The sequence below is a fragment of the bacterium genome (assembly GCA_021371935.1).
In the GTDB taxonomy this organism is placed as follows: Bacteria; Armatimonadota; UBA5829; order UBA5829; family UBA5829; genus UBA5829.
Genome location: JAJFVF010000022.1, coordinates 57,672 through 288,357, shown reverse-complemented (window position 1 = coordinate 288,357; position 230,686 = coordinate 57,672). Strand labels below are relative to the sequence as shown.

The following is a 230,686-nucleotide window of genomic DNA, read 5'->3' as shown; positions in this document are numbered from 1 at the left end:
TGAGCGGCGCGTTGATAAGATAAATGCACTAGACGAGTGCTAGGTACATGTAACAGGGCACAGGTAATAGGAGGCTTTCAGTGGTGGTAGCAAGTGATAAATTGATGAGTGATATCAATGCGCCGTTGAACCAGGTCGATCCTGAAGTTGCGGGGATCATCAATGATGAGATAAAGCGCCAGAACAGCAAGATTTTGCTTATCGCATCAGAGAATTATGCCAGCAAAGCGGTATTGGAGGCGCAGGGTTCGGTCCTTACCAACAAATACGCCGAGGGTTATTCCGGCAACCGCTATTACGGCGGCTGCGAGAATGTAGACCGCGTCGAGACGCTTGCCATCGAGCGTGCAAAAGAGCTGTTCGGCGCCGATCATGCCAATGTTCAGCCGCACTCTGGTTCACAGGCAAATCAGGCGGCATATTTTGCGTTCATGAAGCCGGGCGACAATTATTTGTCGATGGAACTCTCTCACGGCGGCCACCTCACGCACGGCAGTCACGTCAATTTCTCGGGTATTCTGTATAACCCATGCTATTACGGTGTCGATGCCGAGACCGAGATGCTCAACTACGATACCATCCGCAAGCTGGCCGAGGAATGCCGTCCGAAGATGATCGTGACCGGTGCAACCGTCTATCCACGGTACTGGGACTGGGTGGAGTTCAGGAAGATAGCCGACAGTGTCGGCGCAATCCTCATGGCCGACATCGCTCATATAGCAGGTCTAGTCGCGGCGGGCGAGCACCCGTCGCCTGTGCCATATTGCGACATAGTCACTTTCACCACACACAAGACCCTTCGCGGTCCGCGCGCAGGCATGATTTTGTGCAAGCAGGAGCATGCCAAGGCTGTAGACAAGGCAGTTTTTCCGGGTCTGCAGGGCGGCCCACTGGAGCATGTGATTGCCGCCAAGGCAGTGTGTTTGCATGAGGCATTGCAGCCGTCATTCAAGGATTATCAGAAGCAGATCAAACTCAATGCGGCAGTGCTTGCCAAGACTCTCGAATCTGGTGGAATGCGACTGGTGAGCGGGGGAACCGATAACCACCTCATGCTCGTAGACTTGACTGGTCTCGGCCTCACGGGCAAGGCTGCGCAGGAAGCATTGGACAAGGTCGGTATCGTGTGCAACAAGAACATGATCCCGTTCGACAAAGAGAAGCCCAGGGTCACCAGCGGTGTTCGCATCGGTACTCCATGCGTCACCACACGCGGCATGAAAGAGCCTGAGATGATAAAGATCGGCGAGATGATTGTTAAGTGTCTGAAGCACATGACCGACTCGCCTGAAGATATAGCCGTGCGTGACCGGATTGCCGCAGAGGTCAAGGCGCTCACCAGCGGCTTTCCGATATATCAGGAATAGGTGTCGGGTGCCGGGTATATTGGGAAGGGAAACCTAATTCTGGCACCTGATACCCGGCACCTGTCACCCAGAAAAGGATTTCTATGAACTCAGCTTTATTGGCTGTGCTGATAAGTTTTGTCGTGGCCTTGTTGATGACCCCGCAGGTCAGAATGCTTGCTATGCGCCTGAATGTGGTGGCTCAGCCTGGTGGCAGGCGTGTTCATTCGCGGGTGACACCGCTGATGGGCGGCATTGCAATGTATGCGGGGTTCATTATTGCGGTAATTATTGTCGTAATCCTGAGCCCGAGGCTGCGTTTCGATATGCAGACGATAGGCATCCTCGTCGGAGCCACATACGTAGCGATTATCGGTGTCATTGACGACAAATACGAGCTTCCAGGCTGGTTCCAGGCTCTGAGCATCCTCATAAGTGGCACTATTCTTGTCCTCTTCGGCGTGAAGATACAGCATGTCACCAATCCTTTCCAGGGTGGTCACCTGATGTGGCTGGGCTGGGTAGGTATTCCCCTGACACTGATCTGGGTCCTTATGGTGACCAAGGCAGTGGACTGCATGGACGGTCTCGACGGTCTTGCGGCAGGCATATCGGGCATCGCGGCTGCCACACTGATGCTTATGGCGCTGCGTTCGGGCGAGCGGTTCGAGATATCAGCAGTGATGGCTGCAGCCCTGCTTGGCGGCACAATAGGCTTTTTAAGATATAACTATCCCCCCGCAAAGATATTCATGGGCACAATAGGCGCTCAATTTTTGGGGTTTATGCTTGCCGGTATCTCTATAGCCGGTGCGTTCAAGATAGCCGCATTTGTGGCGGTGGCAGCGCCCGTGCTGGTGCTGGGCGTGCCTTTGTTCGATACCACATTTGTGGTCATACGACGAATCGCCACCGGCAAGAAGATACATGAGGCCGACACCAGCCACCTACATCACAGACTGATGAACAAAGGATTCTCGCACAGGCAGGTTGTGTGGCTCATCTATGGCCTCACAATAGTCTTCTGCGCTGCGGCGTATACGCTTTTTTTCTATGCCAGATGAGAGAAGTGGAAAGCTGAAAGTGGAAAGCCATAAACTATGTTCGGGTGCGATATCCGATCGCGCCCGAAATAGAACTCTTGCGATTTCAGATCGCAAACGCTTAAGGTGAGGCAATGAGAATTCTAGCAGTATGCGGCACAAGGCCGGACACGGTAAAGATGGCTCCGGTCGTGCTGGAGATCAAGCGGCATTTGCGCCAGGCCGAGCTTATATTGGCCGTCACAGGCCAGCACCGCGAGATGCTCGAACAGGTGCTGCATGCGTTCAATCTGACACCCGACTTCGATCTTCATATAATGACCGCACGACAAAGTCTGGCTCAGATAACCACCCGTGCTCTTGAGGGCCTGGACGATGTGATCCAAAAAGTGAAGCCCGACCTGGTGCTTGCCCAGGGTGATACCACGACCACATTCGTTGCCAGCCTGGCTGCGTTCTATAACAAAGTCCGATTTGGCCATGTCGAGGCGGGTCTTCGGACTGATAACAAATATGATCCGTTTCCCGAGGAGATAAACAGACGTCTTGCGGGTGTGATAACCGATCTGCATTTTGCTCCGACTGATGTCGCAAAGGATAATCTCCTGCGCGAGGGCGCGTGTGCCGATGATATATATGTCACCGGTAACACCGTGATAGATGCTCTGCTGGCGATAGCTTCTCAGCCGCATGAGTTCGATGATCCGGCTCTGCGTGCGGCGGCTGAATCGGGCAGGATGATATTGCTTACGGCTCACCGCCGGGAGAACTGGGGCGAGCCGATGAAGGACATCTGCGCAGCTATAAAGCAGATAATCGCTCAGAATCCCGATGTGCATGTAGTGTTTCCGGTGCATAAAAACCCGATAGTCCGCGATGTGGTTTTCCCGGAACTGGAGGGCACGGATCGCGTAATACTCATGGAGCCGCCGGACTATGTGCCGTTTGTTCATCTCATCAAGTCGGCGCATCTGGTGCTCACCGACTCCGGTGGGGTGCAGGAAGAGGCTCCATCTCTGGGTAAGCCTGTGCTGGTGCTCAGAAAGACTACCGAGCGGCCTGAAGGTGTTACGGCCGGCAGCGCGAAACTTGTCGGGACCAACACACAGGTAATTGTTAATGAGGCTGAAAACCTGCTGCATAATCAGGCGGCATATGATATGATGGCACAGGTAAAGAATCCGTATGGCGATGGATGCGCGTCGGAAAGGATTTGGGAGATAATCTGCTCCCGATACAATCTCTGATGGCAAGCGGAGTTGAAAATTCGATCAAAGTTATCTGGGGACTGCTGGTTCGGCTGGTCATCATTGTGGCCTCTGCATATGTGCTCTATCGTGTCCGAACGATACTCATATCTGTGCTGGTGGCGATCCTGCTTGCATATGCGCTTTTGCCACTTGTGGACTGGTTGTGCAGGAAGCGTGTGCTGCGGCTTCATCCAAAGACTCAGAGGCTCATAGCCACTATAGTCGTGTTCGTTGCATTTCTTGCGCTTGCCTCTGCCACGGTTGCGATTATCACCACTCCGTTTAACGATGAGCTTTCCAGGTTCACGAGCAGTTTTGGGGAGTATGCGGACCAGTTGAGTGGTTTTGCGGGCAGCTTCGAGAGATGGTATGCAAAGGCAGTTCCCTACGATTTCAAGAATCTTATCGGCAACCTGGACTATTCAGGATTCACCAAGACATTCGGTGTATATATCCAGAGGCTGCTCACTGTCACGAAGTCGTGGATCGGTCTGGCGCTTGAGCTTATACTGATCCCTGTGCTGGCGTTTTATTTCGTGCTCGATCACAGAACGCTCACCCGTGAGATGTATGGTCTGGTGCCGAGGCGCCGCCGCCGTGAGGCGATCAGGATCGGCCATGAGATCGGTATGATTTTGCAGAGTTATGTCGTTGGTCAGATAATCCTGTGTGTGATTGCCGGTGTGCTGACGGGAATCTTTCTGGGGATACTCAATGTTCCTTATGTGATAGTGCTTGCTCTTTTTGCAGCTATTACCCGTGCAATTCCGGTGATAGGCCCGGTCGTGAGCGGCATTCCTATCGTGCTGGTAGGACTTTTGAACTTCCACGGCCTCGCCGTGCCGATGTATTTGCTGATATTTGTTATAGTGATGCACTTTGCCGAGAGCAAGTTTATTATGCCCAAGTTGATCGGTGACCGTCTCAGGCTTCACCCTGCGGTGGTGATAATTGTGCTCCTGGTCGGCGCAGAGTTTTGCGGTCTGATCGGAATGTTTCTTGCTGCTCCGGTTGCGGCAATCATACGAGAGCTGATCCGGCTCTACTACATCCGTCCACATGGCAAAGTGCCCCTGTTGGATATTGAAGATGAATCCGGCGATCTCGCCGCGGTATAAATTTGGAGTGGAATATTGTTATCTGCATGGCAAGCCATTATATTGGGAGCCGTCCAAGGCCTCACTGAGTTCATCCCCGTCAGCAGTTCGGGACACCTTATAGCGATCCCATATCTGCTCCATTGGAACTACCAGGGCAAGGCATTCGACGTAGCAGCCCACCTGGGCACTCTTCTCGCTCTGGTTGTATATTACTGGCGCGACTGGATATCGATTCTTTCGAGCTTTTTCTCTCACATATTCAAGGGCAAGGTGTATGACAAGGACGATTCCGCTGGTGTAAGCGGCCGCCTGTTTGTTCCAATAATTGTGGCTTGTGTGCCTGCAGCAATAGTGGGATATTTGTGGGATGATCTGATCGAGGCCAAGCTCAGCGTGTGGTATATTGTTGCGCCTGCTATGGCCATATTCGGTCTGATAATGCTTCTGGCTGATCGTCTCGGCAAAAAGCAGCGTGATATTGCTCACATGACATATGTGGACTATATCATAATCGGCATTGCGCAGGCAATGGCGCTGCTGCCGGGCGTATCGAGGTCTGGAATCACGATCACAGCCGGGCTGTTCAGGAATCTCGACCGTTCAGCATCCGCCAGGTTCAGCTTTCTACTTTCGACCCCCATTGTCTTTGGCGCAGGCATGATGGCGCTCAAAAAAGTCTTGCACACTGGTATGCCTTCTCAAGAATGGGCAGCATTCGGCTGGGGGTTTGCAAGCGCAGCCGTTTTCGGTTATATTGCGATACATTTCCTCATCAGCTTCCTTCGCAAAAATTCTCTGACAGCATTTGTTGTCTATCGGATAGTCTTTGCCATCCTTATGGTCGCAGTATTCCTCCTGAAAGTCTAGAACCGTCGGACTCTCACACTATCACACTCTCAAACCATCAAACCCGCGTTTGACACTCTGCCTGCCTCCGTGGTACAGTTTGTTTGAAACAATATGTTGGAGGACAGTCAGTTGGCGTATAAGATCACTCTAATCCCCGGCGACGGCACCGGACCCGAGATCACTGAAGCGACTCGCAGGGTCATCGAAGCAACCGGGGTCGATATAGAATGGGATGTCAAGGATGCCGGTGTGGATGTCATGGACAAGTATGGCACACCGCTGCCGTCAGAGGTCATCGAGAGCATCAGGACAAACAAAGTCGCGCTCAAGGGACCGATTACCACTCCCATCGGCAAGGGATTTCGCAGCGTGAATGTCGCGCTGCGCAAGGAGCTAGACCTTTATGCGTGCGTCCGTCCCTGCAAGTTCTATCCCGGCATAAGGTCCAAGTATCAGGATGTCGACCTGGTTATCGTGCGTGAGAACACCGAGGATCTATATGCTGGCGTTGAGTGGGACTTGGGTTCAGATGAAGCCAACCAGGTCATAAAAATGTCCGGCGGCAAGATTCGTGAGGATTCTGCTATCTCGATCAAGCCGATATCGGTCACCGGCACACGACGGATCGTCAAGCTGGCGTTCGACTATGCCATCGCAAATGGCCGCAAAAGCGTCACGGCCGTGGCCAAGGCGAATATCATGAAGTTCACCGACGGTCTATTCTATAAGGTCGCTCGTGAGGTTGCCAAAGCATACGGCGCCAAATTTGAGTGGAGCGATCTTGAGCCTGAACAGGGTGATCCGACTCTGGCCGACTGCGCAGGCAAAGGCGCCGGGATCGTGTATAATGAGCGCCTGGTAGACAATATGTGCATGCAGCTTGTTCAGAAGCCCGAGCTTTATGATGTAATTTGCCTGCCTAACCTCTACGGCGATATTCTCTCAGACCTGTGTGCAGGTCTGGTGGGCGGGCTGGGAGTGGCTCCCGGTGCGAATATTGGTGACACGGTTGCTCTCTTTGAACCGACGCATGGCAGCGCGCCGAAGTATAAAGGTCAGAACAAGGTGAACCCGATTGCGATGATTCTTTCCGGCATGCTGATGCTGCGGCACATCGGCGAGAATGACGCAGCCGACAGGCTTGAAGCATCAGTTGCAAAGGTTGTTGCCGAAGGCAAAGACGTTACATATGACATGAAGCCTGACCGCAACGACCCAAGTGCAGTCGGCACCTCACAAGTAGCTGACGCGATCATCAGGGAACTGGCATAATCCCGCTTCCACAACTATAAAAAATCAGGCAAAACGAACTGTCTTGTGCTCAAATTTTGGGGTTCACGCTCAGTTCGTTTTGCTTTTTTTGTGTTTATATTGAAACCGGCTGCCGGCCTGAAAAATACCCTCCCATAATTATAAGGCGGCAACTCAAGCAAAATGTAGCTAACAGGCTATGATATTTCGGCTAAATATTGTTCGCATATCGTGAACACGCATTTGGCTGGAAGATGTCGTTTGCTGTGGGTTCTGTGGCTTTGGCAGTGCAAATGTGGGAAACCAATACGCAGTGTGTGATTGACTGCTGCCGAAGGGACCAAATTGCTCCCTATTTTAAGATGTGATTTCGCCAATCAGCCTCTACAGTCTCAAGTTTTTGAGCGTAGACTTGCGCGAAATGATCCTGGATTTGTGTGTCGGTATATTCTGTAAGCAAGAACAGTTGTTTCAACTTTTCCCATCCCCATCGCTCAACCAGATACTGTACCCAGGCTCCACTAGCACGGTACAATGCTACCCCTCCATGCTTCCAATAGTCGTCCGCAATCGCTATATCAGCCAACGGTGGTACTTCGGTCAGCGTTGCCATGACGGGTAATTTCAACTCGTCCGCTGCCCCTAGGTAACCCGCATACTCCGCGAGACCTTCCATGAACAACGGAGGAGCTTCGCCATATGCCTGCCCCCACAAAAGGTGGGTTAGCTCATGGCGAAAGCGCAGCATATGGAACTCCGAATGAAGAGGGGCCACTATCGGGTTCATTACGTAAAACAGCACATTCGGACTACAGATGGAGCCGAATTGCCGCGAGGCATTGATCTGAACAATAAAGCAGGTAAAGGTCGTCTTGAGGCTAATTCTTTCGTGTTTAGTGTGTGTTGATAGCGAAAGAAATGCCGTAAGCTCAACATGCATCTGTTCCAGCGCATCAATAAATGTCTGGTCAACAACTGCTTCAACCGGTAGGTCGCAATACGAATGAAGAAGAAAATGTGGAGACATACGGCTCTCCCATTGTATCGCTGCAATACACTCGTGGAGCCAATCAATCTCTCGCGGAGAGTGCGAATTCGCTCTCAAGTCATCCAAATATCGAGATGTATCCATGTCCCTGCCGCCTGCACTGTATAATCGCAATATATATTATATTGCGACTTCCGCATTTTGAAAATCGGTTTGTTGCTTCGGTAGCAGTTAATGACCGGCAAGCCTTAACTCATAACTCGCTATCGCATAACCCGAAACATGCATGCTCTACTTGACAAAATCAAAAAAAGCTGTAAATATATGCTCGTAAGGTCTATGGAGGTGTCGCAGATGGGACATATAACCTCAATGGTCTTAGACGCCGCCGAGATTTGGGCATATGAGTGCTTGCTGCCGGATGACTGGTCGGTCCTGCAGGTGGCAAGCCGCATTGCCGAGTTGGCCAAGTTACCGAGCGTGGGTTCGGACAATTATCCAATCAGCTACGGCTTAGTGCAGTTACGCGGCAGTGCAATCGACCCTCAATCAAGACTAACCGACCTCGATCTTCCAGATCACCCCGTTTTCAGGATTGTCCCGGATATCACAGCGGCACAGGAGACCATGGATTTCGCGTTTGACGAAAACAATGTTCTCGAACGTGATCCTGTGCAGCATTCCGATGTGAAAATCTTGAACCAGAGACTGATCACCGAGGATGTTCGGCTCGACCTTAAGGTGGATGTGCGTATTGACGCAGCGGTTCACAGGCAGATTGAGGATTTTGCGAGCAAGGACAGGCACACTGAGTGTGCGGGTCTGCTGCTCGGGACCGTCACCGACGAAGAACATGAACGCGCCATACACATCAAGGCGGTGCTGCCGGCTTATGATGCAAAAGGGAGCCGGACCAGCGTAAAGATTGACCTGCAAGCGTGGGATCAGATACTACTGGATCGCGATAAGTGCTATGGCGACCTGGATGTATTGGGTTGGTTCCATACACATGCAGGCTGGGGAGTGTTCATGTCCGATGCGGATGTGTTCATTCACAGGCATTTCTTCAGACACCCGAATATGGTGGCATATGTGCTCGACCCGACTATGGGCAAGGATGGTTTTTTCTATTGGCATGACGGCACAATAGGCCTTTGTCCGAACTATGGTCTGGTGGGAGCTGCCAGTGCGGTCAGGCGGCAGAGTAAGGGCAAGCGCAGGGTGGGTCACACGCTGCGCAATATCATAATCGGTATAATAATGGCGGCGGCGCTGTGTATGGCAGCCATACGTTTGCCGATATCGAACAAAATAATATCGGGTGTGAATCCGAGTCATGAAGCTTATGTCGTGCAGCAAAAGCCTCATGTCAAGCCGATGGAGATCAAGACACAGGCATATACTCTGCAAAGGGGCGATACGCTATGGAGCGTATGCAGAAAATTCTATGGTAATGCGAAGTTCGCATATTCTCTGGCGGAGTATAATAAGATTGATGAAATGAAAAGCTTGCAAGTAGGGCGAGAAATAATAATACCGCCAAAGGGAGAATTGGAAGCAAGATAGTGAGTTTGCAGCAGGAAGATTTTATGAAAGACCTCGCGCTGGGCGCGGGTGAGATTATAAGAGACAAATTTCATGCAGTCAAAAAATGGCGTACAAAAGCAGACCTTGGAGATATAGTTACTGAGGTAGATATAGCCTCTGAAAAATTCGTAATAGACCGCATCCGCGAACAATACCCCAATGACCGCATCCTATCGGAGGAGAGCGGGGTGGTCGGTGAGGGTGACAGTGGCAGGGTATGGATAATCGACCCGCTCGACGGCACTCGAAACTATATGACCGGCATTCCCTTCTTCTGTGTTTCGATTGCAGTTACTGCTGACGGCAAGCCCGAAATGGGTGTCATCTACGACCCGATTCACGATGAAATGTATTTTGCCAATCACGGCGGCGGAGCCTATTTGAATGGTGAGAGGATTCATGTATCCGCACAGGAGTCTCTGGAGGACAGTCTGGTCTCGGTGAGCTGGGTAAGGCGCAAAGTGGACCGTGAGATGTTTGTCGATTATATCGAGCAGATCAGCCGCGACACGTCCTATTTCAGGCGATTAGGTTCAGCAGCTCTGGTGCTGGCGTATATTGCTGCCGGAAGGCTTCATGCCTATATGCAGGGCGGCCTGAATCCGTGGGATGTAGCCGCGGGCATATTGATAGTCGAGGAGGCTGGGGGAGTAGTGTCGGACTTCCATGGCGACCCGCTAGACCTTTGCAACCCCGATATTGAAATTCTTACCGCCAACCCAACTCTGCACAAACTCCTGTTGGACAATGTGATTTCGAGACGCTGATTACCCAATCTTGGTGATGCTTATCACGAACACACATCTATTGGCGTCATGCACAATCGAATTGATCCCCTTTACTTCGACCGGATTTTCGAGTGCACTATTGAATTCTTAATTATCCTCTTTTTTATTACACATTTTAGCGTGCAGATGTGCATAGGTTATACACGTATACCCCACCATTATATCTATATTCATTCCATATCTTATATATATTATCGCCATTTTGCATCTACATTTGTGACTAGCCCTGTATATTTACAACATATACCGCAATATAAGTATATACAAGTCATGTATGTCTATTGCTTGACACATACGCGGAATGAGGCTATAATACTATATATGGCCTGGGCAATAGCGTAGACCACAACCTGTAGTAAGCGCACACTCAAGCGATTTGCATTTGTCTCTCGTCCGTATGGCGAACGATATTGGAATCGTCAATAGACAGAGAGTCTTGAAAGGGGGCGATTTCCCAGCATGGAAATCGGTGACACAGTTTTACATCCTAGATATGGCGTGTGTGTTATAGAGTCGATTGAGAAACGCCTGAAAGACGGCAAAGCCAGGGATTATTTTGTTATTCCCAAACCATCCATATCCTCAACAATCCTGGTGGCAGTAGAGGCGGTGGACGAAATCGGTGTTCGGCCGCTGGCCACCGCTGAAGAACTTCAGCAAGCAGTAAGTATACTTTCCGGCGAATCGGACGATACCAGCCTCTGCTCCGAAGAGCATGAAATAAGTTGGTCTGATCCCATTGATCTTGCTCGTGCTATCCGGCATGGAGTAATACAACCTAAAACACGTTACCCCAGGGTAACTCAGCAGCGTCAGCTAAAACATGCCAAAAAGTTACTTGGTGAAGAGCTGTCTGCTGTACTCGGCATGTCCGAAGAAAGTATCACTACATTGGTTGAGAAAACAACGGCTTAAGTCGCACATTCGCAGAGGAAAATGTTCACTGGACGCCTGGTGAGCATATCCTCTGCTTTTTGTCCAAAGATTAGTCCGAACTCCGCAATAACACCATCCCCACTGCCGGTTATCAGCCGATTTATGGCTTTTCAGCCTGTATCATATGCCGTCAAGTGAATTATATAATCAAACGATTGATTGACAAATTGCTGTCTGTTGGCTTATACTATACCTATGAACGACACGCATTCAAATGATAAGACTTCAATCGATACGAAAGCCAGACTCATTGACGCCGCCACGGAGTTGTTTGCCAAGCAAGGGTATGATGGCACAAGCACTCGTGAAATAGCTGCACAGGCAGACTGCAATATATCACTTATCAACCACTATTTTGGTGGTAAGCAGGGTCTCTTGCAGGCTATCGTATCAGGCTGTTTTGATGTCGAAGAGCAAGAGTTGCGCGCTCTTCTCGCATCCGGTCCAACTGCATCCGGACTGGTAGCTCGTTTCATAGATTTCTTTTTTGATTTGTTCTATCAGCACACATATGTGATGCGTATAATCCAGCGAGAGATAGCCAACATGGAAAATCCGACAGCTGATTATGCTCGAGATCGGATTAGTGCAAATCTAGAGATGATTGCTGAGTTAATACAGCGTGACCAGGGTTTACGCCCTTCCGAAGTCTCACCCCGCGCCTTGGCAAACATGATAGTCGGCATGGTCTCGTTTTGCCTTTTGGATAAGAATGAGTTGAATAGTCGTGCCTCAGTCCGGGGTGCAAAGGACTTCATTAAGTCGTGTTTTCTGATAGTGAAATAGGAGGATAAGTAGAATTGCCCATAACCGAGAACACCACAATTGACCGTAGGCCGCCAGAGGAAGAATATGTTGATTTAAACGAAGTAGTCAAGGAGCCACACATAGAACAGAAGCCGTCTGGCGGTGTAGGTACCATGTGTTTTCTCGGGCTATTGGCAGCATGCATTCCGTTATCCACGGACATGTATCTTCCAGCTTTGCCTGTAATGGCAAGAAATCTCCATGCTAGTACACAGATTATCAGTCTTACACTGACTCTGTTTTTTGCCTGCTTCAGCATTACTTCATTGCTTTGGGGTCCACTGAGCGATAAATACGGGCGCAAATCCACGCTCTACACAGGCCTATCAATATTTGCCGTGTCGACCATACTGTGTTCATTCTGCGCCAATGCGCAGCAGCTGATCATTTGCAGGGTCTTGCAGGCTGTTGGAGGTGCATCGACACCTGCAATTTCAACCGCGCTCGCCAAAGACATGTTTCACGGCAGAAAAAGAGAAAAATGCTTGGTAATAATACAATCGATGCTGCTTGTAGGCCCAATGGTGGCACCTGTATTTGGAGCGTTAATTTTGAAGTTTACTTCCTGGCGCGGCATATTCTGGGTCGTGTCTATGTTGGGCGTGGCGGCGATAGTATGGAGTTCATTTATAAGGGAGCCTGCTATTGTACGTCATAAGGGCAGCATCTTCACTACGTTTTGCCAGTTGGGTATAGTGCTGAAGAACCCCGGTTTTACTTCGCTCCTCGTGCCGTTCTCGCTTGTACTGATGCCGATGTTTGCTTACATCTCAGCATCGTCTTTTATCTACATAAAGGAGTTCAGAGTCAGTGAGTTCGGTTACAGCTACTTCTTTACTCTCAATGCAATATGCCAAGTATTGGGACCAATACTGTTTCTGCACCTGTCAAGGCACATGCACAATAAGGCGATTATCAATGTGTGCTTTGGGCTGATGACTGTAAGTGGCCTGTCAATTTGCTTACTTGGTCATCTATGTCCTTGGGCATTTCTTCTTTCTATCATACCTGCGTCCTTCGCCAGTGGCATCATACGTCCACCCAGTACGAACCTGATGCTGGAGCAGGAGCATAACGCTGTGGGTTCGGCATCATCACTGATAAACTTTGCGCTGGGTATGGCTGGTAGTATAGGTATGCTCATTGTTTCCTGTTGCCAGCGATCACTGATAATGCCTTTAGGGATTGTCCATCTCGGTGCAGGTCTGATATGTGGTGGTTGCTGGCTTTATGTATCGGATAAGCCATTTATCAGACATACACCGCATACACACAAAGCTGCCAGTGGTATCGATGAATTTGGGAATAACTAACAATCACTCAAAAGTCTTGTTAGGAATCGTGGCATGAACACTTTCGCGACTGCTCCGCGGTGTTGTTGTGTTCGCCACGAAGGGAACGAAAATGCTCCGCATTTTCGAAGGAGAATTGTGCGGTGTGGGCAGCGTCACGAATCAACTACCCCCGCATAATCTGATCTGAGATACGCGCAATCGCACTAGTTTCCTCGAAACCACGGATGACTGCCATCATTTCGATTGCACCACGGGTCGGGTATATTTATCCCGAGTTTTTCTTTAAGGGGATCTCCTTGAGCTGAATTGGCAGCAGAAGATTTCCACTCATTTGGTCTGACCAGTTTCACGTGCCAGTCCAAAAATAACACGTTCGCCCCTCCTCCGTGCCGTTTTTCTGAGTTTACGGCTTCCTGATAATCGGGTTCCCAAGAGGTAGGAGGACCGTACCAATTATGCTGCGCATTTATGGTGGCGCCTTCTTTGGAACCGATGGGGCCGTCCATCAGATAAACGGTGTTTCGCTTATATACAAGCTCGGTCTCCAGCGGCGGCGGTACAGAGGTGTTATATGACGCAAGCCCCGCCCAGTAATCGGTATATGCATTGCGCCAATAATCCGGCGCCCCGGCATCGGTGCCGTTTTTTCCACCGTCTAGCGGGCATCGTGAGACAAGTTTGGTCTTGGAATACATAAGGGCCGCAGTATACCATGCTCCTGCTTCCGAGGTTGTTCCAAGGGGGTCTGGGACTCTATACGGAGGGTATCTGTTGCCGTTATCCGACATATACATCGCGGTGGCACAGCCGACCTGCTTGAGGTTGCTTATGCATTTGGCGCCCAATGCCGCGCGTTTGGCGTTTGTGAGGACGGGTAATAGGATCGCCGCAAGTATTGCAATGATTGCGATTACCACCAGCAGTTCGATTAGGGTAAAGCCTCTACATTTTCTCATGTCGATAACTCCCACCGGCACGTAACGGTTGTGCATGTTGTTCATTGTATGCAACATTAGGCATAAGTATATGGTAGAATCGTGTGGTGTTTTGGTAGAATGGTGTTAATTTGAGATATCACTGCTGTTGTTACGCGGAACAAGCAGCCTTACAGGCAGCCCCGATGGGTTTGGGACAGCGCGGAGTATACCGGTCACTGTCACAAAGCCGGAGGGTATATACAGCAGGCCGGGAGGCATCAGCACTCCAAGCCCTGAGGATGCATTGCCCTGGGAAGTCGTGAAGCCGTCCTTGAGGTCGGAGCCGTCGTTTATCCAAAACACAGTGCCCAGAAACGTTTCGCCGGAGCCTGTAACCTCGCCCCAGGTCCTGACCAGTTTGCCTATGGAAGATGCGCCGAGTGAACTTATCGGCGCAGGCAGGGATGCATCGTCATATACACCGGGTTGATCGCCGAAACCGGAACCCCCTGATGCTTTATTGGTCATTGCCAGGGCGCCAATGGCTGTGCCGGAACATACAGACACCGCATCCGGCTCGATAACAAGCTCGGCACCGTCCAGAATGCTTGTTTTTCCGAATATATCCGCACGCTGACCTGCCGTATATGACGCGCTGCCCGGTGATAATATGCCTATGCCTGACGTGCGGTCGTCTTTTTCTACATAGAACAAGTCCAGGCTGCCGGATGGAGGTCTGAGATCGCCTGTGATCACTCCATTCGTCAGAAACACACTGCTGCCTGCGGGAAGTGACTTGACCTGCGTGACATCGACTGCATTTTCAGTCAGTGAAGACAATAGCTGTGCCCTCGCCGCACGGAATGTCGCCGGGTCGCGCGTGTAACTTGTCCAGGATGTAACCACGGAGTCGCAAATCAACTGCGCCCTGGTCGGGTTCGTCTTTTCCAGGAGCTTGAGCAATTCATAGTCCTCGATCCCATCTCTCAGCGCTTCAAGCCTAATGGAACTCATAGGGCCGTTGGTGGCCTTATAGGCTATATGAGTATCACCCGGCGGATCGAATGCGGTTGTGGTAGAGCCATAATTCATCTCAATGTTGGTGAACGGGTCACCGTGCCATGCGTTGAACCCCCAGTGCAGATAACCGGGAAGTTTGTATTTATAGTTTGCCCAGTGCAGAAGCCGGGTGTCGATCAGTGGGTAATCGACGAACCGGTTCATATACAGACCCTTGGGCGTCAGACATGTGTATATCCAAACCTCATCGCCCGCGGCTTTTCTCTGTTCATAAAAAGTCGAATTGGCGGCGTAGTCCTGGGGCTGGGGGACCCATATGTCGATTGCGCCGACAAGATCAGTGGTCTCGACCGCATCCACTATCTTGAGCTGTGGAGCATATTGGCGGACTATTGCTGCCACGTTCCTATAGCTTGCCGCGCTCTGCGAAAGCGGTTCGTCTCCCACGTGCTGGATATACATGTCGATCCAGCCCTTGTCGATAAGGTGCTGCTGGACTGCGGGCAGATATACGGAGAAAAATTGCCTGGCCTGGTCGGAAGTGGCGATTATATTGTGTGGTCTGACATTGCTGCCGCCTGTGTCGTATATGTCGGGATACCATACATAATAGTCCGTTCCCTCCCAACTCTTTCTGCCGGAGAGGTGCCCACCCTCGATAATATCGAGCGCGCCCGCATCCAGAAATGTCTGAACCCATTTGTCGAACCGCGTGAAGTCGAATGTGAGGTTGCCACCGTCGTCCTGGTGACCCACAATGAGTTTGTTTATCCGCGTAAGATGCACATTCATTCGGTGTTTTGCCATACACTGAGCATACGCCGATACAAGAGTCCAATATTTCGTGCTCCACAGAGACGTATTGTAATAATCCGCAATTGGGTCATAACTGAGCCAATTTGTGCATTTGAACGTGCGTTTGTCGGGCAGAATTGCCGAGGCTACGTTTATCATCAATGGGACGGATATCGACGTGCCGTCGCCGATGACTGTCACAGTGCCTGTATACGTTCCCGGTTTGGCGTTAAGTGGAATGCGTACAGTCAGCCAGATCGGCTGATTGTTGGGTGCTGTCACTGAGACAGAAGTCGATTCCAGCAGCGGATCGGGAAAGCTGGTCGGGGCAGTGGCGACCAGGTTTTCTGACGGCGTGTATGGCGTGCCATGCTCCACCGGCACATATCCCACGAAGTTCAACGATACCGTCGGCTTCGGGTTTGCCGGACCGGATATTGAGCTTACGCTCGCAGTGAGTGCAGTTATGTCGGATGATGGCGTAACCACGACCTGCGCGCTTTCGTATTCATTTCGCGCCGCGGTCACGTTGATCTGGGTTGGTGTGATGGACGGTTTTGCGGTGTCCTGCATAATGTTGACGAGCGGGTCGGAGACCCAGACTTGGAAATTACCGCTCGCGAAAGCAGTCTGTGTTATGACTATGGTCAATAATAATGCCAAGAATGCAACTCTACGCATCGACAATCACCCTTACATATGTATTGTTTTCGTCACACTATTACTCTTCCCTATGACTGCCTGTAATTCATTCTTTTGTAAGCTACTGTTAAATATCAGGTTGTTTCTGCTATAATCAAACAACAAGACTTCCCAGAAAGAGTATAGAATGTCCACTGCGTCTACCACGTATCGAGTCGGAACTCTGGAATATACAAAGCGTGCGCTTGTCGTGCTCTTCATATGGCTGCTGTGGGGTGACTTTTGCTTTACGTTAATGGAGACGGTCGAGCCTTCGGTATTGCCGTTTATGCTCAAGAGCCTGGGCGCTTCCAATCTGATTATCTCAACCTACATCAACACAATCGCCAATGCGTTCAATCTGACCGTGTGTCCTGTCGTTAGTTTCATGAGTGACCGATACCGCAGCAGATTCGGCAGGCGAATTCCCTATTTGATTTTCTCTACGCCTTTTGTGGGTCTGTTTCTTGTATTGACCGGTTTTTCCAGACAGATCGGCAGGTTTTTCTTTACTCACTTCTTCCACCACAGCGTTTCTTCCGAAGTTGCGCTGACTATCGGCCTGATAGCGGTTTTAGTGGCGGGCTATCAGTTTTTTAATATGATCGTCGGTTCGGTCTATTATTATTTGTTTAATGATGTGGTTCCGCAGGAGCATCTGGGCAGATTTATGGCACTCTTTAGAGCTGTGGGCACTGCTGCCGGCGCTTTTTTCAGTTTTTTCATCTTTCAGTATGCCAGGAGTCATTCCACCCAAATTTTTGTCGGGTTCGGCATTCTCTATTTTGTCGGTTTTTTGGCCATGTGTCTGAATGTCAAAGAGGGTGAGTATCCCCCTGCCCCCAAGATGGAGAAGAGCAGAAACTCCACTTTCGCGGGGATCAAAACTTTCTTTAAGGAATCTTACTGCCACAAATTCTACTGGTATTTCTATCTGTCCAACGCATTCTGGATGGCGTCACTTGCCGTAAACACCTTCGTTGTCTTCCGAAACCTGGATATAGGGCTTACCATGAAAGAGATGGGGATCATTGGTGGTGTGGCCGGTGTGGTCGCGACGCTGCTCCTCATACCCGCAGGCTATTATGTCGACAAGAAACACCCGATACGGGTCGGTATGACGGCCATGGCCTGGACATTGATATTTGTCCCGCTGAACGCAATTTTCTTTTTGCACATGCGCCATCATATGGTTTTGACATTAACCATCATAATAACTGCCATTACTCTGCCGGTAAGTGTGGTGCTGACAGCATCCGAGCTGCCTTTGTTTATGAGACTGCTGCCTCACACGAGATACGGCCAGTTTTCCAGTGCCAATGCGGTTCTTCGCTCATTTGTGATGATGATCGTGGGATTCCTATGCGGCTATTATATGGATTGGCTGAAGTTCTTCAGCGGGCATCACCTGCACCTCGGCGGCGATTATTATTACCGGTTTTTCTTTATATGGATTCTGGTGTTTGGTGGCCTTTCGTTCTTTTTCAGGGTCAAACTGTATAAGCTGTGGTTGAAGTTGGGCGGTGACGACAGTTTCCTTCCTCCCAGGTTTGAAGAGGACGAGCTGGCACTGAGGCATACGCATGCGGTCAACCAAGAGACTGATACCGCGCTGGAGTCAGAAAACGCTCAATAAAAAGCCCGGCTCTTTGAAGCCGGGCCGTTTTCATTACAAACTTCTGAGGAAGTTGGCAGCCATTGCTATGTCATCAACAGGGTTTGGTCCGGTCTCTCTTTCAATCACGAAGAACCCATCATAACCTATATCCTTCAACGCCTTAAGATAGGCAGGGAAATTGACTGCCCCCTCTCCAAGAGGAACCTCGCCGCCGTGTTTGATCCCGTCTTTGGCGTGAGTATGAACGATATAATCAGCGAGAATGCCGACTCCACCGATCTGATCGAACCCGTTCATTACAAGGTTGGCGGGATCATAGTTGACCTTAATTGAATCGTGTTTTACAGCGTGTTGCACAAGGAATGTGGCGGGCAGATTTTGCGGATCATTGTTGGCCTTAATTAGATCGTGCTTGATAGTGTCGAGGAATTTTTTCATGAGCGCCGGTTCTTCGGGACCGGTTTCGGTAGCCAGGAAGCAGCCGATCTTATCACCATATTCGCCCAAGATATCCATTGCATACTGCATCACGCGCCATTCTTTCGCATCGGGATCATTTGGAATCTCGCCGATGTGTGTCTGCACGATCTCGCAGCCCAACGCTCGCGTTATATTCATGATATGTTTCGTGCGAGCTATACGTTCGTCCACATCGCTTTCGCATGTGAACTGGTTGCCGCCGATGTCTCCACAGACCGCGCTTATCTTCAGTCCGTAGGATTCGACCAGCCTCCTGCAGTCCGCCGCGCTGCTCTCGGTAAGCTCTTCTATCGAAAGCTCACCTCTCACATCGGAAAGCTGCACTCCATCCAACCCGAGTTCTTTGCACTTTGCGAGCGAGTCCTCGACTCCCAGCGCAAACGAACTCAAAAACGCTCCTATTTTCATGTTGTCCTCTCTGTTTTCTGGTGGTGATTAGGAATTGCTATCCCTCCAGGTATCTTACCTGGAGGGATAGCTTACGCTAGGAATTCTGTCCATACACCGAGAAAATTACCTCTGCACATCTCAGTCCGTCATATGCCGTAATGGCAAGCGGATGTTTGCCGCCTATTGCGCCCAAAAAATGCTCTATTTCTTCATTGAATCCGGTTGAGGGCGATAGTTCGATAGTGGTCCATTCGCTCTCTCCTGTGGCGCGGTATTTCACGTTCGGTCCGGTATTGTAATCAAAGATCAGGTGTCCCTTGGTCCCATAAATTTCTATATTTGCTACCCAGTCACCCAGCACAAAGCCGCTCTGAATGTTTCCCATGGCGCCATTTTGTGTTGAGACGCAGATCATACCCGCATCTTCAACGTCCGTGCTCTTGAAGTGACGAGTGATTGCGCCATTCTGGCTTTTTATCTCACCGATCATGAACCTGAATAGATCGACCGAATGGCTGCTGGTGTCCAGCAGGCACCCGCCGCCCGCGATGTCCTTCTTGGTGAACCATTTACCTTCCATATTGAACATCGGTCCGCCGAACGCATTGTTAAATACGACAACATCGCCGATCTTACCTTCGGCTATCATTTCTTTGAGTTTGATGTTTGCAGGAATGAACCTGTGTCTGAATGCAGGCATGAAAAGACCCTTACTTGCGTCCGCCGCATTCTTGATTGCCTGGGCACTTTTTACGCTGTGGGCCATGGGCTTTTCACATAATACGTTTACTCCGGCTTCGAGTGCGTAAACAGCCGCCTGCTCATGAAACGCGGGTGGGGTGCATATGCTCACCACATCCGGCTTTGCCTGATCTATCAGAGCTTTGAAGTCGCGATATACTTTGGCTCCGAGTTCTGATGCCAGGGTGTTGGCCGGTTCCTCATAGACATCCGTGACTGCAATCACTTCTGCGCCAGCGGCTTTGTAGCCGGATGAATGGGACCGCGCAATATTGCCACAACCGATTATTGCTGCTTTATAAGTCATCATAATCCTCCCTTATGCAAGACTGGTTGCGACCCACTTGCCATGGTTTTTCGGGTCGCTCGCGATATCAAGAATTTCTCTGACTGCCAAAGACTCCTCGCGCGGGATTGTGGGTTTGCCTTTGGCGAAGAAGTCGAGAATATGCTTTGTCTGAGTGTCGAATATCGGTGAGTCGACATTATGGAACTTGACTTCCTTCGCATCCGTTATTACAGCCATATATGGGCATGCAATATTGACATAAACATATGCAGTGGCAGTCCGACCGCCTTTGAATTTCATATTTACCTGGCTGAACTGTTCATCTCCCCAGCGCATTACATGCGTGACATCCGCGCCCATGGTGGAGATAATACCCTCGACCGGGTGTATGCTGTATTCGCCGAACGACCTTCCACCGCCCCACATCGACATATGTTTAATACCGCTCTTGCCGATTTCCTTGACCACGGCATTGAACTCGTCCGTGAATCTGAGTGCTGAAGTGGTTATTACGGCGACATTGTGCTTGTCGGCCAATGCAAATATCTTTCGTGCAGTCGCAAGGTCCGGTGCGAAAGTTTTGTCGATAAAGGTAGTCTTGCCAAGCGGTAGGATAGTCTCGGCCATCTGAAGATGGAGTTCGGGGTCGCTCGGAGCAAGGATCATCACATAGTCGCACTTATCGGCGAACTCTTCGATAGACCCTGCATAAGGTACATTGTTCTTTTTTGCCCACTCGCGTCCATCGGCTTCGTCCAGAGCTTTGCAGACAGATATCTCGTATCCGCAGTCCGGCAACTTGTCGCGCAAGATTTCCAGATATGTGTTTGCATGCCAGTTTTCAAGTTTGTTATCGTAGAATCCTATTCTTTTTGCCATATATGACCTCCGCAGGTTATTCGACAAATTCAGTATAGCACGAGGTAAACTGTGCGCTGTGATTACCATGTCAAAATATGCTGAGCATCACAGGTTGCTAGATGCAGAATTGTGTCTTATAATGCTGATATTGCTGATTTTTTCTGGGGAGCCGGACGGCTGCAATACTATTCGGCGTGCAGGTATATGAAACAAAATCTCTATTACAATGAATGTTTGTTTGTGAGCGCGGACCGTGATATCAAACCATATCCGATATACGTGGGTGATGTGATACACAGCCCGGATAATGTTGTCAGTCTGCATACTCATGGACACTATGAGTTCAGTCTATTCCTGACTGGCGAAGTTGATGTGCTTATCGGTCAGAAAAGGTATATATTGCGCCCTGGTGATGTGCTCGTCACGAAACCAGGCGACATTCATCAGTTCAGCCCCATCAGTAAGGAGAAGGAAGGATGGCATTTTATATATTTTGGGATTGATAGGATAGAGCCGGAGGAGCTTGGTTTTGCATATATGAAAAACCGCCGCAGACAGTTTCATGACTGTTATGATCTCAAGCCGCTCCTCGCTCAGATGCTGGATGAGTTGAGGAGGTCCAACTTCGGTGTGCAGAACGTGGTCAGCAGCCTGATGACTCGAATACTATATCTCATTGCCCGCAAGATCGCGCCCAGCGCCAGAGACCGACAGGCATTTTGCGATGTGGTGGGCAGCGCCAGAGCTTATATAGACGCCAATTCACGCCACGGTCTGAGCATAAAACAGATTGCCGACGCCTGCTGCCTGAGCGAGTCACGCCTGTCTCATGTTTTCGCCGAAAAGACCGGTATGACCCTCAGCGGCTATATTAGGCATGTGTTGATGCACGCCGCAATCAGGATGCTGGAGGACACACACAACACAGTGACCGGCATCGCCGACCACTTTGGCTATCCATCGCCTCAATATTTCAGTCGTGTCTTCAAAAAGTTCTGGGGTTACAGCCCGCGCGAGTGCCGCAGCGCACTGCGCAGAATGCATGGCGACTTCCATAAACAGGTATTGGGTGCCAAATGATTAATGGTCGGGTGCGATATCCGGTCGCGCCAGAAATGGAAGCCCACAATCTCAGATAGCGACAGCCCGCCTAAAGCTTCTTTCCCGCGGACACGACATACAGCGGCTCCTGACTCTTTGTTAGCCCGAGGGTGGCTGTGGTTTTTGCTTGGTCAAGCCCGGCCATTCCCACACCGATAAGACCCAAAGCGACTTCTTCCAATAGTACATTCTGCGCAGAATGACCGATCTCAATGCATGCGAACTCTTTGGCCTTTTCCTTGCCGAATTTCTCACCGGTGACCTTGTAATCGGCGGCATATACGAACAGCACGGGAGCGCTCACCATTTGCGGCTGATTACCGATATTGATGCGCTGATCACCATCTTTGACCGGCTTGAGTTTGTGCCCGTCGGGTATATATTCATATGCTCCAGGGGTCAGGTCTTTTACATTTGCAGCCACCAGATACACAGTCAGAGGATAAGTCGCCATGGCCGAAGGCGCAGTGCGATGGCCTGTCGCCGGGTCGGTAATTCCCTGAGCAGCCCACAAAAGCTGTGAGACCTGCTGCAGGCTGACCGGCTCGGATGCGTAAGTCCGAACGGATCGCCGCTGCTTTATCGCCTGGTCCACTGTGACCGTTGTGTCAATTTGCGGCTGCGGCAGTGTGATATACACATCATCAGACTTTTTTCCGTCGGACGCAAATGCGCAGCAGCACGTTGTCAGAAGAACCAGCGCGCAGCTAAACAATAGAATTCGTTTGTTCATAATGCACCTCCATTTGGGGTCAGGATTCGGATATCCAGACTCAGAATGATATGGGTGTTAGGTAACGTATGCTGGATTTTAACGATAATCGGCTTTTTGAACTTTACACTCACTGACGTGTGATAATAGCCATTTATGCTGCTTCCTGATCCGCTCGACTGGACGAGGGTAGATCGAATGCTAGTGTAAAATGGAATGTCGAGCCCATGCCGATCTCACTGTCGAACCATATCTCTCCGCCCATAAGCCGCACAAGATCGTGTGTGATTGCCAGACCGAGTCCCAAACCGCCGTAGTCTCTGGTCAATGAACCATCGGCCTGCTCAAACGGAAGAAATATCGTCTTTTTCTTTTCGGGTGGGATGCCGATGCCTGTATCTGAAACTGAGAATAGCAAGGTCGTTTTATTATCAGCGCAGGCATTCATTTCTACGCTCAACGCAATCTCGCCATGCTCAGTGAACTTGATCGCATTTCCGATCAGGATCATGATAACCTGGCGCGTTCGCACAAGATCGCCGATCAGGCTATCCGGCACGTTTTCCCTAACATTGTATGTTAGTTCCAATCCTTTGGTGTCCGCTTTTGTCGTAAAGCAGGCAATCGTGTCCCGCAGCATATTCCTCAGGCTGAAGTCGACTGATTCCAACTCCAGCTTTTTGGCCTGCATATTTGAAAAATCGAGAACATCGTTTATCAGAGTCAGCAGCGTATCGGCTGAGGACTTTACGTATTGCAGGTAGTCTCGCTGTTCATCAGTAAGCTGGGTTTCGAGGGCTAGTTGAGTCATACCGATGATGCCGTTCATCGGCGTGCGGATCTCATGGCTCATATTTGCCAGGAATTCGCTTTTCGCTTGATTTGCAGCCTCTGCCTCTTCCTTAGCGAGCCTTAGTGCTTCTTCGACTTCCTTGTGTTTGGAGATATCTATAAAGTTTTCAAGCAGGCACTTCCTGCCGTTTAGTGTGATCGGAACCACTGTCTTCAGAATCGGAACTCGGAGCCCATCGGCTGTAAGACAGACACGTTCAGATGAGAAGTCAACAGTCTGCCCAAGGTCCGTGACGGGACACTTGCCCCTCTCTGCCGGGCAAATGTGATGATGACATTCATGCCCGATTATCTCTTCCTTTGATGATCCGATCATAGCAGCGACAGTCGGATTGACATCGAGTATCTCATGTGTCCGGGCATCAATTATAACGACTCCAATTAGAATCGAATCGATGATTGTCTTGAGGTCTGACGTCTGCTGAATGTGATCGCGTATGAGCGATGCAAACTGCCCGAACTCGCTTCTGTCACCATCGAGCACACACAGAGGCTCAGGCGACTGTTCGGTCATGGCTTTCGACAGTGCTATGAAAGGACGGCATACCCATCGGATCATTATGGCGTATAAAGCAACGGCGATAAAACATATAAAGGCACCAAACATTAATGTGGTGCGTTTACAGAGACTCTCCTCTTTATCAATTTCCGCCATCAGCGTCACATAGCCTTTTGAGGAAGCATCTCGTATTGTTTCCAGTTGTGCGGATTGATGCCAATGCCATGAGCCGATCACCAGGATGATCAGCCCAACCAGAATCAGCAGCAGAAGCAATATACGAACTCTGACCGAATACAAACGATCCCTCTGTGGTTTGGCACAACCGTCAGTTATCACAACCGGAGCACCAAGTGTTTGGTATACAAAAATTATTGGCCTGCTCAAATGCGAATTTTAGGCTAAGAACCTGCAATTACCAGAGTGCCATTATCCGGGTGCAAATATTTCTTTGCGGCGGCGTTCACCTGGTCGAGCGTCACCGATCCGTAAATCTTCGAGTAGTTCTGCAGATAGTCCATGCCAAGACCATAGAATTCAGCGTTCAGAAGCACTCGCGCGACACCTTCATTGGTCTCCAGAGCGATTGGGAAAATGCCTATGATGAAGTCTCTTGCCTGTATGAATTTGTCCTTCGAGACACCGTTCTCTTTCATCTTGTCCATCTCGGCCTTGAGCACATCTATCGCCTGATCGACATTCTTTGGATTTGTGCCGAGAGTGACATACCACGGACCTGCACCTAAAGATGCATCGAATGTCGAATAGACATTATAGACAAGCCCACGCTTTTCGCGCATAGCCGTCCCCAAAATGCTTCCGAGCGCACCGCCACCGCCGAGGACCTGGTTCATCACACGCAGCGCATAATAATCAGGGTCTGAGCGCTTAACTCCAAGTGCATAGCCATAGATCACATTCACCTCGCTCTTGTCCGCCATAGGAATCACGACCTTATCAGGTTGAGTCTGCGTCTGAATGGTAGGGACGTCGATTGTCGGGGTGGGACCGGATACGCTCCAGTCGCCGAAGTATTTTTTAACCAACTCCACGGCCTGCGAGCCGGTCACATCGCCCGCAATCGTGATGATCGTCGTGTCCGGCCTGTAATAAGCGTTATAGAAGCTCACCAGATCGCTGCGGGTGATGTTCTTCATCTCCTGCTGCGCCTGGTCGGCAGTCAACTCATGATATGGGTGGTCCGCCGGAAATACGGTGTTATAAAAAGCACGATAGGCCATGGACTCTGGTGATTCCTTGCTCTGTTCAAGTGCGGATGCTCTTTCGCTGATGGCCTTATCGAACTGGTCCTGCGGAAAATCGGCATTGCGCAGTTCATCGGATAAGATATCGAGTATCAGTGGGAAGTCTTTGGTCAGAGATTTGGCGCTAAAGCTCATATATTCTACATCAGCCGACGTATCGACATTTGCCCCGACGTATTCGACCAGCTTTGCCAGATCGAGAGCTGAGCGGGTCTTTGTTCCCCTGCCTATCATCTCGGCAACAAGCGCGGCAGTGCCCCCTTTGTCCTTGGGGTCGAAGTAACTGCCTGCCTTGATATAACCTGAGACCGCAACAGTCGGGTTGGAATGGTTTTCCTGCACGATCACGACCATACCGTTGGGCAGCACTGTCCTGTATGGCTTCGTCAAGCTTTTGCTCGATGCATTTTTTATGGGTAAAGGCTTGACCGGCGCTGTTTTTGACACTGCCGCAGAAGTATAATTACACAGATCGGGCATGCGCTTATCATAATGCACCGGACCTGTTGGCACACCGTTACTCCCGCCCTTGGAGCCGTTTGTCGGGATGAATGTGGCTTTGGTCATGTTCTCCGCCACCAGATATTTTCGAGCCACATCGCGCACTCTTTCGGAGGTCACGGCCTTTATCCGTGGAATCAGAGTCTCAAGGTAATGCCAGTTTGCGACAGTGTTATAGTAACCAAGCTGTTCGCCCTGGTCCGATACGCTGTCGTTCTGGAAGATTACATATGCTTCGAGCTGATTCTTGGCGGCCTGCATCTCTTCATCTGTCGGCAGAGTGGATTTTAGTTTTTCGATCTGGTTGATCAGTTCTTTTTCCAGCGCATCAGCGTCTATCCCCTGCCTTGCGGTGGCTCCGATAAAGAACAGACATGGGTCTTTGCGAATGCCCGCATTCGACCATGCCGAAGTCGCCAGTCCGGACTCGACCATAGATTGATACAGCCTGCTCGCCCTGCCGCCGCTGATTACCTGGTCCAAAACCATAAGCGGATACGAATCTGGATCATTGATATCAGGAATATGATATGTCAGAATGATTCGCTGTGTGCTGCCTTCCTGCCTGACGACCACGTCGCGCTCGCCCTTTTGAGGCGGCTCGGTGGTGTATACCGGCCTTGGAAGCTGCTTTTTGGGCTTGTCGCCGAAGTATTTCTTTACCAGTGCCAGAGCCTTTTGAGTATTGAAATCGCCGACCAGGACAAGTGTCGCGTTGTTTGGATGATAATAGGTATAATAATATGCGCGGAGCTGACTGACGTCTATATTTCTCACGTCCGACTCCCAACCGATCACCGGCCACTGGTACGGGTGAGCCATGAATGCAGTGGACATATTGTCGCGATAGACCAGCCAGCCGGGATTGTTCTCATCACCCTGAAGCTCTGAAAGGACGACCGTGCGCTCATTTGCGAACTCATCTTTGAGCAACAGCGCATTGCCCACACGTTCGGCGAGGGTCTTCATCGAGAATTCGAGGTTGTCGCTTGACAGCAGTTGCCAGTAATATGTGAAGTCGGTCCATGTGGCGGCGTTTTCGATGCCGCCGCGCTTGCGAATCATTGAGCTGATTTCGCCCCTTTTATAGTTCTTGCTGGAGTTGAAGAGCATGTGTTCGAGCATGTGCGAGATGCCTGTGATGCCGGTATGCTCATTGCGCGAGCCGACCTTGAACCACACCTGCGCAGTGAACACCGGTGCGGCATGCACTTCTTTGGTGAGCACCACCAGGCCGTTGTCGAGCTTTGTCTCGACCACGCCCGATGCCTGCCCCCAAGCGCACGATATCACCAGAGCCTGGAATATTATCGCAAGGACTATAAAGTGGTTGATTCTTCTCAATTGCCTGCCTCCAAAAGTCTTTCCCGACTTATACCCGGATTATGCGGGAAGCGCATAATCCGGGTCTCCGAGAGCATTATTCACGTTCTTCGTGAATAATGCGGGTATATACCCATATACGTACAGGTATCTTCACGCTCGGCTGCCATTTTCCCTTCGGCGGTGGTTTATCCATGTGGGACTTTCATTCTATATAGTTGGAGGGCGCAATGCCCTAAGTAAATCACGGTTGGTCGCTTGCATACCACTATAGTTTTTCATAACAGTAAAACTACATGCAATCGTGCAATTTACTGACCGTAAATTGCTTAGAGAAAGGAGGCACTTGATATGACGTACACATTATTACTTGCTTATGGAGCGAAGCTTCGGTAACAAAGTCCGACAATGCGCTCCGCCGAATAGCCCAGGCATTCGGAACAAAGTCAAAGGAGACGCAAACTTGAGTAAGAATGATGTTAACTGGTATGACCTGGATCCGCATATAGCTCAGTGGTATGATTTCACTCAGCGCGACATCGATGATGTCGTTCAGATTCGCCGATTGATCGGTGCACGTAAGAACATGAGGATTTTGGAGCCGTTTTGCGGCACGGGTCGAATACTGATCCCGCTTGCTCAGGACGGCCATGAGCTGGTCGGGATCGACAAATCAAAGGCTCTTATGGATCGAGCCAGGCGCAAAGCAATGGCGCTCTCTCAGGAGGTGTTGGGTAGGGTGTCGTTTATCGAGGCAGATGTCACTGAGTATGTCTGGCCGCAGGCCTTCGACCTGGTGATTTTGGGCGGCAATTGTTTTTATGAGCTTGCCACGCCGGAGGAGCAGGAGGGCTGCATAGCCTCAGCCGCTCGTGCGCTTAAGCCGGGCGGATATCTCTATTATGACAGCGACCATATGGAATGCGAACTTGCTGAGTCCTGGAGGCAGCCCGGGCGTCATTCGGGAATAATAGGCAGTTGGACCAGCGCAGACGGCATTCGGTTTGAATGGGAGAGCGAAACAATTTGGTTCGATGCTCCCAAACGGCTGTGGCGAGCAAAGCGCTGGGTTATTGTGACCAGCCCGGATGGAACCATTACAACCAAGGAGACCGTTCAACAGAAACATCCAATAAGCACATACGAAGTGCGCGAGTGGCTTGAAAAGCATGGTTTCGTAGTAGAGAAGCACTTCGGAGATAGAGATGATGCCCCGTATGAGGATTCACTGGAGCGAACCACATTTTGGGCCAGAAAGAGCTGATTATAATTGGGGCGCAACGTTGGAGTAGCGCCCCATTAATGTGACTACTCGGCAGGCTGATCCTGCATGGTTTTAGAACTGTCAGCCTGCTCAGTGTTTTCAGTTGGTTTTTTCCTTGGTCGCCTGGTGTATGTGCGCCGTTTTTTCTTAGGTGCTTCCTGGGCTGCAGCCTCTGGAGCAGGTTCAGGTGTGGCTTCGACGACCGGCTCTATTGGGCTGCTCTCGGCAGCTTCTTCCAAAGACTTTTTGGATGTAGAGCGTTTTCTTCCACCCCGATGAGTGCGTTTTCTGGCGGGTTTGGGTGCTGCTTCGACTGCTGCTTCAGTAACCAGCTCAGGCGATGCGTCTTCAACCGACAATGGAGACTCAGCGGCGGGTTCGATCTCTGTCGGCACATCAGCAGGCGTTTGTGCCTCTTGTGATGACTTGGAAGACCTTCGTCTGCCTCCGCGATGTGAACGCTTCCTGCTCGTCTTTTTCGGCTCATCTGCCGTTTCAAGCGGCTCATTGCTGATTACAGCTTCAACTTCGACTTTTTCCTCAGGCACTTGAGCGACGGCCGTCTCTTGCGGTGCAGGCTTGTTCCTGCCGCGTCCACCACGGCGGGACCGTCTCTTCTGGGGCTTTGTCTCGGCCTCGGGAGCGGTTTCAGTTGCCGATGCGGCGATTTCCGGTATCATCTCCGTCTCTTCGACCAGTGTTTCCAGTTCAGGAGTAGGGAGTATTTCGATTGGCGCCTCTTCGATTTTCGACTTGCGGGAAGTCTTCAGGCGTGACCGCCTGGAGCCGTTTCTTTCATGGCGGCTGGTTATCAATCCGAGATTTTTGCGATCTTGCACCGACAGATCATCGAGCAGTTCCACGATCGGTATCGGGACAGGTTTCGGCAGTTTGCCCAGCGGTTTTGGCTTTGGAAGCCTGGCCGATGTCACTTTTATGGTGTGATTGCCGCCGCCAATGGTAACCAGGCATGACGGATGCGCCTTGCCGTCGAGCGTTATCTTTGTGTTCATAGGGCAGGGTGGGTATATGTCAACTTTCAGACCGTCTGGAACCCGCGCTTCTATAGTGAACGACCTGGGTGTGGAACGCCATTCGATGGTCAACAGCCCGGTCCGGGTTGCAATGGACCCTTTTGCCCATTCAAGGTCGCCTTCATGCGGGGTGACAGAAAATCGATGCATGCCCAGTATGGGCTTTATCCCGACATATTCGGCGATGAGATCGCGCGCTGGACCCGATGCCCAGCCATGACACTTGCTGCCGTTATCACCGAAGAACTCAGGGAACGTTCCACCGCCTTGCTCTACGCTCCTTCCCCACTTCCGGCGCATCATATCGAGAGCCTCTTTATGGCGATCCATCGAGTATAGCACTTCGAGCAAGTGCGATGTGAAATACGGTGTCCTGGTTTCAGAGAGCATGTTGCCCTGCAGAGTGCGTATGATAGCGGCCTTGCAATAATGGTCGGGGATATCGAAGAGCGCGGCGAGTATGTTTGTCTGAGCGCTGAATTTGTCCGCCAGTTTGCCGTCTTTCAGGCAGTCCGCATACAGCCCTTTCTCGGGCGAGTAGAGATATTTGTTGATCGCAAGTCTGAGCACTCGGGCGGACTCGTTATAGTCATCCGCTTCATTGCCTTTTCCCAAAATTGATGCAAGGGCAGCCGTCACCCTCAGAGCTTGATAGTACAGGCAGTTGAGGGATGTCAGCACACCATGCCGTTCCAGATCAGCCGAGTCGATGAATATCCATCCGGGCACTTCGCCGATTAGTCCAAAATCGTTCTGATATCGATCGAACCAACTCATCAGCCTGCGCACGTTGGGATACAGATCGCGCACCAAACCCGAATCATCCGAGAATGCATAGTAATCAAGGATCGAAAAGACCCAATTAAGCGCAAAGTCCGGGACCAGTTTATCCTCCGATGCGGGATATGTGCCCATGACCGCGCCGCTGCGATCCTGAGTATCGGCAATCTGCCTGAGACCCTGAGCCAGCAGCTTGACGTCGTCGAATGCATAATATGCCGTTCGCGATTCGATTCTGGCGTCCGCCCACCACTGCGATCTGCTCTGCCATGGCGAGTCGATGAACGTGTCTTCCATGCACAGTTTTGCAGTGTATGCGCAGGTCTTCCAGATGTCGTTTAGGAGCGGGTCACTGCACTCGAAACTGCCGATAAGCTCGGTGGGGTAGGTGGTCTGGTTGACTCTGATATGTTCCAGCGCGACCGCCTTGGAGCACGCATGAAACTCGATCTGCATATACCTGAATGCGCGCGGCTCGAAGCTCTGCCAGTTAAGTTTTCCCTTTTTGAGGACCACGCGGTCGGTGTATTTCATATCGCCGCGAGTGGGTTTCACATGGCCGTCTTCGAGCAGTTCACTATAGCCGATATCCATAGTTCCGCTGCCCGAGCCGCCGATGCCTATCTCTACATTGCCGAACACTTCTCGACCGAAATCGAGTATAATCACGACTCCTCCATCGCCGCGGGGAGTCTTGACCTGGCAGCTTCCGGTCTCTGTCAGCAGTGCTTCAGCATGCTTGACGCTGCCGGCGTTGAGATCGACAAGCTCGGATGCCGCCATGATCTCAGGCACCGTCTGCGCAGCGGTCTCCTTACTGTGCTCAGGCGAGTTATATAATCCGACTATTGAAGCGGGCAGGATTTTCTCTTCATCGAGCTGTGGAATAGCGCGCTCAATGAGTTTGCCCCATGGCATTGCAGGCGCTGTGCCCACTATGCAGGCCTCTTCCCAGCCTTTTTCTTTAAACTTGATCTCATTCCAACCGTCCATACGCTCCGCGCTGTCATAGACTTCCTGGAAACCGAGGTTGTTATTGATGCGAGCGCTCTGGCCGGTCCAATCGGATGCGCGATGCACTTTCCATGCCTGATCGGTTTCTATTTCCAGCTTTTGGTCATTTAGCTCTATTTCCGCTTTACAGATCAGGCCTGGTCTGCGAAGCGCGCACATTGACGTGTTCTCACCGAAATGCATGACATGGAACGCGATGACATTTTTGCCTTTGGAAAGCACTCCTGTGATATCATACGTGTCGTAATAACTGATGCCCGCTGCGCTTCGCACGGGTCCCTTGCCGACGTATTCGCCGTTCACATAGAGCTTATAACGGCTGTCTGCAGATGTTTTGATGATTGCTCGGCTGGGCTTTGCGGGTAGGTCGAATGTTTTGCGCGCGTAGAGATAATAATTACGAGTGGTCTCGGCGCTTTGTATCCATATCCAGTTGCCCATATCTTCATGGGGTGGCCGCTGCCGGCGGGAACGCCGAGGTCTGCGGGAACTGCCGTCTGCGCCGACGACAGGGATCATTGATGAAATAATAGATTCCAGCATGCGTACATTATCGCAGAAAACGTGTCAAAATGCGAATTTACTCAAATACAAACGACCATGGCTCGCCGCCTGCGCCCACCGTGCCGCCGACATAGTCTCCATTGGCATCGAGCGCGGATACCTGTGCTTCATACATTTCGCCATGCTTCAATTTATTGGCGGGTATACGTGCTTTCGGTTCTTTTGAAGTGAATGCCAGGCTCGGCTCACTGTTTTTTCTTGCAATTGTCAGTTCGTATGATACTGCTGCTTCGCACTTGGTCCACTCCAGCAGCACATTGCCGCTTGAGTTTTTTGCCATTCCACCTGGTTTTGGGGATTTTGGCGCGAGAATACGTCCAAGTGATATGGGTTTGAGGTGAGCTTCGTCCCCTTTGTTGAGGACCGCTGCTTCTGAGACACGATTGAAATAGGTGGGGTTGTCTTTGGTATAGACGAACGCCGCGTATTCACCTGCAGGGAGGTTGTCGAACCTGTAGGTGCCGTTCGCATCGGTGACGGTGTCGCCTACGACATTAAAATCCCTATCAACTGCCCGCACTTTGATTCCCGCCGCGCCTTTGCCCGCATATATGACTCTGCCTTCCAGTGAATTAGACTCCGGCGTGGTTGCGGGGCGGGAATACGTTTTTATGGCAGCCACCGGTTTGTAGGCAATCTCACAGTCATATCCGAGCGCTTTTGCCGTAAACGAGAGTGGGACCATCAGTTTTCCGTCTCGGGTGTATGTATCGACCGGCAGCTTTACAGACAGCGAGTTGACTTTGGCCAGCCCGCCATTCTTGGTAAATGAGAGAGTGACTCCGTTACCCTTGAATATGATCTCGCCGGACTTGTCTGAATATGCTTTGCCCCAGCCGAGGTTTTCCAGATCGCGCAGCCAGATCATCACCTGCTGGCCGCGCATAAATTGGAGCGATTCCACTTCCACCAGCTTGCCGTCTATAATCAAAACGACCGGCGAGTAGCTATCCTCGGTCACGGCGCTCACCGTAACTGATGCGCGTGTCTGCGCGAATGCACCTGATATTGTTACTGCTGAAATAAAGACGACTATAGCGATAAAGAATACTCTTATGTAAATGTGATTATTCATTGGCTGTCTGCGCATCATTAAGACCTGTGGGTTTTGGCAGTTTTGTCGTGTCTTTATTGTCCTGTTCTCCCTTTATGTCCGATTGTCCTGCCACACTCAGCGGCTCCTCATGTATTACGTGCCTGCGCTTATCTTGATTGCTGTTTCTGTCTGTCGGGCCGGTGACTGCGGGTATTGCCATCCTTCGAGCATAATCGGCCATATTTTCTATCTTTTTCGAGCGTGAGTTGCTTTGGTGCGTATCGGTGCTGGCTTCTGTTGCATTATCAGATGAGTTGTCTGGGGCTGCCTCGGTGATTGTTACCCTTGCTTTGCTGATGTCGGTTGACTGCCTGGAGCCTGCAGAAAGCCCACCGCCGATGTGCCTGCCTATTGCAAAACCTGCCAGCAGAAAACCTGCTATAGCGACAGCCGATGCCGGTCGCAGCCACCATAGGCCTGTGTCCGGCTCATTCGTGCGGTTCAGTCTGATATCTTCGTGATCCAACCCGGTTATTGCTTCTTTCACATTCCGAGCGATCCGCTGCTTGTCGTGATCTTGCAGAACCGGCGCTTGAGCGCTCAGCGATGAGATGACCTGCCCGCGGCTTTCCAGGTCGGCACGGCATTTATCACATACCTGCGCATGCAGCCTGATATCGCGCATATCTTCCGGTTCCAGGTCTCCATACAGATATGCTCCCATAAGTTTACGGACCTGTCTGCAATTCATTTTATTTCACCTCCCCGGCTTCAAAGACAATTGTCCCTGCAAGCCGGTCGCGCAAACGAGCGGTTGCGCGCGAAAGATGCGCCTTGACCGCGCCGGTGGTGCATCCTAGTGCCTGCGCGATCTCATTTATAGAAAGAAGTCTGTAGTGCCTGAGAATGAATACCATTCTCTGGCGCTCGGGCAGCTTGTCCACCGCGGCGCGTATTACCCGCCCCACTTCACTCTGATACATACGATATTCAGGCTCATCGGCCAAGTTGCCTTGCAGATGCTCCCAGTCATCGTCAGTAAATTCTGTCCTCGAGTTTTTAGCTCTGCGTTTGCGGTCGATGCAGTGATTAAGGCAGACCCGATAGAGCCACGCGTTCAAATTATCGGATTCGGACATCGATGGCAGTGCTTTATACAGCTTAATGAAGACCTCCTGGACCGCATCCATGGCATCATCAGCATTCATCAGGACCGACCATGCCAGCGCAAACACCTTGTCGGTGTGCGCCTCCATCAAACGGTCAAAGGCCTCGGCCTGCCCCCGTTTGAAGCTGCCTATCAACTGTCCGTCCTGTGTGGTGACGGCTTTTGCCGGTCGCATCTGTGCTGCTCTCATCCTCTGGTATATTAACGTAGAGTGACTAGAAAAAGTTTACCACTTTAGCAAGACATCTAAAATAGGTGTACAAAGGAAAACGGACCCAAACATGGGTCCGGGTCCGATCTCCTGATATATTTACTTTTTCAATCTTTAGTTTAGGCTCAATGCTTAAAACTTATGTATGAGCTATGTTCGTACTACACTAGGATTATCCCCAGTTTTTTACCAGGTGTAAATGGGACTTTGGACGTATCTTTGTGTAGTTCATTAGTATTATGGCTGCTCGGCGTCGATTTATTATAGATTTAGCCCGCATTATTCACGAGAAACATGAATAATGCTCTCGGAGACCCGGATTATGCGGAAAGCGCATAATCCGGGTTAGTTGACCGGGAACAAATTCGCCTGTAGAATGCACTCATGCAGACCTTGCGAATATTAGGAATAGACCCCGGAACAGCCACGACGGGATATGGCGTAGTGGACAAAATAGGTGTGAGTCCGAAGATGGTCGACTACGGCGCAATAGAGACCAGCCCAAAGAAATCCGCCCCCGAGCGTCTTTTGGATATCTATAACGAACTCAACAAGATCATCGACCAATATCAACCCGATGTAATCGTGATGGAGAGACTGTTTTTCGCCAAGAACCAGACTACGGCGATTGCAGTCGGCAAGGCGTGCGGTGTGATGCAGTTTGCTGCCGCCCAGCGAGGGCTGACCGTGGTTGAATATACCCCGATGGAGGTCAAGCAGGCGGTGGTCGGCTATGGCGGCGCCGAAAAGAAGCAGATTCAGTTCATGATCCAAAGAATCCTGAGTCTTCGCGAGATACCCAAGCCGGACGATGCAGCCGATGCTCTGGCTCTGGCGGTCTGCCATGCTCATTCTGAAAAGCTGCGATCGATTTAACAGCAGGATATTTGCCTTCAACCGAGAACGATTTTACATGCCTTACAAACAAACACGAGGACTTATATTATGTCTCGATATACGGCAAGGATAACAATTTTATTGGGGTTGTCTGTAGTTATAGTGTGCATAGGAATTGCTGCATATTTTACTTGGCCATTCCTTACAACAGGCAGCAGGGTTCGCAATGAAATTGCAAATATCAAAGCCTCAGGCGAGCCTGTGTGTAGAGCAGATATGGAAGTTAATCGACTGCCCGGCTGCCAAAACGCGGCTGATGTTTATATAAAAGCATTTAAGTTGATTTCACAGCACTACAAAAGTCAAGACTTTGCCACACTGCGTCAACTTATCAAGCCTATGAATGGGACACGCGACACCAGACCCTGGGCTGAGTCGAAGCCTATTGTCGATAAATATGAGGAAGTCTTTGATCTGATAAGCCAGGCAGACAAAATTGACTACTGCCGTTTTCCTCTTGGATGGAAAGAGGGCTTATTTCCCGATACATCAATGTGCCAGGGGATGCGCAATCTTGCTACTCTGACGACTGCGAGAGCGATATTGAGCGCACGAGAAGGTTCGATGGACAAAGCCGGATGCAATATAGAGTCATCTTTAAAAATGGCTGCAAGTTTTTCAAACGAGCCGGCTTTAATCCCATTCCTGGCCAGAATTGCCCTCATCAAAATGGGGACAGGGGCTATTTATTCAGCTCTTGATTATGGCAGTTTTTCCGAGGCACAGACACAGCGCTTAATGAAACTGCTTTCAAGCAACGATTTGAATACCGGATACACTCATGCTCTAATAACCGAAAGAGCTGTTGGAATCAATAAGTTTTATGATCTAAGTAGGTTGAGTGTGGGTGCAGATCACAACACGGATATCAAGTCAAAAAAGCCCAGTCAAGTCATGCGTATCATTTTTAGTCTGGATGAGAAGTGTTACCTTGACTTGATGAATAAGGAGATAAAAAACGCAGGGTTATCTTACAGGCAAGCGAAGCAAAAAGGATTGCTTACGCAGCATTTGCCCAGATACGCAATAACTACTTCCATTATGATACCACTATATGTGCGCATCCGAATTGTCAGGGACACTGGTATAGTTTCTATAGATGGGGCAAAGATTATTTTGATGCTGGAGTCATTCAGGCGTAAATACGGCAGGTACCCGCTTTCACTGAATGAATTGCGCCAAAAGCTAAGGGTTGTGTTACCAAAAGATATTTTTAGTGGAAATGACTTCGTCTATAGGCCGAATGGCAGTGGGTTCTTGCTCTACAGCATTGGAGAGGACCTGAAAGATGATGGTGGAAAACCTGTCGGCAGCAATAAAAAGTCACCTAAACTCGGCGATTACTCATGGGAGCTACGTCGTTGAATATTGCCTCCGAACAATACGCTCGGAGGCAATATAAGCAGGCTATTTCTTATCTTCTTTCGGTTTCGGCGGATCGACAATTCGCACGGTTTTCATCACATCCCCGATCTGTATCTTTTTCACAACATCCAGTCCCTCTACCACTCGGCCAAAGACCGCGTAGTTCATATCCAGATAAGGGACTGCGGCAAGTGTGATATAGAACTGGCAGCTGGCGGAGTTCGGGTCGGATGCGCGCGCCATAGCCACCACACCGGCTGCATCGTGCTTGAGTTTGGGTGAGACTTCAAGTTTGATCTTGTTTGGTGAACCGCCGGTGCCGTCACCATTCGGATCGCCGCCCTGTATCACAAACCCCGGGACGACGCGATGAAACGTCAGCCCGTCATAAAACTTTGAGTTTGCCAGCTCGATAAAGTTTTTCGTGGTGATTGGCGCATCTTTCTCATAAAGCGCAAACTTGATCGTGCCCTTGTTCGTCTCGATGACTGCCCAGCGCCCGGTTTCTGGTTTTTCATCTTTTACGGCTTCGGCAGCAAATGTGGCGTTAGCTGAAATAAGAGCCGCCAGAGCGATTGCTGATATTGTGTAGAATTGCATATTTAGCACCTCTGGAAATGGTTTGTCCTGCAGGAAAATATCTCACAGCGCGGCATTATTGTCAAGAAAAAAAGAGGGGGCACTCATAGCCCCCAAGTTTAAAGGAGATAGAAAGGAGAGGGGATATTCTTTCCCCAACCTGGTAATTATACCAGGTTTTTATATTGCGAACAAGCTCGATTTTGATTTTGATATACGCAGAAAATTGGAACTAAAACTCGATGAAGAGCGTCTAGAATACTAAGCATATACATGTCTATAATTTGGACGCCGAATTTCGCAATCGTGCGAAAACGGGGGAACCGATTTACGGGGCTAATCTTCGTTATGGAGAGGGGTCATGCTTCCGACCCCAGCCCGACAGCTAACCTCGCAGGCGCGGCAGGAAGATAAGCAGAGAGCATTCCTGTTTCGCTGCCGTTGGGTGTCTTGTACATAAATGGAGGACATATAATGGAAAACAGGAGTGCGCCCAGTTTCGCAGTCCTCGGAGCAGGCCATGGTGGAACAGCCGTGGCAGGGCAGCTTTCTCTGATGGGCTTTGATGTCTCACTATATAACCGCAGTCCGGAAAGGCTCCGTTCGATCCAGTCTGCAGGTGGGATAGAGATCATATCCGGCTGCCAGGACACAATTCCTCACGGCTTCGCTGCTCTCAAAATTGTTACCTCCATCCCATCCGAGGCCATCGCCGGACGCGATATTCTAATGGTCGTGGTCCCTGCAACCGCGCACAGGCCAATTGCCGAACAGATCGCTCCTCACCTTGTCGACGGCCAGATGATAGTGCTCAATCCCGGCAGGACGGGCGGTGCATTGGAGGTGTCCAAAGTCATACGTGACTGTGGGTGCTGCGCTGATGTGGTCGTAGCCGAGGCGCAGACATTCATATACGCCAGCCGGTCGATGAATCCGGCGCAGACCAAGATATTCCGCGTCAAGAACAGCATCCCCGTAGCAGCTCTGCCTGCACATAGCACACCCGAGGTGGTAGGCAAGCTTAGGACCGCGTTTCCTCAGTTTGTGCCCGGCGATAATGTGATGAAGACCAGCCTCGACAATATCGGCGCGATATTCCACCCGGCGGTCACTGTCCTCAACGCCGCTCGCATCGAAAGCACAAACGGCGATTTCGATTATTATACGGAAGGCATCACTCCCGCTGTATCTCAGATTCTCGAAAAGATGGATAAGGAGCGTGTTGCCGTAGCCGAGGCTCTCGGTTTCAGGGCAATGTCCGCGCGCGAGTGGCTCTATATTGCCTATGACGCCGCAGGGCGCACTTTGCATGAGGCGATGCGGGCCAACAGAGGTTATGATGGCATCAAGGCTCCCAAGAGTGTATATCATCGTTATATAAGCGAGGATATCCCGATGAGCCTTGTGCCTATAGCGTCTCTGGGAGAGATGGTAGGCGTGCCGACACCGGTTATAGACTCGATCATCCTGCTCGGCTCGATTTTGCATGAGACGGACTACAGGGCAAAAGGCAGGAACGCCGAGAGCCTCGGTCTGGCGGGAAAAAGCCTGAAAGACATACGCCGGTTTATTCTGGAGGGCGAGCCTGAAGAAAAGGAGACGAAACAATGCGCGGAACTATAGTTGCCGGAGCACTGGGAAACTGCGTGCATGTGGCGGGTGTGGCCGGGCTATTGGGCATCGCACAGCAGCTTGGTTACAAGACAGTATTCTTGGGCGCGGCAGTTAGCGTAGATGATTTTGTCGAAGCAGTCCGCGAGCATGATCCCGATATAGTCGGTGTCAGCTATCGATTGACCCCTGAAGTCGGTAAGCGCCTGGTCAGTGATCTCAAGTCGGCTCTGGAGCGCTCGGAACTGCTTGACAGGCGGTTTGTCTTCGGTGGAACGCCTCCCGTGTGCGAAGCGGTCAAGGAACTGGATTGGTTCGAGTATTATTTCACCGGGCTTGAGAACACTGATGCCGTGTGGACATATCTGAAAGGCGAGGAAGCGGGTAAATCCTGCACTGAATGCACCGGCACGCTGCTCGAGCGGCTCGAACACAAGCACCCATACCCGCTGCTTAGGCATCATTTCGGTCTGCCCGACCTTGACGCGACTATAAACGGTGTTCGCAAAATCGCCGAGTCCGGTGTGCTCGATATAATTTCGATTGCACCGGACCAGAACGCGCAGGAGTCATTCTTCCGCCCGGAGGAGATGGACCCGACTATGGACGGCGCAGGCGGCGTTCCAGTTCGCAGACGCGAAGATCTGACCGCGATGTATAGCGCTGCGCAGTGTGGAAACTATCCCCTGCTGCGTGTATACAGCGGCACTCGCGACCTTATATCCTGGGCAAAAATGTCGGCGGAGACTATATCAAATGCCTGGGCGGCGATACCATTGTGCTGGTACAGCGTCTTGGACGGACGCTCGAATCGCACGCCGGAGGGGGCAATCCGTGAGAACCAGGAGTGTATGCGCTGGCATGCCGAGCGTGGAATTCCAGTGGAGGTCAATGAGCCCCACCATTGGGGCTTGCGCGATGCCCACGATGTCATATCGGTTGTTATGGCCTATCTGGCGGCATACAATGCGAAGCAGATGGGCGTGTCGCATTACATTGCTCAGTATATGTTCAATACCCCTCCTGGTCTTTCGCCTGTGATGGACCTGGCAAAGGTTCAGGCCCAGATAGAAATGGTGGAGAGTCTGCACGGGCCTGAGTTCTATTCTTTCAGACAGGTCAGAGCCGGGCTGCTGCACCTGTCACCTCAGATGAACAAGGCAAAGGGGCAGCTTGCGGCATCGACTATGCTTTCTCTGGCGGTTGCGCCGCATATCATTCATGTGGTTGGTTACTGCGAGGGCGACCATGCGGCCTCGGCTGACGATGTGATAGAAAGCTGCGAGATAGTCCATGGCGTGCTCAAGAATTGCCAGACCGGTATGCAGGCTTTGATAGGCAGTGAAGAGGTCGGCAGGCGCAGGAAATACCTTATGGATGAAGCTGAAGTCCTGCTGGGCGCAATCCGTGACTTCGGTAGAGATGAGGAGGATGCTTTCTCAGATCCGGCTGTAATCACCGGAGCTATCAAACAGGGTCTTTTGGATGCGCCTCATCTCAAAGGCAATCCGTATGCTAGCGGCACGCTCGAAACGCGAGTAATTGGTGGAGCGCTTGAAGCTGTGGATCACGACACAAAGGAGCCAATTTGTGAGAGCGAGAGACTGCAGTCTCTGCTTTCCTGCATTGTCGGATGATGCCTGACGCATCCAGCCAAATATAAAATACAAAATGTAAAATACTAATTCTTAAAGAGCCCTGGTTGTTCCACCTTCGCGATGCTGCCATCCGGCATGATATGCTTCACATCTATCCCCCAGCTTCGCAGAATTTGTGCCAGAATTCTCTCGCGGTGGCATGTCATCGGGTCTGCCTCACTGCACATTATAACCACTCGCTTGGTCTTTGCGATTTCTACGATTGCTTTAAGCTCATTTTGAAAAGATTCGGTCTTTGCGAGTTTGTCATAATCGGGAGCGCCGGATGGGGTGTAGAGCGACATATCTTTGGGTTTGCCGCCTATTGAGTTGCCTGAGTATCGATATGTAATCCCAGCCGTCTCGACATGCCTTTGGAATTCGGTTTTGTTGAACTGTGAGGCATAGCGGCTGTAGGGTTCGCTGCGGACATCGACGAGGACCTGGGTCCTGCTGCGCTTCAATATATTCAAGAAATCGAGCAGGTCATGATTGCTGTGGCCTATCGTGAAAATTTCGGTCAATTTAACCTCCGCCGGGCTTATCGTTTTCCTCCCATAGCGCGGAGGGAAATCTATTTGACAATCGGCAGAATGCGTTTGAACTCAGGAATTGATGCATCGCGCGTAAGCTCGAAAATCGCCATCTCAGTCGATGAGATCACACATCCCGAACTGCGCATCTTCTCGACGGCGCACTCCCAGTCATCACGTCTCCTGGATGATACTGCATCCTCAATAACATGAACCGAATAGTTGCGTTCCAGGAGATCGTGAGCCGTCTGATTGACGCATACATGTGCCTCTATTCCACACAGAATCACTTGATTACGTCCGGTCGCCTGCAGCGCATCGAGAAAATCGAGCGAACCGACGCAGCTGAAAGTCATTTTGTCGAAACGCTTGTCCGTCGGCAGAGCGTTCGCAATAGGCTCATGTACATCACCCAGCCGCGCGGCATATTGAAGCGGCACGAGTATTGGCAGATCGAATACTTTTGCGGCTTCAATGAGCTTGATGACATTGGCGACCATCCGCTCGCTTTCATGGATCACTTTGAGGAGCGGGTCCTGGATGTCTATGACAACCAGGGCGCTGTTCGATTTGTCTATTATATTCGGGTGACTCATTGCACCGATACGATCTGATAGTTAATCACTCCGCCGGGGGCGCGTACATCAACTTCGTCTCCCTGCTTGTGACCCATCAATGCGCTTCCAAGGCATGATTCCAGAGATATCTTGCCTTCAGCCGGGCTGGACTCTGTGGGTCCGACGATGGTGTATTCATCCTCGAAACCGTCAGCAAGGTCTTTAACTGTCACCTTTGAGCCTATGCCGACACAGCCGTTATTATCCATAGTCTCGACCACACTGGCGTGGCTGAGAATGGTTTTGAGTTCTTTGAGCCTTGCTTCCAGCATTGCTTGTGAATGCTTTGCATCCTGATAATCAAAATTTTCGCTCAGATCGCCCAGTTGTCTGGCTTCTCTGATTCTATCGATTATGGCGGGCCGCTTCACGGTCATGATCTCATTAAGCTCCCGCTGAATCTCGTCGTAGCCATCGCGCGTGAGCACGATCTTCTCGTCTGAAAAATCCACGCAACTATCTCCCGGCAATATATAACGGTATGCCCACCGAGTAATAGGTGGGCTTCAAGCCCATATTTTATCACAAGTGTTGAAAAAAGGGAAGCGATTTTGTGAATGATCGAGTATCTATCTTTGCCGATATTTGGTTCAGGAGGGATATTGTCTTACGATGACGAGCATGCATGGAGGGTGAAGCTCATGCCGAGCCGCACAATTACACTTCATCGCTTGACTCCGCGCTCGAAAAGTTCCACTGCTATCTCGCCGACATCTGTGAACTTGATGTCAACATCAGCGGAAAACCGAACAAGACCGGAGAGCATTCCCTGAAGTGCAAGCGATGCAGCCTGTGGGTCAATTTCGCGATACCTGCCCTGCAGCATTCCCATCCTAAGCAGACGCTCAAATACCGAGATTGTGACAGTGCGGCATCGTAACAGGACAGCCTCTCCAATATCGGGGACCGGGGCAGCATCCATAATCGGTGTTACGAAGCCGGGATTTTCCTGCAGGAACTGCATTATGATTCCCACCACAGCCTGAAGAGGGTCAGACGCATCTGAAGAAGCCGCCTCCAGTGCTGTGGATATCCGTTTTTCAAGATCGTCCAGACATGCCCCGAGCACGGACTCGACAATTTGGGTTTTTGTCTTGAAATAGAGGTAAAATGTCCCTTTGGCGATGCCTGTTGCGGCAACGATATCCTCCACGGATACAGCATTGAACCCCTTTTCTCGAAACAGCCCCGCTGCTGCTGCCACAAGATCGTCATGAAGCTGCTCTTTTCGCCTGTCTTTCCATGAAGTTGCGGATTCGTTTGCCATGCTCACTCACCTTGGGTATACTCTACATTATCACAAATTGCTCAAACAGCCAAGCTATGGAGAAAGTTCAGTTTTATGAGGGCAAATATGGCTCGGTGGGAACCTCGCCCTCCCGGAAAGCTAATTATTGGGAGGGCGAAGCTCCTGCTGAGCCAAAATCCCAGGTAACTGAACTGTATCAATCATGCCGATGAATCCAAATGACATTCTGATATCGTTTTCACTGGCGCTCTACAGCCAGTGGTTTTATCATAAGCCGACCCGGTGTCTTTTTGACGCGGGCGAGGGCGTCGCCACGACCCTGGGCACCAAGGTCTTCGGCATCCGCCATGTGTTTTTGAGTCATGGGCATGAGGACCACATCGCCGGCATATCGAACCTGGTGAATATCCGCAATCTTGCGTCCGGCGAACGTGACAAGCCGTTGATTATATATTATCCCAAGCATGACCGATGGATAAATGCGCTGCTGGAGTATATCGAGCAAAAGCAGTCGGGTCTGCTCAGATATCCGCTCTATGTCCAGCCGATGGAAGTCGGCTCGGAGGTCGAAATACCGGATACGAAGCGTCCGACGCGGGTGGTCGCCTTTGAGATGAGGCATGTGCGCGGCCAACTCTGCCTGGGCTATGAGATCCAGCAGGAACGCAAATTTCCCGACCCGGCCACCGGCGAGAATGTATGTCGTTATCATCCAGTGTTTTTATATACGGGTGACGGCTCTGAGGCGGTACACACGCCCTATGGACGTCTGGATTTGGCTGTTCACGAAGCGACTTTTCTTTCAAGCGACAGCAGCCTGGCATCGATTGAGTCCAACAGACATGCTGCTCTAGAGACGGCTGTGGAGTGGGGCGCAAGCAACGATGTAAAGTTGCTGGTTTTATGCCATATATCAGATCGGTATATAATAGATGATGTGATCAAGGCTGCAAGGCAGGCGAAGGAGAGGTCGGGTTTTCGGGGTGATCTATACATAGCCCATTGCAATGAGATAATCCCCGTCCCAAGTTCATAACACGGTTTGCGCATGATTTGACAGTGGATTCCTGTTTGTGATACACTCTTCGGGTATGAGTCGAAATGCAAAAGCTGTATGGAAGGCTTTTGCATTTCGATTTGGAGGTGCAATTAATTGGCGCTTGTTAAAGAGAAGAAAACAGAATTAATAGACGAGTACAAGCAGCACGATGGCGATACGGGTTCGCCGGAGGTTCAGATAGCACTGCTCAGCGCTCGGATCAACCAGCTCACCGAGCATCTAAAGGAGCACAAGAAAGATCACCACTCCAGAAGAGGCTTGTTGATGATGGTCGGCCAGCGCAGAAGGCTGCTGAACTATCTGAGCAACAAGGACATCACCCGGTATCGTGATGTGATTGCTCGGCTCGGCATCAGACGCTAGGAGATAAGTATATTTTCAATGACAATTAACAAAGTGGAGATCGAGCTTGGTGGCAAGACTATAGCTCTGGAGACAGGGCGCATAGCAAACCAGGCTAACGGCGCAGTATTGCTGAGCTGTGGCGAAACGGTAGTTATGGCCACGGCGACAATGAGTGCCAAACCGAGGGAAGGAATGAACTTCTTCCCTCTTATTTGCGATTATGAAGAGAGAAAATACGCCGTAGGCAAGATTCCCGGTGGTTTTGTGAAGAGGGGCGGGCGTCCCTCAGAGAAAGCTGTCCTCACCTCTCGCTTAATCGACAGGCCGATAAGGCCGCTCTTTGCCGATGGCATGCGAAACGATGTTCAGGTTATCGCGATGCCTCTTTCAATGGAGCCGGACGCTCCAGCCGATGTTCTTGCGGTAGTGGCTGCATCCGCTGCCATAGCTGTCTCAGATATACCCTGGGGCGGTCCGATCGGCTGCGTCAGAGTCTGCCGGATCGGCGGTGAGTTTGTCTTAAACCCTTCCCTGGAGCAGATCAAAGAAGCCGATATGGAGCTTGTGGTCGCCGGGATGGACGGCAAAGTTATGGAGATCGAGCTTGAAGCCAGCGAAGTTCAAGAGGACGTGTTGGCGGAGGCGCTTGACTTTGCCCATGAGGCAATAGCGAAGCTTGTTGCTTTGCAGAGCGAGTTGGTAGAAAAAGTGGGCAAGCCCAAGGCTGAAGTCCCCATCCTTACTCCTGACCCTCAGCTCTACGAAGAAATATCAGCGAAAATCGCTCCAAAGATAGCCGATTTCATCAAAGACCCGGCCAATGCGGGCAAAGAGAAGGCAATTTTTGATCTTGAGGCTCATCTCAAGGATGAACTCGCTGAAGAATATCCCGACCGTGATGCCGAGATTGGCGAGGTCGTATATAAAGTCATCAAGAAACAAGTCCGCAAGATGATCCTTGATGAGGGTGCTCGCGCCGGTGGCAGAGGGCTGGATGACATAAGGCCGCTGTTCGCAGAAGTAGGACTGCTCCCGCGTGTGCATGGTTCAGGTCTCTTCACCAGAGGTCAGACCCAGGTGCTTACCACTCTCACGCTCGGTTCGCTTGATGATGCTCAGATTATCGATAATCTCGAAGAGGACGGCGAGAAGCGCTTTATGCACTTCTACAATTTCCCTCCTTACAGTGTCGGCGAGGTCAGCCCGTTGAGGAGCGCAGGCAGGCGTGAGGTGGGTCATGGAGCGCTTGCCGAAAAGGCCTTGAGGCCTATGATCCCTGCGCAGGAAGATTTTCCATATGCGATGTTGATGACTTCGGAAGTATTGGAATCGAACGGCTCGACATCCATGGCCAGTACTTGCGGATGTACTCTAGCTCTGCTTGATGCAGGCGTCAATCTCAAGGCGCCGGTCGCCGGCATATCCATCGGTCTGATTACCGGTGAGGACAAGAGAGTATTGTTGACCGATATCCAGGGGCTTGAAGACTTCCATGGCGATATGGACTTCAAGGTAGCGGGCACACGCGATGGCATCACTGCCATCCAGGTCGACACCAAGATAGACGGTCTGGATCGCGATGTAGTTGTCGGCGCTCTGGAAAAGGCCAAGGCAGCAAGAATGAATATCCTTGATGTGATAGCTGAGGCTATTCCCGAGGCCAGGGAGACCATGAGCGAATATGCGCCGAGGGTCTTTGTCGTGGAGATTCACCCCGACAAGATAGGCGACATAATCGGTCCTGGCGGCAAGGTAATCAAGAAGATAGAAGCCGAGACCGGTGCGAAGCTCGATATCGAGCAGGACGGTCATGTCTACATAACTTCGGTCGACGCAGTCGGTGGTGAGCGGGCCAAAAAGATAGTTGAGGACATCACCAAAGAGGTCGAGGTAGGCCAGATTTATACGGGAAAAGTTACTCGCATCGAACCATTTGGCGCATTTGTGGAGTTGATTCCCGGCAAAGATGGTCTGGTTCATATATCTCAGCTTGCCAAGGAGCGCGTCGAGCGGACTGAGGATGTCTGCAAGCTAGGTGATGAACTGCTGGTCAAGGTAATAGAGATTAGTCCGGACGGCAAGATTCGTTTGACACGTCGTGGTCTGATCGAGGGTGACGAAGGCTATGTTCCACCGCCGCCCGAGTCTCGCGGTGGGCGCGGAGGCAGTAGACCGCACATTGATCGCGGTGGGTACCGCGACCGACCTCGTGAGGGCGGTGACGGTCCTGGAGCGAGGTTCCGAACCAAGAAGCAGTAAGTCAGTCAAAAGGTTATAAAGTCGAAAAGTCAAAAAGTTGGGGTGAACGTGATATATGTGCTTAGCTTTTTGACTTTCGAACTTTCAGACTTTTAGACTATGATGCCACCGGGAGTGTTACCTGCGTTGTCGAGCGTGGGGCATTCGGTGGCATTTTGGCCATATTGGCGATGAAAGGTAAATCGTGGTTAGCAAGACGATTCTCCCAAATGGAATACGGATTTTGAGCGAGCACGTGCCCTATGTCGACAGTGTGTCCGTAGGCATATGGGCGCATGCAGGTTCTCGTGATGAGATTGATTCGCGCATGGGCATCAGCCATTTCATCGAGCATATGCTATTCAAGGGGACGCACACTCGAGGCGCGAAGCAGATTGCCGATGAGATGGACAGCCTTGGCGGTCATTTGAACGCATTTACCGATAAAGAGTTCACATGCTACTATGCCAAAGTGTTGCGTGAGCATCTGTCGAAGGCAGTAGAGATCATATCGGATATGGTCCTCAATTCTGTTCTGGACCCGGCTGAGATGGATCGCGAGAAGAATGTCGTGATCGAAGAGATTGGGCGTCATCAGGATACCCCCGAAGACCATGTGCACGACCTGCTCGCGGAGGTGCTTTGGAAAGGTCATCGGCTCGGAAATTCGGTGATCGGTTCCGGTGAGGTCGTAAAGAATCTGACTCGCGATGACCTGCTTGCATATTTGGGTGAATTTTATTGCCCGGATGCGCTCGTAATATCTGCTGCAGGCAACATAGACCACCGCGAGTTTGTCGATCTGGTGGCAAAAGCATTTGGTGACCTTGCAGGCAAGAGGACTCCCAGAGTAATGCATGATGCTCGCATCAATTTGGATGTGCGTGTGATCGACAAGACGACCCAGCAGGTGCATTTTTGCCTTGGGACCCGCGGTTATGCCCAGGACAGCAGAGAAAAATACGCTCTGGCGGCTATCGATTCGGCGCTTGGTGGCGGGATGAGTTCAAGGCTCTTCCAGGAGATTCGCGAGAAGCGCGGTCTGGCGTATGCCATAGGTTCATATTCGGCGTCATATCAGGAAGCCGGTATGTTCGCTATCTATGGTGGAACCAGCATCCAGAATATTAAGTACGTGCTTGAACTGACCCAGACCGAGTGCGAGAATATCAAGAAGAGCAGCGTGACCGACGCGGAGCTTGAGCGGGCAAAAAATCAGATCCGGGGAGCATTGGTCCTCGGCCAGGAGAGCATGTCCAACAGGATGAGCAGGCTGGCCAAAAGCGAGATGTACTTCGGCAGACTGGTGCGGCTCGAAGAGATAATCGGGTCGATCATGGCAGTGACCAAAGATGATGTCGCCGCGGTCGCCTCACAGCTTTTCGAGGACTCCAAGTTTGCGATTGCCGCCATAGGACCCTTTAAGAAGCATGCCGATCTGATCGAAGGCAGTATGCTGACATCGGAGTAATAAATGTCTGACAAGATAAAAGTCGCAGTGCTTGGCGCATGCGGCAAAATGGGTCGTGAGGTTATGAGGGCAGTTGCGGGCGCGGATGATATGGAGCTCGTCGGCGGTTGTGATGTGTATTGCGCAGGCACAAACGCCTCTGAAGCAACGGGTGTGCCCGGACTGAGCTTTAACATAGAATCCGATTTCAAAAAATTACTTGCGCAGTCCAAGCCGGATGTAGTTATCTATTTCGCCAAGCCGTTCGATATGGATAATGTGAGGGCAATGCTGAATGCCGGGGTGGTTCCTATTATCGGGACAACCGGCATCAGTGCGCAGGAGCTTGACGAGATAGGCAGGCTTGCCGAAAGCACAGGTACCGGTGCGATGGTGATACCCAACTTCGCGATAGGTGCGGTGCTGATGATGAAATTTGCCGCCGAGGCTGCGAAGTATATGCCTAATGTGGAGGTAATCGAGCTTCATCATGACAAGAAGATCGATTCACCTTCCGGGACGGCCATCAAGACTGCCGAGATGATCGAAGCGTCCAGGCTTGAATCGGGGATAGAGTGGGAAAAGCCTCTTGGTTCCGATGACGACCCTGCCAGGGGCGATAAGCATAGTGATATTCAGATACACAGTGTGCGCCTGCCTGGGCTGGTAGCCCACCAGGAAGTCCTGTTTGGTGGTACAGGTCAGATCCTCACGATCAGGCATGACAGCATTGACAGAACAAGTTTTATGCCGGGCGTTCTGCTCGCGGTGCGGCGAGCGTCTACTATAAAAGCTCTGGTCTACGGACTGGACAAATTGTTGTAGGAGGAAATCTAAGGAAGTGTCAGATTACAGAGTTGCAGTCGTCGGCGCTGGTGCCGTCGGCGAAGAAATGGTCAAAGTGCTGCGTGGTCGCAGTTTCCCGATGTCGGACCTTGTTATTCTCGCCAGGTCATCACGTAAACAAATGATCGATGGTGATGAGTATCAGGTCAAGGAGACCACAGCGGATGCATTCGATGGGATCGACATAGCGTTTTTTGCCGGCACGGAAGGTGCAAAGGGCGCGAGCCAGGTCTTTGGCTGGCTGGCGGTCGAAAAGGGTGCATTCGTGGTCGATAATGGCGATGATTTCCGTATGGACCCGCGCGTACCGCTGGTGGTGCCGGAGGTCAACCCGGACGCTCTGGCGAAACATCAAGGTTTTGTCTCAAACCCGAACTGCAGCACTATTCAGATGGTTCATGCCCTTGCACCACTGCATAAGATTGCCAAGATGAAGAGGATAGTCGTCTCGACATATCAGTCCGTCTCAGGCAGTGGCAGCTCTGCAATCAAAGAGCTTGAGCAGCAGGCCAGGGATTATGCCGAAGGCAAACAGATTACTCACGATGTCTACCCGGCTCAGATATTTGCGAACCTGATCCCGCAGATCAGCACTCTTAGAGGTGAGTTCGACGGCTATTTCGGCGAAGAGATAAAGATGATAAAAGAGACCCGCAAGATTTTCGGTATAGACGAACTTGCAGTTTCCGCTACATGTGTGCGTGTGCCTGTATTTCGGGCACATTCTGAGACGATCAACGTCGAGTTCGAGAATCCTATTACGGCTGATCAGGCGCGCAAGGCTCTTGCCGATTGGCCGGGTATAGAAGTGATCGATGACCCTGCGGCAGGCCGTTTCCCTATGCCTTTGTTTGCTGAGGGCACGGACCCGACCTACGTAGGCCGCATCCGCCAGGATACTTGCAACCCGAACACTCTGGATTTGTGGGTAGTTGCCGATAACATCCGCAAGGGTGCCGCATTGAACGCTGTCCAGATTGCCGAGATGGCTATCGAGCGGGGATATGTGAAGTAGGAAGTAGGAAGTAGGAAGTAGGGAATGGGGAACAGTGACTGATAGTCGGGGGTATTCTTGCCCCCGACTCACATGCCATCGGTGAAACAGAACTATGATCAGTGAAGAGTAAATGCAATGTTTGTAATATACGGCTCATACATAAAACCGATGCAAGAAGTGGAGCGTGTTCTACCTTTGCATCTGGCATATCTGGATAAGCTCAATGACCGGGGCATTTTCATCTGTTCCGGTCCTATGAAACCGAGGACCGGCGGGGTTATACTTCTTGACCTGGATTCAAGGGATGAGGTTGATGAGATACTGCGAAATGATCCGTATTATGTCGAGCAGATTGCTCGCTATAATATAATCGAGTTTACTCCCACAAAGTCTGCTGCTGATCTCGGCAGGCTAATAAAACCACGCTAGAAAAGGATTTGAGTTAGAAATAAGTATGGATTCACAGAAGTTGCAGATAATCCCACTTGGCGGTGTCATGGAGATAGGCAAGAACATGACCGCCTATCAATATAACGACCGGATACTGATCGTAGACGCAGGTCTGATGTTCCCCGACGAGGACATGCTTGGTGTCGACATAGTAATCCCCGACACCACTTTTCTTGAGGAGAATGCTGAGAAAATCCTGGGCATTGTGCTAACGCACGGCCATGAGGATCATATCGGCGCGCTGCCGTATGTGCTGCGAAGGTTGGATGTGCCGGTCTGGGGGACTCCTCTGACGCTGGGATTTGTCATGAATAAACTCAGTGAGCATCATCTGGACGATGTCGCACAGCTCTATGAGGTCAATTCGGGTGATATCATAGAGGTGGGTGAGTTCACTGTTGAGTTCGTTCGTGTTTCCCACAGCATACCCGATGCTTCAGGACTGGTGATAAAGACGCCGGTTGGCACGATTGTCCACAGCAGTGATTTCAAATTCGATCAGACGCCGATCGACGGACATTTGGCCGATGTCAGTCGCCTGGCGAAGATCGGCGAAGATGGCGTGCTTGCGTTTTTGTGCGATTCGACCAACGTAGAAAAGCCTGGTTTCACACCGAGCGAGAGCATGGTCGGCGATACATTTGAGAAAATCTTCGCCGCTGCCAAAGGCAGGATAATTATCGCAGCCTTTGCCTCGAATATTCATCGTATTCAGCAGGTGTATAACATAGCGGCTCATCATGGCAGGCGAGTGGCTGTAGTTGGTCGAAGTATGGCTGAAAACTGCCGCATCGCCGAGGAGCTTGGCTATCTGAAAGTGCCGAAAGATACACGATTGCAGCTCAATGAGCTATATGACCTGAGCCCGAGTGAAACTGTTATTGTGACCACGGGCAGCCAGGGTGAGCCTCTCTCTGCTCTGTCTCGCATGGCCAGCGATGAGCACAAGCAGATCAAAATAGATGAAGGCGACACCGTCATCATCAGCGCCACTCCCATTCCCGGCAATGAGGACTTGATTATGCGCACGATCAACAGGCTCTTCAGGCAGGGCGCGGATGTGATATATGAGCCTTATACGCATGTGCATGTCTCCGGCCATGGCAATCAGGAAGATATTCGCCTGATGCTCAATCTTCTGAAGCCGAAGTATATCATACCCGTCCACGGTGAGCAGAGGCATTATGCCAAGTTCGTTGACCTGGCGGATGGGCTGGGATATTCGAGTGAGCGGGTGTTTCGTATGTATCCCGGTGATGTCTTTGAGACCGATGGTGAGAGCGCAGAGGTCACTGAGAAGGTAAGTGCCGGGACTGTAATGGTCGACGGCCTTGGTGTAGGGGATGTCGAGGACGTAGTCCTTCGCGACCGTAAGCATCTGTCGCAGGACGGTGTGCTGATAGCAGTAATCGGCATCGATCATGGTCGCAAGGAGATTGTCTCTGGTCCTGACATACTCTCCCGCGGGTTTGTCGGCGAGGAATTGGGCGTCGGGATCACCGAAGAGGCAAAGTCAGTACTCCTGACAACACTCCAGGACTTGATAGAGGACAATGGGCTCGAAGGCCTGGATGATGTCAAGGCGGGCTGCCGCAAGGCTCTGGCGAAGTTCATATATGAGCGGACCCATCGCAGGCCGATGATTGTGCCGGTCGTGATGGAAGTATAATGTTGTTCGCAGTAGTGTTCGGTAATCCGATTGGGTTTCGACTCAGTTGGAACTGGTCCATATCAATAACGGCATAGCGGGAGGGCGAGGCTCTCGCCGAGCCTTGCTTGCTCTCGCAACACCGAGTTGTTTTCTATTCTCCCATCACCTTGATAATCACTCTTTTTCTGCGCTGGCCGTCGAACTCGGCGTAGAATATAGTCTGCCATGGCCCCAGGTCCAACCTGCCGTCGGTTATCGGGATTATGACCTGATGGTGCATTAGCAGATTCTTGAGGTGGGCATGGCCGTTATCCTCACCCGTGCGGTGATGTCGATAATCTGGACCTTCGGGTGCGAGCCTTTCGAGCATGTCCATTGCGTCCTGCCAGATTCCGGGTTCGTTGTCATTGACCCAAACCCCGGCGGTGATATGCATGGCTGATACCAGCATCATCCCTTCTTGAATGCCGCTTTCTTCCAGAGCATTCTGACACTGATCGGTGATGTTGACCAGTTCGCGCCTTTTATCCGTATTGAACCATAGATATTTCGTGTGTGTCGTCATCATACGCTCCAAGTGTGTGATGATATCATATTACGGGCTGAGTGCTCGGTAGTCAATTGTTAAGCGATCAACTATCAGAAGTTGCACGATGATATAATCACGTCTTTTTGTTTGACAGGCCTTGCTGCTCATCATATAATCTGTATATGGCTGCGGCAGTCCATATGCCGCCCCCTGTCCCGGGGAAATAATTAACTTAGCCGCTTCGGCAAAATGGGGACAAGCCCGAAGCAAAGATGGAGGAAACCTCTAACATGGCGCAAGTCATCCTCAAGAATCTTACCAAGTCTTTCAAAGAAGTCACTGCTGTCAATGATGTGGACCTCGAAATCAAAGACAAAGAGTTTATGGTTTTCGTAGGACCTTCGGGCTGTGGCAAGACGACCTGCCTGCGAATGATCGCCGGTCTGGAAGAGATCACTTCCGGTGAAGTGGTTATCGGCGACAGGGTGGTTAATGACGTATCACCAAAAGACCGCGACATCGCAATGGTCTTTCAGAACTATGCTCTCTACCCTCACATGAGTGTCTTTGACAACATGGCATTTGGGTTGAAGCTGCGCAAGGTCCCGCGTGAACATATAAAGACCCGTGTGGCGGATGCTGCCGAGATGCTCGGGCTTACTGATCTGCTCAACAGGAAGCCGAAGCAGCTCTCGGGCGGCCAGAGACAGCGTGTCGCGCTGGGTAGAGCTATTGTCCGTGAGCCGTCCGTATTCCTTATGGACGAACCTCTTTCAAACCTGGACGCCAAACTCCGCGTTCAGACCCGTGCCGACCTTATCAAGCTCCACCGCAGTCTGGGTATCACAACAATTTACGTAACACACGACCAGGTCGAGGCCATGACAATGGGCGACAGGATTATGGTTATGTGTGGCGGGTTGGTGCAGCAGGTGGATACTCCACTCGGGCTGTATAACAAACCGGCAAACAAGTTCGTAGCGGGCTTTATCGGCACTCCGTCCATGAACTTCCTTTCGGTCAAGATCGAAGATGGCGGCGTGATCGATGGCGGCTGTTTCAAAGTCAAGCCGCCGGCGGATAAGGCCGAACTGTTGAAAGCATATGTGGGCAAGGAGGTCGATTTCGGCATCCGACCCGAGGACATTTTTGATAAAAACCTGACCAATCTCGTCCAGGCGACATCAGACAACGTTGTGAAAGCTGATGTCGAGGTGATCGAGCCGATGGGTTCTACCGTGACATTGTATCTGCAGTGTGGAACACATGCGATGCAAGCCACAATCGATGCCGAGACCAAGGCAAAAGAAGGCTCGGATATCGAACTCGTCTTCGACATGGCCAAAACGCATATGTTTGAAAAAGGGACTGAGAAGGCGATTTACTAACCCGCATTATTCACGAAAAACGTGAATAATGCTCTTGGAGACCCGGATTATTCGGGAGGCGCATAATCCAGGTTAACAGTGTGATAGTCAGATAGTATGATGGTTTGATAGACAGCCCTGGTTTTTCCGGGGCTGTTTTTTGCATAATAAATGCGAGTAATTTGCTTTTTCCTGATCATCCGGGGGACTCTTAGCCCGGGAGCACTTGTGAGGGGCATTCTTGCCCCGGCGTCTTCCGGTTAAGTCCGACGATGATGATGTGTTGGAACGGCGAGCTTCTTGCAGAAAGCCTGTTTTACAATTCATGAAGGATGTTTGTCTCTTGACAACTAAGTCATGACCGGGGGCACCCTAAAGAGGATTATCCTATAATGGTTTTGGGCAGGATGCTGAAAACCTGGGGTGCGGTACGGGGCAGAAAGACCAGGCGGTGAGATTGATGGATAGTAGACCCGTAAACCCAATCATTGCGGCCCTATATGGGGCTGTGGTTGCATTGGCTATAGGTTATGGTTTATGCTTCTTCCTGTTGAGGGCAGGTGTGGCTAATGTCACTTCTCCGGGCGATGTAATGGATTATGGCGGCCCGGCGTTTGCCCGTGCAGGGCTGAATTTGTGTGCCATCCAACATGCATCCCTTAAAGGCAGTGGCACTCTTGGTGGCGCAAAGGTTTCGGCTGATGTAGTCTTGCCGATAATCACATGGGCAATCATCCCCATTGCGGCGCTTTTTGTATCCGGTTACGCAGCAGGCAGACTGAGAGCGGGTTCGACAGGCTTTGGTGTAATTGCTCCGGCTGTGATCGGAGGCATACTATATGCGCTTGTTCTGGCTGCGCTTTCCAGTTTTTTTGCTGCGTCGATCAAGTCCGGCGCTCTGCCTTCAGCGGGCGGATATGAGTTTGACCCACCACGTTTCCCTCTACATCCGACATTCAAAAGCACATTGCTTGCTGCAGGTCTGTTCAGCGTAATCTTCACATACATCGGCAGTCATTTATCAATCCATAAAGTTGACAGAAGGCATCATGTCAGTCGTTGGTGGGTCTGCGGAAAATCCATAATACCGATCATGCTTGTCTTGCAGCTTTTAATTGCAATTGCCGCACAGGCCTGGCTTATCTCAAAGACGGGTCCCGAAAACCCTGAGGGTCCAGCAGGCAGAGCGATAGTCAAATTTCAGCCGACTGTCGCAGGCATAGCATATGGCCTTATCAATGGAGCCATGCTGCGCGCAGCAATCGTGTCTGGTGATAGGAGCCCCTTTGCAGCCGAAATTAATTTATATAAAGGCTTGCGACTGCGCACTGCAACGACAACCTCAGATGAAAACGAACTTGCTGCGAACAAGAAAGCAGAAGAAAAAGTAATACCATTCGGCAGCATAGCATATATAGGAGCCGGACTGATGGCCATAATTGGGCTTATCTCGGGTGCCTTGGCGGTGCGTTGGGGGTCACGGGATGGTTCACTGCCCACAGCTTTGCGCATTGGGATAATCCATGCCGCATATCTCGGCATCACCATGTTTGTCTGCACACTTGCCTGGCGGTCGATGGTCCGTGCAGGCAGTATAAAGGTGTCGTCGGGAGTATTTATCAAGCTCCAATATGAGCCAACCATGCTCTGGTCATTTTTTGGCGTGTTCATAACGGCGTTCATAGGCGCATATCTTACGAACAGGCTATACTCTTCAGGCCGGAGGGGTTTCCCGCCTGTATGATTATCGCTAATAACACGCACCTGCATATATCCACAGCTCTCAAGGAAGCGGTTACGGACTATCCCACAGATGGTCTGCTGGTGGAACTCAAATACTGCCCAAAAGGATCGAACCGCTATATATCCGGCACTTATTATCGAAAGACTCCGAGCCGCGAGCATGGCAGGCTGATACGTCTTAGGATCAATCGATTTAACCATTATCCTATGAAAATTCAGTTCAAGACCTCCGAGTATGTAGAGAAGACGGATAGGCTGGGCCGGACTCAGGTATATCAGAAGCTGCGTGTAGAGCAGTTTCATAATGCCGAAGACCTCACACTCGCAATTTTTCTACATGAATTCTCCCACTATCTGGATCACATCGAAGGACGCAACGGCCGTTATAAGCAGACGAAGGCAGATAAGTTTGCCGTCGAGATGCTTGAAAAGCTGGAAGTAATTTGATGTACTGCTGAGCCACTAAAAAAGCTACTGTCTGCATATAGCTGTCCCCAGGTTTTTTACTTGTATAACGATCGCTTTAGTCCGCATCATTCACGAGGAACGTGAATAATGCTCTCAAAGACCCGGATTATGTGGTATGCGCATAGTCCGGGTTAGTAGCTTGCATGGCTAAAAAAAGTGCATAATGCAGGTTTATCGGCGCTCGGAATGGGAACTCTGAGGAAATGATAGCCGCTTTGGTAGGCGGTAATAATTAAGGGTGGGGGCGTCGGTAATGGGATTATCTGCAACACGTAAGTACTTCACTTGTCTTGTTTTCATCTTCACTACAATGTTTTCCATGGCGGTTTCAAGCGTTCATGGGGCAGGTCCGACTTTGCAGCGCGCGCCATTGAATCCGGCATTTGTCGAGTATGTCGCCGGACGAATGGACAGGTTTATGTGCGTCAATGAGGAGGAAGTTCCGCGGGGCTTCGTCCCAGCGCCGGTGGATTTGTCTTACCTTAAAGGAATGAAAATATTTGGTGATCTCAAGGCTGCGCTGCCGTCATATTACGATCTGCGTGACACGGGAAAGCTTACACGAGTCGAGGATCAAGGTTCATGTGGGAGTTGTTGGACATTTTCGAGTTTGGGCTCAATGGAATCTGTGTTGATGCCCGGCGAGGAATGCGACTTCTCAGAAAACAACATGAAAAATCTTAATGGATTTGATGGTGGATGCTGTGATGGCGGCCAAGAGCTTAAGGCGATGGCTTACCTTGCGCGTTGGGATGGACCGGTGAACGAAAGTGATGATCCATATAATCCCGACAGCTGTGCATCACCTTTGGGTCTCACTGTGCGGAAGCACTTTCAGAATGGTATCATCATTCCTGATAGGACCGGTTCCCTGGACAATAATGACATCAAGCAAGCTGTTGTTACCTATGGAGCGGTTTCGACTGGGATGTATTGGGATGATGATTCATACAATGCCGCTACATATTCCTATTATTATACGGGAGGCGTAACTAATGGCAACCATAAGGTTTGTGTTGTCGGGTGGGATGACAACTACAATAAAAACAAATTTTCGCCTGCGGCGCCCGGCAATGGAGCATTTATAATAAAAAATAGTTGGGGAACCGCTTGGGGTGATGATGGTTTCTTTTACGTGTCTTACTATGACAAACTGATAGGCATATCAAACTGGGTCGGCGTCGGTACTGAGCCTACGAGCAACTATAGTGCTGTATATCAGTATGATACACTGGGTTGGTGTGGAAATTACGGCTATAACAATGAGACGGTCTGGTTTGCCAACAAGTTTACTGCAACATCCACATCATCAATTAGTGCGGTAGGATGGTATGCCGTTGTACCGGCAACGACTTATGAGATAAGGGTATATACCGATCCAACAAGCGGTCCAATATCCGGTGGCACTTTGCGGCTGACGCAGACCGGAACAGCTGCCAATCCGGGCTATGTCACCATCAAACTTAATTCGCCTGTCAGTGTGACGAATGGGCACAAATTCACTGTGTTGGTAAAAACAATAACACCGGGATGTACATATCCACTGGCTTTAGAATATCCGATAGAAAATTACAGCAGCAGGGCAACCTCAAATCCGGATGAGAGTTTTACAAGTCTGGACGGAAATAGTTGGTTTGACCTCAATTATTATGATGCCAACGCCTGTTTGAAAGCCTATACAGCTTCAGCAGCGGGAACTGTTTCCACCCCGACTTTCTTGCCGGACGGCGGAACCTATACGAATCCTCAAGCAGTTACGATATCCTGCGCGACTGCAGGAGCTGAGATTCACTATACCACAGACGGTGATGACCCTACCACCGGCGACCCTGTTATAGCATCTGGAGGATCGGTGACTGTATCTAGTTCGCTCACTCTTAAGGCAAAGGCATGGAAGAGTCGGATGAATCCCAGTGCGGTGAAGTCAGCTGTCTATACGATCAGCAGTGTTATTACGAATGACAGTCTCACTCCATCGGATGGCTATTTAAGAGGTTACTGGAAATATACGTTTGTCAGCAAGCACTCAGACACAGGGGGCGCGTCAACGATCAAGAGTGTCCGACTCCTGATAAACACGGCCAGAAATGGAACTAATGCCGTGTATTGCATCTATTATGGAGGCAGACTCTACTTGAGAGATGATACAGGCAGCATAAGTATGGGGGGGTATACTCCCGGTTCCGATGAGGTTATAGAAAACAGTCAGTGTAAGCTCTGCTGCAAATATACTACCGTATCCATGAGTGGAAACACACTCACCATCAACTGGGTAATTGAAATGAAGCCTTCGATGGCAGATAAGGTTTGTTATGGATGGCTTTATGCGGTGGACAACAGTGGAAACTCAAAAGGATGGGACGAAGCCGGTGATTATACATTCCGTCCGCTTACCGAGCCTTGGAATGTATGTCTGATTCCCGTGAGCGCCACTTTCAGTCCAGGTGCCATATATACGGTCAGCAGTGTTTATTTTGATATTGCATGCTGTTCGTCAATCAGCATGGCCGCTCTCCTAATAAACGACAGAAAATCGACGTCAAATGCGGTTTATGTTTGGTATAATGTGCAGACCGACAGGCTTTATTTGAGAGATGACACAGGTGGCAGGAACATTGGTGGTTATACGCCGGGTTCCAACTATGTTATCGAGAACAGTCAATGCAAGCTATATTGCAAGAACACAACTGTGCAAAACAATATAAACGGACTTGCGATCAATTGGAGCATTGAGCTGAAACCGTCTATGTCCGGCAAGAAATGCAAATGCTGGCTTTATGTCAAAGATGTCTATGGAGTTTACAATGGCTGGTCACAGATGGGAAGCCGCGCAGTTAGATAGTAAGGATATCCTTAAATGAAGCAGATTTATGGCCCCGGATTTCCGGGGCCGTTTTTCGCATGTGCAGGATTTCGCACCCAAAATTGGGAAGTCTATGTACATGCCCAATCTTTTACCGGAAACACCCGAAGAGTTATCCCAGCAGCCGCTTGCCGCGCGTATGCGTCCTAGGACTCTTGACGAGTTCGTCGGCCAGGAGCAGATTCTGGCTCCCGGGACTCTCCTCCGCACGTCAATTGAAAAAGATGAGCTGCCCTCCATGATTTTTTGGGGACCGGCGGGCTGCGGCAAGAGCACGCTGGCAGCAATCATCGCTCACCACAGCCGGGCACGGTTTGAAAACTTCAGCGCCGTCACTTCTGGCATTCCCGAGATGCGCAAAGTGATTGCCCGGTCAAAGGAGCAGCGCAAACTCGACGGTCGAAAGACGATTCTCTTTGTCGATGAGATTCATCGATTTAATAAAGCCCAGCAGGACGCGCTTCTGCCGCATGTTGAGGATGGCACGGTCGTCCTTATCGGCGCAACCACAGAGAACCCATATTTCGAGGTCAACACACCACTGCTCTCTCGCGCGCGGATATTCAGGTTCGAGCCTCTTTCAAATGAGAATGTGCAATTGCTTGTCGACCGTGCTTTGCATGATGCTGAGCGCGGCCTCGGCAGTGAAAATATTGTGGTGGAAGAAGACGCTTTGGCACATATTGTGGACATAGCAGATGGTGATGCCCGCAATGCCTTAAATGCTCTTGAATCGGCAGTCGCGTCAACCGATATCGATTCCAAAACAGGATTGAAGACTGTCACACTAAAAATTGCTGAAGAAGCTGTTCAAAAAAGGGTGTTGAAATACGACAGGAATGGGGATAACCACTACGATACCGTTTCGGCATATATCAAGTCCATGCGCGGTTCTGACCCCGATGCGGCGGTATACTGGCTTGCGCGAATGCTGGCAGCAGGGGAGGACCCGAAGTTTGTGGCGAGGCGGCTGGTGATAGCCGCAGCGGAGGATATAGGAAACGCTGACCCGATGGCGCTGGTTGTAGCCAATGCGGCTGCGCAGGCTGTGCAGTTCGTGGGCATGCCGGAGGCTCAGATTCCTCTGGCTCAGGCGAGTGTATATCTGGCCTGCGCACCAAAGAGCAACGCGAGCTACCTGGCGATAGATCGCGCAAACAGAGACGTAATGGAGAGAAAGGGACCCCCGGTACCGGTTCATCTGCGAGACTCGCACTATCCCGGTGCAAAGGTCCTCGGGCATGGTAAGGGATACAAATATCCGCACGATTACCCCGGCCATCACGTCGATCAAGAATATTTGCCGCCCGGCGCAAGCAGTGGGCCGTATTACGAGCCGACCGAGCACGGCCATGAGGCAAAGTTCAAGCAGCGCCTTGAAAAACTGCGAAAGACTGGTTCGGATGGGATTGGATAGTCGGATGGTTGGATCGTTCGATGGTTCGATGGTAGAGAGCAAGGCGACTCTCAAACCATCAGACTCTCAAACCATCAAACCAAAAAGGGTAGTTGTTGCCATGAGCGGAGGCATCGACAGTTCCGTTGCTGCCGCGATGCTCCTTGACAAAGGTTACGAGGTGATAGGGGTCACGATGCGGATGTGGTCGTCTGATGATGAGACCATAGAAAAAATTGCGCGTCAATCGGAGCAGGATGCGTCGCGGGTTGCGTCGAATTTGGGTATACGGCATCACGTGCTCGATGTCCGCAATGAGTTTGCCGGATGTGTGGTGAGGAATTTCGTAGACGAATACAGTCGTGGCCGGACGCCGAATCCCTGTGTGGTGTGCAATCCCAGGATCAAATTCGGCGAACTGCTCAAGTATACTCAGGACGAACTTGATGCGGAATATGTTGCGACAGGCCACTATGCTCGAATAGTATGGGACGCGTCGACGTCGAAGTGGAAGCTGCTGAAGGGTGTGGACAGGACAAAAGACCAGGCATACGTATTGTACAGGCTCAATCAAAGCCAGTTGGGTAAGATACTCATGCCCCTGGGGTATCATACTAAAAAAGAAGTGCGCGCCATGGCCGATCAGTTGAATCTGCATCTGGCGGATAGACCCGAAAGCCAGGACATATGCTTCATACCAGGCGGCGGATATCAGGATTTTCTAAGAAAGTCTGCGCCGGAGTTGATGCAGCCGGGACCTATAGTAGACACTTCAGGAAAGGTCTTGGGTGAGCATGAAGGGATAGCGTTTTACACGGTCGGCCAGCGCCGGGGTCTGCGTGTGGCGTCGGGCAGGAGATTGTATGTGATTGCGATTGACGTGCGGTCGAATACTATAGTTTTAGGCGAGCCGGGCGAGTTTGGGCAAAAGGCCGTGCTAATAAAGAATGTAAATATGATATCGGGTGAGAAACTTTCGAAATCCATTGCCGTATCAGCGAAGATAAGGTATAATGCGCAAGATTCGCCTGCGGTCCTCAGACCCTTGCCGGACGAATGCGCCGTGCTTGATTTCGAGCAGACTCAGCGCGCAGTCACACCAGGCCAGTCGGCTGTGTTTTATGATGGTGATGAGGTTCTGGGCGGCGGGATAATAGCTGACCGGGTGGAATCGGCGTTGGAAAGTGAAGTGCGCAGATGATTTGGCTTTTGGTCACGGTCACAGTTTTGCTGAGCGTGATCCTTATATTACTGGTAGTCGGACTGGCCATATATTTCAGGCGGCTTTCTCGTGCGACATACGAGCTTGAGGAGACTCTGAAGGCTTTCAGAGAAGAGATCATGCCGTTAGCCGAAGAAGCCGGGCGTGTGCTGAGGCATACAAATGATCTGGTGATCGCGACACGGATGCAGGTAGACAGGGTGGGGCGTGCTGCTCAATCCGTCGAAGACCTTGTCGAAGGCAAGACGATAGTCGGTGCTGCGGAAAAGGCAGTTTCGAGTTCGAGGGCAACCCTGCTTTCGATGGTGCAGGGGATAAAGGAAGGAATCAAGACGTTAAGAAGCGCCAAACAATCAAAGGAGGAATCCAACGATGAATGAAAATCGAGAGGAAAAAGGTGTATTCATAAATTTCCTGGCTGGGATGGGTCTTGGAGCGCTCATAGGCGCAGTAACTGCGCTGCTTGTTGCTCCAAAATCCGGCAGTGAGACGAGAGACGACATCAAGCATGCCAAGGATGATATCTGCGATAAGGCCGGCAAGATAGTTCATGACCTTTCTGAGTCCAGCGAGGAACTGGTCAAAAAGAGCAAAGAACTGCTTGAATCTACTCGCGATAAGGTCGTAAGCGCGGTTGATGCGGGCAAGCAGGCAATAAAGTCGAAGAAAGAGGAGACATCGGAAGAGTCCGAAAATCCTGAGTTCTAATCGTTACGGGATGGATGTGAATGTGTGCCACAGATGAGGACGGCAGTCAAATGAGACGCCGAATAAGATGAGGTGACACAGAGTGAACTTCAAAATAGACGTCAGGACATTGGAGAAGGAGCTTCCCTTAATCGAACTTGAAGGTGAAGTGGACGTATACACGGCGCCGCAGCTCAAGCAGCAGATCATCAACATTCTCGAAAGCGGCGCAAAAGAACTTATGGTGAATCTCACCAAGGTCGATTATCTGGACAGCACGGCTCTCGGCGTATTGATCGGAGGGTTGAAGCGGATGCGAGAGGCTGACGGCAATATGGTGCTGATCTGCCCGAGTCCTCGGATTCGTCGGGTTTTCGAGATCACCGGATTGGATAAAATTTTCGATATCTACAATTCCGAGGAAGACGCCCGTGAGGTCATGGGAAAGGAGATAGTGTAAACGTGCCAAACAACGAATGTCCTGCTTGTGTGGAGCTGAGGATACCGTGCAAGCCGGAGTATGTTGGTGTAGCAAGGCTGGCGATTCTTGGTGTGGCCAGCCGCATGAAGTTTTCTTATGATGAAGTCGAGGATGTCCGGCTGGCGGTAGGGGAAGCCTGCACAACGTCGGTCGAGTGGGCTGAGCGCAACTCGAAGACGGAATCCAGCATAATTCTGCGCAGTGAGATAGGTCCCGACAAGCTGACTGTAGACATACTAGACGAGGCCGGTCCCAGGAGTGACGGCGAGACAGCCGACAGCGCCGAACAGGAACCTGAGAATCTTGGAGCGCTGCTCATAACCTTACTTGTAGATGAGGTCAATGTGGAACCGAATGACAACGGCACGCGCGTTCGGATGGTCAAGTATGCTGGACAACGATAACCCCACGGCGAAAAAGAAGAGTTCTGTCGCTGAGTGGACCGAGGAAGAGGCCGAGAGCCTTTTTCGGGAATATGTTCGCCTCCGTGATCGAAAGACACGAGACAGACTGGTCATCATGCACCAGAACCTGGTCCGATTTCTGGCGGGCAAGTTCGCAAACAGAGGCGAGCCGCTTGAAGACCTGGTTCAGGTTGGTGTGATCGGGCTGATCAATGCTATCGACAGGTTCGACCCCGAAAGGGGGACAAAGTTTTCCACCTATGCCACTCCCACGATAGTCGGTGAGATAAGGCGTCATTTCCGTGATAAGGCGTGGAGCCTTAAGGTCCCAAGGCGGCTACAGGAGCTTAACCTAGCCGCAAACAAGGCATCTGAGGAACTCAGCCAGCGACTGGGTCATCCTCCGTCGATCCAGGAGATTGCCGTTAAGGTCGGAGCGAGCGAAGAAGAGACACTTGAAGCGATCGAACTCGGAAACGCATATGATACAGTCTCTCTTGACAGCAAGCTGCCGTATGAGGGCGAATCCGCACCGTTGACTCTTGCCGAGTTTGTGGGCGATATAGACTCTTCGCTTCAGTCCATAGAGACCTACGGCGATCTAAAGCAGGCCGTGGACTGTCTGGAGCCTCGCGAAAAGGCGATAATCTATTATCGCTTTTTCAAGGACATGTCCCAGACCGAAGTAGCCAAGAGGCTCAACATTTCTCAAATGCATGTTTCGCGCCTGCAGCAGAAGGCCTTGAAGCGCCTTAAGGAACTTCTCAGTCAATAACGACTGTTCAGTCTTAAAACACGTTTGGATCCGGGTTGCAGGTCTGCAAGAGTCGAGACGAATCTGAACCCCCACCGTATTACTTTGCTGGTGTCGGAGTTTGATTCGTCTATATCAATTTGCGCATCATCGGCAGTCAGCCACATTAGTGAAGCGTCCTTGAGTGGTGAAGTTGCTTCGACAACTACACTGACACCGTCTTCCAACACATGGTAATCGGACCATTCGACACTGCGCCTGGCTCGTTCCCAGGAGTTGATCTGTTCTGCTGTGAACCATTCCAACCCGGCCGACTTTGCATCGGCGATAACTTTCTGAAGCACGGCGGCAACGTCTTCTTTAAGGACATGTGCGGGGTGAAAAAGTGGATGGAATATGCCATGGTGCTTGAGAGCGGCTGCGATCAACGGCGCTGCAAGCTCAGCCGGAGCAGAAATTGTTAAATCCTGTGTGAGAGTCGGCAGTTCGAGCACATCCAGTGTTTTTTCTCTAAAGTCCACAGGGAAATAGACATGGCATGTGCCGAATGTAAACCCGGAATCACCGGCTTTCGATCCGCCCTTGGACTGGTCCAGCATGATATTATGGCGCTCGCACCATTCGAAGAACTCAACATCACCTTCCCAGCGCAGGAAATGGTTCTTATTCGATATCGGTTTCTTGCCGCCGAACAGCTCCAGCAGTCCCCGCCACTGTTTGTCGAACTCTTCCTCGCTCCAGTTCGTATGGCCGGACATAGCGTCAAAGTGCATCGCAAGTTCATGACCCGACTTCCTGATATCGTCGATGATATTTTCGGGATATCCGGGCATGATTATGCACCAGGTTGAATGAATATCCGCCTCATTGAGGATTTCAAGCATTCTCTGCGCATTTTCGATATTGTTATTATCAGAATCGTGCGATAGATGAGCCACGGCAGGCAGATTCCTCGGATACAGCCACAGAAGAGGGATCGTCAGACCGATATCACTTGCCAGATAGAGTATCGACCTGATAAGCAGTTCTCTAAGCTGGTCGGCCACCGGTTGAGTGAACGCACTGTAACCAGGCATTCCTACCACTTGCTCACGATCAAAAAACCAGTCCAGGACGCCGCCGTCTCCGCTTTTTAGCGCATTATCGCATATGGAAGCGGTGCCGTCTGGAGCAGAGACACCGTCACGAGTGACTCCCACGCCCTGTTGAATCCTAACGACCGACCCGGTAATGTCCGACGCGATCAAAATGCATCTGCCATCACCGTATTTGCGCTCGGTCACTCCGGCGTGTGATGTCGATCTGTGATGTGCATCGAGCACTCGTGCGATCACCTGTGCATCTTCAGCAATGACGGAGATGCCGTTGAAGAAATGGAGTGGAATGTCCAGATGCTCAATTATCTGATGCTTCTTGTCATCAGGATCGAGATAGCCCTCGCCCAACGTGCTGAATTTGACTGCCCGGCGTGAAAATGTCGGCAGTTCCGGCTGGACACCAAAGACATCCGCAAGCCCGCAGATTCCTCCTATGCTGACCAGCGCGCCGCCGTATTTTATCCAATTGCGAAGACGGTCTGCGAGTTCATCGGGCAGTGTGTATTCGCCGACAGTGAGCAGAAGCTTAATATCATCAAGAGCACCTGCAATATCGTCAACGTCTATAGAAGAGTAACAGAGTCCGGCATGCTTTAGAATTTCATGGATATAGTTGGGATAGCTGACGGTTCTCGCCGCATTTGGACCCGGTTCTGGAAAGATACACACACTGAGCGGAAAGCTTTTCTTGTTTGACATATACGATTGAATCCGATCTTTGGCAGACTACTTATGCACTAGTGCTGCCCGTGAAATACACTATATCAGACAGATCAATTATACTCTTTTGCTATATTTTCTGCTGCATCAGATGTGGGGAACATGATCAACTGCAAGTCCGTATTATGCAATACAAGCTACTATTGGTCCCAATTTACCAATGCACGAAGGAATGAGATTAGTTCAGGGATAACTCAACACTACCGGGTGTTGATCAGCTTTGCTATCAACTTAGCGCTTGCAGTGATAGAGTTGGCTGCATAATAGACGCTGTGCATTCTATGTTGTGATCTATATGGCAACTGCGATTCTTTGGAAAGGTCGCCCGCATTCTCACTGAACACCAAAATAAATTACGAACTGAGGGGCATAGATAATGAGCGATTATTTTGTACATGAGTCGGCTTATGTTGACGAAGGAGCAATAATCGGCAAAGGTACAAAGATCTGGCATTTCAGCCACATCATGTCCGGAGCCGAAATCGGCGAGGGCTGTATTTTTGGCCAAAACGTGTGTGTGTCTCCGAATGTTAAGGTGGGCAATAAATGTAAGGTGCAGAACAATGTGTCGCTCTATGAAGGTGTAATCTTGGAGGACTATGTGTTTTGCGGACCGAGTATGGTTTTTACCAACGTGATTACCCCACGCTCCGAATATCCCCGGGCTTCCAGTGAGCACTATCACAAAACACTAGTCAAGCGCGGTGCAAGCATAGGTGCCAATGCCACTATAAGGTGCGGCATCACGCTGCATGAGTGTGCTTTTGTGGCAGCCGGTGCTGTTGTCACCAAGGATGTCCCCAGCTATGCGATAGTAGCCGGAGTTCCCGCAAAGATAATCGGCTGGATGAGTGCATATGGAGACGTTATGGATTTTTCCACAAGTGACACATTCACAGACACTATCGGGCACACATACAAGAAGGTAAGCGATACTCAGGTAATCAAACAAGGCTAAAGTATTCAGACAAACTCTTGTTTTGTTTAGGGCATGCCATAGGCAGCATCTCCGGTAATGAAATCCCAATTGATAGCCGATCAATCAACAGAATTTGTGTTGCTTTTTGCTCGATAGGCTTCACCAACTGATTTTTACCAGAAATGAGTTCGGTTTTGACTGCCTATAATCAATCCACAGCCTCATTTTTATTTCAGTAGATTTGACAAGCAGTCTGTTGTTGGACTTTTGGTAATGGAAAAGCTTGTGTTAAAATAATTAGAATGTTACTGGAAAGGAACACCTCAATATGAAAGTAGCAGTAATCGGAGCGGGAGCCTGGGGTAAGAACCACGTCAAAAACTTGCATGATATGGGTTCGCTTGGCGCTATCGTTGAAACAAGCGCCGAAGCAAGAGCGGCCTTTGCGTCTGAATACCCAGGAATACCGGTGTGGGATAACATTAACCATGTGCTCGAAAGCGACATTGCTGCTGCTATTGTTGTCACACCTGCTCCCACACACTATGATATCGGAATGGAGTTGCTGCAGAACGGCAAGGATGTGTTCATCGAAAAACCGATGACTCTGCGTGCAATTCATGCCGAAGACCTCGTGGAGACGGCTGACAAGCTGGATAGAGTGTTGATGGTCGGGCATCTCTTACTGCATCAACCGGCCATACAGTGGTTGAAAGAGGCACTTGACGACGGCCTTATTGGCAAAGTGCACTCAATCCATCAGCACAGGCTGGGTCTTGGAAGAGCCAGGAGCGCTGAAAACGTTTTATGGAGCCTGGGCGTGCATGATGTCGCTGTGGTGCTTTATCTGTTGGGTAAGTCGCCTTCCAAACTTAACATCACGGGTCATAGGGTGCTTCAGACGGATGTGGAAGATGATATATATTTGCATCTAGGTTTTCCCGAGGGCATAGAGACGCATTTACATTGCTCATGGTTATGGCCTAAGAAGGACCGTGGAATGGTCATCGTCGGCACTAATGCCATGCTGGAATACAATGAAGCCGATCAGGTTGTGATGCTGCACAAAAAGACCATTGATACCAATCTCCAGAACGTGGATAATGGCAGCGAGGTCATATATCAGGGCAGTGGGCAGCCGTTAAGACTAGAATTGGAGCACTTCATTAAGTGCTGCGAGGAGCGTCTGACACCAATTTCCGATGGCAGAAATGGCCTAGAAGTCATTAGAATATTGCAAAAAACAATTGAAAGATTGCGATCATAAGAGGGATAAAGACTATGGCTAAAATACCGCTTTTGAATACACGACCGGAAATAGACTCGATTTGGGATCAGTTGGTCAATGAACTGGAAAACACTATCAAAAGTGGGCAGTTCATCATGGGGCCGAATGTAAAGGCTTTCGAGAGTGAAGTTGCCGCGTATATGGGAGCAAAGCATGCCGTCGGATGCAATTCCGGCACAGATGCGCTGGTGCTTGGTGTTCGCTCGCTTGGCCTGTGTGCCGGTGACGAAGTCATCACTACGCCATTTACGTTCTTTGCAACATCCGAGTGTATCAGTGCAGTCGGGGCGATACCGGTGTTTGTGGACATAGATCCGGCCACGTTCAACATTGACGTCAGTAAAATTGAAGAGAAGATCACCGAAAAGACGAAAGCCATTATTCCGGTCCACCTTTATGGACATGCTGTGGATATGGATCCACTGCTGAAGATCGCGCAAAAGCATGGGCTCAAGGTTCTGGAAGATGTTGCACAGGCATTCGGCAGCGAATATAAGGGTAAGAAGGTCGGCACAATCGGTAATGCCGGCGCATTCTCCTTCTTTCCGTCCAAAAATCTCGGTGCATTCGGCGATGGTGGCCTCTTCGTAACAAATGACGACGAACTGGCAGCCAAGGCTCGAATGCTTAGAGTTCATGGCGCGTCCAGGAAGTATTACAACGAGGTCATTGGCTACAATTCCAGACTTGATGAACTGCAGGCAACAATCCTGCGTGTGAAACTACCGCACATAGATGAGTGGAATGGAGGGCGGAGGCAGGCTGCTGCGCGATACAACAAAATGCTCGCCGGCCTGCCGGGTGTGATTACTCCATCTGAGGCGGATTACACCAAACATGTGTACCATCAGTATACCATCCGCATTCTCAATGGCAAGCGTGATGCCGTTCAGAAATCTCTGGCTGAGTCGGAGATCGGCAGTTTCGTGTATTATCCAGTCCCGCTGGACAGATTGCCTGTCTATTCCCAGATGGACTTTGGACCTCTGCCCAACTCGGATATGTGCTCAAACGAAGTGTTGAGCCTGCCAATATGGCCAAAAATTGATGAGCAAACGCAAGTTACAGTGGTCGATAATTTGAGAGCGGGTTTGTGCTAGGACAAAAGCCTTTGTTCCAACACATATGAATATGCTGAATATAGAGTTGCTGAGACACCCCAATAGCACATGCAACAAGATTCACAAGGCCTTATTTACTTGTTATACATACCGTAGCAATCAGTAGGAATGCAGGATCGCTAGGCATAATAGGCGCATGCAATTGTTCACGTATTTCTCCGGAACTACAGCGACCAATAAACATGCGTCTCTTTCACCATTTTCGGATCCAATGCGGACTTTACGTCCATCACTATTCCGCCGGGCTTGACAAGTTTGAGCAGATCATTTACATTGCTGCAGTATTCTTTGTGAGGAACTGCAAGAATCAATGCATCCAAATTGCCGATTTCATCAAATTTGCACAAGTCTACCCCGTATTCTTTCTTCGCATCTGCTACGGATGCCTGCGGGTCATGCACCTTTGGAAACACACCGAATTCATTGAGTTCGGTGATTATGTCCGGCACACGGCTATTGCGTAAATCAGGCACATTCTCCTTGAATGTGAGACCCAACACAGCTACTTTTGCATCTCTGACACTTGCGCCTATGTAGATCAACAGTTTTATGAGCTTTTGTGCAACATAGTTGCCCATGTTGTCGTTGATCCTGCGTCCAGCCAAGATCACTTCTGGGTGATATCCCAAAAGCTCGGCTTTCGCAGTCAGATAATACGGGTCAACACCTATGCAGTGGCCGCCAACCAATCCCGGCGCAAATTTGAGGAAGTTCCACTTCGTGCTTGCGGCTTCAATTACGTCGATAGTTCGAATTCCCATACGATCGAAAATTAAGGCCAACTCGTTCATAAACGCAATATTGATGTCCCGCTGAGAGTTTTCAATTACCTTGGCGGCTTCTGCGGTTTCAATATTGGGAGCTTTGTGAATTCCTGCGGTAACTATTCGCGAATATGCTCTTGCAACCCGAGCAAGCGACTGTTCGTCCTCTGCTGAGACTACCTTCGTAATAGTTTCCAGAGTATGCTCCTTGTCACCAGGATTTATCCGTTCGGGTGAGTATGCCACTGTGAAGTCGTCACCGGGCTTCAAACCAGATACATTAGCTAAAATTGGCCTGCAAAATTCTCTGGTGACACCCGGATACACGGTTGACTCATATACGACAATCGCGCCTTTGCCAAGCACTTTGCCGACAGTCTCTGAAGCCTTGCGAAGCGGGGTCAAATCAGGCTGTTTGCTCATATCCGTTGGAGTCGGCACCGTTATTACGAATATCGTCGATCCGTGCATGTCTTCCGGGTCAGTTGTAAATTTGATGGTTGAGGATTTCAGCTTCTCAGGCGAAACCTCCAAGGTGTGGTCCTTCCCATTTTTCAGTTCTGCAATGCGATCGATATTAATGTCGAATCCTACGGTGCCGGAATAGCTCTGCGCAAAACCAATTGCGACGGGCAATCCAACATATCCAAGTCCTATAACCGAAATTTTTTCGTTCACTTTTGCTGAACCTCTCTCGAGTTTTATTCTTGTTATGGAGGCCTCAACGCGGGTCTGTTTCAATCACAAACGATTTGCTTCACGCTTCAGTTTTTGGCAAGTGTCCGAGCTACAAATTGAAGATAACACGCAAAACAACGATGTGAACTATTGCACTCACAATCAAAATATCTTTTGCTGACGTGGGCTGGCAACTCAGTCAGTTGTTTGTTTCATATAGTGCTTAGTGCCCCAAAAACTCGGACAACCAATGCAGCCTTTGCTATTGTCATCAGTGGGTTTGCCTGTCACAAACATTTGTCGCAGAGCCTGATATTTTGCACCGTTCCAGACCGTTAATATATTATCACTAATTGCGTTTCCCATATTGAATTTATCACTGCAGCATGGACAGACCATTCCATCGCAACAAATGATAGCAGTCCTGTAGACCCAAAAACATGGTTTATGTGTCCGATCTAGATGCTCTAACTTATCGGCGCGGAATTTCAAACGATCCGGATCTCCATGGTCGAGAACAGAACTGAACCGGTCGAATCCAATTTCTTGACTGAGTTGTTTTGCATCATCGTACTGATGCTTGTTGTGCCTAAAGACAACGAACTTGCATTCCATCAGTGGTGTATGGGAACCAACCTTTTTCTTGAGTTCGATCAGCCTTCTGCTGTTATCGAGCACCCAGTTCAATTTTCCACCTCTGCGATACTTTTCGTAGACCTCCTGCGTGGTTCCGTCTACCGCCACTATAAGGTGGTCAAGTTTGCTGTCTATAATTTTCATCAGATCGCTGTCGGAAAACTTGTAAGATAGATTGGAAGGTACTTCCGATCCAATGTTGTGATCATGGCAGTATCTGATCATATCAAAGACTTCAGGATTGGTGAATGCGTCACCGCGAAGACTAAAACTGACAGAGACAGTAGTATCAACTATTGGTTCCATTATCTTTACAAAATCATTGTAAGAGAGTCTAAGGTTTTCTGGTAGGGTCGGACCATTGCCATCCTTATGCCACGAACACCCTGGGCAGTGCAGCTGGCACATTGCTGAGGCCTCGACTTTGACGGATAGGGGACGACTTTTCAAAACAGTTTTGCACGCACGCATCTCTAAGGTGTTTCGTAATATGTTTATTATTTTTTTCGGCGTCAGGTACCGTATCACCGTCCTGCAGTGCCGTTTCACATAATCAATCTGATATGACATCAGCATAGGCGATTTCATTGACGTAACTCCATTTTTATAATCTGCATCGATTGAAGTCTCCGTTGGTAAACACAATAGCCTGATGAAAGCCGATGTGGCTAAAGGCGACTATACCAACCGTTTTTGACTCTATCGTATCTATCAGCAGCATTCTTGCTGTTTACAATTTTGTTTGAACCAGCTATAGGTTTTAGCTAGCCCTTCCTCGAACCCGATTTTTACCTTGAAATCTAGTATTTCTTGTGCGCGTGATATGTCTGCGTATGAGTACATTATATCACCAGTGCGTTGCGGCTCGTGTTTAGGGATGAGCTGTTCACCATGAAGACTGCTTATAAGTGCAAGAACGTTGAGGAGCGTATTAGTTCCTCCTGCCGCAATGTTAAATATCTTTCCGGCTGCTTTTGGCTTTGTTGCAGCGAGTATGTTTGCCTCAACCACATTGTCTACATAGGTAAAATCTCTCGACTGCTCGCCTGTTCCATAGATTGTGGGCTGTGTTCCGGTATGTGCTGACATAATGAAAAGCGGAATTACAGCGGCGTACTGGGACATAGGGTTCTGCCGTGGTCCGAAGACATTAAAATACCGCAAGGCAACAGTCTCAAATCCATATGAAGCATAAAATGCCATGCAATACTGCTCTGCGGCTAGCTTTGACACTCCATAGGGCGAAAGCGGACTTAGCATCATATCTTCCCGTTTCGGCAGTGTGGGTGTGTCGCCATAAACAGACGATGACGATGCCATAACCAGCCGCTTCACACCGGCGTGCCTTGCCGCAATCAGCAGGTTCAGAGTCCCATCCACATTTACTGCATTTGAGGTAAATGGTGCTTCAATCGATCGTGGTACTGAAGGTAAAGCTCCTTGGTGAAGCACATAGTCAACTCCATGAACAGCCAATTGCAACGTTTCGGGATCGCGAAGGTCTCCATCAATGATCTCGATATTGTCTTCTACACAAGCGAGATTGCTGTGGAGTCCAGTGGAGAAATTGTCAAGCACACGCACGTTTTCGCCTTGCCTAACTAACTCTTCGGCGATGTTGCTTCCAATAAAACCAGCTCCACCGGTTATCAGATATTTGCTCATATGTGCCTCCATTAATTATGAAGCTTGCTGATGTTCAAGTTGCACAGCCATAATATTCCATATCACACGATTATTGCCATATTGGATTTGAGTAACAGCTCAGAGTATATTAGTAAGGATCAAGTCACGTTATCTTGGGCGCAGTGAGTGGTTACCGCGATAGTTGCCGCCTCAGAGCGACAGATTGCGGAAGATTATTTCTTTGACAATGAGCAATTATGGATTTACGCATTTGAGTTTTGACACTGATCTGTCTATAATACAGATATGCCCTAACTTACATTATGGGCACTGCATCAATGTATGTCAACACTTCATACAACTTAGGAAATGCATGCATGAATATTAAGGTATCTTATCACCCCGACAACTGTCTCAGACAAGGCAGAATAGGTATTGTCAAGGAGATTTTTCGAGAAGTTATAGCAAATAGGTGGCTTACCATTCAGATTCTTAAACGTGATATGTTCGCGATGTACAAGCAGTCAATCGCAGGTCTCCTTTGGCTCCTAATTAATCCCATCGCAATAGTCGCTACCTACATGATACTGAGTAAATCTCAGGTATTCAATATCGGCAAAACTGGGGCCCCTTACCCAATATATGCAATCCTTGGTATGTCCGTATGGCAATTGTTTGCGGTGGGGTTGGTTACAAGTGCGAACTCTTTGGTAAATGCAGGCTCTATGATTTCAAAGATCAACTTTTCGAAGAAATCTCTGATAATAGCTTCTGTCGGCAGTTCCATTCTTTCGTTTCTCATACAGTTTGTTTTGGCACTTGTGCTCTGCATTGTGTACAGAGTAGTGCCTAGTCCATGTATCCTATTGCTTCCGATTCTTGTTATTCCAATGATGTTATTGAGCCTTGGAGTTGGATTTATGGCAGCATTGCTTAATGCTGTAGCTCGTGATTTTGGTGCAGCTATACCTGTTTTGACAAGTTTTTTTCTCATGTTGACTCCTGTACTCTATAGCCCAAAGTCCAGTCTGATTGCGGTAATGGCACGTTACAATGTGCTCTACTATTTGACCAGTGTTCCGCGAGAGATAGCGCTAACAGGGCACACCCATCATTTGCTGGGTTATGGAATATCTGCAGTGATAAGTGCACTTGTACTGATGGTTTGTATAACAATCTTTCATTTGACCGAAAGTAGGATTGCTGAGAGGATATAGTTGATGAGTAGCGATGTTGTTGTTAGAGTCGATAATGTTTCCAAGAAATTCTGTAAATCGGTCAAAAAAAGCATGGTGTACGCTACTTTTGATATAACCAGAAATCTACTTGGCATTAGCACTCGTTCTGGTAAGCTCCGATCACACGAATTTTGGGCGGTCGATGGTGTATCGTTCGAGTTACGACAGGGTGAGAGTATAGGTCTTGTGGGGCCAAATGGCTCTGGAAAAACCACGACTTTGCAGATGATCAATGGAATATTTTGGCCTGACAAAGGTGAGATAACAGTGCAGGGCAGAATTGGAGCACTGATTGCCGTGGGAGCAGGTTTCCATCCGATGCTCAGCGGTAGAGAGAATATATATGTCAATGCTGCTATTCTCGGAATGACCAAATCGCAAGTAGACAAGCAACTCGATTCGATAATTGACTTTGCAGACATTGGTGATTTTCTTGATACTCCAGTGAAGTACTATTCGAGTGGAATGTTTGTAAGGTTGGGCTTTGCTGTTGCGGCGCACTGCAATCCTGACATTCTCCTTGTGGATGAGGTTTTGGCGGTTGGGGATGCACGTTTCCAGCGTAAATGTTTGAATCACCTCATGGAACTAAAGAAGAGCGGTACTAGTTTCATACTTGTCAGCCATAATATGCAGTCTGTTGAGGGAGTGGCAGACAAAGGCATTGCTTTCAATAAAGGGCAGGTTGTTTACGAGGGTGATGTGACCGAGGCCATTGCGAAATATGAATTGTTGATGTTGCAGGATTCGGTTTCGGATGATGTGTGGAGTGCTTCTAGTAGTGACCCCGATTCTTTGCAGCTAGTCAAAAGATATGCTGGTTATGGAACAGATGAGGTTGCTGTGGAAAGCATCAAACTCTTTGACGAAAACGGTGTTCCATGCAAACGCTTTGATTCTGACTCGCCGATGGTGCTTTCGGCCACTATAAGGTCATCAGTCAAAGATGACATGCGCTTATTGGTAAATCTCATCAATGAACGTGATATACGATGTCTTGGGCTGGCGCAGCAAGTTTCTGTGTCTGAGGGCATTCACGAGCTGAATTTCAAACTTGATCCTTTGCAAATTTCTACTGGGCGCTACAAAGTGCAGTTCGTATTGTTTGATAGCTTATATACAAACCCTTTTACTCAAGGTCATTATGGGTATTTTGACGTTGAGAAAAGGTGTCCCGTTAGAACACCTGGTGAAAATTCACCGCTGTGTTGGGTTGCACCGAAAATTAATGTAGTTGATCTTTCGTAGTGTTGTGAACAATCTTAAGAAAGTGACAGTTGATGGGCTGTGGTAGACAATCTTTCCAACCTCAGTGTTCCTCGTATCTTGTTCCTGGGGATAAATTCTTCGGGGTGGTTTTTCCAGAATTTATGGCATCTCCAGCAAAAAATTCTGAATCTAATGCCTGGCAGCATCATTTACGGTCCTGGCTTCCAATATACAAACAATTATGTACCTGAGATAATAAGCGAACGCTTTGGAGACTGTCTGCCGGATGCAGTATTTTGTTTCATTACTGAACGTCGTCTACTTGGCGAGCCTTTTGATGAAGCACACTGCCGAAGGTACGGACTTGAAGGTGATCTGACCGTATTTCCTAGAGGCTTGAAAGATACAAAGCTACCTAAGATCATGTGGATCACAGATTTCTGGAGTTGTACACGAGATGAGTGGGACCATATACTCTTGGGTAATGGTTTTGACTTTGCACTTTCGACTTGCTGTCCCCCGTTTGGTTCACGGGCTGTCTTCGACCGGTTTTTCAGCCAGCGGGTTCAGGAGGCAGTTCGCTTTGTTCCGTGGCCGCACAGCATAAGCACAGAACTGTTTAGAGACTATGGGCTGCCAAAGTTATATGATGTTACATTACTCGGACTGCTAGCAGAGAAATATTATCCACTAAGAACAGCAATGGCAAAGGCATTCGCAGATGAACGGGCTATTACGTACTTTAGTAACGCTCATCCTGGCTATGATTATATATCTTCTACTGAGGCTTTGGTTGGAGAAGCATATGCCAAGGTTCTAAACCAGTCTAGGATATTCGCTTCTTGTACTGGTATATATGGGATTGCGTTCCAGAAAATATATGAAGCGATGGCTTCTAAAGCGGTAATGCTCTGTGACAGACCCTATGGTGCGGAATATCTGGGGTTTATCGATCGCGAAAATTACCTTGTTGTGACTGAGAACAATTTTATTGAGGTGGCCAAGCATTATCTTCGTTATCCAGACGAGCTAGATCGGATATCAGCCAATGGACGCTCTTTGGTTGAGAACTGTCATAGTGTAGATGTCCGTGCGGCAGAATTTCGTGACACCATAACGTCTCTAATTTGCAGAGAAGAACCTACCGGTTGGGCGGAACTGTTTGATGATTGCCGAAGAACTGACCGGCAGTGGCTTGACGTGAGAGACGCCGTCATTGCAAAGTGGCGCATATACCGTACTGCAAAAAGGCATCAGAACGCTATAATGCTGCACTTACGCTCAACTGTTTCGCGTATATTACGTAGGTTACGCCATTTGGTTGGAATCAGCAGATCGATACTACCAATCAACCGGATATGATTTTTGTGGTTTCGCTACATGTGTTGCAATCTACCCACAACTGAATACTTACGAGGCGTGCTCAACGGCAAGAGGATTATATTCGTCCTTGAAATGTTGGAAATGGGCGGTGCTGAGCGGCAGGCGCTTATGCTTGCCAGGTATCTTAAAGAAGAGATTGGTGCCAATGTTCATGTGGTTGGGTTCAACAGTCCTGGAGCCGGGGCAAGGCTTTGCGAAGAGCTTGGGATCGAGTGGAGCATCATTCCTATATCGATTCAAACCGGCAGACGGAAACGCTATATTGCGCCGTTCGTTTTTGCCTTCAGACTGCGTAAACTAAAGCCAGATGTGTTGCTGTCATATACAGTATCACCCAATGTGTTGTGTGGGATTGCCTGGAGATGGACAGGGGCAAAGTCATGTGTCTGGAATCAGCGTGATGAAGGCACTGAGAGAGCAGACAGGATTTTAGAGTGGTGTTCAGTGCGCAATACGCCGTGTTTCATCGCCAATTCTCAGGGTGGTGCCGATTTTCTTACAAAAGTGCTTGGTGCAGAAGACCGGCGTGTATCTGTTGTTCATAATGGCATTCAATTGCCTGATCCACTGATCACCCAAACTGGTTGGCGCGAAAAGCTGGGGATTTCTCCAAGCGCTTTCACCGCGTGTATGGTTGCAAACTTTCGTTGGCCAAAAGACCATGCCACTCTGATCAGAGCATGGCGACAAGTAATTGATCATATCTCTGCCTGTGTAGATGAGTCTCCGGTGCTTCTATTCGCTGGCAGGTTTGATGGCACAGCAGAGACAGCCAAAGCATTGACCAGAGAACTTGGTTTGGATGGTGCTGTTCGCTTTCTCGGGCCTGTGGGTGATATTTCGGGATTGTTGGGTGCTGTTAATCTCGGCATTCTTTGTTCGGAATCAGAAGGCATGCCCAATAGTGTGCTTGAATCTATGTCGGTGGGACTGCCGTTTGTTGGCAGTGATGTGCAGGGGATTCGAGATGCTGTCGGGCCAGCAGGCTGTGAATATTTGGTCACTTCGCGTGATGCCGACGGACTATCAAAAATGATATGTCGCTTTATCGAGTCCCCGGAGCTATGTGCAGAGCAGGGAGAAATAAACGCAAAGCGCATTAAAGACGAATTTTTGCCCGAGCATATGTGCAATAGAGCCACACAGATCATTTCTGACTCTCTGGTCGCTGGAGGAAACAAGTGAAAGTACTTCACATAGGGTTGGATTGTACTCATGGCGGCGCTGAAAGCTTTCTTGCTACTCTTATCAGAGAGCAACGCAAGGTGGGAATAGAAGCCGATGTCTTTTTCAGAAATGACTTTGGGGCAGCCAGCCAGTTTCAAAATGTATGCAGAGTGATGTTCGTGAAACATAATCTGTTGGTCGATGTACTGCTGAAAGAGAAGTATGACATTATCCATGTGACCAGTCATGCCGCAAGCTGGGTGCGAAAACTGCTTTTCTGTTCGCTTTACCGCGGTCCTATAGTTGAGACATCTCACGCTATGGGTTCATGTGATGATTTGCTTCATGCCGATTATGTAATAGCCGTGTCTAGAGCTGTTGCGAACAGCATCGAAAATAAGTGTACGAGCAAGCTTGAAGTTATCTACAATGGGATAGACACATCAATCTTTTTTCCCCCAGCTAATAAGTCCATACAAAAGCCAATATTGGGTTGGGTCGGCAGAAGTAATGATGGAGTAAAAGATTTTGCTGGTCTTGTAGCTATTTCGCTGCATTCGTCTGCCCGGAATTTTCAAGTGATAGTTGCTGACGGTTCGCCGGCCAATCACGAATCCGGCAACTGGCTCCCCCGCAGCGCGCAGGTCAATTACCGGATGCCGTGGACAGAAATGCCAAATTTCTACAGATCGATTGCGGCATCTGGTGGATTTCTACTTTCGACCTCCCGGTTGGAGGCTTGTCCGATGAACATGATAGAGGCGCAAGCGTGTGGTTGTCCAGTAATAGCTCCGTCCGTAGGTGGAATACCTGAAATAGTGAAGCATATGCAAACAGGATTTATCTACAGTAGAGATGGAGGCGTGGAAGCGATAGCTGACGGCATTGATTGGCTTTACCAGGATTATGAAACCGTGTCAGAAAACGCGATCAATCACGTTCTAGAAAACCACACGGCGGCGGCAATGTGTAATCAATACAGTGCAATTTATGAAGATGCAATAAAGTCTCACAGAATTACCGGACTCACGAGGTTTGGACGGATGATGCTTCGTTCAGCAATGCCATGTGTAAAACATGTTTACTCAGCTATTTCCCATTAAGATTCTTGCTTTGCAGCTTCAGCTAGCGCGGGAACAGAGACTGTATCTGCACTTTGACTTTGTTTGGTGTCTTGTAGTTCTTTTGCACGAAATACCATGGCGTACATGACGAACATCAAGTAATAGAGGTAAGGCTGTGACTGCAGCTGTGTGACCGTCATAGCAATCAACACCACGGCCGAGTAGGCCAATGTAACTGACGCAAGATTGTGTCCCAATAAACCTTCGGTGGGCAGTTCATTTCTAAGTCTGGAGATGGCTACGATGAAGGCGAGTATAGCCCCGAAGTGGAAGATGAATCCAAAGACGCCATTTACAGCAAAGACGAGCAGGTAATTATTGTCGGGAAATGCCAGTTTTTTATCTTCCCCAAGTCTTGGATGTTCCCACGAACTTACGTATTTTTCCATTACGGCAGTATAGTTTTCGTTTCTGAAATCGCCAATACCCAACCAGAAGTTGTCATCAATCATATTTATCAACGTTCTTGTCATAGCAACGCGCCCATAGTAATTCTCCGGATCCGACATTCGAACATTGAATTCTGGATCGAGCATCAGTTTTGGTATTGTGAATAAAGCGATAATTGCAATTGCTGTCAGCATTATGCTATATTGGCGCCGTCTGCCTTTTGAGATCAGAAATGCAACAATCAATCCGACAGCGTATCCGCCGTATGACGTACGGGTATACGTAAAGAACACGGCTATTGATATGCAGGCGACAACTATGTAACCACATACTAAAATCCATTTCTTTTTCACAAAGCTCATTACATGGAGAAAAGCTAGTAGTCCAGCACAAAGTACGGTGCCGGGAGCGACCTGGCTGTCAGATGGGCCTACGGCGCGTCCCCGCGCGACATCTTGCCACTTCAGAAGTACTGGATTTCCAGTTATTGCACTATGCCACTGATATCCTGTATAGTGCTCATAGAATCCGGATACGGTCCATAGGAGTCCAATTACGCAAATTGCTCCAATCATCAGTTTTATCTGTTTTTCATTTTCAAGCGTCACCTTAGCTAGAAAATAGATGATGCCAGGAACAAGAATTAATTGCAAGATGGCTGCATGAGGTTTCGCTGATCCTGTACCAAGTCTGATGAGGGGCCACACATTGCACCACAAGACAGACAAAATCAACAGTATTTCAGTAATAGTCGGCCGCGCTATTTTCTGTCGATAAACTAAAAATTTTGGGATGGCGATCATAGTCAGCAATGCCATAATCAGAAGATCGAACTGCAGATAGTATTTATGCGGCTTTAGTGGAAAATACCAAGTCCATGGTACAAGCACGAGCCATGTAGCAAGCATAAAAGCCGAATTCTTTGCCGCAATAATAATGGATAAAATGGCGACTCCTGCAAGTATAATTAAGTACCAGTAACTGCTCCAATTATTAATCCCTCGTGCCAGTAATAACTGTGCTCCAACAAATAGCAACAGACCCGATATAATTATCAATGCACGCCAAAACTTGCGCCAAACCAAGGCGGCTGATCTTCTAAGGTAAGGTAAAGATTGCTTGGGCAACAGGTTAAATTTGCTTCCATTCAGCATATTTTTTACTCTGTGTGCAATGTTCATTAATAATTAGTCCTTGGAAATGACGAAAAACTTATCAGAAGCCTTTGTCGTAATTGTTCAGACATTTGATTATAGGCACAAGAGTGCTAAATATCAACACCTTCAGGACGGCTTAGGTCCGATACAACGGAAAAAGGTTGTGCAAAAGCAATTCTCTAAAAGTCATATGGCACAAATCAGGGCATAATGATGTATGATTGATTATGCGACTAAACATGCGGAGGTGCCTGTTATGATACGCCATGCCTTGGTTCCAGTGTTCCTGGTATCGTTGCTTGTGTTTTGCTGCTTTGGTTATTGTGATGGTACACGTCTAGATCTTTTGCAGGGGTGGTCAGACTTCGAGGCTGCAGATATAGTTACCAGATGGGATTCTTCGTATACCGGCACAAGTGCGTATGACTACGTAACAACTTGGCCCGGTTATAGCATTCCGACAGCCAACGATACTGTGGCTATAGGCTGGGAGCGAACTTCAAGCGAGGAAATCGATCCCATAGGCAACAAACTGACATACAAACTTGTATCATCGGGAATTAATGGGTCAAAGTGTCAGTATTTTGGGCTGAAGGGACCTGGAATCGCTGGTTGGTGTGGATTGTCTGCTGTTGCTTTTAAAGACCAACACGGAAGCTCATTTTTTCACGATGGTGACAAGGTTGTCTTCAAAATCGATCAAGTCAAGATGTCCGACTACAAATCCACCAATGCGAAATATTGGATAAGGATACGTACTGCCACTGACCAAGTGGTTAAGTATATCGATGCATCCGAAACGGCCAAGTCGGTCGAGGCATCGCTTACTGTCACCGAAGGGGAATCCAGGGTGATTGCAGAGATATTTGTTTATGCAGATCTAAGAAATTTCTCCGCACAGCCAGGAGCATATGTTGATGGAGCACATGTTTATGTAGTAAGATCGGGCAGCAGCGATTATGACATGCTTTCCATGTCTAGATATAGATCGATCAAAACAGCTGCTATGTTCTGGCACCCGTGTCGTTGGAACGAGTTCGAAGCTGTTCAGAACTATGATTACCTAATAATGGCAGATGATTCGACATTGAATTATATACAAAAGATTAGGTCTCTTAATTCTTCAACCAAGGTTTACATGTATCAAACGAGTGACGTAATAAAAACATACGGCGGCGCATATGATAGCTACTGTTGTAGTTCACCGTTGGGATATTGTTATGTTGTTAATAAGCATCCGGAGTGGTTGTATACAAATGGCATTAAGTCGAACGTTTTTGTTTGCAGCCCGGTATTTACAAATTCATTTTATGCGAAACATTATCTTGCTACTTATCAGAATCAATGGGTAAATAACCTGATGGAACGTATTGGTTCAACCAATCTTGATGGTATATATATAGACAATCTTGAGGAAGTGGCCAGAGATCCCTCGAACACAGATGTTCCCATTACCAAACCGGAGATTAAGGCTTGGGATATCCAGAGCTTTCTTCATGGTACTGTACCGCAACTGCATTCTGCAGGTCTTCAGGTAATTAAAAATGGTTGCAGGCAATTTCTTGAATCGGGTCAGGGAATTATCTATATGTACCCTTTTTGGAAACCGAACAATGCATACACCGAATCTGACGGTTATACGGCTAACAGTACTACCAATACACCTAATGCTACATTCCAAGAATGGGCTTTTTTCTCTCCTTTTACCTCGTCTGTAGCCAGAAACAATTACGACAACATTTACTGGCTGCAGTGTTTGTCGGATATGGATGCAGTAAAAAATTGGAATACAGCTACGGGAGAACAGGCATTATCAAGTGATCAGAGAAAAATGCTGTTCGTAAACGTACGCGGTGCCGATTCAACCAATGATCCTGCGTACGGTCTTGATGGGTGGCTGCACTTTGGCCTGTGCAGTTATCTGCTTGCGCAAAATGATTGGACTGTGTTTTCGTGCGGCATTGTATCTTCTGATGCAGCATACAATTACTACGCCGACATGGATTACTCAATCACCCAGAGTCTCGGTGACCCTACTGGCGCACATACTGCAAATTTGGGTGATTCCTACTGCCGATGGCGACAGTACAAGGCTAACGACAGTGGAGGAGTAGGAGGAATTGTTGTTGTCAACGCAAACACTGCTGCAGTGCGAAAATTTACGGTTGATTTTGATGCGATTGACGAGTCCGGAAATTTAGTACCGAAAGGGACCAAGATCAGCCTACAACCACATACAGGTCGGATTTTCCTGCAGCGTCAGACATTGAGTGTTACACTTTTGGTTTCAAACGAAAGTGTAACTCCCGGTCAGACGGTTAGCGTTACTGTAACGTACAAAAATACAGGCAGTGCCGCGCTCAAGAATGTTAGAGTTCAGGTTGTTGTTCCTGATCAGATGACATATGTTGCAGGAAGCGCTGAGAAGACCGGTGGGCATTACTATTCCTCTACAAACACTGTTGTCTGGACAGTGTCGTCTATCCTTGCCAATGGGAGTGGGGTTCGGACGTTTCGTGCAAAGGTAAAATGAGTCGGTACATGAGGTAAATTCGGCCTCGCAGGGAACCGTGTTTGCATATTCCTACGTATATCTAGCATTGGTAGGTTATGGGCTGCAACCTAAAGATAGCGGCGGCAACGGCGATAATTGATACTGCGGGCAGAGCAGGGAAGGGATCAATTTCCCTGTTGAAGAAGCATTAACCAATGGTATATTGATAGCTAATGCACGGAAAAAACAACTGAGCTGACACCTGGCATTATAAAGCCGAGATTTCACGCGAACTCTGGCGTTGACGAACAATAATGTCTGTCTGCACAATAGTTGTGTTGATGCATATAGACAGCACAATTACAATTTTAGCTATATTGCCGAGTTTGCCTCCTAGTTAAAGATAACCATTTAATAGCGGGAGAGCCGCGTTAGGAAATAGAGACAATGAAGCTTTGTATAATTGGCGCCGGATACGTTGGTCTGGTGACGGGCGCCGTATTTGCCGATCTTGGATACATGGTCTACTGTGCTGATACGGATAGTAACAAGATTGATATGCTAAACTCCGGTAGGATGCCGATTTATGAACCCGGACTTGAAGAGATAGTTGAACGCAACACACGCGATGGCAGACTATTCTTTTCAACGGATATTGGAGAATGCGTCAATCGTTCTGAAGTGATCTTTATCGCGGTCGGAACTCCACCCGGAGATGATGGTTATGCTGACCTTAGCGCTGTCGAGGCTGTGGCGAAGACCATTGCACAAAACATGTCGGATTACAAGGTGGTTGTCAACAAAAGCACTGTGCCGGTGGGGACAGCAGACTTGGTAAAGGAGATCATACTTGCCAACCGCACAGATGATTCAATTGAATTCGATGTCGTCTCGAATCCTGAATTTCTTCGAGAAGGCAATGCGGTAACTGATACCCTAAAGCCGGACAGAATCGTGATAGGATCTTACTCACAACGCGCTGCAATGCGGCTGGTGGAGCTTTATGCTCCGCTTGAACGACCAATGGTACTAACAGATGTGCATTCTGCTGAGGTAATCAAATACGCATCAAATGCGTTCCTTGCAACCAAGATTTCTTTTATCAATGCAATAGCTAATATATGCGAGTTGGTGGGGGCCGATGTGCACAAAGTGGCGAAGGGAATTGGCCTTGATAGCCGAATAGGGACGGCGTTTTTGAATGCCGGACTCGGATGGGGCGGGTCGTGCTTCGGAAAAGATACTGCTTGCCTTGTTGCCATAGCCGACAGGCATGGATACGATTTCGGACTGCTCAAATCGGTAATAAGCATCAACTCCGAGCAGCCGAGTCGGTTTGTCAATAGAATCAAGAATGTTTTGGGCAGCCTGGCTGGTAAGAAAATAGCCGTGCTTGGACTTGCATTTAAGCCAAACACTGATGACCTTCGAGACGGTAAGTCATTGCAAATAATGGCTGAGCTAAATGCCGAAGGTGCTCAGCTAACGGCTTATGATCCGATAGCCATGGAAAACGCCAGGCAGGCGTGTCAGGCTTATCATTACTGCAAAGATCCATATATGGCAGCGGAAGATGCCGATGCAATTGTTATTGTAACCGAATGGAATGAGTTCAAGTTCCTGGACTTCGATCGACTCAAGCACATCATGCGTGTTCCATTGATCTTCGACGGAAGAAACATGTTTGATCCTGAACGAATACGTAGTAAAGGGTTTGAATACCATTGTATTGGAAGAGCTACTATCAACCATACAGATTATTAGCATGAATTTATCCGATACCCCGAGGAAATCCGGATTGAAAGCCGGTCTTAGGAGGATTGTGTAGATGGGAAAGTCCCAAGGCGTTCAATCATCAAGTTCATCAGCAAGGATTATGGTTCGATATTGGCCATTGGTTTTGGTGGGTGGACTGTTTATAACAGTACAGTGGCCTGTACTAAAAGACTGGTGGAAAATATGGAACGCGCCATACAGTTACTTTTCCCACGGGCCGCTTGTGCCTTTTATAGCTGGTTACATGGTTTGGGCAAATCGAAAACGCTTAAGTGACACATTGGCGAAACCGTCTTGGATAGGATTTATCGTTCTTGTTGTCTCAGCCCTGCTCTTTGTTTTGGCCAGGTGGACCCTTTCTGGTTCGTTGAATGCGGTTGTCTTCATAATGATGTTATTTGCCATCATTATGTCACTTCTTGGTCCTCGCATCACAAGGCTGCTTTTTGTGCCTGTGGCATTCCTCCTAAGTATGATACCGCTGTCATCAAACCTGCTTGATGCTGCGACCACAAAACTGCAATGGCAGTCCGCTGGTCTGGCAGCTAAATTGCTTACACTTACTGGATACAATTCAACACTCTCGGGAGCAACTGTCTATTCAGACTATTTGCCTGGACCGCTTATTGTGGGTGTGCCATGCAGTGGCCTTAGAACATTGATATCATTGCTGACTTTTACGGTTTTCTTCATTTGTCTTGTAAGGGCGCAGTGGTGGAAAAAAGCAATATTACTTGCAATTTCATTTCCTTTGAGCCTTTTTATAAATGTGCTCAGAATTGCAATGATTGGATATGCTGGTATCTGGACACAGTCTTCGGATGCCATGCATAAATTCCACGACTATAGCGGCTATTTAAGCCTTATCATATGTTTCTTTCTGCTTTTTGGTTTGGCTAAGCTCATCGGCATACGGTCTTTCGGAATATCATCTGATACGAATCAGGTTCCTGCCATTCAAGATTCACATAGGGTCGTGGGAGGTGGAATCATGGGGGTTCTGGTTTGTGCTGTTTTGGCTGTTACGACCTATTGCAACATGCATACAAGCCCGATCTATCCTCAGACAAGGGGGCGACTTGCTAGAGCTGACATACCGACACAGTTTGGCAAATGGACCGGAGAAGATATGTCGATCGACAAAACTACGCGAGACTGGCTAAAGCAGGCAGATCTGTTAAGCCGCTTATATACTAACAACTCCGAATATGGAACGCAGATGCAGGTATTCATTTCTGCGTCACGAGACCCAGCAGGCTTCCATGATCCCCATATGTGCATACAGGGTGGAGGCACGCCAATCAGCGGTGACAAGATAGTAACTTTGCATTTTGATAAGCCTTTTAAAACCACAGTGAAAGCTACGCTGTTGCATACAACAAGTGATTATGGTGATGGGCTTGTAATGTATTGGTATATGTTCGATCGCGAGAACATGCCGCGTACTAGCGATGTCTGGAAGAAGAACCGAGATAACCTCTGGCATGATGCCATTCGATTGATTCTACACCCCTGGGACAAGCCGGCGATCAAAAGTGAGGTTGAGGCAAGGCAATTTAAGTGGTATAGATTTTCCACTCAGATTATTGAGGATGATGAGACCGATCTTGAGCGTCTGAAGAAATTTGCTACCGATTTTGTTGCCCACGTGAAGAATTTTGGGGAGATGAAATCGTGAAAGTGGCTATTGTTGGGCCATATCCACTGAATCCATATGTATTGCGTGGTGGAGTTGAAGCTGCGACCCATTATCTTGTTCAGGGCCTTATACAACGTGATGACGTAGATTTACGTATCTTTGCACCGACCAAATCTGTCGATAGAGACACACTGGTAAAGCACAAAAACGTTACTGTACATTATCTTGCAGAAAAAAAACGACGCTTGATGCCCAATATGATAGCGAATATCCGACGTCTGAGCAGTGCAATTGATAAGTGGCATCCTGATCTTGTTCATGCTGAGCATCCATGTGGTGCCTTGGCTGGATCCAATGCGCAATATCCCACAGTGTTCACGATACATGGGGTCATTCATCGTGAACAAAAGTATACGACGGGAAGCATTGTATTATTACTCAACCGTTCGCTTCTTAATCATCTTACAAAAAAAGCACTATTACTTTCGGATTATGTTATTCCTGTAAGTCCTTATGTTGTCAGCGAATATAAGCCACTTATACGTGGCGGGATTAGAATAATTCCCAACGCTGTAGACGATTCTTTCTTTCACATTCCTAATGCCGACGCTGGTAGTTTTTTGCTCTATGTAGGCAATATTAGCCCACTTAAGAATATAACAGGTCTGATTCACGCATTTCGTCTGATTTTGGATAGAGTTCCTGACTCGAAACTCATGATCGCAGGTATTGCCAGCAGCAGACTGTACTCAAAGGAAGTCAACGCATTGGTTTCAGACTTGAGTTTGGCAGACAATGTGCATTTCTTAGGGACTCTAGATCAGTCTGAATTGGAAAAACAATATGCTCAGAGTTCTATCGTGTGCCACTTCTCCTCACACGAAACTTTTTGCCTAGCCTTATCTCAAGGTATGGCAGCGGGAAAACCTGTTGTCAGCACGGATTCCGGTGGTCCTTCGAGTCTGATTGATGACGGGCGGACTGGATATCTCGTGCCAGTAGGCGACGAAAATGCTTTTGCGGACAGGTGCATCAAGTTATTGTCGGATACCAAACTGCGCAAAAGGATGGGCGATGAGGCTCGAAAAGAAGCTTTAGCAAGCTTCAGTAAGGAGATTATTGCCGAGAAAACAGTTGAGGTATACAGGGAGGTACTCGGCACAAATGCTTGCTATTGATCCCCTGACTGATCCTCGATGGACGGAGCTTGTAAATCGGCATCCCAATGCTTCAGTCTTTCACACACGCGGTTGGCTGGAGGCACTGCGGCGGACGTACGGGTATGAGCCAATTGTTTACACAACCACTCCACCCGGCGCTGATCTGGAGAATGGGATTCCATTTTGCGTCATCAAAAGTTGCTTAACCGGTAGAAGGATTGTGTCCCTGCCGTTCTCGGATTACTGCGAACCATTGCTTACACAAGACTCCCAACTGGTTGAAATATTGCATCAAGTCGCTCAAGACATGCAAAAACGACGGTTAAGTTATGTCGAGATCAGACCCGTCACGTTTCTGCCTAAAGAAGCTGTTGTTGATAGTGACCTGACAGTCAGTCGAAAATACTGTCTGCATAGAGTTAACTTGACTCCAAGTGAGGAAACACTGTTGGGTGGGTTTCACGAATCCTGCGTCAGAAGACGTATAAAGCGGGCTGAACGCGAGTGTCTGACCATCGAAGAAGGCCACTCCGATGATCTGCTCACCAAGTTTTATCATCTTCTTATTATGACTCGACGCAAGCACCAATTACCGCCTCAACCATTGTCATGGTTTCGCTGTTTAATAGAATGTTTGGGTAAAAATGTCACAATCCGAGTTGCTTCGAAGGATGATATTCCAGTGGCTTCAATTGTCACTCTTTTCCACCGGGAGACCTGTTACTATAAGTATGGCTGTTCAGATCCTCATTTTGCGAACTTATCCGCAACCCCGATGCTATTCTGGCGGGCCATTTTGGACGCAAAGGCCAGTGGTGCAACCGAGTTCGACTTAGGGCGAAGTGAACCAGAAAATGTTGGCTTGGTAACGTTCAAGGATCGTTGGAACTCCAAAAGAACGATGATTGAGTATTATCGCCATCCCAGCACATCGATTGATTACACAGGAGATGGTGCAATTATGCATCTTGCAAAGCGGGTGTTTTCGATTTTGCCCGATAAGCTTTTTGAACTAACCGGTAATACAATGTACAGGCACATGGGATAAATGAAAATGGTTTCATCAACAAACAAGGATCGTAAGAGAGTGGCTATGATAAGTTACTCTTTCTATTACAATGACGATCGTATTCGCCGTCATGTGTCGAATCTGGTTGAGTCGGGATATGACGTGGATATGATATCTCTTCGTTATAAAAAAGGCAACGAAAACCAGGATACTGAACATGTCAGGTTTTTCTATCCGATGGAGCGCAGCTACGGGCAATCCCAAATCAAAATGATAATGGCATACATCATTTTTTGCATGCGGTGCAGTTGGATAATGTTGCGTGCACATCTTTTTCAACACCGACTTTCGCTTGTTCACGTAAATAACATGCCAAATTTCCTGGTGTTTTCTGCGTTACCTTTGCGGTTGTTCGGAACAAGGGTTCTGTTAGATGTGCATGATGCTGTACCTGAAAATTACCAAGAGAAGTTTCATGGTCCGTTACTTAAAATACTCACACCCCTGTTATTTTGGGAAGAAAGGCTGTCGATGTGGTTTTCTGACTATGTTATATGCACTGAACATACGAAGTTTGGAAGACTACTGCAAAATGGTCTGAAAAAACGCAAAGGTGCTGTGGTAATGAACGCTGCAGATCCCGCGATGTGGGACAGAAAGACCGTAGGCATATCTCAAAAGCGGGATTCATCCTATCGGATGGTCTATCATGGCACATTGGCACGTCGCCTGGGACTGGATATCGCAATACTTGCAGTAAAGGAGCTTGTGCCTGTAATTCCTGATATAAGGTTCGACATCATTGGTGATGGCGACCAAAGAACTGAATTGATACAAATGACGGCTGATCTTGGCTTACAGGACCATGTTTTTTTTAGTGATGGATTTGTGAGTGTGACCGAACTGCCTGCACTGTTGAAAGATGCGGATGTAGCAATTGTACCTGCCAAAGACAGCATTGCGTTCAAGTATAATTTATCGTGCAAGCTCTTGGACTATGTGGTATTTGATATACCTTGTATTGCATCTGATGTCCCTACGCACACCTACTATTTCAGCAACGATCAGATGAGGTTTTTCAGTGCGGGTGATATCGAATCTCTGAAATACCACATACAATATCTCTATGAGCACCCTGAAGAACGTGTGCGGCTTGTGCAAAAGGCCAGGGAATTTCTTGAGTTACACGACTACAACTCTGAGTGCAACATATATAAGAATGTTGTTAGATGTCTAGTAGACCGGAAGTGGGACGAACTGCGCGCGATTTCCGATTCTTGTAAAATATGAATGTGGCAATGGATATGCTTAATTATATGCAGGACTATTACCTGTTACCCGATGATATTGTAAAAAACCAACATGATGTTCCATCTGAAGTCGTAGAAACCTTTTCTAAACTGGCAAACGATTTGCATTGTGATCTGCAGCAGTTAATAGATGTTCTGCTCAACGAAAAATACGTTGAAAGAGGCCACTCAGGCAAACTGAGTAAATGGACAAGATCGATTTACTATCTTCTCAGGCCATTTATGGGTGTGGGTTTTCGTCGATACCTGCAGCGGGCGGCTCTGAGAGGTTGGGATGCCATTCCATTCCCACATTGGCCCGTGGATACTACAATTGATGACCTCATGCGGCTGTTTCTTGCATCGATTATCAAGAATGATAAGACAGAGTGTATTCCATTTGTCTGGTTCTGGCCCAAGGGTTTTGATAGTTGCGTCATAATGACCCATGATGTAGAATCTCAGCATGGTCTCAGCTTTTGCGGAGAGTTGATGGATATAGATGACAGTTTTGGCATAAAGTCGTCTTTTCAATTGATACCTGAGCGGCGGTATCATATTTCAGCAAATGAGCTTGAGTTGTTCAGGGATCGAAGTTTTGAGATCAATGTACATGATCTCAACCATGACGGTCATCTTTTTGAAGATGAGGCCACTTTTCTCAGCAGAATTGAGCAAATCAATAAATACGGCAAGGACTTCGGTGCGCGAGGTTTTAGATCGGGGGTGCTTTATCGTAGACAGGAATGGTATTCATCACTTAAATTCTCTTACGATATGTCGGTACCCAATGTGGCACACCTCGATCCTCAAAAGGGTGGGTGCTGCAGCGTATTTCCTTACTATATTGATGGTGTATTGGAAATTCCACTGACCACCATTCAGGATTATTCGCTTCTGTGCGTACTGAACGATTATTCTACAAAAATATGGAATGTACAGTGCGGAATCATATCAGATCGAAACGGGCTGATGAGCTTTAACGTACATCCTGACTATATCAGAGACAAACGGGCTATGAGCGTCTATCAGGATCTGCTTGGACACATAAGAGACGAACTGATAGGTAACCGGCGCTCATGGCACACTTTGCCCGGCCGTTTGGCCGATTGGTGGAAACTCAGGCAGGGTTTTCGCCTTGAGATTGTAAACGGCAATTGGGAAGTGACCGGGCCTGGGTGCGAAAATGCAGCTGTGGGTTTCGCGACTCTTAGGGATGGAGCCTTGAGATTGTGGAGCAACAGTTGATCTGATGGAGAATCTGAAGTGAGTGAACCTTGTCAGACAGAAAATGCCGAAAGGCATTCGCTTTTTCAGGGGCTGAGGATATGCATGGTTGCGCCATATTTACCTCGACGCGGCGGAGTTACCATACAAACACATCTCATGGTAGATGGACTATTCAAGGAAGGCGCCGAAGTTGTAAAGGTCGACACCATTTTGCACAGTCTCAGCTCTAGTTATTTACTGCCGCTGCGTATGTTGCTTCAATTCATTGTCACTGCCTTACGTTTCCTAAAAGTGGCGCCGAGTTGTGATGTAGTTCACATTCAAGCCTGTTCGTGGTGGGGGTTCCTACCAGTTATAGCCTGTGCTCCGCTGAACAAGTGGTTTGTTAAAAAGCGACTGGTCATTAGTTTTCATGGAGCCAGGGGGCATATATGGATACGCAGGCTGGGGACCATTGTTATTCCGTTTTTGAAAATGGCGGATGTCCTGGTGGTTGTTTCGCCACTGTTGAAAGAAACCTTTGCCAAATACAACGTCTCCTCAGAAGTGCTTTGGAATCTGGTGAACCTGAATAGATTTCACTACCGTGAACGGACTGATGCGAAATCGGACATAGTATGGATCCGCCATTTTATCGATATGTGCGACCCGCTTACCGCACTTAAAGCCTTTGCCATTGTAAAGAAAGAGATTCCAGAAGCAACGATTACCTTTATCGGCGACGGCCAACTAAAGCCGCAGCTTGATCAGTACATAGCTGAAAACAACCTGCAAGGTGTACGATTTACTGGCAGGCTGCCAAATGAGCAAGTGCCCGCCGAATTCGACAAGGCATCTATATTTCTAAACTCGTCCAAAAGTGACGGTTTTCCCACGTGCCTGCTCGAAGCATCGGCATCGGGGCTGCCCATAATCACAACTGACCCCGGCGGCATACCAGATATGATAGAAAACGGCATCAATGGGCTTGTTGTTCCAGTTGGTGACTATGAGGCTCTTGCCGAAGAAGTGATTTCTCTAGTAAGAGATGCTGAACGTGCCCGGAGTTTGGGAAAGGCAGCCAGGAAGAACGCAGAAAAATATGATTGGCCCAGATGTGCACGTGATCTTGCAATATTATACGGTATCAAATGATTGGCACGCAATTTATGGGAACCAGAGATTTTGTTGTCAAAAAAATAGGACTGCCTGTCGCTGAGCGGATAAAAGGCTGGCCGGTGTCAAGTTATCTGAGTGAACTAAATAAATCACAATGGTGGACGCCGGCTCAGTTGACCGAATTGCAAAATGATAAACTGAGGCGGCTGGTTAAGCATGCTTATGAAACAGTGGAATTCTACAGGGAAATTTTTGACTCTGTAAGTCTGACTCCGAGTGACATAAAATGTGCACAAGATCTGCCAAAAGTGCCAATTATAAACAAGGCTCTGCTCAAGACGAACTACCCCGCAAAAACCATTTCCTCTGAATATGACGCAAATGAGCTGAATGTTATGGCCAGCAGCGGATCGACCGGCGAACCGTTTCAGTTTTTGATGTCTGACAGCGAAAAGGCATGGAAATGGGCAAGCATAGCAAGGTTTTGGGGATGGGGCGGATACGAACTGGGTGATAAATATGTCAACATTACACGAACTCCTCATCGTGCATTTAGAAATGGCTGGCTGCACCGTTTGGAGGAAGCGTTTTCAGGAATGCTGGCGATCGACTCGTTCGAACTTTTTGAGGGCAATGCAGAAAAATACGCTCGGCAAATTCTGGATTTTAAACCCAAGATGCTACGAGGTCATTGTTCAGCGCTCCACTATCTTGCTCAAGTACTTCACGACACCGAGCAAAAGCTTCAATTTCAAAGCGTGTTTACTACGGGAGAGAAACTATACGATTTCCAACGCGAGGTGATGGAATCAGTATATGGCTGCAGGGTGCACGACCACTATGGTGGAGAATCAATGGAAATTGCCTGTCAGTGCGACCATGGAAAAAGCTATCACATTAATGCAGAGAATGTGATCGTTGAGGTTGTTGATGCACAAGGCAATCCTTGTACCCCCGGAGTGAGAGGAGAACTGGTGATTACTGACCTCAACCAGTATTCAATGCCGTTCATACGCTACAACATTCAAGATGTAGGTGTCCTTTCAAGTTCGTTGTGTTCCTGTGGACGCGGTCTGCCATTGCTTGATGAGATATCCGGTAGAGTGACTGATTTTGCGGTGACTCCGTCTGGAAAGCCTGTGTTAATGTTGGTATTTACTGGAATGTTCCTGGCTATGCCTGTAGAAGTAAAGGCATTTCAGATCGTTCAAGAGAAAATTGATCTGTTCAATATAAATATTGTGCCGGGAATAGACTTTGAGTCTGTGCGGGACAAGATACTGCATCAAGCACATGACTATCTGGGAGATGATGTAACCGTCAACATTGTAATTGTGGATAAAATACCATTAACCGCAGGCGGTAAAAGACGTCTGTTTGTATCTAAATGCTCCAGCCAGCCTGAGGGAATATAACTATGCAGCGAATTTGCCTTTCGGATGATGTTGTCAATTCTTTACGTTGTCCCAAATGTCGATCAGTGCTTGTGTCTGACTTGGATTCTCTTAAGTGTGCTTCAAGCGAATGCAGTAGGGTTTACCCAGTTGTTGATGGCATACCTGTTTTGATCAATGAAGACGACAGTGTGTTTTCCATGTCGGATTTTGTAGATCACAAATCCACATTCTTTAGGAGACGTTCCAGGATAGCCGAACTAATTGAAAAGATAACTCCTACTTCGGGCAAAAACGTAAGTGCAAGCCGCAACTATGAGAGGTTTGCTCAAACCCTTGTTAAGCAGTGTTCCGCCCCAAGAGTGTTGGTGATTGGGGGAAGTATTCTGGGTGAAGGTATGGAACATCTACTGGGCTATAGGCAAATTGAATTGATTGATTCGGATATCTCGTTTGGTCCCAGAACAAAGTTGATCTGCGACGCACACGACATTCCGTTTGTCGACAATACTTTTGATGGCGTGATAGCACAGGCTGTTTTGGAACATGTTCTGGATCCATATCGCTGTGTGGAAGAAATTCATCGGGTGATGAAGTCTGACGGGTTAGTATATGCTGAGACTCCATTTATGCAACCGGTCCACGGCAGCTGCTATGATTTTACACGATTTACGTATCTTGGTCACAGAAGACTGTTTCGTGCTTTTTCTGAGATCGATAGTGGTGTGGCTTGCGGTCCTGGTGTCTCACTCGCAGGTGCTTGGAAGTATTTCCTGTGGAGCTTCAGCAGCAACAGGCTAATGCGTAAGGCTTTGCAGATAGCCGCTTCTTACACAGCGATGATATGGAAATATTTTGATCCTTACTTGATGCACAAAGACTCAGCCCTGGATGCCGCATCAGGTTTTTATTTTATGGGAAGAAAGTCACACGAAGTATTGACTGACAGAGATTTGCTCAGGCTCTATCGGGGTGGTTTCAGCCAATAGTTTTGGTGGAAATGGCAGCTATGTTCGATAACTTTAAGGAAGATATAGATCGCTACGCGTTTATGGACGGAAGATCATGGCTTTATCATCTTGTCATGGACCAGGGTCTGTGGGCGCTTGCTCAGTATCGCTACATCAGGTGGGTTGAGAATAAAGCCAGAATACCACTAATATATCAATTGCTTCGATTAGTTGGCTCTGTCTGGCATAAGGCTGTACAAGTGGCGACAGGCATCGATATTCACGAAAGCGCAAAGATTGGGAAAGGTCTGTATATCGGACATTTTTCATGTATATTCATAGCTGGTGGGGTAATAATGGGTGAATATTGCAATATTAGCCAAGGCGTTACGTTGGGTTATGCCGGCAGAGGTGACAAGCGCGGATGTCCCACAATTGGAGACAGGGTATATATTGCCGCCGGTGCCAAGTTAATCGGCAAAGCAAACATAGGTAATGATGTCGTAATAGGAGCAAATGCTGTTGTCACAAAGGATGTTCCCGATAATGGAGTTGCCGTAGGAGTGCCGGCGCGAGTCATTAGCAACAATGGATCAAAAGATTTCATTCACTTTCGGCACAGGAGTTGACTTCATCGCTAACAACTGTTAGGAATGCTCGCCCGTATTCATGATCAGGTTCCAGATAGTTGCCTTCTGCCCATTCGTTCCAAGATCGGATGAATACGAGGCGATGGTCAATCGGTCGCTCAATTACCTTGTCAATTCCATCTCTCAAGTGTTTGCGAAACGCCTCGGGAGTACACCCCCTATAAACAAGTCCACGACTGAAGCCGTGGCGTGGGGTATTGTCCCAATTGCTTAACACGGCAGGAAAACAATAATCCGGCAGAGGAGAGGGACTGAAAGCATTACTAACACATTTGGTGTAGTCGTGTATTACAGGCCTCTTGAAAAAAGAACGAATTGCGATTTTGAGCTTGTCCAGAGTAATCTCTTCGTTGTTATGCAATAATGAACTGCCGGTCGGAGACAAGCCGGTGGTTGTCAGGCAGCCATCAAATCCATAATCACCTGGCGTCCAAGAACTCATATCCCATGGGCTGCAGCAGATGCCCATAATAAAGATACCCTTAAGCCCTGACTTTTCAGCAAGACAATGCCACTGATCGGCAAATTGCCTCGGCTCCGGCAGGTGTGTGGGTCTAAACACTATGAACAGTGGCTTGCCATCCACAGTTATGTATCTGTGATCATTGAATGCAGGTAAAAGGGCATAGAAATGTGCTTCATAATCTTTTGGGCCTGGGTAGGTCTGCTCAAGGAAGACCTTGTCGGGTAAACCAACCCATGCGGCGCTCCATGAATGATTTGCCCATGCCAAGCAAAAAGGAAAGTCTGGTACACCCGATTCAAGCACCTCACTAAAAGGCGTTTCCAGTATGCGACGTCCGGCAAACCAGTAATGCCAATAGCAGAATCCTTCGATACCGTACTGACGTGCCAATTCTGCTTGAGCAATACGTGACTCCGGCAATCTCAGATCGTAATAGCCCAGATCAGCAGGAAATTTAGGTTGTTTATGTCCTCTGAAGAGCGGCTTGGCTCTGGTGACATGTGTCCATTCTGTAAACCCTTTTTCCCACCATTCGTCATTTTCGGGGATAGGGTGGTACTGCGGAAGATAGTGCGCGATTATTCGAACTTTGCGTTGCTGACTCGCCATATGATGTATACCAAATACGCCTTCACTAATAGAATCATTTCTATTATAGCATAGAGTTGTAGACTGCAAAAAACGTTTAGTTATTGCAGTGCAATCGCTCTTCTACCTCAGCATGATTGAGTGATACCAAACCGCTAAAGAGCCTTATCATACCACTGATTAAATCTATTTGTTGTTCACTTTTGCCATTCAAGGTATCTACCCTGTTGTTTGTCTACGCCTCTCCCTTATGTTTACCATTGACGCGGAAACTGCTTCAGATATAAAACAGGTTTCCTTGATTGTGCTTATTCCGCAGCAATCTCTACCTTTAGACCCAGTGCGATATTTTGCTCCGACACAGTTTTTGGTCCCTCTTCACTTGTGTAATAGTTCCAATCCAGATCGGCGGTGACAAATAGATTTAGATATTCCTTTCCGCCTTGGATTTTGTCTATTTTAGGCAGCTTCCATTCAAAGCAGTCGTCTTTGACCTTCGGATGTATTCCTGATGAATATGACTTGCCTGTGCCTGCACCATAGCGTGTGTTCCAAGTATAAGACGGCTTCCAGGTGTATTTTTCGCTTATTAGCGAGAGGTCATATTCGTAGGGCTTGTTTCTGAATGTGGATCTGTAATGAAGAGCATACGGGTCTTGCTTCAGAATCTGCACGCTGCTTCCTGTGTATTCCGACTTCTTGTCGCAACGCCATTTCTTGCCGGTATTCGCACTTACCTGCACCTTCAAAACACCATCTGCGGGCATTTTCATCACGTTACCTTGATACGGAACCAGCTTAATGCCGTTTACATAATAATCCGCCGATATCGAACCTCCCGGTGTGATGATTATCTGGCGAGTGTCTACTGGCTGTTGTCCCTTAATTAGCTCGATAAGCTTCTGATGCCGCGCGCTGGGGTTCATTGACTTTACAATGCCCCACCAATTCAAATTCTCACGTCCCCACTGCTCAGGGACCTTACCATCGTTTATTTCTATACATTCTTTGCGAAGTTCACGAAAGTCATCAGTGACAATCGGGCCGTAGTCCAGATCATAGTCTTGGAAGAGTCCCGGGCTGGATGCGAATCTCACTGTGTCCTGTATCGACTTTCCGGCCAATGCCTGCCACTGCTTTTGGAGATCGGATTTTGGCAGAGTCACTTTTTGCATAGCGGCGAGTTCTGCGATGAGTTTCATTCGCATGACCTTCACACTGGACTGCAGTTTTTGCTCAGTGACATTCGATGATTTTGACACTAGCTGATATGGTATGTCGAATGCTATCTTCCAGTCCGGCTTCTTGTATGTGTCTGCAAGATATCGGCTGAACTGAATCTCATCTGCGGTATGTACACCCTTTTTCCCGGTGTTGCAAAACTCATATGCATCCCCGCATCGTGCATTTACTTTCGGATGGATAGCGATATCTGTGGCGCAGTGGCTCAACCATCCGATGGAAAAGCAAACGCCCTTCATGGCTTCTTTAACCTTGCCCGGCTTGGACGGGTTGCCATCGGGAAGCGATTGCGCCTGTTGCAGAGCCGTCTCGGCATTATCGAGCAGTTTTGTGAATATTTTGGTGGTTCTGCCATGGTGAGCTTGATCGACAATACACGCCAAGTCCGGGGCTATTGCGCCATTACAGAAAGAGTTTCGGCAAGAGGGGTCTTTTAATGCCTCTTTGAACTGCTGCGGCAAGCTTGAAGATTGCATTATTTGCTCAACTGCGGCTCGGGCTATGTAGTAATGCCCAACTCCGCCGGCGGAGTATGCGGGTGTGGTAAATGACAATGCCGGTAAAATCAAAAAAGCAATGCCGAACATCGTCCCGACGTTATTATAGCGACACCTTGAGATACTTGTGCTGTTCATACTCTCCCACCAATCCATCTACAGCCTATAGCTTTATTATAATGCATACTCGGATTGCGTGCATGCTTTGGGTTATTTTCCGGAACTATACAACAGCTCTGCCTTAGTTTTCAAATTAGCTGGCTCTGGTAGCGTAATGACTTGCGACTATATGTTCAAAAGCCTGCATTCAGTGTTTGTTTTTGTTCCAACACTCACACGATCTGCCTATGGGCGTCAAAATGGCCTTGACAGAGCCGTCTTTGGCGGCTAACCTAAAAGTGGTCACAAAAACGAGCAGGCTTCACACATCATTAATGGAAACATAAGATAGACACGAATCTTTATGCCTGACCAATAAGTTTATATCATTGTCGCCACAGGTGTGACTCAGGGAGAGAGAACATGAGACGCATATTCGTGCCAAGTCATATGTTGGTCGCTGTTGCTTTATGCTGCTTTGCCTTGGCAATTCCGGCACATGCCAGAATTTACTATGTCGACCAAAACGCCGCAGGTGGCATACACGACGGCAATAGTTGGGTCACAGCGTATCTCGCAATAAATAATGCAATGAGCTTGGCTGCATCCGGCGATGAAATATGGGTTGCCGCAGCCGCTTATGTGGAAAGGATTACGCTCACAGACGGAGTTGCGCTATATGGAGGTTTCGTTGGGACAGAAACAACGAGGTACCAGCGCAACTGGCGTACAAATACCACAACCATTAACGGCAATCAAGAAGGGTCCGTAGTTACGGTTCCTGGTGGAGGCACTGTCGATGGGTTTACCATAACCAATGGCCGTGCCGGTGAAGGAGCGGGGATATACTGCACCGGCACAGGGGCGCCTACCATCACAAATAATATTGTTACTGCGAATATATGCACCACTTACGGTGCTGCAGTGGGAGGAATCTACTGCCTTGCCGGTTCACATGCCGTCATAATCAACAACAGGATTACGTCAAATGTTTCCTACGGCGTCGGTATGGCAGGCGGCGCTCCCGTCACGATCTCGAACAACTGGATATCAGACAATGATGGAGGTGTTCTCTGTAAATATCCCATGAACGCCTCGGCAAATGTGGTGGGCAATACCATTGTTGACAACGGCTACACCGGCATATACTGCTATCACCAGCCGTTTACTCTTGCGAACAACATTGTGGCTTATTGCACTGGTGTTGCGATCTATGTTTCGGGCAGTGGTGGAGAGCCGACCGTTCAGAATAACTGTCTGTTCGGCAACTCCACGAATTATTATGGCATATCTGCTGGTTCCGGCGACATCTATGATGATCCGGCTTTTGTTGACACATCCGGCGGTGACTATCATATTACGGGTTCTTCCTCATGTCTTAATGCCGGTATAAGTTCTGCTTCCGGTGTTGCGTCGATTGACATCGATGGACAAGTTCGCATTTACGATATCGCGATAGACATTGGTGCTGATGAGTTTTGCAGCCCATTTATATACAAGCCGCAGATAAGTCCCGGAACAGGCACTTACAACCAGACTCAGAGCGTCACTATTACCTGCGATACTGCGGGTGCGGTCATTCACTATACTACCAACGGCTCTGAACCGACTGAATCAAGCCCGACGGTGGCATCCGGTGGAACCGTATCAGTGACAACCAGCCTGACTTTGAAGGCCAAAGCGTTCAAAACAGGTTTACCTCCGAGTTCCACGACCACAGGCATCTACACGCTTGTGGCTTCAGACCCCACATTTTCACCAGACGGCTATGTGGGCACTGTCAGTCCACAGACCGTGACAGTAAGCTGTGCGTCAGTTGGCTGCACGGTCCATTACACTACGAATGGAATCGATCCGACTACCAGTGATCCGGTAATTGCATCGGGAGGGACACTTTCCATCAGTCAAAGCACTGTTTTGAAGGCAAAGGCGTTTCGGACCGGATGGACATCGAGTGGTGTCAAAACGTCAGTCTACAGGTTCGGTAACAGACAGTATGTCTGGAATGTGTCGCCCGGTTCGGCTCATGACGGTTTCTCGTGGCAAACCGCGTTCCAGAGCATAACTGCTGCGTTAAGCGGTGCGGTATCGGGTGATGAAATCTGGGTTGCGCAGGGAACTTATGTCGAGAACATAACCATGAAAGACGGTGTCTCGCTCTATGGCGGGTTCGTTGGAAACGAGACATCGCTCTCCACTCGCAACTGGAAAGCAAATGAGACCATAATTGACGGCAATCAGGCGAGCACCGTTATTCTTGTACCTGACACTGTCACGACGTCATCCAGGATCGATGGTTTCACCATCAGAAACGGCAAAACCGAGGAAACATTGTTCCAAGGCGGTGGCATTACTTGCGACGGAGGTTCGTTGGTAATCACCAACAATAAGATTACCGGCAATGTCTCGACTGGAAACGGTTGGGTGACGGGTGGGGGAATCAATTTCTGCAATTCAAATTCCATAGTGACGAACAACATCATATCCGGTAATATAGCGAACTTTGGCGGCGGTTTTTGCACAAGCAACAGCTTTCTGACAATTACCAACAATACCATTGTGGACAATACTGCAGTTTATGATGGTGGCGGCATCTACCTGGCATCTTCACCGAGCACAATGGAGAACAACATAATTGCCTTCAACTCATCCGGCATCTACCAAGGTCAAACCGCACCTCCAACGCTCGACCATAACTGCGTTTACGGCAATACTTCATATGATTATTCAGGGCTGTCCGCTTCCGCACACGACATTTCCGCCAACCCACAATTTGTGGACAGAGCGGGAGCCGACTATCATCTGTCTTCCACGTCGCCTTGTCGTGATGTCGGCCTAAATACGGCACCCGGCATACCTTCAGACGATATGGATGCGCAGTCGCGCATAGGCAACACGGCGGTAGACATTGGTGCGGACGAATATTGGCCGATGGTCGCCACGCCTACGCTTACTCCCGACAGTGGAACCTATAACAGCACGCAGAGTGTTGTGATTCACTGCGCCACTTCGATGGCGATGATGCACTATACCACCAACGGTAATATACCGACAGAATCGGATACACCCATCGCCGAGGGCGGGACGATCTCTGTGAACGGCAATGCCATACTTCGAGTGAAAGCATGGAAGTCGGGACTTCAGCCGAGCTATGTCAAGACAGGTATTTATAATCTGGCTTCCGCGACCCCTTCTTTCAATCCTGCCGGAGGCACGTTCAATACAACGAAGAACGTATTGGTTACCTGTTCCACTGCAGGTGTGACGATTCACTACACAATAAACGGGCTTGAGCCTACAGAGTCAGACCCGACCGTGGCATCCGGTTCGACTGTTGCTGTCAACCAGAGTCTGACATTGAAAGCCAAAGCGTTCAAAACAGGCTGGACACCGAGCGAGGCCAGGAGCGCGGATTTCACCCTTGTCGCGGCGATTCCAACATTCAGTCCCGACGGCGGCACCTATTCGACCGGGCAGAGTGTGACAGTCAACTGCACTTCGCCGGGAGTGACTATTCACTATACAACCAACGGAACCGATCCGACCGAGTCCGATCCAGCAGTAGCTTCCGGTGGTATCATACTGGTTCAATATACCTCGACGCTGAAGGCAAAAGCGTTCAGAACCGGTTGGACGGCGAGCGGCGTCAAAAGTGCAAGCTATACGATCACGACTGTCGCGACCCCGCAGCTGAGTCCGGACGGCGGCATATCCAACAGACAGATAGATGTCACGGTCACATGCGTCACGCCGGACGCGACGATCCATTATACGACAAATGGTGTTGATCCCACAGAATCTGATCCGATTGTGGTGTCAGGTTCGACCATTGCCGTCAATCAGAGTCTGACACTGAAAGCAAAAGCGTTCAAGAGCGGATTGACCGCGAGCGCCACAAAGAGTGCGGACTATACTATCACAAACGTGCTATACGTCGATGTCAATGCTTCAGGTCCGACATATGACGGTCTCACGTGGCAGAGTGCTTTCACAACAATAGATGATGCCATTGGAATTGCAGTCAGGGGCAATGAGATATGGGTGGCAGGCGGAGAGTATTTCCTCTATCGGTCATTGCTGCTGACAGACCAACTGTCCCTCTACGGCGGTTTTGCGGGCAATGAGACTTCACGTTCTCAGCGGGATTGGGTTGCCCATGCCTCACAGTTACGAATCAAAGTTGATGAGAGTGTTGTGGTGGTGGACAAAGGAGCGTCTTGGGACACAGTAATAAGTGGTTTTACCATAATGGACGGTAATGCAGACTTTGGAGGTGGTATCGATTGCACCGATGCTTCACCGACGATAGAAAACAATATCATCACAGGCAACACCGCGAGCACGGACGGCGGCGGTATATATGTGGGCGGTGACTCGGCTCCGAATATCTATAACAATCTGATAATTTTCAACAACAGCGTGCGCTTTGGCGGGGCAATTTGTTGTGTTGATAGCGAAGCAAAAATCATCAACAACACGATTTTGAATAATACAGCGGCCGATGGATCTGGAATTGCCTGTCTGGGCGATAGGATGTTTTCACTTGCCAACAACATCATCGCGTTCAACGATTCAGGTATATTCTGCGATGGTTGTCCGCCCGATCTTGTGTCAAACTACGTAGGGCAAAATTCGGTTTATGATTACCTTGGGCTGGACCCTGGGCCGACTGACATTATAGGCGAACATGATCCTGGCTTTGTGGATTATGACAACGGAGACTACCACCTGATGTACACATCATCGTGCGTAGATAGAGGCGATAGTTCTCTTGTGCCAACAGGGTGGGTTGATATGGACGCAAAAGAGCGAATTAGCGGATCGAGTGTAGATGTCGGAGCCTATGAGTGCGGTCTTGCTGCAACTCCTTCATTCAGCCCGGATGGGTGCACAAGCAACCGTCCGATAGATGTGGTGATCTCATGTTCGCTGTCCGGCGCAACGATTCATTATACAACAAATGGACTCGATCCCACGGAATCAGACCCGACGATTGCTTCAGGCGGCTCGATAGCGATTAGTTCGACGACCACGTTGAAGGCCAGATCATTCAAGGCTGGCTGGTCTCCCAGTGCGGTGAAAACCGCTCAGTATACGATTACCAACCTGGTGTATGTGTGGGACAGTGCTCCGGGTCCGACTCACGATGGTATGACCTGGCAGACAGCCTGCCTGTCGGTGTCGGACGGCATTCATTTTGCTGTGACGGGCAATGAGATATGGGTCGCCGCCGGTCATTATTACGATAATATCACTCTTCCGGCAGAGGTTTGCCTATACGGCGGTTTTGTGGGCAATGAAACCGCAAGGTATCAAAGAAACTGGAATGCAAATGCCACCATCCTTGACGGCGATCGAAGGTCCAGTGTGATTACTGTGGCCTCAAACGCCACTACTGCAACAGTGATCGATGGTTTTGTCATCGAAAATGGTTATGCCGAGAGGGGAGGAGGTATATGCTGCGTTGAGTGCTCTCCGACCATCACCAATAATGTCATTCGATATAATGGGTCCAATGAATGTGGGAGTGGAGTATATTGCGATAGATCAAGTGCAGCAATCAAAAACAACATATTCGATGGCAATTACGGTCCCATAGGCTCTGCGATAGCTTTAGAAGGCGAATCATTAGTTTCCATGGTCAATAACACATTCGTAAGAAACGAATCAAAAGGGGGCGGAGCTGTTTCGTCCCGTTCAAGCTCGTTGCCGGAAATGGTCAACAATATCGTGGCGTTTAATCAAAGCGGAATATATTGCGACAGTGCCTCTATAAAGCTCTACAACAATTGTATATACGGCAATGTGGAGTTCGATTACATCGGCATCGAACATGGTCGGTCTGATATCAATGATGATCCACACTTTGTTGATTTTGATGGCGGCAATCTGCACCTAAGCGAAAATTCCTGCTGTATCGACTCTGGAACTAATCGTCATACCATGGTCCTTGATCTGGATGGTGCTATTCGCCCTCAGGACGGCGACATAGACACCACTGCAGCTTGGGACATTGGTGCATACGAGTATCCTCTGAATCTCTATGGAGCCAAAAATACTTATCCAGAGGGCAGTGCAATAGCTTTTGGCGGCGCGGCTGTGACGGCACAAATGACGGGTTCGATCTATGTCGAGAGAGTCGATCGCACCGCAGGTATCCGAGTAGACACTACTGACACTTTTACAGTGGGGACGCTCGTCAACGTGTCCGGTCAGATCCTGGTGGATTCAATATCCGGTGAGTGCTATATTGCGGCATCGGCTCCTTGGCCGGAACCTATGTCCGGACAGTGTATCATACGGCCTTTTGGCTTTGTAAATAAGAGCCTGGGCGGTGGTCCTTGTGGCATTCAGGACGGAATATCGGATGGATACGGGCTCAATAATATAGGTCTGCTGGTTACTGTTTTCGGGAATGTGACTGCCGTAGACACGAGCAGTCCAAGGCGCTGGTTTATTATTGATGACGGTTCATCTGTCGGGGTGAAGGTGACGGTGCCGCTCGGTGTCACAATAAACCCGGTCTGGCAGTTCGCAACGGTTCGAGGCATCAGCTCCTGTGAGAAAGTGGGGGAGAACCTCTGCAGAGTGATTATATGTCGGGATCAGGCAGACATCTCAGCTCTGTAGTAGACTTGTCAACGTTGCTGAATACCGCCGAACCTGGATCAATAATCCTAAATATCTCGTCGGATGCACAAAAGGCAGAGCGCTGTACAACTGCTTTGCCTTTATCTTCAAATTTTCTGGCTCCCCGCTTTATCTTTCCTCGAAACTCTCTCATTCGCCTGTAGCACTCCACCAGGAATCACGATCTGTTCGTTATAGCTACTTTTTTCTCAACTTGAAGTAGCTGGTCAACAGTAATGAAGGCTATCCGCTTTACTACCGGCAGGGGCTTCTCAGATTCTGCAGGAGATCGAAAACTACCCAGCGGGAACTAGGGAGCTTCCGTCATAGCTGCGGCTAAAGGTTTCATTTCGGCTGCCGCCTCCTTGAGATCTTTCTGGTTGATGTCGACTCCGATGATCTCGAAGTTGAACTTCGACTCCTTCAGCTCCTTTTTGATGAGAGAGCAATTCACGTCCTTTGGCAGCACACCAAAGAACTTGGTCTTGGTGGGACTCACCCGCACGACCGTATCCTTCGTTCCGATCTGGATGTGCGTCAGACTTGCTTCATCTCCATATATCCGTTCGATGTCACGCCGGATTTGGCCGCCGCGCTCTGTCTGGATTATCTCACGTTCAATTTGCTCTATAGTTTGGTTGTAGGCTTTTCCTTGGAGCCTTGCAACTTCGCGGCCGTCACGCCAAACATCCTTGGCGAACGCACGTAGTTCAGCACGTTCGAGCTTGCTCAGAGAAGAGATGCTGGTTGATGCCAGACTCAACTCGCGCGCTGCGTACTTCCCGGCTTTGGCTTCGAAGATTGCCACGATCTGAAAGACACCCTTGTCGTGGTAACCGATTATTCCATCCGTTATCTGATGGCTGCTTGCGTCGCGGATCAGATGGCCTGGGATGTACTCCAGTTGCTTGCCGGGGACTGACAGGCCCAAGGCTAATGGACCGGTTCGAGTGTTAAGCCAGGGGACGACGCGGGACTCGATCAACTCCTCGAGCAACTGACCTTTCAGGTGGTCGACATTCGGCCCCTTTTCCAGGACGCGCTGCATTGCGGGACCGTCTAATTTGCGCAGGATAGGATACTTGCTCGAGAGATTCTGCCACAGGTCGATTACTGCCTGGTCGACGGTTGTTGAGACTCCGCCGCCGCTTTTGACGATGGCGGGAAGCGCTTTTGCGGCGGCGGTGGCGAGCTTCTTATCGAGCGTTTTGTGTGCGCGTACGACACTCTCTGCTTCTTGCAGTGTGCGAAGTACATTCCCATCTGCATTAGCGCGTCCGGCGGCAGCGATTGTCTGCGACCACTTCGCGGCGTCGCGGCCGTAGAGGGCAACCATTCTCGACTCGGTGTAGACTGCACGGCTTGCTTTAACGAATCGGCCTGCGATCGGAAGAACAACGCCAGTTGCAAGGATCCCGCGTTCGATGTCGGTTAGCTTGTAGCCGAGCAGGTCTTTGCCGGTATAGGCTTCATATGCTGACACGGCATTTCCGACGACTGGAATAATTGAGATTGCAAACTCTATCGCTTCTACCATAACCGGGCGCTCTATTGGGACTTCACTGATCTCTGTGTCAAGCGGGATTTGCTGGGATAGACGGAACAGGGCAATAAGATCTGGGCGCTCGCCAAGCATTTGATGGAAACCTTCGCGTGCGCTCAATGCCCAGAATTCGGAGGACTTCTGATGGCGGTTGAACCAGGCCATCAACTCGCTGGCGAGTATGGCGATGATGCGTGGTGTCTGTGGGTTCTCTTTGTACAAGTAACAGCGACCAATGAATTTATCTGTGACCGACTGGTATTCCTTGTTGATGTTTTGGAGCAGTTGCTTCCCAAAGGCATTGTACTCATCGTACTTCTTTCTGAAAATCTCAGGTTCAGTCGTCTCCGGAAACAGCTCGCGTAGAGCTAGCTGGTTGCAGAAGCGCTGCCATTCATCAACGCCAGGTGCTCTGTAAGGAGGTTTAGAGGAGAACTCCTCGAAAAGGAAGATGCTTTCCGGTGACTCTCTGAGGATAGCCTCCATGATCTCCAGGGTGCGCCGTACAAGGGCGATCTCGTCATTGCTTGTTCGGCCGGCCGCTAGGAGCTTGTTCAGGTTCTGCTGCATACGGATGACTCTGGCGCGGTAAGGAGTAAGGTTGTGTACCATAGTCAATATGCTTTCTTTGGTGATCCAGGACTCGGATGTAGATTGGTCCGAATCCTAGGTCAGAATAGGAAGGCCACTATTGCTCTATCCACTCATCGTCGGCATCCTGCGCCCAGACTGGCAGCATGTCATCAGCGCGTAGATGCACTAGGGTGGTTGGGATGCGCACCAGCCACGGGTCGCCTTGTGGATATTCATCCCCAGGTCTGTCTAGCCGCTCGGCTATCTCATCCGCGATTGGAAGATAGAGAGGATTGGATATGGTCGGAAGGGGGCCGCCATTCCAAAGTTCGCCATAGGTTATGAAATGATCGATAGCGCCTTCGAATCCTGGCCTCGCCGGCACCACTACCCTAGCGTACCCGGCTTTTAGAAACTGGTTGAAGAGCGGGTCGGTATCCTCATAGGCAATACGCGCCTCCCATTCGCTCTTGCGGCCCCAGAAGTACGGATAGGTTATCCAAGTCATGTGTTCCCATTCGAATGCCTGCTCGAAGAACCTTACGTAGGCACCTTCTGCTTCGCTCTCATGCAGGTCGATCTGCGGGAGCCCATTTGATCCCATGTCAATGGCGCCGAACATGTCGTAGTGCTGGGCTGTCATAATGCTGATGCAGTTCTTCTTCAACTCATCATTCATGAGTTCGAGGTTGAGGGCAGGGGTTTTGCCTTGGATAGTGATACCTGCCTGCATCTCGAGATTCGCAAGCTTCTCCTCGTATTCAGAGAGCCGAGCCTTGTATGCCTGGGTAAGTTTCGCATGTGTGTCAAGCTGCCAAGCTAGTACTGAACGCTGCGTGCGCTGGCACTTCACCTCGACGGCGACCCCAATATTGGCTACTTTCCAGGTGATCAAAGCGAAGGGAATGGAACCACGTTCTCCATCCAGCGTCGTGCTCCATATCCATCCTCCGTTGTTTACTAGACGATGGTCACGTGAGCCAAGTATGACATCTATGCAGTAGTCGCCTTCCCAGATGGTCTCGACCGTTCCCACGCTACCCCAGACAGCCTCATATTCATCGTCGATCGTGATCTGCCCTGAATGGTTGAAATCTGCATGCTCGTCGCTGCTGGACGCATCGTAGTTGAGACTATAGGTTTTGTATATCTCAGGTGGGGCGATCACGTCCGTTGCTCCGTATTGGTGGACCCAGTAATGGTAGTTTTCCTCGGTGATCTGATCGGCCTGCAGATCAAAAGTGACCGGCTTCTCGATCTCTATCGCATGCTTATGGGCCTTCTGAAACGCTGCGATCAAGAACGCCCCCGGCTCCGGTATTATGAAATCGTAGAGCGCACGGAGTCCGTAGTTGAACATTTGCGCATGGTATACCTTGTTCACCCATTGGTATATGCCTGATATGTTCGCGCCACCGCCGACATTGTCCAACATGTGGCTGTTTCTCTCGTTAACCTCATTTGTGACGCGGAGTGATGAGCGCTGAAGCACTCGCTCTGTGACTTTGTTGGCGCTACGCTGGGTTACGTCCTGGGCGAAGGTTGCTGCGGTCTTCGTCGCTTCCTCTTTGCTGCGCGACATGGAACCTTCGGCACTCGCCGAGAAGTCTACTGATGGTCCGTACTTGCCAGACACCGTGATTCCAGCTTTGAGGGAAGCGTCTTCCTTAATCGTCTCGCTGGTTTCTCGGCTCATCTCAAACCGGTTGGTGGACTCGAGTTCTCGCTCCTCGGAGGTGATCATTTCAGTTTCGAGGAACGTCAGCTCTTCAGTTTCTCGTCGTCTCGTGTGCTCGCGTTCTTTGCGCTCTCCTCTGAGTATGCTCTCTATATGCGCCACATCAGTTGCTTCGTATCGCATTAGTTGCTGCTTGACGACCAGGAGATCAGCTATGCCCACGGGCATAACGCTCCCATGCGTCCCTGTTACCCTGTAGTCAGTCGGGAAGACATAAGTTGCAGGCAGTTCCATGTTGCCTCCAATCACCAAATCGCTCCAGACAGACGGCATGGGCGTGGTAATCATGACCATTGTGTCACCAATACGTTTGAATGTATGCTGCATCGGTTGGCCGAGAAGTGAGTTGAGATTGCTGGTTAGAGCGGTCGCCTCCCTCTGCAGCCTATCCACGACCTGGTCGAGAGGTCGTTCGACGGTATCCAGCTTGTGTTCCTTCAGGATCTGCCGCGTGCATGTAGAAAGAGAGTCCATTGCGGATGGCTTTAGCCGGAAACCGGTCTGTCCGAGTTGGAGGGGCTTGAACTCCGGAGTTCCATTCATACACCGGATTCTCTGGGTTATCGTGCTACGAGTCACTTCCGATGCTGGGGCGTAATGGGTCGGTTGGACAAGTTCTATATGCTCACTGGCGTTCTCCCTTGCTTGGAGACCCGGGTCGGAACCAGTCAATTCCTTCTTCATCTCGTGGATAAAGAGCTGAAGGGGCCTCAACTCGGCTGGCGGTAGATATCCCGGACTCGACTTCTGTGCCGTCGTCTCAAAATGCTCGCCGCCGAGGGCTGTCAGCTCGTTAACTGCGGCCTTCAGTTGTGTGTACCGATCAAACCGATCCTGAATCTCCTTACGCTTCTTGGCTTGCGCTTCTTGCCGCTCTTTCTCCTTTTCCTTCTCACGTTGCACCGTCGACAGGCTTGATTGTAGGTCGGCCTGGTTGGGGAGCCTCAGTGAGCGGCGACGGTATCGGCGCAATGCCGCTCCGTGGCAGGGAAAGTTCTCGTCGGCAGCTACCTTCAGAACTACCTCCAGATCCCTCAATTGGTTAGTTAGATCCTCGATAGGCCGATGTTGTTCCTCAGGCAGAAGTTTTATTTCCAGGATGCTGTCCTTCAAAGAAGCTATTGGGTCTTCGAGAGTCCGCTTTTCTACCAGTTCGGATGGTTTCAAATGAAACGCTTCCTCAATCACCTGCGCTAAATCTATATTCTGAACCATTTCCTTCTGTTCCAATGCAGACAATTCCTGGGCTAACTGTCTAAGTGCCCCAGAGATTGCTAGGTCTTTCGGATCTCCGATGAACGCGGGTGTCTTGACAAACCGGCGCGCAACTGCCTGCATTCGGGCTCGAGACGCTGGAGTGTTGGCAAGTGAAGCCTGAAAAGGAGAATTCTGGGATAAAGAGATACTCGGTGCGTCTTCGCTCTGGGCAATTGCTGGTCGTTTAAGTACCAGCCGGAAAAGTGTTTCCACGGTTATCCGCTCCTCTCGTCAATCTTGCCATCAAAATAGTTAAACCGGTGCTTTGAGAAATAGTCCATTATTGTACAGATAGCGGGGAATGTTAATCTCTTTCCTGGCACCGGTTTTCAACCTCTGGTTGCTACTGCAAGTTGAAATTTCGTACCCCATATCGGGAAGCAATTAAACCATGTCATGTCCAATGCGTCGGACATACACGTAGTCATTGGCAAATGCAAGCTAGAGCAGTTCCAGAAGGCGGTTCTATGTGTTAAGCCCATACATGTAATACCTTACAGTCTGATGGGCGAGAGAATATCAACTCCCAATTTATGATACCGACTACTCGCTTGGCTGCCAAGCTCACACGCAGGAGAATGGACTAGACGTCTAGTTTGCGGCCAAACAGCTCAGATTGACGTTGCTTGCTCCGGACATCATTGAGGCGATCCTGATAATAGAAGAGCCGAATGGGTCACTAGCCACGCTGATAGATTGTCGGCCACCTGGGAAGAGCAGAGGCAATCGCTGGAGACCCGGTGATGGCAAGGGTCGCCATCAGGCATCTATCGTGGAAGCAAGGATTAGTGAGCTTTATGGTCCGGGGATTATCAAAAATTCCCATTCTAGCCTGTATACAAAACAAAAGGCACACCAGACTTTATAACGTCGAACTTGCAAAGTAGGTGAATCTATTACCACGAGTTTGCTGGCGCACCACTTTCTCTATGACATCACTTATAATAGGAAAACAACCTGGTCTGGTCAAACCAGCCCACCATACAGAAGTTCACAGGTGCCGGGTCTCCTGGATGTGGCAGGATTCCTCGGTTGTAGAGGAACCGAAGTCCCTCTGCAGCCGCACTGCCCCTTAACAAGCCGCGCCACGTGCAGAACTGCTCTTCCAGATGACCGAAGCCGAGTTCAGGAAACTTCTCATCAACAAGTCTTGTTGTCCAGTCCACTTCCTGCGCAAGCCGCTTGCAAACCTTGTCAACAATCGGCAGCATCGCCTTGTCGTCTTCGTCGGTAAACACAGGAAATGTGAGTGCCAGCCCATCCTGCTCGCGTCTAAACATCTTTATCTCAATCGCATCAGCAGCAGCTTCACGCACTTTCTCTGTATTCAATCCGGCAGCTTGAGCAATAGAATCAATATCGCTGAATCCTGACGCCAAGGCGCGGAGTATTGACATCCCGTCCCTGTCTGGATGACCTGCAGGTCTTGCGAACGGCAGGCCATGGGTCCAGAACAACCCGTGGTGAAAACTTGGGACAGGCGCATCTCTGGCTGAAGTGACAGAGAACCCGGTATCCCAAAGCACATACTCAGGAGTGACGTTTTCGCGGCCCTGTGCCCAGTAGTGCGCTCCACTTGACGGATGAACAGGTGGTCTAAGTCCGGTATCGACCGATCCATTTCGGAAAATCCCCGTATTGCATACCATTATTGCAAGCGTAGGCCATATTCCTGTATTCCAATCGAAGCCCTGCGCGAGTTTTGGAGAACTCTCCCAAGCAGCTTGCAGTTCAGGCAAAGCTCCTGTAAGCAAATCCGCAACACTCTCCGACCTTGCCCTAATCTTACGGCTGATCTCTATCCGGTCCTCCGCATCAAGCGCAACAAACACAGTTCTGTATCTGCCCCTGCCGACTTTGGCAACCAGCTCTTCAGCCTCAAGCACATCCAGCGCCTCGCGCACATAGACTTCATTGGCATCTATGCGTTTAGCTATCTGCTCAGGGGTTAGTCCGCTTTTGTTTATAGTGAGGCAAATCGACTGACGCAGAACGCTGTCCATCATTCCATCCGGCCACTGCCCATTGACAGACCATTCCATATGCCTGGGTCCCTGTTTTTTCTGTGCCATCTCACTTGCACCTCTCATCATTTCAGACGATGCCCGGAGACTATTGCGTGATTCATGAAGAATGCGCCTGACCGTGCCCGGCGGAATGCCAATGCTTTCGCCGATCTCCCGGCAGGAAAAGCCGTCCAGATAGTGCAGAACTACGATCTTTCGGTTGCGTGCGGAGAGTTCAGCCAGCATCTCTGCTATCCTGGCTTTAGCCTCCGTATCGTCCGGCTGATGGTATGGAGACGTTATCACGGCTTCATTAAGCTCGGTTGTCTCCCGAGACTGCACTGTCCGTCTGCGGAATGCGCATCTGCGAGTGATAGTCATCAGCCATGGTCGGAAGCTGGCCGGATCCTGCAACAAACGGAGGTTAATGAACGCAGCCATAAACGCCTGTTGTGCCACATCCTCCGCACCATCCGCGGTCCCCACCAGCATCCTCGCCACAGAGAGCACACGTGACCGATGCTTCCTGACAAGCTCATCGAAGGCTTCGCTCTTCCCGCCCAACGCCATATTCACAAGTATCGCATCGTCTGTAATCATTGGCTTCTAATATATAGTGCGGATGGAGGCGGTGTTTGGTTCAATGGATTTCTATAGGTTGTAAAAAAGCAGAGCATCTATTATAGAATACTCTGCTTTACATTTTGAGTCTAGCTGGGGACCCTTGCTGGACGATGTCAGACACTATAAAGGCAGGTCGAAGTAAAGACATTTGGTCCGCTTCGGCAGCGATATTCTAGCTCGCATTATTCACGAGAAACGTGAATAATGCTCTCGGAGACCCGGATTATGCGTTTTATGCATAATCCGGGCTAGTAGGCCAATATGTTCTTAATCATCCACTTTATTTTCGCTGACAACACAGTCGAAAAAAGTATCTTTCTAGTAGAAGTTGCTGTTGACAAGTGTGTAGGAGCGGCTTATAATATTAGCGACACCTAACTTTTGGCGCGTTAAGTAAATTACTTGGCATTATAAGGAGCAAAACCAATGACATCAGCAACCGCGCTCAGCGCCAGTCTTGAAGATTATCTGGAAGCAATCCTGCTCATTACGAACACCAAAGGAGCGGCTCGAAGCAAGGACATTGCAAAGCATCTTGCAGTGAAGGGTCCATCCGTGACCGGCGCATTGCGGCTGCTTGCAGAGCGCGACCTGGTGCATTATGCTCCATATGATGTTGTCACGCTTACGGCTCAGGGACGCAAAGTAGCCGAAAATGTTGTTCGCCGTCACGAAATACTCCATAGCTTTCTGTTTGAGGTGCTGCAGCTCGATGAAAAGACGGCTGAATCCACAGCCTGCCAGCTCGAGCATGCTATATCGGAGACAGTGCTTGAGCGACTGGTGCAGTTCGTGCAATTTGTAAAGGAATGCCCACGCGGTGGTTTCAACTGGATAAACGGCTATGCCCACAACTGCAATGCTGGCATCAGCAAGCAGACTTGCGAGCCGTGTATTCGCCAATGCCTAAAAAATCTTCCCGACATTCTTGGGAAAGGAGAAACAGATGATATGCACATAAAGCTCAGTGACATCAATCCCGGCGAAAAAGGCGCCATAGAAAGCATAGAGGCAGGAGGCACGATACGCCGCCGTCTTCTGGATATGGGAGCTACGCCTGGAACAGTAATCGAGGTCGAGCGAGTCGCCCCCCTTGGCGACCCTATAGACGTAAAGATCAAGGGTTATCATCTCTCGCTGCGCAAGGAAGAAGCGGCAGGGATTGTTATGAAGAGGATGTAGGAGCAAATGATGCGATTACTTGAACACACATCCGGTATGCCGCTTGTTCTGGCGAATGTGGGTGATACGGTGACGCTGGAGAGCATCCGGGCGGAGGAGAATGTAAAGTCCAAGCTTACGGCGATGGGCTTTTGCCCTGGGGTCCAGATCAGGCTTGCCGGAAGATCGCATCATGGGCCGTGTATTCTCATCGTAAAGGGTGTGCGGCTGGCGCTCGACTGGGAAACAGCATATAGAATACTCGTGAGGTAGTGCTATATTTTTTTGACAGCAAAGTTAGACATGCCTAACTTTACGTGCCATGTCTATCAATGCAGACTGGAGAAAGCATTTATGAAAACCGGTATAACCAAAACTATAACAATAGCCCTTGCAGGCAACCCAAACACCGGCAAAACGACTATTTTCAACAATCTGACCGGTGCGCGTCAGCATGTCGGCAACTATCCTGGTGTGACGGTTGAAAAGAAAGAAGGCCGTTGCAGGCATTGCGGTCATGATATCAACATAGTCGATTTGCCCGGCACATACAGCCTCTCAGCATACGCGGTGGACGAACTTGTTGCGCGCAACTATCTTGTCGATGAGCGGCCGGAGTTGGTAGTGAATATCGTGGATGCGTCCAATCTCGAACGCAACCTCTATCTGACAATGCAGATCATCGAGCTTGGCCTGCCTGTCATCATTGCGCTCAATATGACCGACACAGCCTCGAAAATGAGAGTCAAGATAGACATAAAGCGGCTTTCAGAGTTGCTCGGAGTTCCGGTTGTTCCCTGTGTGGGGATCAGGAACGAGGGCTCTGCCGAATTGTTGGATGCTATTCTGGCTGTTGTGTTGGGCAAAACGCATAGACAAGCTGCAGGCGTCTTTTATGGAGATGTAATTGAGAGACAGATCTATGAAATCTCCGAGGCTCTTGGAGTCACCGAACACATCTCCGATATCGACAGACGCTGGATGTCCATAAAGCTCCTCGAAAACGATCAGCAGGTCTTCTCGAAGATAACATCGCAAGATGCCGTTGAGCATATCGAGAAAGCATGTTCATCAGTCAATAGGCGTCTTGGTCTGTCCGCCGAAATCGCCATTGCGGACAAGAGATATTCGTATATAGCCGATATCTGCAGGCAGGCCGTGCGCAGCGCGCCGGAAGTGCGCCGCCTTTCTGATCGGATAGACTCCATCCTCACAAACAAATACCTGGGGATACCTATATTTCTGGCTGTCATGTATTTGGTCTTTCAACTTACGTTCACTCTCGGCGCGCCGCCCATGGACTGGATAGACGCCGGGTTCGGCCGGTTGGCGGACATAATCTCGGCTTTTTGGCCGAGCGGGTCTGAGAGCCTGCTCAGATCACTCTTAGTCGATGGGGTAATTTCCGGTGTAGGCAGCGTGCTTATCTTTCTGCCGAATATCATGCTTTTGTTCATTGCAATCGCAATCCTGGAAGACACCGGATATATGGCACGCACGGCGTTCATTATGGATAGATTGATGAGTCGGATCGGACTGCATGGCAAGAGTTTCATACCGTTTATCATCGGTTTCGGCTGCTCTGTGCCTGCGATCATGGCCACCAGGACTCTTGAGAACAAGCGCGACAGGCTGCTTACCATGTTGGTCGTGCCGCTCATAAGCTGTGGCGCCAGGCTGCCGATATATGCGCTGATTATCCCTGCGTTCTTCCCGCAAAGTCTCAGGACACCGATGCTCTGGCTTATCTACATCATCGGGATCGTTCTGGCGATAGGGTGTGCGAAGCTCCTGAGCATGACGCTCTTCAAAGGACAGGCAGCCCCCTTTGTTATGGAGCTTCCGCCCTATCATCTGCCGAGCGCAAAAAGTGTGTTGTTGCACATGTGGGAGCGCTCGGCGCTCTATCTTGCCAAAGCTGGAACTATCATCCTCGGTGTTTCGATTTTGCTGTGGGTTTGCACGAGTTTTCCAAAGAAGACCACGTTCGACCACGACTATGTAAAGCTCACCATTCAGGCGAAGCAGACTCTGCGCGGCGATGCCCTGAATAATCGCCTTACTCAAATCGCAGACGACCAACAAGCCGAGACCATGGCTTATTCAGTTGCAGGCCGCCTCGGCCATACCATCGAACCTGTGCTGCGTCCTCTGGGGTTCGACTGGCGCATAGGAACAGCTCTTGTCGGTGCGATAGCAGCCAAGGAAGTGTTTGTGGCGCAGCTCGGGATTGTGTTCGCGGTAGGAGAGGCTGACGAAACATCCGGGTCACTGCGCACTCAGCTCAGGAAGCACTATACGCCTCTGAACGGATTTTGCATCATGCTCTTTTGTTTGATAAGCGCACCGTGTATGGCTACCTTCGCCATCACGAAGCGCGAGAGCAATTCGTGGAAATGGGCGACATTTCAGTTTGTGGGAATGACCGCCCTCGCATATGTCATAACGCTGATCGTATATCAGGTCGGCCATATCCTGTTATAGAAATGAGGTGAGGACAATGATTGAGACTATTGCTGTGATTCTCATTGTGACAGCGGCAGGAATATTTGCCGTGCGTTCGGTCTGTCGGATAATCTCTGGCAAGGACACCGAATGCTCGTGCGGATGCGACAAGTGTGCAAACTGCATGTCCAAAAAAATTACGAAATCGTGTGCTGATACGCAGAATAACTTAGGAGGAAAGGAAGTTTAATGAAAACATTTTTTTGTCTGATCGCGATTTTGGCGGCATCAGCGCCATGTTATGCCTGCTACAGTGGGCTGACTATTATTCCGACTACCGATACAGTTGGTGCCAAGCAATACGGCATCGAGTTTCAAATGGACTGCTCGGTCCAGGAGTCGGAAACAGACACGAATATAGTCAATACGGAGTATGGCTTTACCGACCGCATCGAAGCCGGTGTTGATTTCGATATGAGTGTGGATGCCGATCCTGGTGCTCTGCTCAATGCCAAGTACGTTTTTGCAAAACGTGCGGACGAAAAACAGGCGATGGCCATCGGCACGTGCAGTGTAGCCAGTGATTTCAAGTCCAACCCATATATTGTGGGGATGAATGACTTCGGTTTTGCCAAGCTCCATGCAGGCATTATGCGGATAGAGGGCAAGAACCGCTGGTTTGCCGGAACCGATAGGGCGATAAATGACAGGTTTACCCTTATGGCGGACTACACATATGGCGATGAGAATTTCTCGTCTGTCGGGTTCAATTATCAATATACGGATGCATTTGGAATGCTTGCGGGCGCACAGTTTCCAAACGAAGGAGGTGACACGCTATTTACACTCCATCTGGTCTTTACAGGCCAATAGAGGAAATGGACTTTTGATGCGTCCACATCAAAAGCCCATCAGTCAGGTGTGGTAGACCACAACCCGCCGGTTTCAGTTTACCACAACCTGGCTGGCGATTTACAGATGATTTAGAGAGAGTTCAATTGTACGGGAATTTTCGGCTCAGTAGGAGCTTCGCTCCCAATAATGAGCCTGCCGGGAGGGCGAGGTTCCCACCGAGCCATATTTGCTTCCGCGAAACTGAACTGCTTCATGATTTATTCTGAAATCGGATGTGATTCTTTCCTCTGCCACCTCAGCGTAAGCAGTAGGAAGAGCGCCAGTATAATCAGCTTTTCATCCCATGGGATGAATGGTCCACTCATTGCAAACCCGATGGGCTTTGTCACTCCAGGCACGCCTATCTGCGCATTCCGAAGCTGGACTATGCCTTCCTTACCCCAACGGTCGGGGTCTTTCGTCACGTGAAGTGTGCCTGTAAAGACCTGAAATGGCTTCCACAGCGGAGGAACTTGACCGTTATTTGCGGGGTAGACCGCTATGGCGTTATAGATTGTAGGCGGAGTCCCCTGAGCGACGCCGTCCCACCATGTTTTCTCCAGGATGATCCTGGGCGGCTGTGATGAACTTCTGCTCACACAGTATCCAGCAGCAACAACTCTCTTTCCCGACATTGCGCAAATCTCGTCCGAAACTCCCTTAGTCTTGGTTTTGGACATAGCCATCAGAGGCGCATAATCGAAAAGCGGCAGTTTTGCCTTTTTTGCAGAACTAACAGGGTCGATATCCGGTGTATCTTCACCTACGCAGCTCAGCGCATCGCCTTCCATTCTGTAGATATAGCCGTCGTCCGGTTTTGGCTCGACGACAAACTTTCCGCTCACCATTACAGGTATGAGCCGTTGAAACTTGACCGGCTCCTTCATCTCCACCAGTATGTATTGATTGAACTGCGGGCGAGGGCCGTAGCAGCACGTCTGCGTGCTCCTCAATAGGCAGAAATCTTTGATCTTCTCGCCCGTCTGCAGTGGATACATAAACCCTACACAGTCGAATTTACGTCCGCTCAGGGCTTTGATCGATTTTGGGCAAGCTGGTCGGGAATCTATCGTGTAGTTCCACTGTCCGAGGCTGGAAAAGTGCAGGAAGTGTTCACTTGAACCCGACAGAGCCTGTTCGTCTATTCCGATTGTATTGTGGCCGGTCATGCCCGTCTCGGACCGCACGTTTATTTGTAATGCGGACTTATCGCGGTTTGCAACTCGCTGCATTATATAGCCGGACGCACAGTCGACGGCAAACACGATAAGTATGATCGGCAGGCCGTACTTAAATAGCTTCTTATATCTGATTTTGATCATTTCTTTTCTCTGATCAATCCGGGTCATATCCGTTGGGATACTCGATCTTGAGCGGCATTTTTTTGCCCCTGAATGTAATTTGGCCGTTTGCACTGAACGTCTTTAGGCCGCCAAGCCACGGTGCGTTGCCCTCAAAATATGAGCAGTCACCGATCTTCTCTCCGGCAAGATCGAGCGGTTTGGGTTTCAAAACAAGAGTCTTAGCGCCATCAGCGGTAGTCACCTGGATGGTTATCGACTTATCCGGCACGCGGACCGACTTTGTCGTGTCAGTGCCGCCCCCCACGAACCACAACTGCAGCGTATCGCCTTCCAGCTTAACCTCTGCATGACCGTTTTCGCATGCCACTATAGCGTTGAGCGAGCCGCCATGCGCCGCCGCATGTTTGTGTTGATGCTTGTATTGATGATGCCCGTGAGATGCGGTTTTATGTTCAGAGACAGTTTCTGGTTTGCCGGAGCAGCCGACAACGATTGCCATAATGGTCATTATAATAAAAGCACATATTACCTTTCTATTCATGATCGGATTCTCCTATAGATTATTTATTGGCAGAGTCGAGTCTTTCTATCTTCGCACTCTTCATGATCTGCGAATACAGCCGCTTGAATTCCTTTTCGAAAAAGTAAGATTCGCAGAACTTGATAACGTCGTCGTCACTCATAGGCTGCCATTTTATGATGTGATAACCCCAAGAGCTGTGAACCGGTTTGCTGTATTCGCCCGGTTTTAGGTGGGATATTGCATCTTGAAACTCCTCGCCATATGACGATTTATCGATAAAGCCGAGCGAACCGCCTTTGTGCTTGCTTGTCATATCTTCAGACACCGACCTGGCCACTGCGCCGAATTTATCACCGTTTTGAAGCCTCTTCCAGGCCTTTTGCGCCTTTGCGGCGGCTTTTTTGTTTACCTGGTCGGGGTTTGTATTATAGCCAGGCTGCTGGAATGTATTGAAAAATACCTGCCACACCTTTGCATAATGCCCCCGGATATACTGGCTTTGTCCGCCAATTTCTTTGAGCACTGCAGCCTTATCAGAATGTGTTTTTCTCCAGGACTTCTTTGCGTAATCCGATAGCCCGATCTGGTTCCTGATATCCGAGCGCAGATCATCCACTGTGTATCCTATTGCCGAAAGATATGCGTCCAGGCTAGGGTATGTGCAGCACGGGCAGCCCATACTGGGAGGGTTCTTCTCCAACTCCGCTATTTGCTTGTCCACAAGTTCTTCGCGGACGCGAACATGGTGTTTGGACAGGAACTGCCGTACTGCTACCTGGGTGATCAGGCGCGCGATCTTGTTGTTTTTCATATCATCCGCAGTGGAGTCAAACGAATCGCTGGAGAACCCACGATTGACTGTGGATGCATATATAGGCTCACCGTTTACCCGGACAACAACCGTGCTGGCCTCTATACGTGCATTGCGTATGTAATTGTATGCGTAATATGCTGCGCCGAGGGCGATAACAACGCATATTATGATTGTCTTCCAGGGCAATACCCTGTGCTGTGTAGTATCTTCAGTGTCCACAGTTTCACTCCATAATATTCAGATTTCGCAGAATGCTCATTCGATATGCCTGCACAGCCGGTATCAATCCCGCCACTGCACCCATAAGTGTAACACATGGCAGAACCCAGATGTCTGCGGAAGAAAGGTAGTTGGCAGAAAACTGCATGCCGGTCTCAATGGCAACATAATGACTGCCGAGCATGACCAGCAGATGTCCGAAGACGATGCCAAAGATAGTTCCGACTATGCTCAAGAAGACAGCCTCTGACATTATCAGGCCAAAGACCGTGCGCCTGTTAGCCCCGAGCATTCTCATCATTGCAAGTTCCCTGCGCTGTTCTCTAAGGGCGGTTATCAGGACGACAAAGAGGAACATGATCGCAAGCAGTGTCACGAGTGCTCCCACGATGAACATGACCTTATCCACCCAGCCAATAATATCGAGTATCCTCGGCACAACCTCACTGGGCACGACAAGCTGTCCCTCTGTGGACTGGTCTATCTCATACTTGAGGTTTTGTACACCCGGATGCATAGCGCCTCCCCGGATATGTCTGAGTTTGAGATAGGCTCCGCTGATTTCTCTCTGAGATGAGTCGGTCGCCATCGCCGCTACACTCGCGCCGTGGCCTTCGAGTGTGTAGAAAGTCTTTAGGGGAATATATATCGCCCGGTCATGCGGAGTTCCGGTAGGGGCAAGGATACCGACAAACGTGATCTTGTCATGCATATGAACCGGGTCGCCTGAGTGCACCCCGCATACCGGGTTAAACGTGTCGCCCAGGTGAAGCCCCAGCGCCTTCGCTACTGCCCAGCCTGCAACTGCCTCATGAGGAGCTTTGAACATCCGCCCTTGGCCGCCGGCATCAGGGTCGAATGAAAAACGTTTGCCGGGCCGGTATTCAAAAGATGTGAAGAAACGGTCGTCTATAGCATTGACTCTGTAGCCCGCATAAGAGTGTCCTGTTACGAATGGAATAGCATCGACCACGAGCGGGTCTTTTTTGACTTTTTCGTAATAGCTCCACTTGATCTTGCCGGGCATTTCTTCGAGGTGATACATCGCGTTCATCGCGATCTGCAGAGGTGAACCTTTAGGCCCAAGAATAGCATCGACCCCAACGCCTTCAGTAATGAAGTGATGATGGGACTGTTCCCTGAAAGAGACAACGGCTGTAAGCAGTCCTATTCCCAGGGTGATGCTTATGAGTGCCAGTATCGTCGAGAAACGGTGGCGTCGTATATTGTGCAGCAGAATATGCCAGAAGCTCATTTTGCCACCTCCGCATCGTATGCCTTGTTAATATCGGCGAACCTGACCTTTTTTTCGAACCTGTCGATCACATTCTCCTCATGGCTGACCAGAATCAGGGTGCTTCCCAGTTCGGCGCACATCGAGCGCAGTAGATCGACGACCTGCATCTTGTTCTTTGGGTCAAGTGAGCCGGTGGGCTCGTCTGCAAGCACGACCTCCGGTTTCTTTGCTAATGCTCTGGCGATCGCCACTCGCTGCTGCTCACCCAGCGACATTTCAGACGGGGTATGATTGAGACGGGAGCCTATGCCGACGTGCTCCAACAGGTCTTTTGCAACCTTGCGGTCGGCCTTTACTGAACAGAACGTCATTCCCATCAGTACGTTGTCCAGTGCAGAGTAACCCTGCAGCAGATTGAAGTTCTGAAAGACATAACCAATTCTTCTCGCGCGAAATTGATCACGCTGGGCTTCGGACATCTTCGTAACTTCTTCGCCGCATACTGTTACCTCGCCGCTGGACGGCACGAGCACTCCCGCCAGCAGGTGCAGCAGCGTAGACTTGCCCGAGCCGGACGGTCCGAATATGGCGATATGTTCGCCTTTATCCACCGACCAGTGCGGTATGTCAATTACTTTAAGAACCTCTTCCTTCGTAGAATAGTTGAGGCGCAGGTCACGCACTTCTATCATACAAATACTCCTTCAGGCACAGCTTCACCCTGCTTAGGCTGGTGTGAAGCATTACAAAACATTTGGAAAGAGTGCTATACGGGAGAAGCTCTGGAGGGAAATGAGCAGAAAAAGACAGATGCTGCGGCAGGCAAACTGTCGCAGACAAAAGTGTCTTGTATTGTGTTGCTGCATATACTGACAACAGGTGTAAACACAGCATTGCCTGTGCCCATACTCATCATCTCGCATGCAGCACAATGCGAGCTGTGAGAGACTTGATGTCCTGAAACGATTTCACAGACTGCACCTGTCGCCTGCTTTTGTGGACAAAGCTGCAGGTCGTCAGTATGAATATCGAACACGACCACAAATGCAAGCATCGCCGCAAGCAGCGTCATAGAAACCAATCTTCGATTGAGTGATTTAGATAAAGCCATAAGCTGACTATGCCATTTTATCTGACCTGACGTGTTTATGCAAAACAGGCCGGGCAGTATCTATTATTATACGCCAGCTTAGGTGTTTCGGTTCCTGCAGTAATCACTTCTCCTTACGGCGCACTTGTGGCAGATGTCGTACATTTCCAACTGATGTTCATCTATGTCATATCCGGTTTGAACGCTCAGCAGGGCACAGAGGCATCCAAATCTAAAGACTGGTAGATGGCAATTGCGAACCCGACGCTTTTCACGACGAGCAGACATTAATGCTTAACACGACTGAATGTTTAGTGGTAATAACCTGCTGCACTCACTGCGAAGTGGGTTCGCTGGTTACTTGTATAAAAAAGGTGTCTGGCAGCAATCATATATACGCCATTATTGGCGGGCTGCATTGGGCGGCTGTGCAAAAAAAAGAAATTCTTGCTGATGCAGAAAGGCTCAGGAATGTCGGTCACACTTGGGTCAATCACTGCACCGGTTCCGAGGTGCTCAAAATGCTTAGAGATGTTTTGCGTTCCAAGGTTGGAGGGCGGGAGCAGGTTTTCAAATCGAGCTTCCATCTCTGATCGACTAGCTTACTCTTCAAATTTGCTGGCTCCCCGGCGTGGACTCGAACCACGAACCCCCTGGTTAACAGCCAAGTGCTCTGCCAATTGAGCTACCGAGGAACATCGTCAACACTAAAATTATACCAAGTGACGTATTGGAGTGTCAATACTTTTTGCGTGTGTTTGGTGCCTATTGCAGAATCTTGGCATTGGAACTAAAATTATATAAGCAAGGTCATATATTTGTGGGTCGCACTGCCACTTGGCGCTGCGGCCTTGTGTTGTGCATGCACAGTGCAAAATAAATGTGAGGTCATCTACGAATGGCAGAATTATATATCGATCAGCTTTTGACTCAGATGGTTGAAAAGTCCGGCTCGGACCTGCATCTGAGATATGGTCAGCCTCCAATTATGCGAATTCATGGAAAGCTTACCCCAACCAATTTCCCAATCATCGAAAAGGTAGAAGATATAGTATTTCCGATCCTCAACGAGGAGCGCCGCAAGCGCCTTGAGGAGTTTATGGAACTTGACCTTTCCTATGAGATAGAGAACGTATCCAGATTTCGTGTAAACTGTTTTCGGCAGCGTGGTCATGTCGGAGCCGTGCTTAGAGCGATCCCAATCAAGATCAAGACGATTGACGACCTGGGTCTGCCTCAAGTGACGAAGGACATATGTCTCAGGCCGAGAGGCCTGGTATTGGTGACCGGCCCCACGGGTTCAGGTAAATCGACCAGTCTGGCAGCTATGATAAATCACATCAACGAGCGTGAGAAAGCGCATATAATTACGATTGAGGACCCGATCGAGTTTGTGCATCAGGATAAAATGTGTTCTGTCAATCAGCGCGAGTTGGAGCAGGACACTCACTCATTTGCGGAGGCCCTAAAGCATGTTTTGAGGCAGGACCCTGATGTGATTCTGGTCGGTGAGATGAGAGACCTCGAGACCATATCTCTTGCGATCACGGCAGCTGAGACCGGTCACCTTGTATTTGGGACCTTGCACACGACAGATGCTCCTCAAACAATCGACCGTGTCATCGACGTTTTTCCTCCTGAGCAGCAGTCTCAGATACGTATGCAGTTATCGGTTACCATTCAGGCCGTAATTTCTCAGCAGCTTTTACCAAGGATAGATGCCCAAGGCGGTCGAATAGCGGCATTCGAGGTGATGGTTGCGACCCCGGCTATTCGCTCACTGATACGAGAGGGCAAGACTCACCAGATATATTCGGATATTCAGGCCGGGGGTGACTTTGGAATGATCTCTCTGGATCAGTATCTTGTCGGTCTATTGAGGAGGCGCGTTGTCAACTACGACGATGCCATTTCCAAATCATCGAATCCTCGCGAACTGGAACGAATGGCCGCGAAGGCACTGCAGGGGGTGGTCAAATGAGTCGAGCGATGAACAGAGAATTTATAGACGAGATGTTGACGCTTCTGGTCGAAAGGGGTGGCTCTGACCTCCACATCAAGGCGCGCAATCATCCTTTGATGCGCATACACGGTGATCTGATACCCCAGAAACAGTATCCTGTGCTGACTCCTGATGACTCTCGCAGTCTGGCATATAGCGTAATGAACGACGTTCGGCGGGCACGTTTTGAGGAAGAGATGGAGATGGACCTTGCATATGAGATACCGAATGTCTCCAGATATCGAACGAATATTATGCAGCAGCGCGGTATGGTGAGTATGGTCCAGCGTGCGATTCCTACTAATATCATGAGTATGCAGGAACTGAACTTGCCTCCTGTCTGCCAGTATTTTGCAGAGCGTCCGAGAGGAATGGTTCTGGTAACCGGCCCGACTGGTTCCGGCAAATCCACCACTCTGGCTGCAATGATCGATTACATAAATTCAAGCAGGTCCGAGCATATAATGACTGTGGAAGACCCGGTCGAGTTTGTCCACGAGTGCAAAAAGTCGATCATCAACCAGCGCGAATTGGGCACGGACACTCTTTCATTCAACAACGCCTTGAAATATGTTCTCAGGCAGGACCCTGATGTTATCCTGGTCGGTGAGATGCGTGATCTTGAGACGATCCACCTTGCGATTACTGCTGCTGAGACCGGTCACTTGGTATTTGCGACGCTGCACACTCAGGATGCCGTTCAGACTGTAGACCGTATCATCGACGTTTTCCCAAACTATCAGCAAGCCCAGATACGAATGCAGTTGGCCAACAACTTGATAGGTGTGGTTTCCCAAACACTGCTCAAGCGGGCGGACGGCAAGGGAAGAGTTGCCGCTTTCGAGACAATGGTGAACTCGACAGCCATCCGAAACCTGATCCGGGAGGCAAAGACGTTCCAGATATCTTCCATGATACAGACCGGCGGCAGACAGGGGATGATGACGCTGGATCAATACCTCGCCGAACTGGTTAAGAGAGGAATGATCGCAAGAGAGGAAGGTTTATCACGAGCGAGCAATGTCAAAGAACTTGAGGCGATGCTGGAGGTCGGAAAATGAAGCTGAAGCAGGTAGCGGCGCAGTTATACACAATTAGAGACCACCTGAAGACGCCTGCCGATGTTGCGGCTTCGCTCAAGAAGGTAAGTGACATCGGTTATCAGGCAGTTCAGATCAGTGGAATGGGTCCCATCGACGAGTCCGAACTTGTAAAAATTCTCGACGGAGAAGGACTGGTCTGCTGTGCCACCCATGAGGATACTCAAACACTGCTCGATGATCCGAATGCAGTAATAGATCGGCTTAAAAAACTCGATTGTACATATACCGCATATCCTTATCCATCGGGTGTGGAACTGAATTCGCTTGACGATGTTAAGTCTTTTGCCGCGCGTCTTGACTCTTCAGGCAGTGTGCTGGCTGATGCCGGGATAACGCTTGCGTATCATAATCACCACATCGAGTTTCGTCGATTTGACGACGAGCTGATGTTGGATGTGATATATTCTCACACCGACAAGCGTCATCTCCAGGGCGAGATAGACACATACTGGGTTCAGTATGGCGGAGGCGACCCGGCTGCCTGGTGTCGGAAGCTGGATGGGCGTCTGCCGCTGCTTCATATGAAGGACTATGCCGTCATGCCCGATCTGACAGTTACATTTGCCGAGATAGGCAGTGGCAATTTGAACTGGCATGAGATAGTCCATACCGCGCAAGGCTCCGGCTGTCAATGGTATATCGTTGAGCAAGATGAGTGTCAGCATGATCCCTTTGAATCACTCAAAATCAGCTTTGATTACATCCGCAACAATCTTATAGAGTGAGTTTTGTGGAAGGCAACTGGGCTTTTGACATTTAAGTATGTATTATCAGTGCGAATATTGCGCATGAACAACAACAGTATGTTGATGGAAAGGAAGAACAATGAGTGGAAATGTCCGCTTGGGAATAATCGGTCTGGGGGTAATAGGCAACCATCACGCCAACTACCTGCGCGCCGGAGACGTAAAGCGCTGCGAGTTTACTGCAGTCTGTGATATCGACCCAAGCCGTATTGAGAAGTTTTCAGACCTGAAAAGGTTTACCAGCAGCGAGGAGATGATCCGTTCCGGTGAGGTCGATGCAGTTCTGATATCTACACCTCATTATTCTCATACTACCATAGGCATCGATGCTCTCGAACAGGGTCTTCATGTCCTGGTGGAAAAGCCAATTTCTGTGCATAAGGCTGATTGTGAGCGCCTGTTGGCGGCTCATAAGGACCCAAAGCAGGTCTTCGCTGTAATGTTCAACCTGCGTACCATCGGCTGGTGGAAGAAGTTAAAGTATCTTATCGACAGCGGTGAGTTGGGCGAGATTGTGCGTGTCAACTGGACTTGCACAGACTGGTTCAGGAGCGAGGCGTATTATGCCAACGGCGGTTGGCGAGGCACATGGTCCGGCGAGGGCGGCGGTGTGCTTATGAACCAGTGTCCTCACTATCTTGATCTATGGCAATATTTCTTCGGTATGCCCGAGAGCGTTCGTGCTTTCTGCAGGTTCGGCGTGCGCCATAATGTTGAGATCGAGGATGAAGTGACGGCCTATATGGAGTATGCCAACAAAGCGACTGGTGTGCTGATAACCTCCACCGGCGAGTTTCCCGGCACGAACCGTCTGGAAGTGGCGGGCGAGCAGGGCAAGGTGGTCATCGAGGGCGGCAAGTTCAGCTACACGAGAAATGAAGTTCAGACAACTCAGTTCAGCAGGACATGCCCAGCCGGTTTTGTCTTCCCGCCCATATGGAACATAGATATCCCCGTAAAGGCCGGCGGCCAGCACTCAGAGATAACGCAAAATTTTGTTGATGCAATATTGGATGGCACTCCATTGATTTCACCGGCGGAAGATGGGATCAGGTCTGTCGAGCTTGCAAATGCAATGCTCTATTCCACTCTCACCGATTCCACAGTGCGCCTGCCATTGGATAGCAAGGCGTTTGAGAAGGAACTGCAGCGTCTGATAGCCGAGTCTAAATTCGTCAAGCAGAGCACAAAAGGTGAAGTCGTAGACGCAAAAGCGTCATTCCACTAATGATCGTGAGGTGCTTGTAGGGGTGAAGCATTGGCCGAGCATTGTAGGTTGGCTTAACGCATGCTTCACCCGCTGGCCTGCATTATTTACCAGGAGTGTGAATAATGCTCTCAGAGCCTCGCATTATGCGCTTCCAACATAATCCGAGCAAGGCGTCGATGCAGGCGGATGATATGTTTCGATTGGATTTCTTGACTTTGCGCGGCAGGTTCTGTAACATTAGAATTGTAATGCATTATGATCGATCCATCCGGAGGATTATCCATACATGAGTATTTACAAACTGAGAACTGAGTTTGGCCAGCACCTCAAGTGGGTCATGCTTGGAATAGCCATTGTCTTCATAGTGGGTGCAATATTTACATTTGGTGCTATGCCCGGCGGAAAAGGCGGCAGCAGTGCTAAAGGTGGCAATGATGTAGTCGCAGTAGTCAACGGCAAAGAGATAAAGCGTGCCGATTTCGAGAATATGTGGGCAGCTACAAGCGATCAGGCAAGGAACCAGGGCATGCGTTCCGCTCTCCAGCTTGCGAATGCACGGGCAGGACTGTTTGTTCAGACGGTCCAAAGTCGTATGATACTCAGCGAAGCTGAAAAGATGGGTGTCGATATCAGTGATCGCAGGGTAAATGAGGAGATCGATGCGCAGGTTGTCAAGGCACTCAATCAGAGCCGTGAGTCCATAATGGGCAGCGAACTGACAGCCGAAGAGCGCACGCTCAATCCCAGGGAAGATTCCAAATTCAAGAAAGAACTCGCCAGTGTTGGTGGTTCCATACGCAACATTGAAGATCAGATCCGCGCAAAGATACCTGCCGATGATATTCGCGCGAAGCTGGCGTTTGAGGGCATACAGAAAAAGATTGAAAAGGGTCTCAAGCCAGTCACCGAGCAGGACATCAAAGACAGCTACAATGTCTATAAGATACGTCAAATTGCGTTTATGAAAGGTATCATGCCAGAGGACCAGTTGAAGACCCGCATCGACAAGATCATGACCGAAATTCGGGGTGGTGCGGATTTTGCAAAGATTGCAAAAGAGAATTCGCAGGGTTCCCTGATGAATAGTGATTCGGCGACCGAATACTCATTCGACACTCGCTGGTCGCTGCCCACTGAGGTAAGGGACGCTGTTGCCAAGCTGAAGCCGGGTGGTGTATCTTCGCCCATCAAGACGGACTATGGCACGTTTATCGTGAAGTTGGAGAGCATAACACCCAAGCTCCCTGCCAAGATGGACAAGAAAGCCACCAGCGACAGGCGCAAACAGATTGCTGATGACCGTAAGATGACTGGTCTGATGGCATTCCAGGCTCAGATGCAGAAGAATGAGAACGTCAAGATTAGTGATCCCGAACTGCGCGCATACTGGTTGATCGCGAAGGCGCGCACAGCGTTTACCGAGCCTGCAAAGAGTATGAAGATGACCACGGATGCCATAAGTGCGTTGAAGAAAGCGCGCACCAACAGGGTTGACAATCAGATAATCAACGCAAAACTTGCCCAGCTTCTCTATGAGAACGGCAAGACCAAGGAGGGTCTGGACATACTCTATCCGCTGGTTATGGGCGCAAATGACACGATCGACACTCCAGACCTGAGGATACTTTTGGGTGACATGCTGATGGCTCAGGCTGCAAATGAAAAACCTGAGCAGAAGGCAGCCACTACCGCCAAAGCTCTTGAGCAATATAAGACCGCGAGTGAGGTTGCGCATAACGACAGAGCTTCTCATGAGCAGTTGGTCACCAAGTTTCAGCAGCTCAAGCATCCTGAACTGGTCGCCGCCGAGCAGAAATGGTTGGCCGACTATGACCAGCGTGTCAAGGCGATGCAGGCAGAGCAGCAGAAAAATGCTCCTGAGCCGGCTAAGAAAGACTCTAAGAAATAGCAGGCAGGATAAGATAGCAATAGTGGCTGGCGGCTGTGCTGTCAGCCACTATTTTTTCCTGTTACCTATCACCAAATATGCCCGGCAAACTCTACATAGTCGCCACACCAATAGGCAATCTCGAAGATATCTCCTTCAGGGCGCTGCGCACGCTCAAAGAAGTGGATGTCATTGCTGCTGAAGACACCAGGGTCACAAAACGACTGCTGAGTCATTTTGATATCCATACCCCTCTGATCTCATATCACCAGCACAGCAAGGCCGAAAAGTCGGAGCGGATACTTGAAATGCTTCTTGGCGACAAGAATGTCGCGCTGGTCTCCGATGCAGGGACTCCAGGCATATCCGATCCCGGTCACGAGCTTATCGCGCTATGCATCGGCGAGGGTGTGAGTGTGGAATCTATTCCCGGCCCCACTGCAGTGATAACCGCGCTGGTTATATCCGGCCTGCCGACGGCCCACTTCGCGTTCGACGGCTTTCCACCTCGCAAGTCAGGCGAGCGCAAGGCGTTTTTTCAGGCACTGAAGCACGAAATGCGGACAATATGCCTCTATGAGTCACCTTTAAGGCTCATGAAGACACTTGAATCGATCCGCGATGAACTCGATGACAGGCAGGTCGTCATAGTCCGCGAGGCCACCAAGATGTTTGAAGAGACCTATCGCGGGACAGTGAGCGGGGCGATCGAGCACTTTACCGAGCATAAACCGCGCGGTGAGTTCGTGATTATACTCGGAGGAGCCCATGCTGTGGAGGCAGAGGAAGAACCACATGTCAGCATTGAGAGTCGGCTTACGCAATTGATGGAGTCAGGCGAGTCTGAGCGCGATGCCGTGCGGCGTGTGATGATCGAGTTCAAACTGCCAAAGCGCCAGGTCTATGCCGCTGCACTTCGGCTCAAAGCGAGTCGGGAGGGGCAAGCCTGACGTCGAAGATCACCGGCTGTTCTTCTGACTTTGTGGCCTTTTTAGGTTTATTTGCAATTGGTGTTGGGACCTTTACGATCCGTTCATCTGCCTGCACCACATCTGCTGCCATCTCGACTGGTGCACCGCCGCTTATCGCAGTCCCTGGGAAATAGTGAGCAAGTATTTGGGCATAAGTGTAGTTGTATGGCGCCGATGCGAGCCCTATCGTTCCCCTCTGGCACAGCCCTACGCCGTGACCGGCTCCTTTGCCGTTGATGACGACTTTTCCGCTGGCGTCGGTTTCTATGGAAAACATTGTGCTCTTGAGTCCCAGTGCTGCGCGTATCTTCCCGACTTTTACTGTTGTGCAGCCCGAAGTGCCGGTTATCTGCGCTTCCAGTGGCCTGCCGGTTGATCCTGTCTTTGAGATGGTTATGCTCTGCAGGCTATCTGCTTCTTTGACCCCTGCCGCGACGAGCTTTGCACCCAGCTCCTGGAGAGTATATGTCTGACCCCAGGTGATTCGTGGAATATCGTCCGGGTCGACAGCACCGCACAGATACGGGAAGTTTGTGTTCGGATGCGTCTCGAAGTAGTTGACGGTTGCACCGCCGCAGTCTGTCGAATACATGACCTCGGCAATCTTTCCGTTATAAGTCAGCACCATACCTTTCGTATCGATCACAGCCTGGCTGCATTTGGATTTTTCCGAACCGGCACCGTTGTATGTCTGACAGTGTGTGCTGTCGCATACATCGAAGCCTTGAGACATATGCTTGCGCTTATTGCTGAGAGCATACGTTCTTGCTGTGATTGCCTGCGTTCTCAGTGCCTCAGTGGGATTGGACTCACCTATCTCCGCCGGTATCACTCCAAGTAGATAGTTCTCCACATCAACGATATCAACAACAGTCATCTTTCCATTATTAACGTCGACTTCGATGCTGCCGCGATATTTCATCTCTTTCGATGCCGGGCTGCTGAGCACAAGCAGGCCATCCGGCCTGTCGCTTGCCAGGTTGATCGACGTTGCCGATATTACTGAGTCACTGCCATCCGGCTTTGCGCTGACAGTCGAGTCCGATATCTGTATTGTGACACTCTTTGCGGTAACAGTCTTATCCCTGCCGGTTATGATTATTGCACCGGATGATGAACTGACCGTAAGTGAAGCGCAGCTAAAAAATCGCGTCAAGCCAACCCGAAGCATATTGTCCGTCGCTCCGAATGATCTGGTTGACAAGACAATTCCGAGTGCAATAAGTGTAAAAATGAACTTCCTGTGCAAAGCTATCTCCAGTACCAATATAGTGTTGAATTATCTCAGAGGCTGCTTCATTCCTTTGTCTATTATTATGATGGGCAAGTAACTCAGAATTCTTAGTCAAATCGTTTGATTGTCTTGGCCTGCTGGGAGGGCGAGGCTCCCGCCGAGCCTTATTCTTCCATAAAACTGACCTGTTCCGGGTAGTGTATCATTTTGAAAGTAAACCTACTATTTCCTCGACTGTCCAAACATGGTCGGCTATGCCTACTGCCATTGCAGGTGTTCTCGGATATGGATTAGCCAATGACTTATGAGGACGGGCAAAGTTATAATGCATGAAATAAAGGGCTATGGCTGCTTCATGGTTCTCTATCTTCTTCGAGAATGCGTTAGTTAGGCGTGTGAACCTCCGCATAGACATCCGCATAGTAAGGTTTTGACGCTCAACATAGGAAGTTGAAATATGATCGATCTTTGGGTTTCCCTGAATGACTTTAATTTCAGTTCCGGTGCATTCCGCTGGGCTGTATCGGGCTTCGCTTTGTCGCTCATTGCCGTATAGCTTAACCAGCATAGCATAATCTACATTACCAGCAAAGGCACTCTCCACGGCGTCAAGATAGACCTTATGGCCGTCTGTGGTCAACTGTATGTGTTTTGTTGTGAGCCGTTCTGCAAGATCATTAAGGAAAGCTGAGGCGCATTCGGCGTTTCTGAGACCTACAAACCAAGCGGGAATCAATTTTGTATCAGCATCTATCGCCGTCCAAGTCCATACGTCACCATAGCCAAACTCGCCTTGATGTTCTTCTGGAACGTTCTTCTGCTTGGAATAGCAGAAAGACCATATCTCATCACACTGAATCCGTTTGCAGGGAAGTTTCCACATAGTATTGTTGTGGTATTCAGCACAGGCAGCACCCAATTCGGTTAAGAGTTTAACCACGGTATTGATCGCGCTGCCGGTCATACGCGCTGTGCTTCGGATAGAATTACCCTCGCAAAGAGCTTTTACTATCTGAGCCTGCCGTTCTGAATTCAGCTTATTCACTATGTGTCACCTCGCTTCAAACTGACTATATTATATCCTAACGCTCAAGCATTGTCAATAGGAATTTGCATTTGTTTCTTGTGGGAATGGATGCCCTCTCTCAAAAAAAACGAGAGAGGGCATTAGTGCTAGTAGCGCTTAATTCGGATTTTGAACGCTTTTAGACCATATGCACTCGCATAAAGCCGTTTACCATTACGCGTGGTAATCCAGCGCACAAAGATGTATTCTTCGGCCAATGTTATCACCTCCTCCTAAACAAGGGTTGATTTTCTGGCCGAAGTGAGGTATCATCACAGTGTGTACAGAGTGATTCACTCACTCAGCCAGAAGGCTAGGTAGTTTATACTACCTAACTTTGGTGGAGCGCAGGGGAGTCGAACCCCTCACCAGAAGGATCAAAGGCCCCAGGTGGCCCCGAGCGCGCCCCACATTCCTGTTTATGCGAAGTATAGCCGTCAGCTATACTTCGCATTTATTTTCACAGCGTCAACGGTTTACTAAATCCCATGTATCTCCACCTACTAACTTAAATTTAGTGCTTCGCTTTAACGTTCCCGATAACATTGCTTCAGGTCGCTTAGCATTTGAACGAAATCCTGTTTCTTTTAGAGCTGATAGTATTTCTCTAACATGCATAGGCCGCCCTTTTTCCTTGAGTATACGTTCGCTACCCTTGAGTGCTCCTTCTTTGTTTAATCGAATTGCTGACTGTTTTTGTGTTATTGACTTGTATTCCTGTTGGTTTACTAATGCGTACGTTCCTGGTGCAACCCGTGCAAAATTCTGATTGCGTTCTAGAATAACAGTGATAGAGCGTGTGGGAGCTTGTGATTTTAGTCGAATGCCACCGTCGTAAATCGCTGAAGCTAATTCGGCAATTTTCATCGGTCGTTTTGCTTGTAAAAGAACAGTGGTACATGCTTCAACAACTGTCAAGCCAACAAAATTGTTTTTCTCAACCGATTCGGACGGGATGAGTTGAGGTTCGATTTGTTGATTAGTTGTAGTTTTGAACTCAGACAGTAGAATATCTGCGGCCTCAATCTTCTTTTCGATTTCCGCCTGCTTATTAACAAAGTCTTGGATTTGCAACAAGATTTGGTCTCTATCATGCTGTAGAGCGGATTTATGCAGTCTTAGTTGCGCTTCGAGGGAATCGTTGCTCATATCAAAAACCTCCACGCCCATATGCTGCATGCAGTATAGCACAAGTAAACCATGCATGCAAGGTTGATCGAGAAACTTTTTTTTAAACTCGTATTAGTTGCATAGGGGAAATTTGGCGGGTGATTGTTGAAAGAGATTATGACTTACTCCAACGCGCACGCGCAGCCTTCTGCGCAATTTCTTTGCGTTGTTCTGGAGTTAGTTTTGCGGCGCGGACTTTGCCGCCTTTAAGCCCGCCTCTGTGTCCTGACGCCTTGGGATCGTCAAAGCCTTTCTTGGGTTTCGGCTCTTTTGAGGCAGGCTCAATTTCTCCGGTAGCTTCTTGCACTACCCGGAAAGCATTAACAGCGAAGTCGTGTTCTTTTTTCTTCCGCTTTTCCATACTTTGAGCTTACCACATCGCTCAAGCATCGTCAACCTTAGCGGGATTCAAAATGATACACTACCCTGTTCCGTGATTCCTTGACCTTCCGCCGGTTCGCCGGTATAATAGAAAAGTAGTTATCATATGTAAGGCCCCTGCTCGAGTGCCAGGGGCTTTGCGGCATGTACCGGGGGATAGTTGTGCGTGTATTAGTGACCGGCGCCTGCGGGATGCTGGGAAGGCTGGTGTGCGAGGGTCTCAAAAAGGAGAACCATGACATCATACCGACCGACGTCATCGATGGATGCGAGATGCTGGACATTTCGGATACAAATGCAGTGTTCGAGATAATTAACCGTGTGAAGCCCGAGATGGTGATCCACTGTGCCGCGATGACCGATGTCGATGGCTGTGAGCGCGAACCGGACAAGGCATTCAAGATCAACGCTGTGGGCACATGGAACCTGGCGTGCGCATGCGCATCGATAGGCTGCGCAATCGCGTATGTGTGCACGGACTATGTCTTTAACGGCGAGAAGGGCGAAGCCTACACCGAGTTTGACCCGGTCAATCCGATCAGCGCATATGGCGCAAGCAAACTCGGCGGCGAGATGGCAGTGCGCGAACTTTGCCCAAAGCATTATGTGGTGCGCACATCATGGGTCTTTGCGCCGCACGGCAAGAACTTCCCTCTTTCGATTTTGAATGCTGCACAGAAAAACAAGCAATTGCGGATAGTGGCCGATCAAGTCGGCTGCCCGACATATGCAAAAGACCTTGCGCAGTTCCTTATATCTTTGGTGGGTTCACCTCTATATGGAGTGTACCATTACACCAACGCGGGCAGTTGCTCGTGGTATGAGTTTGCAAAAGAGATACTAAAAAAAGCGGGTATGACTGATGTCGAGGTCATCCCAATCAAATCTGAAGACTGGCCCACGCCCACAAAGCGTCCCAAGTATTCCGTCCTGAGGCACTACAAGATGGAACTGCTGGGGCGCGACAATGCAAGGTCGTGGCAGGACGCGGTATCGGAGTTTGTACGAGAATGGAATATAGCAAAACAGTAAATCTTCCCAAAACATCATTCCCGATGAAGGCCGACCTGGCGAACAGGGAGCCTTTGATCCAGAAGTTGTGGGAGGAAAAAGATATATATAAGCAGTTGTCTGAGCGTGATGCACCCAACGGTACCTTCATACTCCACGACGGCCCGCCGTACTCCAACGGCGATATCCATATGGGTCATGCGCTCAACAGGGCTTTGAAGGACTTTATTCTCAAGTATAAAGCGCTCAAGGGTTACCGTGTTCCATTCACTCCAGGTTGGGACAACCACGGTCTGCCGATAGAGAACAAGGTCTCCGGAGAGTTTCACAAAAAGCATCTGACTCCCACGAAGCTCGAAATGCGCAAGGCATGCCGCGAGTATGCAGAAAAATGGGTCAATATACAGCGCGACCAGATCAGGCGCCTGGGATGCATCGGTGACTGGGACAATCCATATCTGACTATGAGCCGCGAGTATGAAGCGACGATCATCAAGGTTTTCGGCGAGCTGGTGGAGCAGGGCTATATATATCGCGGTCTCAAGCCGATCCACTGGTGCATACATGATGAGACCGCTCTTGCCGAGGCCGAGATAGAGTATGCCGATCATACTTCGGCGTCTATATTCGTGCGCTTCCCGTTGGTCAAAGACCCGAATGGTCTCTTTGATGGTAAGCCTGCCGCCAATTCATATACGATCATATGGACCACCACCCCATGGACGATCCCTGCGAATATGGCCGTGGCAGTGCATCCCGATTACGATTATGCTTTTGTGGATGTCGATGGCGACAGATATGTGATAGCAGCCGAACTGGTCGGCGCGACCATGCACGCCATAGGCAAAGATAATTACTGTGTCGCCAAGACAGTCAAGGGCGCCGAGCTTGAGGGCATGATCTTCAAGCATCCTATATTCGACCGTGATTCGATGCTCGTCCATGCAAGTTACGTGACCTTGGACGACGGCACGGGAGTCGTGCATACTGCTCCCGGCCATGGCCGTGAAGACTTTGAGACCGGCCAGCGCTACGGCCTGACACCTCTGAACCCGGTGGATGACCGGGGCTATTACACCAAAGAAGCTGGCGAGTTCGAGGGGCTTCATATAATCCGCGAGGGCAACAAAGCTGTTTTGGATAAGCTCACCGAGGTAGGCAATCTGCTTGCGAGCAGTGAGATAACTCACAGCTATCCGCACTGCTGGAGATGTCACAAGCCGGTAGTCTTCCGTACGACTGAGCAGTGGTTTATGGCGCTGGATCACAATGACCTGCGAGAGCGGATCCTCAAGGAGATTGAAAAGGTCAAATGCTTCCCGACTGAGGGGCGTAACAGATTTTATTCAATGATCTCGACATCTCCAGACTGGTGTCTTTCCCGCCAGAGGTCATGGGGAGTAGGCATTCCGGTAATATTCTGCAAAGCGTGCCGCGAGCCTGTCATGAGCAAGGATATGATAGACCGTGTCTATGAAGACGCTTTTGTGAACGGGTCAGATTCGTGGTTCGAAAAAGAAGCAAAAGAGTTTCTTGCAGATGGTTTTGTCTGTCCTGCGTGCGGGGGCAAGGAGTTTGTTAAGGAAACCGATGTACTGGATGTATGGTTTGATTCGGGGTCGAGCTGCAGGGCTGTCACGGAGCGTCTGTATGGCACGTATAAGGCCGACACATATCTGGAAGGCTCGGACCAGCATCGCGGCTGGTTTAATAAGTCGATAATAATAAGCACGGCGACAAGGGGTGAAGCACCTTTCAAGGATTTGGTGACTCACGGCTATATACTGGATGCCGAAGGCAAGAAGATGAGCAAATCCGGCGGCAATGCGATCTCGCCCAAGCAGGCGATCAAAAATATAGGCGCGGACGTGCTCAGGCTGTATATGTCTTCACTGAATTACTTTGAGGATGTGCGCTTCGGCCAGGAGATGTTTACCCGTGCCATAGACGCATATAGACGAATCAGGAACACATTCAGATACATGCTCGGCAACACAAGCGATTTTGATCCTGCCAAGGACAAAGTAGATTATGCGGATATGCTTGAGATAGACCGCTACATGCTGCACAGGACTGCCGAGTTGATCGCGCAGGTTTCGGACTTTTATGAGGCCAATGAGTTCCATAAGGTCTATCATGCGGTGCATAATTTCTGCGCGGTGGATTTGAGCAGCCTATATTTGGATATCCTGAAGGATAGACTATATGCCTCCGCGCAAAGCTCTCATGAGAGACGTTCGGCTCAGACGGCATTGTATGAGATTCTTTCGGCGCTCACACGTCTGCTTGCGCCGATAATCTCGCACACAGCCGAGGAGGCGTGGCAGGAGATGCCGGGAGATAAGGCGGAGTCTGTGCTGTTCTCGGAGTTTCCAAAGGCTCACCCGGAGTGGGTTGACGAAGGACTTGCCTCGCGTTGGGTGAAGATATTGGAAGTAAGGGACAAGGTGCTGCTGACGCTTGAAGAGGCTCGTCAGAGTGGTAAGATAGGCAAACCGCTTGAGTCTCGCGTAAAGCTCAACGCGCCTGATGATCTATATGCATTTCTGAGTGACTATGTCTCTGATCTGCCATCGATATTTATCGTATCGCAGGTCGATCTAGTCAAAGAGAATGGCGAGGAACTGACAGTCGAGGTGCAGCCGCCCATAGGCAAAAAGTGCGAGCGCTGCTGGCTGGTGCTAGAGTCTGTCGGCAGCCACAGCGATCATCCTGGTCTTTGTGACCGCTGCTATGAGGCGATCTCCTAACAGATCGGAGAGATGACGATGGAGCATAAACTGGACTTGCAGAAGTATAAGAAGCTCCTGCTCGATGAGCGGGAGCGAATATTGCTCGAGCACCGTGCTCTTAGCGCCAGTGCAGCCGAAGAAGGCTATGAATTGGCTGATTATGACAATCATCCTGCGGACGCCGCAAGTGACACATATGAGCGCACCAAGGACTATGCTATCGACGAGAGTTTCAAGGCAATTCTTGAAAAAATAAGCGATGCCTTGAGAAAGATAGAAGACGGGACATACGGCAAGTGCGACCGATGCGGCGGCGACATAAACCCTAACCGGCTCAGGGCGATCCCATACGCGACGCTTTGCATCGAATGTCAGGCATCACTCGAGAGAAGGTAATTTGGCCAAACGAAAGACCATAGTGTTTTATCTGACTGCGTGTGTCACTGTTGTTGTAGACCAGGTCACAAAGCTGCTTGCGCGCCATTTTCTCACATCCGACGTTGCCGTCACTATCATTCCCGGCTTAATCAATTTGGATTTAACATATAATCGCGGCGGCGCATTCGGCATACTGCCGAACTGGGCGCCGCTGTTTATCATTGCAGCTCTTGTCGCCATATATGCTATGGTACGCCTTGGCGGAAATGGGTCAGCCTCGAAGAGTCTGGTAATAGGTCTGGGGCTGCTGATGGGTGGAGCGGTCGGCAATCTGATCGACAGAATCGCTTTTGCTTCCAAGGGAGTTACCGACTTTATCAGCATATATGTCATCTTTGGAGGCCAGGCGCACGCTTGGCCGACATTCAACTTCGCCGATGTGGCAATAGTTCTGGGAGCGATTTTCCTGTTCTATCACGTATATATTGTAGAAAAGCAATCCAGCAACCCATAACCCATTATGCACTCAACACTCTTTACAATATTTGGTCTTCCCATTCGAGCCTACGGTCTGATGATGGTCGTGGGTTTCTGTGTTGGTTTGTGGCGAGCCGTGCGTGTCGCAAAGAGACGCGATATTGATGCAGACCGCGTCTATGACCTTGCTCTTGTCGTGCTCCTGAGCGGGATCATAGGTTCACGTCTGGTATATATCCTTCTGAACTCCCAGACAGAGAGCTTCAGCCGGTTTTTTGCGGTATGGGAGGGCGGCCTGAGCTTTCACGGCGGCGTAATTTTTGCACTGCTGGCGGGATATATATATACCAGGCGCACTAAACTTTCATATTTGCAGATGGCTGACCTGTTCGCACCTTCTGTAGCCATTGCTTATGCATTCACACGCGTCGGCTGCTTCCTCAATGGCTGCTGCTATGGCTGTCCGACCAGCCTGCCCTGGGGTGTGCGGTTTCTGGAAAACGGCACACTCACACCCCCGTCTCATCCCACTCAGATATATGCGACCATAGCTAACCTGATCATATTCGCGATCCTCACCCGTCTGGAAAATCTCAAGCGCGCAAATGGTTTTGTTTTTGTGAGCTACCTCGGGCTGTACGGCATTTACAGGTTCCTGGTGGAGTTTCTCAGGAATGGATATTCCGCTCAGGAATGGATATGCGGGCTCACTCAGGCTCAGTGGGTCAGTATTGTGATGATTGTCGCATCACTGGCAGTCATACTTACTGTATACCGCCGTCCATCCTCAAAGTAAAAAAACTCCAGTATTTTCCTCAATCAAGTTATCAAGCTCAGCTATTTGGGTAATACTACTTTCGTATTTGCGTTTGCAGTTGGAGGTAGTAATGGCGAAAAATCGTATAGTCGTTATAGGCGGAGTAGCCTGCGGACCCAAAGCGGCGGCACGAGCGCGCAGGCGCGATCCGCATGCAGATATCACCATAATCGAGCGTGGGGAACTGCTCTCGTACGCCGGATGCGGGCTGCCGTATTATATCGAGGGCAAGATTGAGACAGCCGACGAACTGATGAGCGCTGGCGCGGGTGTGATCCGCGATGCCGCATTTTTCAAGAACGTGAAGGCGATAGATGTGATGAACCGCACCCTTGCCGAGCGTATAGATCGAAAGAAAAAGGTGGTCGAGGTCATATCTGTTGAGACCGGCGTCAAGAGTGAGGTCGCCTACGACAAACTTGTCCTTGCGACGGGAGCGGACTCCGTAATGCCGCCGTTTGCCGGGATCGATCTAAAAGGGGTATTCAGACTCAATCATCCGACAGACGCCGAGGACATCAAGAAATGGGTCACATGTGGCTGCAATAGTGCTGTGATTATCGGCGCAGGGCTGATAGGCATGGAAGTCGCCGAGGCTCTGACCTCGAACGGCATATCGGTGACCATGATCGAGATGATGGACACGCTGGTCCCAGTGTTTCTGGACCCGGAGCTTTCCGCTCACCTCGAAAAGCATATTAAAGGCAAAGGCGTCAATGTGATGACCGGCACCAAAGTGCTCGCACTCGAAGGCGATGACACCGGCCAGGTGAGCCGTGTTATTACCGATAAGGGCGAAGTCGACACGCAGATGGTCCTTGTTGCCATAGGCGTCCGTCCCAATATAACGCTGGCAAAAGATGCCGGACTTGAGATCGGTGAGACAGGCGCGATCAAAGTTAATGAACATCTGCAGACCAATGATCCCAATATATATGCCGGCGGCGACTGTGCCCAGGTCTGGAATCGTATTACGGGTAAACCGGCGTATGTGCCGCTTGGCTCCACTGCCAATAAGCACGGCAGGATCATAGGCGACAACATCACCGGCGGCAACTCGACGTTTGACGGTGTTTTGGGCACGGTGATATTTAAGGCTTTCGACTTCAATGTAGGCCGTGTCGGGCTTTCTGAAAAGGACTGCATAAAGATGGGTCTGCCGTATGTGACTGCTCTTACGCCGGGACCTGACCGCGCTCACTATTATCCCACATCGCGCCCGATGATCCTGAAGCTCATCGCCGACCCGAAGTCTGGTAAAGTATTGGGCATGCAGGCGGTCGGGACGGGCGATGTAGCCAAGAGGGTGGATGTCACTGCGACCCTGCTCTCTTTCGGCGGGACCTATCGAGATGTATCGGAGCTTGACCTGGCATATGCGCCTCCATTTTCATCCGCGGTCGATATACTCCAGCATGCCGCCAACGTGATAGACAACAAGATAAATGACCTTGCCCACTCCATCACGCCTATGCAGGTCAAGAATATGATCGACGGGGGCAGGGATTTCATATGGCTGGATGTGCGTGGACCGAAAGAAGTGGAAACGCTGAGTTTGAAAAACCCGAGAGTTGTCAATATACCTTTAGGTAAACTTCGTGCGAGGTCCGGCGAATTGCCCAAGGACGCTGAGATCGTGACGTTCTGCAAGGTCAGCATTCGAGGTTATGAGGCTCAGAGAATTCTCGATGGCGAGGGTTTCAAGAATGTCAAATTTATGGACGGCGGCGTTTCGGCCTGGCCGTACTCTCTGGAAGTTTAGTAAACAAGATAGGAGAATGTTATGGAAGAAGAAATGGAAAATGTCTGCAAACACCCACTTATAGGTGATTCCGCCCCCGAATGGGAAGCAATAACGACTCATGGCCAACTCAAACTCTCGGATTTTGCGGGCAAATGGGTAGTGCTGTTCTCGCATCCGTCGGATTTCACGCCAGTGTGCACCACTGAGTTTGTCGCATTTGCTCAAAAGAACGATGAGTTCAAAAAGCGAAATGTCCAGCTCATCGGCCTGTCTATCGACAGCGTCTTTTCGCATGTGGCCTGGACTCGGAATATAAAGGACAAGCTGGGGGTGGATATCCCGTTTCCGGTGATTGCCGATCTTGATATGAAGGTGGCGCAGGCTTATGGAATGCTGCAGGGACCTTCATCTACCACGTCGACCGTGAGGACTGTTTTTGTAATAGACGACAAAGGCATTATGCGGGCGATGCTTTATTACCCTATGTCCAACGGGCGCAATATAGACGAGATACTGCGGCTCGTGGATGCTCTGCAGACGACGGACAAATACGGCGTAGCGACCCCTGCAAACTGGAAACCGGGTGATAAAGTGGTAGTTCCTCCTCCAACGACCTCAGAGGGAGCCGAAAAGCGCACTTCCGAGGGCTACGAATGCATAGATTGGTATCTATGCAAGAAGGAACTCTAGCCCCAAATACTCAATATAAAATATGAAATAAAAATATGTCGCCCCGGTCTCCGGGGCATTTTTACAGGTCAGTAAGTTGTCGTCAAATAAGCTTCCCCGTGAGTTCTATCTTCAGGATACAGTGACTGTTGCGCGCGCATGCCTTGGCAAAGTGCTTGTGCATGTCACGGACGAGGGTATTATGTCTGGTCGAATAGTCGAGACCGAGGCATATTTGTGCAACGATCCGGCATGTCATGCGTCCAGAGGTATGACCAAACGCAACGCTGCTATGTTCGGCGAGCCTGGTCATGCGTATGTTTACTTCACCTATGGTTTTCACTACTGTATGAACTTCGTGACCCAGCCGAAAGGGACAGGTGAGGCTGTTTTGATCAGAGCGCTGGTGCCACTTGAGGGTATCGAGCTGATGATGCGCAATCGAGGTAAAGACAATCCTCATGATCTGTGCAGCGGTCCCGGCAAGCTGACCCAGGCTATGGAGATCGGTCCGGAACTCAATTGTGAGGATCTGCTCGGTGATAAGTTTTATGTGCTGGATGACGGCGCTGATGTCGGGCGGATCATTGTCCGTCCTCGCATAGGCATCAAGCATGCGATCCATGAGCAATGGCGGTTCTACCCGGCAGACTACCTGGAGTGGGCGTCGAAGAAGTAATGGAGAGCCCGACCTGATTTAGTATTGAGTATGTTGTATTGATTATTTAACGGTTCGATAATCATTTAAGCCCGCATGCAGACAGGAGTGATGCGTCGGAGAGTATGTCCTGCGTGGAGCCTATTGCAGCAATTGTGCCCTCGGACATAACGATTGCGCGTGTGCAAACCGTTTTTGCAAAGCGCAAGTCATGCGTAGATATCAGTTTCGTGCAGTCGAGTGCATCCAGCAGTTTGGCTAGCAGTCTTGCACCGCGTGGGTCAAGCCCTGCGCTCGGTTCATCCATTAGTAGAATTTCAGGTTTGCATGCGATTGCCGATGCTATGGCGGCTCTCTTTTTCTCACCCAGACTCATACTGTGCGTCTGACGTTCTTCAAAGCCCTTGAGCCCAACAGCCTCAAGACTCCGCGAGACAATCCCATCTATCTCATCACCATGTGCACCGAAATTTCTCGGTCCGAAAGCGATATCGTCTGCCAGGATGGGCGAAAACAACTGGTCGTTCGGGTCCTGAAACACCAACTGCGCCTTAGCGCGCACCTTACTCAGAGACTTACTATTGACCGGCATGCCCGCAATCTCGATCTCTCCGGTGCCGCCCAGAACGCCGACCAGTGCAAGCAACAGCGTGCTTTTGCCCGCACCGTTGGCTCCCAATATTGCGACCGACTCACCCTGCTCGATCTCAAATGAGATATCTTCAATGCCTTTTCTGCCGTCGGGATAATTTACGCTGAGGCTGCGGACCGATATTGCGCTCGAACTCATATCGCCACCACCGACATAAGAACATATACCAGGGTGATCGCGAGTGGGGCATAGGCGGCCGCGTGTGGAGCCAACATGATGGAATGCGGCAGTCGGCCGTCAAAACCCCTGCATTCCATAGCAGTCGCGACCCTTTCCGCGCGTGAGAATGATCGCACCATCAGGCTTGCGATGAGCACAGCGATATCTCCTAGCTGGGCTATGCGACTCTTTCTATCTCCGCCTCGCAGCACGCGGGCTGTATTCATCCTAAGCGCCTCGTGATGTACGATCTCGAACCATCGAAATATCTGACCGGCGACCGCAGTAAATAGCGCCGGGACTCTGATATATTCCAGCGCCCTGCAGACATTCACATGGCCGGTTGTCTGAAACAGCGCCGATGAACATACAAATACAAGCAGGCATTTGACAATGAACATTCCCATTCGGTCGAATTCGGCTGATGCTATTGACATGCCCGATAATATCGACAACACCATAAGCCCCGCTATGAGTGATATGACAGCAAACAGCCCGACGATCCACCTTCTCCAAGAGAGGGATGATGCGACTGCAAGGGCTATAATCGGCAATCCGATCATCAATAATTGTGTGGGGTGGGGTACTGCCGCCGCCGCTATTATCAGTACCATTGCGCAATAGACACGCACATACGGATGAATCTGTGCGATCCAGTTTGACTTCTTTATTTGCTCTTGCATACAGCAAAAACCTGGTCGTCAGGCAGTTTCCAAACTCTCAGAGATGCCTCATCTTCACCGACTTCGTTATACCATTCCAACGATTTCGGACCGATACTATCCGTCGGAGTGAGTACAACCGCTGTACCAGTCTGAGTGTTTTTAAAGATGACCTTGACGATTTCATCGCTTATGATGTGCTTTATATTTGTCTTACCCATGGTCGCGCCGGTGGCGAGTTGTATTCCGTCGATCATGCAGGAGACAGGCGGCTTTCCTGGGCAGTGAACTTCCACATTGATCCCGAAATGATCGTTTATATTCAATGCCTTGACGGCATAATTGCCCATTTTCATCCCAATCACCAGGTTCGGTCCCATGTGGCCGTGGAACCTTTTTGCAAGGTCAAGATCAGTAAACTCTTTCATTATTCTCCTCTGTAGTATTAGTAGGCAGTCGCTAGTACACAGCAAACTGTAGAGTATGTTTTTGGAATAGTTTTTATTGGACGTGGAGGCGACGACCAGAATCGAACTGGTGATAGCGATTTTGCAGACCGCTGCCTTAGCCACTTGGCTACGTCGCCTCAATATGGAGCGGGAGACGGGATTCGAACCCGCGACATTCAGCTTGGGAAGCTGACGCTCTACCACTGAACTACTCCCGCATATCTGAGGTCAAATTTTATCAGTTCAAATGGCAGGCATTGCCGGACTTACAATGCCCCGTCTAACAACGGTATTTTAACAGTCCGTAAGTTTGCTGTCAAGTGAAATCTTGCCGATCACTCGACAATTGCACCATGACACTTTGCAAAATAGACTGTCTGGGTTATATCCATTCGTGTGCCCTTGATATTTGCGTCAATCAGGTTTATACCAGGCATCGCTGCGCCGCGCAGGTCGGCATCAATCAGCTTGGCTTTGTTCATATTGGCTCTGGTCAGGTCGGCATTGCGCAGGTCGACTTTTGTGAGGTCTGCACTGTAGAAATCAGCTTCAGTGAAGTTAATGGCTTGCAGATCAAGACCGTGCAGGTCCTGAAAGCGCATATTCACCCAAGACCAGTTACCGCCGCTTATTGAGATACCGTCGAGCCTTGTGTCAATGAATGTGGAACCGAGCATACTACAGTCTTTGAAGTCGGACATGAATAGATCGGCTCCGGTAAATGTACATCCTGCAAATGAGCAGTCGGAGATGACGGATGAGTTGAGTTTTGCGCGTGTGAAGTCACATTCTTCAAACCGGCACCCTGTCATGTTGGCCTCACCCAGGCGTGCATCGACAAATTTGCAGTGGACAAATGTGCATCTGACAAAATTGGACTCAGATAGGTCCATCTCATCAAACGACTCGTCCAGATATTCCTTTTCAGTCGGGTCAAATTGTTCCTTTTTGGTCATCGATCATATTCTTAGCCGCTTCGTCTTCGCCCAGCGCTTTCAAGATAGTCTTCGGGCACGTATCCGTCAATTATGGCTGCCGCGCTGGATGTTCCTATCCTGCTCGCGCCCGCATCCAGCATCTCCATAGCTTGTTCTGTTGTGCGAATTCCCCCTGCGGCCTTGACGCCGATATCCGATCCTACCACATGGCGTATCAGCCGTATATCCTCCACAGTCGCTCCACCGGGAGCGGTGCCTGTCGATGTCTTGACGAAGTCGCCGCCTGCCTCGCGAATAATTTCGCAGGCAATCTTTTTCTCGTCGTCGGCCAGGTAGTATGCTTCAATGATGAATTTGAGGACGGTTCGCTTTGCGTCCTGGGTCATGCCGGTCATTCGGGAGGTGTCTACAAGCTCTCTGATTTCGCTCTCGACTATATTGCGCTCACCTGATTTGAGCGCACCTATGTTGATTACGATGTCCAGTTCATTGGCTCCGTTGGTGATGGCTGTCCGAGCCTCATATACTTTCACCGACCTGCCGCTTGCGCCGAACGGGAATCCGATTACAGTGGCGATCTTGACATCAGTTTCAGCCATAGCTCGTCGGACTACAGGCAGCCAAAATGGAAAGACCACGACCGATGCGACGTGATAGTGTGCCGCTTCCTCGCAAAACCGGACAATATCCTCGCGAGTGGCGGTTGGCCTGAGCAGAGTAGAATCCATCAGCTTGGCAAACTGTTCTTTCGAGAACATATAATCACCTCAATCCTGAGATAACAGGCAACAGGTCACAGGTCACGGTTTTACTGCCACCTGTTGCCTAACACCTGTCCCCTAACTCGTTCCCTTTTTTAGCTCTTTGACAAAATCTCCGGTTCGCTCTATTGCTTCAGCCGAGTCAGCGCTTTTGTCTACGATACTCACCAGCGCGCTCCCGACCACTGCCCCGTCAGCAAATTCGGTCACCTGCCGCACATGTTCGGGCTTGGATATGCCGAAACCAATCACGACAGGCAGTCCTGACGCCGACTTAATCGTGTTTACCAACTGCTTCAAGTCAGCGGGCACACTGCTTCTTGCGCCGGTGACGCCGGTCCTCGATACGCAATATATAAACCCGCTTGCCATGTTCGCCGTAAGGGCTATTCTCTCCTTCGTGCTGGTAGGTGCAAGGAGAAATATAGTCGCAATCCGTGCCGAATCTGAAGCCGATTTCCATTCTGACGCCTCTTCGACAGGCAGATCGACCATAATCACTCCATCAGCCCCAGCGGATGCCGCATCATCAGCGAATTTCTTAATGCCGTATTTCTGCACCGGGTTATAATAAGTCATCAGCACTATGGGTTTGTCACACAACGCCCTTATGGAGCGCACATTATCGAATATACCCTTCACGCTCGCGCCGGCCTGCAGCGCCCTGAAACTTGCCGATTGGATAGTCGGACCATCCGCCAGCGGGTCTGAGAACGGAATACCGATCTCGACTATATCCGCTCCCGACTCGAATATTTTCAGTGTAAGGTCTTTGGTCGTCTCAAAGTCCGGGTCACCTCCGGTTATGAAGCATACCAGCGCCTTATCTCCGCGGTCTTTGAGCTCTACGAATTTTGCATCTATTCTATTCATTCCAATATGCCCTCCGTCCCAAGCTGCTTGGCTACTGTATGCACGTCCTTATCGCCTCTGCCGGATAAGCATATCACCACTGTTTCATTCTTACCCAGACTGGGAGCCAACTTCCTGACATGTGCAATCGCATGCGAAGATTCCAGCGCGGGAATTATACCTTCTGTTTCCGAAAGAAACTGGAATGCTTCCAGAGCCTCGGCGTCTGTGGCGTTTGTATATTCCGCCCGCCCCGAGTCTTTGAAATAGCTGTGTTCCGGCCCGACCCCAGGATAATCCAGCCCTGCCGAGATGCTGTGAGTGAGCTGGACCTGGCCGTCCTCATCCTGCAATAAATAGCTCATCGAGCCATGCAGCACGCCCGGCGATCCCAGACCCAATGTCGAGCAGTGGCGAGGTGTATTAATCCCTTCACCGGCAGCTTCAACGCCTATCATCTTGACCGACTCATCTTTTGCGAACGGATAAAACATCCCCATAGCGTTGCTGCCCCCGCCGACACATGCGACCAGGTAATCAGGGAGCCTGCCTTCTTTTTCGATGTGCTGCCTGCGGGTCTCTCGGCCTATTACAGACTGGAAATCGCGCACCATCATAGGGTAGGGGTGCGGCCCGACCACCGAGCCTATAATGTAATGCGTATCGTTGACATTTGTGACCCAGTCGCGGATTGCCTCGCTGGTAGCGTCCTTAAGGGTCTGAGTGCCGCTGGTGACCGGGATTACCTCAGCCCCTAATAACCTCATTCTAAAGACATTCAAGGCCTGCCTTTCCATGTCCTCAACACCCATGTAGACGTGACACTTGAGGCCAAAAAGCGCACATGCAGTAGCTGTTGCGACACCATGCTGACCTGCGCCTGTCTCAGCGATGACCCTGGGTTTACCCATCCGCTTTGCAAGCAAAATTTGACCCATCACATTATTGAGCTTGTGCGCACCGGTGTGACATAGGTCTTCGCGCTTGAGATATATCTTTGCGCCAGCGAGTTTCTCTGTCATCCTTTTGGCGAAGTATAGTGGTGTGGGTCTGCCCACATACTCCTTGAAATAATAGTCCAACTCTTCGTTAAATTCTTTATCATCTTTATACCGACTGTAAGTCTCCATAAGCTCGTCCAAAGCCGGCATCAGAATTTCAGGGACGTATCGCCCGCCATACATTCCGAAGTGGCCGCGAGCATCAGGAAGCGTTGTCTGCTGCTCTGACATTTTCAATTAACTCCTTTACCTTATTGTGATCCTTCTTGCCGGGGCATATCTCCACCCCACTCGATATATCCACTGCATACGGCTTAACTGTCTTGATTGCATCTGCTATGTTTTCGGGCTCCAGCCCACCTGAGAGAATGATGGGTTTGCCGAGTGATTTTGCGCGGACTGCAAGCTCCCAGTCGAATGTCTCTCCGGTGCCTCCTGGTTGCCCTTTCTTGTATGTATCAAGCAAGTAATAGGCGGCGTGCGAGTGACTTGCAAGGTCGTTGATGCTGGATTCATCCCTCACACGCGCAACACGTATCACCCGACCCGCACCGATCTTCCGTGCAAAGTCTTCACTTTGATCGCCGTGAAGCTGAGCGTAGTCCAAGCTGCACTCGTCCATAATCTGCATCACTTCGTCGGATTCTTCAGTGAAGACCCCGACAGTTCTGATGGTTTGATGGTTTGATGGTTTGATGGTATTCAAGATATCAGCTACCGTGGACACGCCTACATGCCTTGGGCTGTCTGCAAAGATAAAACCCAGCATATCCGCACCAGACTCCACTGCCGCTATGGCGTCCTCAATATTAGTGATCCCACAGATTTTGGCCAGTGTCATCCAATCAACTCCCGCAGTTTTGCCTCGATGTCATCTTCACGCACAAGGGCTTCACCTATCAGCACCGCGTCCACTCCAATCGAGCCTAGTCTGGTCAGGTCATCGTGAGAAAATATCCCACTCTCGCTCACAAATCTCGGCCTGCCACCTGTCATCGCTACCTTTTCAGCTTTGTTTTGAGTGGCTGTATGGCCGGACGTAAATTGCTGCATCAGCCTTATACTGGTATCCAAGCTGACCTCGAATGTTTGCAAATTCCTGTTATTGATCCCTATAAGCGGCGCACACACGTCCAGCGCCATCTCCATCTCATGCTCATCATGGACCTCCACCAGAGCATACATTCCGAGTTCGGTCGCGCGGTTCATCAGCTCGGCCAGTTTATCCTTTTCGAGAGCTGCCACAATCAGCAGCACAGCGTCTGCTCCCGCTGTCCGAGCCTCATAGACCTGATATTCATCTATTAGGAAGTCCTTTCTGAGCACAGGGATCGATACAGTCCGCTTTACAAACTTCATATATTCCAGCGAGCCCTGGAAAAACTTCTCGTCAGTGAGCACAGATATTGCCGATGCCCCGCCGGACTCATACGACGCAGCGATTGCTCTTGGATCGAAGTCCTGCCGGATCAGTCCTTTTGATGGCGAGGCTTTTTTTACCTCCGCAATCACAGCCGGAATTCCGTTCTTATTTCTGACGAGCCGCTTTGCAAAATCCAACGGCATGGGCGCATCAGATACACGTGACCTGAGTTCACGCAGAGGCAATACAGCCTTTCTCTGTTCAACTTCAATAATCTTTTCTTGTATAATCTTATCCAGTATCAATTTGCTGCAAGCTCCTGCGTTATTGACTTGAACCTCTTTAGCGACTCCATAGCTGCGCCCGAGTCGATAGACTGCGCCGCCAGAGTCATTCCGTCGCGTATGTCGTCAGCCTTGCCTGCGACCATCAGCGCCGCCGCTGCATTGAGCAGCACAATATCGCGCCTTGCGCCTTTTTCGCCGTCGAGCACACTCAGCAGAGCCTGGACATTGTCCACAACACTACCAGTGCCTGCCGCCAGTTTTTCCGGCTTTACGGTCTCTATTCCAAAGTCTGATGGCGACACCGTATATGTGTTGACTTTGCCGTCTTTGAGTTCGCTTATGCGCGTCTCGCCCAGTGTGGATATCTCGTCCAGACCGGCCATGCCATGAAAGACCATCGCCCGCTCTGTCCCCAGAGCATTGAGCACCTTCGCCATAGTCTCAGTGATATCAGGCGCGAATACTCCGATCACCTGCCATTTCGCGTTTGCTGGGTTGGTCATAGGTCCGAGCATGTTAAAGACCGTCCTTATACCGATCTCTTTGCGCGGTCCGGCGGCATGTTTCATGGATGGGTGCATAAAAGGCGCGAACATAAATCCTATTCCCGCCTGGTCTATGCATGTCGCGATCTGATCCGGGTTCAGGTTCAGATTCACCCCGAGTGCTTCCAGGACATCCGCACTGCCGCATGTGCTTGAAGCCGCACGGTTGCCGTGTTTTGCGACAGTCACCCCCGCTCCAACGATCACAAATGTCGCAGTGGTTGATATATTGAACGTATCGAGCGTGTCTCCGCCCGTGCCGCATGTGTCGATGAGAGCATCGCACTTCGGCCTGACCTTGATCGCCTTTTCGCGCATAATCTTGACGAAACCGGTAATCTCATCCACGGTCTCGCCTTTAATCCGCATCGCCGTGATAAATGACGACACCTGCGCGGCGGTCGCTTCACCATCCATTATCTCGGTCATTGCGAGCATGGCCTCATCCTGACTGAGGTTACACCCTTCGACCACTTTCTTAATAGCATCTCTAATCATTTTCTTTCTCCAGGTAAATTTATTGTGAAAGCACAAAATTATGAAAGCACGATAACTAAAAAAATCTGACCTATCACTTTTGTCATTCCCGACTTGATCGGGAATCCAGTGGGCTATGGCACCATTGCCCGGATTCCTGCATTCGCGGGAATGACATCAGAATTTCGCGCTTTGTTTCTCGCGTTTTCGCGAAAAATTTTATCCAACAAAATTCTTAAGCAACAACTTGCCTTCCTGAGTCAAGATCGACTCCGGGTGGAACTGAACGCCCTCGATTGGATAGTCTTTGTGGCGCACTCCCATGATTTCGCGTTGATCGGTTTCGGCTGTTATCTGCAGACAGTCGGCAATAGTCTCTCGTCGTATTATCAGAGAGTGATAACGTGTTGCAGTAAACGGGTTCGGCATATTCTTGAAAATACCCTCACCATCGTGGTGAATGAGAGATGTCTTTCCGTGCATAAGCCTCTGCGCCCGCACGACCTCCCCGCCGAACGCATATCCTATACTCTGGTGCCCAAGGCATACCCCCAGTATGGGAATCTTTCCCGCAAAGTGCTTGATCGCAGCCACTGACACACCGGCCTCGTTTGGTGTGCACGGTCCCGGAGATATCACTATCTTGTCCGGCTTCATCTCTTCAATCTGATCCAGTGTGATCTTATCGTTTCTGAATACCTTTAGCTGCTGCCCCATCTCACCCAGATACTGGACCAGGTTATATGTAAAGCTGTCATAGTTGTCTATCATCAGGATCATTGTCTTACTCCAATCCTTCCTCTGCAGCGCTCAACGCATTAATCAATGCCTTGGCTTTGTTTTGAGTCTCTTCATATTCCTTGGCAGGTACAGAATCAGCCACAATTCCTGCACCCGCTTGGACATATGCTGTATCGTCTTGAATAAGAATAGTGCGTATAGTTATACATGCATCCATGTTGCCTGAGTAGCTGAAATATCCTATAGCACCGGCATATGAGCCCCGCCTGGTAGGCTCCAACTCGTCTATAATCTCCATTGCTCTGATCTTGGGAGCACCCGAGACTGTCCCAGCCGGGAAGCATGCTCTCAACAGGTCGAACTCGTCTTTGTCCAGGTTCAGCCTCCCGCGCACATTCGAGACCATATGCATCACGTGAGAATATTTCTCGATCACCATGAGTTCGTTAACGTCCACGCTTCCATACCTGCAGACCCTGCCGATGTCGTTGCGTCCCAGGTCGACAAGCATGATGTGCTCTGCCCGTTCTTTCTCATCCTTAAGAAGCTCATCTTCAAGTGCGAGGTCCTGCTCTTCAGTTGCGCCTCTTGGTCGAGTTCCGGCTATAGGGCGGACGGTCACATTTCCGCGTTCCTCAGTGACCAGAATCTCAGGTGATGACCCAATCAGCTTCATATCGCCATAGGACAGATAATACATGTAAGGGGAGGGGTTCAGACTGCGCAGGGCGCGGTAGACATCGAACGGGTCGGCAGTCACTTTAGTCTGAAAACGCTGGGAGAGCACGACCTGTATCACATCTCCCGCTGCAATGTATTCCTTGCATCTGGTCACTGCGTTCTCAAACTCAGTTTTAGTGAAGTTAGAAGTAATAGTCGGTGAATTAGCATTTCGCTTTAAAGTGCTTGTCTTAACAGGGGATTTCAGGCGCTCGATCATTTTCTCGATCTTGCCTACCGCATGATCATAGGCTGATTCGGGGTTTCCATCGATTCGTGCATTGCAGACCACGCGAATTTTATGGCGCACATGATCGAAGATGAGCAGCGTGTCTGTAAAAATCAGTGTGCAGTCGGGCATTTTGAGATCATCGATGGTCATATCCGGCAGATCCTCAAAGAACCGGACCATATCGTATCCGATGAACCCGACCGCTCCGCCGCAGAACCTCGGCAGGTCAGGATCGGGCACATAACGCAGGCTGCTCATCTCGTCCTTCAATATATGCAGGACATCTCTGCCTGCTTCGAGGTTGATCTGTTCCAGCTTGTCGTCGCGAGTGATTTCGACATTCCGGCCTCTGCTTTTGATGACCAGGTTTGTGCCATTTCCCAGGAACGAGAACCTGGCCATTCTCTCCCCTCCCTCGACGCTCTCAAGCAGGAATGAGTAGTCTTCACTGCCTGTCTGAGTGATCTTCCGAAATGCGGATACTGGGGTCTCCATATCTGCCAATATCTCCTTGTATACCGGCGTCATGTTGCCGTTTCCGGCTCGTTTGATGAATTCTTTTTTATCTGGATAATATGCACTCATATGCTTGTGCTCCTTCATTTGTCAAATGTGCCTAAAACGCAAAAAAACCGAGGACATACTGCTAATCCTCGGCTTTTGCACCTGCCAGCGTGCTTACGCACACACCAAAAGCCGCGGACACTCCTGTGGAGCGGCCCGCGACTATAAACTGTCTATTATTTTATGTCTATTTGATACGTGCTGATGCGGCGGCTCCACTCATGTTGAAGTGGCGCCAGCCCCAAGTATACTCGCCTCCATGTATTATCAAATAAGACGCTGTGTTCATAACACTCCCAGTATACCGGCCATATATGCGGCTTGTCAATACTATTTTTTGAAAACAGGCAAAATTTAGGGGACCAGTGCTGGGATAGAGGCAGTTTCCTGCGTTATGACACGAATGTCTTGAATATATCAGTCATAGTTCGATAACTATTGACAGGCCGGTTGCTTGAGGATAGAATGCAGATGAAGTTATTAGTCGGCATACATATAGTGTAAAAGATGAGGATTACTTTAGATGAAATGTCCAAAATGTGGATACGAGAACAAAGGCAGCACATCCACGTGCGTACAATGCTATTTCGATTTAGGCTCGGATAGAGTTCCCGTAAACACTCCCATACAAAGGACCACCAACAAGAAAACCCCCAGTCAACTTCCATCCGTAACGCAGGATGCCTCGCTTTCCTCCCCATTACCAGATAGCAATCAAGGGCAATCCAGCAGCCAAAGCTCTGCTGTTCCGGTCATTGAGCAGCCTGCAGATCCCGTTTTTCCGCCCACTCCCGCTTATCCGATGGTAATGGATTATGCTGGGTTTGGTCTTCGCTTTGCCGCATACTTTATTGACGCAGTTTTGCTGGTTTTTGTCGCCTATATCATCGGCATGTTGACCGGCGGAACAACGGAACCAACCGGCTCAATGTCGGGTGAGCAGAACACGAAGGCAATGCTGGAGGCGCTGAATGGGGGTGCAAATGGTGTTTGGATTAGCAACCTTATTAACATTATCTACTTCATAGGCATGAACACTGCCAAGGGTGCAACTTTGGGCAAGATGGCTTTGGGACTGAAAATAGTCAAAGCGGACGGCTCACCCATAGGGTTAGGCACAGCGATTGTACGTTATATTATGGAGTCGATATTAGCTGCAGTTACTTGCGGTCTGATGTTTATCTCCATAGCCACAAGTCCCACCAAGCAGGGCTGGCATGACAGGATTGCCGGAACCGTTGTAATACGATCCAGATGATGCAAAAATTACCAAAAGCCGAAGCTCTTCGCGCTTCAATTGTGGTGTTTTCGATCACGCTTGCGTTTCTGGCATTGTGGTTCGTGGACCCTCAGAAGAGCATCTGGCTGCCGAGATGCGTCTTTCATGATATGACAGGCCTTTACTGTCCCGGCTGTGGGATGTTGCGAAGTCTACATCAACTGGTCCATGGTAATTTGCAGGGTGCAGTGGCATTCAACATCCTAATTGTTTTCGCTGTTCCAGTAATAGCATGGTCGATTGTTGTGGAACTACTAGAACTGCTTAAGGTAAAACTCCCATGCAAAAGATTTCGCTCAGTCGGAATTTACTGGATATCATCTGCGGTTATCGTTGTTTTTGGAATACTCAGGAACATCCAATTCTATCCTCTCACCCTGCTCAGGCCACACTAAAGCACATAGCCTCATAAAGTATTTGCTATTTCGTAATTTATATTGATTATTGCTATGGTGCGCTTCGATATACTGCGAGAATGTTACCGCTTAGCTGCCTTTGGTTGCTTCGGGGCGCCCTGTCCCGAACAAATAGTAAATATCAAATACCAAATAACAAATTGTTACGCCGCCCTCAACTGATAAGGCAAAACCCTGAGCTGATCGCGATATTTGGCCACTGTCCTGCGGGCAATCGTTACGCCGTGGTCTGCAAGCTTCTTTGTGATCTCGCCATCGGATAGAGGTTCGGTAGAGAGGGCTATGATCTGGCTGATGAGGTTTCGCACAGGCAGCGCTGAGTCGAAGAATATCTCGAACGACACCACTTCACCCGAGGGCAGCCTGCAGTATTTGTCGGATAATGCGCGACAGATTGTGGACTCATGGACTTCCAGCGCCTTCGCCACATCCTTCTGACGCAGTGTTTTTAGTTTTGACGGCCCATAAGCCAGAAAGTCATGCTGATACTCAGCCAGGTATGACGCAACTCTGGCAAGTGTCTTTTTCCTGAGCTTGATAGCGTCGAGAATACAGCGAACGCGCTCGACGTGCTCGCGAATATGTTTGCAATCATCTTCGCCCAAATAGCTATCGCCGCTCTTGATCGACTGATAGCATTCCTCATATGTCTCATCGATCTTGAGGTAACTGCCGTAACAATCGACAACTTCTGCGCTGAACGAATCTCCATTTTTTTGGATTATGATGTCGGGCACTATAGCGCTCGACTCTCTAGGTGCAAGCTCCTCGAAGGGCGGATGATAAGCCGATGCGGGGTGAGGGGTGAGGTTGTCGCGTATGTATTCGCATGCCTCCACAACAACCTGGTGAGATACCTCGAGTTTCTTTGCCAATGATTTGAAACGCACTTTCGAGAAGTCTTCCCAATAGTCTTCAAGTATCATCTCGGCTGTGTGCGCGATAGGTTCTGGTGATGAAATACGGCGTATCTGGATCAGCAGTGATTCACGCAAATTTCTTGCCGCAATTCCGGATGGATCGAAGCTCTGCACGATCTTCAGCACCGATTCGATCTCCGGCACTGCGGCCGCAAACTCCTCCGCAGTCTCAAAGAGCGATTCGCGGAAATATCCGTCATCGTCCAGCGAGTCTATGAGGTATTCGGCGATTCTGAGTTTTCGCCCACCCAGTATCATGCGGGCCTGTTGTTTCAGGTAGTCGTTGAGTTCCATGGACTTTGCCACGGTCCTGAACGGGTCGAAGAGTTCATCATTTCCTGCGGCAAATGCTCTTTCCAGATATGAGCGCTCATGGTCTTCGGGCGTAGTAATCTTGCTTGCGGCGAGTGATGCGCTGCAGACAGGGCATGTAGGCGCGACGGTCACAAATCCGCATACGGGGCATCTGGAAGTCTCGTCCATGCACAAGGCCGGGTTTTCCATAGCCTCCGTTTCGACAAACTGCTGCAGTTCCAGCAGACTCATATTAAGAATCGAATTTGCCTGAATTTGAACGGGGATCGTGCGCTGGCTTTGCCTCTGCGCAAGTACTGCTCCTTGCATACTAAAACCATACCTTTCCATATCCGCTCTAGACTGGGTCATGCGCTTCCCGCATAATCCGGGTCTCCGAGAGCGTTATTCACGTTTGCCGTGAATGATGCGCTCTAGCGGCGGTTGGCATAATTATCGGCAGAAGAGCTAGCCCACTTGAGTACTTTATTAGCCCTAAAGAAATATCTGCGTTAGCCCCAAAATAACACTAGGACTAACCTGTTACAGGTGAGTCCGGCCTACATATAAATGGAGTGGTGGCAGTTTGGGGCCATCCGCTCTTAGCTGTTTTTTTGGAGAGGGTGTCTATGGGTTCTGACATGTCCGATATGATGGGTCTGTTTCTTGAGGAAGCCGAAGAGCAGTTATTGAAACTCGACGACGGTTTTCTTCAGCTCGAGAAGAACCCGGGTGATATTGAGATACTCAAAGAGATATTCAGGGCTGCTCACACACTGAAGGGTTCATCCGCAACAATGGGTCTGACTGAGATTGCCCGGCTCACTCACGCCATGGAGAACCTGCTGGACCCGCTGAGAAACGGCGTGCTGGCAGTTACTCCCGAGATAATAGATGTGCTCCTTGAGGGCACTGACAATCTGCGGGTAATGACCGGCCAGGTTAGCAATGGAGAACCGGTTAGTGCGGAGATCGGTGATTTGCTTGTGCGTATAAAGTCACTCACCGATGGATCAGATGACAAGCCTACTGAGGCACCGGTGGAAAAGCTTGCCGCTCAAAATGTAAAGCAAAGTACGGATGTTGCCGGTGCGATGTTGATCCGGGTCAAAATAGTGCCCGAATGCCTGATGCCTTCAGTCAGGGCGTTCATGGTTTTCAATTCGCTTTCGATGCAGGGCGAGGTAGTGTCATCGGAACCGAGTCAGGACAATCTCGACGACATTCAAGCGGATCAAGAGATAGCCATCACATTTACGCCTGCCAATGGTCCCGAACCCGTCATAGATGCGATCAAGAGCCTTGCCGAGGTAGAGCTTATCGACTGCACAATTTCCGACGATGATGCAGGTCAAGTGGACCGACCTGTTCAGAATCAGCAAGAGAAGCCCAAGAAAAATGATGAAGCTCCCACTGCAGGTCCGAGTTCGGGAAGTGTAGCCAAAGCCATCCAGACTGTTCGTGTAGGTGTCGACAGGCTGGACACCCTAATGAACCTGGTGGCTGAACTGGTGATAGATCGCACGCGAATGAACCAGATCGGTTCTCAGCTTGCAATGAAATATGAAAACGAGGAACTCGTGCAGGGCTTGGGCGAGACATCGGTGCACATAGGCCGTGTCGTCAACGAACTGCAGGAGCATATAATGAAGGTCCGCCTGCTGCCTGTTGAGCAGGTATTCAATCGTTTTCCGCGTATGGTGCGCGATTTGTCGCACAAGGCGGGCAAAGAGGTCGATTTCATACTCGAAGGTCAGGAGACCGAGCTTGACCGTTCGATATTGGAAGACATTGTCGATCCTCTGACTCACCTTTTGAGAAATGCGGTCGATCATGGCGTCGAGTCTCCCGACAAGCGCGCTGCAGCAGGCAAGTCCAAGCGGGCGCGAGTCGTCTTGGCTGCGAAGCAGGAAGAAAACCGAATTATTATTGAGGTTCAGGATGACGGTAATGGAATCTCAATAGAGAAGGTGAAGACTGCTGCTCTTAAAAATGGCGCTGTCAGCGAAGAGACTCTTGCCAGGATGACCGATGAGGAAGCTCTGCAGCTCATATTCGCCTCCGGGGTAAGCACGGCAGAAAAGGTGACCGATGTCTCCGGGCGCGGTGTAGGTATGGACGTTGTCCGCAGCAATATCCAGGGTCTATCCGGCAATGTCGAGGTCCACACCAAGCCTGGTGAGGGAACGACATTCAGGATCAATTTGCCTTTGACTCTGGCGATCATCCAGTCGCTGGTGACAGGTGTGGGCGACAAGGTCTACGTGATCCCGCTGAGCGCGGTCCAGGAGACATTTCGCTGTGAGGCAGGTGAAATCCATCATATCGATGGGCATCCTGCAATCAATTTCCGTGGATCGGTGCTTCACCTTGTCAGGTTGGGTCAGTTGTTTGACCATAATCAAAGCATACATCTATCTGATAATGAGTGCATTACGTTTGTGGTAGTGCGCACAGGCGCTATGAATATCGGCTTGGTAGTCGACAAGTTGATAGGTGAGCAGGAAGTGGTCATTAAGCCTCTCGGCTCATTCTTCGGTGATATTGACGGCGTCGCCGGCGCGACGATACTCGGTGACGGGCGTGTTGCTCTGATTGTGGATGTAGGAGCGATAGGGGCTTTAATAAACAGGCGAAGAAGACCACGCCAAGTCGCTGAAACGGGAGTACAGTCCTAATGAGTGGTAGTTCGGATCAACTTGCGGAAATTGATTTTGCATCATTCAAGCGCAAGGTAAAAGCTGCTTACAGTCTCGACCTCGATGCATATAAACGGCCTCAGATGGAGCGCCGTCTCAGGTTGAACATGGAGCGATGCGGCGCGAAGAGCTTTACACAGTATTATTCACTTATGCAGAATGACAAGGCTCTGCTGGATGAGTTTCTGGACCGCGTGACGATTAACGTATCGGAGCTTTTCCGCAATCCTGAACAGTTCGATGTGCTTCACAAAAAGATACTACCCGAGCTGCTTATGCAGACCAGAAGTATAAATATCTGGTCGGCGGGTTGTTCATACGGCGCGGAGCCTTACTCACTGGCTGTCATACTCGATGAGATGCACACAGGCGGCATTCATCGCATTCACGCAACCGATATTGACGACCGAATGCTCGCGAGGGCTCAGGCGGGTGTTTTTCAGGAAGCCGAGATGCGGAATGTGTCGCGTCAGCGGTTGACCAAGTATTTCGATCATAAGCCTGAGGGTTATGTTGCAAGTGATGTAATAAAGAGGATGATCAGGTTCTCCAAGCACAATATGCTTGAAGATCGTTTCCAGAGCGGTTTCGATTTGATCGTATGCCGAAATGTTGTAATCTATTTTACTGAGGAGACGAAGAAAACTCTGTATGAGCGATTCTTTGCCTCGCTCAAGCCGGGCGGATATCTGTTTGTCGGCGGCACCGAGCGGATCGCCGATTATAAAACGATTGGTTACGAAAATATGGTTTCTTTCTTTTACAAGAAACCGTGCAGTAATTAGAGGAGGCCGAAATGCCCAAACGCATTCTCGTGGTTGACGACGCAATGTTCATGCGAGCGACCGTAAAGCGCATATTGGAACAGGCAGGCTTTGAAGTCGCCGGTGAAGCCGATAACGGTCAGGTAGCGGTCCAGCGCTATGGCGAGCTGAAGCCGGATGCTGTATTGATGGATATCACAATGCCGATCATGGATGGAATCTCCGCGGCAAAAGAGATTCTAAAGACGGATCCGGGCGCTGTCGTGCTGATGTGCACGGCTCTGGGGCAGCAAAACCTGGTCATAGATGCGATAAAGGCTGGTGTAAAGGACTATATAGTAAAGCCTTTCCAGCCGGAGCGGGTAGTAGAAGGAGTGAGTAAAGCGCTGAGTGCTGCATAATGTGAAATCGATTAGCGGCAGTGGAGCGAAAGCACAGGAGACTAGTTGAATGAAAGTCGAGTTTATAGAACCTTTTGTGGGTGCGGCGTTCAGCGTGCTGGAGACACTTTCAGGTGAAAAGCCGACACGCGGACAGATATCCCTTAGGACCAATACGTTTACAACTCAGCAGGTAACGATTGTTGCCGGTGTCAACGGCAATGTCGAAGGTGTTTCTTTGTATGGAATGTCATTAGTTACCGCGGAGAAGATCGCGACGATGATGGTAGGCAGTCCGGTTGATGGTCTAGAGGGAATGGGTCTTAGCGCTCTGAGTGAGCTTGGCAATATGATTACGGGCAATGCGATTACGATGCTGTCGCGCAACGGCTACGATGTCGATATCACTCCGCCCTCGGTAATACGCGGCACAAGTGTTGAGATGTCCACCAAGACACCGGCCCTGGTTGTGCCTGTATGCACTCAATATGGTACTATCGAGGTAAATGTGGCATTGGCTGAGATTGCAGTGCAGGCGGCCGCATAACAGGCTGACTATAGGAAGAAGCGAAAGAGATGGCTGACGTACTTAATCAGGATGAAATAAATGCTTTAATGGAGACTTTTAAGTCTACAGGGGCACAGGATATAGGGGCAAAGGCTCCCGAGAAGCAGGTGCGGCTGTATGATTTTTCTCGTCCCGACAAGTTTTCCAAGGACCACCTGCGGTCGCTCAATTCCATTCATTCAAGGCATGGAGCGGCGTTTGCTTCAGCTCTTTCGTCCATGCTCAGAGTATATACTCGTGCGGACCTATTGGCATTGGATCAGTTGACTTATCGCGAGTATTGTTCGTCGGTTTCGGACGGTACACTATTTGTCGAGGTCGACTTGCAGCCGCTCACATCGACAGCGATATTTGAGTTTAATCCACATTTCGTTTCAATATGTGTGGACTTGTTGGCCGGAGGGTCAGCATCGGGCGCATCGAATCAGCCGTCGATATCAGATGTGGACAAAGCCATCGTCAGGTCGGTAGTCGAGCTTGCCCTGCGGCAATACATTGAGGCGTGGTCATGGTGCGTTGAACTAAAGGCTTCCGTGATAAATATGACGACCGAGTCGAGCACGCGGCAGGTCCTGCTTCCTTCGGAGGCGGTTTTGGTCTGCGGATACGAAGTCAACATAGGCGAAAATGTAAGTATGATGAGCATATGTCTACCCGCATCTGCAATCGAGCCGGTTCTGCCAGCTCTGACCGCCGGCAGGAGTCTGCAGTCCAGGGGTGGTGGCAATGACCAGACCAATCCCGTTCTGATGAAGTCATTTGAGGAAGTTGCAGTTGAGTGCCGTGCGATTCTTGGCAGGACATCGCTCTCTGTCGAGGAGGTTTCGGGGCTTGATGTAGGAGATGTAATCAAGCTGCCTATCAGAGAGAACGGAACGGCTGAGTTTTGGATTGAGAATGTGCCTGCTTTTTCAGGGGTATTGGGGTTGTCGGGTAAAAACCTGGCGCTGAAGATTTCGGAAGTAGCAGAGCCCCTGTAAACAAACATTGGAGGACTGACAATGGTATCGGTAAACAAGAAGAATGACGATGCGCTTAGCAATTTTCTCACCGTGGCGAAGTCCGGGGTAAAGAAAGCAGGCGAATCGCTCAAGACCATGTCGGCCAGCGCGATCAGGCTGGAGGTGATTTCGGCAGGCATAGCGCCTACGTCACGGCTCTCTGAGATCGGTGGCAATCCCGAAGACCTTATGGTAGGGATATACATAGGTGTCACTGGTAAAATGCCCGGACATGCTCTGCTTGTTTTTCCGTATGAGAGTGCGCTGCTGCTTGTCGACATGATAACCGGCAACAGCCTTGGGCATACGAAGCACGTAGATGAAATGGAGCAGTCGGTGTTAAAAGAGGTGGGAAACATTGTGACTTCTTCCTACCTGAACGCATTTTCCGATTTCTACCGGTGTTCACTATTGCCTAGTCCACCGAGTCTTGCGATTGATATGTCTGCGGCGGTAGTGGACAGTGTTTTGCTCAACACCGGTTGTTTTGAGGAAGACACGATAAGCGTGGTCACCAAATTTGCCGGCGCAAAGCGTTCACTGCGCGGATTTTTCCTATACATACCTGAAATAGTCACAACTTCTATAGAGGAGGCGGCCTGATTTGGATGGTGGTATTGCCAGAATGGGCGAGGTGGTGTTTACCCGCCCGGATCTATCCGAACTCAAAGCTCTTGGGCTTGGTTCATGTATTGGGTTATGCGTTTTCGACCCGCACATAAAGGTAGGTTGCATGGCGCATATAGTTTTACCTGAGGCCAAATCAGGTTCCACGGAAGTCGGCAAGTATGCCGACACAGCCGTTCCTTATGTAATCAAGGAGATGCTGGCCAGAGGAGCGGTGCAATACAGGATGCGTGTTGCTATAGCCGGAGGCGCTCAACTCTTTTCATTCGATGGTTCCGACAGTAAGCTCGACGTCGGCAGACGAAATGCTGAGACCGTCAAGCATATGCTGTCGAAGTCAAGACTCAAACTGATTGCTGAGGATGTTGGCGGCAATCAGGGAAGAACTATGACAATGGACGCCGTTAGTGGGCTGGTGACAGTCAAGCAGAACGGTCATGACATAAAGGTCCTGGCCAATCTGCTTTCCTAACCCGCATTATTCACGAGGAGCGCATAATCCGGGTTAAGCCGCCTGAAAGGCAGCGATAGAAATGAAGAAGCAATCCTCCGCTAAAAAGAGGGTGTTGGTCGTGGACGATTCCGTGTTTGCTCGGAAGATCACGACCGACATACTCAGCGCGAGTCCGAACCTGGATGTAGTGGGTTTTGCGGTAAACGGGCTTGATGCTCTGAAGAAGATCAAGGAGCTAAAGCCCGACGTTGTAACTCTCGACATCGAGATGCCCAAGCTCAACGGCATCGAGACCCTCCGCCGCATAATGCAGGAGTGCCCGACTCCTGTTTTGATGTTAAGCTCACTTACGACCCAGGGCGCCACTGAAAGTGTCCAGGCTCTGCGTTATGGTGCGGTGGATGTCATGGCAAAGCCCAACAGCTCTCTAGGTCTGGGCATGTCCATGCTTGCCGAAGACCTGGTCGCAAAGGTTCTTGCTGCCGCCGATGTGGAGGTATCACATCTGAGCCTCGTGGAACAGGCGCCTTCGCATCCGCGCGTTCAGACTTCCAGACCTGCAATCACCAAATTTCCCATTGTCATGATTGCGTCCTCGACCGGCGGTCCGCGCGCTCTGCGCACTTTGATTCCCGATCTCACGGATTCCGACGGTGTGGCATATGTGATAGTACAGCATCTGCCGCCGGGTTTCACCGGTCCATTTGCGCGCGACCTCGATACTCAAACGATCCTCAACGTGCGTGAGAGTGCCGAAGGTGACACAATAAAGCCGGGCGATGTCATGTTTGCCAAGTCTGGTTTTCACACTGTTTTTGACAAACGCGGCATTGTTCATATTACCAGCGATCCTCCCCTTTGGGGTGTCAGACCGTCGGCTGATGTCACCATGGCCTCGGCTGTTCCGGTGTTTCATGACAGGCTGATCGGTGTAGTCCTTACGGGTATGGGACGTGACGGAGCGAACGGCCTTAAGCTGATAAAGGATGCCGGTGGAGTAACGCTTGGCGAGCACGAGTCAAGTTGCGTGGTCTACGGAATGCCCAGGGCGGCTGCTGAAATGGGTGTGGTCGACAAGGTAGTGCCTTTACAGGAAATGGCCGAGGCAATTTTTGACACGGTCTTGAAAGTCGCGCAGTCTCACCGCTGATCAGTTTCAAGCAACTAATTCACTGCTAATGGATCGGCCTACTTCTTGAGGTCGCTCAAACTTTTTGGCATTCCTCTTTTTCCAGGTGAAATTCCCTGATCTTATTTCTGAGTGTTTTTCTGTCGATCCCGAGCACCTGCGCTGCAGCAGACTGGTTCCAGTTCTTGGCTTTGAGCACTCGTTCTATGTGGATTTTCTCTAAATCCCTGAGCGGAGCCATTGGGGCTATACCATCCATGATCGACTTTGGTGAAGTCGAGGGGGTGGGGTGGTTATTGTGGTTGAGCATGAGGTGTTCAGGCCGGATTGTGCGGCTGTTGCATAGAATCACAGCCCGCTCTATTGCATTCTCCAGTTCTCGCACATTTCCCGGCCATTCATGATTTTTCAGAGCTTCGAGGGCTTCATCATTGAAGTCCATCACATTCTTTGCGGTCTCGTCTGCATATATTTTCAGGAAATGATGGGCAAAGAGTTCTATGTCGTCGCCACGCTGCCGGACTGGCGGCAGGTTCAATGTGATGACATTGAGCCTGTAGTAGAGGTCTTCACGGAATTTTTTGTCTTTGATTGCCTGCATGAGGTCGCAATTAGTGGCGGCAATCACACGGACATCCACATTCAGCGTCTCGCTGCCGCCGACCCGCTCAAACTGCTTTTCCTGCAGCACTCTAAGCAGTTTTGTCTGGACCGATAGTGAGACTTCCCCAATTTCGTCAAGAAAGATGGTGCCTTTATCCGCCACTTCAAACCGTCCGATATGTCGGGTAACTGCGTGTGTAAATGCTCCTTTTTCGTGCCCGAAGAGTTCACTTTCAAGCAGGCTTTCCGAGAGCGCAGCGCAGTTGACTTTCACAAACGGCCCTGAAGCCCGCCCGCTCTGGTAATGGATTGTTCGAGCGAGATACTCTTTACCTGTGCCTGTCTCGCCTGTAATGAGCACGGTGGCATTGGTCGGCGCGACCTGTGCTGCCATGACATATGCCCTCTGGACGTCTTGGTTGGTTCCTATGATGTTGTCAAATCCGTATTTCTTCTTGAGTTCGCCTCTTAGGAACCGGTTTTCGTCGATCACTCTCTTCTGCTGGAGTGCACGTTCAGCGACAATCTGCAGTTCGTCAAGCTCGAAAGGTTTGGTGATATAATCATAAGCCCCGAGTCTCATGGCCTCGATGGCGGTCTGGGTGCTTCCGAATGCGGTCACCATGATGACAGGCAGGTCCGGTTTTTCTTCCTTTATTCCACCAAGCACTTCCAACCCGCTCATTTTCGGCAGGCTCATATCCAGTATCACAAGGTCGAAGTCACCCGCTCTGGCCGATGCAAGTCCTGCCGCGCCGTCCGGGGCGGCTGCGGTTTCGTAACCTGCATCCTCAAATAGCTGAGACATAACGTCTCTCAGTCCGGCCTCATCGTCAATTATGAGTATTGATTTACTATCCAACCATTTTCACCTAACACTTGCAAGAGCTTAGACGCAGCGTCACTTTCGTGCCTTTACCTTCTTCCGATTCGACGATCACCTTGCCCTGATGCCTGATAGCGATTGCGTCGACCATACTCATTCCAAGTCCTGTGCCTTCGGCTCCGCGGGTAGTATAGAACGGATCGAATATGCGCTGTCTTGTCTCTTCGGACATACCTATTCCGTTATCGACCACACTCAGGTCCACATAGCCATTTTTGCATGAGGTAATGATTTCGATCTTGCCGCTGCACTCAATGGCCTGGGCTGCATTGAGTATCAGATTAGCCAGGGCTTCTCTAAGTTCTGTCGCGTTTCCCAGCACACGGCAGTTATCCGCGAGCTTGGTCTCGACCGTAATCTCCGAATCTGTATTGGACTCTGGTTCAAGCCATGCCGGCATGGCGCTTTGCATCAGGTCTTTGACGATTTCGCTTATGTCGATTGTCTGATATCCGGTCGTATCCGGCGGTTTGCCGATTTCTTTGAGCCTGCGCACGGTCTCTGCGGCGTCTCTTGCCGCCAGTTCTATGGCGTCGATGCATTTAGATGCGGCAGGGTTGTCCGCAATCTTTCGTTTTGCAAGCTGAGCGTTCCCGAGTATGATTCCAAGCACATTGTTTATATCATGCGCCACACCCGCAGCCATCTCGCCGAGGGTTCTAAGTCGCTCCGAATGTATCAACTGCTCCTGAGCGTCTTCGAGCAGTCTGTTGAGTTCAGCCAGTTCTCGATTTCGGTCTAGTATTTCTTTTTCGAGTTCACGTCTGGCTGTTATGTCGCTGTAGATTTCCACCCGACCGCCGACCTGTCCGTTGGAGTCGAATATGGGTGATGAGTAGCGATGGACCAGTGCCTTTCCACCGCACAGTGAGTCCATTACTTCTTCGACCACATCGGTTTCATTTGCAGGCAGAGTGGTAATTACAGACGGCAGCGTTTTGCCGATCATGTCGACCAGCGGTATATCGAACACGTCGGATGCCCGCTGGTTCGCATGAGTGACGACGTGGTCTTTATTTAGAAGAACGACTCCTCGTTCGGGTGATATGACGTTGCAAAGCGCAGCCAAACCAACAGCCTCCCCAATCTGCCAGACGTATTATATCGCCGGAGATGTTTTGTGTAAAGCCGAGTTTCTGCTATACTATATGCAAGCGCCCAAGGTTTGGTTGTGGAAGCTGGAAAGGAGCGAGCGTCATGTTATCCAAGGACCCCAAATATGGCCTGCTGCATCTGGTAAGCAAGCGGAATGTCAAGGATGTCACCGAGCCAAATCTGCTCAGAGAGATGTTTCCGTATATAGATGTTCCACGCATCATCTTTGACGGCAGAAGCGTGCCGATGGAGCCTGCCCAGGATTTTTATATTACGGACACGACGTTTCGCGACGGCCAGCAGGCGCGTCCGCCATATAAGGTGGAGCATGTGGTCAAGATATACGACATGCTCAGCAGGCTTGGCGGACCGAACGGTGTCATACGCGCCACCGAGTTTTTCCTCTACAGCGACAAAGACAAGGAGGCCGTAGCCAAGTGTCTCGAGTTGGGTCATCAATACCCTGAAGTGACCGGCTGGATACGCGCTACCAAAGAGGATTTCGCCCTTGTCAAAAGTATGGGGCTTCGTGAGACGGGCATCCTGACGTCGGCCTCCGACTATCACATATTTCTAAAATTCAAAAAAACACGTGCTCAGATACTCAATCATTATCTCGACTTGGTTGCGTCTGCTTTGGAGTCTGGTCTGGATACGGTGAGGTGTCACCTTGAGGACGTCACCCGTGCCGACTTTCCCGGCTTTATCATTCCGTTTGTGCAAAAACTGATGGAGATAGCCCAGCAGTCCGGCAAGACAGTGAAGATCAGACTGTGCGATACTATGGGCTACGGCCTGCCGTATGCCGAGGCAACACTACCGCGCTCTATTCCAAAGATGATCCACACAATGATCCACGAGTGCGGAGTGCCAAGCGAATGGCTGGAATGGCATGGTCACAACGATTTCCATAAGGTGCTTGCAAATGCCACCACAGCATGGCTCTATGGCTGCTGCGCTGCAAACTGCGCTTTATTGGGTTTCGGCGAGCGCACCGGCAATCCGCCTCTTGAGGGTGCGATAATGGACTATATATCCCTCAAGGGCGATGCGAACGGCATCGACACGCGTGTCATTACGGAGATAGCCGAGTTCTTTAGGAACGAAGTGGACGTCGATATTCCGTCTGGCTATCCGTTTATAGGTTCGCACTTTAATGTGACCAGCGCTGGAATTCATGCGGACGGCATGCTCAAGAATGAGGAGATATACAATATCTTCGATACGGACAAGATACTCAGCCGTCCGGCAAGGGTCAATGTCACCGACAAATCGGGTGTGGCAGGCATTGCGCACTGGGTCAATTCATATCTGGGTCTTAAGCCTGAGATGGCTCTTGACAAGCGGCATCCCGGCCTGCTTGCAATACAGGATTGGGTCAAGGAACAATATGCAGCCGGGAGGGTGACTTCGATCTCCGATGACGAGATGCTGATGCAGTCGAGGATGCATCTGCACGAGTACTTCAAGAGTGATTTCGACAGGCTGCGCGATCACGCCCTGGATATTTCCGAGCAGATTATGCTCAGACTGGTCGAGGATCAGCGAGTCCACTCCATGGACCCGGCAAAGATCGTTCCTGTGCTGCAAAAGTTACTGGAGCAGTTTCAGTTTATCCAGTTCATCTACGTAATCGACGTAAATGGAAAGAAGATCACGGAGAATGTCACTCAGCCGATTTATCGCAAGCAGTTTGGCAGGTTTGGTCTCAAGGAGAATTTCTCGAGCAGGGACTGGTTTGTCGGAGCGCTTGGCGCGGGGCGCGGCGAGGTGTTTATTACAGACTTTTATAAGTCCAGGATTACCGGGGCGCTGTGTATAACCGTCTCGGCAGCAATTCTTGATGACGATGGCAAGGCTATTGGCGTAATAGGCGCCGACCTCAAGTTTGAAGAACTCGCAAGAATACTCTAAATTTAGTAATGAGTATTTTGTATTGAGTATTGAGTTCCCTCTCCCTGGGGAAGAAGGTTAGGGTGAGGGGGCAGCCTATTGGTGTACATATCATATAAAAAAAGCGGAAAACCTCTCAAATGTAGTCATTCCGAACGAATGCGAGGAATCTGCTTTTCAATAATATCAGTCAATTTCCCCGCAAAAATGCCATTGCCACAATATAAACTCTGCAGTATAATACAACTACAATCCATAATCTTAGACATTGCTTTATAAGTATAGTTGTGCTATAGTTTTGTGCCCCAGGTTAAACTCTGGCGACGTCGGAGGAAAGGATGAGGATATATAAGCACATAGCAGGTTCCCGATACGAAAGGCTGTCTGACAACAATATTGTCGGGCTGGCGCAGCGTGGGGACATATGCGCTTCCGAGTATTTATTGTACAAGTATCGCAGTCTGGTGCGAACGAAGATCCGCTCATATTTCCTGATGGGCGCCGAGAAGGAAGACCTGCTCCAGATTGGGATGATCGGCTTGTGGCAGTCGATTATGGACTATGTGCCGGACAAGGATATATCATTCCTCTCATTTGCCAGGATATGCATTGAGCGCCATGTAATAACTGCCATAAAGACCGCAACTCGCCGCAAGCAATCACCACTAAACAATGCCATATCACTCGATTACAGTGTGGACGAGAGCGATGTAGATTTCAATCTCGAAGAAGTATTAGTATCCGAAGTTGACATGGACCCGGAGGAACTACTGCTTCGGAGGGAGAGTATCAAAATTCTTCGTGAGACGCTTCAGAGACTGTTGTCCGGTTTTGAGTGGGAGGTTCTCAAAAGATACAATTTGGGCAAGACGTATAATGAAATAGCGGTTGATCTTGCTTGCAATACCAAGTCTGTGGATAATGCCTTGGGCAGAATAAAGCGCAAAGTCGCCTGCAATTCCATATTTCTTCACTAGCCTCTTTCAAGCAGCGCGAGCTTAATTCTTCTTCCTGAATACCAGTATATACTGGTGGTGAATATTGGATACAAACGCATAAGGTATTCCATATGGATAGAGGTTTTTGCTGTCCTGTGCAAGTATTGTAATTCCTTCGAGTGTAAAACCCACCGATTCCACAGTTCGGACAATGTCGGCATGATAGGCGATGAATTTTGACTTGTGCCTGAAATCCGAGACCACCACACACATATATTGTTTCTTTTTGAGCACGCCCCTGCACTGCCCAAATACCTTTCCGAGTTCGTCCAGGAAATCGTCATATGACGGGATATTGCCCAGGTCATCATTTTCATCGCTATAGCGCGTTTGCAGACCTTTTGCTTTTCTTTCTGCTTTGACCTTATGATCCCAGTCTTTGCGCAGGATCATCCAGTAGGGTGGGCTAGTGACAATGAAGTCGATGGATTCATTGCCGATGGCCGGCAAGATTCGCCTGGCATCGCCTTCCAGGACAGTCTGCGGGAACTGACATTGCTCATCAGCGATTCGCTGTCTTGCAACGTCTGCCCATTGGCGGACCAGTTCAATTCCAGTGCCCTGTCGGCCGCATTGGGCACATGCGACGAGTGTCGATCCGCTTCCAAGAAACGGGTCCAATACGTTTTCTCCAGGTTTGGTAAAAAATTCGATCAGCCTGATGATATCTGACTCAGCGAACGTGGCCGGGTGCTGAGACTTGAGTTTATCACGCCTTGGCGGCTTGCTAAACCACACACTTTTTGTCTCGACCATCCACTGTGTATTAGATAGGTGGTTCAGCGAGTTTCTCGGGTCCACCATATTGTTTTGTTTTTTTGAGTTTGGCATATAGTCATTACTCGCTTGCGCCAATAATCATAGTAGATACATTTCAAAAGGAGCGCATGGCAATGGCGAATCAGGAGCTTTCGATCACGGTGGGAGAGTTATTAGGAATAGTCAAGGTCTCACTCAATGGTCAGCTCAGCCCCCGACACGATCAAGCGCTCCAAGGGGTCCTGAATGGACTTCAAGAGCAGGGTTCAACATCACTTGTTCTCGACCTGGCTGGACTAACTTCTTCAGGCACTGATGCCGCCACCGGGCTTATAAATGTTTTACGTTCACTCGGCTCCACAACAAATTTTCACGTAGTTGCATCCGGCGCCTTAGGATCGATTCTGAGTAAGAGCGGTTTTGGACCCAGTGTGAGAGTCTATTCATCAGTCGATGACATCGCCGATATGTTTAGTGACGATGAAGAGTATCTCACGTCGCGATGGATGGCTCGTGGCTCACAGGACACCGAGCTTCCACTTGCCGCATAGTACTAGAGTAGGGCGCCTCGCTGCCTCAAGGTGGTCTTCAGCAGAACCGGGTCAACATCCTTCAGAGGAATCCCTTTTTTCAGTGAGATGCTTGCCGCAACGCCTGCGGCCTCTCCCATAGCAGCACACGCAGGCATAATTCTTATGGCTCCGTGGCCTTCCTGTGTGCTGGATGCGCATCTTCCCGCCACCAGGACTCCGTCTATACCTTCAGGTATTAGGCACCTGTATGGAATATCATACCAGTCGCCGTGCGGAGCGGTCTTCACTGTATGTGTTTCTTCTTCCTTGGTGTAGCCTTCACCTTTGCCGGAGTGCACATCAACAGGATACGCAAGCCTGCATATTCCGTCTTCGAATTTGTGTGCATTAACCACGTCGTCAGCGCTGAATTTATATAGTCCAACAATTCTGCGTGTCTCTCGAATACCAACATGCACCGGAGTTCTAAGAAGATAAGAGTTTTCAAATCCGGGCACATACTTTTTGACAAAGGCGACAATCGACATCATTTGTCGTCGGCCTTCAATTTCGGCTCTGGTAAGATCATCTGCATTGGTTCCATCGACATTGCCGATATGAGTGGTATTAAAAGTCACTTCACCTTTTCTAGGGCGGCCGAAATATAGCAGCAAATCGCCCGGTGCGTTGTATTCACCGGCGGCTTTTGCACGGCTAATAAGGTCATAGTATCCTGCCACTGAGAACACTTCTGTGCTGATTTTTGCGATATCTGCATCCGGTTCAAATTTTGGGAAGCGCACCTGATCGGGGTGGTCTTTAACGTATTCGAGAGCTTTTGCGACATCCACACCGCCTACATCGAACATCAGTGTAGCTGCCTGGGGAATACCATCATCGCCTCCCAATTCAAATTTAGCGCCAAGGGATACGGCAAGGTCACCATCACCCGTGCAGTCGATGAGGCGTTTGCAGCAGAACAGTTCACTGCCGGATTTTGAGATGGTGTGCACTGTGATGTTACCGTCATCAGTGTAGTTAAGCTGATCTGCAAATGTATGGAGCCTGATGTTGGCTCCTGAAGCTATGACCATTTCCTGGAGCCCGAATTCCAACGCCTCAGCATCGAATGCATTGGCAAGGCGCCCTCCAGCATCGTCCAGCATATCACTTATTTTCTTAAATATACCTGCTACAAGGGTCTTGCCGTCGGATGCCCAATGAGGCATAAACGGATTAACTAAAGCTGCAGTAGCCCAGCCTCCCAGGTATCCGAACTGTTCGATTAAAAGTGTCTTGGATCCTGATTCTGCGGCAGATATCGCAGCGGAACACCCTGCCATTCCTCCACCAGCCACAATGACATCATAGCAATTCTCTTTGCCCATTATTATGCCCTCATAAGAAAGGCGGACCCAGAAATGGGTCCGCCTGAAAGATTTCAGCCACAGATGGCTGAATATTGTCTACTAAAGTTTGTCACCCATGCATGACGGGTCGGTGCCAGTGGCACTGGTTCCCGTGCCTATGGTTTGAGCTTTATCAAAATTGTAGTTATAGTAGTTAGGTTCGCCAGAATATGTTGGATCCCAGTCAGTTGTGCTTGTTTCTGCAAGGCTGCAGTCTTTGATGGTGATTGTCTTTACATGAGAATCCATGTAGGCTGCATTAATCTGTGCGCCATTGTGAATTGTATCATTGCCAAAGTGCCAAGCCCTGTGTTCGTAGAAGCAGATCTGGTCAGAATTGTATGTGAAGTTACCTTCTTTTTTGGCTCCAACATGACCATCTGTGCTGCTACTGGTGCTAAACCATGCCCAGTCAGCAGCAGTCTTGTACCAATAGGAAACATTCGTAGCAGCTGACGGCTCAACTGAATCAGACGGACATACCAATATGTCTTTATTTTTCATGTGTCCGTAGAGTACCTGCGGCCAGGTTGTCAATACGGTTCCATCTGTTGGCGGCAATGTTCCAAATTTTGATACAAATGTGGTGCTATTTGCAGCATTGAATACCGGATTAGTTGCCACCGATGTACCTTGGGCAATTGCAGAAGACGGGAGAGTGCCGTCGTAGTCACTCCAGTAGAGCTGGAGCGCAACTGCGCAGCTCTTCAGGTTATTCTGGCAATTAGACTTACGGGCTTGCTCTCTTGCGCGAGCGAAGACCGGGAAAAGTATGGCCGCCAAGATTGCGATAATCGCGATAACGACCAGAAGCTCGATAAGCGTAAAGCCTTTCTTTCGTGCAGGCATTGAAACTACCTCCTCTATTATTGTTGCCTAGCGTTGTTTTAAGAACGTATGTATGAAGCTAACGTGAATAGCTGCCGGCTTCACCTCCTCATTTCGATCTGTGTTGTCTAGTCAGGTGTAATTGCAATCTTCAAATCAGTACTTTCAAACCAGACACCCTTATAGTCATTGTTTGCAGTGCACTGATAGAAATCGGAATCTTTAATAAATACTAATCTTGGAATCAGCTTGACATGCCCGTCAGCAAAAAGTATATGAGAGCCAGTCCCATGCAATTTGTAATTTGCTTTTGGAGAAGTGATGATATAGCCATCCGCATCATTTGCCAGGAATGGGACTACCGGTGCATTATTTTTACCGCTGTTAGCAGGTGGATTAGAAACATTATCCCTGGAGATGTTAGTCGGCCTAATTGCCGAATACTGATAGCCATCCATCTCGCGGACCATCATCAAGTTTCCAGAGCACTTAACAGCTCCCTCACCGACCTCAATAAGGTTTGGATTGAAAGCGTAACTCACACAACTGAAATTCTGATCTTTTCGCCCTAACACAACGGAGGCTTGACACTTCCAAATGCTTGATGAGTCAGACATTTTTGTGACTGCCTCAACATAGTTATAGAGTGCCTCAACCCAGTTTGGACCATAGCCTAATGTACTTTTGTTTATACTGCCGCCGGCGCTGGGACCAACGAACCTGACCGGTCTTCCGTTGACAGTCTTAGGCTCACCTTTATCTCCATATTTACCGCTGGTGGTATTGATAGACAGCGGCACTTCCGCCACAATAGGAGGTGGTGTTTGTGATGTAATACTGGCAAGCCTGTTGGTTGGATAAGTATCTTCCCAGTCGGAGAGATACATTTTAATACCGCTGCCGATTTGCTTCAGGTTAGACTCGCAGTTGCTTGCCTGCGCCTGTCTGCGGGCCTTGGCAAAGACCGGGAACAGAATCGCGGCCAATATGGCAATAATCGCAATAACAACCAGAAGCTCGATTAGTGTAAAGCCTTTGCGACCTTTCATAGTTTTTCTCCTCATAGAAATTTGGGTAGTCGAACCAATAAAATACAATACAGAATTGCTTGATTTATGTTTGGCCTACCTCAGACACCATCCTTTCTCTGAAACTGCTTTTTGGGCTGAGGAATCAGTTCCTCAAAAGCTCGTCAATATCGTAGCATACGCTTAGCATCGTGTCAACGCGCTTTTTCACCCGATTAGTAGACCTCAAAATGGCTGCCATTGTTCCAGAATGAGAGCAAAAAAGTAGGCGGACGACACTGCGCCCTTGAATACTCTGCTTCGCTCGTGCTAAAATCGTGCCATGAATCATACTGAGTCGGTTTTTCGGGCAATAAAAGACAGGATAGCGGCTGCTATGGGCGAGTTGGAGGAGGCATCTGCTGCTGCGGAGAAGAAAGAAAACCATCGACGTTTGACCAATGCCGCATCAGAGCTTCACAAATGCGCGGATGAGATGCAAAACGTGCTCATGCGCATCAAACCCAAATAGATAACAGTTAACAGGCAATATGGAGTAGGAAAGCTGAATATAAAACGAATGGCATATCAAATCAAGTCATTCCGAACAAAAGTGAGGTATCTGCTGTGAACTTGACACAGTAAAAAGCCATATATAGCTTCCAGTCGAAAGTAGAAAGTACGACAAGCATTCCGGGCTTTCCACTTTCCACTCTCAACTTTCCACTATGGAGGGCAAATGGAAAACATAACAAAAATAGCTGATGAGATTCGTGGACAGCTCGATGAAACCAACGCAGTCAGAGAAGAGGCTTTGAAGCTTTCTCGTGAGACGATCAGGCTTTCGGCAAACTCAATACGTGCGAGCCATAGAGAAGATTACGATGAAGCCTGCAGGCTAAAGTCAGAGGCTCGCAAAAAAGTCGAAGAAGCAAAGCGGATACTCAGGGACAAGCTCGAAATTTATTACACCGGCTATGTTCAAGATGCTCAAAAGGAGTATGCCGAATCGGAGCTGACTTATGCGATAATCCGCGAGATGGAGTTTCCGCGCCATGAAGAACTGGGTGTCGAAGCGGCCGCATATCTCAATGGAATGGCAGAGGCGATTGGCGAGAGCAGGCGGCATGTCCTGGACGTGATGCGTCATGGTGACCTGGTTAGGGCTGAGCGGATTCTGGATATAATGGACGAGGTATACTATATTCTCATCACGTTCGACTATCCCGACGCAGTCACACAGGGTCTCCGGCGGCAGACGGATATGGTCAGAGGTGTTCTCGAGCGCACCCGAGGGGACATCACTCTTCTTCAACAGCAGCAGTCCCTCGAGGGCGCGATCGAAACTGCTATGAAGCGGATGTATAATGAACCGGGTAATCGAAAAACTTCGGAGGGAAACAGCCGATAGTCCATACGAGGGTCGGCTTTATCTGGTCGGCGGCATAGTACGCGACAAGTTCATGGGTATGCCGCCTGATGAGGATATAGACATCGTGCTTGAGGGCGGTGCGGCGGAACTTGCTTGTTTTTTGCATGAGCGCGGCGTCGCCGAATACCGCCCGGTAACGTTTGCGCGTTTCGGCACGGCTATGGTCATAGTCGATGGCCGTCAGGTCGAGATCGTAGGGGCAAGAAAAGAGTCATATGACCCATCCAGCCGCAAGCCGTTCACACAGCCCGGCACTCTTGCCGACGATGTTTCCCGCCGCGATTTTACGATCAATACACTGCTCGAAAACCTCCACACCGGCGAGATTCTAGACCTTACCGGCCAGGCAGAGACAGATATCCGCGATGGGATTATTCGCACTCCTGTCGATCCGATGGTTACATTTGCCGATGATCCTCTACGTATGCTTCGCGCAATACGTTTTGCATCTCGATACGGGTTCAAGATAGACGACAAGACCTACTCAGCAATATATGCCTGCGCACCCAGATTGAGTATAGTCAGCCAGGAGCGCATTAAGGACGAATTCCTGAAAATTTTGATGAGTGCGGGAGTAATCCATGGGCTGGAGAGCATGCGCGAGACTGGGCTGCTTGATGTATTTGCTCCTGAGCTGGCGGCGATGCATGGTGTCACTCAAAATATCTATCACATATACGACGTATGGACACATTCTTTACGGACACTTGAGTTAATTCCTGTCGAATCGGGTATGATATTACGGCTGACTGCTTTGATGCATGATGTGGGAAAGGTCGAGACAAAAACGGTCGCTCCTGACGGAGCCGTTCATTTCTATAATCATGCTCAAGTCGGCGCGAAGATGGCCCATAAAATAATGCGCAGATTGAAATTTTCAAACTCAGAGATAAGCGAGGTCGAATTTCTGATATCAATGCATCTGCGAGTTGGGGAATATGATAAAGTGTGGACTGATGCTGCCGTGCGCCGTCTCATACGCGAGGCTGACCATCACCTGGAAGACCTGATCTTGCTTACCCAGGCTGACAAGTCAGCGTCAAATACTGATATGCCTTCAGTCGATCTGGATGCTTTTCGAGAGCATGTGGAGCGAGTAAAGGCAAAGCTGGCAGGACACAAAATTGCCAGTCCACTTGATGGGCGTGAAATAATCGATTTGCTGTGCATTGATCCTGGACCGCGCGTAGGCGAGGTCAAGGCCTATCTGGAAAGAGAGATAATCGAAGGAAATCTCCTTGCTGGTGACAAGGTTGGAGCAGCTAAGTTGGCAGTGCGCAAGTTTGGTGTTTGTACTTAGACATTAATTGACAGCGTGCGGGGTGCATGATATACTCCAGGTAGTTTGATAGTTGTATACCCCCGCATTATAGACACATTGCGCAAGGAGAATTGAGGATCCCTCATTATCTGCCGATAATAGATATAGGTACGGCAGGCGAGAGAGGTGAACTACGGATTGCTGATCGAGCAAGGTCTAAAACAGACTCTATCACAACGGATTGACCCCAAGTTAATCATGGCCAACAACATATTGCAGCTTTCTTCTTTGGAGTTGCAACAGGTCATCGAGCAGGAACTTGCGGAGAATCCGGCGCTTGAGGTACCAGAGGAAGACCCCTGTGAAGGCTGCGAGCAGCCCAAGACTTTGTGTCTGGACTGTCCTTTCCGCAAGCAGTCCGTCTCTTCGGATGATACCGATATCAGCGTATATGAGCTAGAGGAGCCGATTGATTTTGCAGCGGATGCGGACGATGGGGAAGGTGATTTCATCTCAAACATCCGGGCTGAAATCACGCTTCATGATTACCTCACTGAACTTTTGCGTGCCGTAATTCCATCCGAGCAATGGGAAATCGGCGAATATATAATATCCAACATAAATGAATCCGGCTATCTTGAGTGTACCATAGAAGAGCTTGCTCATGAGATGGGCAAGGATATAGATGAGGTCGAGATGGTGCTTTCGGTTATCCATACTCTCGATCCTCCGGGGATTGGTGCGCGGAATTTGCAGGAATGCCTAGGGATCCAGCTCGAAAGGCTGGAAGAGGATGAATGCGGCAATCCGGTTGCGTTGGCAATGGTGCGTGATTACTGGCAGGAGATGCTTTCCGGCAAGGTAGGCAGGATTGCCCGTCGTCTCAAGGTGACTGCAAAGGATGTCGGCTGTGCAATCGAGTTCATCAAAAAGCAGTTGAACCCTTATCCCGGCAACAGTTTCCGACCTCCATATCAGAATGAGCCTGTAAATCATGGTGGTGCAGTCAAACCGGATGTCGTGGTGCGCCGGACGTCGAATGGTTATGAAATCGATGTGGCGGGCAGTGATTATTATCTGCTGGCAATTAACTCAAGATATCGCCAGATGTACAATGAAATTCGCAATGGTGGGTCGAAGAAATACAGCGGTGATGATAAGAGCCACATCTCTCAGTTTGTCGAGCGCGCCGACCTGTTCATACGCTATATAAACGAGAGGCGCAAGACGCTGCGTCAGATCACGAAATGGATCGTGGAGTTCCAACAGGGCTATATAGAAACCGGCGCGAAGTCTTTTTTGAGGCCGCTGACTCGCACGAAGATAGCGCGTTCGCTAAAGATGCATGAATCCACTGTCAGTCGTGCCACGGCGAACAAGTATGTTCAACTTCCAAGCCAGGAAGTTATACCGTTTGACTTTTTCTTCGATGGTTCTGTATCCATCAAGGATATGATCGGTGAACTCATAGCATCGGAAGATAAATGCAATCCTCTCAGTGACCAGCAGATTGCAAAGCATCTGCAGGAGCAGGGACTCAATGTTGCCCGCAGGACTGTAGTCAAATACCGCGAAGCCCAAAAAATCCTCTCCAGCCGCCAGCGCCGCAGATAAAAGACAATCTGCTGCAACGTAACCTCCAAGGTTCCAGTGCGTCTAATTCTGATAATATGCAAGCTGGCCATGGGTATGTTATGCGTTGAACCTGCCTGTAAGGTGCTATAATAATGTACGCTTGCAATTGGAGGAGTTGAAATGAGAACCGCATTGTCCGCATTCATCATTCTGCTGTATTTTGTTTCAGGAGCATATGCTGCCGGTAAAGTGAGCCTGAACGTCAGCGATATGCCCATTAAGGATGTCGCCTTTCAGATTGAGCAACAGGCAGGTATTTCAATCGTAGTTGACCCAAAGGCTCAAGCGAGTATTTCAGTGAGTATTAGTGATGTTGATGTGAACCAGGCTCTGGATGTCATTACCAAGCTCGATAAACTGGCCTGGAAAAAGCTGCAGTTCGCAAAACCCGCGGACACAACTATAAAGCTTGAACAGCTAAAGTCTGCCATATTGTCATTGAGTGCGCTGCCTATGGTCGGTCTGTCTGTGGAGGACCCCGCGAGCAAGACGACCTCGATATGTGCAAAAGATCTTACTAAGTCTCCCGATACGTCGGGTCTGCAGCTTCCCGAGGGTTACACCTGGACCACCGTATACGTAATACTAAACCCTGAGGCCGATGCAGCACAGGCTGCCAAAGTGGAATCGGATGTCGACCGGATCAGTAAAGCCGAAATGAAAAACACCGTGGATATGGCCAATATGACGCCTGAACAGAGGCAGCAGGTATATGCGAGCGAGATGAGCGCCTATATGACTCTGAGTCCAGAAGATAGACAGTCACTTTTGGCCGACAGGATGCGGGCTATGTTCAATATGAGTTCTCAGGATAGTGAGCAGTTCAGGCAGGATATGCATTCAGTGATGCAGAGCCTACAGCAGTCCGGCGAGGCTCCTGATTGGGGCAGAGGTCGAAATCCCAACTAGAGTATGATTTGAAGTTTGGACGCGATATCCGATCATGTCCAAAAAGAATGCTGCTGCGATTTCTGATTGCAGTTACAGATTTTGATGGAGGAAAAAGTTGGAGTTTAGAGCAGAACAAGGCTTGCTTCAAAATCAACAGAGCGACGTTGTTATTGTAAACCTTTTTGAGGGTGTAAAATATCCCGGCGGCGGCACAGGTGCAGTGGATGCGGCCATGGGTGGTGTCATATCGAACACGATCATGGACGAGGAGTTCGACGGCAGCCTCGGAGAGACTCTGGTCATAAGGACCTTCGGTGCAATCCCGGCGAAATATGTAATAGTAGTTGGTCTGGGCAAAAGCACTGACTTCGATCTGCTCAGTGCAATGCGTGCTTCTGCTCGTGCAGCGCGAAAGTGCCGCGAACTCAGAGCAAAAACAGTCTCAAGCATACTTCATGGCGCTGGTATCGGCGGCCTGCCGGTAGAGGACTGCGCACGTGCTGTAACTCTTGGGGCAATGCTCGGAACCTATGAGTATACCGATCTTAAGACTGAAAATGTCAAAGAAAACTTGATCGAGCAGTTCAATATTGTTGAGCTATCCGGCGAAAAGCTAAACACGATTGCCGCTGGAATTGCCAAAGCTCAGGTCATTGGAGATGCGGTTATTTTTGCACGAGATTTGGCAAACGCCCCGTCAAATATAGTCACACCTGTCTACCTAGCCGACCTTGCCCAGAAAATTGCTGCCGAAGGTGGTATGGAATGTGGAGTGATGAATAGAGATACGATTGAGTCTGCTGGGATGGGGCTATTGGCAGCGGTCGCACGGGGCAGTAAGGTGGAGCCTCGTTTCATCGAGCTTAGATACAGCACTCCAAAACCTTCAAAGACTGTCGCCATAGTCGGCAAGGGAATTACATTCGATTCCGGCGGATACTCTCTTAAGCCGAGCGAGCATATGTACGGCATGAAAGACGATATGTCAGGCGCGGCAGCAGTGCTGGCAGCAATGCGTGCTGTAGGCCGTGAGAAGCCCAATATAAATGTGATAGGTCTGATCCCTGCGACTGAGAATATGATCGGTCCTTCAGCGATCCACCCAGGTGACGTGTTCACGTCTTACAGCGGCAAGAGCGTCGAGGTAAACAATACTGATGCCGAGGGGCGTCTGATCCTGGCTGATGCTGTTGCATATGCCGACAAACTCGGTGTCGATGAGATAATAGACGTTGCGACCCTCACCGGCGCATGCGTCGTTGCGCTTGGCCGGGAGATCAACGGTATATTCGGCAACGATGATATTATGGTCGATAAACTGATAAGCGCAGGCCGTGTGAGCGGTGAGGTTATGTGGCGTCTGCCTCTTTTCGATGATTATAAGGAAAACCTCAAGAGTGACGTTGCCGACATGAAAAACACAGGCTCCCGTGAGGGTGGGGCAATAAGCGCGGCACTGTTTATCAAGCGATTCACAGGTGAGAGGGCATGGGCACATATCGATCTGTCGTCATCTTCTGTCGAGAAAGATACCGATTTAGCAAAAAAAGGGAGCACTGGATCGGGCGCAGGCACTCTGGTCGAGTATTTGCTGGCGTAGTTGAATTTTATCTGGGCCAATTAAATGGTTGCACACGCTCCTCCCTGGACATATAGGGAGGGGCTTTTTCTATATGTATGCACAGAATTTCGGATATGCCTGCGAGTTTTAGCACTCGCATAACCTGTGGGCTGCACTTAATAATCTGAGCTTTTCGATTTTTTTGACTTGCTTTATTGAACGTGTTGAGCAGAAGTCTTATACCTTCGCTGTCGATGAAAGTGACCTCAGCCATATCCATCAGCAGTTCACCTTCACCATCATCGATAATTTTCGACAATACAGGATCAAGGTCGATCAAGGCTGCAAAGTCGATCTCACCGGACATCCTGATGATTTGTGAGTGTTCGTTTCGAGCCAGCGAGATATCGAATGATTGTGAGTTCACAAACATTCACCATCCTTTTCTCTTTGACCATTGTCGAACTTAGCCTGCATTATTCACGAGAAACGTGAATAATGCTCTCGAAGACCCGTATCATGCGCTTCCCGCATAATACGGGTTAGTGAGCTTGTGGGTTATACCCATGCCTACTGTTTGAAGTAAACCACAAATTGTATCTTTAAGTGCTATATATTATTATACATCATATGGTTTGTTGACTATATATTTTGTTCTTGATAGCATATGCCGAGCAAGTCGAGGGGGTAGACGTTTTGAGCAAGAAGACTTATAAAGGCGAGTATCTTAACCATATAGCGTTTCCATTGGGCGGCATTGGCGCTGGTATGATATGTTTGGAGGGCACAGGCGCGCTTTCGAACGTATCCATACGCAACAAACCTGATGTGTTCTTTGAGCCAAGCGTGTTTTCGGCTATATGCTTAAAGGGAGAACAAAATATAGCCCGCGTAATTGAGGGTCCGGTTCCGACCAGGAAGATATTCGGTTCTCCAGGCACTGGCAATGGTGGTGCGCATAAATCTTATGGCCTTCCAAGGTTGGCTGGAGCAGGTTTCAGCTCTCACTTTCCGTTTGCGACCATTAATTTTGCCGACGATAATATGGCCCTCGATATATTGCTCACCGGCTGGAGCCCGTTTATCCCGGGTGATGCTGATAATTCCAGTCTTCCCGTTGTAGCTCTGGAATACAAGTTCGTGAATAATACAGATGAGGCTATCGAGGCTGTCTATTCATTCAACGCAAAGAATTTTATGGATACCGGTTCTCATGAAGCGAAAGTGTCGGCAGCGACAAATGGCTTCGTGTTTTGTGAACCAGGTACAGAAGATGAGCCTTGGAAGCAAGGGGAGTTTTGGGCATCCGTGGACAGCCCGGAGGCTGTAGTCAACTGTGCGTGGTTCAGGGGCGGATGGTTCGATTCACTGACTATGGCCTGGAACGAGATCGCCCGCGGTGAGATCAGCGCTTGTCCTCCAATTGTCGATGGTGCTCCCAGCCCAGGTGCGAGTATATATGTGCCATTTACTCTTGGTCCCGGAGAGGATAAGACTGTAAGGCTCATGCTCTCATGGTATGTGCCGAAGACCGACGTACACTTCGAGTGGGAGCAGAGAAAATGCTCCTGCGGATGTGATTGTACCGAGGAGCCTGACAAGTCCGACGGTTATTATCACCAGCCGTGGTATGCGGGCGCATTCGATAATATTGAGTCTGTCGCGGACTACTGGCGCAAAAATTACGATAATCTCAGGGACAGGTCGGCGCGTTTTGCCGATGCTTTTTTCGATACAAGCCTGCCCAATGAAGTGATCGAGGCAATTGAAGCAAATCTTTCAATTCTCAAATCGCCGACCGTCTTGAGACAAAAGGACGGCAGGCTCTGGTGCTGGGAGGGGTGTTGTGATGGAAGCGGCTGCTGCGCGGGATCATGCACCCATGTCTGGAATTATGCTCAGGCTCTGCCTCATCTGTTTCCCGATCTCGAACGCACTCTGCGCGAGACAGAGTTCAACGAAGGTCAGGATTCAAACGGCCACCAGTCTTTCCGTGTGCCGCTCCCGATAACGGATGCAACTCATGGAATACAGGCCGCCGCGGACGGCCAACTTGGCGGCATAATAAAAGTCTACCGCGAGTGGCGCATCAGCGGAGACACTAAGTGGCTCGAAAAGATGTGGCCGCAGGTAAAGTCGAGCCTTGATTATTGTATAAGGACGTGGGACCCGGACGGTGAAGGTGTTCTCAAGGAGCCTCATCACAACACCTACGATATCGAGTTCTGGGGAGCCGATGGCATGTGCAGCAGTATATATCATGCCGCTCTCAAGGCAGCCGTATTGATGGGCAGCTCTCTCGGCGAAGATGTCTCGAAATATTCGGAGCTTTTGAGCAAGGGATCAGCTTATCTCGATAATGAGCTATGGAGCGGCGAGTATTATATTCAGAAGGCGCAGTGGGAGGGTCTTCATTCTGGAAATCCTCTGGAGTATCAGTCTCTGGCCTTTTCAGGCTATTCACCCGAAGCCTCAGCTATTCTTGCCAAGGAGGGTCCAAAATATCAGTATGGTTCCGGGTGTCTTTCTGACGGGGTGATCGGTTACTGGATGGCTCAGGCAGCAGGTCTGGGCACATTCGGCAATACCGGGCATGTGAAGAGTCATCTCGCATCCATTCATAAATACAATCTCAAGCGCGATCTTTCGACGCATGCAAATCCCCAGCGGCCAACGTTTGCGATGGGTAAAGAGGGCGGTCTGCTGCTGTGCTCATGGCCGAATGGCGGCAAGCCTTCTCTGCCGTTTGTCTACAGCGACGAGGTCTGGACAGGCATTGAGTATCAGGTCGCGGCGCACTGCATAATGATGGGGCTTGTAGATGAGGGTCTTGAGATCGTCAGGACTGCACGTGAGCGCTATGACGGCAATAAGCGCAATCCGTATAACGAATACGAGTGCGGCCACTGGTATGCCAGGGCGATGTCATCATACTCGCTGCTGCAGGCTATGACGGGTGTGCGCTATGACGCAGTAGAAAAGACGCTGTATGTGAACCCACAGATCAAGGGTGACTTCCGCAGTTTTCTGTGCACCGCGACTGGATACGGCACAGTCGGTTTGCGCGGCGGCGAGGTCTATATTGAAGTCAAAGAGGGCAAGATCGAGATCAACAATATAGTGTGTGAATAGAGTCAGCGGTTGGCAGTTAGCAGTTGGCGGACCGCCGACGGCCAACTGCCAACTTATTCTTCTATAGGTGTGCCGGTATGCCCCTTTTTTACCTTGAGTTTGCTGTTGATACCCAGCACGCCCCGCATGCGCAGTATCATTTCCTGAAGGCTGTTGAGGTCATCGACTGTTTCAACACTGCCTTCCAGGTTAACGATCTGATTTTCAGAGTTAAATTTGATGTTTGAGACATCCACTTCGTGCTGGGTTTGGAATTTGCGTTCGATTTCTGATTCTATCTCATCGTCTGAAAACTCACCCGGAAACTGTTCGCTTGTCGGTACGCCCGGTCCTGGGACGTTATCCGCAGCCGACAGCGAAAAGGCTATATCACCAGCCTCTCCTTCGGCGGGTCCGAATCCCAGCCGTGCGTCGAAACCGTCATAGGCGGATGCTTTACCTGGAACCGTGGGGACAACGCGTATATTATTAATGATGCCCTGTATATCCTCCTCATACGCCAGCTGCTCAGCAAGCATTTTCTGTTCCTCAGTATCGACATCTCCTTCCAGTACGACCACTCCATTGCGCACATTCACATCAATTTCTGATAATCCCTGTGTTTCATTTGCTATCAATATTGCTTTTATCTGTTCAGCTTTGAGTTTGTCTCCAACAGCCATCATCTGTCTCCTCTCTCGATCATTATGCTGCTTCTATACCCAAAATTGTTGCAGGATGGCGAGCCTGTATTGGTTAAGGAATGCGTGGCTAATATTCTAGTTGAGGGGAAATAAATGATATCCTGCGACACATACAGTTTGAGAGACTACTTCAAAGAGGGCAAGATAGACTGCTTGAGCGTGCCCAAGCTCCTGAAAGACCTCGGCATATCGGGCGTGACGTATAATCAGCTATATATGAGTTCATACGACACTGATTATCTCGACAAGATCAAGCAGGCCTGTGCCGATGCCGGGGTCAAGATTACTGGGTTTATCATAGAGGGCAATCTTGCGAACGATGATGCCGAGGCTCGCGAGAAGCAGCTTGCCGATGATGAGATGATGATGCGTGCGACGGCCTATATGGGCGCCCCGATTGTGCGGATTAATCTCGGCAGCACAGGCGATATCGAGAGGGACAAGACAGTCGGCGTGCAGAGGTGTGTAGAGGCGTTCAATCGGCTTATTCCGATTGCAAAGGAGCTTGGTGTCAAGATCACGATAGAAAACCACGGCGGCGTTAGCAAGACAGCCGATATGATCCTCGATGTGATAAACGGCACCGACCGTGAATGGGTAGGCTCATGCCTTGACTTCGGCAACTGGGCTGACGATGTGCGCTACACAGAGAGCGCCAAGCTCGCACCGTATGCTTATCATGTGCATGCCAAGACCCATGAGTTTAATGATCAGGGCGAGGACATAAATAAGGACTACAAGCGATTGCTGCAGATGCTCAAGGACGTGGACTATAAGCGCGCCGTCTCGATTGAGTATGAGGGTCCTGACGACCAGGTAGAGGGCGTGAAAAAGACCCGCGACCTGGTCCTAAAGTACTGGCCTGAGTTGGCTGATTAGCATAAGATCAAGATCAAAATTGTGAAAATAATGGAGGCGCGGAATTTGGCTTTTTAATTTTCGTGCCTTGGTCATTTTCTGTTTCTGCTAAGGTAAACAATAGGATTACGAAATGGCTTCAATGTTTATTTATGTCAATGCGGCTGGATGTCCAAATGCATGCCGTCACTGTGGCGCGGACGGTCATCCTCCGTATGGTGGCTTTTATTCTGTGGACGAGCTTAGATCAATAGCTGATGAATGGGGACCGATTGTTCCTTACTTTGAGTTCACAGTTCATCCGCAATTTCCTGAAATTCTAGACCCACGGATAGTCGGTGAAGGGTGGAAACTAATTCCGACGAATGGTTTTGGACTGGCTGAACGCGAAGACTATAAGGCTGTCTTTGAGCGTCTGCGTGAGCTTGGCATCAACGAGTTTTCTTTCACTCTGCACGGGCTGGAAGACAAACACGATTGGTTTGTTTGTCGGAAGGGAGCATTTCAAACAATTCTAAAAGCTGGCCGCAGAGCTGCAGAGGAGGGATTCAATGTATTTTGGCAAGTGTTTTTGGATCAGCAAAATCTGGATGATATCCCGCATTTAATAGAGCTTGGAAAGCGGGAATTCGGCATATCTTGCTGGTTGGAAGTTCCACGCCATTCCGTCAGTCGCAGATTGTGGCGATATGAGAATATTAGGCCGCAACTCAGAGATGTAAAAAAGCTATTGGATGGGCTCCACACACAAGATTGGCTGGGTCCATTGAAAGAGAAACAGCTGGAAGAACTCACTGAGTCCGCATGGTTTAGAGCATGGCAGCAAGAATCGCATTCCGAAGAATTCGGCCCGCGCACCTGGCCTCAGACCGCCCCATTCCATCACGTTATCAATATAGATAATGACAGGCAGGTTTTTCTCAGCCACTGGTGTGGTGAGTCAATTCACCTTGGCAGTCTTTCTGACGGCAAGGACGAAATAATGATGTGTCTTGAACAGGTTTCTGCTCCTGCGCATTACGATCTGTCGCCTGCGCAAGCGAAGTTGCCACCTGGCGGGTCTGAGCTTCTGCATCCAAATGGATTCAGTGTGCGTTGTAAGGCGGTTTCCTATATGCTTTATGGAGACAATGTAGAGAACCTATAACAAATTAACAATGTATTTTAGCGTGCCTCTGCACAAATCATGCAGGCTTTTAAGTGCGGAAGCACGCTAATATGTTATTGAAGCATTTTACGCCAAACGCGCCAAATCCTGCTGCGTAACCTCATATTTCAGCGCTTCGCCAGAGAAAAATCTCTCCAGTTCGCTTACCGCAAAGTTACCCAAACGTGCCATATTGTTGGCTATTGCTCCTGCGATGTGAGGAGTAAAGATCACGTTAGGAAGGGTGCGCAGAGGGTTGCCCTCTGACGGTGGTTCCGGCTCAGTCACATCCAAGCATGCCGTAATGCGGCCTGTCTTGAGTTCATCGTATAATGCGGATTCATCTATTATGGCTCCACGTGCAGTGTTTATAATGATTGCTCCATCTTTAAGAAGCTTGAGGTTACTTGAGTTTATCATGTTTGTTGTCTCAGGCAGGCTGGGAGCATGAATTGAGATCACGTCTGCCTCGCGCATCATATCGTCGAGTTTCTCATACTTAGCTACGCCCATTTGCTTGGCTGTGTCGTCTGAGACGAACGGATCATACAGCAGAATATCCAGATCGAAATTGCCCAGGAGTTTAATGAAGTGTCTGCCTGCATTTCCAGCGCCGATGACACCCACCTTGATTCCATAGGCCTCAACAATCTTGTTTCTCTCATCCTGATCGAGCCATCCGCCTTTGTGGATCACATCGTTGAACCAGTAATTTCGTTTCATAGCCGACAGCATCAGGCCGAGTGCGTGCTCGGCAACGCCAACGGCAATCGCTGCTGCTGAGCTGGTCACTTTTATACCGTGCTCCCAGACGGCATCGGAGACTATAGGTTTGACGCTTCCGGCAGTATGAGCGATCATTTTGAGATTCGGCGCCGCGTCCAGTATTTCGGCGGTTAGTTTAGGTGTGCCCCAACCCGTGAGGCATGCGTCTGCGCCCGCGATTATTTGTCTGACAGTGGCCGGGTCGGCATCGGGCATGTCTGTGTTCATTATTTGAGCGAACTGTTCAAGCCGTTTGCGGTCTTTTTGGTCTATAACTGCCTTGCTTAGTTGTTGGTTTCTAAAACGCTCCAACAAAAGAATTGCAACTTTGGGTCTCACTTTGCACCTCGTCGTGTGATTATCTTGTCAGACTACCTGATGCTTATACAGATGTCAAGAGTTGCATTAGAAGCTCGTCTGTGCTAAAATGCGGATAAGTTAAGTAAACCAAATAAACTACGACATACGCCGAATCCTGTGAAACAGGAGCGGGGGACCCAGTTTCTGGGGGCTAATCTATGAGTATCATAGAGGGGTCATCTTTCCGATCCCAGCCCGTCAGCTAACCTCGCAGGCGTGGGGGAAGAGGCAATTCACACCTCATTTTTGGCCAGTTCTACGGCCGAAATATCTATGTCTTTCTTTCTGCGCAAATAGTCTTCTGTTTCACCGGTCACTCGGCACGCTGATGCAGCGCGGCCCATAGCTGCCACGCCATCATGCGAAAGGAGTGTCATCCGATGAAATGTAATGTTCGGTCAGCCTCTTCGGCCTTTTCGCCTTGTTTGCAAGCGGCAGGACAGGAGTGGCGAGATGTCTAGCACAACCGTTCATCTGGTCACTGCGGCAAGTTTTCTGCTGGGCTCGATTGTTTTGGCACTATTGTCCCGCTGGATATTCCGAAATGTCATTAGAAAGTTCTACAGCAGGACCAAGTCCGAGTTCGACGATGTAATCTTCAAATCGTTGGAACGTCCGCTGATGCTCTTGATAATCACTCTCGGCCTATACGGTGCAGCCGCGACCGTCGTACATATGGACATATGGGGGCTGTCTGCCGTAAAGCTCGATGCATATTCGGGCAAAATCAGTCAGATTTTGAGCGCGGTCCTCACCGTAGTCGTGGCGCTGGGAATTCTTGGGGTACTCAACGGAATAGCTGAGTGGTATATTCATTCTGTCGGTTCCAAAGGTGCGTCATACCAGATCAGGGTGCTAAAAAAGCTGGCCAACGCAGTAATCTGGGCGATAGTGATTGCTCTTGCTTTGGGTCAACTCGGCTATAAAGTCAGCGCTCTGCTCGCGACTTTGGGCGTAGCCGGTTTGGCAGTTGCCCTGGCTCTACAGGATACCCTGGCCAACGTATTCGCCGGGTTCTATATAATGGCGGACCGGTCCGTCAAGGCCGGAGACTACATCAAGCTCGATTCCGGTGACGAAGGTTTCGTCGAGGACATCGGCTGGCGCAACACCCGTATACGTCTTTGGGCCAACAACACGGTGATCGTGCCGAATTCCAAGTTGATCCAGAGCATACTCACCAACTACGATCTTCCTCAGCAGCAGCTTTCGGTCTACATATCGTGCGGTGTGGGCTACAATAGCGATCTGGACTATGTCGAGCAGGTGACCATAGATGTCGGCAGGCAGGTGCTGCAAGATGTGCCCGGAGCAGTTACCGATTTCGAGCCCATCGTCCGCTTCAAAGAGTTCGGCGATTCCAACATCAACTTCCTCACCATCCTCAGAGCCAAAGATGTAGCCAGTCAATATCTGATTCACCATGAGTTCATCAAGAGGCTTCACCGCCGCTATCGTGAGGAAGGAATCGAGATATCTTACCCTGTGCGCGTGGTCGAGATGCGCACGACTGACACACAGCCGTCTGAACAACTCGTATAGGACGGCACCAAACCATTTTCTGAGAGGAGTGTAATCATGATAAACCTGACAGACAGGCAGACCGAGATTGCGGAACGAATCGATCCGCATGTGCGGACCGCTGACTGGAACGACTGGCGCTGGCAGTGCGCACACTCAATCAGAAGTATAGAGACGTTCGAGAAACTGCTGGATATCAGTCTGGACTTTGAGGAGTGCAGGCTGCTCAAAATGACAATATCCAGGTTTCCGCTGTGCATAACTCCGTATTATCTTTCTCTGATCGATACTGACGATTACCAAAATGATCCCATCTTCAAGCAGTCATTTTGCTCTTCGGCTGAACTGCATATCGATGAGCATGAGATGGTGGATCCTCTGGCCGAGGACAGGGACAGCCCCACCGAGCTTATCACGCACCGATACCCGGACAGGGTGCTCTTCCGTGTAAGCAACACATGCGCCATGTATTGCCGTCACTGCACCCGCAAGCGCAAGGTCGGCGACAAAGAGAACATTCCTACGAGGAGCGAGGTTCTCGAGGGCGTCGAGTATATCAGGAAAACTCCCACAGTCCGAGACGTGCTGCTATCGGGCGGCGATCCGTTCATGCTCTCCGATGACTATCTGGACTGGATTCTTTCATTGCTCATAGACATACCACATGTCGAAGTAATCAGGATAGGCACGCGGACGCCGGTCGTGCTTCCGCAGAGGATCACCGACAACCTGGTTCGGATGCTCCGCAAATATCATCCTTTGTGGATCAACACCCATTTCAACCATCCCAGGGAGATAACCAAATCCTCCCAGCAGGCTCTGGCGAAGCTGGCTGATGCAGGAATTCCGCTTGGAAACCAGTCAGTGCTGTTGGCCGGAGTCAACGATTGTCCTCGGATCATGAAGGCGCTGGTGCACAAGCTCGTCGCAAACCGCGTGAGGCCGTATTATCTATATCAGTGCGATCTTTCGGAGGGCCTTTCGCATTTCCGCACACCCATTGGCAAAGGCATCGAGATAATTGAGAGTCTTATCGGCCACACCAGCGGATTCTGCGTGCCCACTTATGTGATAGATGCTCCCGGCGGCGGCGGCAAGATTCCCATTATCCCAAACTATCTTATCTCCTGGTCCACCAACAAAGTGGTCCTGCGCAACTATGAGGGTGTCATCACGACCTATCAGGAGCCCGAGAGCTACGAACCGGTCTTTTGCGACCGCAATTGTAACGAGTGCAAACTCCAGCTCAGGCTCGACGGCGCGGATGAGGGCAAGGCGGAAGGAATATGCAAGCTGTTGGCCGATTCAGACTCGACCATAGCTCTGATCCCTCAAGACAGCGAACGAATGGCAAGGAGGAACGCGCAGTGACGGTCGTAGACTTTGCTATCCTGATACTCTATATGGCCGTCGTGCTGTATGTCGGGTTCCATCATTACCGCAAAAACAAAAATGCTGAGGACTATTATGTAGGCAGCCGCAGCATAAGCGCACACCATGTGGGTCTGTCGATTGTGGCCACAGATGTAGGCGGCGGGTTCTCGATAGGTCTGGGAGGTCTGGGTTTCTTGATGGGCCTGTCTGGAAGCTGGCTGCTCTTTACAGGTCTGGTTGGGGCGTGGCTCACTGCCGTGCTGGTGATTCCGCGCATCAAAGCAATCGATGCCAAGCAGAATATGCTCACCTATCCCGATTTTCTTCGGTTCAAATTCGGCGAGCGTGTGGCTCTTCTGGCAGCAGTCATCTCGGGCATCGGATATTTGGGTTTCACGGGAGGCCAGGTTCTTGCCGGTGCAAAACTTGCATCAGCGACACTCTTTACGAGCGCTCCATTCGGGTTCGACCCATTTCAGTTTTCGCTTTACACGATAGCTGGTGTGGTAATAGCCTACACGGTGATCGGCGGTCTCAAGGCCGTGATCTACACCGATACGATCCAGTGGCTTATCCTGCTCTTTGGCCTCATATGCGTCACCATTCCAGTAACGCTCTACGAATTGGGCGGTTGGCATACTCTCAAAGACAGCCTCCCGCCTGGGTTTTTCTCGCTTACCAATGTCAGCGCCGTTCAGATCATCAACTGGATGGTGACAATCATACCAATATGGCTGGTGGGCATGACTCTATACCAGCGCATGTATGCCTGCAGGGACGAGGCGGAAGCCAAGAAAGCCTGGTTTATAGCGGGCATCTTCGAGTATCCCATCATGGCCTTTATGGGAGTATTCCTCGGGATGTGCGCACGGGTTCTCTTTCCGAGTGTGGAAGCAGAAATGGGTCTTCCCACACTGATCCGTGAGGTGCTGCCTATAGGTGTCACAGGCATCGTTGTGGCGGCATACTTTTCGGCAATCATGTCCACCGCCGACAGCTGCCTTATGGCGTCTTCAGGCAATTTCGTCAACGACATAATACAGCGCTATTTCATAAAAGATGCGCCCGAATGGAAGATAATGCGTCTTTCGATGTTCGTCACCCTGATAATCGGCGTTCTGGCCGTGCTGATGGCAAGTCGTTTTAATACCGTCCTCGACGCAATTTTGTATGCTTACTCATTTATGGTCTCGGGCTTGTTCGTTCCCACACTCGGCGCATATTTCTGGCGCAGGAGCAGCTCGAAGGGAGCATTTTGGGGAATGCTTTCAGGCGGCACTTTCACCCTCATCATGCTCATATCCGGCATGGGCATGCCGCTGGGTCTGGATGCCAGTTTTTATGGGATTGTCCTTTCCGCGATCGTGTTCATATCATTTTCTCTTCTTTTCCCCGACAGAAAGCCCAAGGTTTGCAAGGAGGTTGAGCAATGCCTGACGTCATCGATAAAATAGAGGGCTGTCTGTTCCAGCATGGCAAGTCGAGCAACCGCATATATCTTATGAAACTCGGTGATTCTTACATACCTGAAGTGATTGCCCGACTCGATGAGATGGCCATGGTCAATGGCTATACCAAGATAATCGCAAAGGTTCCACGTTGGGCAAGCAGCGAGTTTGAAGCGAATGGATACAAGTCGGAAGCATCGGTCCCAGGCTTCTATAACGGCAGTATCGATGTATCGTTTATGGGCAAATATTTCTCCACGGTGCGGGAGTGCGAAAAGGATGCCGATATCATTCTCGACGTCCTTTCAAATGCTTGCCAGCACCGCCTGAAAGGCTGCCGAGAGAAACTGCCGGAGGGCTTCGAGTGGCGTATCGCACAAGAGTCTGATGCGCATTCAATAAGCAATATATACCGGCAGGTCTTTGTCTCCTATCCATTCCCTATCCATGATGAACAGTACATACGCGAGACGATGAAAGATAATATCATCTATTTTTGCGTGTTCAGGGGTGGGGAACTGGTCTCTGCTGCATCTTCTGAGATGGACTTTGATGCGCAGAGCGTTGAGATGACCGACTTTGCCACTCTGCCTGACTATCGCGGCCATGGGTTTGCAGGTTTCCTTCTTTCAAAGATGGAGGATGAGATGTGTGCGAGGTCGATCAAGACGGCGTATACCATAGCTCGGTCCGTATCTCCCGGGATGAATATTACATTCGCCAAGATGAATTATGAGTATGCCGGCACACTCATCAACAACACCGACATCTGCGGCAGCACCGAGAGTATGAACGTATGGTATAAACATCTGTGTGGATTTTGAATGTAATTTAAGCTATACTTGTTCTTGAAGTAGGGGGCAAGTATATGATTATCATTATGCACACAAACGCTACCGAGGATGAGGTCAAATCGGTAAAGCAGGATATCAGGCGAATAGGCTTCAGACCCTTTATGAACCCCGGCGTGGAGCGCAAAGTAATTGCCGTGCTCGGGGAGTTAGATGTTCGCAAGGCTGATCTTGTCGAACATTTCAATGCAATGGCGGGTGTTGCGAGGGTAGAGCTGATTTCTGATCTGTGGAAATTGGCCTCTCGGACATATCATCCTGAGAATACCGTGGTGTGCGTGAATGATGTCAAGATAGGCGGTGATGAGATAGTCGTCGCAGCCGGACCATGTTCTGTTGAGAGTGAGGCGCAGACAGTCGAGCTTGCGCAGCAAGTAAAAGCGGCAGGCGCAAAGATGCTGCGCGGAGGGGCATTCAAGCCCAGGACATCTCCGTATGCTTTCCAGGGACTTGGCGAGGATGGCCTCAAGATACTTGCCAGTGCACGCAAAGAGACCGGTTTGCCGGTGGTGACCGAGGTGATGGACACACATGAGGTCGATCTTGTGTGTGAATATGCCGATGTGCTGCAGATCGGTGCACGCAACATGCAAAACTTTGCTCTGCTCAAGAAGGTCGGCGCGGCAGGTCGGCCTGTGCTGCTCAAGCGTGGTCTTGGTTCCAAGGTCAAGGATTTGCTCATGTCTGCTGAATATGTAATCTCCGAAGGTAACCAGAATGTCATCCTGTGTGAGCGCGGAATCACAACATTCGAGGACTCTACCAGGAACACCACCGATATCAACGCGATCCCAGTCCTCAAGAACTGGACTCATCTGCCCATAATGCTCGACCCGAGTCATGCCACCGGCAACTGGCAGTATGTCGGCGCTGTGGCAAAAGCAGCGGTGGCAGGCGGAGCCGATGGTCTTTTGCTGGAGGTCCACAATGACCCGGCGCATGCCATGAGTGATGGTCCGCAGTCTCTGCGTCCAGAGAAATTCGCTCATCTGATGGGCGAACTTAAGCGTATTGCTTCCGCGGTCGATCGGACGATGTAAAAGTCGTCTGTTGAGTCCAGGTATAACTACCAGTTTTACGCCCCATACCCCCGTAAATGCACCAGGACATGGAACACATAAATAGAGACCCGGCAATGGTGCTGGGAATAAAGTAATGGATGTGTTTCCGGAGGTTAGGTATGCATAAGGTTTTGTGGGGGCTATCCATAATCATGATTTTGGCGACAGCGGGCTGCGGGGGTGGAGGAGGCAGTACGGCTTCGACCCCGCTGAAGTTGTCGAATGATATCGTTGGAACCTGGCAGGTCGAGGACCTGGGCCTGCCCAACGACCAGATCGTCATACAAGATGACGGCGATGTGGTAGTCGAAGCCACAACCTCTCAGACACGCGGCGACAGCACGGTTGTCATTGGAGGTTGCAGTGCAGACGGCACACTCAATTTGAATGGCGGCTGGACGGTTGATGGTGTGGATCACACGATAGATGCCACTGGAAGCGTCGATTCCAATAATAGCAAACTGTCATTGTGCGCCACCGTGTGTCAGGACGAAGAGGTCATCTGCGAGAATATCACAGTTACCGGAACTAAGGGCGACAGCGTATCGGATGATGATATCGAGGCACCGCCTGACCCTCCTGATATGAGTGATGATGATCCATATGACACTCCTCCGGCTCCGCCTTCTTTCTATGATTGAAAGCAGACATAATATACGGTCGCCCGGCTTTATGCCGGACGGCCGCTTTTTTTATGTTCTTTCTATTTAGCCTTATACAACTGGCCATATAGCAGGGATTGACCATAGCGACAATATATCTAGCCCGCATTATCCGGGCTAGATATACGAATGTTGAAAGTGTTGTCACATATCTTGCAGTTTCTGCGTTTCATTATTTTTACCGTCTTCATATGCAGGCATTGAATCTTTGTCGTTTTTTGTTCGGCTGAAACTACGTCATTCCAACGTAGAGTGTATCAGAGAGCATGGTTTACGCTTAGCTTTATTAATTAAAGTAAAACTGAACAGTTTGTTGTTCAGTTTGCTGTTCGCATCTGGTATAATAATGATATAGATATGCAATTATGACACATTATGCGGATAAAAAACGAATATTGGTAGTCGGAGACAGAGCGGCAAGCAGCATTTACCTTAGGGCGCCATCAGGAGTGAGGGTCGAGGTAGTAGACACGTTTAAGCAAGCCCTGGAAAAGCATTCACGCGAGACTTCGGATACGATTGTAATTGATCCTGCATTACTTTTTCAGTCTGGCGAAGAAGTCTTTAGTGCACTTGATGCCGCCGTACGTGCCAAGGGACAAATAGCCTCTTTGAACGGTGCCACTGCTTATATTGATGCCGATTATAACCTAATTTGGGCTAACCCCACATATAAGGCACTGTTTGGTATTGTGATTGATTTTAACAATGACAGCTATTTCGATTTTCACTCCGGCAGCAATGACAGTGCTATTTTTGAATGTGTGCGCAATACCGGAGCGCCTGTCAGGATCAGCACTGTTCTTGCTCAATTTAACACTGAACTCATCTGCACCATAGCCTCGCTCAAAGGTTCATCCGGCCAGTTCTACGGACTGGTAATATCTGTGACAGAGTATAAATGTGTTACGCAGACCGACGAAAGGCCTCATACACTGCGAGTAGAAGAATTGCAGGAAACAATAGACAGACTCAATGCTGAGATCGAACGCAAGAGGCAGCTGGAGAAAGAACTGATTGACGCTCGTGCAAACGCAGAGCAGCATGCGAATGAGATGGAGTCCCTGATATCAGGGATGAGCGATGGGGTTGCATTCTTTGACTCAGCAGGAAATTTACGCTTGATTAACAGCGCCGGAAGTCATTTGCTGGGCGTCAAATCAAAGGTGTCTAGTAATGAATGGGCGAAATCGATAAGTAGATATACGCTAGAGGGGCAGGAGATGCCGCCTGAAACAATCCCATTGACACGTGCGCTGAATGGCGAGAATATAATCGATGAACGCTACAGGATTGTCACAGTGTCTGGTTGTGATTTTATTGCCGGTGTCAGCGCGGCACCGGTGAAAGACTGCAATAACGAGGTTGTCGGGGCGACTCTGGTCTTTCGGGATATTGGCAACCTGGTAGCGTTCGAGGAACAGAGGCGTGAAGTATACGAGCGAGAACACAGGATAGCGGAGATACTCCAACAAGCTCTAATACCGCCGCAGGTCAGTTACAATATAGATGGCTGCAAAATTGTAGTGAAGTATCAACCGGCACTTGACGAGGCGGCCGTTGGCGGCGATTTTTATGACATTTTCGATGTTGGTGACGGCAAGATCGGCATACTTATCGGGGATGTTGCCGGCAAGGGTCTGCCAGCCGCGATACGAGTAGCTGCTGCACGTTATTCCATCCGCAGCTATGCTTTTTTGGACCCGAGTCCATCGGTAGTGATGACCTTAGCCAACCAGGCATTATGCAGAGAGGAGACATGTGAGGTAGGGTTGCTCACTGCGTTTTTCGCCGTAATGGATGTGCCCAGCCGAACCATCACATATGCAAATGGAGGACATGAACCTCCGCTTGTGATTGGTGCTGATGGGAAAGTTATGGAACTGGAACTGCAGGGTGGAGGGCTTGGTTTTTATGATGGGTTCGTCTATGCTGAAGCGAACATGGAACTCATGCCTGGCGATGTTATGGTTATGATAACCGATGGGATCACGGAAGCCAGGTCGGCGAGTGGAGAGCAATTTGACAAAGAGGGTGTGAAACAATACCTCATGAAAGGTCGTCACCGTGATCTGAATTCACTGGCTCAAGGAATTGTTGAATCCGCCAGGCGGCATGCCGGTGGAGATTTGCAGGACGATGCAGCTGTGGTCGTCGTGCAGATAAACAAGCGCACAAACAATACTTTACCACCAGAAAACATCAACATATAATGTCCAACTGGAAACAACCGGCCATAAAGTGTCGTCTAACATTCGTTGCGCGAATCGGCACTTAACTTACATTTCACATTGCCGGTTGCAAAAAGGAGGATGTGTGATGAAATTGCGTATCGATGTGGTGTTGTTTGTGGTGCTGCTCTGTATGTCTGTTCTCGGGTCCTGCGGCGCTACAGTCCAAGACGGTGACCCCGGCACAATCGGCGCATGCCTGAGTCAGCCGGACGGTGTAGCCGTCACCCTTACTGCAGAACAAGTGGTTTGGCGAGGTAAAAGCGGCAAGTCATTTGCCATTAAAGAGAATTTCGAGCCGAAACCCAAGACACCTCGATTGATAGTTATCAGTTCACTCAGCCTGCCGGTAGACAGCAGTATGACTGTCGATGTCACAGGCACACTTGCCACAGTCGCCGGCACCTCCAAAGATGGTGAGTCAATAAGGCAGCGTGTCATCATCACAACTCCGGCATGCGTGTCCGTATATTGCAGCTCAGACGGACATCCCATGCTCTGCCCTCCGGTCAAAGGCACGGGAACCGAATGGACTGACAAACGAACTCTTACACAGCTTGCGGGAACAAGTCTTTCGAGTGCATCGCTGATGGATGGTGGCGGCTTCCCGGTATTGGACGATTCCCCCGAATCAGAACCTGCGCCTCCCGCTCCTGGCTCTCGCGACAGCTTGAAATGGCTCCCCGATGGAACACATGTCCACCTCCGCGACAGACTGACAATCGTATCAGTGTACGAAAAGAAAAGTATAGAAGAGCCTGACCGCACGGGAGCAATACGTGTGGATTCGATGAATTATGAAGTCACTTCGGGAGATCTCATCGATATAGAAGGAACCCTCACAACTGTGGGTGACGAGAGAATTCTCCAGGCGGACTATGATGAGACCACATATACAGAAAAATTAACGATCACCGACAACGGCTTTACTCTTCCCGCACCCGTAGGAATGAACAATAAAGCCCTCGGTGGAGGAGCGATGGGTCCATTCACCAATGCAATCGGCTCATCGAACGGAGCAAACAATACCGGTATGCTGGTAAGAGTTTGGGGCAAAGTCACCGACAGCGGCATAGGTGATGATGAGTCAAATGCATATACCTGTATCGATGATGGTTCCAACCTTGATGCCGGAAATGATCGCATCGGGATAAGGTCTTATATTTTGGGGTATTTCGAGCCGGGCACATATCTGACTGATACCGGTATCGTCACCACCAAATCATCAGGATCGATCAGTATACCTGTTGTTTATCCGGTAGATGTGACTTATCCCACATACTCCACAGGCTCGGGCACTATCTCCGGGACAGTCACTGCAGGTGCGAGTGCGGCAAATGCCACGGCCTGGGTTCACTCGACAGGCGGCACTGCCACATGCACACTCAACGCAGCAGGAGTCGGGACATACAGCCTGACTGTGAAACCCGGTGATCATACGGTCTCTGTGGATGTTGCAGGCTACACTCACGCCGCTGAGAAGGCGACTGTGACTACTAACCAGACGACAACTAAGAATTTCACTCTGACGGCCATAGACATGGATATCTATGTCTATGCGAACACCTCCAGGATTGCCCCGGACGGAATCAGCACGACCGAAGTCACTGCCATTGTCTTTGACGAGGAGGGCAGGCGTATTCCTAACCAGCCCATGTATTGGAATATAGATGTTGGAGACATAGTCGATTCTGACGCTTTTACAGATGATGTTGGTGAGGCAAAGGCGACGATCAGATCAAGCACCAATCATGAGACAGGAACTGTCTGGGCAGAAGCTGGAAGCCTCAGCGGTGGATGCTATGTGGAATATGCGGATGAGGGAGACCCGTCTGTAATCATATTGAAACCATCGTGCAATCAGACTGTTTGCGGAGTGATTCAATTCTACGTAAGAATAGAAAACAGAAGAGAGGATGGCACTGATACCATTAGCAGGCAAGTGTTATTGGTTGATGGTCAAGAAAGTGGCACATTTTGCTCTGCGGAATATACCCAGACTGACGAATCCACAAAGATTCCTGGATTCAACACGGCCTGGTTAACAAATGGCTCTCATATGATTTGCGCAAAGGTGATAGACATTGATGGCACTGAAATGCTAAGCAATATAGTGCCTATTGTCGTAAATAATCCAATATCTGAGCTAAGAATGAACTGTCAAGATTTACTCTATGATGATCCGAACCAGACTGGATTTACTTTTGATTTCAATGCAAATCTGTCTCCATGGACGGTTAGAATTTTTACAATTGCTGATGATGATACTGAAACAACAGTTTGGTCTGCAACAGGCAGTCAAACAGGATCGGTGCATATAGCATGGGATGGAAAAGTTGATGGACAGTATCAATCAGATGTTTATATGGTATCTTTTGACGCTGGTGAAAACCAGTCATCAATGACGATGGCTCAACGAGTAGCAGCAGAGCTTACGGCAAGACAGAATGGAGAAGCCTCTACTGGCACAAATGAGTATGCTATTATTTCAGTCAGTAGCAGAACTGGATCTGATGAGATACTCGTTGCGGCTGTCGTCAGCAGGTTTGACTGGATTGACGAACATGAAACTTATAAGGAGATGAGGACTGTCGGTGATAATGCCAAAAAGCGCGGAGTTATACCCGTGTACGTTTGTGATATGTATTGGGAATCCAGCAGAGATCGTGTAGGTTTATTTACTGATGAAGTCTATGGCATGGATTACTGGTTGGGTTCAGGTATGGGCAACATACATCATTTCTACCTAAATACTCATGGTGAAAATTTACGAAGGTATGGCGGCACCTATCAGAGTTCTGTCCAATTCTCTGATTGGCCATGCGTATATGGAACTGATAGCTGGGCTGAACATCCCGAGAATACACCCGCATTTACTGATTTACATTTGGTTGCAGGGAAGCTGAAAGTAATTCACTTTAGTGTATGCGATTCGATGGGCTCACCTGAACACTCTGACAGTTCTATTGCAAGAGCACTTGGCTGTCGAGATGACCTATCTGGTTGTACATTCATTGGTTGGCAAGGTGATTTTAAACCTTACGGCTGGTACAATGGATTAGGTTGGGTTAAGGGTTTTTGGTATTACCTTTGCCGTTACTATGGTGTCTCAGTATATCAGGCCAATCAACAACTGAACTCTTCCAATAATCCTCTTTATTGGAACACCATACACAGCAATCTAGGGATGTATACTGATTTGGAGTCTACGGTTACTTATTTGGAGTAAAACTGCTATGAAAAAGGCTACTGTGGTAAAGAATATAGTAATTTATATTATCATATTCCTTGGTTTCAGCATTGGCATTTTGATGTTGACTCACCGTCGGCCTGAGTACATTTCTCAAAAGGCCAGTCTGGAAGCATATTCTAATATTCCTGTAAGCAAAATTGAATCTGTCTACTTATGGTGGATGTGGGGTAATAGAACTGCCGAGTTGGATCACAACAGAGATAAAACTGACATTAAAAAACTGATGTCAGTAATAAAAAAGGACCTTTGGTTTTCGAGATGGGAGATAAATCCCTATGGAGACGAACCACCAGCATACGATGAAGTAAGGATACATATGAATGATGGAAAAACGCGAATAATGCTTTGCTGGCTTGGAAATGAAGGTGGTAAAAATCCATCTTTGAATATTCGGTCGAGGACAGGTGAGTTTAAGCGCGTTGTCCAGGATATTATAAAAAGAAAAGGTAAGCCATAGAATGTCACAGTATGGGCCGGAATCCGCTTCCGGCCCATAATCATATCCGGCACTTCCAGGATAGCATGAGTTGGAGTATAGACGTTGGAACCATTGTAGACTATGAATCAGTCACAGATGATGTCGGTGAGGCGAAGGCGACGATCAGATCAAGCACCAATCATGAGACAGGAACTGTCTGGGCAGAAGCTGGAAGCCTTGGTGGTGGATGCTATGTGGAATATGCGGATGAGGATGATCCTTATAGCTATACAATGGACCCAAATCCCGATGAGTTGATATCTTATAGAAGAGATCCTGAGCCACCATTGTATATGATTGCGCCGTTCTACAATTGGCGTTTCTGGGGTAACACGACAAACTCGCTGTTCTAGTACCAAGGAGTTGTTAACCATGCGTAAATTTATACTGATAATGACAATAGGAGTATTATTTCTTAGCTTTGTCACGTCATCCAGCGCTGACGGCGTAATGCTGCCTCAGAGGATAGCATGGCTTGAGAAGCAAGTAAAAACATTAATTAATGAACCCGAGCAAAAGGCCGTAATCTACTTCAACAGAGGTGAGGAGACTCTTATCATCAGCCCACGATACGAGGGGTCTGCAAAAAACTTTGCATGGGTAATCCCAGTACCGTCCAGACCTAGAGTAGAAAAAGGTGATGCAGAGATATTTGGAGATTTGGATAGGCTGTTGTTAAGTTTTAGAAAAACAGTCTCACCGGTTGAAACACCGATTAATGTGCTGGAGCAAAAGACAACCGGTGACTATGATGTCAGTGTATTGAAGTCTACAGATGGCAATGCTCTAATACAGTGGCTTGATGAAAATGCATATCATTTACCTGAGAAAGCGTCAGAACCTGTAGACAGTTATGCTAGAGAGGGTTGGACGTTTGTAGCCTGCAAAGTCCATGACCCGGAGTCGGCAGAAAGTGGCCTTCAATCAGGAACCCTTACCCCACTAAAGCTCAAGTTTTTATCTCGAAAGCCTGTTTATCCATTAAGGCTTTCTTCAGCCAATCCGAAAGCATTTGATATAGCGATCAGTTTGATTTTACCTGAGGGGGAAAGAGAACATGAGGTTAAGATTGATGGTTTACCTGATAGAATAGCGAATATTGCTCACATTCCAATGATTACCTTGGATGCAAAGCAGACTAAATATCCATCATTAGCCAAGCTGAGTTCGGCTCGCCTGGAAATATTTCATCAGATTAGCTGTAGACTTGAACCTAGTGATTGCACTGCTGATCTGGTCTGGAATATATCTTTTTACTCGCCTCCTCCTCCCTTGCCACAAAACCAGAGACTTCCTTAATGACTTATTGATAGGTAAACATACGATGAGGCCGGAATTCTCTTCCGGCCCATTATATTGGCTGGTTGACAAAATACTACCCGCTCGGAAGTCCATGGTATTTAGGTTTGCAAGCATGTGGAACAGCATGGACAAAAGAATTTTGGTGTTATCTAGGACAAGGATACAATGTCAATCAAGCAATATATTATGCAGACAACAGCATTAATTACAATGGTTGGATGCACAATTTTCTATACGCATATGGAGGGACATATGTAACATGGCTAACTTATTAATTGGAGTCACTAGATGAAAAATCGGCTAATCATAGTAGCTATGCTTGTGGTAATAACGGTTGCTGTTTATCTTTGTGTGCGGGCATCACTTAGAACAGGAACAAAGTGGGATGACCCTGCTTCAGCAAAACTAAAGATAAAGGCAATTAACCGTATCTCAGCTACCGAAATCAAGAAGATAACGATAATACGATCAGGCAAGGTAGTTGAACTCCATCCAGAATCTGACATGCGTTACATCGCAGCGCTTCTTGACAGTATGAAGCGCATCCGAGTGGAAGATATAGAGCGTATATCCAATTACAAAGACAGGATTGTAATTACCATTCTTGACAAGAATAAAAAAGAAAAATTATTCATTCTTATAGGATGTTTTGACCCTAAATGTGTTCCAGTAATCTCGAAGTCAATGCGATCAAATGACCTCGGAAAGATCGTATATGACATATACAAGCGCAAAGACATCAAATCAAGAATAGAATAACAGAACCCCAATGGGCCGGAATCCGCTTCCGGCCCATCATCATATCCGGCGCTTCCAGGATAGCACCCGATGGCACAAGCACAACCGAGGTCATTGCGATTGTCTGTGATGAAGAGAGGGTTTCTGCTTGCAAGATGCCCAAAGTTTGACATGTATTGGTTTGTATGATAGATTATTTCTTGAACCGGCTTTGATGTGGGGCTGGTTCCTTTTTTATATATGCAGGAAGGACGACTATCTGTTTTGATGTTGCTTGGTTCACAAAAGGTAAACAGTCGCAATCACCTCGAGATCGGTGGCTGTGACTGTGTTGATCTGGCGGCTGAGTTCGGTACGCCATTATATGTAATGGACGAGAAGTCGATACGCGATAAATGCCGGGCCTACAGGCAGGCGTTTGCGCGTGAATATGGCGGCGCGGATATAGCATATGCAAGCAAAGCGTTTATAGTGACATCGATGTGCGCTCTGGCAGACCAGGAGGGTATGTGGCTGGATGTTGCAAGTGCAGGTGAGCTATACACGGCCAAATGCGCGGGTTTCCCAATGGAGCGGGTACTGGTCCACGGCAACTTCAAGTCTGCCGATGAGCTTGAGATGGCCGTCGACTACGGAGCAAAGTATATAGTGGTCGACAGCTTCCTTGAACTCGAACTGCTGAGCGCGATATGCGAAGATGCAGGCAAGGTTCAAGAAGTATTGCTGCGATGCAATCCGGGTGTCGATCCTCACACTCATAGACTGATCAGTACAGGCCAGGAAGACAGCAAGTTCGGCTTGAATATCAGAGACGGCTCGGCCATGAAAGCCATAAAGCAGGCGCTCGGCTGTAATGGCATAGTCTTGAAGGGCATACACTGCCACGTGGGCAGCCAGCTTTTTGACCTTTCGCCGTTCATCGACTCCGTCCCGATCATGATCGACTTTATCAGACAGGTCAAGGCTGAGACAGGCACATTGATTGAAGTTTTGGATATAGGCGGCGGTTTGGGAGTAAGGTACGTTGAGCAAGACAATCCCCCCAGCATAGATGAGTTCGCTAAAGTTGTCAGCGAAAGCGTAATTACAGCCTGCGCAGTGCGCGGAGTCGATAAGCCGATCTTGATATTGGAGCCTGGGAGATCCATAGTAGGCGAGGCCGGGACGACGATCTATACAGTCGGCTCACCCAAGCAGGTGGATATACCCGAAGAACCAGGCACACGGACATACCTGCCTGTGGACGGCGGTCTATCTGATAATCCCAGACCTGCGTTATATGACGCACAGTATTCAGCTATTCTGGCAAACCGTGCAGGCAATGAGCCGACAGACACATATACGGTGTGTGGAAAACACTGCGAGACCGATAATCTGATTACAGACATCATGCTGGCCGAGGCAAAGGCAGGCGATTTGCTGGCGGTGCAGACTACGGGGGCGTATAATCATTCTATGGCCAGCAACTATAACCGGTTTACACGCCCGGCAGTGGTGTTTGTGGCGGACGGGCATGCCGATCTGGTGGCGCGGCGCGAGAATATGGACGATCTCGTATCCTGCGATTTGCTGCCCGAAAGGTTCAAAGGCTCGGAAACGAAAGTTTAAGTATGCTCAATAATATCAATCCATACAAATTCGCTCTGTCTATGATGGCGCTGGTCATATGCATCACCATCCATGAGTTCGCTCATGCATATTCGGCATGGAAAGCGGGCGATGATACTCCAAAAGCGCAGGGACGAATATCGCTCAACCCGTTCGATCATCTCGACCCGATTGGAACGATCATGATGGTGGTGTCATCCCTTTCTGGGTTTGGAATCGGTTGGGGCAAACCTGTGCGAATCAACCCCGGCAATTTCCGCAGCCCGAGATGGGGAAATTTGTGGGTCTCACTCTGGGGACCGCTCTCAAACCTGTTGACTGCGCTGGTCATTGGGACAGCTCTTAGGCTATTTGCCGGGTACATGAGCGGCAGCGTGGTCGAGTTTTTGCTGATAATCACTCTCATCAGCATAGCGCTTGCAATTTTCAACTTGATACCGCTGGCTCCACTGGACGGCTCTCACATTGTCTCTTCACTGCTGCCGGTCGAACAGGCACGCAGGTATGAAATGTTTATGGCTCGGTATGGATTTATAATCTTTCTGGCGCTGATATTCCTCGCGCCGGATGTTTTGCGCATAATTATGGAGCCGCCGAGCCGGTTCTTACTTCATTTATTTGTTGGGGTTTAAAGAGGATGAGTAAAGGTAGACTACTTTCCGGCATGCAGCCGACCGGGCTGCTCCACCTGGGCAATCTGGAGGGTGCACTGGCCAACTGGGTCAAGCTCCAGGACGAATACGAAGCATTCTATTTCATAGCGGACTGGCATGCCCTGACGACCATGCTCGACCGTACGGAGGAGATCGCAAAATACAGGCGCGAGGTGGCGGTAGACTTTTTGGCAGCTGGCCTTGACCCTGAAAAGTGTGCTATCTTCGTCCAGTCGGATATTAAGGAGCATGCTGAGCTGTTCCTGCTGCTGAGTATGTCGACTCCAATCGGCTGGCTGGAGCGCGTGCCCACATTCAAAGAAAAGAAAGAACAGCTTCACATAGAGTCGGTCAGCTACGGCCTCTTGGGCTATCCGGTCCTTATGGCTGGTGATATTCTTATCTATAAAGCGGACGCGGTGCCAGTCGGCCAGGACCAGCTTCCGCATTTGGAACTGACCCGTGAGATAGGCAGGCGGTTCAACAGCATGTTCGGCGAGATATTCCCGGAATGCAAGGGACTGCTTACCAAATATGCGGCGATGCCCGGCCTTGACGGTCGCAAGATGTCCAAGAGTTATGACAATGCTATCTATATCTGCGACAGCGCCGAGGAGACGGCAGCGAAGGTGCGCACTATGTTCACCGACCCACTAAAGATTCACAAGAATGACCCTGGGCACCCGGAAGGCTGCGCGGTCTACGCAATGCTGGATGTCTATGGCCAAGCAGATATGCATGATGACTGCGTGGCGGGCAAGATAGGCTGCATGGAGTGCAAGAAGCGTCTGGCAAGTTTCCTGAATGACAGGCTTGCTCCCATACGCGAGCGTCGTAATGAGCTTATCGGCCATCCTGAAAAGGTCGATGAGATACTGGCTGCCGGAGCAGAAAAGGCGCGGAAAGTGGCGCGTGTGAGCATGGAAGAGATCCGTGCTTCAATGCACTTCTAGTATGGACTATATAACAATCATCGGAGGCGGGCTTGCAGGTTGCGAGGCCGCCTTTCAAATTGCTGATAGGGGATTGCATGTCAGGCTATATGAGATGAGGCCTGTCGTGATGACACCGGCGCACCGCTCAGGCAACCTGGGTGAACTGGTATGTTCGAGTTCGCTCAAGTCCAATTCACCTATGACTGCGCACGGCCTGCTGAAAGAGGAAATGCGCGCCATGGGCTCGATCATTCTTGATTGTGCGGCTAAGGCGTCAGTGCCGGGAGGCGATGCTCTTTGTGTGGACAGAGAGCACTTCGGCGAACTTGTGACTAATGCAATCGAGACCAACCCCAATATCGACGTCATCCGCGAGCATTTCACCAATATTCCAAACGAGAGGCCCTGCATAATAGCCACAGGCCCTCTCACTTCTCCAGCGCTCTCTGAAAGCATTCGCGGACTCACAGGCGCTAGCAATCTTCTCTTCTTTGATGCGATAGCACCGTCGGTTGATGCAGACAGCATCGATTATGACAAATGCTTCAGGCAGTCGCGCTATGATAAGGGTGAGGCCGCGTATATAAACTGCCCTATGACCCGAGAAGAGTATGAGGCGTTTATAGATGCTCTGTTAGAGGCCAAGATAGCGAATCTGCACCTGGAAGAAGAAAGAGACGCGCAGTATTTCGAGGGATGCCTGCCTGTTGAAGTGATCGCAAAGCGCGGCAGGGACACACTTGCTTATGGAACCATGAAACCCGTCGGCTTGACCGATCCGCACACAGGCCGCAGACCTCATGCCGTAGTCCAGCTCAGGCAGGAAAACGCAGAGGGCAGCGTATACGGCCTTGTCGGTTTCCAGACTCAGCTCAGGCAAAACGAGCAGGATCGTGTCTTCAGGATGATCCCAGGGCTGGAGAATGCGAAATTCGTGCGGTATGGTGCAGTCCACCGCAATACGTATATCGATTCGCCCAACGTGCTCACTGCAGCGCTGCACACTAAAACCGATATGGGTTTATTCTTTGCAGGTCAGCTTGTCGGGGTCGAGGGCTATATGGAGTCTGCCGCATCTGGGATAGTCGCCGGAATCAATGCTGCACGTGTCGCGCTCGGCATGGAGCCTGTGGTTCCACCAAAGGAGACCATCATAGGCGCTTTGCTCGACTATATCGCAAACTGCTCGATGGACGACTTCCAGCCCATGAACTCCAACTTCGGAATCCTGCCTCCCATACTCGAAAAGCATCCCAAGAAGATGCGCAAAGAGCTGAAGGTGGCGTGTGCGCAGGCAGCCATGCGCGAGTTTATAGGCCGAATAGTCTAAAGCCCGCCTCCATTTTGCCCGATAGAACGGGATGGAGGCAGTTATGAAGAGTTTAATATGCTGCGCATTTGTCTGCGTGCTTGAGATATTTGTTATGGGCACGGCCTGGGCAAGTCCAGGTGATGTTTGCGTATGCCCTGAACCGAGCAGTATGCTGCTGTTTATTGTTGGAATAATTGGAATTGTCGGATATTCATCCAAACGAAAATCTACGAAATAGTTGATCATTACCGATGGGTGAGGATCTCCGAATCCTCACCCTAATGCCAATGCCGGATCTCCGAATCCGGCAAATCCACGTATATCTTCCAGATTTGACTTCCTCGCTTGCCCAGATTACCATGATTGAGGCCTGAGTCTACAATGACTATAGGCAAAGCCGAAAATATTACAATACAGGGTGGTAAAATGACGATCTACGAAGACTTGAAATGGCGAGAAATAATATTCCAGAGTTCGGACCCTGAGGGGATTCCTGAACTGCTGGCAAATCCCGGACAGACCCTGTATTGTGGCTTCGACCCTACCGCTGCCAGTTTGCATATAGGCAGCCTGCTGCCTCTGCTCACACTCAAACGATTCCAGCTTGCGGGTCATAAACCCATCGCGCTGGTAGGCGGCGCAACCGGCCTCATAGGCGATCCAAGCGGCAAGGCAACCGAGCGCACACTCAACACCAAAGAGACAGTCGACAGCTATGTCGAGGGAATCCGTGCGCAGATCGAGAAAGTGCTCGATCCGTCCGGCTCCACCGGCGTGCGTGTGGTCAATAATTATGACTGGATGGCTCCAATTACGGCTATAGAATTCCTACGGGATGTGGGCAAGCACTTCAGCGTCAATATGATGATGGCCAAGGACTCCGTCAGTGCCAGGCTCGATAGGGACGAGGTCGGCATATCCTACACCGAGTTCAGCTACATGCTCCTGCAGGCATATGATTTTTATCATCTCTACAAAGAGTATGACTGCAAAATGCAGGTGGGAGGCGCAGATCAGTGGGGAAACATGACTGCCGGGATAGAGCTTGTCAGACGCAAGCTCTCGAAGCAGGCGTATTGCCTTACTTTCCCGCTGGTCACTAATGCGGCTGGTCAGAAATTCGGCAAGTCCGAAGCTGGGGCGATCTGGCTCGATGCAGAACTGACTTCGCCATATGCGCTGTATCAATACTTTGTGAACACAGACGACCGCGATGTCGTGAAATATCTGAAATACTTTACTCTCCTAAGCCACGAGGATATCTCTGACTTGATAAGTAAGGTAGAGACTGCGCCTGAAAGACGAGAGGCACAAAAGAAACTGGCCTATGAAGTAACATCCATTATTCACGACAAAACAGAGGCGGACAAAGTCGTGGCGGCGAGCCAGGCTCTCTTCGGCGACAGCGATCTGGCGAGTGTAGACCTCAAGACACTGCTTTCGGCTGTTGAGAGCGCTCCGACACTGAGCTACGACACCGTTGAATCAGTGCCCAATGCATTGCAGCTTGCGGTGGACAGCGGTCTCATCGCGTCCAAGTCGGAAGCCAGACGCCAGATAGGCTCGGGCGGTGTGTATATCAACAACCAGCGGGTCTCGGATATAGACTTCCAGCCTAAGACATCCGACTTCATTCACGGCGCTCTGCTGTTGATCAGAAGAGGCAAGAAGAACTACGCTGTCGTGAAATTGGGCGGTAAATAGAAGCAGTTACTTTTACAGGAGCTGATATGGCTCGGTGGGAACCTCGCCCTCCCGGAAAGCTCATTGTTGGGAGGGCGAAGCTCCTGCTGAGCCGAAATCCCGGATAGCCGAACTCTCGCGGTAAATAGCTGATACAAAAATCCCTCCAGATGTCTTACCTGGAGGGATCGATTATATTACCAACTTGTCCGAATAGTATATGTGACGGTTGTCTTTCCGTCCTTGGGCACTTTGACCGGAAATTCGATTGTGCCGGCATCTTTCTTGGTGTAATCACAGGTAGATTGTGTTACTTTCCAGTCGGACCATACATGATCGACGACTTTGACCTCCACCGGCACATCCTTGTGGTTCCTGATCTGTACCTCAAAACTCTCCTCGACTATATTCGAGGCGATTTTCCTGTAGTTCGTGCGCTTGTAATCGCCAACCACATCGAACGCATCACCTATATACAGCCGGATTTTTTCGTCCTTGGGAGTATGGTCGATGCTGTCCTCACCGATGAACTGCTGGCTGCCTGTGTCGTCGAGTTTATATACTCTGATCTTACCCGCAGGAAGGGGCATACCCATATGGTTTTCTTTTGAGTTTTTCAGCTCAAGGACAACGTTTACTTTGTGATAGTCCGATGTGTCATAGCCGCTGCCGGGATCATAATCTTTTCTGCCCGGATAGAACCAGCTCTTGAACCAATCGCCCCGAGCGTCATAGATCAGCTCTTTCTTTACGCCTGCGTTGGACGCATTGAGCAGTGAAAGCTGTTTGGTCTCTTTGTTGCGGATATCTGTCGGGCGTTCCATTGTATACATATGATATTCCGAGAAGCTCTTCTCCTCAAATTGCGATGCCTCGGCATAATCCAGCATTTTGCCTGCCACCGCAGGTCTGGCATAGCTGTATCTGTCCTGAATCCTGCGCACATCACCCGCCATAAGCGTAAGTTTGGCGTTCTCATATGTCGCGCCGCTCTGATTATTTAGAGTGACCCATCCCGCCAGGTCGAGAGCAGTATCGTCTCTATTGACCAAGGCCACATAGTCAGCCTTCCAGCCTATTCCGTCAGTAATATAACTGATCTCGACATTCTGGTCACATGCCTTGTTGCTGGCAATCAGCCAGTTTAAAGTCGGCTTGGGGTGAAGGCCTTCGGGCATCTGCTTCAAGGTCACCTGACCCGACGGGTTCATCACAAGGTTGCCGTCGTCGGTCCTGATAACTATGCCGCCATTGTCCGGCGGGTTCAACAAGATGCCTTCCTGCTGGCGCATGGAGCCATCCATATTATAAGATGTGAATACAACCCTCTGGCCGACAGATTTGCCCAGAATATTGTTCGGGCTGATGAGGTCATATTGATAGTTCTGCTCAAGAATCGAGACCGAGTTGGGAGCTGTAATGGACTTAAAGAGCACGCTTGTCGGGTCGATCTTGGCGGCAACATCCTCGACATCTATCGAGTTTATGCCCTGAGCCAGGCTCACAGCGCGATTGTCTTTGACCAGCGCGAAGTTGCCATTATATACGGTCAGAGCGATAGATTTTGGAGATGATACTGTGGCAGCCATGCACGCGCTCGCAAGCACAAGCACAGCGGCAATACAAATCAAAGTGCGTTTCATTGGTTTCCTCCCTGAAGGGCTAGATATATTATTAGACGTGGCTGCGCTGTCATTATTATACATTCAGCTCAACGATTTGGTGATGTGGCATTTGATATAATATTGGTTGACAACAGGCTCTGCGTTGTGTTACTTTTCACAATAATAATTTACCGAGGGAGCATGATGAATTTTCTGTCGCCTGCGCCGCACAAGAAGCGGCTGCCCGATGATATGGTAAAAAAACGCTATCCAGGATACAGATGGCGCGTTATGGAGTCGACATTCATCGGTTACGCACTGTTCTATCTGGTCCGCAACAATTTCTCGGTTGTCTCCAAAGACATCGAGGGTGCGCTTCATTACAGCAAGTCGGACATAGGCAGCATCCTTGCAATCTCAGCCGCCACATACGGCCTGGGCAAGTTTCTCATGGGAGCTGTCTCAGACAGAAGCAACCCCCGCAAGTTTATGTCACTCGGTCTGCTGCTGACGGCAATATGCAATTTTGCGTTCGGCGGCGTGCAAAATCTCAACATACACATCTGGCTCTGGGCGCTAAACGGCTTCTTCCAGGGTATGGGCTGGCCTCCATGCGGACGATCGATGGGACACTGGTTCAGTGAGCGCGAACGCGGTCTGACATTCAGCATATGGAACACCGCCCACAACGTTGGCGGTGGGCTTGCCGGTATAATTACGGCCTGGGCGGTCGGTTCTTTCGGAGGCTGGCAATATGCATTCTATGTGCCGGGTGCAATAGCACTCATAGGATCGATATACATATTCTTCAGGCTCTGCGACACACCGCAGTCAGTCGGGCTTCCTCCAGTCGAGGAATACCGAAACGATTACCCTGCCGCACAGGATGATTGTGCAGATATCGAGCGCGAGCTTACCACAAAAGAGCTCTTTGTCAACAATGTTCTCAAGAACAAATACATCTGGCTGCTGGCGATTGCAAACTTCTTCACCTATGTTTCACGTTACAGCATGCTCGATTGGGGTCCTATGTATCTGCGCGAGATAAAGAATGCCACTCTGCTCGGCGGCGGTATCGCGGTGCTCCTAACTGAATTCGGCGGGATTCCATCGACCATATTTTTCGGATGGATGTCGGACAAAGCCGGTGGACGCCGCGGCATGATCAGCACGCTGTGTATGGTCCCGGTATTGTGCGCATTTACCACCATCCTGTTGACTCCGCCAAGTATGATATGGCTGGATATGTTAATGCTTGCGCTTGTTGGGTTCTTCGTGTATCCGGTTATCAACATGATTGCGATCATTGCTCTGGACTTGACATCGAAGAAAGCTATCGGCACAGCGGCAGGGTTTATCGGTCTGTTCGGCTATCTTGGCAGAATGGCTGAAGCCAAAGGATTCGGCTGGATGCTGGACCACTTCGGCTCGATCTATGACAAGGGCACGGCATGGCATATAGTCATATACGGGATTTTGGCCTGCACTTTCCTTTCGGGAGTGCTGCTGGCATTTACCTGGAATGTCAGGCCCTGTAAGGCTAAGCGCAAGTCTGCCTAGTAATTAAGAGGCCGGAGCGTTCTGCCCCAGCCTTATTTTTATTGAAGGCTAATCACTCCATGCAGCATCCCTGACGGCAAAGTGGATGTCGACACAGCCCGACCAATATAAGCAAAATCGTCAATATTCTATTCTAAATAGCTTGTTTATCTGTGAGCAAGCTCGGCGGAGAGGTCCAGATAGAATTTGATGGCCTCAGGCGGTGTGTTCCATGGTATATGGTTTCCGATGCACATAAAATATCCGCCGCATATCTGAGCGGTGTCCACCATACTCTCGACCATTGCGCGTATCTCATTATGATTATTTCTCATCAGAATGCGCACATCTCCCTCACCCGCAAGAAAAATATCGCCGTATTTATGTGCAAGAGCCTTGAAGTCGGTATATGGTTCGGTTATGATGCCCGTTGCCCCGCATGCCATAACGTCATCTGCATAGCGGTCCATGCATCCGTCGGACATGAACAGTATCCTCTTTCCAGATGCTTTGAGTATGCTCCAATACTCTTCGTATCTGGGAAAGACATACTTATGCATCCATGTGGGCGAGCAGACAGGTCCCCTTGTATTTACTATGTCATCATGGCAGATCACGAAATTCACCGGCAGCCTGGCAAATGCGGTAAACAGACGCCTGTTGATCTCTGCAAACTCGTCCATGATCCGCTCAAATCTTTCATCCAGGCAAGTCTCAAGGAAAAGTTCCCAGCCGAATGTCAGCAGCGGCCACATAAACATAGTGTTATAAAAGCTGACCATAGCCGTAGATCCCTCGGGGGCTGTGTCTCCCCAATCTTCCGGGAATCCCGGTCTGTATTCTTTGTATACGGCATCCACACTCGAATAGTCCCGACCCTCGTTTATCGGCACGCCCGTCAAGTTTGCATGTTCAAGTGGAGAGTATGCAAACACATCCTCAGCGCTTTTGAACCGGCCTCCCCAGTCCCAGTGATTTGATTGAGTGTCTCCCCATCGGACATGATGCAGACCCTCTTCGTCAGTATATGAAGTCTGATCCTGTGTGGGGCGCGGTTTTGGGGCATCCGTGTCGAACATCGGAAGATTGAGCTGCGGATATAGTTCCTGGAGCTTTTGGCGGCAGAGTCTCGGATGTTCGTAATAATCGATTCCAGTCAGAAATGTCTCTGCATCGGGGCATGACCAGTGTTCCCAGTGCGGCACACGTTTGGGTGCTTTGCCCATATAGGCCAGGTATTCGCTTGAAAATTCCATTAATTCTTCCTTGTCGCACTATTCGTATTTAACACGAGCATTATAGATAGCCGCTTTTGGTGTGTCAACGTAATCAGGGTATATATTTATCGCATATTCTGCAACGGAGGTCTGATATGTCGATCAACCGGATTATAGCCTTGTCAACTGTTATATTGGCAATTTTCATGTTAATCGAACCTGCATGCGCTGCGGTTACGGTGGGCAGCAAGGCTCCCGATTTCCAACTGACAAGTGTTGATGGAAAGAGCACCATCAAACTCTCCAGCCATTTCGGCAAGCCAATGCTTCTGGTATATTGGGCAACTTGGTGCCCGCACTGTCGGACAGAACTTCCTGTGATTCAAAAGATATACGGCGACCTTCACTCAGCCGGGCTGGAGATAGTGGGGATCAGCATGGATAATAGCGCCAAGGATGCGCGTGAGTTTATGAAGTCGAAATCTGTAACGTTTCCCGTTGCATTCGGAGGCACGGATCAAGGCATGAAAGTAGCTGATACATATGGTGTCAGTGGTATACCGGCCATGTTTGTGCTGGATAAGAATGCCGTTGTGAAGGCCATTTTCAGGGGCGAAGCAGGCGAGAAGACTATACGCTCGGAACTTGCAAAGTTAGGCTTGTCTAAATAAATTATGCTGATTTCTCTCCATATGGCCGAATTCCTTGATATCGATATTGCCCGGTGTTATAATGACCCAACCGGCCGGCCGGTATTAGAGTGAAACATATTCGGGAGCTGCGGTGCATGAAAGGTATCAAGGGAACAAATCATTCGGAAGCTGTAATTAAGGCCATAGGATTGGGACATCAAGGTCTCATAGACAATGTCAGCCAACTCGACGACATTCTCAGCGAACCTCCGGATTACCTTGTTGATGCACTGAGCGGGTTGGACGGGGACATAATGGTCCTCGGTGCCGCAGGCAAGATGGGACCAACTATGCTGCGAATGGCAAAGCGCGCTTCCGAGGCAGCAGGGTGTGACCGCCGTGTCATAGGTGTATCGAGGTCTTTCAGCTCTGAGCTTGAAGCGGACTTGAATAAACGCGGTATAGAAATAGTCCGCTGTGATCTGCTGGAGCCATCTCAGGTTGCCCAACTCCAGGACACAAAAAACGTGATATTTATGGTCGGCATGAAGTTCGGAACATCGACCCAACAATCGCTGACCTGGGCAATAAATACATATGTGCCTGGGCTGGTTGCGCAGCGCTATCGCAACAGTCGGATCATCGCTTTCTCCACAGGCAATGTCTACGGTCTCAAACCTATACATCTCGGAGGTTCAGTCGAGACAGATATGCCCGCGCCTATCGGGGAATATGCCATGAGTGCTTTGGGACGAGAACGTGTCTTCGAACACTTCAGCCGCACTTACAACATACCTCTAAGTATTATACGTTTGAACTATGCGTGCGAACTGCGCTATGGGGTGCTTGTCGATATAGCACGGAACGTGTGGGCAGGTAAGCCCGTCGATCTGAGTATGGGCGAATTCAACGTCATATGGCAGGCCGATGCCTGCGCAATGGCGTTGGCAGCTCTACGTCATGCCGCAAGTCCGCCGTTCATACTCAATGTCGCTGGACCTGAAACGTTGAGTATTCGGCGTGTGGCGGAGCAGTTTGCAGAGTTGATGGGCAAGAGCGTGTCATTCGTCAACACAGAATGCACGGATGCGCTTCTCAGCAACGGCCAGATGGGACACCGTCTCTATGCCTACCCCAAAATTAGCGCACAGCAGATGATTATCATGACTGCCGATTGGATCATGCGTCGAGGCGAGACAATCGACAAACCGACGCATTTCGATGTGCGCGACGGGAGATTTTAGATGTCGTTTATAGATGCTGATATCAAGCGGGCATTGAATGCCGGTCAGGTGATCCCCGCATGCCCTCTCGCCCTTGACAAAAATCGCAAGCTGGATGAGCGGAGGCAGCGCGCGCTGATCCGCTATTATGCCCAGGCAAAGGCGGGAGGCATTGCAGTGGGTGTCCACACCACTCAGTTCGCCATTCATGATCCAAAAGTCGGGTTGCTGCAGCCCGTCCTCGATCTTGTAATGGAAGAGGCACTGCGGCAGAGGGAAAACGGCCTGAAGATAAAGATTGCGGGAGTCTGCGGAAACACGTCACAGGCGGTTAGTGAAGCGAAATTGGCGCATAGTCTCGGTTACGATGCGGTGCTTCTCAGTCTTACGGCATTGAGTGACGCGAGTGAGGACCAGCTTATCGACCATTGTCGTGCCGTAGCTGAAATATCGCCGATAATCGGCTTCTATATTCAGGCATCTGTCGGAGGTCGAAGGCTTGCCTACTCGTTCTGGAGAAGGTTCGCGGAGACCGAGAATGTGGTCGCCATCAAAATTGCGCCGTTCAACCGATATCAGACGCTGGATGTCGTTCGAGCGGTATGCGAGGCAGGCCGCAGCGATATAACCCTGCTCACCGGCAACGACGATAATATCGTGATGGACCTGATTACTCCCTATCGCTTCAAAGTCGGGGGACGGACGGTGGAACGCCGGATTGTCGGCGGCCTGCTCGGTCACTGGACAGTGTGGACCAAGAAAGCGGTCGAGCTTCTGGATGAATGTCATGAAGCTGTCAGGAATCAGGAAGTTCCGGTGGGGCTTCTCAGGAAACACATCGAGGTTACGGACTGCAATGCTGCATTTTTTGATGCCGCGAATGGTTTTGCGGGCTGTATAGCCGGTCTGCATGAGGTCCTGCGCAGGCAGGGGCTTTTTGAAGGAATATGGTGCCTCGATCCCAAAGAGACACTCAGTCCCGGCCAAAAAGAAGAGATAGACCGTGTCTATGCTGCCTATCCTCATCTCCATGATGATGCATTCGTGCAAGAACATATAGATGAGTGGCTGAGCGGCTAGAGCCAGTCTCCGAGTATGGTCAAATGGTTTGAGTGTGTGTCATGTATTGTCCCATAGCGCATCGGGAGGGCGTCCCTCCCGCCGAGCCTTTATTGTCTTAAGACTGAGCTATTTCCTTGTTCTGTGCCTGGTGTCTCCTCAAAATCAAGGTGAAGCTCATATGTCATTCCCAGCTTGACTGGGAATCCAGGAAACGGCGCTACGATGAAGACAGGGTGCCTGGATTCCCGCTTTCGCGGGAATGACACAAGCTTGGTTGCCTTTAATGGTATGTGCCCCTGAGCAAATAGCATAGTTGCACAGTCCCATTCAAATATGTTATAGTTACAGAAATCGAATATCCCAAAGGGGAGTAGCAGCCCGTATAATATGGGTTCGGCATGGTCAACAACCGTCACGCGCGTGGGCGCGAGGCTGGCTGTGTCGGCAGCAATGCAATGCGAGACCTTTGTCCTTACCAAAGGGCAAAGGTCTTTTTTGATGGTTACGAGGGGCTTGTATGGTCATTCTTGTGTTTATAGCTTTGTTATTGATTATTGTCTTCGCGGCGTATTTGCTCAGCCGTGGAGCTGAGGTAATGGCTCAAATATGGGGCTGCAATATAGTCGGCAGCATAGTCCTTGCATTGTTCACGACACTGCCTGAGTATGCGTTTGTCTTCTGGGCATCCATGAAAAACGAATACAGGATGGCGATAGGCTCTGCGATAGGCTCTTGCACAATCCTGATTACCCTCGGCTACGGGATGGTGATCTGGCTGGCCACTTCAAAACTGAGCAGAAAGCCTGTGAAGGAGATACGCCTTTCAAAGGCCACCCGCATCGATGCGCTATATCTGCTTGTGACCGGCGTTATTGCTTTTGTTTTTGTGTGGGGTGACAATGCTCTGAGCCTGATTGAGGGCATTATTCTCGCGCTTATTTTTGGAGGGTATGTTTTCCAGGTTATCCGAAGCGGCAAGTCTGAATGTGTGGAAAATCAGGTCGTCACTCGCAAAGGTATGATTAGAGCGGCAATAGAACTGCTCGCAGGCGGCGCGATTATTTATTTTGCGTCGGAGCCTTTTGTGGACTCGATGATCCATATCGCAACGTTTTTCCATGTCAGTCCCGTGGTGATTGCCATTGTTTTGGGTCCGATAGCTTCTGAGATGCCGGAGAAGCTTACTGCATACATGCTTGTATTAAAAAACGGCCACAATGCGGAGCTGTCGATATGCAACTTCATAGGTTCAAAGGTCAATCATAACTCACTGCTTCTGGCAGTGATGCCGTTTGTGGCCCATTTCAAGGGACATGACATAGTCACGAATCTGATGAGCCCGATGTTTGTGATGATGAGTGTGCTGACTGTAGTTGTTTCGGCGCTGCTCGCGAGGGGCAGACTGCAGAAATGGCAGGGTATAGGATTGGTTGCAGCATACATATTAGCGATGGTTCTGGCTGTAGAGCAGAGTTGATAACCATACGGTCACAAATATTGCAGATTTTGAGCCGTTTTGTGGAACAAACAGGCTTAACCTACAGTCTATACAAATGCAAACCGGTACCGCCTGCCGGAGGAGTGAGCAATGGGCGAATGCAATTTGCAGAGCCTGCTTTTTAGGTCTCAAGAGAGGCATACGGATCGCACTGCATTTGCCAGGGCAGTCTCCCGAATATCCTACACCAGGATAAAGAAGGAAGACGATACCCGCAGGCAGATGAAAAGCAGGCAGAAAGCCGCCTAAGGCGTCAGGAGAGAAGGGGACTTCTCTCCTTTTTTATTGAAAGCCAGTTTCAAGTGTCTTTCGATATGCTCAGTCACAAAGGCGTAATGCTGCTGCTCATTTTTGTGCAGAGTGTCGAGGATTTCAGGCCGCTTTGCATCCAGCAGTGCACCATATGATATGTGGAATAGCTGCTGAACATTCGGCTGCCCAAAGAACCTGATCGCGTCATACGGGAGCTTATTGGGAAAGTCGGTAGGCGTGATATCCACATGATATGCCTTCTTGCTTTCTGGCAGGGTCTCGATGCAGATATCATACATGTCTTTGAACAGCTGCAAATTTGTATGTGCAATCAGTCTTACGGCCTGCAGCCAGCTTGTGCCCGATGTTTTGATATGGAAATTTCCCCGAGTCATCTCAGCAAAGATTTCATATATGCTGAACTTGTCGCTGCCTGAGTGCATACTCAGTCGATATCCACCAATGAGTCTTGCCAGTTCACCATGGATACTGAAAGAACGTTTCAACTCTGCATAATTGCCTTTATAGTCGACCGCTTTCTGAAACTGACCAGGAAACTTTGGTGCAAGACTCGTAAAATCGACATTATTTGCGTGCAGAAATTCAGCCACGAAGAGGTGATCTTCTGGTGTTGTTTCGCGGCTGCCTTCGTCAATTGAAATCTCAAGGTCGAACTCGTCGAGCTTGGTCCTGGCCATTCCACAAAATCGCACCGCTTGGAGCATGGACTTCTCATATACCAAGGCCGATCTGATCAGTTCATCCTCAGAGAATGTATAATTCTGCTCACCAGGAAGAGATATGGTTTTTTCCGCATATCTTTTCGCTATTCCACGGCTGAGTTCGGTCAGGTTATTTGCCGCGTCATTAATCTCTGATGCAGACAGGCTGCTTATATCCAGCAGGTTGTCACTGACGTCGAGTGTGAACATGCTGTAACCTGCCTCAACACCTTCCATGAATTGCGTGTCATTCTTTATGTGATCGGCATCCGCTCCGAAAGAGCCTGTGTACCCTGACTCCAGAACGCCCATAACTGCATCCAAAAGGACGCTTTTGAACGTTCGGTTGGTCCGCTCCAGTTCACGAGGCGACTGCTGCGCTATTACCGGAAAGACCTGGAATTTATTGTCTGCTTCAAGATGTGCTGCGCTCACCATTCCCAGCCTGTCTCCAGTACCGAATGAAGCGGCTTTGCCACATATTGAGGGAGCTAAAGGCAGCATCTGTCTTAGACGCACATAATTTTCCCAGGTCAAAGGGTGGAGTGTCACTTTCTCTTCGGCGGATAGTCTCAGTCTTGCCGGACCGGTTTCATCGGCCAGTCTGTGGATATGTTCTGGTCCGAGCATACCGACAAGTTTTCTTCCGTGGCGGACAACGGTGAATATGCTTATTTGATTGTCAATTCTCCTCAGAGACTTTTCGTATAGTTGATAACCTGCATTGTCCATCAGGTTAGCCAATGCCAGACACATTTTTTACTCCTTCGAAAATGCGGAGCATTTTCATTCCCTTCGTGGCGAACACAACTGCGCTGCGGAGCAGTCGCGAGAGTGTTCAAGCCACGATTCCTAGTCGATAGTCATTTTGCGATTCTGGAAGAGTGCTGTGTTTGTATACCCAATTGTCCGCAACAGTAGTCTGCCTCGGTCAAAGTCACATGTTATATCATCTGTCCTGTGCGCATCCGCAGTCAAAATAACTGGAATCCCCCGCTTTTGACAGCCCCTCAAAACTGCTGCCGAAGGGTATTGCTCATGGATAGGTTTATGCCAGCCGGAGGTGTTGAGTTCTATCGCAATCCCGGCTTCGGCTATCGCATCGAGTGCGGTCATCACATCTGCTGAGATATCTATAGTGGGTTGGGAGCCGAATTTCTTATAGAGGTCCAAATGGCCAACGATGTCATAAAGGCCGGATTTGGCAAGTTTGGCTATCATAGCCCAGTATGCGCGGATTACATCATTTTTCCCGGACTGGTCCAGTGCGTCCCAATAATCTTTGCTGCTGTCAATGCATACGCCATCGATCAGGTGGACCGACCCGATCACGTAATCAAATTGATATTCCTGCAGAATTTCTCCGAGTTGTTGTGCTGTTTCCGGCACAAAGTCCGCCTCGATACCATATCTGACTTTAATCTTAGTCCGAAACTTATCAGCAGCAAGGCCAATGGCGCCAAAATAGTCAGCAATTGCGTCCAGCTTCATGCTCCAATCGAAGATTTGGCCGGTTGTCAGGACATAGTGATCGGAGATGCCAATCTCATCTATGCCCAATGATATGGCCGCTTCAATCATTTCTTGGACGCTGTTTTGGCCGTCCGAAAATGTTGTGTGGACATGATAGGAGGTCACCATATGTCTGGCTCCCGTATGTACAGTAAAATGGCGCACCTGGAGGGACTCGAACCCCCGACCCTCTGATCCGAAGTCAGATGCTCTGATCCACTGAGCTACAGGTGCGCGTCGTTATTTAATATATCACTTGGCACATCATTTGGTCAAGGGCATTGTGAATGATCAAACATCCTTGGCAAGAGCAATTACCCCGACCCTTGACCATCAAAAAGGGAAGAACGATTACTGATAGTTACTTGGAATGTTCTCCCCTTTTGTTTGCGTATCTGATAGAATGTAAGAGCTATTTACTATATAGCGCGGACGACTTTACCGGCCTTCAGGCACTTAGCGCATACGCGAATTGTTTTAGGAGTGCCGTTGATCTTGGTATGGACGGTCTGCAGATTGGGCAGCCATCTGCGCTTGGTCCTAGGCGCGCGAAGAGCCCATGAACCGGAGTGTACGTGTCTGATATTCTGACCGAACTGCGGACCCTTGCCGCAAACTGCACAAGTATTGGACATATCTAAAAGGACCTCCTGAAGTGAGTAGCCACAAAAAATGCAGTGTCCATAATAACATAATTTCACGGGTTTGGCAATAGATGATAGACAGCTCAATATTAAGCTTGGTAAAGAGTGCTCCTGTGGTGGCACCCAACGACTCGATCCAGAGAGCCGCAGGTCTGATCCAGGGCACAAGCGGGTCACGAATTCTCGTCATTGACGACGGACACATCGTCGGCACTGTCAGTGAACGTGGTATATCCGCATACGTGGCCGCCTCAGAAGATCCCGAGGCCGCCATCAGGTCATGCATCGAACCGATAATAGAGCCAAGCGGTGCTTTTGTCGATTCACGTGTATCGCTAAAAGAGGCCGCTCAAATATTTGCCGATAACAGTGAGGACATGCTGCCTGTTATAGACAATTTTGGCGGATATCGAGGTGTAATATATCGCAGCGAACTGATCGGGCGGATCGCGAAGAACCTGCGTCCGAGCACGATTGCGGGGATGGCGACCCCGTTGGGCGTATATCTGACCACCGGTTCCATATCCGGCGGAGCGGGCAGTTTCGGTTTGTTTTTGACCGGAGTCTCTCTTGGGGTGATGATCCTTATTGCGACCCTGATCGTAACCGGCCTTACGACTGCGTTCGGCAAGCTCACCGGCTTTCCGATAAATGCATATCTCAACTCCGCACCGCTGACGATATCGCCTAACCTCTACGATCTGCCATTTTATATATCGACGGCACTGATCGCATTCATATTCCTGCTGTTGATGAGGTTGTCTCCACTTGCGGGCTATCATGCTGCCGAGCATATGACGGTGAATGCCATAGAAGCGGGTGAAGCGCTTGAACCGGGCGTTGTGAGCCGCATGCCGCGAGTTCATCCAAGGTGCGGTACCAACCTGCTAGCCGCGGCGGGGATATTTGTGATCTTGACTTCCAAGATAAGCAGTCAGGTTGTGGTTTTGTTGGCGATGCTGGCCGTGGTGCTCGGCTGGAGATCGATAGGCGGTTGGCTTCAATATTATGCCACGACCAAGAATCCAAACTCAAAGCAGCTTGCAAGCGGTATTGCTGCGGGCAGTGAACTGCTCGACAAATACCAGGAGAACCCGCACATCAACCTGACCGGCTTCCAGCGCATCTGGAAACTGGGGTTCCCGCAGACATTTATGGGCATGGCGACTTTTCTCTGGGTGTTGAGCCTGTTCAGCCGCTATATACCTATCCCAGGACTCTTCTGATTTAGTATTGAGTATATTATATTGATTATTTGCCGATGTGTGTGCGGCAATACGGTTTTTATTCCCTCTCCCGGGGGAGAGGGTCAGGGTGAGGGCGCTCCTGATTTAGCATTTTAGATTTTGTATTGATTATTTACCTCTAGTTCGGTTGCGATATCCGATCGCGACCGAAACAAAAAAAGCCGATGGTCGGGGGTATTCTTGCCCCCGACCTCTCGCCACCGAAACATAAAAACAAGAGATAACATAATGCATTTGTCATTCCGAGGAGGAACGACGAGGAATCTGCTTTGAACCTCCAACAGGAGAACGGGAACTCAACACCGTCTGTCTCGTCGTAAAAATAGTAACTTGCAACTCGCATTGGAACCCATCATTGAGTTATGTCGTCAGGAGAACCATGAGAAAACAACATACGGCACTCTTAACCACCCTCGTAATTGCCGCCATAATGTCGGCGGCGGCATTTCCTATTCCATCAGCGGCATATGGGATTAAGTACAAGACCTCCGGTACATACGTTGATTCAGCGGGCGGCCAGCATGTATGGGACATCAACGAAGCCCATACTCTTTTCTGGGACAATGATCCGTATATTCCAGTGGGAGGCATATTCACTTCCCGCTATATTTCGCCTGGCGCGACAGATGCGGACTATCAGGCAGATGTCAGTTCACTCGATGCAATAAAATCAGGTGGCATCACCGACATAATCCTGAAGGCGAACTGCCCTATAACCTCGGTCGATCCTGCCGCACTGCAGAAGATCATCGATTATCTTGACTCCAACGGTTTTCATTACGGGATAGAGATGGACGATGGTCCCAACGCTCCATTGAGCGGTTATCTTATTTCGCCCAATCGCTATAGACTGGAAGGCCCGGACAGCCGGCGCAGCATTGTCTGTTCCTGGCCGGATGTCGATTCTGCGATTTATCTGGTCATAAACAGACTAGACAACACGATAGTAAATCGCGGTGGTGCTGTTGTCGCAAACGGAAAAGTGACGATCAACCTGCGCGAGCCACTGCGCGCCGAGCAGGTGCTGATAGTCTACCCTCACAAGACATTCAAACAGAACGCTATGTACGATTTATGGGGCGGCTTCGGTGAATATCGCGACCGTGTGATTGCATTTTTCGGCAAGGTCAAATTTGGTCCCGGGCTTAGATTTTTCCTGGAACCTTTCACGACCAAGATGGACTTCACCGGTGATATGGTCAGTTTTCTACCCGATTCATCGGGATTCAGGCTTGGTCTGGAGGCATATCTGACCCGCAAATATCAACACGAAGGCGGTGTCAATTCGGGCTGGGGCATGAACGATAATCTGAACACGATTGAGGATGCCACCCGGCTGGTTCCAATGTGGGCATCGGGCCGCGGCATGCCGTATGCATATAACCCCGCGAGCGGTCTTCTATATTCAATTGATGTGACCACAACCGGGCTTTGGCGTGATATTGTAGACTACCGTGACACTTCCGCCCAGGAATATATGAACACGATCTCGGACTTAATACGCAAACACTGCGCCAACGTGCCGGTGATCTTCAAAAGCGACAAATTTCACCGCATATATGCCAATCCATACGGCATAGGCAGCTACGACGGTCTGAGCGCTCAGGTGCAGGGCACAGGTGAGAAGTCTGTTGGTGAGGTGATAGGACCGGTCTACTCGCTTGCGGAAGAGTCCGGCAAGACGACATGGTATATTGCAACTTCGACCCAGGTTACTGGTTCCAGCGAGAGCGCAATTTCGGGCACACTCGATCTGTTCCGTGAGATCGGCTGCAAGGGTTTCTTTGCCGGCAGTATGGACGAAGGCGTTATTCATGGACTCACGAGTTTCAAAGAGAAGCTGCGCCCATCCGGTTTTGCTGATTTCAAACCTGATGTGATCGGATATCCGGTCTCCATAACCACAGGCGCATACGTTAAGCGTCTCCTGCCGAACACATGGTGGCTGCCGACTCTGACGACGGGCAAGACCAGCTATATCGGCGACGGTCTCTTTGCCTATACAATGGCCGGTGAGGACAGGACATATATCTGGTCATCGATCGGCGATAAGAATGTAACGATCAAAATCCCTCCCACAGGAGTGCCGAGCGTGCTGTTTCCACCGGATGCTCGTGTTTCAGGAGGCAGAGGCACGTTTACGACCACTCTCAAAGACGTGCCGACTGTGTTGAAGGGCATAGACCTCAGTCTGGTATTTCCGGCAGAGACCGCACAGGCTGAGATCGACATACTCGCGGCACTCATTCCTGAGGCCGACAGATCCGGCTTCAGCGTGCAGAGGCCCAGGGATAGTCTCAGCCGCGCAAAGACACTCATGAAGAACAAGCAATATATGCAGGCCTATGGCATGGCTCAAGCCAGCCTGGGAGACCTGCTGGTCTTGATGGGTGCGGACATATGGCTCGAGGGTGAACTGGTTCGTGCCGAAAACTTTGACAATGTTATGCCAATTCAAGGTGCGAGCAACGCGCTGGCACTGGTCCTTGATACTTATGATGACCCACCGCTTGCTCCGTATTGCGCCACATTCACGATAGATGCAAAGACCAATTCCAGCTATGAGCTATATATCGCGGCAACACCTCCGTCCGATGCTTCACCGATGAGCTACACGGTCGATGACATTAACTGGATTCCGGTTACAGCCGTAGGCAGTAAGGTCGATAATTACGCACCTGGTTTAGGCTGGTATAAGATTGGTGCTGTAAACTTGTTCCCTGGTAAGCATATTCTCAGGCTTAGAGCGGACAGCAGAAGGGCTTCGGATAGTCGGTATTATTTTGCAATAGATGCGTTGGTGGCCACACCCAGAGGTTTCAAGCCAAACGGAGTTATCAAACCATACTGAGGATGACTTTGTGAAATCAAATATCAGGCAATGGTTTGCAGCAGCATCCGCATTACTGTGCATTGCAGTTTCGCTTTGCTACGGCTTGAAACCTGATATGTTTGCAGCAGTCACGTTTTTCCCGGCATGGGTCTGGCTCGTGCCGGGAATTATTATTACAGTTCCAGCATTTAAGGCAAAGCATAGAAGATGGCTATTTACAGTCTTTGGAATGTGGGCTGTCTTTGCGCTGGTCTTCAATGAAGAGCCTCGAAGTATTATTCGCAGGCCGGGCATTTCCAAGGCTCAATTACAATCAGATGTAAATCGTGGAAGAGCTGTCCGGGTAATCACACTCAATTGCTCTGGAGGAAACTCCAAGGCAGCAGCCGAGGTTAGGAAATACCGGCCAGATATTGTCCTGCTGCAGGAATCACCGAGTGAATCAGATATAAAGCGCCTGACGCGAGAACTCTTCGGCAGCCATGGTGGATATACATGCACAGCGGATGATTCTATACTTGCCCGTGGACATGTGCAGCCTCATACTCCTTCAAGTGACAACAGACTAATATGCGCCTCGGCGCATGTGAAGCTGTGCTCCGGCTTTGAGCTGGAGGCAATAAGTCTGCGACTAGTGCCGCCCGTGGTTCGTCTTGATCTGTGGTCACCGAACTGTTGGAATGAATATGCAGGTAATCGGCGCATACGGCGTGATCAGACAAAACAGATCGCGAATATTATTGCCGGCCTGCCTCGCCATCTGCCAATAATAGCTGGTGGTGATTTCAACGCTCCTGCTGGAGATGACATATTCGAGCATTTATGTCCCCGCATGCACGACACATTTGCTGAGCATGGAGTAGGGTGGGGCAACACGGTCCTAAATGATTTTCCGGTTCAAAGAGTGGATCAAATCTGGGCAGATAAGCGCTTTCACGCGGTGAGTGTGCGTGCATACAAGACGCATAATTCGGATCACAGGATGGTAGTTTGTGATCTGTTGCTGCATTAGGCCGAAAATAAAGCAAAAGCGGAAGTAATGTCAGCCAGTACCTCTCCTGGGGGAGATGGCTAGGGTGAGGGCGCAGCCTCAAATGAACAGAACGTTACTTAACGTCCCCGTACTTATTCAGCAGTTCGCCAATTGCTGCCATGATCCTCCTGCCGACTTTCTCGACAGCCTCTCGCCCACCTTTATCATATAGATCTTCGAGCGGGACAGGTTTACCGTAGACTACCTTCAATCGAGTAAACTTGGGGAAGATGGAGTGCGGCGGCAGCAGCTTGTTTGAGTTTATCAGCCCTACAGGGATTACGGGAACCTTCGCCCGCAGCACAATCATCCCGACACCTGCCTCAGCGGGCAGCAGAGTGCCGTCCAGGCTCCTCTGACCTTCGGGAAACATACCGACTACCTCGCCGGATTGCAGCAGTTCTATTGCTTTTTTGAGAGCCGCCCTGTCCGCTGTGCCCCGTTTGACCGGGAACGCTCCTACGGCTTTGATGAGCAGTCCAAGGATGGGTATTTGAAAAAGCTCCAGTTTGGCCATGAAATGCACAGGCCGCCCGTTGGCACGGGCACCTAGAGCAGGCGGGTCGATGTAGCTCACGTGGTTGCCGCACAGCATCACACCGCCGGTTTTGGGAATATTTTCACGGCCAATAACCTGCCAACGGCCAAATATTCTGCAGACCATCGCCGAAAGCGACGCGCCTATCCAATAAAGCATCTACATGTTTCCTTGATTGAATATTGAGTGTTTTATATTGATTATTGTAATGAAACCGTATCAACAAGCGGAATACCGTATCAATAACTGTCATTCTGAACGAATGTGAAGAATCTGCTTTGAGCCTAACCTATATCACAAAGAAACCAAAAAAGCTGGGAGGGCGAGGCTCCTGCCGAGCTTTGGTTTGGCGCTTGCAAAAAATGAACTGCTCCACAAAACATCAGAGCAAGCGCACCTAATCTTCTGTTGGCATCGGGGATGCCGTTTGGCCCTTTTCGGCGCAGTATAGTTGTTGCCGCGAATTTATTCACTCTTTGCTTTGGACACCTTCTCGTTATGGATATTGATGATGGCATCCGCCACCTGCTCGGCGGACATGCTATCAGTTTCAAGCAGCACTGCACCCGGAGCCATCTTCAATGGAGCATGCTCACGTGAACTGTCACGAAGGTCGCGCTCACGAATCTCAGCGGAAATCTGTTCGATATCTGCATCCATGCCCATCTCTTTCTGCTGCTCGACTCGACGCCTTGCGCGCTCTGTCACCGATGCGGTCAAAAAGACCTTAACCTCAGCGTTTGGGAAGACGATCGTGCCTATATCGCGCCCTTCCATCACTATGCCACCCTCGGCTCCCATATTTCTCTGAAGCTCGACAAGCCGCCTGCGAACGCCCTGGATCGCGCTCACGGGTGAGGAGAGACGAGTGGCTTCGGGTGTACGGATGTCGTTTGTCACATCCTCACCATCGGCGAACACATGCTGGATGCCGTCTATGATCTCGAACCTGATATCAGTTCGCTTTGCCAGTGCCGATATTTTCGCGGTGTCCGAGAGCGGAATACCCTCCCGTATCACCTTAAGCGCCACTGCTCTATACATTGCGCCCGTATCGATATATAAATATCCCAGTCTGTCGGCAACCGCGCGCGCGACAGTGCTTTTTCCCGCGCCCGCAGGTCCGTCTATGGCGATTATGGGTTTACTCATTTACAAATCCTTTGATATGTCGATCTGATCTTGCTCGCCTGCTCAAAGAAGCGTGAAATTGCCTCCTCGTCGCCGCTTTCCAGTGCGATCTTGAAGTCATCGAGCGATTGCATAAATTTCTCGATGGCATGAATGAGCGCATTGCTGTTGGTTGCGCAGATATCACGCCAAATCTCTGGAGGGCTGTCCGAAACGCGGGTGAGGTCTCTGAAACTGCCCGCTGCCAGCCTAAATACTTTTCCCGATTCGTGCTGCGATTGCTCGGCAATTTCGAGCAGGGCTGCGGAGATGACATGAGGCAAATGACTGATGATGGCGACGGCACGGTCATGTTCGTCGGGGTTCATTATCTCCACGTTCGAGCCGATCGAATCTGCCATGGCGGCCAGCTTGCCCAGTGCATCAAGGTTCGTGTTTTCGGTGGTGGTAAGTGCGTAGGTTGCTTCCTGAAACAGATCGGCTGATGCCGATTCCACTCCGGCTTGTTCCGAGCCGGCCATGGGATGGCCGCCCACAAAGAAAATTCCTTCGGGCAGCACGGCTTCCACTTCCTTGATAACCCGGCTCTTTGTGCTGCCGACATCGGTGACAATAGCGCCGGGTTTTATGCTTGAGGCCATACGTTTCAGACTGGGAGCTATCAGACAGACGGGTGTGCATATCACGATCAGATCGGCATCGGCGGCGCCATTATCGAGGTCCAGGCTGTAGTCATCTATCGCGCCGAGTATTTTCGCGCGCATCAGCTTCTGTTCAGTACGTCCGATGCCGATTACACGACCAGCCAGGTCATGTTTTTTCATGGCCATTCCGAGCGAACCACCAATCAGCCCGACTCCTACGATAGCCACGGTGTCGAATATGAAGTTGTCTTTGCCTGCCGTGGGCATCAGACGTATCTACCCACCGCGCGCGCTACAGCCGACATTTCCTTCATCATCGTATCGAAGTTGGCCGGAGTGAGCGACTGCGGACCATCCTTTAGGGCTTTTTCAGGATGCGGATGGACCTCGATCATAAGCCCATCCGCGCCTGCCGCAATTGCTGCCTTGGCGACCGGAGATACAAGGCTGAACTTACCGGTGCCATGGCTCGGATCAGCGATTATCGGCAGGTGAGTCAGCCCAAGCAGCGCCGGAATTGCGCTTACGTCGAAGGTATTTCGCGTAAATGTCTCGAATGTGCGTATTCCGCGCTCACAGAGAATAATTTCATCATTGCCGCTGCTGGCGATATATTCCGCCGCCTGGAGCCATTCCTCAATGGTCGAGGCCATTCCGCGCTTGAGCATTACAGGCTTCTTCACGTTGCCAAGTTCCTGCAGCAGAGAGTAGTTGGCCATATTCCGCGTGCCGATCTGGAGTATATCGGCGTATTTCGAGACCAGCTCGATATCGCGCGCATCCATCACTTCAGTGATAATGGGCATACCAGTAACTTCCCGCGCGGCAGCAAGCATTTTTAGAGCATCTTCACCAAGGCCATGGAAGCTGTATGGCGAAGTGCTGGGTTTGAACGCTCCGCCTCGCAGTATTGTCGCCCCGGCTGCTTTAACTGCTTTGGCCACTTCAAGTGTCTGCTCCTCGGTTTCTATCGAGCATGGCCCGGCCATAACGACTATCTTCTGCCCACCGATATCGACTCCACGCACCGAAATTATAGTCTTGTCCGGGTGAAAGTCCCTGCCGACGATCTTGTAGGGCTTGAGGATTGGGATCACACCCTCGACGTATGCAAGTGACGAAAGCTGCTCGGCGATCATCGGCTTGGCCTCGTCGTGCGCGCCGATGACACCTACGATAGTCTTTTCGACACCCTTGGAAAGGTGCACACCATAACCGCGGTCCTTCAGGTTACTGAGCAGTTCATCAAGATCGCTGTCGGTGGCAGTCGGCGATAGAATGATAATCACAGCACAAGCACCTCCTTGAACGTTTTGATGAACCGCTCGTTTTGCTCATCTGTTCCGGTGGTGACGCGGATATGTGTCGGGCAGCCGAATATGTCTCCCGTCCGCACGATAACTCCGCGTTTCATCAGTTCCTTAAAGACCATCTGGCAGTCTCTGCCCGTATCGATCCACAGGAAGTTGGCCTGCGTGGGCGTATATTCGATGCCCATTGCGTCGAGCTCGCGGTAGAAATACTCTTTTGCACGCTTATTGAGTTCTCTTGTGCGCCTGACCTGCTCAGTATCACCGATGCTGGCTATAGCAGCCGACTGAGCGATGCTGTTGACATTGAACGGCGCTCTAACTCGTTCGAGCATGTCGGTGATGTGTGCGGGCGCGATGCCGTAGCCGATACGCAGTCCGGCCAGGCCGTAAACCTTGGAGAATGTGCGCAGAGCAAGCACATTACGTCCTTCTTTGACCCATTGAACGGCACGGGTGTAGTTCGGATCGTCGACATATTCGTAATACGCCTCGTCCAGCAGCACGATGCAGCGCTCCGGCAGTGTATCCATCACCCGCTCTATCTCATCCGCAGGGACCAGGGTGCCTGTGGGATTGTTCGGGTTGGTAATCACAAAAATTTTGGTGTGCTCATTGACCATTTCGAGCATAGCGTCAAGGTTGTGCGTCCAGTCCTTGACGGCCACGCAATGTGCGTTGCAGTTCATTATGGTCGATGCAGCCTTATATTCACCGAATGTGGGGTCGGCCTGTATGATCTCATCGTTTTCTTCCAGGAATGCCGTGCCCAGGTAGAATATGACCTCATCTCCGCCTGCTCCAAAAAAGAGCATGTCCGTGTCCACTCCCAGGAACGGCGCAAGAGCCTGCCTGAGTTCATAACAGCTTCCATCCGGGTAGAGCGAGACATTTTCTGCACCGGCTTTAATCGCCTCGATTGCCTTGGGTGAAGGCCCGAATGGGTTTTCGTTGGAAGCCATTTTTATGACATCGTCTATTCCCAATTCACGCTTGACCTCTTCAATAGGCTTGCCGGGGACATATGGTGTGAGTTTAAGTATGCATTCTCTGCAGTAATTCATTAGAAGACCATCTCCTTGTTCACCACAAGGATAGCACAAACGCAGTCATTTGGTAAAGATGCCGCTTGGGTCATACTATGAGGTGGATAATGAGGTTCAGCCGAGGAATATGTGGTAATAAGTGTTCGCTCTAGATTTCCAACACCTGATCCCTAACACCCATCACCTGACTTGTGGCGGAGTGGCAGGGATTCGAACCCTGGAGGGAGTTGCCCCCCTACAGCATTTCCAGTGCTGCTCCTTCGGCCAACTCGGACACCACTCCACGCACACAAAATAATAGCATGATGGCGCTTGCATAGTCAAACAAAAAACGATTTGGGCTTTGTTCCAGATTACAAGTGGTAGTCTCCGGAAGCCTCTGGCTGATAGATTACTTCTTTCACCATAAGGTGTCTTTTGCCTCCCGGCACGGGCCATGTGAATGTGTCACCTGTCTTGTATCCAAGCATAGCGGTGCCTATTGGAGCAAGGACCGAGATACGGCATTCTGCTACATCCGCATCCGAAGGAAAAACCAGGGTATAGATTTCTTCTTCACCCGTTTCCATATCCGCTAGGTGAACGATGGAGTTCATAGTGACCACATCGGGTGGAATATCTTTTGGTGCCACTATTCGAGCGCGGGCAAGCTCATTTTTAAGTGAACTTATATTTTCAGGCTGAGGATGTTCAAGTCTGCCCGGGTTGTTTATAAGTGTTTGGAGACGTTGCAAGTCGTATTCGGTAACAAATATAGTGCGTTTATTCATTGCATACTCCTTTGTCGTCAGCCGTACATGCTCTGTCTTTGTACGAGCATAAGTAGTTCGGCCAGATGATGGTTTCCACAACTCAACGCTATGTCCATAGGCGTTTGGGAGTCTTTATTTTGTATGTCTACTTCCGCTCCACAGCTTATAAGCAGATCGGCAGTTTCCCATGCATTGTATCTGGCTGCCACATGCAGGGGTGTATCACCGATGCAGTTCCTTGAGTTTACATCTTCTCCGTATTGGATGAGGATCTGTGCTG

At 49.7% G+C, this 230,686-nt stretch carries 199 protein-coding genes, 5 tRNA genes and 1 pseudogene (2 of these 205 only partly in view); 126 read left to right on the top strand and 79 right to left on the bottom strand.

Going from position 1 to position 230,686, the window contains the following annotated elements; translation table 11 throughout:
• From rpiB to LLG46_15765, 7 genes are all read left to right on the top strand, one after another.
• A protein-coding gene (rpiB, locus tag LLG46_15795) for a ribose 5-phosphate isomerase B (protein MCE5324758.1) crosses the window boundary here: on the top strand, window positions 1-43 show its 3' portion. It extends 416 nt beyond the left edge of the window; the window shows 43 of its 459 coding nt (coding positions 417-459); its start codon lies beyond the left edge, outside the window; its stop codon occupies window positions 41-43.
• A 61-nt stretch (window positions 44-104) separates the two neighbouring features.
• Window positions 105-1,367, top strand: coding sequence for a serine hydroxymethyltransferase (locus LLG46_15790; GenBank protein ID MCE5324757.1), 1,263 nt, complete (start codon window positions 105-107; stop codon window positions 1,365-1,367).
• Window positions 1,368-1,450: 83 nt separating this feature from the next.
• Window positions 1,451-2,410, top strand: coding sequence for an undecaprenyl/decaprenyl-phosphate alpha-N-acetylglucosaminyl 1-phosphate transferase (locus LLG46_15785; GenBank protein MCE5324756.1), 960 nt, complete (start codon window positions 1,451-1,453; stop codon window positions 2,408-2,410).
• A 113-nt stretch (window positions 2,411-2,523) separates the two neighbouring features.
• Window positions 2,524-3,636, top strand: coding sequence for a UDP-N-acetylglucosamine 2-epimerase (non-hydrolyzing) (wecB, locus tag LLG46_15780; GenBank protein ID MCE5324755.1), 1,113 nt, complete (start codon window positions 2,524-2,526; stop codon window positions 3,634-3,636).
• Window positions 3,585-4,757, top strand: a complete 1,173-nt coding sequence (locus tag LLG46_15775; protein MCE5324754.1) for an AI-2E family transporter — start codon at window positions 3,585-3,587, stop codon at window positions 4,755-4,757. Before wecB ends, LLG46_15775 begins: the two co-directional genes overlap by 52 nt.
• A 15-nt stretch (window positions 4,758-4,772) precedes the next feature.
• Window positions 4,773-5,606, top strand: a complete 834-nt coding sequence (gene uppP / locus LLG46_15770; protein ID MCE5324753.1) for an undecaprenyl-diphosphatase UppP — start codon at window positions 4,773-4,775, stop codon at window positions 5,604-5,606.
• 111 nt (window positions 5,607-5,717) lie between these two features.
• A complete protein-coding gene (locus tag LLG46_15765; protein ID MCE5324752.1) occupies window positions 5,718-6,860 on the top strand; it encodes an isocitrate/isopropylmalate dehydrogenase family protein in 1,143 nt (380 codons plus the stop codon).
• Between the two features lie 331 nt (window positions 6,861-7,191).
• Here the strand turns inward: LLG46_15765 and LLG46_15760 are convergent, their stop codons facing one another.
• A complete protein-coding gene (locus LLG46_15760) occupies window positions 7,192-7,866 on the bottom strand; it encodes a hypothetical protein (protein ID MCE5324751.1) in 675 nt (224 codons plus the stop codon).
• A 315-nt stretch (window positions 7,867-8,181) separates the two neighbouring features.
• On the opposite strand from LLG46_15760, the gene LLG46_15755 reads away from it, so the two are divergent.
• From LLG46_15755 to LLG46_15735, 5 genes are all read left to right on the top strand, one after another.
• Entirely contained in the window at window positions 8,182-9,393 is a 1,212-nt protein-coding gene (locus LLG46_15755) for a LysM peptidoglycan-binding domain-containing protein (GenBank protein ID MCE5324750.1), read from the top strand.
• 23 nt (window positions 9,394-9,416) lie between these two features.
• Window positions 9,417-10,181 (top strand): inositol monophosphatase, encoded by a 765-nt coding sequence (locus tag LLG46_15750; protein MCE5324749.1) that lies wholly within the window; start codon window positions 9,417-9,419, stop codon window positions 10,179-10,181.
• A 480-nt stretch (window positions 10,182-10,661) separates the two neighbouring features.
• On the top strand, window positions 10,662-11,117 hold the full coding sequence (locus LLG46_15745) for a hypothetical protein (protein MCE5324748.1): 456 nt from the start codon (window positions 10,662-10,664) through the stop codon (window positions 11,115-11,117).
• Window positions 11,118-11,333: 216 nt separating this feature from the next.
• Complete coding sequence (locus LLG46_15740; GenBank protein ID MCE5324747.1) at window positions 11,334-11,924, top strand: TetR family transcriptional regulator; 591 nt, start codon at window positions 11,334-11,336, stop codon at window positions 11,922-11,924.
• A gap of 14 nt (window positions 11,925-11,938) precedes the next feature.
• Window positions 11,939-13,258, top strand: coding sequence for a multidrug effflux MFS transporter (locus LLG46_15735; GenBank protein ID MCE5324746.1), 1,320 nt, complete (start codon window positions 11,939-11,941; stop codon window positions 13,256-13,258).
• Between the two features lie 185 nt (window positions 13,259-13,443).
• Here LLG46_15735 and LLG46_15730 read toward each other — a convergent pair whose 3' ends face one another.
• From LLG46_15730 to LLG46_15720, 3 genes and pseudogenes are all read right to left on the bottom strand, one after another.
• Window positions 13,444-13,746 (bottom strand): hypothetical protein, encoded by a 303-nt coding sequence (locus tag LLG46_15730; protein MCE5324745.1) that lies wholly within the window; start codon window positions 13,744-13,746, stop codon window positions 13,444-13,446.
• A 366-nt stretch (window positions 13,747-14,112) separates the two neighbouring features.
• A pseudogene (locus LLG46_15725) lies at window positions 14,113-14,196 on the bottom strand (prepilin-type N-terminal cleavage/methylation domain-containing protein).
• A 105-nt stretch (window positions 14,197-14,301) separates the two neighbouring features.
• Window positions 14,302-16,653 (bottom strand): DUF6067 family protein, encoded by a 2,352-nt coding sequence (locus LLG46_15720; GenBank protein MCE5324744.1) that lies wholly within the window; start codon window positions 16,651-16,653, stop codon window positions 14,302-14,304.
• Window positions 16,654-16,801: 148 nt separating this feature from the next.
• Between LLG46_15720 and LLG46_15715 the strand changes: the two genes are divergently transcribed.
• Complete coding sequence (locus LLG46_15715; GenBank protein ID MCE5324743.1) at window positions 16,802-18,289, top strand: MFS transporter; 1,488 nt, start codon at window positions 16,802-16,804, stop codon at window positions 18,287-18,289.
• A gap of 33 nt (window positions 18,290-18,322) precedes the next feature.
• Here the strand turns inward: LLG46_15715 and LLG46_15710 are convergent, their stop codons facing one another.
• From LLG46_15710 to LLG46_15700, 3 genes are all read right to left on the bottom strand, one after another.
• On the bottom strand, window positions 18,323-19,159 hold the full coding sequence (locus tag LLG46_15710; protein ID MCE5324742.1) for a sugar phosphate isomerase/epimerase: 837 nt from the start codon (window positions 19,157-19,159) through the stop codon (window positions 18,323-18,325).
• 76 nt (window positions 19,160-19,235) lie between these two features.
• Window positions 19,236-20,192: a Gfo/Idh/MocA family oxidoreductase gene (locus LLG46_15705; GenBank protein MCE5324741.1), complete on the bottom strand. Its 957-nt coding sequence runs from the start codon at window positions 20,190-20,192 to the stop codon at window positions 19,236-19,238.
• Window positions 20,193-20,201: 9 nt separating this feature from the next.
• Entirely contained in the window at window positions 20,202-21,050 is an 849-nt protein-coding gene (locus LLG46_15700; protein ID MCE5324740.1) for a Gfo/Idh/MocA family oxidoreductase, read from the bottom strand.
• Window positions 21,051-21,236: 186 nt separating this feature from the next.
• Between LLG46_15700 and LLG46_15695 the strand changes: the two genes are divergently transcribed.
• Window positions 21,237-22,112, top strand: coding sequence for an AraC family transcriptional regulator (locus tag LLG46_15695; GenBank protein MCE5324739.1), 876 nt, complete (start codon window positions 21,237-21,239; stop codon window positions 22,110-22,112).
• 70 nt (window positions 22,113-22,182) lie between these two features.
• Here LLG46_15695 and LLG46_15690 read toward each other — a convergent pair whose 3' ends face one another.
• The 3 genes from LLG46_15690 to LLG46_15680 all read right to left on the bottom strand — a co-directional run bounded on the left by LLG46_15690 (window position 22,183) and on the right by LLG46_15680 (window position 27,306).
• Complete coding sequence (locus LLG46_15690; GenBank protein MCE5324738.1) at window positions 22,183-22,866, bottom strand: SagB/ThcOx family dehydrogenase; 684 nt, start codon at window positions 22,864-22,866, stop codon at window positions 22,183-22,185.
• Between the two features lie 133 nt (window positions 22,867-22,999).
• Window positions 23,000-24,496 carry a PAS domain S-box protein gene (locus tag LLG46_15685; GenBank protein ID MCE5324737.1) on the bottom strand — a complete coding sequence of 499 codons (1,497 nt, stop codon included), beginning with the start codon at window positions 24,494-24,496 and terminating at the stop codon, window positions 23,000-23,002.
• A 101-nt stretch (window positions 24,497-24,597) separates the two neighbouring features.
• The gene (locus LLG46_15680) at window positions 24,598-27,306 is read right to left on the bottom strand and encodes an insulinase family protein (protein ID MCE5324736.1); all 2,709 of its coding nucleotides are present in this window, start codon (window positions 27,304-27,306) and stop codon (window positions 24,598-24,600) included.
• Between the two features lie 442 nt (window positions 27,307-27,748).
• Between LLG46_15680 and LLG46_15675 the strand changes: the two genes are divergently transcribed.
• Window positions 27,749-28,549: a class I SAM-dependent methyltransferase gene (locus LLG46_15675; GenBank protein MCE5324735.1), complete on the top strand. Its 801-nt coding sequence runs from the start codon at window positions 27,749-27,751 to the stop codon at window positions 28,547-28,549.
• Between the two features lie 44 nt (window positions 28,550-28,593).
• On the opposite strand, the gene LLG46_15670 is transcribed toward LLG46_15675, so the two are convergent.
• From LLG46_15670 to LLG46_15655, 4 genes are all read right to left on the bottom strand, one after another.
• Window positions 28,594-31,818 (bottom strand): family 78 glycoside hydrolase catalytic domain, encoded by a 3,225-nt coding sequence (locus tag LLG46_15670; GenBank protein ID MCE5324734.1) that lies wholly within the window; start codon window positions 31,816-31,818, stop codon window positions 28,594-28,596.
• A gap of 139 nt (window positions 31,819-31,957) precedes the next feature.
• A complete protein-coding gene (locus LLG46_15665; GenBank protein ID MCE5324733.1) occupies window positions 31,958-33,016 on the bottom strand; it encodes a carboxypeptidase regulatory-like domain-containing protein in 1,059 nt (352 codons plus the stop codon).
• Window positions 33,009-33,728 carry a zf-HC2 domain-containing protein gene (locus tag LLG46_15660; protein MCE5324732.1) on the bottom strand — a complete coding sequence of 240 codons (720 nt, stop codon included), beginning with the start codon at window positions 33,726-33,728 and terminating at the stop codon, window positions 33,009-33,011. Before LLG46_15660 ends, LLG46_15665 begins: the two co-directional genes overlap by 8 nt.
• Before the next feature lies 1 nt (window position 33,729).
• Window positions 33,730-34,320, bottom strand: coding sequence for an RNA polymerase sigma factor (locus tag LLG46_15655; protein MCE5324731.1), 591 nt, complete (start codon window positions 34,318-34,320; stop codon window positions 33,730-33,732).
• A 429-nt stretch (window positions 34,321-34,749) separates the two neighbouring features.
• Between LLG46_15655 and ruvC the strand changes: the two genes are divergently transcribed.
• Entirely contained in the window at window positions 34,750-35,232 is a 483-nt protein-coding gene (gene ruvC, locus LLG46_15650; protein ID MCE5324730.1) for a crossover junction endodeoxyribonuclease RuvC, read from the top strand.
• 69 nt (window positions 35,233-35,301) lie between these two features.
• On the top strand, window positions 35,302-36,618 hold the full coding sequence (locus tag LLG46_15645) for a hypothetical protein (protein ID MCE5324729.1): 1,317 nt from the start codon (window positions 35,302-35,304) through the stop codon (window positions 36,616-36,618).
• Window positions 36,619-36,660: 42 nt separating this feature from the next.
• Here LLG46_15645 and LLG46_15640 read toward each other — a convergent pair whose 3' ends face one another.
• Window positions 36,661-37,218, bottom strand: coding sequence for a peptidylprolyl isomerase (locus LLG46_15640; protein MCE5324728.1), 558 nt, complete (start codon window positions 37,216-37,218; stop codon window positions 36,661-36,663).
• 22 nt (window positions 37,219-37,240) lie between these two features.
• Here LLG46_15640 and LLG46_15635 point away from each other — a divergent pair, with 22 nt between their 5' ends.
• The 3 genes from LLG46_15635 (at window position 37,241) to LLG46_15625 (ending at window position 40,445) form a co-directional block, all read left to right on the top strand.
• Window positions 37,241-37,462: a hypothetical protein gene (locus LLG46_15635; GenBank protein MCE5324727.1), complete on the top strand. Its 222-nt coding sequence runs from the start codon at window positions 37,241-37,243 to the stop codon at window positions 37,460-37,462.
• Window positions 37,463-37,671: 209 nt separating this feature from the next.
• Complete coding sequence (locus LLG46_15630; protein MCE5324726.1) at window positions 37,672-38,820, top strand: NAD/NADP octopine/nopaline dehydrogenase family protein; 1,149 nt, start codon at window positions 37,672-37,674, stop codon at window positions 38,818-38,820.
• Window positions 38,805-40,445: a cobalamin B12-binding domain-containing protein gene (locus LLG46_15625; GenBank protein MCE5324725.1), complete on the top strand. Its 1,641-nt coding sequence runs from the start codon at window positions 38,805-38,807 to the stop codon at window positions 40,443-40,445. Before LLG46_15630 ends, LLG46_15625 begins: the two co-directional genes overlap by 16 nt.
• A gap of 44 nt (window positions 40,446-40,489) precedes the next feature.
• Here the strand turns inward: LLG46_15625 and LLG46_15620 are convergent, their stop codons facing one another.
• The 4 genes from LLG46_15620 to LLG46_15605 all read right to left on the bottom strand — a co-directional run bounded on the left by LLG46_15620 (window position 40,490) and on the right by LLG46_15605 (window position 42,862).
• Window positions 40,490-40,969 (bottom strand): DUF488 domain-containing protein, encoded by a 480-nt coding sequence (locus tag LLG46_15620; GenBank protein ID MCE5324724.1) that lies wholly within the window; start codon window positions 40,967-40,969, stop codon window positions 40,490-40,492.
• Window positions 40,970-41,019: 50 nt separating this feature from the next.
• A complete protein-coding gene (locus LLG46_15615) occupies window positions 41,020-41,574 on the bottom strand; it encodes a hydrolase (GenBank protein ID MCE5324723.1) in 555 nt (184 codons plus the stop codon).
• Window positions 41,571-42,047, bottom strand: a complete 477-nt coding sequence (gene greA / locus LLG46_15610) for a transcription elongation factor GreA (protein MCE5324722.1) — start codon at window positions 42,045-42,047, stop codon at window positions 41,571-41,573. The genes LLG46_15615 and greA overlap by 4 nt, the downstream gene beginning before the upstream one ends.
• Window positions 42,048-42,259: 212 nt before the next feature.
• Window positions 42,260-42,862 carry a TetR/AcrR family transcriptional regulator gene (locus tag LLG46_15605; GenBank protein ID MCE5324721.1) on the bottom strand — a complete coding sequence of 201 codons (603 nt, stop codon included), beginning with the start codon at window positions 42,860-42,862 and terminating at the stop codon, window positions 42,260-42,262.
• A 190-nt stretch (window positions 42,863-43,052) separates the two neighbouring features.
• Between LLG46_15605 and LLG46_15600 the strand changes: the two genes are divergently transcribed.
• From LLG46_15600 to LLG46_15565, 8 genes are all read left to right on the top strand, one after another.
• Window positions 43,053-43,880 carry an MBL fold metallo-hydrolase gene (locus LLG46_15600; GenBank protein MCE5324720.1) on the top strand — a complete coding sequence of 276 codons (828 nt, stop codon included), beginning with the start codon at window positions 43,053-43,055 and terminating at the stop codon, window positions 43,878-43,880.
• A gap of 117 nt (window positions 43,881-43,997) precedes the next feature.
• Window positions 43,998-44,267, top strand: coding sequence for a 30S ribosomal protein S15 (gene rpsO / locus LLG46_15595; protein ID MCE5324719.1), 270 nt, complete (start codon window positions 43,998-44,000; stop codon window positions 44,265-44,267).
• A gap of 18 nt (window positions 44,268-44,285) precedes the next feature.
• Window positions 44,286-46,508 carry a polyribonucleotide nucleotidyltransferase gene (locus LLG46_15590; protein ID MCE5324718.1) on the top strand — a complete coding sequence of 741 codons (2,223 nt, stop codon included), beginning with the start codon at window positions 44,286-44,288 and terminating at the stop codon, window positions 46,506-46,508.
• 184 nt (window positions 46,509-46,692) lie between these two features.
• Entirely contained in the window at window positions 46,693-47,958 is a 1,266-nt protein-coding gene (locus LLG46_15585; protein ID MCE5324717.1) for an insulinase family protein, read from the top strand.
• Window positions 47,959-47,961: 3 nt separating this feature from the next.
• Entirely contained in the window at window positions 47,962-48,762 is an 801-nt protein-coding gene (gene dapB, locus LLG46_15580; protein MCE5324716.1) for a 4-hydroxy-tetrahydrodipicolinate reductase, read from the top strand.
• 16 nt (window positions 48,763-48,778) lie between these two features.
• Complete coding sequence (locus tag LLG46_15575) at window positions 48,779-49,798, top strand: aspartate-semialdehyde dehydrogenase (protein ID MCE5324715.1); 1,020 nt, start codon at window positions 48,779-48,781, stop codon at window positions 49,796-49,798.
• A 117-nt stretch (window positions 49,799-49,915) separates the two neighbouring features.
• Window positions 49,916-50,209 carry a YciI family protein gene (locus tag LLG46_15570; protein MCE5324714.1) on the top strand — a complete coding sequence of 98 codons (294 nt, stop codon included), beginning with the start codon at window positions 49,916-49,918 and terminating at the stop codon, window positions 50,207-50,209.
• Window positions 50,210-50,234: 25 nt separating this feature from the next.
• A complete protein-coding gene (locus tag LLG46_15565) occupies window positions 50,235-51,899 on the top strand; it encodes a ribonuclease J (protein MCE5324713.1) in 1,665 nt (554 codons plus the stop codon).
• A 133-nt stretch (window positions 51,900-52,032) separates the two neighbouring features.
• Here the strand turns inward: LLG46_15565 and LLG46_15560 are convergent, their stop codons facing one another.
• Window positions 52,033-52,446: a secondary thiamine-phosphate synthase enzyme YjbQ gene (locus LLG46_15560; GenBank protein ID MCE5324712.1), complete on the bottom strand. Its 414-nt coding sequence runs from the start codon at window positions 52,444-52,446 to the stop codon at window positions 52,033-52,035.
• A 254-nt stretch (window positions 52,447-52,700) separates the two neighbouring features.
• Here LLG46_15560 and ugpC point away from each other — a divergent pair, with 254 nt between their 5' ends.
• From ugpC to LLG46_15505, 11 genes are all read left to right on the top strand, one after another.
• Complete coding sequence (gene ugpC, locus LLG46_15555) at window positions 52,701-53,798, top strand: sn-glycerol-3-phosphate ABC transporter ATP-binding protein UgpC (protein MCE5324711.1); 1,098 nt, start codon at window positions 52,701-52,703, stop codon at window positions 53,796-53,798.
• 439 nt (window positions 53,799-54,237) lie between these two features.
• Complete coding sequence (locus LLG46_15550) at window positions 54,238-55,521, top strand: hypothetical protein (GenBank protein MCE5324710.1); 1,284 nt, start codon at window positions 54,238-54,240, stop codon at window positions 55,519-55,521.
• The gene (locus LLG46_15545; GenBank protein ID MCE5324709.1) at window positions 55,518-55,967 is read left to right on the top strand and encodes a hypothetical protein; all 450 of its coding nucleotides are present in this window, start codon (window positions 55,518-55,520) and stop codon (window positions 55,965-55,967) included. Before LLG46_15550 ends, LLG46_15545 begins: the two co-directional genes overlap by 4 nt.
• A gap of 274 nt (window positions 55,968-56,241) precedes the next feature.
• Complete coding sequence (locus LLG46_15540; GenBank protein MCE5324708.1) at window positions 56,242-58,830, top strand: lectin like domain-containing protein; 2,589 nt, start codon at window positions 56,242-56,244, stop codon at window positions 58,828-58,830.
• A 94-nt stretch (window positions 58,831-58,924) separates the two neighbouring features.
• A complete protein-coding gene (locus tag LLG46_15535; protein MCE5324707.1) occupies window positions 58,925-60,268 on the top strand; it encodes a replication-associated recombination protein A in 1,344 nt (447 codons plus the stop codon).
• Between the two features lie 4 nt (window positions 60,269-60,272).
• Window positions 60,273-61,448, top strand: coding sequence for a tRNA 2-thiouridine(34) synthase MnmA (gene mnmA, locus LLG46_15530; protein MCE5324706.1), 1,176 nt, complete (start codon window positions 60,273-60,275; stop codon window positions 61,446-61,448).
• The gene (locus LLG46_15525) at window positions 61,445-61,849 is read left to right on the top strand and encodes a hypothetical protein (GenBank protein MCE5324705.1); all 405 of its coding nucleotides are present in this window, start codon (window positions 61,445-61,447) and stop codon (window positions 61,847-61,849) included. Before mnmA ends, LLG46_15525 begins: the two co-directional genes overlap by 4 nt.
• A complete protein-coding gene (locus LLG46_15520; protein ID MCE5324704.1) occupies window positions 61,842-62,177 on the top strand; it encodes a YtxH domain-containing protein in 336 nt (111 codons plus the stop codon). The genes LLG46_15525 and LLG46_15520 overlap by 8 nt, the downstream gene beginning before the upstream one ends.
• Window positions 62,178-62,259: 82 nt before the next feature.
• Window positions 62,260-62,616, top strand: coding sequence for an STAS domain-containing protein (locus LLG46_15515; GenBank protein ID MCE5324703.1), 357 nt, complete (start codon window positions 62,260-62,262; stop codon window positions 62,614-62,616).
• A gap of 2 nt (window positions 62,617-62,618) precedes the next feature.
• Complete coding sequence (locus LLG46_15510) at window positions 62,619-63,041, top strand: ATP-binding protein (protein MCE5324702.1); 423 nt, start codon at window positions 62,619-62,621, stop codon at window positions 63,039-63,041.
• Window positions 62,992-63,816 carry a SigB/SigF/SigG family RNA polymerase sigma factor gene (locus LLG46_15505; protein MCE5324701.1) on the top strand — a complete coding sequence of 275 codons (825 nt, stop codon included), beginning with the start codon at window positions 62,992-62,994 and terminating at the stop codon, window positions 63,814-63,816. Before LLG46_15510 ends, LLG46_15505 begins: the two co-directional genes overlap by 50 nt.
• On the opposite strand, the gene LLG46_15500 is transcribed toward LLG46_15505, so the two are convergent.
• On the bottom strand, window positions 63,810-65,591 hold the full coding sequence (locus LLG46_15500) for a hypothetical protein (protein ID MCE5324700.1): 1,782 nt from the start codon (window positions 65,589-65,591) through the stop codon (window positions 63,810-63,812). The genes LLG46_15505 and LLG46_15500 overlap by 7 nt on opposite strands.
• A gap of 397 nt (window positions 65,592-65,988) precedes the next feature.
• On the opposite strand from LLG46_15500, the gene LLG46_15495 reads away from it, so the two are divergent.
• The 3 genes from LLG46_15495 to LLG46_15485 all read left to right on the top strand — a co-directional run bounded on the left by LLG46_15495 (window position 65,989) and on the right by LLG46_15485 (window position 68,919).
• Complete coding sequence (locus LLG46_15495) at window positions 65,989-66,570, top strand: N-acetyltransferase (protein MCE5324699.1); 582 nt, start codon at window positions 65,989-65,991, stop codon at window positions 66,568-66,570.
• Window positions 66,571-66,859: 289 nt separating this feature from the next.
• Complete coding sequence (locus tag LLG46_15490) at window positions 66,860-67,798, top strand: Gfo/Idh/MocA family oxidoreductase (protein MCE5324698.1); 939 nt, start codon at window positions 66,860-66,862, stop codon at window positions 67,796-67,798.
• 14 nt (window positions 67,799-67,812) lie between these two features.
• On the top strand, window positions 67,813-68,919 hold the full coding sequence (locus LLG46_15485) for a DegT/DnrJ/EryC1/StrS family aminotransferase (GenBank protein MCE5324697.1): 1,107 nt from the start codon (window positions 67,813-67,815) through the stop codon (window positions 68,917-68,919).
• A 185-nt stretch (window positions 68,920-69,104) separates the two neighbouring features.
• Here LLG46_15485 and LLG46_15480 read toward each other — a convergent pair whose 3' ends face one another.
• The 3 genes from LLG46_15480 to LLG46_15470 form a co-directional block, all read right to left on the bottom strand.
• A complete protein-coding gene (locus LLG46_15480) occupies window positions 69,105-70,382 on the bottom strand; it encodes a nucleotide sugar dehydrogenase (protein ID MCE5324696.1) in 1,278 nt (425 codons plus the stop codon).
• Between the two features lie 195 nt (window positions 70,383-70,577).
• On the bottom strand, window positions 70,578-71,324 hold the full coding sequence (locus LLG46_15475; protein ID MCE5324695.1) for an SPASM domain-containing protein: 747 nt from the start codon (window positions 71,322-71,324) through the stop codon (window positions 70,578-70,580).
• Between the two features lie 405 nt (window positions 71,325-71,729).
• Window positions 71,730-72,683, bottom strand: coding sequence for an SDR family oxidoreductase (locus tag LLG46_15470; protein MCE5324694.1), 954 nt, complete (start codon window positions 72,681-72,683; stop codon window positions 71,730-71,732).
• A gap of 338 nt (window positions 72,684-73,021) precedes the next feature.
• Between LLG46_15470 and LLG46_15465 the strand changes: the two genes are divergently transcribed.
• From LLG46_15465 to LLG46_15445, 5 genes are read left to right on the top strand one after another with little or no spacing between them, the layout of a single operon-like run.
• Entirely contained in the window at window positions 73,022-73,861 is an 840-nt protein-coding gene (locus LLG46_15465; GenBank protein MCE5324693.1) for an ABC transporter permease, read from the top strand.
• A gap of 3 nt (window positions 73,862-73,864) precedes the next feature.
• Window positions 73,865-75,130 (top strand): polysaccharide ABC transporter ATP-binding protein, encoded by a 1,266-nt coding sequence (locus LLG46_15460; protein ID MCE5324692.1) that lies wholly within the window; start codon window positions 73,865-73,867, stop codon window positions 75,128-75,130.
• Window positions 75,131-75,169: 39 nt separating this feature from the next.
• Window positions 75,170-76,453, top strand: a complete 1,284-nt coding sequence (locus LLG46_15455; protein ID MCE5324691.1) for a glycosyltransferase — start codon at window positions 75,170-75,172, stop codon at window positions 76,451-76,453.
• A gap of 18 nt (window positions 76,454-76,471) precedes the next feature.
• Entirely contained in the window at window positions 76,472-77,659 is a 1,188-nt protein-coding gene (locus tag LLG46_15450) for a glycosyltransferase (GenBank protein MCE5324690.1), read from the top strand.
• Window positions 77,656-78,744 (top strand): glycosyltransferase family 4 protein, encoded by a 1,089-nt coding sequence (locus tag LLG46_15445; protein MCE5324689.1) that lies wholly within the window; start codon window positions 77,656-77,658, stop codon window positions 78,742-78,744. The genes LLG46_15450 and LLG46_15445 overlap by 4 nt, the downstream gene beginning before the upstream one ends.
• Here the strand turns inward: LLG46_15445 and LLG46_15440 are convergent.
• Window positions 78,741-80,336, bottom strand: coding sequence for an O-antigen ligase family protein (locus tag LLG46_15440; GenBank protein ID MCE5324688.1), 1,596 nt, complete (start codon window positions 80,334-80,336; stop codon window positions 78,741-78,743). The two genes, LLG46_15445 and LLG46_15440, sit on opposite strands and share 4 nt — an antisense overlap.
• Before the next feature lie 193 nt (window positions 80,337-80,529).
• Between LLG46_15440 and LLG46_15435 the strand changes: the two genes are divergently transcribed.
• The 11 genes from LLG46_15435 to LLG46_15385 all read left to right on the top strand — a co-directional run bounded on the left by LLG46_15435 (window position 80,530) and on the right by LLG46_15385 (window position 94,980).
• Entirely contained in the window at window positions 80,530-82,845 is a 2,316-nt protein-coding gene (locus LLG46_15435; protein ID MCE5324687.1) for a DUF11 domain-containing protein, read from the top strand.
• 408 nt (window positions 82,846-83,253) lie between these two features.
• The gene (locus LLG46_15430; GenBank protein ID MCE5324686.1) at window positions 83,254-84,570 is read left to right on the top strand and encodes a UDP-glucose/GDP-mannose dehydrogenase family protein; all 1,317 of its coding nucleotides are present in this window, start codon (window positions 83,254-83,256) and stop codon (window positions 84,568-84,570) included.
• A gap of 64 nt (window positions 84,571-84,634) precedes the next feature.
• Window positions 84,635-86,260, top strand: a complete 1,626-nt coding sequence (xrt, locus tag LLG46_15425; GenBank protein MCE5324685.1) for an exosortase — start codon at window positions 84,635-84,637, stop codon at window positions 86,258-86,260.
• Window positions 86,257-87,399, top strand: a complete 1,143-nt coding sequence (locus LLG46_15420; protein ID MCE5324684.1) for a glycosyltransferase — start codon at window positions 86,257-86,259, stop codon at window positions 87,397-87,399. The genes xrt and LLG46_15420 overlap by 4 nt, the downstream gene beginning before the upstream one ends.
• A complete protein-coding gene (locus LLG46_15415; GenBank protein ID MCE5324683.1) occupies window positions 87,386-88,429 on the top strand; it encodes a GNAT family N-acetyltransferase in 1,044 nt (347 codons plus the stop codon). Before LLG46_15420 ends, LLG46_15415 begins: the two co-directional genes overlap by 14 nt.
• A gap of 45 nt (window positions 88,430-88,474) precedes the next feature.
• Complete coding sequence (locus tag LLG46_15410) at window positions 88,475-89,680, top strand: glycosyltransferase (protein ID MCE5324682.1); 1,206 nt, start codon at window positions 88,475-88,477, stop codon at window positions 89,678-89,680.
• Window positions 89,681-89,694: 14 nt separating this feature from the next.
• Window positions 89,695-90,927 carry a hypothetical protein gene (locus tag LLG46_15405; protein MCE5324681.1) on the top strand — a complete coding sequence of 411 codons (1,233 nt, stop codon included), beginning with the start codon at window positions 89,695-89,697 and terminating at the stop codon, window positions 90,925-90,927.
• An 18-nt stretch (window positions 90,928-90,945) separates the two neighbouring features.
• Window positions 90,946-92,043: a glycosyltransferase family 4 protein gene (locus tag LLG46_15400; protein MCE5324680.1), complete on the top strand. Its 1,098-nt coding sequence runs from the start codon at window positions 90,946-90,948 to the stop codon at window positions 92,041-92,043.
• Between the two features lie 14 nt (window positions 92,044-92,057).
• A complete protein-coding gene (locus LLG46_15395; protein MCE5324679.1) occupies window positions 92,058-93,422 on the top strand; it encodes a hypothetical protein in 1,365 nt (454 codons plus the stop codon).
• A 149-nt stretch (window positions 93,423-93,571) separates the two neighbouring features.
• Window positions 93,572-94,390, top strand: coding sequence for a class I SAM-dependent methyltransferase (locus LLG46_15390; GenBank protein ID MCE5324678.1), 819 nt, complete (start codon window positions 93,572-93,574; stop codon window positions 94,388-94,390).
• A 20-nt stretch (window positions 94,391-94,410) separates the two neighbouring features.
• Window positions 94,411-94,980 carry a serine acetyltransferase gene (locus LLG46_15385; GenBank protein ID MCE5324677.1) on the top strand — a complete coding sequence of 190 codons (570 nt, stop codon included), beginning with the start codon at window positions 94,411-94,413 and terminating at the stop codon, window positions 94,978-94,980.
• On the opposite strand, the gene LLG46_15380 is transcribed toward LLG46_15385, so the two are convergent.
• Window positions 94,955-96,076, bottom strand: coding sequence for a glycoside hydrolase family 99-like domain-containing protein (locus LLG46_15380; GenBank protein MCE5324676.1), 1,122 nt, complete (start codon window positions 96,074-96,076; stop codon window positions 94,955-94,957). The genes LLG46_15385 and LLG46_15380 overlap by 26 nt on opposite strands.
• 287 nt (window positions 96,077-96,363) lie before the next feature.
• Entirely contained in the window at window positions 96,364-97,932 is a 1,569-nt protein-coding gene (locus LLG46_15375) for a zinc dependent phospholipase C family protein (GenBank protein ID MCE5324675.1), read from the bottom strand.
• A gap of 384 nt (window positions 97,933-98,316) precedes the next feature.
• Between LLG46_15375 and LLG46_15370 the strand changes: the two genes are divergently transcribed.
• Window positions 98,317-104,523 (top strand): chitobiase/beta-hexosaminidase C-terminal domain-containing protein, encoded by a 6,207-nt coding sequence (locus LLG46_15370; protein ID MCE5324674.1) that lies wholly within the window; start codon window positions 98,317-98,319, stop codon window positions 104,521-104,523.
• A 310-nt stretch (window positions 104,524-104,833) separates the two neighbouring features.
• On the opposite strand, the gene LLG46_15365 is transcribed toward LLG46_15370, so the two are convergent.
• The 3 genes from LLG46_15365 to LLG46_15355 form a co-directional block, all read right to left on the bottom strand.
• The gene (locus tag LLG46_15365; protein MCE5324673.1) at window positions 104,834-106,636 is read right to left on the bottom strand and encodes a pre-toxin TG domain-containing protein; all 1,803 of its coding nucleotides are present in this window, start codon (window positions 106,634-106,636) and stop codon (window positions 104,834-104,836) included.
• A 118-nt stretch (window positions 106,637-106,754) separates the two neighbouring features.
• Complete coding sequence (locus tag LLG46_15360; GenBank protein ID MCE5324672.1) at window positions 106,755-109,607, bottom strand: hypothetical protein; 2,853 nt, start codon at window positions 109,605-109,607, stop codon at window positions 106,755-106,757.
• A gap of 962 nt (window positions 109,608-110,569) precedes the next feature.
• Window positions 110,570-112,240, bottom strand: a complete 1,671-nt coding sequence (locus tag LLG46_15355) for a sigma-70 family RNA polymerase sigma factor (protein ID MCE5324671.1) — start codon at window positions 112,238-112,240, stop codon at window positions 110,570-110,572.
• Between the two features lie 450 nt (window positions 112,241-112,690).
• Here LLG46_15355 and LLG46_15350 point away from each other — a divergent pair, with 450 nt between their 5' ends.
• The 4 genes from LLG46_15350 to LLG46_15335 all read left to right on the top strand — a co-directional run bounded on the left by LLG46_15350 (window position 112,691) and on the right by LLG46_15335 (window position 116,743).
• Entirely contained in the window at window positions 112,691-113,446 is a 756-nt protein-coding gene (locus LLG46_15350) for a DtxR family transcriptional regulator (GenBank protein ID MCE5324670.1), read from the top strand.
• A gap of 6 nt (window positions 113,447-113,452) precedes the next feature.
• The gene (locus tag LLG46_15345; GenBank protein ID MCE5324669.1) at window positions 113,453-113,698 is read left to right on the top strand and encodes a ferrous iron transport protein A; all 246 of its coding nucleotides are present in this window, start codon (window positions 113,453-113,455) and stop codon (window positions 113,696-113,698) included.
• An 81-nt stretch (window positions 113,699-113,779) separates the two neighbouring features.
• Window positions 113,780-115,909, top strand: a complete 2,130-nt coding sequence (gene feoB / locus LLG46_15340; GenBank protein MCE5324668.1) for a ferrous iron transport protein B — start codon at window positions 113,780-113,782, stop codon at window positions 115,907-115,909.
• A gap of 210 nt (window positions 115,910-116,119) precedes the next feature.
• Window positions 116,120-116,743 carry a hypothetical protein gene (locus LLG46_15335; GenBank protein ID MCE5324667.1) on the top strand — a complete coding sequence of 208 codons (624 nt, stop codon included), beginning with the start codon at window positions 116,120-116,122 and terminating at the stop codon, window positions 116,741-116,743.
• Window positions 116,744-116,982: 239 nt separating this feature from the next.
• On the opposite strand, the gene LLG46_15330 is transcribed toward LLG46_15335, so the two are convergent.
• The 6 genes from LLG46_15330 to LLG46_15305 all read right to left on the bottom strand — a co-directional run bounded on the left by LLG46_15330 (window position 116,983) and on the right by LLG46_15305 (window position 121,972).
• Window positions 116,983-118,086 (bottom strand): DUF3299 domain-containing protein, encoded by a 1,104-nt coding sequence (locus LLG46_15330; GenBank protein MCE5324666.1) that lies wholly within the window; start codon window positions 118,084-118,086, stop codon window positions 116,983-116,985.
• 13 nt (window positions 118,087-118,099) lie between these two features.
• Window positions 118,100-118,609, bottom strand: coding sequence for a hypothetical protein (locus LLG46_15325; protein MCE5324665.1), 510 nt, complete (start codon window positions 118,607-118,609; stop codon window positions 118,100-118,102).
• Between the two features lie 19 nt (window positions 118,610-118,628).
• Window positions 118,629-119,624 (bottom strand): peptidylprolyl isomerase, encoded by a 996-nt coding sequence (locus LLG46_15320; GenBank protein ID MCE5324664.1) that lies wholly within the window; start codon window positions 119,622-119,624, stop codon window positions 118,629-118,631.
• A 4-nt stretch (window positions 119,625-119,628) separates the two neighbouring features.
• Window positions 119,629-120,879, bottom strand: coding sequence for an ABC transporter permease (locus LLG46_15315; GenBank protein MCE5324663.1), 1,251 nt, complete (start codon window positions 120,877-120,879; stop codon window positions 119,629-119,631).
• Complete coding sequence (locus LLG46_15310) at window positions 120,876-121,553, bottom strand: ABC transporter ATP-binding protein (GenBank protein MCE5324662.1); 678 nt, start codon at window positions 121,551-121,553, stop codon at window positions 120,876-120,878. The genes LLG46_15315 and LLG46_15310 overlap by 4 nt, the downstream gene beginning before the upstream one ends.
• A 74-nt stretch (window positions 121,554-121,627) precedes the next feature.
• Window positions 121,628-121,972: a hypothetical protein gene (locus LLG46_15305; protein MCE5324661.1), complete on the bottom strand. Its 345-nt coding sequence runs from the start codon at window positions 121,970-121,972 to the stop codon at window positions 121,628-121,630.
• A 269-nt stretch (window positions 121,973-122,241) separates the two neighbouring features.
• Between LLG46_15305 and LLG46_15300 the strand changes: the two genes are divergently transcribed.
• Window positions 122,242-122,544, top strand: coding sequence for a hypothetical protein (locus LLG46_15300; protein ID MCE5324660.1), 303 nt, complete (start codon window positions 122,242-122,244; stop codon window positions 122,542-122,544).
• A gap of 26 nt (window positions 122,545-122,570) precedes the next feature.
• Here LLG46_15300 and LLG46_15295 read toward each other — a convergent pair.
• Window positions 122,571-122,646: transfer RNA gene (locus LLG46_15295), tRNA-Asn, on the bottom strand.
• Window positions 122,647-122,849: 203 nt separating this feature from the next.
• Here LLG46_15295 and LLG46_15290 point away from each other — a divergent pair.
• From LLG46_15290 to rsmI, 6 genes are all read left to right on the top strand, one after another.
• The gene (locus LLG46_15290) at window positions 122,850-123,932 is read left to right on the top strand and encodes a type IV pilus twitching motility protein PilT (protein ID MCE5324659.1); all 1,083 of its coding nucleotides are present in this window, start codon (window positions 122,850-122,852) and stop codon (window positions 123,930-123,932) included.
• Window positions 123,933-123,964: 32 nt separating this feature from the next.
• Complete coding sequence (locus tag LLG46_15285; GenBank protein ID MCE5324658.1) at window positions 123,965-125,014, top strand: type IV pilus twitching motility protein PilT; 1,050 nt, start codon at window positions 123,965-123,967, stop codon at window positions 125,012-125,014.
• The gene (locus tag LLG46_15280; GenBank protein ID MCE5324657.1) at window positions 125,011-125,781 is read left to right on the top strand and encodes a sugar phosphate isomerase/epimerase; all 771 of its coding nucleotides are present in this window, start codon (window positions 125,011-125,013) and stop codon (window positions 125,779-125,781) included. The genes LLG46_15285 and LLG46_15280 overlap by 4 nt, the downstream gene beginning before the upstream one ends.
• Window positions 125,782-125,881: 100 nt before the next feature.
• A complete protein-coding gene (locus LLG46_15275; GenBank protein MCE5324656.1) occupies window positions 125,882-127,030 on the top strand; it encodes a Gfo/Idh/MocA family oxidoreductase in 1,149 nt (382 codons plus the stop codon).
• A 268-nt stretch (window positions 127,031-127,298) separates the two neighbouring features.
• Complete coding sequence (locus LLG46_15270) at window positions 127,299-128,921, top strand: SurA N-terminal domain-containing protein (protein ID MCE5324655.1); 1,623 nt, start codon at window positions 127,299-127,301, stop codon at window positions 128,919-128,921.
• Window positions 128,922-128,998: 77 nt separating this feature from the next.
• Window positions 128,999-129,850, top strand: a complete 852-nt coding sequence (gene rsmI / locus LLG46_15265; GenBank protein ID MCE5324654.1) for a 16S rRNA (cytidine(1402)-2'-O)-methyltransferase — start codon at window positions 128,999-129,001, stop codon at window positions 129,848-129,850.
• Here rsmI and LLG46_15260 read toward each other — a convergent pair.
• The 4 genes from LLG46_15260 to LLG46_15245 form a co-directional block, all read right to left on the bottom strand.
• Window positions 129,822-131,120, bottom strand: coding sequence for a SpoIID/LytB domain-containing protein (locus LLG46_15260; protein MCE5324653.1), 1,299 nt, complete (start codon window positions 131,118-131,120; stop codon window positions 129,822-129,824). The genes rsmI and LLG46_15260 overlap by 29 nt on opposite strands.
• 187 nt (window positions 131,121-131,307) lie before the next feature.
• The gene (locus LLG46_15255) at window positions 131,308-132,150 is read right to left on the bottom strand and encodes a DDE-type integrase/transposase/recombinase (protein MCE5324652.1); all 843 of its coding nucleotides are present in this window, start codon (window positions 132,148-132,150) and stop codon (window positions 131,308-131,310) included.
• 489 nt (window positions 132,151-132,639) lie between these two features.
• A complete protein-coding gene (locus LLG46_15250; protein MCE5324651.1) occupies window positions 132,640-133,320 on the bottom strand; it encodes a winged helix-turn-helix domain-containing protein in 681 nt (226 codons plus the stop codon).
• A gap of 136 nt (window positions 133,321-133,456) precedes the next feature.
• Entirely contained in the window at window positions 133,457-133,702 is a 246-nt protein-coding gene (locus tag LLG46_15245) for a histone H1 (GenBank protein ID MCE5324650.1), read from the bottom strand.
• Between the two features lie 182 nt (window positions 133,703-133,884).
• On the opposite strand from LLG46_15245, the gene rfbD reads away from it, so the two are divergent.
• From rfbD to LLG46_15205, 8 genes are all read left to right on the top strand, one after another.
• Entirely contained in the window at window positions 133,885-134,754 is an 870-nt protein-coding gene (gene rfbD / locus LLG46_15240; protein MCE5324649.1) for a dTDP-4-dehydrorhamnose reductase, read from the top strand.
• Window positions 134,733-137,483, top strand: a complete 2,751-nt coding sequence (gene ileS / locus LLG46_15235) for an isoleucine--tRNA ligase (GenBank protein ID MCE5324648.1) — start codon at window positions 134,733-134,735, stop codon at window positions 137,481-137,483. The genes rfbD and ileS overlap by 22 nt, the downstream gene beginning before the upstream one ends.
• A gap of 18 nt (window positions 137,484-137,501) precedes the next feature.
• A complete protein-coding gene (locus tag LLG46_15230; GenBank protein ID MCE5324647.1) occupies window positions 137,502-137,861 on the top strand; it encodes a TraR/DksA C4-type zinc finger protein in 360 nt (119 codons plus the stop codon).
• Window position 137,862: 1 nt separating this feature from the next.
• Complete coding sequence (gene lspA / locus LLG46_15225; GenBank protein MCE5324646.1) at window positions 137,863-138,357, top strand: signal peptidase II; 495 nt, start codon at window positions 137,863-137,865, stop codon at window positions 138,355-138,357.
• Between the two features lie 6 nt (window positions 138,358-138,363).
• Window positions 138,364-139,116, top strand: a complete 753-nt coding sequence (gene lgt / locus LLG46_15220) for a prolipoprotein diacylglyceryl transferase (GenBank protein MCE5324645.1) — start codon at window positions 138,364-138,366, stop codon at window positions 139,114-139,116.
• 91 nt (window positions 139,117-139,207) lie between these two features.
• Window positions 139,208-140,899: an FAD-dependent oxidoreductase gene (locus LLG46_15215; protein MCE5324644.1), complete on the top strand. Its 1,692-nt coding sequence runs from the start codon at window positions 139,208-139,210 to the stop codon at window positions 140,897-140,899.
• Window positions 140,900-140,920: 21 nt separating this feature from the next.
• Entirely contained in the window at window positions 140,921-141,571 is a 651-nt protein-coding gene (locus LLG46_15210; protein MCE5324643.1) for a peroxiredoxin, read from the top strand.
• 76 nt (window positions 141,572-141,647) lie between these two features.
• A complete protein-coding gene (locus LLG46_15205; GenBank protein ID MCE5324642.1) occupies window positions 141,648-142,229 on the top strand; it encodes a DNA-3-methyladenine glycosylase in 582 nt (193 codons plus the stop codon).
• A 61-nt stretch (window positions 142,230-142,290) separates the two neighbouring features.
• On the opposite strand, the gene LLG46_15200 is transcribed toward LLG46_15205, so the two are convergent.
• The 14 genes from LLG46_15200 to trpE all read right to left on the bottom strand — a co-directional run bounded on the left by LLG46_15200 (window position 142,291) and on the right by trpE (window position 152,632).
• Entirely contained in the window at window positions 142,291-142,998 is a 708-nt protein-coding gene (locus LLG46_15200) for an energy-coupling factor ABC transporter ATP-binding protein (protein ID MCE5324641.1), read from the bottom strand.
• Window positions 142,995-143,702 carry an energy-coupling factor transporter transmembrane protein EcfT gene (locus tag LLG46_15195; protein ID MCE5324640.1) on the bottom strand — a complete coding sequence of 236 codons (708 nt, stop codon included), beginning with the start codon at window positions 143,700-143,702 and terminating at the stop codon, window positions 142,995-142,997. The genes LLG46_15200 and LLG46_15195 overlap by 4 nt, the downstream gene beginning before the upstream one ends.
• Entirely contained in the window at window positions 143,687-144,109 is a 423-nt protein-coding gene (locus LLG46_15190; GenBank protein MCE5324639.1) for a formylmethanofuran dehydrogenase subunit E family protein, read from the bottom strand. Before LLG46_15190 ends, LLG46_15195 begins: the two co-directional genes overlap by 16 nt.
• An 83-nt stretch (window positions 144,110-144,192) precedes the next feature.
• Window positions 144,193-144,267 (bottom strand) — tRNA-Cys (locus LLG46_15185).
• A 6-nt stretch (window positions 144,268-144,273) separates the two neighbouring features.
• Window positions 144,274-144,348, bottom strand: a tRNA-Gly gene (locus LLG46_15180).
• A gap of 117 nt (window positions 144,349-144,465) precedes the next feature.
• Window positions 144,466-145,086, bottom strand: a complete 621-nt coding sequence (locus LLG46_15175; GenBank protein MCE5324638.1) for a pentapeptide repeat-containing protein — start codon at window positions 145,084-145,086, stop codon at window positions 144,466-144,468.
• 11 nt (window positions 145,087-145,097) lie between these two features.
• On the bottom strand, window positions 145,098-145,826 hold the full coding sequence (gene deoC, locus LLG46_15170) for a deoxyribose-phosphate aldolase (protein ID MCE5324637.1): 729 nt from the start codon (window positions 145,824-145,826) through the stop codon (window positions 145,098-145,100).
• Window positions 145,827-145,907: 81 nt separating this feature from the next.
• Complete coding sequence (gene trpA / locus LLG46_15165; protein MCE5324636.1) at window positions 145,908-146,702, bottom strand: tryptophan synthase subunit alpha; 795 nt, start codon at window positions 146,700-146,702, stop codon at window positions 145,908-145,910.
• Window positions 146,699-147,913 (bottom strand): tryptophan synthase subunit beta, encoded by a 1,215-nt coding sequence (trpB, locus tag LLG46_15160; protein ID MCE5324635.1) that lies wholly within the window; start codon window positions 147,911-147,913, stop codon window positions 146,699-146,701. Before trpB ends, trpA begins: the two co-directional genes overlap by 4 nt.
• Window positions 147,885-148,523, bottom strand: a complete 639-nt coding sequence (locus LLG46_15155) for a phosphoribosylanthranilate isomerase (GenBank protein MCE5324634.1) — start codon at window positions 148,521-148,523, stop codon at window positions 147,885-147,887. Before LLG46_15155 ends, trpB begins: the two co-directional genes overlap by 29 nt.
• Window positions 148,520-149,350 carry an indole-3-glycerol phosphate synthase TrpC gene (gene trpC, locus LLG46_15150; GenBank protein MCE5324633.1) on the bottom strand — a complete coding sequence of 277 codons (831 nt, stop codon included), beginning with the start codon at window positions 149,348-149,350 and terminating at the stop codon, window positions 148,520-148,522. The genes LLG46_15155 and trpC overlap by 4 nt, the downstream gene beginning before the upstream one ends.
• Window positions 149,347-150,375, bottom strand: coding sequence for an anthranilate phosphoribosyltransferase (trpD, locus tag LLG46_15145; protein ID MCE5324632.1), 1,029 nt, complete (start codon window positions 150,373-150,375; stop codon window positions 149,347-149,349). The genes trpC and trpD overlap by 4 nt, the downstream gene beginning before the upstream one ends.
• A 198-nt stretch (window positions 150,376-150,573) precedes the next feature.
• Window positions 150,574-151,134 carry an aminodeoxychorismate/anthranilate synthase component II gene (pabA, locus tag LLG46_15140; protein MCE5324631.1) on the bottom strand — a complete coding sequence of 187 codons (561 nt, stop codon included), beginning with the start codon at window positions 151,132-151,134 and terminating at the stop codon, window positions 150,574-150,576.
• 4 nt (window positions 151,135-151,138) lie between these two features.
• Window positions 151,139-152,632, bottom strand: a complete 1,494-nt coding sequence (gene trpE, locus LLG46_15135; GenBank protein MCE5324630.1) for an anthranilate synthase component I — start codon at window positions 152,630-152,632, stop codon at window positions 151,139-151,141.
• 502 nt (window positions 152,633-153,134) lie between these two features.
• Between trpE and LLG46_15130 the strand changes: the two genes are divergently transcribed.
• Together LLG46_15130 and LLG46_15125 are read left to right on the top strand one after the other, a co-directional pair.
• Entirely contained in the window at window positions 153,135-153,869 is a 735-nt protein-coding gene (locus LLG46_15130) for an RDD family protein (GenBank protein ID MCE5324629.1), read from the top strand.
• Window positions 153,866-154,285, top strand: coding sequence for a DUF2752 domain-containing protein (locus tag LLG46_15125; protein ID MCE5324628.1), 420 nt, complete (start codon window positions 153,866-153,868; stop codon window positions 154,283-154,285). The genes LLG46_15130 and LLG46_15125 overlap by 4 nt, the downstream gene beginning before the upstream one ends.
• A 164-nt stretch (window positions 154,286-154,449) precedes the next feature.
• Here LLG46_15125 and rpoN (LLG46_15120) read toward each other — a convergent pair whose 3' ends face one another.
• Window positions 154,450-155,850 (bottom strand): RNA polymerase factor sigma-54, encoded by a 1,401-nt coding sequence (gene rpoN, locus LLG46_15120; GenBank protein ID MCE5324627.1) that lies wholly within the window; start codon window positions 155,848-155,850, stop codon window positions 154,450-154,452.
• Window positions 155,851-156,149: 299 nt separating this feature from the next.
• Between rpoN (LLG46_15120) and LLG46_15115 the strand changes: the two genes are divergently transcribed.
• From LLG46_15115 to LLG46_15080, 8 genes are all read left to right on the top strand, one after another.
• Window positions 156,150-158,198 (top strand): chemotaxis protein CheA, encoded by a 2,049-nt coding sequence (locus LLG46_15115; GenBank protein MCE5324626.1) that lies wholly within the window; start codon window positions 156,150-156,152, stop codon window positions 158,196-158,198.
• A complete protein-coding gene (locus LLG46_15110; protein MCE5324625.1) occupies window positions 158,198-159,004 on the top strand; it encodes a protein-glutamate O-methyltransferase CheR in 807 nt (268 codons plus the stop codon). The genes LLG46_15115 and LLG46_15110 overlap by 1 nt, the downstream gene beginning before the upstream one ends.
• A gap of 11 nt (window positions 159,005-159,015) precedes the next feature.
• On the top strand, window positions 159,016-159,384 hold the full coding sequence (locus LLG46_15105) for a response regulator (GenBank protein ID MCE5324624.1): 369 nt from the start codon (window positions 159,016-159,018) through the stop codon (window positions 159,382-159,384).
• Window positions 159,385-159,433: 49 nt separating this feature from the next.
• Window positions 159,434-159,910, top strand: coding sequence for a chemotaxis protein CheX (locus LLG46_15100; protein MCE5324623.1), 477 nt, complete (start codon window positions 159,434-159,436; stop codon window positions 159,908-159,910).
• A gap of 29 nt (window positions 159,911-159,939) precedes the next feature.
• Window positions 159,940-160,911 (top strand): FliM/FliN family flagellar motor switch protein, encoded by a 972-nt coding sequence (locus tag LLG46_15095; GenBank protein ID MCE5324622.1) that lies wholly within the window; start codon window positions 159,940-159,942, stop codon window positions 160,909-160,911.
• A 21-nt stretch (window positions 160,912-160,932) separates the two neighbouring features.
• Window positions 160,933-161,535 (top strand): chemotaxis protein CheC, encoded by a 603-nt coding sequence (locus tag LLG46_15090; GenBank protein MCE5324621.1) that lies wholly within the window; start codon window positions 160,933-160,935, stop codon window positions 161,533-161,535.
• Window position 161,536: 1 nt separating this feature from the next.
• A complete protein-coding gene (locus LLG46_15085; GenBank protein ID MCE5324620.1) occupies window positions 161,537-162,031 on the top strand; it encodes a chemotaxis protein CheD in 495 nt (164 codons plus the stop codon).
• 61 nt (window positions 162,032-162,092) lie between these two features.
• On the top strand, window positions 162,093-163,163 hold the full coding sequence (locus LLG46_15080) for a chemotaxis response regulator protein-glutamate methylesterase (GenBank protein MCE5324619.1): 1,071 nt from the start codon (window positions 162,093-162,095) through the stop codon (window positions 163,161-163,163).
• A gap of 55 nt (window positions 163,164-163,218) precedes the next feature.
• On the opposite strand, the gene LLG46_15075 is transcribed toward LLG46_15080, so the two are convergent.
• Together LLG46_15075 and LLG46_15070 are read right to left on the bottom strand one after the other, a co-directional pair.
• Entirely contained in the window at window positions 163,219-164,607 is a 1,389-nt protein-coding gene (locus LLG46_15075) for a sigma-54 dependent transcriptional regulator (GenBank protein MCE5324618.1), read from the bottom strand.
• Window positions 164,608-164,617: 10 nt separating this feature from the next.
• A complete protein-coding gene (locus LLG46_15070; GenBank protein MCE5324617.1) occupies window positions 164,618-165,700 on the bottom strand; it encodes a PAS domain-containing protein in 1,083 nt (360 codons plus the stop codon).
• 128 nt (window positions 165,701-165,828) lie between these two features.
• Between LLG46_15070 and LLG46_15065 the strand changes: the two genes are divergently transcribed.
• Window positions 165,829-167,640, top strand: coding sequence for a histone-lysine N-methyltransferase (locus LLG46_15065; protein ID MCE5324616.1), 1,812 nt, complete (start codon window positions 165,829-165,831; stop codon window positions 167,638-167,640).
• Between the two features lie 317 nt (window positions 167,641-167,957).
• Window positions 167,958-168,596, top strand: coding sequence for an RNA polymerase sporulation sigma factor SigH (gene sigH / locus LLG46_15060; protein ID MCE5324615.1), 639 nt, complete (start codon window positions 167,958-167,960; stop codon window positions 168,594-168,596).
• A gap of 21 nt (window positions 168,597-168,617) precedes the next feature.
• Here the strand turns inward: sigH and LLG46_15055 are convergent, their stop codons facing one another.
• Window positions 168,618-169,448, bottom strand: coding sequence for a DNA methylase (locus tag LLG46_15055; GenBank protein ID MCE5324614.1), 831 nt, complete (start codon window positions 169,446-169,448; stop codon window positions 168,618-168,620).
• Between the two features lie 62 nt (window positions 169,449-169,510).
• Between LLG46_15055 and LLG46_15050 the strand changes: the two genes are divergently transcribed.
• The gene (locus LLG46_15050) at window positions 169,511-169,927 is read left to right on the top strand and encodes an STAS domain-containing protein (GenBank protein ID MCE5324613.1); all 417 of its coding nucleotides are present in this window, start codon (window positions 169,511-169,513) and stop codon (window positions 169,925-169,927) included.
• Between the two features lie 2 nt (window positions 169,928-169,929).
• On the opposite strand, the gene LLG46_15045 is transcribed toward LLG46_15050, so the two are convergent.
• The 3 genes from LLG46_15045 to LLG46_15035 all read right to left on the bottom strand — a co-directional run bounded on the left by LLG46_15045 (window position 169,930) and on the right by LLG46_15035 (window position 173,189).
• A complete protein-coding gene (locus LLG46_15045) occupies window positions 169,930-171,276 on the bottom strand; it encodes an FAD-dependent oxidoreductase (GenBank protein MCE5324612.1) in 1,347 nt (448 codons plus the stop codon).
• A gap of 81 nt (window positions 171,277-171,357) precedes the next feature.
• Complete coding sequence (locus LLG46_15040; protein ID MCE5324611.1) at window positions 171,358-172,146, bottom strand: DUF1559 domain-containing protein; 789 nt, start codon at window positions 172,144-172,146, stop codon at window positions 171,358-171,360.
• Between the two features lie 107 nt (window positions 172,147-172,253).
• Window positions 172,254-173,189: a prepilin-type N-terminal cleavage/methylation domain-containing protein gene (locus tag LLG46_15035; GenBank protein ID MCE5324610.1), complete on the bottom strand. Its 936-nt coding sequence runs from the start codon at window positions 173,187-173,189 to the stop codon at window positions 172,254-172,256.
• Between the two features lie 682 nt (window positions 173,190-173,871).
• On the opposite strand from LLG46_15035, the gene LLG46_15030 reads away from it, so the two are divergent.
• The 5 genes from LLG46_15030 (at window position 173,872) to LLG46_15010 (ending at window position 179,951) form a co-directional block, all read left to right on the top strand.
• The gene (locus tag LLG46_15030) at window positions 173,872-174,543 is read left to right on the top strand and encodes a haloacid dehalogenase (GenBank protein MCE5324609.1); all 672 of its coding nucleotides are present in this window, start codon (window positions 173,872-173,874) and stop codon (window positions 174,541-174,543) included.
• Window positions 174,500-175,864 carry a CCA tRNA nucleotidyltransferase gene (locus LLG46_15025; protein ID MCE5324608.1) on the top strand — a complete coding sequence of 455 codons (1,365 nt, stop codon included), beginning with the start codon at window positions 174,500-174,502 and terminating at the stop codon, window positions 175,862-175,864. The genes LLG46_15030 and LLG46_15025 overlap by 44 nt, the downstream gene beginning before the upstream one ends.
• A 147-nt stretch (window positions 175,865-176,011) precedes the next feature.
• Window positions 176,012-177,439, top strand: coding sequence for an RNA polymerase factor sigma-54 (gene rpoN / locus LLG46_15020; protein ID MCE5324607.1), 1,428 nt, complete (start codon window positions 176,012-176,014; stop codon window positions 177,437-177,439).
• A gap of 141 nt (window positions 177,440-177,580) precedes the next feature.
• Window positions 177,581-178,369 (top strand): hypothetical protein, encoded by a 789-nt coding sequence (locus LLG46_15015; GenBank protein ID MCE5324606.1) that lies wholly within the window; start codon window positions 177,581-177,583, stop codon window positions 178,367-178,369.
• A gap of 97 nt (window positions 178,370-178,466) precedes the next feature.
• Entirely contained in the window at window positions 178,467-179,951 is a 1,485-nt protein-coding gene (locus LLG46_15010; protein ID MCE5324605.1) for a leucyl aminopeptidase, read from the top strand.
• Window positions 179,952-179,958: 7 nt separating this feature from the next.
• Here LLG46_15010 and LLG46_15005 read toward each other — a convergent pair whose 3' ends face one another.
• Window positions 179,959-180,345 carry an STAS domain-containing protein gene (locus LLG46_15005; GenBank protein MCE5324604.1) on the bottom strand — a complete coding sequence of 129 codons (387 nt, stop codon included), beginning with the start codon at window positions 180,343-180,345 and terminating at the stop codon, window positions 179,959-179,961.
• 263 nt (window positions 180,346-180,608) lie between these two features.
• Here LLG46_15005 and LLG46_15000 point away from each other — a divergent pair, with 263 nt between their 5' ends.
• Window positions 180,609-183,044 (top strand): non-lysosomal glucosylceramidase, encoded by a 2,436-nt coding sequence (locus tag LLG46_15000; protein ID MCE5324603.1) that lies wholly within the window; start codon window positions 180,609-180,611, stop codon window positions 183,042-183,044.
• Between the two features lie 53 nt (window positions 183,045-183,097).
• Here the strand turns inward: LLG46_15000 and LLG46_14995 are convergent, their stop codons facing one another.
• Window positions 183,098-183,709 (bottom strand): BON domain-containing protein, encoded by a 612-nt coding sequence (locus LLG46_14995; GenBank protein ID MCE5324602.1) that lies wholly within the window; start codon window positions 183,707-183,709, stop codon window positions 183,098-183,100.
• Between the two features lie 111 nt (window positions 183,710-183,820).
• Here LLG46_14995 and LLG46_14990 point away from each other — a divergent pair, with 111 nt between their 5' ends.
• Both LLG46_14990 and LLG46_14985 read left to right on the top strand, forming a co-directional pair.
• Window positions 183,821-184,606, top strand: coding sequence for a sugar phosphate isomerase/epimerase (locus tag LLG46_14990; protein MCE5324601.1), 786 nt, complete (start codon window positions 183,821-183,823; stop codon window positions 184,604-184,606).
• A gap of 112 nt (window positions 184,607-184,718) precedes the next feature.
• On the top strand, window positions 184,719-185,732 hold the full coding sequence (locus LLG46_14985) for a radical SAM protein (GenBank protein MCE5324600.1): 1,014 nt from the start codon (window positions 184,719-184,721) through the stop codon (window positions 185,730-185,732).
• A gap of 87 nt (window positions 185,733-185,819) precedes the next feature.
• Here the strand turns inward: LLG46_14985 and LLG46_14980 are convergent, their stop codons facing one another.
• Window positions 185,820-186,836 carry a hydroxyacid dehydrogenase gene (locus tag LLG46_14980; protein ID MCE5324599.1) on the bottom strand — a complete coding sequence of 339 codons (1,017 nt, stop codon included), beginning with the start codon at window positions 186,834-186,836 and terminating at the stop codon, window positions 185,820-185,822.
• Between the two features lie 474 nt (window positions 186,837-187,310).
• Here LLG46_14980 and LLG46_14975 point away from each other — a divergent pair, with 474 nt between their 5' ends.
• From LLG46_14975 to tyrS, 18 genes are all read left to right on the top strand, one after another.
• Entirely contained in the window at window positions 187,311-188,399 is a 1,089-nt protein-coding gene (locus LLG46_14975) for a mechanosensitive ion channel family protein (protein ID MCE5324598.1), read from the top strand.
• A 36-nt stretch (window positions 188,400-188,435) separates the two neighbouring features.
• The gene (gene ablA, locus LLG46_14970; GenBank protein ID MCE5324597.1) at window positions 188,436-189,749 is read left to right on the top strand and encodes a lysine 2,3-aminomutase; all 1,314 of its coding nucleotides are present in this window, start codon (window positions 188,436-188,438) and stop codon (window positions 189,747-189,749) included.
• On the top strand, window positions 189,746-191,206 hold the full coding sequence (locus LLG46_14965) for a sodium:solute symporter family protein (protein ID MCE5324596.1): 1,461 nt from the start codon (window positions 189,746-189,748) through the stop codon (window positions 191,204-191,206). The genes ablA and LLG46_14965 overlap by 4 nt, the downstream gene beginning before the upstream one ends.
• Window positions 191,182-192,024 carry a putative beta-lysine N-acetyltransferase gene (gene ablB / locus LLG46_14960; GenBank protein MCE5324595.1) on the top strand — a complete coding sequence of 281 codons (843 nt, stop codon included), beginning with the start codon at window positions 191,182-191,184 and terminating at the stop codon, window positions 192,022-192,024. The genes LLG46_14965 and ablB overlap by 25 nt, the downstream gene beginning before the upstream one ends.
• 44 nt (window positions 192,025-192,068) lie before the next feature.
• On the top strand, window positions 192,069-193,091 hold the full coding sequence (gene aroF, locus LLG46_14955) for a 3-deoxy-7-phosphoheptulonate synthase (GenBank protein ID MCE5324594.1): 1,023 nt from the start codon (window positions 192,069-192,071) through the stop codon (window positions 193,089-193,091).
• Between the two features lie 140 nt (window positions 193,092-193,231).
• The gene (locus LLG46_14950; GenBank protein ID MCE5324593.1) at window positions 193,232-193,753 is read left to right on the top strand and encodes a hypothetical protein; all 522 of its coding nucleotides are present in this window, start codon (window positions 193,232-193,234) and stop codon (window positions 193,751-193,753) included.
• Between the two features lie 386 nt (window positions 193,754-194,139).
• Complete coding sequence (locus LLG46_14945) at window positions 194,140-195,987, top strand: SpoIIE family protein phosphatase (GenBank protein MCE5324592.1); 1,848 nt, start codon at window positions 194,140-194,142, stop codon at window positions 195,985-195,987.
• 106 nt (window positions 195,988-196,093) lie between these two features.
• A complete protein-coding gene (locus LLG46_14940) occupies window positions 196,094-199,234 on the top strand; it encodes an Ig-like domain-containing protein (protein MCE5324591.1) in 3,141 nt (1,046 codons plus the stop codon).
• Window positions 199,235-199,241: 7 nt separating this feature from the next.
• Entirely contained in the window at window positions 199,242-199,715 is a 474-nt protein-coding gene (locus tag LLG46_14935; GenBank protein MCE5324590.1) for a hypothetical protein, read from the top strand.
• Window positions 199,716-199,780: 65 nt separating this feature from the next.
• Window positions 199,781-200,089 carry an Ig-like domain-containing protein gene (locus LLG46_14930; GenBank protein ID MCE5324589.1) on the top strand — a complete coding sequence of 103 codons (309 nt, stop codon included), beginning with the start codon at window positions 199,781-199,783 and terminating at the stop codon, window positions 200,087-200,089.
• Window positions 200,090-200,108: 19 nt separating this feature from the next.
• The gene (locus LLG46_14925; protein ID MCE5324588.1) at window positions 200,109-201,035 is read left to right on the top strand and encodes a DUF2330 domain-containing protein; all 927 of its coding nucleotides are present in this window, start codon (window positions 200,109-200,111) and stop codon (window positions 201,033-201,035) included.
• Window positions 201,036-201,326: 291 nt separating this feature from the next.
• On the top strand, window positions 201,327-201,797 hold the full coding sequence (locus LLG46_14920; protein ID MCE5324587.1) for a hypothetical protein: 471 nt from the start codon (window positions 201,327-201,329) through the stop codon (window positions 201,795-201,797).
• A gap of 243 nt (window positions 201,798-202,040) precedes the next feature.
• Complete coding sequence (gene lysA / locus LLG46_14915; GenBank protein MCE5324586.1) at window positions 202,041-203,384, top strand: diaminopimelate decarboxylase; 1,344 nt, start codon at window positions 202,041-202,043, stop codon at window positions 203,382-203,384.
• A 2-nt stretch (window positions 203,385-203,386) separates the two neighbouring features.
• Complete coding sequence (locus LLG46_14910) at window positions 203,387-204,016, top strand: site-2 protease family protein (GenBank protein MCE5324585.1); 630 nt, start codon at window positions 203,387-203,389, stop codon at window positions 204,014-204,016.
• Window positions 204,017-204,021: 5 nt separating this feature from the next.
• On the top strand, window positions 204,022-204,990 hold the full coding sequence (gene trpS, locus LLG46_14905) for a tryptophan--tRNA ligase (protein MCE5324584.1): 969 nt from the start codon (window positions 204,022-204,024) through the stop codon (window positions 204,988-204,990).
• 1 nt (window position 204,991) lies between these two features.
• Window positions 204,992-206,302 carry a methylenetetrahydrofolate--tRNA-(uracil(54)-C(5))-methyltransferase (FADH(2)-oxidizing) TrmFO gene (gene trmFO / locus LLG46_14900; protein MCE5324583.1) on the top strand — a complete coding sequence of 437 codons (1,311 nt, stop codon included), beginning with the start codon at window positions 204,992-204,994 and terminating at the stop codon, window positions 206,300-206,302.
• A 43-nt stretch (window positions 206,303-206,345) separates the two neighbouring features.
• Window positions 206,346-206,522, top strand: a complete 177-nt coding sequence (locus tag LLG46_14895) for a PEP-CTERM sorting domain-containing protein (protein MCE5324582.1) — start codon at window positions 206,346-206,348, stop codon at window positions 206,520-206,522.
• A gap of 188 nt (window positions 206,523-206,710) precedes the next feature.
• The gene (gene tyrS, locus LLG46_14890) at window positions 206,711-207,988 is read left to right on the top strand and encodes a tyrosine--tRNA ligase (GenBank protein MCE5324581.1); all 1,278 of its coding nucleotides are present in this window, start codon (window positions 206,711-206,713) and stop codon (window positions 207,986-207,988) included.
• A gap of 176 nt (window positions 207,989-208,164) precedes the next feature.
• On the opposite strand, the gene LLG46_14885 is transcribed toward tyrS, so the two are convergent.
• The gene (locus LLG46_14885; GenBank protein MCE5324580.1) at window positions 208,165-209,610 is read right to left on the bottom strand and encodes a DUF4139 domain-containing protein; all 1,446 of its coding nucleotides are present in this window, start codon (window positions 209,608-209,610) and stop codon (window positions 208,165-208,167) included.
• A 162-nt stretch (window positions 209,611-209,772) separates the two neighbouring features.
• Between LLG46_14885 and LLG46_14880 the strand changes: the two genes are divergently transcribed.
• Window positions 209,773-211,131 carry an MFS transporter gene (locus tag LLG46_14880; GenBank protein ID MCE5324579.1) on the top strand — a complete coding sequence of 453 codons (1,359 nt, stop codon included), beginning with the start codon at window positions 209,773-209,775 and terminating at the stop codon, window positions 211,129-211,131.
• Between the two features lie 146 nt (window positions 211,132-211,277).
• On the opposite strand, the gene LLG46_14875 is transcribed toward LLG46_14880, so the two are convergent.
• Window positions 211,278-212,366 carry a hypothetical protein gene (locus LLG46_14875; protein MCE5324578.1) on the bottom strand — a complete coding sequence of 363 codons (1,089 nt, stop codon included), beginning with the start codon at window positions 212,364-212,366 and terminating at the stop codon, window positions 211,278-211,280.
• A 116-nt stretch (window positions 212,367-212,482) separates the two neighbouring features.
• On the opposite strand from LLG46_14875, the gene LLG46_14870 reads away from it, so the two are divergent.
• The 5 genes from LLG46_14870 (at window position 212,483) to LLG46_14850 (ending at window position 216,991) form a co-directional block, all read left to right on the top strand.
• Window positions 212,483-212,998, top strand: a complete 516-nt coding sequence (locus LLG46_14870) for a TlpA family protein disulfide reductase (GenBank protein MCE5324577.1) — start codon at window positions 212,483-212,485, stop codon at window positions 212,996-212,998.
• Window positions 212,999-213,114: 116 nt separating this feature from the next.
• Window positions 213,115-214,203, top strand: coding sequence for an NAD(P)-dependent oxidoreductase (locus LLG46_14865; GenBank protein MCE5324576.1), 1,089 nt, complete (start codon window positions 213,115-213,117; stop codon window positions 214,201-214,203).
• Window positions 214,204-215,262 (top strand): dihydrodipicolinate synthase family protein, encoded by a 1,059-nt coding sequence (locus tag LLG46_14860; GenBank protein ID MCE5324575.1) that lies wholly within the window; start codon window positions 214,204-214,206, stop codon window positions 215,260-215,262.
• Between the two features lie 499 nt (window positions 215,263-215,761).
• Window positions 215,762-216,721 (top strand): hypothetical protein, encoded by a 960-nt coding sequence (locus LLG46_14855; protein ID MCE5324574.1) that lies wholly within the window; start codon window positions 215,762-215,764, stop codon window positions 216,719-216,721.
• Between the two features lie 111 nt (window positions 216,722-216,832).
• Window positions 216,833-216,991, top strand: a complete 159-nt coding sequence (locus LLG46_14850; GenBank protein MCE5324573.1) for a hypothetical protein — start codon at window positions 216,833-216,835, stop codon at window positions 216,989-216,991.
• Here the strand turns inward: LLG46_14850 and LLG46_14845 are convergent.
• From LLG46_14845 to rpmB, 4 genes are all read right to left on the bottom strand, one after another.
• Window positions 216,988-218,472: a tagaturonate epimerase family protein gene (locus tag LLG46_14845; protein ID MCE5324572.1), complete on the bottom strand. Its 1,485-nt coding sequence runs from the start codon at window positions 218,470-218,472 to the stop codon at window positions 216,988-216,990. The two genes, LLG46_14850 and LLG46_14845, sit on opposite strands and share 4 nt — an antisense overlap.
• A 96-nt stretch (window positions 218,473-218,568) precedes the next feature.
• A complete protein-coding gene (locus LLG46_14840; protein MCE5324571.1) occupies window positions 218,569-219,357 on the bottom strand; it encodes a histidinol-phosphatase in 789 nt (262 codons plus the stop codon).
• A 28-nt stretch (window positions 219,358-219,385) separates the two neighbouring features.
• Window positions 219,386-219,462 (bottom strand) — tRNA-Arg (locus tag LLG46_14835).
• A 185-nt stretch (window positions 219,463-219,647) separates the two neighbouring features.
• Complete coding sequence (rpmB, locus tag LLG46_14830) at window positions 219,648-219,863, bottom strand: 50S ribosomal protein L28 (protein MCE5324570.1); 216 nt, start codon at window positions 219,861-219,863, stop codon at window positions 219,648-219,650.
• Between the two features lie 80 nt (window positions 219,864-219,943).
• Between rpmB and LLG46_14825 the strand changes: the two genes are divergently transcribed.
• From LLG46_14825 to LLG46_14815, 3 genes are all read left to right on the top strand, one after another.
• Window positions 219,944-221,098, top strand: a complete 1,155-nt coding sequence (locus LLG46_14825; GenBank protein MCE5324569.1) for a DUF1385 domain-containing protein — start codon at window positions 219,944-219,946, stop codon at window positions 221,096-221,098.
• 400 nt (window positions 221,099-221,498) lie between these two features.
• Complete coding sequence (locus tag LLG46_14820) at window positions 221,499-223,970, top strand: hypothetical protein (protein ID MCE5324568.1); 2,472 nt, start codon at window positions 221,499-221,501, stop codon at window positions 223,968-223,970.
• Between the two features lie 10 nt (window positions 223,971-223,980).
• A complete protein-coding gene (locus LLG46_14815) occupies window positions 223,981-224,964 on the top strand; it encodes an endonuclease/exonuclease/phosphatase family protein (GenBank protein ID MCE5324567.1) in 984 nt (327 codons plus the stop codon).
• 94 nt (window positions 224,965-225,058) lie between these two features.
• Here the strand turns inward: LLG46_14815 and LLG46_14810 are convergent, their stop codons facing one another.
• The 8 genes from LLG46_14810 to LLG46_14775 all read right to left on the bottom strand — a co-directional run.
• The gene (locus LLG46_14810) at window positions 225,059-225,682 is read right to left on the bottom strand and encodes a 1-acyl-sn-glycerol-3-phosphate acyltransferase (GenBank protein MCE5324566.1); all 624 of its coding nucleotides are present in this window, start codon (window positions 225,680-225,682) and stop codon (window positions 225,059-225,061) included.
• 306 nt (window positions 225,683-225,988) lie between these two features.
• Window positions 225,989-226,675 carry a (d)CMP kinase gene (cmk, locus tag LLG46_14805; GenBank protein ID MCE5324565.1) on the bottom strand — a complete coding sequence of 229 codons (687 nt, stop codon included), beginning with the start codon at window positions 226,673-226,675 and terminating at the stop codon, window positions 225,989-225,991.
• Entirely contained in the window at window positions 226,672-227,565 is an 894-nt protein-coding gene (locus LLG46_14800) for a prephenate dehydrogenase (protein ID MCE5324564.1), read from the bottom strand. The genes cmk and LLG46_14800 overlap by 4 nt, the downstream gene beginning before the upstream one ends.
• Window positions 227,565-228,587: a 3-deoxy-7-phosphoheptulonate synthase gene (gene aroF / locus LLG46_14795; GenBank protein MCE5324563.1), complete on the bottom strand. Its 1,023-nt coding sequence runs from the start codon at window positions 228,585-228,587 to the stop codon at window positions 227,565-227,567. The genes LLG46_14800 and aroF (LLG46_14795) overlap by 1 nt, the downstream gene beginning before the upstream one ends.
• A complete protein-coding gene (gene hisC, locus LLG46_14790) occupies window positions 228,584-229,672 on the bottom strand; it encodes a histidinol-phosphate transaminase (GenBank protein MCE5324562.1) in 1,089 nt (362 codons plus the stop codon). Before hisC ends, aroF (LLG46_14795) begins: the two co-directional genes overlap by 4 nt.
• 174 nt (window positions 229,673-229,846) lie before the next feature.
• Window positions 229,847-229,937: transfer RNA gene (locus LLG46_14785), tRNA-Ser, on the bottom strand.
• Window positions 229,938-230,007: 70 nt separating this feature from the next.
• On the bottom strand, window positions 230,008-230,424 hold the full coding sequence (gene rnk, locus LLG46_14780; protein ID MCE5324561.1) for a nucleoside diphosphate kinase regulator: 417 nt from the start codon (window positions 230,422-230,424) through the stop codon (window positions 230,008-230,010).
• Window positions 230,425-230,441: 17 nt separating this feature from the next.
• Window positions 230,442-230,686, bottom strand: the 3' portion of a protein-coding gene (locus tag LLG46_14775) for an ankyrin repeat domain-containing protein (GenBank protein ID MCE5324560.1). 184 nt of this gene lie beyond the right edge of the window; 245 of the gene's 429 nt are visible here — the last part of the coding sequence; its start codon lies beyond the right edge, outside the window — the gene reads right to left on this strand; its stop codon occupies window positions 230,442-230,444.

What these genes read in the sequence shown, in the direction of transcription:
- LLG46_15535 (MCE5324707.1), top strand. Translation starts at nt 58,925, where the DNA reads ATGTACATGCCCAATCTTTTACCGGAAACACCCGAAGAGTTATCCCAG.
- mnmA (MCE5324706.1), top strand. Translation starts at nt 60,273, where the DNA reads ATGGTTGGATCGTTCGATGGTTCGATGGTAGAGAGCAAGGCGACTCTC.
- LLG46_15300 (MCE5324660.1), top strand. Translation starts at nt 122,242, where the DNA reads ATGCTTAACACGACTGAATGTTTAGTGGTAATAACCTGCTGCACTCAC.
- trpA (MCE5324636.1), bottom strand. Translation starts at nt 146,702, where the DNA reads ATGAATAGAATAGATGCAAAATTCGTAGAGCTCAAAGACCGCGGAGAT.
- LLG46_15055 (MCE5324614.1), bottom strand. Translation starts at nt 169,448, where the DNA reads ATGCCAAACTCAAAAAAACAAAACAATATGGTGGACCCGAGAAACTCG.
- LLG46_15495 (MCE5324699.1), top strand. Translation starts at nt 65,989, where the DNA reads ATGAGCGATTATTTTGTACATGAGTCGGCTTATGTTGACGAAGGAGCA.
- hisC (MCE5324562.1), bottom strand. Translation starts at nt 229,672, where the DNA reads ATGAATTACTGCAGAGAATGCATACTTAAACTCACACCATATGTCCCC.
- LLG46_15750 (MCE5324749.1), top strand. Translation starts at nt 9,417, where the DNA reads ATGAAAGACCTCGCGCTGGGCGCGGGTGAGATTATAAGAGACAAATTT.
- LLG46_15090 (MCE5324621.1), top strand. Translation starts at nt 160,933, where the DNA reads ATGGTATCGGTAAACAAGAAGAATGACGATGCGCTTAGCAATTTTCTC.
- LLG46_14975 (MCE5324598.1), top strand. Translation starts at nt 187,311, where the DNA reads ATGTCTAGCACAACCGTTCATCTGGTCACTGCGGCAAGTTTTCTGCTG.
- LLG46_15385 (MCE5324677.1), top strand. Translation starts at nt 94,411, where the DNA reads ATGTTCGATAACTTTAAGGAAGATATAGATCGCTACGCGTTTATGGAC.
- LLG46_15025 (MCE5324608.1), top strand. Translation starts at nt 174,500, where the DNA reads ATGAACCGGGTAATCGAAAAACTTCGGAGGGAAACAGCCGATAGTCCA.
- LLG46_15485 (MCE5324697.1), top strand. Translation starts at nt 67,813, where the DNA reads ATGGCTAAAATACCGCTTTTGAATACACGACCGGAAATAGACTCGATT.
- LLG46_15215 (MCE5324644.1), top strand. Translation starts at nt 139,208, where the DNA reads ATGGCGAAAAATCGTATAGTCGTTATAGGCGGAGTAGCCTGCGGACCC.
- LLG46_14930 (MCE5324589.1), top strand. Translation starts at nt 199,781, where the DNA reads ATGAGTTGGAGTATAGACGTTGGAACCATTGTAGACTATGAATCAGTC.
- LLG46_15600 (MCE5324720.1), top strand. Translation starts at nt 43,053, where the DNA reads ATGAATCCAAATGACATTCTGATATCGTTTTCACTGGCGCTCTACAGC.
- LLG46_15525 (MCE5324705.1), top strand. Translation starts at nt 61,445, where the DNA reads ATGATTTGGCTTTTGGTCACGGTCACAGTTTTGCTGAGCGTGATCCTT.
- LLG46_14990 (MCE5324601.1), top strand. Translation starts at nt 183,821, where the DNA reads ATGATATCCTGCGACACATACAGTTTGAGAGACTACTTCAAAGAGGGC.
- rsmI (MCE5324654.1), top strand. Translation starts at nt 128,999, where the DNA reads ATGCCCGGCAAACTCTACATAGTCGCCACACCAATAGGCAATCTCGAA.
- LLG46_15155 (MCE5324634.1), bottom strand. Translation starts at nt 148,523, where the DNA reads ATGACACTGGCCAAAATCTGTGGGATCACTAATATTGAGGACGCCATA.
- LLG46_15590 (MCE5324718.1), top strand. Translation starts at nt 44,286, where the DNA reads ATGACAATTAACAAAGTGGAGATCGAGCTTGGTGGCAAGACTATAGCT.
- LLG46_14920 (MCE5324587.1), top strand. Translation starts at nt 201,327, where the DNA reads ATGAAAAATCGGCTAATCATAGTAGCTATGCTTGTGGTAATAACGGTT.
- LLG46_15200 (MCE5324641.1), bottom strand. Translation starts at nt 142,998, where the DNA reads ATGAGTTCGAGCGCAATATCGGTCCGCAGCCTCAGCGTAAATTATCCC.
- LLG46_15315 (MCE5324663.1), bottom strand. Translation starts at nt 120,879, where the DNA reads ATGAGCTTCTGGCATATTCTGCTGCACAATATACGACGCCACCGTTTC.
- LLG46_15350 (MCE5324670.1), top strand. Translation starts at nt 112,691, where the DNA reads ATGACATCAGCAACCGCGCTCAGCGCCAGTCTTGAAGATTATCTGGAA.
- dapB (MCE5324716.1), top strand. Translation starts at nt 47,962, where the DNA reads ATGTCTGACAAGATAAAAGTCGCAGTGCTTGGCGCATGCGGCAAAATG.
- LLG46_15505 (MCE5324701.1), top strand. Translation starts at nt 62,992, where the DNA reads ATGACAACGGCACGCGCGTTCGGATGGTCAAGTATGCTGGACAACGAT.
- LLG46_14810 (MCE5324566.1), bottom strand. Translation starts at nt 225,682, where the DNA reads ATGCTTTATTGGATAGGCGCGTCGCTTTCGGCGATGGTCTGCAGAATA.
- LLG46_15790 (MCE5324757.1), top strand. Translation starts at nt 105, where the DNA reads ATGAGTGATATCAATGCGCCGTTGAACCAGGTCGATCCTGAAGTTGCG.
- LLG46_15520 (MCE5324704.1), top strand. Translation starts at nt 61,842, where the DNA reads ATGAATGAAAATCGAGAGGAAAAAGGTGTATTCATAAATTTCCTGGCT.
- LLG46_15730 (MCE5324745.1), bottom strand. Translation starts at nt 13,746, where the DNA reads ATGGACGGCCCCATCGGTTCCAAAGAAGGCGCCACCATAAATGCGCAG.
- LLG46_14885 (MCE5324580.1), bottom strand. Translation starts at nt 209,610, where the DNA reads ATGAAACGCACTTTGATTTGTATTGCCGCTGTGCTTGTGCTTGCGAGC.
- trpB (MCE5324635.1), bottom strand. Translation starts at nt 147,913, where the DNA reads ATGTCAGAGCAGCAGACAACGCTTCCTGATGCTCGCGGCCACTTCGGA.
- LLG46_15365 (MCE5324673.1), bottom strand. Translation starts at nt 106,636, where the DNA reads ATGCAGCAGAACCTGAACAAGCTCCTAGCGGCCGGCCGAACAAGCAAT.
- LLG46_15710 (MCE5324742.1), bottom strand. Translation starts at nt 19,159, where the DNA reads ATGAAAATAGGAGCGTTTTTGAGTTCGTTTGCGCTGGGAGTCGAGGAC.
- LLG46_15415 (MCE5324683.1), top strand. Translation starts at nt 87,386, where the DNA reads ATGCTTGCTATTGATCCCCTGACTGATCCTCGATGGACGGAGCTTGTA.
- LLG46_15655 (MCE5324731.1), bottom strand. Translation starts at nt 34,320, where the DNA reads ATGCGACCGGCAAAAGCCGTCACCACACAGGACGGACAGTTGATAGGC.
- LLG46_15395 (MCE5324679.1), top strand. Translation starts at nt 92,058, where the DNA reads ATGGGAACCAGAGATTTTGTTGTCAAAAAAATAGGACTGCCTGTCGCT.
- aroF (MCE5324594.1), top strand. Translation starts at nt 192,069, where the DNA reads ATGATTATCATTATGCACACAAACGCTACCGAGGATGAGGTCAAATCG.
- sigH (MCE5324615.1), top strand. Translation starts at nt 167,958, where the DNA reads ATGAGGATATATAAGCACATAGCAGGTTCCCGATACGAAAGGCTGTCT.
- LLG46_15115 (MCE5324626.1), top strand. Translation starts at nt 156,150, where the DNA reads ATGGGTTCTGACATGTCCGATATGATGGGTCTGTTTCTTGAGGAAGCC.
- LLG46_15370 (MCE5324674.1), top strand. Translation starts at nt 98,317, where the DNA reads ATGAGACGCATATTCGTGCCAAGTCATATGTTGGTCGCTGTTGCTTTA.
- LLG46_15335 (MCE5324667.1), top strand. Translation starts at nt 116,120, where the DNA reads ATGAAAACATTTTTTTGTCTGATCGCGATTTTGGCGGCATCAGCGCCA.
- LLG46_15065 (MCE5324616.1), top strand. Translation starts at nt 165,829, where the DNA reads ATGTTATCCAAGGACCCCAAATATGGCCTGCTGCATCTGGTAAGCAAG.
- LLG46_14870 (MCE5324577.1), top strand. Translation starts at nt 212,483, where the DNA reads ATGTCGATCAACCGGATTATAGCCTTGTCAACTGTTATATTGGCAATT.
- tyrS (MCE5324581.1), top strand. Translation starts at nt 206,711, where the DNA reads ATGACGATCTACGAAGACTTGAAATGGCGAGAAATAATATTCCAGAGT.
- LLG46_15560 (MCE5324712.1), bottom strand. Translation starts at nt 52,446, where the DNA reads ATGACGACACACACGAAATATCTATGGTTCAATACGGATAAAAGGCGC.
- LLG46_14985 (MCE5324600.1), top strand. Translation starts at nt 184,719, where the DNA reads ATGGCTTCAATGTTTATTTATGTCAATGCGGCTGGATGTCCAAATGCA.
- deoC (MCE5324637.1), bottom strand. Translation starts at nt 145,826, where the DNA reads ATGTTCTCGAAAGAACAGTTTGCCAAGCTGATGGATTCTACTCTGCTC.
- LLG46_14995 (MCE5324602.1), bottom strand. Translation starts at nt 183,709, where the DNA reads ATGATGGCTGTTGGAGACAAACTCAAAGCTGAACAGATAAAAGCAATA.
- LLG46_14910 (MCE5324585.1), top strand. Translation starts at nt 203,387, where the DNA reads ATGCTCAATAATATCAATCCATACAAATTCGCTCTGTCTATGATGGCG.
- LLG46_15500 (MCE5324700.1), bottom strand. Translation starts at nt 65,591, where the DNA reads ATGTCAAACAAGAAAAGCTTTCCGCTCAGTGTGTGTATCTTTCCAGAA.
- LLG46_15550 (MCE5324710.1), top strand. Translation starts at nt 54,238, where the DNA reads ATGGATAGTAGACCCGTAAACCCAATCATTGCGGCCCTATATGGGGCT.
- LLG46_14855 (MCE5324574.1), top strand. Translation starts at nt 215,762, where the DNA reads ATGGTCATTCTTGTGTTTATAGCTTTGTTATTGATTATTGTCTTCGCG.
- LLG46_15605 (MCE5324721.1), bottom strand. Translation starts at nt 42,862, where the DNA reads ATGGCAAACGAATCCGCAACTTCATGGAAAGACAGGCGAAAAGAGCAG.
- LLG46_15230 (MCE5324647.1), top strand. Translation starts at nt 137,502, where the DNA reads ATGGAGCATAAACTGGACTTGCAGAAGTATAAGAAGCTCCTGCTCGAT.
- LLG46_14925 (MCE5324588.1), top strand. Translation starts at nt 200,109, where the DNA reads ATGCGTAAATTTATACTGATAATGACAATAGGAGTATTATTTCTTAGC.
- LLG46_14895 (MCE5324582.1), top strand. Translation starts at nt 206,346, where the DNA reads ATGAAGAGTTTAATATGCTGCGCATTTGTCTGCGTGCTTGAGATATTT.
- LLG46_15740 (MCE5324747.1), top strand. Translation starts at nt 11,334, where the DNA reads ATGAACGACACGCATTCAAATGATAAGACTTCAATCGATACGAAAGCC.
- LLG46_14940 (MCE5324591.1), top strand. Translation starts at nt 196,094, where the DNA reads ATGAAATTGCGTATCGATGTGGTGTTGTTTGTGGTGCTGCTCTGTATG.
- ablB (MCE5324595.1), top strand. Translation starts at nt 191,182, where the DNA reads ATGCCTGACGTCATCGATAAAATAGAGGGCTGTCTGTTCCAGCATGGC.
- LLG46_15325 (MCE5324665.1), bottom strand. Translation starts at nt 118,609, where the DNA reads ATGAATAGAAAGGTAATATGTGCTTTTATTATAATGACCATTATGGCA.
- lgt (MCE5324645.1), top strand. Translation starts at nt 138,364, where the DNA reads ATGCACTCAACACTCTTTACAATATTTGGTCTTCCCATTCGAGCCTAC.
- LLG46_15450 (MCE5324690.1), top strand. Translation starts at nt 76,472, where the DNA reads ATGTGTTGCAATCTACCCACAACTGAATACTTACGAGGCGTGCTCAAC.
- LLG46_15310 (MCE5324662.1), bottom strand. Translation starts at nt 121,553, where the DNA reads ATGATAGAAGTGCGTGACCTGCGCCTCAACTATTCTACGAAGGAAGAG.
- LLG46_15545 (MCE5324709.1), top strand. Translation starts at nt 55,518, where the DNA reads ATGATTATCGCTAATAACACGCACCTGCATATATCCACAGCTCTCAAG.
- LLG46_14880 (MCE5324579.1), top strand. Translation starts at nt 209,773, where the DNA reads ATGATGAATTTTCTGTCGCCTGCGCCGCACAAGAAGCGGCTGCCCGAT.
- LLG46_15125 (MCE5324628.1), top strand. Translation starts at nt 153,866, where the DNA reads ATGATGCAAAAATTACCAAAAGCCGAAGCTCTTCGCGCTTCAATTGTG.
- LLG46_14935 (MCE5324590.1), top strand. Translation starts at nt 199,242, where the DNA reads ATGAAAAAGGCTACTGTGGTAAAGAATATAGTAATTTATATTATCATA.
- LLG46_15490 (MCE5324698.1), top strand. Translation starts at nt 66,860, where the DNA reads ATGAAAGTAGCAGTAATCGGAGCGGGAGCCTGGGGTAAGAACCACGTC.
- LLG46_15175 (MCE5324638.1), bottom strand. Translation starts at nt 145,086, where the DNA reads ATGACCAAAAAGGAACAATTTGACCCGACTGAAAAGGAATATCTGGAC.
- LLG46_14950 (MCE5324593.1), top strand. Translation starts at nt 193,232, where the DNA reads ATGCATAAGGTTTTGTGGGGGCTATCCATAATCATGATTTTGGCGACA.
- LLG46_15460 (MCE5324692.1), top strand. Translation starts at nt 73,865, where the DNA reads ATGAGTAGCGATGTTGTTGTTAGAGTCGATAATGTTTCCAAGAAATTC.
- LLG46_14860 (MCE5324575.1), top strand. Translation starts at nt 214,204, where the DNA reads ATGTCGTTTATAGATGCTGATATCAAGCGGGCATTGAATGCCGGTCAG.
- LLG46_15405 (MCE5324681.1), top strand. Translation starts at nt 89,695, where the DNA reads ATGCTTAATTATATGCAGGACTATTACCTGTTACCCGATGATATTGTA.
- LLG46_15045 (MCE5324612.1), bottom strand. Translation starts at nt 171,276, where the DNA reads ATGGGCAAAGAGAATTGCTATGATGTCATTGTGGCTGGTGGAGGAATG.
- cmk (MCE5324565.1), bottom strand. Translation starts at nt 226,675, where the DNA reads ATGAGTAAACCCATAATCGCCATAGACGGACCTGCGGGCGCGGGAAAA.
- LLG46_15015 (MCE5324606.1), top strand. Translation starts at nt 177,581, where the DNA reads ATGAGAACCGCATTGTCCGCATTCATCATTCTGCTGTATTTTGTTTCA.
- ugpC (MCE5324711.1), top strand. Translation starts at nt 52,701, where the DNA reads ATGGCGCAAGTCATCCTCAAGAATCTTACCAAGTCTTTCAAAGAAGTC.
- LLG46_14840 (MCE5324571.1), bottom strand. Translation starts at nt 219,357, where the DNA reads ATGGTGACCTCCTATCATGTCCACACAACATTTTCGGACGGCCAAAAC.
- LLG46_14820 (MCE5324568.1), top strand. Translation starts at nt 221,499, where the DNA reads ATGAGAAAACAACATACGGCACTCTTAACCACCCTCGTAATTGCCGCC.
- LLG46_15470 (MCE5324694.1), bottom strand. Translation starts at nt 72,683, where the DNA reads ATGAGCAAATATCTGATAACCGGTGGAGCTGGTTTTATTGGAAGCAAC.
- LLG46_15095 (MCE5324622.1), top strand. Translation starts at nt 159,940, where the DNA reads ATGGCTGACGTACTTAATCAGGATGAAATAAATGCTTTAATGGAGACT.
- LLG46_14865 (MCE5324576.1), top strand. Translation starts at nt 213,115, where the DNA reads ATGAAAGGTATCAAGGGAACAAATCATTCGGAAGCTGTAATTAAGGCC.
- LLG46_15775 (MCE5324754.1), top strand. Translation starts at nt 3,585, where the DNA reads ATGCGCGTCGGAAAGGATTTGGGAGATAATCTGCTCCCGATACAATCT.
- LLG46_15615 (MCE5324723.1), bottom strand. Translation starts at nt 41,574, where the DNA reads ATGAGTCACCCGAATATAATAGACAAATCGAACAGCGCCCTGGTTGTC.
- LLG46_15745 (MCE5324748.1), top strand. Translation starts at nt 10,662, where the DNA reads ATGGAAATCGGTGACACAGTTTTACATCCTAGATATGGCGTGTGTGTT.
- LLG46_15440 (MCE5324688.1), bottom strand. Translation starts at nt 80,336, where the DNA reads ATGAACATTGCACACAGAGTAAAAAATATGCTGAATGGAAGCAAATTT.
- LLG46_14825 (MCE5324569.1), top strand. Translation starts at nt 219,944, where the DNA reads ATGATAGACAGCTCAATATTAAGCTTGGTAAAGAGTGCTCCTGTGGTG.
- LLG46_15430 (MCE5324686.1), top strand. Translation starts at nt 83,254, where the DNA reads ATGAAGCTTTGTATAATTGGCGCCGGATACGTTGGTCTGGTGACGGGC.
- LLG46_15380 (MCE5324676.1), bottom strand. Translation starts at nt 96,076, where the DNA reads ATGGCGAGTCAGCAACGCAAAGTTCGAATAATCGCGCACTATCTTCCG.
- LLG46_15250 (MCE5324651.1), bottom strand. Translation starts at nt 133,320, where the DNA reads ATGAGCAACGATTCCCTCGAAGCGCAACTAAGACTGCATAAATCCGCT.
- LLG46_15720 (MCE5324744.1), bottom strand. Translation starts at nt 16,653, where the DNA reads ATGCGTAGAGTTGCATTCTTGGCATTATTATTGACCATAGTCATAACA.
- LLG46_15105 (MCE5324624.1), top strand. Translation starts at nt 159,016, where the DNA reads ATGCCCAAACGCATTCTCGTGGTTGACGACGCAATGTTCATGCGAGCG.
- LLG46_15475 (MCE5324695.1), bottom strand. Translation starts at nt 71,324, where the DNA reads ATGGAACCAATAGTTGATACTACTGTCTCTGTCAGTTTTAGTCTTCGC.
- LLG46_15195 (MCE5324640.1), bottom strand. Translation starts at nt 143,702, where the DNA reads ATGCAAGAGCAAATAAAGAAGTCAAACTGGATCGCACAGATTCATCCG.
- LLG46_15345 (MCE5324669.1), top strand. Translation starts at nt 113,453, where the DNA reads ATGATGCGATTACTTGAACACACATCCGGTATGCCGCTTGTTCTGGCG.
- LLG46_15715 (MCE5324743.1), top strand. Translation starts at nt 16,802, where the DNA reads ATGTCCACTGCGTCTACCACGTATCGAGTCGGAACTCTGGAATATACA.
- LLG46_15410 (MCE5324682.1), top strand. Translation starts at nt 88,475, where the DNA reads ATGATAAGTTACTCTTTCTATTACAATGACGATCGTATTCGCCGTCAT.
- LLG46_14850 (MCE5324573.1), top strand. Translation starts at nt 216,833, where the DNA reads ATGGGCGAATGCAATTTGCAGAGCCTGCTTTTTAGGTCTCAAGAGAGG.
- LLG46_15110 (MCE5324625.1), top strand. Translation starts at nt 158,198, where the DNA reads ATGAGTGGTAGTTCGGATCAACTTGCGGAAATTGATTTTGCATCATTC.
- LLG46_15565 (MCE5324713.1), top strand. Translation starts at nt 50,235, where the DNA reads ATGGATTCACAGAAGTTGCAGATAATCCCACTTGGCGGTGTCATGGAG.
- LLG46_15275 (MCE5324656.1), top strand. Translation starts at nt 125,882, where the DNA reads ATGAGTGGAAATGTCCGCTTGGGAATAATCGGTCTGGGGGTAATAGGC.
- LLG46_14845 (MCE5324572.1), bottom strand. Translation starts at nt 218,472, where the DNA reads ATGTGTCTGGCATTGGCTAACCTGATGGACAATGCAGGTTATCAACTA.
- LLG46_15270 (MCE5324655.1), top strand. Translation starts at nt 127,299, where the DNA reads ATGAGTATTTACAAACTGAGAACTGAGTTTGGCCAGCACCTCAAGTGG.
- rnk (MCE5324561.1), bottom strand. Translation starts at nt 230,424, where the DNA reads ATGAATAAACGCACTATATTTGTTACCGAATACGACTTGCAACGTCTC.
- LLG46_15625 (MCE5324725.1), top strand. Translation starts at nt 38,805, where the DNA reads ATGCGCGGAACTATAGTTGCCGGAGCACTGGGAAACTGCGTGCATGTG.
- trpE (MCE5324630.1), bottom strand. Translation starts at nt 152,632, where the DNA reads ATGAGTGCATATTATCCAGATAAAAAAGAATTCATCAAACGAGCCGGA.
- trpS (MCE5324584.1), top strand. Translation starts at nt 204,022, where the DNA reads ATGAGTAAAGGTAGACTACTTTCCGGCATGCAGCCGACCGGGCTGCTC.
- LLG46_15190 (MCE5324639.1), bottom strand. Translation starts at nt 144,109, where the DNA reads ATGAAAGAGTTTACTGATCTTGACCTTGCAAAAAGGTTCCACGGCCAC.
- LLG46_15210 (MCE5324643.1), top strand. Translation starts at nt 140,921, where the DNA reads ATGGAAGAAGAAATGGAAAATGTCTGCAAACACCCACTTATAGGTGAT.
- LLG46_15570 (MCE5324714.1), top strand. Translation starts at nt 49,916, where the DNA reads ATGTTTGTAATATACGGCTCATACATAAAACCGATGCAAGAAGTGGAG.
- trmFO (MCE5324583.1), top strand. Translation starts at nt 204,992, where the DNA reads ATGGACTATATAACAATCATCGGAGGCGGGCTTGCAGGTTGCGAGGCC.
- LLG46_15305 (MCE5324661.1), bottom strand. Translation starts at nt 121,972, where the DNA reads ATGGCTTTATCTAAATCACTCAATCGAAGATTGGTTTCTATGACGCTG.
- LLG46_15785 (MCE5324756.1), top strand. Translation starts at nt 1,451, where the DNA reads ATGAACTCAGCTTTATTGGCTGTGCTGATAAGTTTTGTCGTGGCCTTG.
- LLG46_15030 (MCE5324609.1), top strand. Translation starts at nt 173,872, where the DNA reads ATGGAAAACATAACAAAAATAGCTGATGAGATTCGTGGACAGCTCGAT.
- LLG46_15700 (MCE5324740.1), bottom strand. Translation starts at nt 21,050, where the DNA reads ATGGCAAAAAGAATAGGATTCTACGATAACAAACTTGAAAACTGGCAT.
- LLG46_15355 (MCE5324671.1), bottom strand. Translation starts at nt 112,240, where the DNA reads ATGATTACAGACGATGCGATACTTGTGAATATGGCGTTGGGCGGGAAG.
- LLG46_15375 (MCE5324675.1), bottom strand. Translation starts at nt 97,932, where the DNA reads ATGAACAGCACAAGTATCTCAAGGTGTCGCTATAATAACGTCGGGACG.
- LLG46_15280 (MCE5324657.1), top strand. Translation starts at nt 125,011, where the DNA reads ATGAAGCTGAAGCAGGTAGCGGCGCAGTTATACACAATTAGAGACCAC.
- LLG46_15705 (MCE5324741.1), bottom strand. Translation starts at nt 20,192, where the DNA reads ATGATGACTTATAAAGCAGCAATAATCGGTTGTGGCAATATTGCGCGG.
- LLG46_15645 (MCE5324729.1), top strand. Translation starts at nt 35,302, where the DNA reads ATGTCTCGATATACGGCAAGGATAACAATTTTATTGGGGTTGTCTGTA.
- LLG46_15435 (MCE5324687.1), top strand. Translation starts at nt 80,530, where the DNA reads ATGATTGATTATGCGACTAAACATGCGGAGGTGCCTGTTATGATACGC.
- LLG46_15285 (MCE5324658.1), top strand. Translation starts at nt 123,965, where the DNA reads ATGTTGACGCTTCTGGTCGAAAGGGGTGGCTCTGACCTCCACATCAAG.
- LLG46_15755 (MCE5324750.1), top strand. Translation starts at nt 8,182, where the DNA reads ATGGGACATATAACCTCAATGGTCTTAGACGCCGCCGAGATTTGGGCA.
- LLG46_15330 (MCE5324666.1), bottom strand. Translation starts at nt 118,086, where the DNA reads ATGATCAAAATCAGATATAAGAAGCTATTTAAGTACGGCCTGCCGATC.
- LLG46_15100 (MCE5324623.1), top strand. Translation starts at nt 159,434, where the DNA reads ATGAAAGTCGAGTTTATAGAACCTTTTGTGGGTGCGGCGTTCAGCGTG.
- feoB (MCE5324668.1), top strand. Translation starts at nt 113,780, where the DNA reads ATGAAAACCGGTATAACCAAAACTATAACAATAGCCCTTGCAGGCAAC.
- LLG46_14945 (MCE5324592.1), top strand. Translation starts at nt 194,140, where the DNA reads ATGACACATTATGCGGATAAAAAACGAATATTGGTAGTCGGAGACAGA.
- LLG46_15670 (MCE5324734.1), bottom strand. Translation starts at nt 31,818, where the DNA reads ATGGGCAACTGGATATGGATACAAAGCGCCGAGACCACTCGTAATTAT.
- ileS (MCE5324648.1), top strand. Translation starts at nt 134,733, where the DNA reads ATGGAATATAGCAAAACAGTAAATCTTCCCAAAACATCATTCCCGATG.
- LLG46_15050 (MCE5324613.1), top strand. Translation starts at nt 169,511, where the DNA reads ATGGCGAATCAGGAGCTTTCGATCACGGTGGGAGAGTTATTAGGAATA.
- LLG46_15080 (MCE5324619.1), top strand. Translation starts at nt 162,093, where the DNA reads ATGAAGAAGCAATCCTCCGCTAAAAAGAGGGTGTTGGTCGTGGACGAT.
- wecB (MCE5324755.1), top strand. Translation starts at nt 2,524, where the DNA reads ATGAGAATTCTAGCAGTATGCGGCACAAGGCCGGACACGGTAAAGATG.
- LLG46_15690 (MCE5324738.1), bottom strand. Translation starts at nt 22,866, where the DNA reads ATGAACAAACGAATTCTATTGTTTAGCTGCGCGCTGGTTCTTCTGACA.
- LLG46_15695 (MCE5324739.1), top strand. Translation starts at nt 21,237, where the DNA reads ATGAAACAAAATCTCTATTACAATGAATGTTTGTTTGTGAGCGCGGAC.
- LLG46_14875 (MCE5324578.1), bottom strand. Translation starts at nt 212,366, where the DNA reads ATGGAATTTTCAAGCGAATACCTGGCCTATATGGGCAAAGCACCCAAA.
- LLG46_15040 (MCE5324611.1), bottom strand. Translation starts at nt 172,146, where the DNA reads ATGCCTGCACGAAAGAAAGGCTTTACGCTTATCGAGCTTCTGGTCGTT.
- LLG46_15005 (MCE5324604.1), bottom strand. Translation starts at nt 180,345, where the DNA reads ATGTTTGTGAACTCACAATCATTCGATATCTCGCTGGCTCGAAACGAA.
- xrt (MCE5324685.1), top strand. Translation starts at nt 84,635, where the DNA reads ATGGGAAAGTCCCAAGGCGTTCAATCATCAAGTTCATCAGCAAGGATT.
- LLG46_15245 (MCE5324650.1), bottom strand. Translation starts at nt 133,702, where the DNA reads ATGGAAAAGCGGAAGAAAAAAGAACACGACTTCGCTGTTAATGCTTTC.
- LLG46_15465 (MCE5324693.1), top strand. Translation starts at nt 73,022, where the DNA reads ATGAATATTAAGGTATCTTATCACCCCGACAACTGTCTCAGACAAGGC.
- trpD (MCE5324632.1), bottom strand. Translation starts at nt 150,375, where the DNA reads ATGATTAGAGATGCTATTAAGAAAGTGGTCGAAGGGTGTAACCTCAGT.
- LLG46_15035 (MCE5324610.1), bottom strand. Translation starts at nt 173,189, where the DNA reads ATGAGGAGAAAAACTATGAAAGGTCGCAAAGGCTTTACACTAATCGAG.
- LLG46_15130 (MCE5324629.1), top strand. Translation starts at nt 153,135, where the DNA reads ATGAAATGTCCAAAATGTGGATACGAGAACAAAGGCAGCACATCCACG.
- rpoN (MCE5324627.1), bottom strand. Translation starts at nt 155,850, where the DNA reads ATGCAAGGAGCAGTACTTGCGCAGAGGCAAAGCCAGCGCACGATCCCC.
- LLG46_15660 (MCE5324732.1), bottom strand. Translation starts at nt 33,728, where the DNA reads ATGAATTGCAGACAGGTCCGTAAACTTATGGGAGCATATCTGTATGGA.
- pabA (MCE5324631.1), bottom strand. Translation starts at nt 151,134, where the DNA reads ATGATCCTGATGATAGACAACTATGACAGCTTTACATATAACCTGGTC.
- LLG46_15640 (MCE5324728.1), bottom strand. Translation starts at nt 37,218, where the DNA reads ATGCAATTCTACACAATATCAGCAATCGCTCTGGCGGCTCTTATTTCA.
- LLG46_15540 (MCE5324708.1), top strand. Translation starts at nt 56,242, where the DNA reads ATGGGATTATCTGCAACACGTAAGTACTTCACTTGTCTTGTTTTCATC.
- LLG46_15760 (MCE5324751.1), bottom strand. Translation starts at nt 7,866, where the DNA reads ATGTCTCCACATTTTCTTCTTCATTCGTATTGCGACCTACCGGTTGAA.
- LLG46_15290 (MCE5324659.1), top strand. Translation starts at nt 122,850, where the DNA reads ATGGCAGAATTATATATCGATCAGCTTTTGACTCAGATGGTTGAAAAG.
- rpmB (MCE5324570.1), bottom strand. Translation starts at nt 219,863, where the DNA reads ATGTCCAATACTTGTGCAGTTTGCGGCAAGGGTCCGCAGTTCGGTCAG.
- LLG46_14800 (MCE5324564.1), bottom strand. Translation starts at nt 227,565, where the DNA reads ATGCCCACGGCAGGCAAAGACAACTTCATATTCGACACCGTGGCTATC.
- LLG46_15630 (MCE5324726.1), top strand. Translation starts at nt 37,672, where the DNA reads ATGGAAAACAGGAGTGCGCCCAGTTTCGCAGTCCTCGGAGCAGGCCAT.
- ablA (MCE5324597.1), top strand. Translation starts at nt 188,436, where the DNA reads ATGATAAACCTGACAGACAGGCAGACCGAGATTGCGGAACGAATCGAT.
- LLG46_15665 (MCE5324733.1), bottom strand. Translation starts at nt 33,016, where the DNA reads ATGAATAATCACATTTACATAAGAGTATTCTTTATCGCTATAGTCGTC.